Origin of the sequence: Streptomyces sp. NPDC007991, from assembly GCF_042958445.1 — a bacterium.
Classification (GTDB): domain Bacteria; phylum Actinomycetota; class Actinomycetes; order Streptomycetales; family Streptomycetaceae; genus Streptomyces.
The window spans coordinates 215,692-441,129 of the sequence record NZ_JBIBJD010000007.1 but is presented as its reverse complement, the minus strand read 5'-3'; the positions used below and the strand labels follow the sequence as shown (position 1 = coordinate 441,129).

Sequence of the window (225,438 nt, the reverse complement as noted above, 5' to 3'; positions counted from 1 at the left end):
GACCGCCGACTGGAGGCCGCCGTAGATCTGGGTGCCCAGGCCGCTGACGACCAGAGCCGTGATGATGGCGGCCACGACCGCGATGAGTCCCGCGTACTCCACCGCCGTCTGGCCCTCGTCCCGGCGCCAGCGGATCATCCGGGGCAGGGAGAAGGGGCGGCGTTCGGCCCGGGCGGCGTTGGGGAGGCGGTACCAGGTGCGGGTGTCCTCGCGGGTCAGGAAGTAGAGGACGACGGCGGGGACGAAGAGCTGCGTGAAGCCGCGCGGTGATCCGTCGGTGATGTTGGCGAGCGCGCCGATGATCAGCCATGCCTGTACGGCGATCAGGCCGCCCCAGATCCTCGCCCCGCCCAGCCATGTTCGCCGGGCCAGCCACCAGCCGAGGACGCCGGGGGCGGCCCCGTACGCGGTCAGGGCGACTACGCGGCCGTCGACCGCGTCGTACGAGGCTGCCGTGAGCAGCAGGCCGAGGCCCCCGACGACCGTGACCGCGAAGAGGGCGTGGACGAGGACGAGGGCCGTGGCGAGCGAGCCGGGCATGCTCTGGCGCCCGCCCTGCGCTGACGGCCACGCCCCGCCGGGCTCCGGAGCTGCCCCTGTCGAGGCCATGCCTCGCCCCCCTCGCACCGTCGGTCTACGACACGGCCTGAGATTAGGGAGAGACCTTCGGGGCGGGATGGGTCCGTGGCCCCAAACGGGGGCCCAAACGGCAGTTCCTAGTCCTCAAAAGCGTCCGCGTCACGCAGGTAGGCGCGGGCGCCCTGGTGTGGCAGGGACGCCCACATGCGCGTACCGCCGCCCGGCTCGCTCCTCGGCATCCGGCTCCGCATCCGACTCGCTCATCCCTGCCGTCCTGCCACCGTCTCGTCTCCGTCGCCCGCTCAGTCGATGCTCAGGCACGGCTTGGCGCTCTGCGGGTTCACCACCAGCGCTCCGGTCATCAGTCGGAGACAAACTGGAGGACGGCCGTGCCGTTCTCCCCGGTCGCCGCCTGGATGACCACCGCGTCGGGCTGGGGACTCGGACGCCCGGCGGCTCCCAGGCCGCCGCACGAGTTTCCGCTGCCGTTGCTGCGCAGGACGGTGATGCAGCCCTGTCCCGGGCCGCTTGCGCTGCCCTTGGACTGGCCGTTGCCCGACTTCACCGTGTACGCGATGGAGTTCGGTCCGACCTCGGTGACGGACAGGGTGGCCGGGCCACGCGGGCCCTTGAAGGGGATTCTCACCGGCTCGGAGACCGCGATCTCGCAGTTGCCGTCCGCGCAGGCGGTGATGTCACGGCCGTCCGCCGCAGACACCGGGGGCTGGGGCTTGGGCTTGGGTTCCGGTCTCTTCGGGGAGTCGGCTTTTGACGGGCGCTCACTGGGCGGGGACGACGCCTTCGCGGGAGCGTCCGAGTAGCTGGCGCAGCCGGCCGCCGCCATCAGGGCGAGCAGTGCGGCGAGTGTGGTTCCGGTTCTGCTCAGTCCGCGTGGCTTCGTCGCGGCCATGGTGGTCCCCCGTGTGCTGTGCTCCGGCGTGCGTGCCTCGGTTCCGGTGTTCGGCAGGCAGTATTCCCTCGTGATTCCCTCATGTCGCTGTCGTCACTCGCCGGCGCCCGCCGCCACCTCGTCGAGGATGCGTTGATAGTCGTCCCTGGACGGGACGGAGACGTCTTCCTCATGCCCGCCGCCCTTTCCGTGGAGCTCGATGACGCCTCCGCAGAAGAGGTGGTTGTCGGCATCCAGCGTCCGGGCGGTCACCTTGCGGCCCGTACGGGCTTCGTACACGTCGACGCGGTAGCGGGCCTTGTAGTAGCTCACGCTCACCCCGTGCGAGAACGCGCAGGTCATGTCGTACGTACGCCGCTCCAGACGGCTGCACGCCACCAGTTGGACGTCGTCGGGGTCCGGGGTGTCCGAGCCGGTGCCCGTGGCCGTGACGACCGGGTCGGAGTCGTCTTCCTCGGCGAAGAGGACCGCCGGGTGCGGGGCGCTCCCGTGGTAGGGGGCTGACTTGGCGTACGCGGCGTCGGACTCCGCTGTGGCCTGCGCGCAGACGCTCGCGAGGTCCCGCAGGTAGTACGGCCGGCGGGCCATGATGATGTCGGCGAGGGGGGAGAGTGTGAGCGCCCAGACGACGGCGCAGGCCACGGCCACGATGCCCGAGCCGGCGAGGATCCGCCCGTGCGGCGGCTTCGGTACCGGGCGCCTGCCCTCCACGGCCTCGGCCAGGGCGTCTCGGTCGGTCATCATCCGGAGCGTCACGTACCGCTGTTTGCCGCCGTCGAGCCAGGACAGGCGCAGTGAGCCGCGGCGAATTCCGGGGCCGTGCGCGGGCGTGAGCCCTTCGGTGGTGGGCCAGGCGATGGCGATCGTGTCCGTCCCGGCCGTGCCGACCAGCAGGCCGCCGTCGCATACCGCGATCCACCGTCTGCCGTCCCGGGCCAGCAGCCAGTACGCCAGGCCGCCCCAGGAGAGCGCCAGCCACAGCAGCACCGCGGCGGGTCTGGTGCCGGGGTCCATGTCCAGTTCGGACAGTGCCTTGGCGAGGAGCAGCACCATCGCCCAGTCGAGGCCGAGCTTGGCGATCAGCAGTACGGGCACGGGCCGGCGCTCGTGGTGGACGCGGTGCACCTCGCCGAGGCCGGCGCGCGTGGCCAGTCGCGGCAGTGAGCGTCGCAGCTTCCACTCCCCCATCGGGCCCCCGATCTCGTGTGCCCAGCTCTCCGGCGTGGGAAGGAGTGAGCGAGGCAAAGCTATACAGCGATGTGGAGCCGCACCAGGGTGGAGGTTGTCAACTGATGTGGGCGTACGGTCAAGATTTGCGCAGTCCGTGTGGTTTCATCCCGGCCATGGTGTTCCCCGTGTGCTGTGCTCCGGCGTGCGTGCCTCGATTGCGGTGTTCGGCAGGGAGTATTCCCCTGAAACAGGCGAACGGCCTGGTGGCCGGCCATAGCGCACTCAGCGGCCGCATTGGATAGAGTCGCTTTTATGAGTACCGACTTGTACGGATGGCTGGAATGCAGGCCCCAACCTGGAGGCTATGGCACTGAACACGCGCCATGGGAGCCCTTTTGTGAACTCCGGCACCTTCATTGGGCCCGTGATTACATGTCGTGGTCAGCGCTCTTTGACGTCCGAAGTGTGGAGCCTGTCAGAGCTCTCTTCCCTGAGCGCGGAACCCCTGTAGATATCTCGGACACGGTACAAAGGCATGCCGACGATTTTGAGGGCCACAGTCATTCGTGGTTCTCGTGGCGTGAACTGTCGGCTGTCGACTGGGATGCCCCCTGCACCGACGGCCCGTCTCGGTACTGGGTCCGCCGCTGGACCCGTGCCCATGAAGGATCCTTCGCGCCCGACGGATTGGCCGCACTCCCGGGTGAGCTGTACGACTCGGCCGCCGCCAAGTTCGGGGAAGGCAACATCGCTCCCTCCCGGTGGCCCGCCGACGGAGAACTCCTGCTCGGCAACGAGGCGTACCGACCTGTCGTCCCCGCCTATCGCGACCTGGTACCGACCGACGGACCATGGCGACCTGTGTGGAGTGTGATGGGCACGCTGTCCGAGCTCCACGGTGAGGACAGCGTCCGCCTCGTGGTCTGGTTCGGCGGCTGAACGGAAACCTGGGGGATCAGCTGTGCGCCACGGGGTGACGACTTCCGAGCCGTCACCCTCCTTCTCGTTCTCACCCCGGCCTACCGTCATTCCAGACCCAGGTACTCCAACGCCCCCTTGGGGTGGTCGTTCAACTGCTTCCAGTCGATTTCCTCACCTCGGCTGTACTTCGCCTCCAGCGCCCGCTGCATGTCACCCAGCTGCTTGGCGGTAAAGCTCGCGTCACCGATACGAGCGTCAACTCCCTTCTCGTTCATGAGCTGGGCAGGAGAGACTTTCTGCCCCTTGATGGGCCGGAAAACCTCAGTCCATTTATCGGGCTTGTCGATCTCGACTCGCGTCGTTCTGCCGGGATTCGACTTCTTCCACTCGGAGAGTGTGTTGATCTTCCCGACAAATTCCGGCTGGCGCGTCGGGTTCACCGTGTTCTTCACCTCGACCAGGTTCACCCTGCCTTCCCGCCCCTTGTACAGCACATCGGCGTCCGGCACGTTCGACACGTCCACGGTTTCCCCGGGCGCGACCTCGACCTGACGCCGGTTGTGTTCCGAACCGACGGCTGTGTGCACCGTGCTGTCGGGTGCCGCGTCCTCCGAGGCGCGCCGCACACCGCGCACCTCGGCAAGCATCTCCTCGAGCCTGCTGGCGGTACGCGCGTTGGTCACTTCGGAGCCGAGTTTGCTCGCGCCCACCCGGTCGACGTTCTTGCGTCGTGCGAGATCAGTGAGTTCGTCGAGCGCGGCCGCCGCCTGGTCCTTGCCGATCTCCTTCTTGCCAGGGTTCTTCTTGGCGTTCCTGACGAAGTCGTCAATGTTGCGCTCGTCAATACTGAGCCTGCCCTGCTTGATGGCGGCCTTCGCCGCCTCCGCCTGGACCTCCAGCGCCTGTTGCTGTGCCTCGTCCGCTTTCTCCCGGGCGTCCTGGGCCTGCTGCTTGGCCTCCTCGTCGCAGCCGCTCTCGGCGAGGACGACGTACGGGGCGTCGGACGGGCCGGCGGCGAGGATCGTGGTGGCTGTGCCGGAGGAGCCGGTGAGGAGGCCAGTGGAGAGGCCGGTGGTGGCCCCGGGTAGGTTGCCGCCGTACGGGACGCGGCGGGCCGGCGCCGCGATGGAGCAGCCCGACTCGCGGGCCTGCTTCTCGGCCGCGTCCGCCGCCTCGTCGGCGTCCTTCGCCGCCTTCCGAGCGCCCTCGGCATCGCCCGCCCTGGCAGCCTTGCGGGCCTTCTGCGCCGCGTCCGCCGCCTTGTCGAGGGATTCACCGACCTCGGCCAGCTTCTTGAACTTGGTGAACTTCGTGATGGTCTTCGGACTGAAGATGCCGACGACATTGACAACGGTGTTGCCGATGGAGGCGCCGTAGTTGCCCTTCTCCCAGTTCTCCTTGTCGACGAACGTGTCGGTCGCCAGGTCGGACACGAAGTCCTCGGGCGAGTTGACCCAGCCCCATACGGAGGAGATGTAGTTCTTCTTGTCCCACTCCTTGCCCAGTTCGTCGGCCTTGTCGCCCCACCAGTTCGTGGTGTAGCCCTTCAGGCCGTTCCAGCTGTCCTTGACCGAGCCCACGGGGTCGCTGACGAGGTCCATCGTGCTGGCCAGGAAGCTCTTGGCCGGGGCCACGAAGAAGCCCCGGACATGGTCCATGAACGTCCTGTCGTGGCGTTCCTGGTCATGGACGTCGCCCCAGAGCGACTTGTCGTCGAAGGGGCCCGGAGCGAGCGGAACCGTGTCGCCCGGACCCGCGCCGTCATAGGTGATGATCCGAGTCGACCATGCCGGAGCACGGCCACTGTTGCTGGCGCCCGTACCACCGTCGGCACCGGTGCGTCCCTGGCCACCCGCACCGCCCTCGGTGCCCGAGTCGCCCTCGGCGCTCGCCTCGCCGTTCGCGCCCGCACCACCGTCCGGGCCGGTGCTGTCGCCGCCGTCGGCACCGTCAGCGCCGGTGTCGGAACCGTCATGCCGCGCACCGTCGTTGTCCCCGGCCGCGCCTGTCTCCGTACCGTCCCCCTGCGGAGCGGGGCAAGCCGTCCCCGTCACCGAGCAGACCGCCGACTGGATGCCGTCGGCGATACGCCCGCCGAGGCCGCCCACCGACAGCGCGACGATGATCGCGGCGACTACCGCGACAAGCCCCGCGTACTCCACCGCGGTCTGACCGTCGTCCCGCCGCCAGCGGATCATCCTCGCCAGGCTGAACGCCCGCCGCTCCTCCCTGTCCTGGGGAGCGATGTCGAACCACCCACGCGACCGGGCCCGGCGCAACAGCACGATGACCGCAACCGGCATCGCAGCCTGTGTGATGCCTCGCAGATCACCGTGCATCAGCGTGCCGAGCGACAGCCACACGATCCACGCCTGTACGCCGATCAGTACGCGGCTCGTCCACACCCCGCCCCGCCACAGGCGCCGGGCCAAGCAGACTCCCGCCACGCTGGGCAGCGAGTCGTACACCAGGATTCCGAAGATCTCTCCGGAGTAGTACGACACCACCGACAGCACGGTGACCGTGTACAGGGCCGTCAGCGCGAACTGCACCCACAGCAGTACCTGCGCCCAGCCCAGCTCCCTCGGCAACGGCGAACGCCGGTCCCAGGACAGGCTGTTCTGCGCACCCCACATCCCACTCGGGGGTATCGGGCTACCGGCAGGGGACATGCGTGACCTCAGCTCAGCTCGATAAACGGCCGTTCAAGACGGACACCGAGCCGAAGCTACGGAAAGTCGATCACTCACGCATGGGCCCGTGACCCCAACCCTGGGCCCACTTTCGGTGGCTCAACTCTCGGTGCGCGGGAAGGAGACCTCGACCCGGCGGTTCTTCTTGCGGCCGGATTCCGTGGCGTTGTCGGCGATCGGGTACTGCTCGCCGTAGCCGCGCACCTCGTAGGTGACGTTGGAGTCGTTCAGTTCCTGGTCCAGGACGTTCTGTACGGCGTCGGCGCGTTTGCGGGACAGGACGTCGCCGTGGGCGGCGGAACCGAGGTTGTCCGTGAAGCCGAAGACACGGATCTTCGTCGCGTTCTGCGTCTTGATCTCCTCGGCGATCGTGGCGATACGGGCCTTCGCCTCGGCGCCGAGTTTCGCGCTGTCCTTGCCGAAGAGGACCTCGGCCTGGAGGGCGAACTTGACGTCGGCGTTGGTGTCTTCCCGTCGTTCGTCGCCGCTTTGGTCTTCTACGACCTGTTTGATGTCCAGGACCTTGGCGGCGGCCAGGGTGGCGCCCTCGGGGAGTTTGAGGTCCGGGTCGTTGGGGTCGACTTCGACGGGGGCGGAGGCGGAGGCCTCTGTGCCAGGGGGGACGCCGGGGGTTTCGTCGGCGTGGGCCGTCACGGCGCCGTAGATGTTCGTGGCGACCATGAGGGTGGCGGCGGTGAGGACCAGGGCGAGGCGTGGGGTTGCCGTTCGGGTGTGCGTCGGGGTCATGGCCGGCCTCATCCGGAGATCTTGATGGTGCCGCTGGAGAAGGTCGGTACCTGCAAACTGACCTCGGTCGTGTCGGTCGGCGGTGCGGGGAATTGCATGAAGACAGGGAGGGTCTGCCCCGCTTCAAGGTTCCCGAGGCCGGTGGTCGTCAGCGGGCGCCCTTCCGTGTCTCGCAGCGTGTAGTAGCGCTTCTTCCCCTTGGCGTCCACGATGGTGGCGCCGCCGAGCGAGGGACCGTGCTTGATGACCTCCGTCTCGTCACCGCTGGTCTGAGGGGGAACCACCACGGACTTGTCTCCGTCGTTCTTCACGATTCCGTTCACGGTGAGGAAGCCACCCGAGTCCCTCGCGGCGGATGTGATCTGAAGTAGCAGTCCGTCTGTGCCCCTCAGTTCCGCCAGCGGCGTCTCCGCATTTCCCTCCTGGGCACTCGGCTTGGATCCACGGTCCTTGGGAGCGGACGCCGACGGACTCGGCTTGTCATCGCCGCCACCACCACCGCCGCAGCCGGCCACGCCGAGAGCCAGTCCGGCCGCAACGGTCATTGCGACCATCCCCCTGCGGGCCTTCGCAGTGAACCGAATGCTCATCTCTCTGCTTCCTTCATCACTCGTCGTTCGCTTGTGGGTCGGCCAGGTGGACATCGAAGAGGTCCTCGGGTTCGGGCAGGACATCGAGATCCTCCGGATCCAGCTTCCAGTCCTCCCCGTCCTCGCAGGAGAGTTGCGGCAGTACCTTCGCACCGTCGTCCTCGGCAGGGGGGTCGAAGTCGCAGAGCGGCTCGATCACAGCCGTGGCGGTCGCATCCGACTTCCGCTCCGCCGTACCAGGGACGACAGAGTCACCGACCGACTTGTTGGTCTCCACCTTGACCGTGAAACCCAGCAGTCCCTCCGGCCCGCAGCTCAGCACTTGAGCGTCGTTCTGTGCGGCGAGTTCGTATGCGCGCCAGCACGACGGCTGGAGCCCCTCGGCATTGCCCTCGAAAATGCCCTGCCACTTGGTCGGGTCGAGTACGTCCTTCACCCACGCACCGGCGAGTTGGTCCCGTCTGTCCTGGGCCGCCGCGAGAGCCGCCGCGTCAGCGGCTGTCTGGGCGCCGTTCCGATTCGCCGCGGCCTGGCCGACCGCGAAGTAGGCAAACGCGAGAAAGAGCAGGCCCCCCACCACAGTGATGTAGATGGGGAAGGCCTGCCCTGCGTCGCCGTACCGGCGAGGTTGCCTCAAGGAGCGACCTTGGCGATCTGCGCCTGGATCTTCCCGAGGATCGTCTGCCCGATGTTCGTACCGGTGATCGCCAGCACAATCGCCACCACCACCGCGATGATGCCCAGGTACTCGACCGCCGTCTGCCCCTTGTCGCCGGCGCGGCGCTGCATCGCCGACACCGTCGTGTTCTTCCAGCCGTTCACTCGGACCTTGGTCGCGACGGCGGTCTTCAGCATCAGGTCGCTCATGGTGTTCCCCTCCGGTTTCGGCTGTGCCGTTTTCGACACGAGGAACGTACGGCTGGACGGTCCGTCCGCCGGAGGGCCCCAGGGCCCAATTCCGGGCCCAATCGCGCGGGCCCAACCCGCTCTTCCCCCACTCCGGCACCGAAGCTCACCCCAGTCCTCGGTGTGCGTGCGAGTCCGGTGCCGTGCCGATCCATTTCGCGGCGGCCTCGGAGCGGCTGGTGCTGTGGAGCTTGGCGAAGATGCGGTTGATGTGGTTCTTGACGGTCTTCTCGCTGATGAAGCAGGTGGCGGCGATCTGCTGGTTGGTCATGCCGGACGCGATGTGGTCCATGATCTCCGCCTCCCTCGCACTCAGTTGGAACCGCGACCTGTCGGGAGCGGCCGGAGGGCCACTCGTCCACCCAGACGAAGACTGTCCCACATGCGGTTGCACTTGCGAAAGGTTTTCTGGAGAAATGGGTGGGGGTGGGGTGGGCTGTAGCGGGATAGTGGCTGGTGGGTTGGATTGTTGAGGTTGGGTATGCGGTTTTGCGGACGTGGAAATTCCGTATGCAGTCGCACTCGATGAGCTGCCCAGCCCCTCGGGCAGGGGCGAGGTCGGTGGCTGGTCCTGGCGGAGTTGGGCCAGGAGGGCGCCCGCCGCCGTGGGCGTGAAGTGGGCCCGGCCCTCCTTGATGTCCCGTACGGCGTCGACCAGTTGGTCGGCCGTGAACTCGCCGTGGACCAGGTAGCCGCCCGCTCCTCTGCGGAGGGCCTCCTGGACGATCTCCGACTCCCTGCTGTACGTCAGCATCACGACCGGGGCGATCCGCACCAGGTACGGGAGTGCCGAGAGGCCGTCCACACCGGGCATGCGGACGTCGAGGAGGACGACGTCCGGGCGGTGCTGGTGGGCGGCCTCGTAGGCCTGGCGGCCGTCCGCGGCCTCGGCTACGACCGTGATGTCCGCGCGGCCCGAGAGGAGCGCGGTGAGGCCCGCGCGGACCACGGGGTTGTCGTCCGCCACGACGACGCGGAGACTCCGCGGCCGTGCGGAGTGTGCGGGCTGTGGGAAGTCGGCGAACGGGTCCTGCGGTGGTGGCGGCGGTTGCTGTGGCGGGGTGTGGTCCGGCATCCGGGGCCTCCTCTCGTGTCGTGGGGTCAGGCGTGGGGGGTGGTCAGGGCCGCCAAGGGGAGTTCCAGGCGGACTTCCGTGCCCTTGGGGCGGCCGCCGCGGCCGATGCGGATGCGGGCTCCGACCGAGGCGGCTCGTTCGACCATCCCGACCAGGCCGAAGTGGCCCGCGCGGCGGAGCTGTTCGAGCGTGGTGCCGGGCGGGAGGCCGCGGCCGTCGTCGTAGACGCTGATGCGGAGCAGGTCGCCGTGGACGCCCGCGCGGACGTCGACGCGGGTGGGGTGTGCGTGGCGGTGGGCGTTCTCCATGGCCTCCGAGGCGATGGTGAGGATCTGGCGGGCCACCGCGGGCGGGACGGGCGGTACGGCGTGGTCGCCGGTGGGGCGGTAGACGGCCGGGAGGCCGGTGCGGGTGCTGAAGTCGCGGGTCCGGGCCGCCAGTTCGACCAGGACGTCCGTGGCCTGGGCGGGGTCCGATTCGCGGCGCAGGTCGGCCAGGAGTTCACGGGATTCGGCGGCTGCCCGGCGGGCGGAACGGGCGACCAGTGCGGCCTGTTGTCTGATCAGGGCCGGGTCCATGCGGTCGGCGCCCGCCGAACTTGTCAGACCGTCGGCGGCCAGGGCCACGCCGTGCAGGGTCTTGGCGACCGAGTCGTGCATCTCGCGGGCGAGGCGGGCGCGTTCGGCGCTGACCGCCTCCGTCACGGCGAGGCGGGCCTGGACGGTGGTGAGGGCCTGGGTGGCCGCGCCGAAGCGGAGCATCAGGTTGCGCAGGCTGGAGCCGACGGCTCCCGCGATGACGCAGAGGCCGGGCAGGAGGGACGCCTCGGCGAGGCCGGGGTGCGGGTTCTCCTGTGCCGCGTGGATCAGGAGGAGGAGCAGGGACTGGAGGCTGGCGAAGACGGCGGCCCCTCGCCAGCCGTAGACGAGGCCGGCGAGGAGGGGGGTGCAGACGCTGACGTAGGCGAGGGTGCTGTCCGGGCCCGCGGAGATGAGCAGGAGGGCGCCGAAGAGGGTGTCCGCGGCGAGGAGGGTGGGGTGGCGCAGGAGGAGGGGGCCGAAGCGTTCCCAGTCTCTGAAGAGGACGTAGGACGTCATGAAGGTGACGACTACGGCGGCGCCGACCAGGCGGGTGGGCAGGCCCGGGTTGGCGTTGAGAAGGGCGGTGGGGGTGGCGAGGGCGATCATGGCCAGGCGAAAGCCGAAGACCTGTCGGCACATGGCCTGTAGGGCGTTGACCTGGATGTCGATCGCGGGGCTGGTGGGGGTGGCGGGCATGGCTGAGGTGGCAGTGGCCCGGCCTTCGGCCGGGATCGGGTTCCCACCCGCACCATCCGTGCGGCTTTCGTTGCCGGGTGGTGCGGGTGGCCCCTGTGGAGGCTGAGCACCATCGGCGGCTGCCCCGCCGTGCACACGTCCGTGCGGCTCACCTGGTCCCTGGCCGTGCGGCTCACCTGGTCCCTGGCCGTGCGGCTCACCTGGTGCCGAGCCGTGCGGCTCGCGGGCTCCAGGTCCGTGCGGCCCTGCGGCCGCCGGCCGGCCCGGCCCGCCGGGCGCCTCCGTGCCCGGCCTCCCGGCCGTCCTCGGGCCCGGCCCACCGCTCGCCACCCGCCCCGGCCCACCGCCCCCATGTCCCTCAGACCCACCCGGCGCCTGCCCGGACGGCCCCCCGGGCGCCGCCGATGCCGCCGGCGGCATCGGCACCGGTACCGGCCCCCGGCCCGGGCTGCCGCCCTGGCCCGAAGCACCCCCGGAAGCACCCCCCTGAGCACCCCCGGTAGCACCCCCCTTCATCCACAGCGTCGCCTCACCCCCCACCGCCTCCCACCCCGGCGGCAGCGCAGGCGTCGCCGACGTCACGGGTACGTCCGGCGCGCCCGTGCGGGCGTGTGCCGGCAGCACCGTGCCCGCCGGGGGCGTCGTGATCTCCGGTGTCCGCTCGGCTCGGCGGCGGCGACGTCCCAGCAGCCCCGTCCGCTCCCCTGTCATCGACATACCGTCGCCCCCGTCCCTACTTGCCCGTGACCGAGCCGAAGTCCGTGCCCGAGCCGAGGATCAGGCCGGCGCCGAGGAGGAGCATCGTGGCCGGGACCATGAAGGTCGTGATCATCATCGTGGCCTTGGGAACGGCGCGCGCGGCCTTGCGGCGGGCGTTCTGCGCGTCCGTACGCCGCATGTCCTTGGCGAGAGCGACCAGCGTGTCGACGATCGGCGCACCCAGTTCCTCGCCCTGCTGCAACGCCGTCACGAACATGGCGACCTGCTCGGAGTCGTTGCGGCGGCGCAGTTCCGCGAAGGCCTGGCGGCGGCTCATGCCCAGGTCCATCTGGCGGAGGGTGATGCGCAGTTCGTCGGCCCAGGGGCCCTCGTACTTCGACGAGACCCGGTCCAGCGCCTGGCGGAAGCCGAGGCCCGCGCTGACCACGACCGCCAGGACGTCCAGGAAGTCCGGCAGGGTCCGTTCGATGACGTCCTTGCGGATGCGGATCGCCGACCAGATGCCGACCTCCGTCCAGAACGCGCCGAAGGCGAGCAGGAGCAGGGCCACCAGGAGCTGGCCCCGCATCAGGAACACCAGGAAGCCCACCGCGCCCAGCGCTCCGTACACCGCCCGGCGGGCCGCGTAGCGGTCGATCGTCAGGCCGCCGGGGTTGCCCGCCAGGTCGATCTTGCGGCGGTACTTGGCCACCTGCTTGGGGCCCATCAGGCGCAGCACCGCGGGGGCGTAGCGCATGCCCAGGCGGTCGATGAGGGAGTCGACGGCGCCGGTGCGGGTGGCGCCGACCTCCAGGGCCAGGGCGAGGTCGCCGGGCAGTTTCGCCTCGGCGCGGTACATGCGGATGCCGGCGAAGATGCCCCAGACGCTGAGGCCCGTCAGCAGGGCGAGGAGCAGTCCCATGGTGTGCCTCCGGCCTTCAGACGTCGATGCGGGACAGGCGGCGGATGAGGACGAAGCCGACGGCGTAGAGGGAGAAGGCGATGATGACCGCCGCCTGGCCGAAGGGGGAGCCGGTCATGCGGTCGAGGGCGCCGTCCTTCACCCCGTTCATGAGGAAGAGCGAGCCCACGCCCAGGACCGGGACGGCGTACGACGTCATGTTGACCTGGGAGAGCTGCGTGCGGACCTCACGCCTTGTCTCCTTGCGTTCCTCCAGTGTCTCCGTCAGGTTGCGCAGCGCGCTGACGACCTGGCCGCCCGCCCGGTTGGACAGGACGAGGGTGGTGACCAGGACGACGAGTTCGCGGGAGGGGAGGCGGTCCGCCAGTTCGCTCAGGGCGTCGTCCATGGACGCGCCGACGGCCAGCTGGGCGGAGACCTTGCCGAGTTCCTCGCCCGCGGGCGCCTCCATCTCCTCCGCGGCCATGCCGATCGCGGTGCGCAGGGCGAGGCCCGCCTGGGTCGCGTTGGCGAGGATCCGGGCCATTTCGGGGAGCTGGTTGATGAACTTCTCGATGCGTTTCTGGCGTTGCCAGTTGAGGAACTGGACGGCCACCCCGATGCCCAGCAGGCCCGCCAGCGGGCCGAAGAAGGGGGCCAGTGCCGCCTGGCCGATCAGCCACAGGCCGGCGACGGTGGCGAGCATGTAGACGAAGAACTCGCCGGGGGTGATGTCCAGGCCGGTGGCGGCCAGGCGCAGTTCCAGCTTCCTGCCGAGCTTGGTGCGCCGCAGGCGGCGGTCGATCCCGCGGAAGTTCCGGCGCCGGCCGCCGGCCGGGATCTGGCCGGTGGCGGACAGGCGGTCGACGAGGGCCTGCCGCTGTGCCTTGCCCATGGCGTAGGAGTGCAGGCCGGCCACCGTGAGGACGCAGGTCAGCAGGGTGATGCCGGTGGTGAGCGTGATGAGCGTGTGCAGTTCCATCGGTCGGTCCTACCTGGCTTCTCGGGTGGCTAGCTGCTCCGCGGACCCGGCGATGCCGAAGGCCTGCGGGACGGGCTGGTTCGCCATGTAGAGGCGGTCGGCGGTGCGGCGTGGGAGCGGGAAGTACTCGAAGACGCCGTGGATACGGCCGTCGGGCGTCATGGGCTGCGCGTGGAAGCGGGCGACCGTGACCAGGCGGTACGGGTCGCTGCCGTGGCTGTCCATCAGCGCGATCTCGGTGATGCGGCGGGCGCCGTCCGCGAACCGGGTCAGCTGCACGATGACGTCGACCGCGCTGTTGATCTGGTCGTGCAGCGCCACGAAGGGGATCTCCACGTCCGACATGGACGCCAGGGTCTGCAACCGCATCAGCGCGTCCTCCGCGCTGTTGGCGTGGACGGTGGCCAGGGAGCCGTCGTGGCCCGTCGACATGGCCTGGAGCATGTCCAGCGACTCGCCGCCGCGGACCTCACCGACCACGATCCGGTCGGGGCGCATCCGCAGCGAGTTGCGGACCAGGTCGCGGATGGTGACCTGGCCCTTGCCCTCGACGTTCGGCGGGCGGGACTCCAGGCGGATGACGTGGGGCTGCTGGAGCTGGAGTTCGGCGGAGTCCTCGATGGTGATGATGCGCTCGCCCTCGGGGATGAGCCCGGAGAGCGCGTTCAGCAGGGTCGTCTTGCCGGTGCCCGTCGCGCCGGAGACGATGACGTTGAACTTCGCCTGCACCAGGCCCGCCAGCAGGTACAGCATGTGCTCGTCGAGCGAGCCGAGGCCGATCAGCTCCTGGAGCGTGAAGGAGCGCGGGAAGCGGCGGATCGTGAGGGTGGCGCCCGTCAGGGACAGGGGCGGGATGATGACGTTGACGCGTTCGCCGGAGGGGAGGCGGGCGTCGACCATCGGGTTGGACTCGTCGACGCGCCGGTTGACCGTGGAGACGATCCGCTCGATCGTCTGCATCAGCTGGTCGTTGGAGGCGAAGCGCAGGGGCAGTTGCTCGACCCGGCCGCCGCGCTCCACGAAGATCGCGTCCGGGCCGTTCACCATGATCTCGGTGATGGAGGCGTCCTCCAGCAGCGGCTCCAGGATGCCGAGGCCCAGCGCCTCGTCGACCACCCTGCGGATGAGCTGCGAGCGTTCCACCGTCGACAGGACCGGGCCCTCGCGGCTGATGATGTGCCCGAGCACCCGCTCCAGCCGGGCCCGGCGCTCGGCGGCGGCCAGCGAACTCATCTCCGCGAGGTCGATCTCCTCCAGGAGCTTGGCCCGGTAGGAGGCGACCATGTGGCCGTCCTCGCCCCGGTTGCCGTTCTCCTCCGGGGAGTTGATGCGTGCTCGCAGGCTCATGGTTCCGGTGCTCCGATCAGTGGTCGAGCGGCATCGTCGCGGTCTTGACGGCCGGGTCGAACTTCCAGCCCGGCACGAGAGACGGGATCTTCACGGTGGCCGTGATGGTGACCTCGTCCGCGCCGTAGGAGGGGGTGCACCCGGTGACGTCGAGCCAACTGCTCACCGCCGCCCGGCAGTCCGCCTCGTAGGGCCCCTCCAGCGACGCGCTGCGCGCCCCCGCCCGGGCCGCCGTGCCCGCCTGCTGGGCCGTGTAGGCGATCAGGCCGAGCTGTACGGCCGCCAGGGCGACGAACAGCAGGATCGGCAGGAAGCCGATGTACTCGATGGCGACCTGGCCTCGGTCCCTGCGTGTCCTGGGCATCTCAGTCCGCCTCCTCGACCGCGCCGGCGTGGCCATGGACCGGGATCGGCACGGACAGTGTGCCCGGGAAGAGGACCGGCACCTGGAGCGTGACGTCGGACGTGACGTAGCCGGAGCCGCCGCAGGTCACCTCGGCGCCGGATCGCCACGCCTCCGACAGGTGCTGCATCCCGGCCGTCTCGCACGCGGCCTGCCGCGCCCCCGGTTCAGCCGCTGTCGCCGCCCGCACGGCCTCGTCGGCGGCGTTGCCCGCGAGGATGAAGGTGTAGCCGACGAGGACGGCCTGCCACAGCGCGATCAGCGTCACGAGGATCGTCGGTGTCATGCCGAGGAACTCGATGGTGACCTGGCCCCGGTCCCGCTCTCGTAAGACGGGCAGCACGCTCATCCCTCCCTTCTCCGCCGAAAGCTCACCGACCCCCGGTCGCCGCCCCGGAACCTGTGCGCTTTCTGGGCGGTGTCGGGGGCCTTGACCAGGCCCAGTTCGGCCGCGAGGCCCCACAGGGCCTGTTTCACCGAGCTCTTGTTCTCCAGTTCGTGGATGCGGCCCGCGTCCACGACGCTCTGGAGTTCCTTGAAGTTGGCGGGGATCGCGGTGGCCGCGACCGCCGTGCCGGTGATCCGCTGGATCAGGGGCGGCTGGATCTCCGTGATCCGGCTGTGCCGGTTGACGACGACGGTGGTCTCCTCGGCCTTGCGGATCTGCAGCCGGTCCCACATCCGCACGGCCCGCTTGGCGCCCCGTACGGCGACCACGTCCGGCGTGGTGACGAGCAGGGCCCGGTCGGCCATCTCCACGGCCGCCGCTCCGGCGCCGCCGAGCTGGGCACCGGTGTCGATGACGACGACCTCGTAGCGGGAGCGCAGGGCGCTGACGATCTGGCGGGCGGCGCGGTCGGTGACGTCCTCGCCGCGTTCCCCCTCGGCCGGGGCGAGGAGCAGGGCGAGGCCGGTGTCGTGGCGGAAGACGGCGTCGGCCAGGACGCGCGGGGAGATGTCGTTGATGGCGGCCAGGTCGACGACGGAGCGGCGGAACTGGACGTCCAGGTAGGAGGCGATGTCGCCGGTCTGGAGGTCCATGTCGACCAGGGCCGTGCTGCGGCCGGAGGCCTGGGCGGCCAGGGCCAGCTGGATCGCCGTCAGGGTGGCTCCGGTGCCGCCCTTCGCGCCGCTGACGGTGACGACGGTGCCGCCGACGCCGGTGAACACGTCGCCGCCGGCGCCCAGGTGCCGTCGTACGCCGACGGACCACTGGGCGACCGCCTGGACGCGGCTGGCGAGTTCCTCGTAGCCGAGCGGCAGGGCGACCAGGCCGCGGGCGCCGTAGTCCATGGCGGCCTGGAAGAGGCCGGGGCTCGCGTCGGAGGTGACGAGGATGACGCCGACGGCCGGGAAGCGCAGGGCCACTTCGCGGATCAGTTCCAGCGCGGGGACCGGGCCGATCCGCTCGTGCACCACCACGACCTCGGGCAGTTCGTCGACGGACTCGGCGGCCAGCCGGGCGAGGGTGTCGATGAGCTGGGTGGAGTCGACGACCGGGGCCACCGGCTCGGCGTCCGGCAGCTGGCTGAGCAGCGTCGTGATCGATCGGACCGCGTCCGCGTCACCGACTGCCGGGAGGATCCTCGTGGGCATGCGAGCCTCTCACTTGTCCTTCGCGAGTTCGTACGTCCGGTCCTGCTCGGGGACGGTGGTGTCGCTGCCGGGCGCGACGAGGGCGAGGCGGACGCGCTTGGCGAACGACTCGGCGTAGGTGAGGCGCTGGGCGTCCCGGGCGGACAGCGCGAAGGTGATCGGGACGGCGTCGGTGGGCTGCTGGGTGCGGTTGTTCTCGTCCGGGTTGAGCGGCTTCATATCGCCGACGTCGAGGACCTTGGCGTTGGTCACGATGATCTTCGACTGGTCGGGGTCGCTCTCGCGCTTGCCCTCGAAGGTGGCGTAGACGTTGACCGAGGCACCGGGCGTGATCTTGCCGGCCACACCGGTCGCCGCGTCGATCATGATGGCGACCTCCTGCTGGCCTGGCTGGAGGGCCGGCTGGCGGACGATCATGTCGGACTGGAGCAGGGAGCCCGCGCGCAGCGTGGTCACGGCGATCTTGCCCTGGATCTCGCGCAGGTCGGTGACGGCGTTGTCCGACAGCCACCGCTCGGGCATCTTGATCTTCTCGAACTGGCCCGTGCTGAGGGTGGTGTAGGGCGGTACGTCGGACTTGAGCCGGTAGGCGGTGACCTCGGGGCCGACCTTGGACTTCACGTCACCTATGACGGACAGCACGCCGGCGAAGGCGCCGAGGGCGCAGACGACCGACAGGAGCAGGAGAATCACGCCGCGGCGCTGACGGGAGTTCATGAACCGTACAACCTCGTTGGGGATATCGGTCGAGCGGGATCGGAGCGGTGCTGACGAGCGGTGTCAGGGCTGTGAGACCTCACCCCACGGCCGTTCGGTTCTCCAGCTGCTTGTGCGGGCTGTCGTGGACGGGTGGCGTGGCCGAGCAGAAGACGCAGCGGTCGCCGATGACGTCGATGCCGCACCAGTGGCAGCGGGTCCGCCGTACGGAGGTGACCAGTTGGTAGAGGACCGACAGGTCGGGCAGGTAGCTGCAGAACTCGATCAGCCTGCCGGTGCCCCACCAGCCCGGTGATTCGGCCGGGAGCGGGGTCTCGCGCAGGCCCTGCACCTTCCAGGAGGGGGCGAGGGTGCCGGTGACCCAGTCGGACTGGAGCTGCCCCTTGGCGACCAGCATCCAGGTGCCGAACTCGGGGCCGGGCAGGGCGGCTTCGGGGGTGATGCGGACCAGCTTCGGCTCGGGGTGGGCGAGGACGCCGAACTGGCTGCCGGGCACCCAGGACTTGGCGTGCGACTTCAGGCCGACGGGGACCCGGTCGAGCCGGGTGACGGAGTTGAGCAGCGCCCCGGCGTGGATGTAGTGGACGAGCAGCCGCCCGGCCGAGGCGAGCACGCCGGGGCTGATGTCGCAGGACGCGAGCTGGCGTAACTGGCGGGCCAGGACGGCGAGTCCGAGCGGGGGCAGATCGGGGTGGAAAAAGGCGATCCGGTCGCTCTCCATGAGGGAGCGCAGGGTGTACAGCCGGCGCTGCACGGCGGTGGGGGCGGCCTGGGAGCAGACCACGATCACATGCCCGTGGTGCTCGACCAGGGTCTGCATGTCGGCCAGGGCCTGCTCCAGCGGGCGCCGGTCGAGGTCCCGCAGCACGGCGGCGGGCAGGGTGCGTTCGTCCTGTGGCGGCAGCGCCATGTCGGCGCTGGTCACGGCAATGGCAGTTGGCACGCGCAGCTCCCCGTTTCCCCATGCCCGTCGGCGCGCCGCCTTGTCACTGCGGCCCACCGTGGTGACTTCACTGCGTGACTACCTCAGCACTGTATCCACGGCTCTGTGACCGGAGAACAGCGTTTGTGTAGCTGAGGAGCAACTGCCGTTGCACAAGATGCGTCAAAACGGGGCAGGTTGAGCATCTTGCCGGTCGGGGGCGAGGGCTCGGGTGGTCCCGGCCGGTGATCGGGGTGGGCCCAGTGTTGACGGTGGGCCTCCGTTTGGGCCCTGAGACCCACGCCTCCCGCCGGGGCGTGTACCTACTCTCACCGTCCACAGGAACGCGGTTCGGGCAAGGAGGGGTGCCGTATGGCCGACGGGGGTGGCATACGGACGTATGGACGCAGACCGGTCTTCGACGATCGCGGCGCGACCGGCACCGAGTACCTCGGCATGGTCGTGGTCAGCGCGGCGATCGTCCTCGCCGTCTCGGCCACCGGCGTCGGGCAGCTGCTCTACGACAGGATCGCCGCGCAGGTGTGCAGGGTGGTGGGTGAGGGCACCTGCGCCTCGGGCGGGCCCGGGCCGGACAAGCCCCTCACCGACGCCGACTTCGAGCCGGCGCTGTGCCAGGTCTCCTCCGTCACGGACAAGGCGGGCTCCAAGGCGAAGATCTTCTTCTGGGAGATCGGCAAGGAGTACGGCTTCCAGGAGCAGCACATCAAGGCGAAGACGGACGTCAACGGCGACGGCACGGTCGACGACAAGGACCAGCTGGTCTATCTGACCTTCACGGACGCCGCGTCCGTCGCCGCGAAGAAGGACTTCAAACCCGGTATGAAGGTGGGCCGGTTCGGCGCCGACAAGGTGGAGCTCGGGCTCGGCATCAAGGTCACCAACGGCGACACCTGGGTCTTCGAGAGCCCCGAGGAGGCCCAGCGGTTCCGGGACGACGTGGAGAAGCTCCAGATGTACGAGATGCGGCGGAGCATGCCCGGCGGTGCGCAGGCGAGCCTCGGCGACAGCATCGCCTACCTCTTCGGCAAGGGCCCGCTCAAGGACGAGGAGGACACCCGGAACCGGATCGAGGAGCACCTCGGCGACAACCGGCAGATCACCTACGGCAAGGTGGGCCTGGAGGCCTCGGCCTCGGCGGGCCTGAAGATCTCGGCGGGTGACGAGAAGAAGCTGGGCGCCGCGCTCGGCGGCACCTTCAAGTACTCCCCCGACGTCACCTGGACGGACAACGCCTACAAGAACACCAAGTCGTACACGTACTCCTCGTCCATCGAGTACGGCTCCAAGGTGGGTTACGAGGCGGGCCCGCTCGGCGGCGAGTACGCGGCGAACACGACACAGACCGGCACCATCACGGTCACCTACGACAAGGGGACCGGCAAGCTGGTCCGCGTCGACATGACCCGGACCGTCGAGGAGGGCGGCCAGAAGGACGGCGCCAAGGTGGGCGGTGACAACGGCAAGAAGGACGGCGACAAGCGGGGCGGGAGCGCCGGCGTGAAGGGCACGGACTCGCGGACCGGCATCGAGATCGTCACCAACTCCGTCAGCTTCGATCCCGGCCCGGCGGGCGACGCGGACCGGGCGGTCGCCGAGCGGTGGCTGGACAGCAACAACGAGCAGGTCGCCACGCCCTTCCAGTACATGTTCGACGACCACGCGCCGACATCCCGCCCGGGCGCCGACGACCCCTTCGGGCAGCTGATGTTCGACAAGGGCAGGTCGAGCCGGATGACGTACACGGGCGAGGTGAACGCGGCCGAGTACGGCTTCGAGTTGAATCTCGGGCTCAGTCTGGGCATGACGATCAGCACGGAGAAGAAGTCGGAGACACTGACCGACGCCCGGTTCCTGGGGGCGCCCCGCGGGGACGGTCGCTCCTATCTTCCCTACAGCTACTGTGCGAACTGACGAGACGGAGTCCAAGCCGATGAAGACCCGCCGTGCCCTCCTGGCCGCCGCCCTGCTGACGGCCTCCGTGGCCCTGACCGGCTGCGGGGGCTCCGACGCCGGCTCGGTGCCCGACGGCTGGGGCACCCTGAAGACCAAGGGCGTCGACGTCTCGTATCCGAAGGGGTACGAGGAGCAGAGCGCCGGTGAGCGCGGCAGGCACAACGCGGCCGCGGCGGTGCGCACGGAGGGCGGCAGGAAGGTCTCGGTCCTCACCGTGCAGCTCGGCTTCACGGAGGCGAACTCCGCCGAGCAGGCCGCGATCGCCGCCGAGGCGGGCATCCAGATGGGCGCGGACGTCAAGGGCCAGAAGGACGTGGAACTGGCCGGTGCGGACGGGGCGAAGCGGATCGACTTCACCTTCAAGGCGACCGGGGAGGGCGGCGGCCCGCCGAAGGGCACCCCGGTCGAGGGCGTGATCCTCGCCGGGCTGGACTCGTCCGACACGGCCTTCGCGATCCGGGTCGACGCGCAGCGGGGGTCCCTGCCGGACGGGGACCTGGACCGGATCATCGACTCGGTCGAGGTGCACTAGCCATGGAGGTGCCGGGCGCCGGCTATGTCGTCCTCGCGCTGCTCGTGGCGCTGTTCGGCGCGCTGGCCTGGAGGTACGCGCGGCGGCTGGTGACGGTGACGCGGGTGCTGCGGGGCGGGGTGCGGGCGGAGGGTGAGTGCGTCCGGGTGGAGACGGAGCCGTACCAGCGCTCGGACGCCCGGCGGCACTTCTTCGTCTTCCGTACGGCCGACGGTACGCCGGTCGAGTTCGAGGACCTGGCGGGCTGGTCGACCACGGAGGGCACCCGGGTCACCGTCACCTACGACCCGCGCGATCCGCGGGGCACGGCGACGGTGGCGGGCCGGGGCAGCTGGTCCCCGGTGCTCCAGGCGCTCGCCCTGGTCGCGGGCTGCGGCATGGCGGCGCTGGGCTTCGCGGTCCTCCTCTACGTCGAGATCTCCGGGAGCGGTTGATGGTGCTCGTGCGCTGCTGGGCCGTGGGCGTCGTCGTCCTGGTCGTCAGCGAGTACGTCCAGATGACGCTGGTGTACGGCCCTCTCGTCGGCCCGCGGGGCGTCGGCTCCTTCGGTGCCGCGCTGGCGCTGGTGCATCTGCCGAACCTGGTGTGCGTCGCGCTCGCCACCTGGGCGGCGGCGCGGGTGCATCCGCAGCCGTGGCGGGAGGTGGCGGTGCGTCATCTGGCGGCGGCGTGCGCGGTTCCGGCGGCGGCGCAGGTGCTGCTGCTCACGCTGCGGCCGGGTGTGCTCGACCCGGCCGAACCGGCGCTGTGGATGTCGACGGGCGTGCTGCTGACGGGGGGTGCGGCGGGGCTGCTGCTGGACCGGTTGGCGTGGACCTCCTGACCCTTGCGGTTCCTTCACCCCGCCGGGCGGTAGTGCCCGAGCACCCACGCCAGCTGGGGGAACCACTCCTGAAGCCGCGACCTCGGCTTGGCCTCCACCACGCACTCGAAGAACCTGCCGTCCAGGTGGATCACGGCGACCATCAGCGCCTTGCCGTTGGGGCTCGCCCGGTAGTGGACGCTGCGGATCTCGGGCCAGCGGAACTCGATCGAGAGCCCGGACGACTCGAAGGCGACACCGGACGCGTCGACGACGACCGCGTTGCGTTTGTCGACGGCCAGGAAGTCCGGTCCGGCCGGGGCCGGTTGGGGCGCGGCCGGGGCGTACGCGGGCGGTGCGGGCGCGTACTGCGGGGGAGGGGGGCCGAAGCCCGGGCCGGGTTGTGGCGGGTACTGCTGGGTCATGCGTCGGGTCCTCGGTCCTCGTGCCGGCGGGGAAACGTCTCGGTGCTGCGGTGAGACATTCTCCAGCCCTAGAAGAACTCGCCCCACGGCTGGTCCCAGATCTGCTTCACGCACAGGATCAGGAACAGCAGGCCGGCGACGGCGAGCATCGCGTTGCTGAGCGGGCCGTTGCGCCACTGACGGGGCGTGCGGGAGGAGTTCAGGAGCCAGATCAGCGTGCCGGCGAGGAAGGGCAGGAAGGCCGCGCCGAGGACGCCGTAGATGATGATCAGGCGGAAGGGCTGGCCCTCGAAGAGGAGGATCATCGGCGGGAAGGTCAGCCAGAGCAGATAGGCGCGGAAGGGCCAGGAGCGTTCGCGTGCGCCCGAGGCGACCTCCTCGCCCTTGGCCTGCCCCCTGGCCGACAGCCGCGCCACGAAGTCGGCGAACATCAGGCTCACGCCGTGCCAGACGCCGATCAGCGAGGTGAACGACGTGGCGAAGAAGCCGATCAGGAAGAACTTCGCCGTCGCCGCGCCGTACTCGTCCTCCAGGATGTCGCCCAGCTGGATCAGGCCCTTGTCGCCGCTCGCGATCGCGATGTTCGCCGAGTGCAGGAGCTCCGCGCCGACGAAGAGCATGGCGATCACGAAGATGCCCGTCGTGGCGTAGGCGACGCGGTTGTCCAGGCGCATGACCTTCATCCAGCCGGTGTCGGTCCAGCCCTTGGCGTTGACCCAGTAGCCGTAGGCCGCGAGGGTGATCGTGCCGCCGACGCCGCCGATCAGGCCCAGGGTGTTGAGGATCGAGTCCTTCTCGTCGGGCAGCACCGGCAGGAGACCCGCGAAGGCGTCGGGGATGTTGGGTGTGACGCGGATCGCCAGGTACACCGTCACCAGGAACATGACCCCCACCAGGACCGTCATGACCTTCTCGAACACCGCGTACTTGTTGAACCAGACGAAGACCAGACCGACCAGACCGCAGGCGATGCCCCACCACGTCAGGTCCATCACGCCGGGGAACAGCGCCTGGAGCGGCAGCGCGCTCGACGACATCGCCGCCGCGCCGTAGACGAAGCCCCAGACCACGACGTAGACGGCGAAGAACCAGGTCGTCCAGCGGCCGAGGCTCGCCCAGCCGTCGAACAGGGTGCGGCCCGTGGACAGATGCCAGCGGCCCGCCGCCTCGGCCAGGGAGATCTTCACCAGACAGCCGATGATCGCGGCCCACAGGAGGGTGTAGCCGAAGTTGCTGCCCGCGATCAGGGTGGCGACCAGATCGCCGGCCCCGACACCGGTCGCCGCGACGACGATGCCCGGGCCGATGTACTTCCAACTCGCCTTACGCGGCTGGGGGTGCTGCGAGGTCTCATGGTCCGTGGTGTTTCCTGTGGTGTCCGCCATGCAGGTCAACAAACCGCAAAGAAGCCAGGCAGACAAGAGGGCAGGAGCAGAACGGAACGTACCCGGCGTCGGGGTCGGGGACTACCCGATCCCCTGCCTGCTCGCGCAGGTGGGCGGGTTACGCGTACTGGAGGCGGACCGTGGCTCCCCGGGCGTCGTCGCGGATGTCCACGTACGCGCAGACCTGCCGCGCGTACCACAGGCCCGGGCCGGGTTCCGGGCCGGCGGGCGGTGGCGGGACGAAGCCGGCGAGCGGGTCGGCGACGGGGCGGGCCGAGCGCAGTTCGCAGACGCAGGCGGGCGCCTCGCCCCACAGCAGGGCGGTGCCGTCGAGGGGTGCCAGGGCCGCCGCCGTCTCCGCGACGGCCGTGGCGAACAACTCGGCGTCGGCGGCGGGCAGTCCCCGGCCTTCCGCCCAGTCCTGCACGGCCGCGGCGTGCGGCTCCGCGAGGGGCCGCGCGCCGGCCGGGGGCAGCGGCAGCGGTAGGGCGTCGAGTTCGGCCGCGAGCCGCACCGGGTCCTGGTACACCTCCGTGCCGGGGTGGGCGCGGCGGGCCGCCGCGACGACTGCGGGGCCGGCGGTGCGGGTGTCGTACGCGCACAGGACGGTCGTGGCCATGGGCGCGAAGAGGAGGTTGGCGAGGGCCTCGTAGCGGATCCACTCGGTGGTCTCGCGGGCCGAGCGGCCGGCCCGGCCGCTCCAGACGGGCTCCATGAGGAGGTGGATTCCGCCTCCGGGGCCGGCGTGGGCGGTGAGGTAGGAGGCCGCGCGGGCGACGGCGTTGGCGGCGGAGCCGGTGTACCAGTCGGTGCGCGGGACGCGGGTGACGTCCTTGGCGTCCCGGCCGAGGGCGTCCCGCAGGAGGTCGAGGTTGCGGGGGTCGGCGATGGCCACGGGGGGTGGTTCGCCGGGCGCGGCGAGGCCTTCGCGAAGGAAGGGCAGGGCGGCGGCCAGGAAGTCGTCGTCGGTGCCGAAGACGGCCATGCGGTGGTCGAACGCGGCGGGTGCGGGCGGCTGTCGGGTGGTCATGGGTTCCCCTCGGGGTTCGCGGTACGGGCGGGTCGGCGCTGGGCGGTCACCCAGGCGGCGATCGGGCTGCGGTTGCTGAAGCCGAGCTTGCCGAGGATGCGTTCCACACGGCCTTCGGCGGTGCGCCGGGCGATCACCGGACGGTCGCGATCTGCTGGTTGGCGAGCCCTTCGGCGACGAGCCGGGCGACCTCGGTCTCGCGGCGGGTGAGACGCACCGGGGTGTCGTCGTGCGGGGGCCCGGGACTCGCGGGTCGGGCCCCGGCAGGTGCCGCACCTCGCTGGGCGGAGTGGTCGTGCAGCCCCAGCGCGTCGGCGGCGGCGAGCGGCACGAGCGCCGGGTCGTGCGGCCCGGAGGGGTTGCACGAAGCGCACGCCGTCCGGGAAGGCCCGCCGCACCCGGGCGGCGAAGCTGGTCGTCTCGACCGGCGGTTGGTGGTCCCGGCGTGGCGCTGATCCGCCCATGATCAGCCAGTCCTCTGGGGGTGTGGTCCGAGGATCCGGACACTCCGGCTCCCCTTGCGCGGGTCCTCACTCTCCCCCCGTCGCGTACATATGTGCACGTCCGGTTCACACCCGTGGGTGCACTTCGACCAGGACAGCTCGACCCCGGCGCCGCCCGCGTACACTGCGCGGCCGCTTTCCGTCTTGACCTGCTCATGCCATTGGCAGAACGATGTGCGCCACCCGCACCACGTACGTCGCACGGAACAACCCCACCTCCCACAAGGAGATTTCATGCGACTCCGCATACGAGGCTCCGGTGCCCGCACCGGCAGACGAACCACCGCCCTCGCCGCCCTCCTCGCACTCGCCCTCGCGGCACCCCTGACCGCGACGACCTCGGACGCCACCGCCGACAGCGCCCCCAAGGCCGCCCCGGCGGCCGACGACGTCCGGCAGTACGAGATCCACCTGCACGCCACGGCCGAGGACCGCACCGCGCTCCAGCGCACCGGCGTGACCGTGGACGAGGCCCACGGCCACGGTGTCGTCGTCTCCGGACGCGCCGACCAGATCAGGAAACTGCGCGCGCTGGGCTACGAGGTCACGCCGCTCGGCGCGGTGCCCGACCGGTCCGCAGGCGAGGACGACGTCCGGCTCTACGACTTCCCGTCCGCCGACTCGCGCTACCACAACTACGCGGAGATGACGAGCGAGATCAACTCGATCGTCGCGGCCAACCCCTCCATCGCGAGCCGGCGCGTGATCGGCAAGTCCTACCAGGGCCGGGACATCGTCGCCGTCAAGATCAGCGACAACGTGGGCAGCGACGAGTCCGAGCCGGAGGTGCTGTTCACACACCACCAGCACGCCCGTGAGCACCTCACCGTCGAGATGGCGCTCTACCTGCTGCGCGAACTGACCTCCGGCTACGGCTCCGACGCGCGCGTCACCAGCATGGTGAACAACCGTGAGATCTGGATCGTCCCGGACATCAACCCGGACGGCGGCGAGTACGACATCGCGACCGGCTCGTACCGCTCGTGGCGCAAGAACCGCCAGCCCAACAGCGGCAGTTCGTACGTCGGTACCGACCTCAACCGCAACTGGAACTACCGCTGGGGCTGCTGCGGCGGCTCCTCGGGCTCGGCGTCCTCCGAGACGTACCGGGGCCCGGCGGCGGAATCCGCGCCCGAGGTGAAGGTCGTCGCCGACTTCGTGCGCAGCCGGGTCGTCGGCGGGGTGCAGCAGATCAAGGCCGGCATCGACTTCCACACGTACAGCGAGCTGGTGCTGTGGCCGTTCGGCTACACGTACTCCGACACGACGACCGGGATGACCGCGGACGACAACGCGGCGTTCAAGGCGGTCGGGCAGAAGATGGCCGCGAGCAACGGGTACACGGCGGAGCAGTCCAGCGACCTGTACATCACGGACGGGTCGATCGACGACTACCTCTGGGGCACGCACAAGATCTTCGCGTACACCTTCGAGATGTACCCGCGCTCCGGCGGGGGCGGGTTCTACCCGCCCGACGAGGTCATCGAGCGGGAGACCTCCCGTAACCGGGACGCGGTGCTGCAGTTGCTGGAGAACTCGGACTGCATGTACCGGTCGATCGGCAAGGAAACCCAGTACTGCCGGTAGTTACTCGGCGTCTTCCTCGAAGTAGGCGTCCAGTACGGCGTCCAGCTGCTCGTCCCACTCGGTGAAACGGCTCCTGGCCGGCGCCTCGATCTCGATCGGGTACCAGCGCCGGTCAGGGGTGTGGACGGTGACGGTGTAGCGCTTGCCGAAGCGGGCGGTCTCCGTCTCGACCGCCCCGATCTCGTCCCATTGGAACTCGCATTCCTGGTCGTCCAGGGACAGGCGTACGCCTCTGTGGTCGGCGACTATTCTCGCGCGGCGGTCGGACGCCTCGAAGACGGGGCCGTCGACGTCGGCTTCCTCCTCCGGCTCGGAGCCGGACGCCGCCTCGGCTTCCTCCTCCGGCTCGGGAGCGGACTCCTCGGCGTCCTCGGCGGCGGCGACCTCGGGCTCCTTCTCCGGCTCGTCGTCCTGGGTCCGTCCGGACGCGGGTGACGTGAGCCCGGGGATGAAGGCCGGGTCGAATCCGGCGCCCTCCAGGGGCTGGCTGCTCGAACCTATGCGCTGCTCCACAGCGGAGCAGTATGGTCGACAAACCTGTGCCGCACACAGTCGGCCCCGACTTCGTTATCAGACGCCTACAAGAACACAGTGATCAGCCGAGGACGGCCAGGGCGTCGATCTCGACGAGGAGGCCCGCGGGCAGGCCGACGTAGACCGTGGTGCGCGCGGCGGGCGGCCGGGTGAGGCCCTGCTCCTCGAAGTACGCGTCGTAGATCTCGTTGAACTCGGCGAAGTGCGCCACGTCCGTCAGGTAGACGCGGATCATCATCGCGTCGTCCCAGCCGGCGCCGCCCTCTTCGAGGATCGCCTTGACGTTGGCCAGGGTCTGCAGGGTCTGCTCGCGCAGGGTCGGCCCGGCGGGCGTGGGCGGCTTGCCCTCCTGGGCGGGCAGGAAGCCGACCTGGCCGGCGACCTGGAGGATGTTGCCCTTCCTCACACCGTGCGAGAACCTCGCCGGCGGGGTGGTGTGGGTCCGGGGGGTGAGCGCGGTCTTGTCCGTCATGCGGTGCCCTTCACTGGTGTTCTGCCGGAGTACTCGCCGCTGATGGCGTCCGCCGTACGGCGCACCTGCGGCAGGAGGGTGAGGAGTTCGTCGGCGGTGACGACGACGTTCGGCGCGGACACCGACATCGCGGCGACGACCCGGCCGTCGGCGCCTCGGATCGGCGCCGCGACACAGTTGATGGACTCCTCGTGGCCGCCGAGGTCGGTGGCCCAGCCCTGTTCCCGCACCTTCTCCAGCTCGCGCAGGAACGCCGTGGCGTGGGGTGTCGAACGGGCCGTGTACGCGGGGTAGTCGAGCTTCTCCGCCACCGCCCGCCGCTCGTGCTCGGGCAGGTCGGCCAGCAGCAGCTTGGCGACCGCGGCGACGGTGATGGCGACGGGCTTGCCGATCCGGGAGTACATCCGCACCGGGTAGCGGCTGTCGACCTTGTCGATGTAGAGGACCTCGTTCTCCTCGTACACGGCGAGGTGCACGGTGTGTCCGCAGCTCTCGTTGAGGCGGACCAGGTGGGGGTGGGCGATCTCGCGGACGTCGAGGTTCTCCATCGCCTCCTGGGCGAGCGCGAAGAGGCGGGCGCCCAGGCGGTAGCGCTGGTCGGACTGGCGGTAGACGAGGCCGTGTTCGTGGAGGGTGCGCAGCAGGCGCAGGGCCGTGGACTTGTGCACGCCGAGGCGGCCCGCGACCTGCCCCAGGTCGGCGGGGCCCTCGGCGAGCAGCGGCAGGATGCCGAGCGCGCGGTCGACGGTCTGGCTCATGGGGTGCGTACCTCCTCGGGGGCCCGCTGGGTGTCATCGGTCCAGCCGGGGCCGAGTCGCAGTCTCCCCCACGCCGCGTCGTCCAGGGCTACGAGCCGGTCGGCGTACTCCCGGGCGGGCGGCGCGGCGAGGTCGCCGGCGGCGGTGAGCGCGGCGGCGGCCAGCAGGTGCCCGTGCCGCAGCCGGTCCCGGACGGGCAGCCCGCGCAGGGTGGCGGAGAGGAACCCGGCGGCGAAGGCGTCCCCCGCGCCGACGGCGGCGACCACGTCGACCCGGGGCGCGGGCACCAAGGTGACGTCCCGCCCCTCGAAGACGGTGGCTCCCGCGGCGCCCTGCTTCACGACCAGCACCTCGGGTTCGGGGAGGGCGGCGCGGACGGCCTCGGCGCTGTGCAGCCCCCAGGCCTCGTCCTGCCCGACGAACACGAGGTCCGCGCCCCGGGCGAGGTCCCGCAGCACCGCCGGGGCGTCCCTGTCGCCCCACAGGCCGGGCCGGTGGTTGACGTCGAAGGAGACCAGGGGGCGGCCGGGCCGGCGCGCGGTCAGCTCCCGCATCAGGTCCAGGCAGGTCCCGGACAGCGCGGCCGTGATCCCGGACAGGTGCAGCACGCGGCCGGCGCGGACCGCGTCCAGGTCCACGGTGCCGGCGGACATGGCGGAGGCCGCGGAACCGGCCCGGTAGTAGGCCACCTCGTGCGCGTCGGTGGCCCGGTCCCCGGCCGTGCGGAAGTAGATGCCGGTGGGGCGGGCGGGGTCGCGCCGGACGTGCGCCAAGTCGACCCCGTACCCGCCGATCGCCTCGACCAGATGGTCGCCGAACGGGTCGTCCCCCACCCGGCTGACCCACCGCACGGAGTGTCCGGCGGCGGCCAGTACGCACGCCGTGTTGGACTCCGCGCCGCCGATGCCCCGGTCGAAGGAGGGGACGTCGGCGAGCCGTCCCGGCCGGGACGGCAGGAACGTGACCATGGACTCGCCGAGCGCGACGACGTCCACGACGCCGGGGGCGTTGCGGGGTCCGGTGGGGGTCACGATGCTCGTAGCTCCTGGTCGGGTCGGTCAACGGCGGTTTCATTGACCGGCGGTGGCCGAGATGTTAGACAGCGGTGAGCGATATACGCAATGAAGGTTGCAAGTGCTGCAACAGCGCTGATCCGGAGGGTCCATGACAGCCGACAGCCCCGCCGAGTCCCTCGCCCGGCTCGCCACAGAGCGCGTCGACCACCGCTTCAAGGGCCTCCCGCCGGACGCCGACGGCCTGACCGTGGGCGAGCTGGCCGCCCAGCGCCGGAACCTGTTCACGGGCGGTTTCGCCACGCCCGTGCTCGCGCTGTCCGCCGAGCGTCTGGAGCACAACCTGCGGCTGATGGAGACCTACGCGGACCGGCACGGCCTGGCCTTCGCGCCGCACGGCAAGACCTCCATGGCGCCGCAGCTGTTCCAGCGGCAGATCGACCGCGGGGCGTGGGGCATCACGCTGGCGGTGCCGCACCAGGTGCGGGTGGCGCGCGCGTTCGGGACCCGGCGCGTGTTCCTGGCGAACGAACTGGTCGACGCGGCGGCCCTGCGCTGGGTCGCGGCCGGGCTCGACGCCGACCCGGAGTTCCGCTTCGTCTGTTACGTCGACTCGGTGCGCGGGGTGCGGCTGATGGACGCCGCGCTGGGCGGTGCCCGGCGCCCGCTGGACGTCGTCGTCGAACTCGCGGCCGGGGAGGGGGCCCGTACCGGGGTGCGGACGGAGGCGGAGTGCGCGGCGGTCGCGGACGCGGTGGCGGGCACGCGGTCCCTGCGGCTCGTCGGCGTCGCGGGCTACGAGGGCGAGGTGCCGAAGGCGGACCCGGAGCGGGTGACGGCGTGGCTGCGGCGGCTGGTCGCGCTCGCCGTCGGCTTCGACGAGGCGGGGCGCTTCACGGGCGCGGACGAGATCGTCGTCAGCGCGGGCGGCAGCGCCTGGTTCGACGCGGTCGCCGAGGTCTTCGCGGAGATCCCCGAACTGTCCCGGCCGGTCCTGAAGTTGCTGCGCTCGGGCGCCTACGTCTCGCACGACGACGGCCACTACCGGAAGCTGACCCCGTTCAACCGGGTGCCCGAGGAGGGCGCCCTGGAGCCGGCGTTCCGGCTGTGGACGCAGGTGGTGTCGCGGCCGACGGCCGAACAGGCCTTCGTCAACGCGGGCAAGCGGGACGCGGCCTACGACCTCGGTCTGCCCTTCGCCCAGGTGATCCGCCGGGACGGCGCCGAGCGCCCGGCGACCGGCGTGTCGGTGACGGCCCTGTCCGACCAGCACGCCTGGCTGAGCACCACGCCGGAGGCGGATCTGGAGGTGGGTGACTGGGTCGGTCTGGGGCTGTCCCATCCGTGCACGTCGTTCGACAAGTGGCCACTGATCCCGGTCGCCGAGGCGGACGGCACGGTCGTCGACTACGTGCGTACGTTCTTCTAGGAGGCGAAAAAGCGGTGGAAGAGCTGGTCATCCGGGACGCGGACGTCGTCGACGGCTCCGGCGCGGACTCCTACCGGGCCGATGTCGTGCTCGACGGCGGCCGGATCGTGTCCATCGTCAAGGAGGCCGCGGCGGCCGGCTGCCAGCGTCCGAAGGCGCGCCGGGAGCTGGACGCCGAGGGCCTGGTCCTGTCCCCCGGCTTCGTCGACATGCACGCCCACAGCGACCTCGCCCTGCTGCGCGACCCCGACCACAGCGCCAAGGCCGCGCAGGGCGTCACGCTGGAGGTCATCGGCCAGGACGGGCTGTCGTACGCGCCGGTCGACGACCGCACGCTCGGCGAGGTGCGGCGGGCGATCGCCGGGTGGAACGGCACGGGCGACGACATCGACTTCGACTGGCGGACGGTGGGCGAGTACCTGGACCGGCTCGACCGCGGCATCGCCGTCAACGCGGCCTACCTCATTCCCCAGGGCACGGTCCGCGCGCTCGCCGTCGGCTGGGAGGACCGGGAGGCCACCTGGCGGGAACTGGACCGGATGCGGCAGTTGGTCGCCGAGGGCATGGAGCAGGGCGCCGTCGGCATGTCGTCGGGGCTGACGTACACGCCCGGCAGGTACGCCAAGGACGCCGAACTGACCGAGCTGTGCCGGGTGGTGGCGTCGTACGGCGGCTACTACTGCCCGCACCACCGCTCCTACGGCGTAGGCGCCCTGGAGGCGTACCGGGAGATGGTCGCGCTGGCCCGGGAGGCGGGCTGCGCCCTGCATCTCGCGCACGCGACGATGAACTTCGGCGTGAACAAGGGCCGGGCGCCCGAGCTGCTGGCCCTGCTGGACGAGGCGCTGGCGGCCGGGGCCGACATCAGCCTCGACACCTACCCCTACACACCGGGCTGTACGACGCTGGCGGCCCTGCTGCCGAGCTGGGCGGGCGAGGGCGGCCCCGAGCGGGTCATCGAGCGGCTGGCGGACCACGACACGGCCGAGCGGATCCGCCACGACCTGGAGGTCACCGGCTCGGACGGCTGCCACGGCGTGCCCGTCGAGTGGGACACGATCGAGATCTCCGGCGTGGGCGACCCGGCCCTGGACGATTACGTCGGCCGGACGGTCCAGGAGTCGGCGGACCGGCGGGGCGAGGCCCCCTGGGTGACCGCGCGCGGGCTGCTGCTGGCCGACCGGCTGGCGCCGACGATCCTCCAGCACGTCGGCCACGAGGAGAACGTCCGGGCGATCATGCGCCACCGCGCGCACACCGGCGGCTCGGACGGCATCCTCCAGGGCGCCAAGCCGCACCCGCGCGCGTACGGCACGTTCCCGCACTATCTCGGGCACTACGTGCGGGAGTTGGGGGTGCTGTCGCTTGAGGAGTGCGTCGCGCACCTCACCTCGCGCCCGGCGGCCCGGCTCCGGCTGCCGGACCGGGGGCTGGTGCGCGAGGGGTACGTCGCCGACCTGGTGCTCTTCGACCCGGCGACGGTCGCGGCGGGGTCGAGCTTCGCCGAGCCGCGCGTGCTCCCGACGGGCATCCCGTACGTGCTGGTCGACGGGCGGTTCGTGATCGAGGACGGGCGTCGCACGGACGCCCTGGCGGGCCGGGCGGTCCGCGGAACTCCCGCGTGACCGCCCGGCCCAGGGTCACGCCCCGGCCTTACGGCTTGGGCAGGACGCAGCCGCTCGCGCTCAGGTCGAGCTTGTTGTCGATGCCGAAGCAGGACGGGATCTGGTAGGTCTCCTGGGCGTAGTTGATGCCCTTGCGGACCGTCACGGTGCCGCTCGCGTCGACCTCGCAGGGGTTGTTCACCGTGCAGCGCTCGCCGTCCTCGTTGCCGGTGTTGTTGATGGCGACGACCTTGCCGCTGGCCTGGTCGACGACGGGCGAGCCGGACGTGCCGCCGATGGTGTTGCAGGCGGAGGTGTAACGGACCGAGTCCTTCCAGGTCCAGTCGCCCTCCTTCAGGCGGTACGCGAACCCGTCGATGTCACAGCTGTAGATCCGCTTCCAGTAGCCCGAGGGGATGCTGATGGCGCTGCCGGCGACCGGGTGCGTGTCGTTCAGCGTCAGCGGGCTGATGCCGTACGAGCTCTTGATCTTCGCGTAGCTGGTGGTGAGCTGGTAGAACGCGACGTCCGTGTCGGTCATCGTGGCGTACGCGAGCTTGGCGGCGCGCAGGGTCGCCACGCGCGCGCCGGAGGCGTTGAGCAGGCCGAAGGTGCGGCTGGACGCCTTGTCGACCTGGACCTCGCCGGGGCCGGGGAAGCCGGACTCCAGGCAGTGTCCGTTGGTCATCACCAGCGCCGGGTCGTCGGCCTCGGAGTCCGGCATGCGGACGACGGAGCCGGAGCAGTTGCTGAGCGCGACCGTGCCGGCGAAGTTCACGCCTTTGGGCGCCGGGTTGGTGATCCCGGACACGGTCTCCGCTGCGGACGTGACCACGTCCGAGGCGGCGGACGTGACCGCGCCCGTGTCCGCGACCTTGCCGACGCCCGTGGGGGCGGCCTCGGCAGCGGTCGCGGGAGCCGCGCCGGCCCCGGCAATCGCCAGGGCGCAGAACGCGGCTGCGAGAGGTTTTCTCATGGGGGGTCCCCTCTTGCGACGGAGGCGGCCGGAAATCTTCCGGCCGCCCGCACTGTTGTCATGCGCATTGTGATCGTCGCAAGGCGGGTGGGGCAAGGAGTTGTTCCGCGTGGCGGCCCCGTCCGGCCGGCCTGACCCTACTCAACGGCCTTGGCGGTCGGATTACTTGGGGCCCTTGGTACCGCCGGGACCATATCCGGGTTTTCCGCCGGCTCGGCCGGGGGGCGTGGCTTCGGCGGCGGGAGGGGAGGTCGTCGGGGTGCCGGCCGTGGGGCTCGCGGCGGTCGGGCCGGCGGCCGTGGAACTCGGGGCGTTCTGCCCGGACTCGGCGGGGGTGGCGCTCGTCTCCGTGGACGGGCTCGCGGTGGCCGGCCCCGACGGCTCGTCACTGTTCGCCGCCCCGCCGTCGAGGGGGTTCGCGGGGGCCGGTGTCCGGCCGCTGCCGGCCTGCGGCGCCGTCGGCGACTCCCCCGCCGTCGGTCCCGTCCGGCCGCCCCCGCCCGGACGCCCGCCGGAGGGCGCGTCCGGGAAGCCGAGGCCGGCGAGCAGCGCGGCCGCCGACACAGCGCCCACGGCTCCGGCGGCCACCGCCACCCGACGGCCACGCCACGGCGCTCGCCTCCGGCGGGAGTGGCGGCCCGCACCGGCACGGCCGTGCGACGGGACCGGCACCGGCGGCAACCGGCGCGTGTCGCCCGGGCCGCGCGCCGCGTCCTGGGTGTCGTCACGGGCGCCCTGGGCGTCCGCGGGGTCGTACGCGTCCTGCCAGCCGTGCGCCGCCGCCGGATCGGCGTACGCGTCGTAGGCCGGTGGCGGTTCGGCCTGCGGGAGGTACACGTTCGGCGGCCGCTGGGGGGCGCCGCCCGTCGCTCCGTCGGCGTATTCGGATGGCCTGGACATGGCGGCGCATTCTAGTGCCCCAACATGCCAGGTTCGCCCCGTCGCCACGCCCGACACGCCCTCTCGCCGGGGGGACCCCCACAGGACGCGCCGGACGCCGCTCCCCGACGGGCGAACGTGGCCTGGCGGGGCATGGGGCGCCAACGGTGCTGGTGGGACAGTCGTGCGGCGATATCCACCCAAAGCGACGCGTCTCACGTGGCGGAAAACACGACCCGTGGCGCATTACCGCCCCGTAAGCTCCAGACATGCAGGTGATCCAGTCGACCAAGCTCGCCAACGTCTGTTACGAGATCCGGGGCCCGGTGCTCGAGGAGGCGATGCGGCTGGAAGCCGCCGGTCACCGCATCCTCAAGCTGAACACCGGCAACCCGGCCGCGTTCGGCTTCGAGTGTCCGCCCGAGATCCTCGAGGACATCCTCCGGAACGTGTCCTCGGCGCATGGATACGGAGACGCCAAGGGGCTGCTGGCCGCCCGCCGCGCGGTCGTGATGCACAACCAGACCCTCGGCATCGAGACGGACGTCGAGCACGTCTTCATCGGCAACGGCGTCTCCGAGCTGATCGTGATGGCGATGCAGGGCCTGCTGGACGACGGGGACGAGGTACTCGTGCCCGCCCCGGACTATCCGCTGTGGACCGCCGCCGTCTCCCTGTCCGGCGGCACCGCCGTGCACTACCGGTGCGACGAGCAGGCCGACTGGATGCCGGACCTGGCCGACGTCGAGCGCAAGGTCACCGACCGCACCAAGGCGCTCGTGATCATCAACCCGAACAACCCGACGGGGGCCGTCTACGACGAGGCGATGATCAAGGGGCTCACCGACATCGCCCGCCGCCACAACCTGCTGGTCTGCTCGGACGAGATCTACGACAAGATCCTCTACGACGGTGCCGCGCACACCCCGACCGCCGCCGTCGCCCCCGACCTCTTGACCCTCACCTTCAACGGCATGTCGAAGGCGTACCGGGTGGCCGGCTACCGGGTCGGCTGGATGTCGATCTCCGGGCCCCGCGCGCACGCCGACTCCTACATCGAGGGTCTGACGATCCTGGCGAACATGCGGCTGTGCGCGAACATGCCGGGACAGCACGGCGTCGTCGCGGCGCTCAGCGGACGCCAGACGATCAACGACCTGGTACTGCCGGGCGGGCGGCTGCGCGAGCAGCGGGACGTCGCCTACGAGCTGCTGACCCAGATCCCGGGCGTGACCTGCGTGAAGCCGAAGGGGGCGCTGTATCTCTTCCCGCGCCTCGACCCCAAGGTCTTCAAGATCAAGGACGACCGGCGGATGGTCCTGGACCTGCTCCGACGCGAGAAGATCATGGTCGTCCAGGGCACCGGCTTCAACTGGCCGGAGCCGGACCACTTCCGGGTGGTGACCCTGCCGACGGCCGGCGATCTGCGGGACGCGGTGGGCCGGATCGGGCACTTCCTGGACGGCTACAGCCAGGCCTGACCGGACGTCTCGCTCACCGTACGTATGCGATCGGTCCGACTTTGTGAACAACTCAACTTTAGACGAATTCTAAGCTAGGATGGCTTCCTGAAAGCACTCAGGAGGCCCTCCCATGTACGAACCGATCCGCGCCAAGTCGGTCCACAGCACGGTGGACGGCCCCGCCCCGGACTTTCCCCACCGTTCCCGCGAGGAAGAGCTGGACATCCAGCTCGCGGGCCATCTCGCCGCCCTGCTCGCCGTCACGGACGAGCTGCGAGCGACGCAGAGTTCGACCGACCTGGACACCGCGGCGGAGCGGCTCGCGGAGCAGGTGGGCCGGCTGCGGGGAGGGCGTACACCGGTCCGCGCGCCGATGAGCGGCGCCCGTCGCGAGCGCGGCGCGGCAGCTCTGCACCGGCGGGCGCACGCGCTGGCGGGCCGCGCGCTGGTCGTCGCCGCCTCGCGCGCCGACACGGCGGCCGCCATCCTGTCCGCCGAGCGGATGGACGCGCACGCCGCGGCCCTGGAGCCACGCGAACTCGCGTCCCGCTGAGCCCCCACGCGGGCTCCCTTCGACGGCCCCGGTCCGCGCGCACCCGCAGCGACGCGCGGACCGGGTGCCACAGCACGGCGGGACTGCGTCGGCTGAGCCGCGCCCACGCGGCGGCGCCGCACATCGATACAGCCCCGCGCCCCTGAAAGGCGACGGCAGGGGCCCGCACGCCATGGTGCGGGCCCCTGCCTCCTGTGGTGCTGTCACCGCGGCCGACCGTGACGATGTTGCTGGTCAGGGCACGATCGGAGCCGGCCGCGGCGTCGGTGGAGGGCTGTCTCAGCCCAGGCGCCGCACCAGCGCGTGGTACTCGTCCCACAGCTCCTTGGGCGTGTGCTCGCCGAAGGTGTCGAGGTGCTCGGGGACCAGGGCGGCCTCCTCGCGCCAGACCTCCTTGTCGACGGTGAGCAGGAAGTCCAGGTCGGAGTCGGCCAGCTTCAGGCCGCCTGTGTCGAGGGCGTCCTTGGTCGGCAGGATGCCGATCGGCGTCTCGACGCCCTCGGCCGTGCCCTCCAGGCGCTCCACGATCCACTTCAGGACGCGGGAGTTCTCACCGAAGCCGGGCCAGACGAACCTGCCCTCGTCGTCCTTGCGGAACCAGTTGACGTAGTAGATCTTCGGCAGCTTGGACTGGTCCTTGTCCTTGGCCACGTCGATCCAGTGGGCCATGTAGTCGCCCATGTTGTAGCCGCAGAACGGCAGCATCGCGAAGGGGTCGCGGCGCAGCTCGCCGACCTTGCCCTCGGCGGCGGCGGTCTTCTCGGAGGCCACGTTGGCGCCGAGGAAGACGCCGTGGTTCCAGTCGAAGGACTCCGTCACCAGCGGTACGGCGGTGGCGCGGCGGCCGCCGAAGAGGATCGCCGAGATCGGCACGCCCTTGGGGTCCTCCCACTCCGGCGCGATGATCGGGCACTGGGCGGCGGGGACGGTGAAGCGGGCGTTGGGGTGGGCGGCCGGGGTCTCGGACTGCGGCGTCCAGTCGTTGCCCTTCCAGTCGGTGAGGTGGGCGGGCGGCTCCTCGGTCATGCCCTCCCACCAGACGTCGCCGTCGTCCGTCAGCGCGACGTTGGTGAAGACCGCGTTGCCCCACAGCGTCTTCATGGCGTTGGCGTTGGTGTGCTCGCCGGTACCGGGCGCGACGCCGAAGAAGCCCGCCTCGGGGTTGATGGCGTACAGCCGGCCGTCCTCGCCGAAGCGCATCCAGGCGATGTCGTCGCCGATGGTCTCGACCGTCCAGCCGGGGATGGTCGGCTCCAGCATGGCGAGGTTGGTCTTGCCGCAGGCGCTGGGGAAGGCCGCCGCCACGTACTTGGACTCGCCGCGCGGCGGGGTGAGCTTCAGGACCAGCATGTGCTCGGCCAGCCAGCCCTCGTCCCGGGCCATCACGGAGGCGATGCGCAGGGCGTAGCACTTCTTGCCGAGCAGGGCGTTGCCGCCGTAGCCGGAGCCGTAGGACCAGATCTCGCGGTCCTCGGGGAAGTGCGAGATGTACTTGGTCGTGTTGCAGGGCCAGGGGACGTCCTCCTGGCCGGGCTCCAGCGGGGCGCCCAGGGTGTGCACGGCCTTGACGAAGAAGCCGTCGGAGCCGAGCTCGTCGAGCACCGCCTGGCCCATGCGCGTCATGGTGCGCATGGACACGGCGACGTACGCCGAGTCGGTGATCTCGACGCCGAGCGCGGACAGCGGGGAGCCGAGCGGGCCCATGCAGAACGGCACGACGTACATGGTCCGGCCGCGCATCGAGCCGCGGAACAGGCCGCCCTCGCCCCCGGAGCCCTGGAAGATCTCCCGCATCTCGGCGGGGGCCTTCCAGTGGTTGGTCGGGCCGGCGTCCGCCTCCTTGTCGGAGCAGATGAACGTCCGGTCCTCCACGCGAGCGACGTCCGTGGGGTCGGAGGCCGCGTAGTAGGAGTGGGGGCGCTTGATCGGGTCGAGTTTGCGGAAGGTGCCCTTCTGGACGAGCTCCTCGCACAGCCGCTCGTACTCGGCCTCGGATCCGTCACACCAGACCACGTTGTCCGGCTGGGTCAGCTCGGCGATCTCGCTGACCCACGAGATCAGGCTCTGATGGGTGGTGGGAACGGTGGGAGCCGCGATGTCGCGCGCCACGATTGCTCCTAAATGAGGGATTTTTTTGATGTGGAGGCCCCGTGGGGGCTGCGACCCGGATGCTTCACGGTGCAACTTGGCGCTCATCCGGTGCCGACCGCACTCATTTGATCATCCGACGCCTGCGCCCATCTGTCCAGAGGAGCGCACAAGTGAGCGACGTGAGGATCGCCACGGTTTCTCGCGCCCCTTTTACATGCACGTTGGGTTCACCTGACCGTCCGTTTGCGTAACCACCGTTCGGCCAGGGTGAGAGGATGGCCACTCTTCATCGGCCAATCCACCCGACTGATAGGTCACTTACGGTTCCGTAGCTACCATTCGGCCATGACTGCGTTCGCCCCCGACGCGCCTACGGACACGCCGGCCGACGGCCGTGGTCCGGCGGCGCTCTCCCTGCCGCACCCGGTCAAACCGAAGCTGCGCGGCTGGCTGCACCTCGGCATGTTCCCGGCCGTTCTCGTCGCGGGACTGGTGCTGACCGCCCTCGCCGACTCGACCAGAGGGCGCATCGCCTGCGGGATCTTCGCCCTGACGGCGTGCCTGCTGTTCGGCGTGAGCGCGCTGTACCACCGGGGCGACTGGAGCCCCCGCATGGACGGCATTCTGCGCCGCCTGGATCACGCCAACATCTTCCTGATCATCGCGGGCACCTACACGCCGCTGACCATGCTGCTGCTGCCGGGCGCGAAGGGCCAGTGGCTGCTGTGGGGCATCTGGGCCGCGGCGGCGGCCGGCATCGTCTTCCGCGTCTTCTGGGTCGGCGCCCCGCGCTGGCTCTACACCCCGTGCTACATCGCGATGGGCTGGGCCGCCGTCTTCTACCTGCCGGATTTCATGCGGACCGGCGGCATCGCGGTCCTTGTCCTCGTCATCGTCGGCGGCGTGCTCTACAGCGTGGGCGGCGTGATCTACGGGATCAAGCGCCCCAACCCGTCACCGCGCTGGTTCGGCTTCCACGAGGTGTTCCACTCCTTCACCCTGGCGGCCTTCATCGCGCACTACGTGGGGATCTCGCTGGTGGCGTACCAGCACGCGTAGTGACCGTGGGTAATGATTGACGGTTACTGTCGCATCATGGCTCACGTCACCCCCGCCGACCGGCCCCCACTGGGACTCCGGGAGCGGAAGAAGATCAAGACCCGCCGGGCGATCCGCGCCGCGACCTACGCGCTGATCGAGGAGCAGGGCTACGACGCCACGACGGTCGAGCAGATCGCCGACCGGGCCGAGGTGTCGCCGTCGACCGTCTTCCGGTACTTCCCGGCCAAGGAGGACATCGTCGTCACCGACGAGTGGCACCCGGTGATGCCGGCGGAGCCGCGGGCCCGGCCCGAGGACGAGTCGTGGGCGGACGTCCTGCGGCATGTGATGCACACGGCCCTCGACCGGAGCCTCGCCGAGGAACCGGAGGCGACCCGGCTGCGGGCCCGGCTCGGGGTGGAGGTCCCCGCGGTCCGCGCGCGGATGACGGAGAACATGGCGGCAACCGGCCGGCTGCTTCGCCAGGCCCTCGCCGAGCGCTCCGGGCTGGACCCCGACAGCCTGGAGCTCCGGGTCTTCGCCAGGTCCGTGATGGGCGGGCTGATGGAGGTCTCCCACTACTGGGCCGAGACCGGTCACCGCGACGACATCCGGGAGCTGGTGGACCGTGCCCTGGAGGTCCTGGAACACGGCCTGCCGACCGGAAAGCCCTGAGGCCGGCGCCCGCCGCCATGGCATCCTGACCCGGTGAACGGTCCCGAGATCCACGTCGAGTTCGCCCCCGAGCTGCACGTCTTCGTCCCCCAGGCCCGGCGGTCGGGCACCGTGCGGGCCACCACGGACGGCCTCTCCAGCCTGGGCCATGTCGTCGAGTCGCTGGGCGTGCCGCTGACCGAGGTGGGCGCCCTGGTCGTGGACGGCCGCGAGGTGCCCCTCTCGCACGTGCCCGCGGCCGGCGAGTCCGTGACCGTACGGACCGTCGCCCGCCCTCAGCGGGTGCCGGGCGCGCCCCTGCGGTTCCTCCTCGACGTGCACCTCGGCACGCTGGCCCGCCGGCTGCGGCTGCTCGGCGTGGACACGGCCTACGAGTCGACCGACATCGGCGACCCGGCGCTGGCCGCTCGTTCGGCGGCGCAGCAGCGGGTCATGCTGAGCCGCGACCGGGGGCTGCTGCGCAGGCGCGAGCTGTGGGCGGGGGCCTTCGTCTACAGCACCCGGCCGGAGGAGCAGCTTCGGGACGTCCTGGACCGGTTCCGGCCCGAGCTGCGGCCCTGGACGCGGTGCACCGCCTGCAACGGGGTGCTCCGCAAGGCGACCAAGGACGAGGTCGCCGACCAGCTGAAGCACGGGACGCATGCCACGTACGACGTGTTCGCGCAGTGCACGGAGTGCGGCCGGGCGTACTGGAAGGGCGCGCATCACGAGCAGCTGGAAGCGATCGTGGAGCGGGCGATGGCGCTTCGGCAGGAGCGCCGTTGACGGTTGGGCGCCGGGGGGAACTGCGGGCCGTTTGTTGGCTGGTCGCGCAGTTCCCCGCGCCCTTGGAGGGCGTCTAACGCCTGCTCAGGTCCTTCTTGCCGCAGGCGATGCCGTCCCTGTCGCGGTCCAGCCCGAGCGGATCGTCCCCGCCGTTGACCTTCAGGCGGCCGTAGTCGTTCGTCTTCAGCCACGCGCAGCGGGCCGCCGTCGTCTTCTTCACCTCCGCGGGGAACGCGGTCGGCACGCAGACGTTGACCGAGCCGTAGTGGCGGTCGCACCCGGAGATCGTCGGGCTGACCTTCTGGGACGTGCGCTTCTTGCGGGGCCCCGTGACCTTGCCCTCCGGCGCGTCCGCGAAGTCGTGGACATGCGCCGACGCGTCCGTCGCCCTGAGCGCCTGCGGGCCCTGGAGGTGGACCCACTTCGCCACCGACGGCACCCCGTTCGCGTCCACCGCGAAGAGCATGTACCAGCCGGGCGGGGCCAGGTCGGGGTTGCTCGTCACGTTCAGGTCGACGTTGCCGCCGTCGACGGACAGCGGCAGGTCCACGAACCGCTGGTTCGGGTCCGAGGAGTGCGTGACGGCGGCCGGGCGGATCAGCTCGGCCTTGGCGATGGGCCGGTCGACGGTGATCCGCTGGGTGTCGCCGTAGTTCCACTCGGTGTCGATCACCGAGGTGATCGAGGGGCGCGGGCCCTTGAACAGGTAGGGCGGGCTGTAGACCGACACGTCGTGGTTCCAGGAGCCGTTGCCCGGGTTGTCGCCGGTGGTCATCACCCGGCCGTCGGGCAGCAGGAACGCCGAGGAGTGGTAGCCGCGCGCCTCGGGGTCGACGGCCACCGGGTCGAAGGTCTCCGACTCGGGGTCGAAGAGCGACGTCTCGTAGACCGGGTTGGCGCGGTTGTGCAGCGCGCCGCCCGTCTCCAGCACCTTGCCGTCCGGCAGGAGCACGGCGGAGACGTACATCTTGCCCTGGCCGCCGGTCTGCGGCACGGGCCCGTTGCCGAGGTCGACCGTGCCCTGCGGGACCGGCGGCCCGGCCACGTACGCGGGGTTCGGCTGTTTGAGGTCGATGATGTCGGTCAGGCGGTTCGCCTCCGGGTTGGAGTCGATGTTGCCGCCGCCGAGGGTGAGGACCTTCTGGTCCTGCGCCGGGGGCAGCAGCACACTGGCCGACTGGTCGCGCTCGTCCTTCTTCTGGAGGCCGGGCACCTGGGTGACGGTGTTGGCGGCGTAGTCGTAGATCGCCGAGCCCGTGCCGGGGATGTTGTTGCCGAAGACGTGGCTGCCCGAGTAGAAGAGGCGGCCGTCCTGCATGAGGATCATCGACGGGTACAGGCCCCAGTACGACCAGGTCTGGTTGACCTTCCACAGCGGCTGCCACCGCTGCTCGGCCTCGGAGAACAGCTCGGCGGTGACCGAGCCGGTGGAGTCCTCGCGCAGGCCGCCGAAGGAGATGACGTCACCGTTGCCGAGGACCGTGGCCGACGGGTACCAGTGGCCGTCGTTCATGTCGTTGGTCCTGGAGTACGTCTCGGTCTCCGGGTCGAAGACGTACGACTCCTTGTAGCCCTCGTAGCCGTGCCCGCCCGGCACCGGATACGCCTTGTTGCCGCTCATCACCAGCACGCGGCCGTCCTGGAGCTGGACATGGCCGGCGCAGAACATGTCCTTCGGTGTGGGGATGACCTTGTAGGAGCCGTTCGCCGGGTCGTAGACCGCGCTGGTGAAGGTGCCGGCCTTGAACATCGACTCGTCGTTGCCGGAGCCCGCGATCAGCAGCACCTTGCCGTTGTTGAGGACGACGGAGTGCATGGAACGGACCGGGTTCTTCGTGGGCAGTACGTCCCACGTGCCGTCGGCGCACTGCTTCGCGCTGCCGGTGCACTGCGGCGGCGGGACCGGGTCGGCGACCTGCTCCATCGTGTAGTCGTCGGTCGTGGCCGAGCCGGTGCCGTAGACGGAGACGCCCCAGGAGATGCGGTCGGTGCCGGCCGGGACCTCGGGGGTGCGGACCGTGGCCTCGCTCCAGGTGCCGGTCATCTCCAGCGTCTTGAGGTCGGTCCAGTACTGCCAGCCGGCGGTCGTGTCGTGCCGGAAGACGGTGACCGAGGCGTCCGGGGTGGTCGTCTTGTACCAGAGCCCGAGGTCGTACTGCCTGCCCGGCGTCACCACCGGTGCGCACGCGTCGGACTCGGTGATCAGGGCCTTGCGGTCGCCGTCGACACGGCGGGTCAGCTCGACCTTCATGGCCTTGGCGCCGGTGTGCGCGTCGGCCGTGGTGGTGAAGGCGAAGTCGTTGTCGCCCCAGCCGGACTTCTCCCAGCAGTACGGCATGCCGTCGGTGCCGGCGGTCTCGAAGCCGGGGTTCCTGATGAGGTTGGCGGCGGAGGCGGGCTGGGGCGCGGTCAGCAGCAGGCCGGCCGTGAGCGCGCCCACGCCGAGGAGTGCGGTTCTTCTCCGGTACGTGTTCACACTGCTCTCCTCGCGGTGCGGCGCTCGCGCGCGGGCTTGCCACCGGCCCGGCGCGGCAGGTAGACCAGCGCTTCGGTCGCCACGAAGCGCAGGACGAACGTCGTCACCAGCGCGAGCGCGGTGGCGGACAGCACGCCCAGGTGCAACTGGTGCACGAACAGGGCGATCAGCGGGATGCGCAGCACCAGATCGGCGTTGGCGAGCAGCACGAACCGGCCCGCCCGGTCCCACCAGCGCCGGTGCCGGCGCCGCTCGCGGAACAGCAGGTGCTCGATGAGCAGGAAGTTCCAGGCGACGCCGAGCTGGTTGGCGAGGATCTCCGCCGGCACGTAGTGCATGCCGACGGCGGTCAGCGCCCACAGGCCGACCAGGTTCGGTACGAAGCCGGTGAGCCCGATCAGGCCGAAGCCGACCATGCGCGCGACCGGCGAGGCGGCGCGCAGCCCGGCCAGGTGGCGCAGGAACCGCAGACCCTCCTGCGCGGTCGACTTGGACTCCCCGGCGAACCGGTCCTGGAAGACGAAGGGCACCTCGGTGACCCGGCGCGGGCGGCTGCGGACGGCCAGCTCAAGGAGGATCTTGTAGCCGAGCGGCTGGAGCACCTCGGCCGTGACCGCGCTGCGGCGGATCGCGAAGAAGCCGCTCATCGGGTCGCTGATGCCGTGCAGCCGGCGCGGGAACAGCGCCTTGGTCAGCCAGGTCGCCCCGCGCGAGACGGCCACGCGGTAGCTGCCCGCGAGCCCGGCCCGGCTGCCGCCCTTGATGTACCGGGAGGCGACGACGAGCCCGGCGTTCGCCCGCTCGCCGGTGGCGACCAGGTCGGGCACGAGGGACGGTGGGTGCTGGCAGTCGCCGTCCATGACGACGATCCAGTCGGACGTGGCCGCCTTGAGTCCCTCGACGACCGCGCCGCCGAGCCCGCCCACCGGCTCCTGGCGGTGCAGGACGGTCACCGGGAACGGGCAGTCCTGCGCCGCCTTCTGGATGACCTCGGGCGTGTCGTCGGTGGAGTCGTCGACGAAGAGGACCTCGCAGGGCAGCCGGGCGGGTACGGCCTCGGTGATCTGGTGCAGCAGCTGCCGTACGTTCGCCGACTCGTTGAACGTCGGTACGACGATGGTGACGGCGCCCGGTTCGGGGATCTCGGCGGTCTCGACGACCTCTCCGGGGACGGTGGACTCCTGGCTCATCGCGCGCCTCCGGCGGACGTCTGGATCTGGCGGATCTCGATGCGGTCCGCGCCGGTGCCGAAGGTGGCGACCGGGTCGGAGTGCTCCATGGCGGCCTTGACGTTGGGCAGGTCGGCCGCGTCGCGCCGCACGGTCGGCGAGGCGACGACGTAGTCCAGGTCCTTCCAGCCGCGCGGCATGGTCTTCGTCACCGCCGGGTCGAGGTCGGCCTTGTAGAACCAGATGACGCCGAGGCCCGGCCGGTAGCCCTGGTGCACGAGGTCGAGCCAGAGGGCGTCGTCGACCAGCACCCGGGTGCGCTCCGGGTTCTCGACCTCGGTGGCCAGCCACCGGGAGGCGGCCTTGTAGGGGGCGTTGGCGTCGGTGGTGACGGCCGTGCGGGCGCCGTCGTACCAGTGCGGTACGACGTAGGCGCCGGCGGCCAGGGCGAGGACCGTGGCGAGTGTGTACCGGCCCGCGCTGACGTACCGTTTCTCCACCTCGGAGCGCCGGCGGCTCAGCACCGCGTGGGCGACGGAGGCGGTTCCTCCGGCGAGGACCAGCGCGAGGAACGGCAGGGCCTGGATGACGTACATCGCGGGCAGGTAGCCGCCCGGGCGCAGGGCCAGCGCGGCGAGGATCGCGACGGCCAGGGCCGGTCCCGCCAGGGCCCGGGCGGTGACCGACCAGCGCCAGGTGACGAGCAGGAGCAGGGCGCCCGCGAGGCCGCCCAGCGGCAGGATCCTGTCGTAGTACAGCCAGGACTGGAGCACGCCCCAGGAGCCGGAGCCCTGGTCCAGGATGAAGCCCGAACCGGGCCTGGTCATCTGGTACCTGACGCCGTCCCAGAGGGAGACGTGCCCGGCGCCCGGCAGCAGCTCGCCCTTGAGCAGGGCGAACAGCGGGTACGAGAAGCCGATCAGGGCGCAGGCCGTGACGGCTCCGGTGAGGGCGAACTTGCGGGTGTCCCGGTGGCTGTGCCGCCACATGGTGAGGAACAGGGCGGGCAGGACGATGAGCATCGTCTCCTTGGTGAGGACGGCCGTCGCCGCCGCGAGCCCCGCGCCGAAGTGGTGCCAGAGGTGGCGGCTCGGGGAGGCGGCCAGCGTGAAGGCCAGCAGCGTCCACATCACCGCGAGGTTGTCGAGGAAGATCTCCCGCTGGAGGACGACCGCCAGCGGCGAGAGGCCGAAGAACACCATGCCGAGCGCGGCCGCCCAGCGGGGCAGGGCGAGGCGGCGGCCCAGGACGTAGACGAGGACGGCGCTGATGCCGCTGATCACCAGCATGGCGGCGCGCATGGTGCCGACCGTCATCGACTCGGGGCTGATCAGCGCCGGGATCCAGGTCAGCACGGCGATCTGGATCCAGCCGAGCGGCGGGTGGTCGTACCAGTAGGTGTAGTGGGCGAGGCCGTCGCCCTGCTGGACCGACCAGGCCTGGGCGAGGTAGGTGCCCTCGTCGTCGCTGAGCGCCGGGTAGTCGGCGATGTTCCAGCCCTGCACGACGAGGATCGCCACGAGCAGGACACCGCACAGGAGCAGGTCGGACCGGGAGGAGCGCAGCCGGCTCGGCGGCTCCGGCCGCCGGTGCGCACCGGTGCGGGGCGCGGGCCGGCGCCGCGCGGGGACCTTCGGGGTGGTCACCGCGGGAAGGGTGGAGGTCACGCGGGAACGTCCTCTCGGGTCACGGGAACGTCCTGCCGGTTCACGGGACCGTGCTGCCGGTTCACGGGACCGTGCTGCCGGTTCACGTCGCCGTCCTGCCCGGTCACAAAGCCGTCCTGCCGGGTCGCGGCCGTCTCGCCGAGATGCGCGCCGACATGGGTCGTCAGCTCCCAGTCGCGCCGGCCGCGCTGCTCGCGCCACACGGCACGCACGGCCGCCCCGGCGAGCAGGACCTGGTAGAAGGGGCCGCCCGCGATCAGCTTCAGGTAGTGCGCGAACCGCACGCGCAGTCCGTACTGCTTGCCGAAGTCGTGGAGTCCGACGACCTCGAAGACGAAGGTGACCAGGGCCGTGACGGCCGGCAGGAACGTGATGAAGGCGATGCCGACGGGCACGTCCAGGAACAGCGCGACCGCCACGTTCAGCGGGATGACCAGGCCGGTGAAGGCCTGCATGAACGGTGTCATCAGGGTGTAGCGGGCGAGCAGCCGCTGCCCGAGGGTGGGCAGTTGCTTCCAGTCCTTCTTCCGGTACACCTGGAGGAACCCCTGGTTCCAGCGGGTGCGCTGCTTCAGCAGGGACATCAGCGAGCCCGGGGTCTCCTCCCGGGTGACCATGTCGGAGTCGTAGGCGACGACGACCTTCTTGCCGACGCTGGAGAGCCGCACGCCCAGGTCGCAGTCCTCGGCGAGGCAGTCCGGGTCCCAGCCGCCGGCTTCCCTGAGGACGCCGGTGCGGACGAAGACGGTGTTGCCGCCGAGCGGAATGAAACCTTTCTGCGCGTGCAGATGGAGCCGCGAGCGGAACCAGAAGAAGTACTCCAGGCAGTTGCGCAGGCTGTACCAGCTGGAGTGGAAGTTGATCAGCTGCACCCCGCCCTGGACGACGTCCGCGGCGGTGGTGCGGAAGGCGTGGTCGACGTGGGCGAGGAGCTCGGGGTGGACCTGGTCCTCCGCGTCGAAGACGCCGACGACGTCGCCGCGGCAGTGCGGCAGGGCCGTGTTCATGGCCTTCGGCTTGTTCTTCTTCTCGTGGCGGTCGACGACGACCCGGACCCGTGGATCACGCGCCGCGGCCCGCTCGGCGACGGCGGTGGTCTCCGGGTCGTCGTGCCCGACGATCACGATGATCTCGAAGTCGGTGTGGCTCGACTCCAGCAGCCGCTGGATCGTGTGGTCCAGCACCGCCTGTTCGTGCCGCGCGGGCAGCAGCAGCGAGAACGAGACGTGCTCGTCCCCGTCCGGACTGGTGAACCGTGTGGAGGCGAGCACTTCCGGCGTGCGCCAGGCGTGCATCTGCCACCACAGGGTGAACGCCGCCATCCAGAACAGGGCCAGTGAAACGGCCGCGATGAAGACATGCGTGAGCAAACAGATCCCCCCAGATCCCAGAACCCCCTGACGCGACGGTGAGCCTGTGCGGCCTCGTCCGCCACGTCACTGTGCAGAGGTTAAGGGGGAACTGTGAAGCCCGGGGGCTGTTCAGATAAAGACCATGTTTCCGTTGATACGTGACTTCAGCCACTCAAGGCCGCACGCAACCTGTCAGTTTCGGTCGTCGGGGCGTCGCATGTGAAGTTGCGGCAGACATACGCGGCCGGTTCACCGCCGACCAGCGGACGGTCCGCGAGCAGCGGGAACTCCTCGCTCCCCGGGGCCCCGACGGCGACGACCGCCCCGGGCGCGGTGCCCAGAAGCGCCGTGCGGAACAGGGTCCTCGTCCCCTCGTCTTCGAGGGACGGCCCCACGATCGCGACCTCGCGCGGCCCGTCCAGCGCGGCCTCCGCGGCGGCGAGCCCCCAGCCGATGAAGCGCGGCACACGCGGCCCGAGCGCCTTGACGACGCCGAGGGCCTTCTCGGCCGCCGTGCGGTGCGGCTCGGACCCGGTGTGCGCGGCGTAGCTCAGCAGGGCGCCCGCCGCCGCGCTCCAGCCGGACGGGGCGGCGTTGTCGGTCGGGTCCTGCGGGCGGCGGATCAGCCGCTCGGCGTCGGCGGCCGTGTCGAACATCGCGCCCGACTCCTCGTCGGTGAAGCGGGCCAGGACGTGGTCGAGCAGGAACCCGGCGAACTCCAGCCAGACGCCCTCCCCGGTGACGGACGCCAGCGCGAGGAAGCCCTCCGCCACGTCACCGTAGTCCTCCAGCACGCCCGCGTTGGCGCCGGCGTGGCCGTCCTTGCTGGTGCGGGTGAGCCGGGCCTGCTCGTCGAGGTGCAGCCGGACGAGGAGGTCGGCGGCGGCGAGGGCGGCCTCGACGAGGTCGGGCCGGTCGAAGTAGGCGCCGGTCTCGGCGAGCGCGGCGATCGCGAGCCCGTTCCAGGCGGCGACGACCTTGTCGTCCCGGCCCGGGGCGGGACGCCCGGCCCGCGCCGCCAGCAGCCGCTCCCGGACGGAGGCGATCCTCCCGGCGTCGAAGACCCCCTCCTGCTGCGGCAGTTGGAGGACGGACTGTCCGTACTCGAAGGTGCCCTCCTCGGTCACGCCGAAGTGCTGGACCGCGAGCTCGGCGTCCTGCTCGCCGAGCACCTCGCGCAGTTGCTCCGGCGTCCACACGTAGTACGCGCCCTCGACGTGCTTGCCGCTGCCGTCGTCGCTGTCGGCGTCCAGCGCGGAGGCGAACCCGCCCTCGGCCGTGCGCAGTTCGCGCACCATGAAGTCGGCGGTCTCCAGGGCCACCCGGCGGGCGAGCTCCGAGCCGGTGGCGCGCCACAGGTGGGCGTAGACCCGGCACAGCAGCGCGTTGTCGTACAGCATCTTCTCGAAGTGCGGCACGATCCAGTCGCGGTCGACGGAGTAGCGGGCGAAGCCGCCGCCGAGCTGGTCGTAGATGCCGCCCCGGGCCATGCGCTCACATGTGTCCTGCGCCATCTGCAGGGCGCCCTCGGCACCGGTCCGCGCATGGTGGCGCAGCAGGAACTCCAGCACCATGGACGGCGGGAACTTCGGCGCCCCGCCGAATCCGCCGCGCTGCGCGTCGTACTCGCGGGTGAGCGCGAGCAGCGCCTGCGCGAGTTCCTGCTCGCCGGGTGTCTGCGCGTCGCCGTAGGAGATCTCCCGCCCGGCCAGGTCGCGGACGATCTTCCCTGCGACCTCGGTGACCTCGTCCCGCCGCTCCGCCCACGCCTGGTGGACGCCCTGGAGCACCTGCCCGAAGGACGGCATGCCCTGGCGCGGGGCGGGCGGGAAGTACGTGCCGAAGTAGAACGGCTCGGCGTCCGGGGTGAGGAAGACGGTCATGGGCCAGCCGCCCTGGCCGGTCGCCGCCTGCACGGCCTCCATGTAGACCGCGTCGACGTCCGGGCGCTCCTCGCGGTCGACCTTCACGCTCACGAAGTGCGCGTTGAGGTACTCGGCGGTCTGCTGGTCCTCGAAGGACTCGTGGGCCATGACGTGACACCAGTGACAGCTGCTGTAGCCGACGCTGAGCAGCACGGGCACGTTCCGCTTGCGGGCCTCCTCGAAGGCCTCCGCCGACCAGGGCCACCAGTCCACGGGGTTGTCGGCGTGCTGCAGGAGGTAGGGGGACGTGGTCTGCGCGAGTCGGTTGGCCATACCTCATCCTGACGCACGGACCAGAACACCACCCCTACGGCGCGGGGGCAGCGCACGAACAGGGCCGGATCCGATCCGCACTGTGCTTGATCCGTCTAACTCAACGTGTCAAGACTGCGCTCTCTGACTAGCAACCGCCAAGTGCGGCAGCCCTCCGGCTGGCAGTCACCATCGGGAACGACGCCATGAACGACCGATGGAGAGAGTCGCCCCGTAAGTAAACTTGCTGATCAGGCCGGCCGGGCTCAACTGCCGCCTCGAAGCGGGTACCACCGCACGAGGTACGCCTCTCCTCGCTCGATCTTCCGCAGGTCACTCGGTATCGATATCGGCTTCCCCAAACTCCTGCTCGGACGGGAGGATTCCCAGGCTTTCGATGAACTCCCTCTCCCGGGCCGCCACCTCGTGCTGACGTGCAGCGATGAAGTCGGCATAGTCGTCAGCCTTGAGGCAGGCGACTGATGCGAGACTGACCCCATGCGAATCTAGGATTTCGGTTTTGCCTTCCTCAGCGAGTCTGATGAGTGCCTGCCGGATTGACATACCAGGCGGCGTTGCCATGACGATGCGGTTGGCAGGGCTTGAAGCCCCCCGGATCCTGCTCTGAGTGATGATGTGCCGGTAGGTTTCACGATGTGCTTTCGCCAGCTGGTCAACAACACTGATGGGACTACCATCAGGATTCTTCCGCTCCGGGAAAGTCTGCAAATCCCATAGGAGATAGGCACGCACACGCGCACTCCGCAGATCGAACCGTTCAGGGAAGGCTCGAGCTCGCTCGCCCGAGTAGCTTAGCTCCTTCGTCCCCGCCGCGAAGGCCTTCATCTCCTCGATGAATTTGCGAACCTGTGTGGTGTTGGCACCGGCGAACGTCCCAGCGAGCGAGGTGATCCAGAACCAATCGCGGAGCTTACTCCGTTGCTCTTCCGCAACCGTTCCAGAGAAATGGAAGAAGACAGCAAGCAGCATGATCTGAATGTTATACGGAACCAGCCGGGCGAGCGGGACCTTGGTCTCTACCTGAAGGAAATCAACAACCTCCTGCAAGGTGCGATCAGTCTTGTCCACCGCATCAATGAGCTGACCCTGGACCTTGCGTGCCATAATTTCCCAGGAAGTGTTTTGCACATCCTCCTCGCCAGACAACGCAAGTACGATCTGGAAGATCGTCATAATCGGGATCTCCCCGAAGCCGGAGGACGCAATCCGCTCCTGGATCTCCTCCATTTTTTCGCTCAACGTTTCGGGTCCAGTAGTTCCGTAGGTCAGGGCGGAAACCATCTGGTCGGGACGCATCTTCTGGCCACTGCTGTTGATCCTGGAGAAGACCTCCACGGCCTGCTGGAGCGTCCCACCCTGCATGCGCACGACGGAGACCTTGTAGTTTTTCACCCGTTGCGCGATGCGTTCACTTTCATTGGTAAGGCGGTCAGCTTCATCCCGAGGATAAACATCGGACAGCTGGCGCGCATACTCGAGAAAGTCCAAAGTTCGCAGCACGGACCTCATTGGCAGGTAATTCTCGGGAGCCTTCTCGCCGCTTTTCCAATGGCGGTAGCGCACACCGTCGTGGTCGGCTCGGTCGAGCGGACGATAGACCCACCACATCCAGTCTTCCTGCCGGTTGGACTGAGGTGCGTCGGCTGCGCGATGAAGGACTCCGAAAAGCGTCGAAAGCCGCTGGTGGCCGTCCAGAACATAGGCCACCTTTCCCCCCTCTGGCACCGGCGGAATCCTGCGTCCGCCGATGGAGTCAAGGCTCGCGAGCGGCTTAGACGTCTCCCAGATGAGAAGGCTCCCAACCGGATAGCCACGCTCCATGCTGTCAAACAATTGCAGCATCTGCTCCGGACGCCAGAGGAAGGGGCGTTGGAATTTTGGTACCCTCAATTCACCGCGGCGAATCCAGTCCAGCACTTGTTCAAGGAACTGAACTTCTGGAACCACTGAGATATCCTTGTCCACTTCGCCCTCCTCCATCGTCAAATCACGTTCCGGATCTTCTCAAACATCAACCGCAGCTCCTGTGTCGCGCCAAGTCCAAGGCCGTCCAGATCCTTCTCGGATATTCCGCCAGCCTTCACCTCCTGTAAGAATAAGCTCGACAGATCTGTTCCGAATCCTTCCTGAAGGATGATGAGGTCACGCGTTTCCACCCCATCGTAAAGATTGCTGTGATTGTGCGGCACATGGAATGTCGTGCCAACTTTTCCCGAGCTCCGGGGCTTCCTCTTCGAATCTCTAGATTCCCTTATTGACTTCCCTCTAAATCCGTGCTTCATGTCAAAGTGAGCACGCTGCTCGGCGGAAAGCTTTTTGAGGGATTCTAGACGCTGAGACACTCTTGCTTGCGCACTCGACTTCCTCGCCTGCCGAGCCAGAACGCGATTGGGAATGTAGTTCTCCATCTCCCGGAATCTCAGCACGTGAGAGAGCCCACCTTCCGTTCCGACCGCGGCGGCCTTGTTATGATTATCGGTCCGCTCTCCTGGCCTGTAACTGTCACTGTCGATCACCAGGACCACACGTTTGATTCTGGAGAATTTCGCGACCTGATCAATGGCAAGACGGCACGCGCCGTCCTTGCCGCCCCCGTTGTGTACGTCCAGGCGATTGTTCCTTTCAGCTTCGACGATGTCCTTGCAGCCCAGCAGATTCGCCAGCGCTTCGATCATCTGCCAGTCATAGGTCGCGTTCTCGACCACGAGCACTGCAGATCGCTCCAGGTCACGGACGTCGTCCTTCAATGTTTCCCCAGTGACCCTGACCACTCCTGCGCTCGCACCGCGCGGCGCCCAGGCGTGCGCCATGCCACTGGCCTTCTGTGCAAGTAAAAGGTAAATCTGAGCGAAGGTCGGTACATGCCGCTGGCAAAACTCGTGGACGGTATCCACATCACGCGGGGACAGCACCCAATCATGCCTTGCTTCCCTGAAGAACGAGATCAACTTCAAGACTAGTTCTGCGTTTTCGCTGCCTTCGCGATCCCTGAGGAGGTCAATCGGAATCTCAATCCGCATTTTCGATCCGATTCGCCTGCGCATCCGCGAGAGCGCGCACTTCCTCAAAGTCTTCCGAAAAAATTCCCGTAGGCCAGTAATCGATGTTCCCTAGAGGGTCCACCTCGATCTTGCGCAGGAAAGCAGAGTCATCTTCCTGTTCCACGAAGTAGATACTAAGGTCTTTCGAGCTCAGACGCCCCTCTGCCACTCGGCGACGCAGACGCAGGAGGAAGTTTTCGCTGTGCGTCTCCACCAGAAAGCGGACCTTCGATTCCTGTACAGCACTGATGTACAGGTCTGCGATCGCTGCATGCGCGGACGGGTGGAGGTGAAGCTCAGGCTCCTCAACGATTTCGATCACAGAGTGAGGCGGTGGATCTACTTTATCTGAGGCACGCTGGACCAGCATAGGGAGAAACTGAACCACCCCTGTGCCGACATCGTCGATGTGAACGAAAAGATCCGGGTCACGCGTCGAGTAGAGGCGAGGAACGTACATACCTGCTCCGACATCAGTGACGGCAAGACGCCACCCGGGCAACATATCGGCCAGGAGACGGTTGACCTCTCTCGTAATGCGTCCGCGGCCGCGCATCTCGTCTGCAGCGAGCATGCCCAGCGCTTCCTCTCCCCTGCTGCCCACACTGCGGGAAGCTCTGGCCGAGGCTCGAAAGAACCGATCTGGATTCTTCCTGAACGGACCAAGATAGCGAATCTCGTCAAGCTCTTCGCGGATTCTATTCGAGACCCTGTCAATCCCCCCAACAGAGTCGGACCAGTCAGACGCATCGGGCAGAATCCCGCGGAATGCAAGTTTTCTTTCGTGACCGCCGAACCGATAGGTTCGCTTTTCTGAGGAATAGGCATCGGGGCCGGGAACCCAGAAAAATTCTTCACGATTCGAGCCATACGAGATCTCCAACCCGGAGATCAGTTGCATTCCCTGGTCAGCGATGTTCTGAATTTCAGCGTCGACGTCCAAGGGTAGACCGCCCTCCATCCGAAAGGAGAACCCTACGGAAATACGCCCATGTGGTGACGATCCATGGATTAGGTCCGTAAATGAGGAGGCGAACCCCGGAGCCGGATCTAGATCCAGGGGATAAGGTGAATCCGTGCGAATGCCAGTGGACAGGACTGGGAGGGCTCGCACGACCGCACTCTTGCCGGCATTGTTTCTTCCCAGCACAACGGTGATTCTGCCAAGCTCAACCTCCTGCCTGTCCTTAAAACAGCGGTAGTTCTCCAAGGAGAACCGCTCCAACGGCATGTAGGCTCCCATCCGGTCTCACTGTGCCTGTCGAAGTCACGTCGGTCTCGGCAAGCGTGGTCCGCAGGCTTGTCAGGCTATCTGGATCAATGCTTCCAGACCTCGCACACTCAAGGTTCTCCCCTGCTCCCCAGGACATCGACAGCGCCGGATGGCCGACGTATCCGTCGCGAGAACGACCTGCGACCCGCGACCCGTCACCTCACGGGTCCATGGCCCTGGCCGGCTCCTTGCCGGGTGCTCTCGGTAGCGCTGCGGTCAGAGCGAGCTGCCCCTCCGTCGACCAGGGTCGCCAGTCCCCGGTCGTCGGCGATCCTGCCGCAGTACCCGGTCCCCCACCCGTCAGGCGTCGCGGGCCTGGCGCCCCCGCCGGCACGGGCGCCGGGCGCGCGGCACGCCAACCCGCCCTGGTCTTCACACAATCGGGCCGGGCACGCCCCCTCGCCCCGATGCGCCGTCGGCAGCACACTTGACCAAGGAAACGACCGGCACGACGACCTGGGTACGCCGGTGCCGCGGAGGGGGACGTGACATGCGGGACAGTCATCGGGCCGAAGCCGAGCGGCTGTTGGCACGGGCCGTGGAGGAGGAGGTGCGCCGCACGGGCGGGCGCACGGACGGGAAGGTGCTGCTCGCGCGGGCGCGCGGGGCGCTCGACGCGATGGCGCAGAGCGCGGCCGAGGAGTACGAGGCCTACACGCGCGCCCTGGACGAGGCGGCGGCCGGTCAGCTCACCTTCGGCCAGCGCTACGCCCGGGACGGCGCCGGGACACCGCTGCTGGTGGCCGGGGTCGCGGCCGTCACGGCCCTCGTCGCCGACCTGGCCCTCGGCACGGACACCGGGACGGCGCTCGGCGCGGGCGTGACCGTCGGGGTCGTGGGCGCCGCGGCGACCGTCGTGAAGGTCGTCGGCTCGCACCTGCCGGCCGCACACCACCGGGCCGGGGCCGCGAGCCAGCCGGGCGGGCCCGAACAGCTGCGGCTGCAGTGGCTGACGGCACTGGAGGTGCGGGGCATCCGGCCGTTCCTGGACCAGCAGCGGGTGCTCGCCGCCTCCACGGGGCCGAAGAAGACCGGGCCGCGGCTGCGCGGCGCCGACAAGAGCGCGGCGGCGCGCGGGCGCAACGTGCTGGAGCAGTCCTTCGCGCAGCTCCCGGAACCGGCTCAGCCGCTCGCGGGGCGGCGGCACGAGCTGGCGCAGATCCGGCAGTGGGTGCAGGCGGCCCGGGCGAGCACCGAGACCCAGCCGACGGTGGTCGTCCTGCACGGCACGCCCGGCAGCGGCCGGACGACCCTGGCGGTGCACGCCACGCACGATCTGAGGGACTACTTCCGCGGCGCGTGCGTCGTCGACCTGCGCGCCGACGACCCGGGCGAGTCCCCGCTGTCCACCCGCGACGCCCTGCTGCACCTGCTCAACCGGCTCGGCGCGCCCCGCGAGCAGCTGCTGTTCCGCGAGCGCTCCTCCCCCGACCAGCAGGTCAAGCGGCTGAGCGAGCTGTACCACCAGCATCTGACCGGCCTGCCGGTCACGGTTGTCCTGGACGACGCCTCGGACGCCGGGCAGGTCCGCGCCCTGGTCCCGGAGCGGTCCGACAGCCTGGTGCTGGTGACCGCGCGGGGCCCGCTGGAGCTGGGCGAGCTGCCCGCACGGGTGCACCAGCTGCCCGTGTCGCCGCTGGACGCGGCGGGTGCGGAGGAACTGCTGGGTGCGGCGGCGCAGGACCGGTCCGGGCCCTACGACGCCGAGTCCGCCGACCGGGTCCGGGAGCTGTGCGGCGGGCTGCCGCTGGCGCTGCGCATCGCCGGCTCGTGCCTCGGCCCGCGCTCCCCGCGCGCGCTGGCCACGGACCTCGGGGCGTACGGCCCGGTCGATCCCGTCGAGCGCGCCCTGTGGCTGCGCTACACCGACCAGCCGGAGCCCGTACGGCGGCTGCTGCGCCGGCTGGCCCTGGCCGGCCGGGCCTCGCTGGGCGCCGCCGCGGCCGCCGCACTGCTGGCCACCGACGAGACGGAGGCCACACGCCATCTCCAGGCCCTGACCCGCGCGGGCCTGATCGACCACGTCCGGGGCGACCGCTACCGGCTGCACGACCTGGTCCGCGCCTTCGCCCAGGCCCGGCTCCTCGACGAGGAGGAACCGGCCGAGCGCACGGCGGCGCAGGAACGCCTGGTCGTGAACTACGCCGAGCTGGCCGACTCGGTGCTGCGCATGGTCGACGGCAACATGTCGACCCGCACGAACCGCTTCAGCCCGTACGGCTTCCCCTCCCTCGACGAGGCGCTGCGCTGGCTGGACGACGAGTCGAGCTTCATCACGGCGGCGCTGCGGCACGCCGAGGGCGTGGACCAGGCGGCGGTCCTGAACCTGCTGGGCGCCCTGTGCGACTACTGCCTGCTGCGCGGCGACCTCTACCGCCTGGGCGAGATCAGTGAACTGGCCCAGGCCGTGGACCAGGGCCTGCTGGTCCGCTCGGTGCAGTGGCGCACCGGCATCGCGGCACGGCAGCTCGGCGAACTGGACAAGGCGCGGACGACCCTCGCCTCGGTCGTCGACCTGTACCGGGAGGCCCATCACGACGCGGGGGCCGCCCGCGCCCTGTGCTCGCTCGGCATCACGCTGCACCACCAGGGCAATCTGACGGAGGCGTCGGCGAAGCTCCGCGAGGCGCTGGCCCTGCAGTCCTCCCCGGAGCTGGCGACGGACCGGGCGTGGACGATGCACGCCCTGGCGGCGGTGGAGCGGGACCGGGCCCGGGTCGCGGAGGCGCTGGACCTGCTGAACGAGTCGCTGGTGCTGCACCGGCGGGGCGAGTCCGTGCACGGCCAGGCCTGGGCGCACTTCCAGCTCGGCCAGCTGGGCCTGCGCATGGGCGACGTCCCGCGGGCCGAGGCCGAGTTGCGCGCGGCCCTGGAGCTGTACGGCCGTACCCGGGACGCCCGTGGCGAGGCCTGGGCCCTGACCCAGCTGGCGCGCGCCCTGCTGGTCGCCGGTGACGCGTCGCCGGCCGTGGAGGAACTGCGCGGGGCCGCCGCCCGGCACCGCGAGAACGAGGACGCGCGCGGCGAGGCGTGGACGCTGTACTACCTCGGCCAGGCCCTGGAGGAGACGGGCGACCTGGACCAGGCCGTCCGCGAGCTGGAACGCTCCCGCACGATGTTCTCCCGGATGCGGGACGTCTACGGCCTGGCCTGCGCCCGCCACCACTCGGCCCGCGTCACCCGCGACCAGCGCGCGGCCCAGACGGGCTCCCTGCGCAACTCCGGCTTCGCCCGCCAGCTGCTGGTGGACGCCCGCGCCGACTTCCAGCGCATCGGCGTCGCCCACGGCGAGGCCTGGACCTGCCTGGAGCTGGCGGTGGTGGACGCGGGCAACGCCCGCACCCAGCAGGCCCTGGCCCTGTGCGACGAGGCGGCCGGCCTCTTCACCTCGTACGGCGACCGCCGGGGCGAGGACTGGGCCCGCTTCCTGCGCTGCACCCTGCTGCCGTACGCGGCCCCCGGCGGCATGGAGGTGGGCACGGCCGTGGCCCAGGAGGAACTGGCCCAGCTGTCCCGCGCGAGCCATCCGCTGCGCGACCGGAAACTGGAGGACTACCTCGACGCGTACGCCCTGCTGCTGGAGCGCGGCGTGACCCTGGAGGCGGGCTGGCAGGCCTGGCGCCTGGGCATGGTGCCGAACCGGCATGCGCGGGAGGTGATGGGCGTGGCCGTGGAGTCGAAGGCGTAGGGACGCCCCCCGGGCGGACGCGCGACGCACCCGTCGGCGGCGGACGGCCACCGACGGGTGCCCTCCCGGGGAGAGGCGGTCACCCCGCCTCGGGAGGGGCGTCAGCCCTGCTTCTGCTTGCCCTGGCCGGAGGCCTCCGCGTCCGCGTCCGCGGACTCCGGCTCCGTCTGCTCGGCCTGCTCGGCCTTGGGGTCCGGGACCTGTGTGAAGTCGACCCTGCTCATATGGCGGCTCATGGACTTCATCAGGGCCCACACCGCCAGGGCCATCGCCGCGAAGACGATGAAGCCGAGGACGCCGGGGGTGACCTTGTCCTCGTCGACCTCCTTGGCGAAGGTGACGAGGTGCGTCATTGCCAGGCTTGCGCTTGCGCTCATGTCAGGCATTGTCGCGGACGCCCGCGAAGAGGTCGTCCTCGGGGAGGGAGGTATCGACGAGGGACTTCGCCAGCTCGTACTCCTCCGTCGGCCAGACCTCCTTCTGGATCTCCATCGGCACCTTGAACCAGCCGCCGTCCGGGTCGATCTGCGTGGCGTGCGCGATCAGCGCCTTGTCGCGGATCTCGTAGAAGTCGGCGCAGGGCACGTGCGTGGTGAGCGTGCGCTGCTTCATGCCGAACTCGTCCCAGCGCTTGAGCCAGTCCCCGTAGGGCGACTCCAGGCCCCGGTCGAGCATCGCCTGGTGCAGCGCCTCGGTGCGGGGGCGGTTGAAGCCCTGGTTGTAGTAGAGCTTCTGCGGCTGGTACGCGGGGCCGTACTCGGCCTCCGGGTACTTCTCGGTGTCCGCCGCCCCCTCGAACGCCACCATCGAGATCTTGTGGGTCATGATGTGGTCGGGGTGCGGGTAGCCGCCGTTCTCGTCGTAGGTGGTGATCACCTGGGGACGGAACGCGCGGATCTTCCGCACCAGCTCGCCGGCCGCGTGGTCGACGTCCTCCAGGGCGAAGCAGCCCTCCGGCAGCGGCGGCAGCGGGTCGCCCTCGGGCAGGCCCGAGTCGACGAAGCCGAGCCACTCCTGCTTCACGCCCAGGATCTCCCGGGCCTCGTCCATCTCCCTCTTGCGTACCTCGTGGATGTGCTCCTCGACGTACCTGTCCCCCTGGAGCTTCGGATTGAGGATGGAGCCGCGTTCCCCGCCCGTGCAGGTCACGACCAGCACGTCCACCCCCTCGGACACGTACTTGGCCATGGTCGCCGCGCCCTTGCTCGACTCGTCGTCGGGGTGGGCATGAACGGCCATCAGTCGCAACTGGTCAGTCAAGACTCATTCCTCAGTAAGTCGGCGCCCTGTGTGCGTCGGCGCAATCAGCGGCTTCTATAGTGACCGAACCGGGGGGCGAATAATTCCGGGCCCCGGTCCCGGGCCGCCTTGCGGGACATTCGTCCCGGCCCTGTCTGGAGGACGATCATGAGTACGGCGAGCACGCGACTGCCCGAGGGACGCTACGGCCGTTCCACGGACGAGCGCGCCGACCGCACACTCAAGATCGTCGGCGCCGTCCTCGCGGCGGCGCTGCTGGGGCTCGTCGGCTGGTTCGGCTACCACTACGTCGCCCAGAACGAGATCAGCGCCGAGGTGATCAGCTTCGAGCCCGGCAAGGAGTCCGTGCAGGTGCACCTGGAGGTCCGCAAGGACGCCGGTGCCGACGGCTACTGCACCGTGCGCTCGCAGGCCGAGAACGGTGCCGAGGTCGGCCGGGCCGATTTCCGCTTCGAGGGGGACGCCACCCGCATCGACAAGGTCGTCACGCTCCGTACGACCTCCCCGGGGACGACGGCCGAGCTGCTGGGCTGCCACACCGGCTGAGACCCGGCCCGTGGTCACCTGCAATACGTAGCGGCTGACCTGCGTTGACGTGAAACTGGTGGCTTATGTCCTCCCCCTTCCGCTCCTGAATTGTTAGGCTCGTGGTTTCGCCCATCCGTGAAGGAACATGCTTCTGGGTAGGGCGATGCTTTGTATTCCCAGTACCTACGAGGAGCACCTGTGACCCAGACCAGCGAGAACGTCACCTGGCTGACCCAGGAGGCGTACAACAAGCTCAAGGCTGAGCTTGAGTACCTTACTGGTCCCGCGCGGGCTGAGATCTCCGCGAAGATCGCCGCCGCGCGCGAGGAGGGCGACCTGCGTGAGAACGGCGGGTACCACGCAGCCAAGGAGGAGCAGGGCAAGCAGGAACTCCGTGTGCGCCAGCTCACCCAGCTCCTCGAGAGCGCCAAGGTCGGCGAGGCGCCCGCGGCGGACGGCGCCGTGGCGCCCGGCATGGTCGTCACGATCGCCTTCGACGGTGACGAGGACGACACGCTGACGTTCCTGCTCGCCTCCCGCGAGTACGCGAGCGCCGACATCGAGACGTACTCACCGCAGTCCCCGCTGGGCACCGGCGTGATCGGCCACAAGGTCGGCGAGGACGCGCAGTACGAGCTCCCGAACGGCAAGAAGGCCTCGGTGAAGATCCTCAAGGCCGAGCCCTACGAGGGCTGAACCGGCCCGACCGATGTCCTGACCCGCCCCCGGCGTCCTCGCGGCGCCGGGGGCATCGTCATGCGGCGCGGTGCTTGAGGCCGATGAGTTCGCCGGTTGCCCGAAGTCTTCCTGTCATGAGGAGAGGGAGGCCAGGATGCGCAATCCGATTCGGCTGTACATGTCGATGTCGCTCGACGGCTTCATCGCCGGGCCGGACGACCGGCCAGGCCAGGAGCTCGGACGCGAGGGCGGACGGCTTTTCGACTGGCTCGACGACCGGGAATCCGACGGCCCGAGTGGCCAGGTCTACCGCGAAGCGCTGGCGACCGGCGCGGTGATCTCCGGCCGGCGGACCTTCGAACTCGCCGGGCGCTGGCAGGGCGACCATCACGACGGCGTGCCGATCCTCGTCCTCACCCACCGGGTGGACGACGGGGACGTGCCACCCGGCCATGCGCGCTTCGTCACCGGCGTCGAGGACTGCGCCCGTCAGGCTCGCGCCGCCGCCGGGGACCGGCCGGTCATGGTCCATGGGGCGCGGGCGGCCCAGGCGTTTCTGCGAGCCGGGCAGCTGGACGAGATGGAGATCCACCTGGTGCCGGTCCTCCTCGGGGAGGGTCGACGGCTGTTCGACCACCTCGGTGGTGGGCACATCGAACTCGACCTCGTCCGACGGCTCGACGACCGAGACGTCACGCACCTGCGCTACCGGGTGCGCCGACCCGGGGATGCCGCATGAAGACGCTCTTCGTCGCCTACCGCGTCACCGATCTGGATCGCTCGCTCGGTTTCTACACCGCCCTGGGCTATGTCGAGCTGGGCAGGGTCGAGATCGGCGACGCCGGCCGCCTCGTGATCCTCACGTTTCCCGGCGAACCGGCGGCCTCGCTCGAACTGGTCCACCGGCCCGCTGACGGACGCGTCGACGTGGGCAGCGGAATCGACCACCTCGCGATCCAGGTGGACACGCTGACGGTCACCTTGAAGACGCTGGCCGAAGCCGGTCTGGAGCCGGAGCCCGTCCAGTACCCGGGCGGCCCTGACGGTCCGAAGACGTCGTGGCTCACGGACCCGGACGGCTACCGGATCGAGCTGGTGGAGTGGCCGTCCGGACATCCCGACGGCATCACCGCGGCGGACTTCTCCTGAGGTGGCCGTCGCTACAGACCGGGAGCGGCGAAGCCGTTGAGGGCCCACAGTGCGGCGGAGTACCACAGCAGCCCGATGGCGCCGAACAGGGCGCTTCCGGCGGCGGGGAGCAGCCAGCCGGGGAGGTGCCGGCTGCGGACCACCAGGACCTTGGCCACGAAGGCCCCGTACAGCGCGCAGCCGGCGACCGAGTGCAGGAAGACCCGGGTGCTCGTGGTTTCCACACCATAGGTGCGGACGCAGTGGTAGGCGATGGGCACCGACAGCAGGAAGGCAGCCCATCCCACCAGGCGGTGCGTGATGCGGACACCGCGTGGCGCCGCCGCGCGAGCGGGGAGTCGTCCGTACATCCACAGGGCCAGCACAAGCTGGACGAGCGCGAGCCCGAACAGGGCGCTGCCCAGGCGGGCCTTGAGGGTGATCGCTGCGGCGCCCTGCGCGCCGAACAGGTCGGTCGCGTACTGCGGGGTGTGGTGCCGGCCGGTCACCCAGATGGCCACCGCCACGGCCACCGCCACGGCAGCGACCAGTGTGATGGCGGCGGCCCGCGCGGGAGAGTGCCGCCGGGGGGCTCGGTGACCGGTCCTGGCCGTCATGTCGGCTGACTCGTCATGCGGTCGTCGCCGGTTCAGCTCTTGTCGACCTTGTTGCCGGCGGCGTCGAGGACGTACCACTTCGCACCGAACTGGTCGAGACCCTGGCCGTTGGTGTCGCCCGGCTTGGAATCTCCCGCGTATCCGTAGACCGGGTGACCGTGGTAGGTGACCTGCGTCTTGCCGTCGGGTCGCTTCGAGGTGCCCACCAGTTTGGACTTCGCCGAGCCGCCGGTCTCCGGCTTCCCGGAGGTCAGCAACGGCGGCCACGCCGTGGCGCAGGCCCCCTTGCAGGTCGAGGTCGTCGACTTGTCCGCCTCGAACAGGTACAGGGTGCGGCCCTTCCCGTCGACCAGGATCGTGCCGAGGTCGCCGGCCGAGGCGGTTTTCACCTTGGCCTGCGCCCCGGACGACGCGCCGCTCGCCGACGCGTAAGGGTTCGTGTTCTGGTTTGCGCTGGTCGTGGCCGTGCTCGACGGCGTCGATGATGACGACGACGAGGAACCACCGCCATTATCGGAACAACCGCTCGCGGCAGCCACCGACACCAGCGCGGCCGTCCACAGCATGGCCAGGCGCATACGCCTCATCTCAGCTCCACTACTGGTAGGGCCCCGAATTCGCAGGGCGATGAACGCATACTCCCCACGTTCTCGCGCGCTTCCTGCCCCACCGCGTCGAGCTTCACTGAGATGGACCGTTGAGCGGCGGGCGCGGGCGTCAGCCTTCCGCCCGGCGGTACTTGCGCACCGCCAGAGTCCGGAACACCGCGATGATCAGGAGCGAGTAGATCAGCGACGCCCAGACCGCGTGCTGCATGGGCCAGGCGCCGGACTGGGACACACCCGGGTCGCCGAAGAGCCGGCGGCACGCCTGGACGGTGGCGCTGAACGGGTTCCAGTCGGCGACGTGCCGCAGCCAGGGGGTCATCTGGCTGGTGTCGACGAAGGCGCTCGAAATGAAGGTCACCGGGAACAGCCAGATCAGGCCTCCCGAGGTCGCTGCCTCCGGCGTGCGCACGGACAGGCCGATCAGTGCGCCGATCCATGTGAAGGCGTATCCCAAGAGGAGCAGCAGGCCGAAGCCGCCCAAGATCTTCGCGAAGTTGGTCGGGTCCTCGTAGCCGGGGCGCCAGCCGACGAGCAGCGCGACGATCGCTAGGACGAGCAGGGTGAGGGCCGTCTGCACGAGATCCGCGACGGTTCGGCCGGTCAGCACCGCACCACGCGCCATCGGCAGCGAGCGGAAGCGGTCGATGAGGCCCTTGTGCATGTCGTCCGCGATGCCGGCGCCCGCTCCCGCGGTGGCGAACGTAACGGTCTGCGCGAAGATCCCCGCCATCAGGAAGTTCTTGTAGACGGCCGGGTCGGTGGTGTTGCCGATCTTCATCGAGCCGCCGAAGACGTAGGTGAAGAGGATCACGAACATCACCGGCTGGATCAGCCCGAAGAGGATCATCTCGGGAATCCGCCTCATGCGAATCAGGTTCCGCCGGGCGATGACCAGGGAGTCGCTCATGGTGCTGCTCACTTCACGGCCTCCTCGTCGTTCTCCTCGTTCTTCGCCTCGGCCATGTGTCCCGTCAGCGACAGGAAGACGTCGTCGAGGGTCGGCCGGCGCAGGCCGATGTCGTCGATCTCGACGCCCCGCGTGTCCAGCTCCCGGATGACCTCGGCGAGGAGCTTGGCGCCGCCGGTCACGGGGGCGGTGAGCTTGCGCATGTGCTCCTCGACCGTGGTGTCGCCCTTGCCGAAGCCGGCGAGCACCTCGGCGGCGGCCTGGATGTGCTCGCGCTCGTGCACCACGACCTCGACGCGCTCGCCGCCGGTGCGGGCCTTGAGCTGGTCGGAGGTGCCCTTGGCGATGACCTTGCCGTGGTCGACCACCGCGATGTCGTGGGCCAGGTGGTCGGCCTCTTCCAGGTACTGCGTGGTCAGCAGCAGCGTCGTGCCGCCGGAGACCAGTTGCTTGATGACCTCCCACAGCTGCTGGCGGTTGCGGGGGTCGAGGCCGGTCGTCGGCTCGTCCATGAACATCACGGGCGGTGAGACGACGAGGGCCGCCGCGAGGTCGAGCCGGCGGCGCATGCCTCCGGAGTAGGTCTTGGTGGGGCGGTCGGCCGCGTCCGCGAGGTGGAACTGCTCCAGCAGCTCGGCCGCGCGCTCTTTCGCCGCCTTCGCCTTCATCTGGTAGAGCCGGCCGACCATGTACAGGTTCTCGCGGCCGGTCAGGTACTCGTCGACGGCCGCGAACTGGCCGGACAGGCCGATGGAGCGGCGGACGGCGTCGGGCTGCTCGAGCACGTCGATGCCCGCGACGACCGCCCGGCCGCTGTCGGGGCGCAGCAGGGTGGTCAGGCAGCGGACTGTGGTCGTCTTGCCCGCGCCGTTCGGCCCGAGCAGGCCGAGGACCGTGCCCTCGGGCACGTCGAGGTCGACACCGTCCAGGGCTCTTACGTCGCCGAAGGTCTTGACCAGCCCTTCGGCATGGATGGCGGCTGGCATATGAATCTCCGCGTCTTCGGGGAGTGCCGGACAGGGGAATCACGCTTCACGACACACCATAACGCGATGCATCGCGTCTCACAATGAGGCTTTCCGCGTTCCGCTCCGCGCGACGAAAGATCTTGAGTCGGCCCGCCGGCTCGGCAGCCGGTCAGCCCATGACCGTGTAGCCCGCCTCGCGCAGCGCCTGACCCACCTCGGCGCAGTGCGCCGGGCCCTTCGTCTCCAGGTGCAGCTCGACCTCCGCCTCAGTGAGCCCGAGCCGTGGATCGGTCCGTACATGGCTCACATCGAGGACGTTAGCGTCGACCACTGACAACACACCCAGAAGTGTGGCCAAAGCTCCCGGCCGGTCCGTCAGCCGCAGCCGGACGGCCAGGTAGCGGCCCTGCGCGGCCATGCCGTGCCGCAGCACCCGCTGCATCAGCACCGGGTCGACGTTGCCGCCGGACAGCACCGCGACAACCGGCCCCTCGAAGGAGTCGGGCCGGCTCAGCAGCGCCGCGACCGGGCTCGCCCCGGCCGGTTCCACGACCAGCTTGGCCCGCTCCAGGCACAGCAGCAGCGCGGCGGACAACTCGTCCTCGCTGACCGTCCGCACCTCGTCGACCAGTTCGCCGACGATCCCGAACGGCACGTCGCCGGGCCGCCCGACCTTGATGCCGTCGGCCATCGTCGCCGGATTCTCGACCGTGACGGGCCGGCCCGCCGCCAGCGACGGCGGATAGGCCGCCGCGCCCTCCGCCTGGACGCCCACGATCCGGATGTCCGGCCGCAGCGCCTTCACCGACACCGCGATCCCGGCGGCCAGCCCGCCCCCGCCGATGCCGACGACGACCGTGCGCGCCTCCGGGCACTGCTCCAGGATCTCCAGGCCCACCGTGCCCTGGCCCGCGATGATGTCGGGGTGGTCGAAGGGGTGGATGAACACCGCGCCCGTCTCGGCCGCGTACTCCTGCGCGGCGGCCAGTGTCTCGTCGACCACGTGGCCGTGCAGCCGCACCTCGGCCCCGTAGTCCCGGGTGGCGCTGACCTTGGGCAGCGGGGCGCCCTTCGGCATGAACACCGTGGAGCGCACGCCGAGCAGCGCGGACGCCAGGGCCACGCCCTGCGCGTGGTTGCCGGCGCTCGCGGCGACGACACCGGCGGCGCGTTCCTCGGGCAGCAGACCGGCGATCCGGACGTAGGCGCCGCGCAGCTTGAACGACCCCGTCCGCTGGAGGTTCTCGCACTTGAGATGCACCGGCGCGCCGACCATCTGGGACAGGTGCCTGCTGCCCTCCATCGCGGTCACCCGTGCCACACCCGAGAGCATCTTCTGGGCGCCGCGCACATCGTCGAGGGTGACGGGCCGCGAGGAGTCCGCCGTGCTGTAGCTCATGGCTCCAGCATCGCAGTTCACGAACGGGAACGGCCGTTGTGACCAACCTCCGAGACCCGCTTTGCGCAGCGCCGGTACGGCCCGCGTCCCGGCCGCGTACCCTGTCCCCCAATCAGCCAGCCCTTCACGAAGTGAGCCCCCGGCCATGCCCACAACACCTGAAATGTCGATGGACATGACGACCGTCGGTGACACCGGTCTTCTCGACACCCTCCAGCACGAGGTGGCGGTGTTCGCGCGCCGTGCCGAACAGACCCGGCTCGGCGGGGTCGGGCAGGTGCGCAACTCCATGGACCGCGCCGCGTACCTGCTGCTCAACCGTCTCGACAAGGAAGGCCCCATGGGCGTCAAAGCCCTGGCCGCGAGCATGGGGATCGACTCGTCGACGGTCACCCGGCAGGTGGCTCCGCTCGTCGACACCGGCCTGGTCAAGCGCACGTCGCACCCCGAGGACGGACGGGCGGTGGTACTCCAGCTGTCCCCGCGCGGGCAGGCGCGGCTGGAGGAAGTGCGCTCGTCCCGGCGGCAGTTGATGGCCGAGCTGACCGAGGACTGGCAGCCGGAGGAGCGCGAGGCGTTCTGCTCTCTCCTCACGCGCTTCAACAGCGCGCTGTCGGCCCGGATGGCGGTCCAGGGGGTACCGGGGCCGGAGGCGCAGTCGCCGTCCTGACCCCCCACGCACGCGTGGCCGACGGAGCGGGCGGGACGCCGACACCGGCCCGCACGCGCACGCGGCCGACGAAACCGGCGGCAGGACGCCGACACCGGAACCCCCACGCGCACCCGGCCGACGGAACCGGCAGGACGCCGAGGCCGGATCCACGGGCGGGTCGCGACGCGCCTGGCAGGAGGCCGGTCGGGCGCGGGGTGGGCTCCGTTCTCGGTGCGGCCCGCTGCCCCGGCCGCCGTCCCACCCGGTGCGCGGCTCTTGACCTCGGGGCCATCCCTGGCCTGATATGAGACCGGGTCCCCGTCGTACGCGACCGTCGCGCGTGTACCCGGCCGGGCCCGCATCCTCAAGGTCGCCGTCAGGCGGGAGGCGCGATGCGAGAGCGGCATGCGTCCCAGGCAACCCGTCGGGGCCGGGAGTTCGAGGCGTTCGTCGCGGGCGCGGCCGGGCGGCTGCTGCACGCCGCCACCCTGCTCACCGCGGAGGCCCCGGACGACAACCCGCGCGCGCGGCGCCTGCTGACCCTCTCCCTGGCGCACACGTACGCGTGCTGGGACCGGCTGCGCGGCGAGGATCCGTACGACCGCACCCGGCAGTACCTCGCGACCCGCTTCGCCCGGGGCGCGTGGCACCACTACGGCGGTCCCGGCCGCTCCCGGCCGCACCCGGCGAGCCCCCTGGCCCCGCTCAGCCCGCAGGAGCGGCTCATCCTGGTGCTGATGCTCTACGAAGGCGTCGCCGAGGAGCAGACGGCGGCCCTGCTCGGTCTGTCCCCGGAGCGCGTACGGGCCATCTGCCACCGGGCGACGACGACCCTGCTGCACCGCGCGCGGGGCCCCGCTCCGGCAGTGAGGGCCCCGAAGGCGGTGCCGTCATGAGCGGGAACGACCGCGACGCGGCCGTACGGCGGCTGCTGGAGCAGGCGTCGTCGCGGTCCGTGCCACCCGAGATCCACGCCGAGGCGGTGCGCCGGGGCGGGCGGATGCTGCGGCGCAGGACGGTGGCCCGGCGCCTGCTGTGGCTGCTGATGTTCGCGGCGGCCGTGGCGTTCACGGTGTGGGCGCTGACGGCCCGCCCGTGGGTGGAGCCGCCGTCGGACACGACTCCACCCCTCACCGGCTGGTGACCCCGCCGGGGTCGGCGTGACTAGCCGAGCGCCTGCTGGAGGTCTTCCAGCAGATCGTCGGCGTTCTCGATGCCGACGGACAGCCGCACCAGGTCGCCGGGCACCTCCAGGAGCGAGCCGGCCACGGATGCGTGCGTCATCCGGCCGGGGTGCTCGATCAGCGACTCGACGCCGCCCAGGGACTCGCCCAGCGTGAACACCTCGGCGCGGTTGCAGACCTCGACGGCCGCCTCCTCGCCGCCCGCCACACGGAAGGAGACCATGCCGCCGAACGACCTCATCTGCTTGGCGGCGACCTCGTGACCGGGGTGCTCCGGCAGGCCCGGGTACAGGACGCTCGTCACGCGCGCGTGCCGGGTGAGCATGTCGGCGATCTTCGCGGCGTTCTCGCTGTGCCGGTCCATGCGCACGGAGAGGGTCTTGGTGCCGCGCAGCACCAGCCAGGAGTCGAAGGGCCCGGCGACCGCGCCCATCGCGTTCTGGTGGAAGGCCAGCTCCTCGCCCAGGTCCGGGTCGTCGGTGATCAGGGCACCGCCGACGACGTCCGAGTGGCCGCCCATGTACTTGGTCAGCGAGTGCACGACGACGTCCGCGCCGAGCGAGAGCGGCTGCTGGAGGTAGGGCGTGGCGAAGGTGTTGTCGACGACGAGGCGGGCGCCCGCGTCCCGGGCGATCTGAGCGACGGCGGCGATGTCCGTGATGTTCAGCAGCGGGTTGGAGGGCGTCTCCACCCACACGGCCTTGGTCTTCGGGGTGATCGCGGCCCGTACCGCGGCCGGGTCGCCGGTGTCGGCGACCGACCATTCCACTCCCCAGCGGGCGACGACCTTGGCGAAGAGGCGGAACGTGCCGCCGTAGGCGTCGTTGGGGATGACGATGTGGTCACCGGGGCTGAGCAGCGTACGCAGCAGGCAGTCCTCGGCCGCCAGCCCGGACGCGAAGGCCAGACCCCGACGGCCGCCCTCCAGGGCGGCGAGGTTCTCCTCCAGCGCGGTCCTGGTCGGGTTGGCGCTGCGGCTGTACTCGTAGCCGCCGCGCAGGCCCCCGACGCCGTCCTGCTTGTAGGTGGACACCTGGTAGATCGGCGGGACGACCGCGCCCGTCAGGGGGTCGGCGGTGTTGCCCGCGTGGATCGCGAGCGTCTCGAAGTGCTGACTGATTTGCCTGTCGCTCATGAGCACCGAGGGTAGTGCGCCGACGCGGTGAGTGCCCGGGGGACGCGGCAGGCCTCGGAGGGCAGGGCCGCGGGGGCGGCTCGGCCGGGTTTTCCACAGGTTCGCGGACCAGGTTGGCCAATTGTCGGCGCGGTCTGGTTCGCTTGTCGCATGGAGATTCTCTGGGTCCTGATCGCTCTGGTCATGCTGGGCTTCGTGCTGCTTCCCTTCCTGCGGCGCCGGCGCGGGACCGCGATCGGGCTGGTCTCGCCCGACCACCCGGACGCCGCGGACCCGGCGAACTACGGCTTCGTCCGCGAGGAGGAGCTGGACATCCGCATGCCCGGTCCCGACCAGGACCTGCTGGACGTCCTGGACGTGGTGCAGCGCACGCAGGACTACCGCGCGGCACAGCAGCTCCTCGCCGGTACGGAGACGGAGGGCGAGCGCCGCTGGCAGCGCGTGCAGGCCTTCGCGGGCGCGGCCTCGCTGGAGCTGCAGCAGCGTCCCGGCGGGGTGAGCGAGGCGCCGGGCGGGCAGTGGCTGCGGGTGTGGCGGGCCGAGGCGCCCAAGGACGCGGGCGGGGCCGCGGTGCACGCCGAGTTCCTGGTGCAGCAGGCGTGGCGGACGGCGACGCCCGGGTCGCAGGAGTTCCGGATCATCATGGAGGAGGCGCAGGCGGCGTGCGGAGAAGCGGCGCTGCTGGCCCCCGGCGACCCGATCCCGTACATCGTGGAGCTGTCGGTGGCCCGAGGGCTGGACTACTCCCAGAAGGACTTCGAGCAGCTCTGGCTGAAGATCCTCGACCGCGCCCCGGCTCATATGGGGGCGCATCTGGCCGCGCTGCACTACTGGTGCGAGAAGTGGCACGGCTCGCGTGCGCTGGCGTACGAGTTCGCGGAGGCCGCGGCGGCCCGTGCGCCCAAGGGCTCCCTCCTGGCGGCGATGCCCCTCTTCGCCGTGTTCGAGCACCTCCCCGAGGTGACCCTGGTCAGCAGCTTCTGGCAGACCGAGGTCGTCACGAAGGCGGTCCACGGCGCGCTGCACGCGGTGCACTCGGCCCGCCCCGACGACCCGATGCTGGCGCACGTACGGCACATGCTGGTCTTCTTCCTGGTCCGCAGCGAGCGCTGGGCGGAGGCCATGAACCAGCTGGTGCACATCGACGGCCACGTCGGCGCCCTGCCCTGGACCCTCTCCACCGACCCGGCGGCGGAGTTCGCGGTGTACCGGGCCCTGGCGGTGGCAGGCTACGAGGCGAACGGCGGCAGCCCGGCGAGCCTCCCGCACTGATCCCGGCGGGGCGGCAGCGAGACGCGGGCGCACGGAGACGCCGACTCCGACCACCGAGACGCCTCGGCCGCACGAAGCCGCCGGCCCCGACCACCCGACGGACCGACCCCGACCGTACGAGCCCTGAGCTCCGGCTCCCGATGGACCGGCTCCGACCGCCCGGACCCCGGGCACCGACCCGCTCGAGACCGGCCCAGGCCGGGGAGGACACGGGGCCGACCGCCCTCAAACGCGCCCCGGCCACCCGACACCGGCTCCCACCACCCGAACCCCTGCCCCCCGACCACCCCGGAACACCACCCCCGCCCCCGAGGCGCCGGCTCGGGCCCCTGGGCGAGGCCGAGGCACCGGCTCGGCCCCCCGGGCGGCGGGCCCCGGCCGGAATTCCCGCCGGGCCCCGCTCGTTGTAGAGGGCGTCGCCCCGCGTGGGTGTCGCGCCGATTGGAGTCCGCATGTTCCTGCACAGCCGTACCCCCCAGCTGCCGACCCCCGAGCAGGCGCTGCCCGGCCGCCCGGAGCCGGCGTTCTCGGTCCCCGACCGTCACACCGTTCTCGGCAACCCGCTGCTCGGTCCCTACCCCGAGGGCCTGGAGACCGCCGATTTCGGCCTGGGCTGTTTCTGGGGCGCCGAGCGCAAGTTCTGGCAGCTCCCGGCAGGGGTGTGGACGACCCTGGCGGGCTACCAGGGCGGTTACACGGAGAACCCCACGTACGAGGAGGTCTGCTCGGGCCTGACCGGACACACGGAGGTCGTCCGCGTGGTCTACGACCCCCAGCTGATCTCGTACGAGCGACTCCTGAAGACGTTCTGGGAGTCGCACGACCCCACGCAGGGCTTCCGCCAGGGCAACGACGTGGGCACGCAGTACCGCTCCGCGATCTACACCCACACCCCCGAGCAGGCGGCCATCGCCAAGTCCTCCCGCGACGCGTACCAGAAGGTCCTCACCGCTTCCGGCCACGGCGAGATCACCACGGAGATCGTCCCGGCGGAAGGCCGCCCGTTCTACCCGGCGGAGGGCTACCACCAGCAGTACCTGGACAAGAACCCGGCGGGCTACTGCGGCATCGGCGGGACGGGGGTCAAGCTAAGTGACCCATTCGAGACGAACTGGGGGGCGTCGTGCCCGACGGGCCTAGCTCCGGCTCCCACTGAGGAATGACAGGCCGCCAGGGACCTTGGTCGTTCCCTCAATGCCAAGGTCCTGGCACATCACACGCTGCAGCAACGCGGTTGCGGCCAACGTGGCTATGCGTACCGGGCCCGTTGTCAGCCCTCGATCGACGCCGGACTTACGAAGACGGCAAGGTAGCGGAACTCGCCCCCAAGCCCGTCCAGAATGGAGTACGGCTCCCATTCGAGGGTGTATGCGCCCCGCAGCGTGCACGTGTTCGGCTCGTAAGCGCCATCAGCCCACAACAGCGTCCCTGCGAGCTTACGTCCCTGGTGGATCCTGAAGGCGTGATCCCGAGTACGTTGGCGGCCGGAGCTGGGCGGAGTCCACAGGGACGCCTCGTTGGTCAGCATGAATGCAAGACCGTTCTGATCGGATCGGCGGCAGAAGCGCTCCAGCCTGGCTATATCCCGAACGAAGTGCAGGCGAGCAAGGTCGGTGGCGGCATGCGCCTTCAAGGCGTACCCCTCGGCTGGAGTACCAGCCGTTCCTGTCCAACTTCGGGTGAAGTACTTGAACTCGATCACGGTACGGGCCTCGGACCCGATGCACAGTAGATCAAGGTACTCGGTTCTGTCAGACTGTCGCTGCGGCACCTCGAGCCTAGAGTGCACCTCCGGCGCCAGATCCCAGAGCACCCGAGCAAAACTGTGCTGAAGGTCGGCTTCGGAGTGGAAGACCGGCCTCTGCCGGCACATCTGCGCAATGACCTCACGGAGTGAGGTCTGTCCGGCAATGGTCTCGGAGCCGTCCATCGGTGCCATGGTCACGGCGCCATTGAAGTGGTCCCTCGACGAACACTCAAGCCGTGGCGCCGTCTTCAGGTCCTTGTGGGGTCCGCATGAGGATCCACAAAGACAGGCGCCGCTGTCAGTCCGTGGCTCTAACGTGGGACCGGACAGCACCAACACTTACTGGGGGGACGCATGAGGGATGCTGCGCTCTTGGCAGCCACCGAAGACCACGTACGCGTTGTACGGGAAGCTCGACGGATCGTAAGACAGATCCTTGCTGACGACGCGAACCTCAGTGGACACGAAGTGCTGCGTCGCCTTGACGAGCTGGTGGTTGAAGCCTCGGCGGAAGCCGAACGCGTCGCGAACGAGCTCGTGGAGGAGGCCGTGTGCCGTCACTGTGGACACTCGATCATGCGAGTGGGCGATTCTGCCTGGCGCCACGATGCGGCTCCGCCCATGTCGCGGGGCTGTCGGGCAGCGAGCTTTGATCGGGACGGCACCTGGGACGACTCCCTCGACCGAGCGTGGAAGGCAACCCCGCCGAAGGGACAGCGCTGAGGCCCCACGCTCCAGAAACGTCACGGGTCACATGGCAGCGCAGGCTCGCTGGTACGGGCGTGTCCTGCCCGATCGGCGTGGCCAGGGCCGAGGGCTGACGACCGGCGTCACCGCCTGGACGGGACGCCCCGGTCCGGATCGCACCGCGCCGCCACCGTGTCGGAGGGCTCGGCCGTGGCAAGGGGCCCCGGTGGCAATAAAGTGCCTCCGTGACTGCGCCCCTGAGTTCCACGAAGACCCGTGACGCGCTCCGGATATCCGCCCGCGTCTCCGCAGAGCTGCTGCTGGTGCTCGCCATGCTCGCCGTGGCGCTGTGGCTGCTGGGGCGGATGTGGTCGGTGGTCTGGCCGCTCGTCGTCGGGTTGCTGCTGACCACGCTGACCTGGCCCGCGGCCCGTTTCCTGCGTCGGCGCGGGTGGCCGCCCGCGCTCGCCGCGTCGCTGGTGACCGTATTGTTCCTGCTGGTCGCCGCGGGTACCGTGGCGCTGATCGCCGTGCCCGTGGCGTCCCAGTCCGGTCAGCTGACCGACGGTGTGGTCGAGGGCATCCAGAAGATGCGCGAGTGGGCCGCCGGGCCGCCGTTGAACATCGGTGACGCCCAGATCAACAAGGCCTTCGACAGCGCGGTCTCCCGCGCCCAGGAGGGCCTCGGCAGCATGGTGGGCGCTGTCGTCACGGGGGTGAGCACCGTGGTGAACGGCTTGGTCACCGCCGTTCTCGCCCTCTTCCTGATGTTCTTCTTCCTCAAGGACGGCCCGCGGTTCCTGCCGTGGCTCTCCCGTCAGCTGCCCGGCCGGCTCGCCGCCGACGTCCCCGCGGTGTTCGAGCGCGGCTGGAACACGCTGGGCGCCTTCGTACGGTCCCAGGCGGCCGTCGGCCTGCTCGACGCCGTCCTGATCGGACTGGGCCTGTGGATCCTGGGCGTGCCGCTGGTGCTCCCGCTGGCGGTGCTGACCTTCGTCTCCGCGTTCGTGCCGATCATCGGTGCCCTGTTCGCCGGCTTCGTCGCAGTGCTGATCGCGCTCGTCTCCAACGGCCTGACGGATGCGCTGATCGTGCTGATCATCATCGTCGTGGTGCAGCAGCTGGAGGGCAATGTCTTCCAGCCCATGATCCAGAGCCGGGGGCTCGGCCTGCACGCTGCCGTGGTGCTGCTGGCGGTGACGCTGGGCGGCAGCCTGGCCGGCATCGTGGGCAGCCTGCTCGCCGTGCCCGTCGCCGCGCTGATCGCGGTGGTCTGGAACTACGTGCGCGAGCAGCTCGGCGATCCCCCGCAGGAACCGGACGACGGGGCCGGCGCACCGGACGGCACCGACGCACCGGGCGGCATCGACGAGCCGGACGGCACCGCTCCCGTCCCGTCGTAAGGGACCCGGGCGCGCGAACCGCCCCGCACGCGCGAAGGGCCCCACGTGCGCGAACGGCCCCGTCCAGGTCGCGCGGCTCCTCCCCGCTTGCGAGCCTGCAAGTGAAGGGAGTGCCGCCTCATGGTTCCTGTCACCACGTCGCCCGTGCGTCTCGAGGCGTCCGTCGACCCCCGGTTGTCCCGATGGCTGTGGCTGGTGAAGTGGCTGCTCGCCATCCCGCACTACATCGTGCTGTTCTTCCTGTGGATCGCGTTCGTCCTCGTGAGCGTTGTCGCGTTCTTCGCCATCCTGTTCACCGCCCGGTACCCCCGGCCTCTCTTCGACTTCAATGTCGGCGTACTGCGGTGGAACTGGCGGGTCACCTACTACGCCCACACCGCGCTCGGCACCGACCGGTACCCGCCGTTCACCCTCGCCGACGTGCCCGACTATCCGGCCCGCTTCGACGTCGCCTACCCGGAGCGGCTCTCGCGCGGACTGGTGCTGGTCAAGTGGTGGCTGCTGGCGATCCCGCAGTACGTCGTCGTCGCGATGTTCGTGGGCGGCGGCTGGGGCTGGGACGACGGGGACGGCTGGCGGGGCACGGGGCTGATGCCCTTCCTCTCGCTGGTCGCGGTGGTGGTCCTGCTGTTCACCGCCCGCTATCCGCGGCACCTCTTCGACTTCCTGCTCGGCCTCGCCCGCTGGTGTGCCCGGGTGACCGCGTACGCCGCCCTGATGACCGACCAGTACCCGCCGTTCCGCCTCGACATGGGCGGGCAGGAGTCTGATGACCGAGGGCCACTGGTCAAGGGAACCTGACAAACTCCGCAATCCTCGGCGGAAGCGATTCTTCCCGCCTTACTCTCCTGCGCATGACGGTCAGACGAGCATTACAGATGATCATGGTCGTCGCCCTGGCCCTCGCGGGGGCGGTCCAGGGCGGGGTGAGCTCCGCGCACGCCGAGGACGGCGGGCGGCAACTGCTGTTCTACAACCACGCCTACGGTGTCCTCGACCGGGAGACCGCCGACGCCATCGAGCACTCCGACTATCTGCGGGACTTCGCGAACTTCCAGGTCCGCACCACGACCGGTGCCGGCGGGCAGACCTGGACCGGCCGCTACCTGATGGGCCGCGAGACCTATATCGAGCTGTTCGGGATCGGCGACGTCCCCGGCAAGGACGGCACCCTCGGCGCCACCGGCATGGGCGTGTCGGCCGAGCGGGAAGGCGACCTGGCGACGGTGACCGCGCGGCTGCGCGAGCTGGGCATCAGCGACCCGGTCGAGTTCCGGCAGACCCGCGACTTCGGCGACGGCGTCCCGGTGCCCTGGTTCGACGCCGTCTTCACCACCGAGGAGTACGACCTCTTCGGCGCCTGGGGCATGGAGTACCGGCCCGAGTACTTCGCCGACCCGCGCAGCAACACCGAGCCCGCCGCGTACCCCGGGGACGTGGGCCGGGAGCGGTATCTGTCCGACGGCTACCGGGACCGCCTGATGCGGGACGTGACCGGCATCCGGCTCGCGGTGACGGCCCGGGACCTCGAGAACACGCTGCCGCTGCTGAAGGCCGGCGGGTTCGCCGTCCGGTCCCTGCCCGGCGGAGGTGCCGTCGCGAAGGGCGGCGGCACCACGCTGCGGTTCGACGCCGTGCCGCTCGACCAGGTGGGTCTGCGGCAGGTCGAGATGTCGCTGAACAGGCCGGTGCCGTACCGGCACGAGGAGCGGATCGGCCACTCGGCCCTCGTCGTCGGCCCGGGGCCGCGAGCCGTGTGGACCTTCGGCGGCCAGGACCGGCAGGAGTAGCCGACGGCCCGCTGGTACGCGGGCGCGAAGGCTCAGCCGCCGCTGCCGTACGGCCGCGTGATGATCTCCAGGCGGTGGCCGTCGGGGTCGTCGAAGTACGCCCCCCGGCCGCCGTCGTGGTGGTTGATCTCGCCGGGACGGCTGTGGAACGGATCCGCCCAGTACGTCAGGCCGGCCTCCCGGATCCGGGTGAAGATCTGGTCGAACTCGTCCTCCGAGACGAGGAAGGCGTAGTGCTGCGGCGTGATGGCGCCGGGGCTGTCCATGTAGTCGAGCGTCACGCCGTTGGGGATCTCGACCGGGAGGAACGGGCCGTAGGGCGGGCTCACGTCCAGTCCCAGGATGTCGGCGAGGAACCGGGCGGAGGCGCGCTTGTCGTGGGCGGCGACGATGGTGTGGTTCAACTGCACGGTCATGGCGGGCCTCCCCTCCCAACCCACGATACGGCGGTGCCCGCGGTGGGTGCTCGGACGGCGCCGGGGCCCCGGCACGCGGCCGGGGCCCTCACGGGGCGGTACGGATCAGATCGTCGCCGTGTCGATCACGAACCGGTAGCGCACGTCGCTGGCGACCACCCGCTCGTACGCCTCGTTGATCTGGTCACCGCGGATCAGCTCGATCTCGGCACCGAGGCCGTGCTCGGCGCAGAAGTCCAGCATCTCCTGGGTCTCGGCGATGCCGCCGATCATGGAACCGGCGAGGGTCTTGCCGCCGCCGATCACCGAGAAGAGGTTGAGGGCGATGGGCTCCTCGGGGGCGCCCACGTTGGCCAGCGTGCCCTCGGTCTTCAGCAGCGAGAGGTAGGCGCCGAAGTCCAGCGGCGCCGAGACCGTGGAGACGATCAGGTCGAAGGTGCCGGCCAGTTCCTCGAAGGTCTTCGGGTCGCTGGTGGCGTAGTAGTGGTCCGCGCCCAGCTTCAGGCCGTCCTCCCGCTTGCGCAGGGTCTGCGACAGCACGGTCACCTCGGCGCCCAGCGCGTGTGCGATCTTCACGCCCATGTGGCCGAGGCCGCCCAGGCCCACGATCGCGACCTTCTTGCCGGGGCCGGCGCCGAAGCGCCTGAGCGGGGAGTAGAGGGTGATGCCGGCGCACAGCAGCGGCGCGGCGACATCGAGGGAGAGGCCGTCGGGGATGCGGACGACGAAGTCCTGGTCGACGACGACCTTCTGCGAGTAGCCGCCGTAGGTGGGCTCGCCGTCCTTGCCGATGCCGTTGTACGTCGGGACGTTGCCCTTGACGCAGTACTGCTCACGGCCGGCCTTGCAGTTCTCGCACTCGCGGCAGGAGTCGACCATGCAGCCGACGCCCACGCGGTCGCCGACGGCGAACTTCGTGACGCCGGAGCCGACCTCGGAGACGACACCGGCGATCTCGTGGCCGGGGACCATCGGGAAGATCGCCTCGCCCCAGCCCTCGCGGGCCTGGTGGATGTCGGAGTGACAGATACCGGCGAACTTTATGTCGATCAGGATGTCGAACTCGCCGACCTCGCGGCGCTCGATGGTGGTGCGCTCCAGCGGAGCCTTGGGCGCGGGGGTGGCGTACGCGGCAACAGTGGTCATTCCGGGGGTTCTCCTAGCAGGGTTCCGTGCCCGGCTGCCTTCTGGATGTTCTGACCGGGCACGATCCCGAGCGTGCCAGACCCGCGGGCGTCCACCCAGGCCACGGTTTTGCGTACGCACAGCGTGCGTACCACTGGCGGGGTCAGGCTCGTGTGCGTACGACCGTGAATACTGGAGGCATGGACGAACAGCCCGAACCCGTACAGGAGCCCGCACCGCAGAGCGGCGGGGGCCTGGACCGGCGTGCCGAGCTCAGTGAGTTCCTGCGCACCCGGCGTGCCCGGCTGAAGCCGGAGGACGTGGGGCTGCCCGACTTCGGGCGGCGGCGGGTGCCCGGGCTGCGCCGCGAGGAGCTGGCCCAGCTGGCCGGGATGTCCGTGGCGTACTACACGCGCCTGGAGCAGGGCAACGGGCGCAACGTCTCGGCGGAGGTGCTGGACGCGATCGCGCGCGCCCTGCGGCTGACCGGCGCCGAGCACGCCCATCTGACGCACCTGGCGAAGCCGAAGCAGCACAAGAAGAAGCAGACGGCGCGGGCCCAGCAGGTACGGCCGGCACTGCGGCATCTGCTGGACTCGATCGACGCCGTCCCGGCGTACATCGTGGGGCGCCGCTCGGACATCCTGGCCTGGAACCGGATGGCCGCGGCCCTCTTCGGCGACTGGGCGGAGCTGCAGGCGCCGGAGCGGAACTGGGCGCGGCTGGTGTTCCTCAGGCCCGACTACCGGGAGCTGTTCGTCGAGTGGGAGCAGAAGGCGTCCGACATCGTCGGCTTTCTGCGCATGGACGCGGGCTGCCATCCCGACGACCCGCGGCTGTCCGCCCTGGTGGGGGAACTGTCCGTGAAGAGCGAGGAGTTCCGCCGGCTGTGGGCCGCGCACGACGTCAAGGAGAAGAGCTACGGCGTGAAGCGGATGCGGCACCCGCTGGTCGGCGACCTGACGCTGTCCTTCGAGACGTTCCGCATGGTCGACGACGGCGAGCAGTCCCTGATCACGTACCACGCGGAACCGGGCTCCCCTTCGGCGGAGGCGCTGCGCCTGCTGGCGAGCTGGGGCGCGGACGCGACCCGGGCGGGGAACGGCAGCCGGGCCCGGTGAACGGGAACGGCCCGCCGGAGGCCGAGGCTTCCGACGGGCCGATCGCCGACAGGCGCTACGGCTCACCCTGCGGCGCAGGGCGGTGGCTCACTTGCCGTAGTACGCGTTGTAGATCGAGATCGTCGACTTGTTGCCCTTCTTGTCGGCGATCTTGGCGTGGAAGGAGATGGCCTTCCCCTTCGCCGGGTTCTTGAAGCTGACCTTGCCCTTGGTGACGGTGAGCTTCTTCCAGGTCTTGCCGTAGTCGTACGACACGTAGACCGACAGCGACTTCAGGTTGCCGCCCTTGGCCGCGCCCTCGACGGTGACCGGGACGCTGACCGTCTTGCCGGCCGGGACCTTGCTGTCCAGGCCGGTGGCCGCGTTGAAGCGGACCGTGGAGGCGGGCAGCTGCTTGATGCCGGAGGTCTTCTTGGAGCGGAACGTCCAGCTCGCGTCGATGCGGGTGGAGGCCGCCGCGACCTTGACGCTGCGCTTGACCGACGTCGTCAGCTTGTACTCGGCGTCACCGGCCGGGACCTTGAACGGCTTCTCGCCGAACAGCGGGTCGTTGTTGCTGCCGACCTTCTTGCCGTCCCGGTACAGCGTGGTGTCGACCGCGGAGAAGGTCGAGTAGCCCGCGTTGCCCTTGCCGTCCGCGAACAGCGGCAGGGAGCCGTAGATCTGGTTGTTCTCGCGGAAGAGGCCGAAGTCGGCGTTGAGACGCGGTCCGAAGACGGCCGTGTTGACGGTCTTCGAGTACGTCTTGCCGGCGGCGAACTTGTGCGTGCCCATCGCGTAGCCGGCCTCGTCGACCGGGAAGCCGTCCGCGTCGACACCGCCGCTCTGGGCGAACTCCAGCTGCCACTGCACGCCGCCCGCGGTGGACAGGTGCAGTGTCCGGGTGCCGGGCAGGGACTGCTGGATGCCGATCGAGGAGGCGCCGTTGCTCCACGGCATCCAGCCGACGGCGCTGATGGAGCCCTTCTTGCCCTTGGCCGCGGCGCCGAGGCCCGCCTTCACCGTGGCGAGTTCGCTCGCCTTGTAGTGCTTGGTGTAGCCGGTGGCGAGCTGCTTGACCTTGCCGCCGCCGGTGACGTCGTACTCCTCCTTGTCACCCTTGGTCCAGTGACCGTCCCACTGCTGGGTCACGGAACCGTCGGTGATCTGCGGGCCGACGTGCGCGGTGCGGATGTCGGCGAAGGAGTCGAGGAGCCAGCCGAAGCCGTAGCTGGAGTCCTTCGTCTCCACCGTGTAGTCGGCCGAGGCGAACTCCGACGTGACGGCCTTGTCCGGCACGGTGATGTCCACCGGCTTGGCCTTGCGGGCGTCCAGCGTGATCGTCGTGTTCTTGGTGACGTTCAGCTTGGGCTGGGCGAGCCAGTCGGTGCCCAGGAACTTCTCCGGGTCGTCACCCACGTTGACGTTGGTGTTGAGGATGTAACCGCCCTTGGGCACCCGGGTGGTGACGGTGCCGTCCGCGTCGTACGGCGAGTAGAACTTGCCCTCGCCCACGCCCGAGACGGCGGCCAGGTCGGCGCTGTAGTTCTTGGCGGGCTTGCCGTCACGGTCGAGGAACTTCAGCGTGACGTCGTACGACTCGACCTCGCGCTGCACCGCGGCGGCCGTGCGGACGGTCTGGCCGCCGCCCGTCGCCGTCACGTACGACGCGTAGGCGCCGTCGAGCGTGCCGCCCAGCTTGGTGTTCACGGTGAACGGGACGGAGGCCTTGCCGCCGGCCGGGACGGTCACGGAGGTGGCGCCGAGCTTGAAGAAGCCGGCCGGGGCGGCCTTGCCCTTCGGGTCGGTGGCGGTCGACGCCAGCTTCAGCGTGACGTCCTTCGTACCGAGGTTGCGGTACGTCAGTTCCTTGGTGACCGGCTTGTCGTCGGTGTGCGGCCACTGCTGGACGCCGAAGCTCACCGACGCCGGGTCGGCGATCACGGACTGCTTGATGGCCTTGTCGACCTGGATCCGGCCCGAACCCTGCTGGAACGGCGTGTACTTGCCGCCCTTCGTGGAGCCGGTGAGGGCGCCCTTCAGCTCGGTGTACTTCCACGCCGGGTGCTGCTGCTTGAGGATCGCCGCCGCGCCCGCGACATGCGGGGTCGCCATCGACGTGCCGGAGATCGTCATGTAGCCGGCCGGCTTCTCGCCGACCTCCTGGGCTATCTGGTTGCCCGGGGCGGAGGCCGCGGTGATGTCCACGCCGGGCGCGGTCACGTCGGGCTTGAGGGCGCCGTCCAGGCCGGGGCCGCGGCTGGAGAAGTCGGCCAGCACGTCCTTGTCGTCGACGGCGCCGACGGTCAGGGCCGCGGCGGCGCTGCCCGGGGAGCCGATGGTCTGCTCGCCGAAGTCGCCCTCGTTGCCTGCGGCGATGGCGAACAGGATGCCCTTCTCCGAGGACAGCTTGTTCACCGCCGCTTCCAGCGGGTCGATCTCCGGCGTGTCGCCGCCGCCCAGGCTCATGTTGACGACGTCGGCGCCCTGCGCGGCGGCCCACTCGATGCCGGCGAGGACCTCGGAGTCGCTGCCGAATCCGCCGTCGTCGAGCACCTTGCCGTTGAGGATCTTCGCGCCGGGCGCGACGCCCTTGTACTTGCCGCCGGACTTCGCGCCCGTACCGGCCGCGATGGAGGCGACGTGCGTGCCGTGGCCGACCTTGTCGGAGGTGTCGGGCGAGGTGGTGAAGTTCTTGGCGTCGATCACCTGACCCTTGAGGTCGGGGTGGGTGCCGTCGACACCGGTGTCCAGGACGGCGATCTTCACGCCCTTGCCGTCGTAGCCGGCCGCCCATGCCTTGGGGGCGCCGATCTGCGGGACCGACTTGTCGAGGCTGGCCTTGCGGACGCCGTCGAGCCAGACGTGCGCGATACCGGAGGCGGTCTTGTCGCCGTTGGTGACCGCGTCCCACAGCTCGGGCGCGTCCTCCTGCGGCGTCTGGACGGCGTCCGCGTTCACGGTCTTCAGGGCGCGGCTCAGCCGGCCCGCGTCGCGGACGTCGGCCTTGGTGGCCGCGGCGCTGCCCTGGTAGCCGACGATGACCTTCAGGCCCTTCTTCTGGGCCTTGCGAGTCGCGGACTTGTTGAGCTCGGTGACGTCGAAGAGCCGCTGGTCGAGCTTGCCGGTGGCGACCAGGCGGGCCGCGTCGGCCGGGATCACGAGCGTGTGGCCGTCGAGCTTGCGGACCTGGACAGGAATGCCCTCGCGGCCCTTGGCCCGCTCCAGGCCGATCACCCGGCCCTTGGCGTCCAGGACGACCCGGTCACCGGTGATCAGTGTGATGCGGTGCTTGGCGGTGACCGAGGCCTGCTTGGCGGCCGCGGTCGTCTGCTCGCCGTTCGCCGACGCCGGGCTGGTCATACCCGCCGCCAGGGCCACGGCCGCAGCTGTGGCGACCGTGGCCGCGCACGCCCTTTTCACTTGTCTGCGCAAGTTTCCCCCTTGCAGAAGTACCGGGCGAATTCCCCGTTCACCCGGCCGGGGGTGGTCTCGTACGCATGGGCGTACACCCCCCGGAACTAGGCAGTATGCCGAGGGGTGATCAGCCGCTCAATAGATGAGAGGGCGGTAAGAAATCCGTCGGCAGGCTGTTACACGGCCGCCGGAACTCCGTTACAGGGAAGGACGATTGGGCACGCGTGTTCTCCTTGACACGGTCGCGCACAAAAGGCGAGCCGCCGCCCGCCCCGGGATCGGGGCGGGGTGGCGACTCGCCTTTGGTGCGCTGCTGCCGGTGCGTCAGACCGCGGAACCGGCCTTCCAGTCGGCCCAGTTCATGTTCCAGCCGTTCAGGCCGTTGTCCGGCGCGATGGTCTTGTCGCCGGTGTTCTCGACGACCACCACGTCACCGATGATCGAGTTGTTGTAGAACCACGCGCCCGGGGTGTTCGGGTCGTTCGCGCCCTTCGCGTCCTGGAGGCCGACGCAGCCGTGGCTGGTGTTCACATTGCCGAAGATGGACTTCGCGCCCCAGTAGTTGCCGTGGATGAACGTGCCCGAGCTGGACAGGCGGATGGCGTGCGGCACGTCCTTGATGTCGTACTCGCCCTTGCCGTCGTCGTCCGTGAAGCCCACGGTCGCGCCGTTCATGCGCGTCTCCTTGAACTTCTCGGACATCACCATGGTGCCCTCGTAGGTCTTGTTCGCCGGCGAGCCGGCGGAGATCGGGATCGTCCGGACGACCTTGCCGTCCTGCGTGATCTTCATCTGCTTGGTCTTCGCGTCGACGTACGAGACCTGGTTGCGGCCGATCTTGAAGGTGACCGTCTTCTGCTGGACGCCGTAGACGCCCTTGGCTCCCTCGACTCCGTCGAGCGCGAGCTTCAGCGTGACGGTGGAGCCTTCCTTCCAGTAGTCCTCGGGGCGGCAGTCCATGCGGTTGGCGTTGAACCAGTGGCAGGCGACCTCCTGGCCGCTGGTCGTGCTGACCTTGATGCCCTTCTGGACTTCGGCCTTGTTGGTGATCGCCTTGTCGAAGTTGATCGAGACCGGCATGCCGACGCCCACGGTGGTGCCGTCGTCCGGGGTGAAGTTGCCGATGAAGCTGTTGGCCGGGGAGACCGTGGTGAACGAGGCGTTCTCGTGGGCGACGCGGCCGTCGGAGTCCTTCGCCTCCGCCGCCAGCTTGTAGGTGGTCGAGCGCTCCAGCTGCGTGCTGGGCTTCCAGCTGGTCTTGTCGGCGGATATCTGGCCGCTGACCTCCGAGCCGTCGGACGTCGTCATCTTGACGCTCGTGAGCGTGCCCTTGCTGACGGTGACGGCGGCGGAGTTGTTGATGGAGGCGTTGTCGGAGCCGTCCTCGGGTGTGATCTTGATCTGGGCCTTGGACGCCTTCTCGGCCGCGGCCTCGTCGACCTTCGACTGCGAGCTGCCGCCGCTGTCGCTCCCCGAGGCGTTGTCATCGCCGCCGGAACAGGCCGAGAGCACCAGCACTCCGCCGAGCAGTGCGGACGCGACCGTCAGGCCCTTGCGCCGCTTACTGATCGTCATCACACGCTTCTCCATCGTTGCCGATTTCCCCAAAACCCCGGGTGTCCCCGTCGCAGTCCAAGTGCCCCCGTCAGGACTCGTGAGTCCTCGTCCGGAACTTTCAACGCTACGGCCGGTTCGCCCGGTTCCCCATGTCGCGCACGTGTGGGGATCACCACGTCCGCGTCCGTCCGCGGCGCACGGGCGCGGACGGTGCGGCTCAGGGCGGTGCGCCGCTTGAGACGCCGAGACCCCGGACGACGGTTGCCGCCCGGGGTCACCATTTTCTCAAGTGCCTCAGTTGTCACTGTCGTCGCCGACATCATCCTCGTCGAGATCCCAGCCCGGCGCATCAGGGTCGTAATCGATCCGCTCGCTGCTCCAGGAGGCCTGCTGGAGCTCCACCCCCGGCACCTGGCTGACCAGGTCGAACGGGTCGACGAGGTAGGCGAGGGCCTCGGCAGTGTCTTCCGTCACAGCGGCCTCGCCGTGGGTCCGTTCCGCCGCCGGCATCTCACCGTCGTCGGCGATCCGGCGCAGCGCGGCTTTGGTGATCCCGTCCCCGTCCTGGACCTCGAGAACGAGTTCCACCCGAAGCCGGACAAAACGTGATGTCTCTGGAGTGCTCATGGCGCGAGCGTACGTCCAGGGGCTCCCGTGACTTTCCCGTGACCCGCGACTTTCACTAACATCGCCCCACACGGCCAATTCGCCAGCGCCACAAGGGGATCGATATTCCGTGTCATCCGCTCGCCGTCCGTTGCTGACCGCCACCGCCGCGGCGACCCTGCTGGGCGCCCTGTGGTTCGTCCCGTCCGCCAACGCGACGTCAACCTCGCCGGTGAGAGACGCGGTCGCGGCGAGCCCGTCGCCGCAGGTCACGGAGCAGGCGCGGATCGCGGCCACGACCGCGGGCGACTCCGTCACGGGCACCCGCCTCGCCGACACGGGCAGCTTCGACAGCACGCCGTACGTCATCGGCGGCACGTTCTTCCTCACGCTGGGCGCGGGCTTCGTCGCGTACTCGGTCCGCCGGGAACGGCTCGGTTTCTGACCTTCCGGCGGCCGGGGCCCTGCCGCGTGACGGGGCCCCGGGCGGCCTTCTCCCGCCTACTGGAGGGGGCCGGTGACCGTCTCCACCGCTGCCAGCAGCCGCCCGTCGCGCACGAACGCGTCCGCCGCGGCCAGATCGGGCGCCAGGAACCGGTCTGGCCCCGGGCCCTGGACTCCCGCGTCCCGCAGGGCGTCGATGACCGCCCGCGTCGCCGGCGCCGGGGTCAGTCCCTCGCGCAGTTCGATCGCGCGCGTGGCGGCGTACAGCTCGACGGCCAGGACCCGGGTGAGGTTGTCGACGGCCGTGCGCAGCTTGCGTGCCGCCGACCAGCCCATCGAGACGTGGTCCTCCTGCATGGCGGAGGACGGGATCGAGTCGGCGGACGCCGGGACGGCGAGCCGCTTCAGCTCGCTCACCAGCGCGGCCTGGGTGTACTGAGCGATCATCAGGCCCGAGTCCACACCGGGGTCGTCGGCGAGGAACGGCGGCAGGCCGTGGCTGCGGTTCTTGTCGAGCAGCCGGTCGGTACGCCGCTCGGCGATGGAGCCGAGGTCGGCGACGGCGACGGCGAGGAAGTCCAGGACGTAGGCGACGGGCGCGCCGTGGAAGTTGCCGTTGGACTCCACGCGCCCTCCCCCAGCGCCGAAAGCCTGGGAGGTGCCCCCGGGCAGCACGACGGGGTTGTCGACGGCGGCGGCCAGCTCGCGGTCGGCCACCAGCCGGGCATGGGCCATGGTGTCCCGCCCGGCCCCGGCGACCTGCGGGGCGCAGCGCACCGAGTAGGCGTCCTGGACACGGGGCGCGTCGTCCTGGTGATGCCCGGTCAGACCTGAACCCTTCAGCACGGCCAGCATGTTGGCGGCGCTGGCGGCCTGCCCCGGGTGCGGCCGGATGGCGTGCAGCTCGGGCGCGAGGACCTTGTCGGTGCCGAGCAGTGCCTCCAGCGACAGCGCGGCCGTGACGTCGGCGGACCGGTAGAGGGTGTCCAGGTCGGCCAGGGCCATGATCAGCATGCCGAGCATGCCGTCGGTGCCGTTGAGGAGGGCGAGGCCTTCCTTCTCGCGCAGTTCGACCGGCTGGATGCCGTGCGCGGCGAGGAGTTCGGCGGCCGGGCGTACGACACCGTCGGGGCCCTCGGCGTCCCCCTCCCCCATGAGCGCGAGCGCGCAGTGGGACAGCGGCGCGAGGTCGCCGGAGCAGCCGAGGGAGCCGTACTCGTGCACGACCGGGGTGACACCGGCGTTGAGGAGGTCGGCCATGGTCTGCGCGACCTCGGGCCGTACGCCGGTGTGCCCGGAGCAGACGGTCTTCAGCCGCAGGAACATCAGGGCCCGTACGACGTCCCGCTCCACCCTCGGCCCCATGCCGGCGGCGTGCGAGCGGACGATGTTGCGCTGGAGCTGTGCGCGCAGCTCCGGGCTGATGTGCCGGGTCGCCAGGGCCCCGAAGCCGGTGCTCACGCCGTACACGGGGTCAGGCTTGGCCGCCAGCGCGTCCACGATCTCTCGGGCCGCGGCGAGGGCGGCCAGCGCCTCCTCGGAGAGCTGGACGCGGGCGCCGCCGCGCGCCACGGCGAGCACGTCGGACGCGGTCACCCCGGACGCCCCCACCACCACAGTGTGCATATCCATATTCAGGAGCGTACGCAGTGAATTCGACGATGTCACCACTGGGGGCCCGGTTCACCCCTTACCGATACGTCACACGCAGGCCGCCCCGCCCTCTCTACGGCGCGTGCCGCCCCCGGAAGCGCCGGCGCTCGCCGTCGCTCTCCTGGGACGGCTCGTCCGCGAGCCGCACGACGGGGTCGTCGGGCCCGGCCCGGCCGGCGACGACCGGCCGGGTGGCCTGCTCGGCCTTCGCCCGGTACTGGGCCGCGTCGGCCAGCCGGAACAGCCGCCGGGCCGAGCGCACCGGACCGATCGGGTCCCCGGTGGACGCGACCCCGCAGGCCACGCCGTCCCCGAGCTCCAACTCCGCCGCCCGGCGGCACAGTTCACCGGCCGCCTTCACGACCTGGTCGGCGGGCGGCCCGATGGCGAGCAGACAGAACTCGTCCCCGCCGAGCCGTGCCGCCAGGGCCCCCGGCAGCATGGCCCCGCACAGCGACAGCACCGAGCCGAAACGCTCAAGGAGCCGGTCGCCGGCGGCGTGCCCGTGGGTGTCGTTGACGCGCTTGAGCCCGTTCAGATCGCAGACGACGAGGCTCACGACGGCTCCGTCGCCGCGGTGCCGCTCGATCGCCTGCTCCAGGCGTACGTCGACGGCGCGGCGGTTGGCCAGTCCCGTCAGCGCGTCGGTGAACGCCAGACGCCGGGCCTCCTCCAGCCGCTCGGTCTGGGCGATGCCCGCGGCGACGACGGCGGCCAGGACGGTGGCGAAGTCGGCGTCGGCCCGCTCGAAGACGGGCTCCCCGGCCGGCCGGGCGACATACAGCTCGCCCCAGGCCCGGCCGTGCAGCACGATGGGCGCGACCACGCAGCAGCCGCGGCCCCGGCGGCGCAGGGCGGCGACGCGCTGGTGGCAGTATCCGGGGCGCCGCCCGGCGGCAGGCCCCTCGGCGGTCTCCACCCAGGCGTCCGGTTCCCCGCCACCGGCCCACTGCTCGTGCAGGAACTCGGTGATCTCCGCGAACTGGTGCACCGGGTAGGACTCGTCCTCCGGGAACTCCTCTTCCCCGTCGGCCAGCTCACCGACGTTCACAAGAACCTTCAGCCGCCCGAGCTCCCGCTCCCACACCGACAGCGCGGCAAAGCTGCCGCCCAGCGCCCGGCACGCCCCGACGGCCGCCGCACGCCACGCCTCACGCAACCCGTGCGCGGCCGCCATCCCCTGAGCCAACGCGACGACAGCCACGAGCCGTCTGTCCTCACCCATCACCCCAGGCTAGGCAGTTTCCAGCCAATTGGTCCGGTTGACGGCGCGAACGGGGCGACTTGGCTGCGGGCGGTCGTGCCTCCACCAGCGCCTTGAGGGCCTGGGAGGTACCCCCAGGGCGGCACGGGCGGGCGCGGCGGTACCCCGCTCCGCCGGGCCGCGGACCCACCCGGCCCCAGCGTCACGCCCCGTACAGATCACTCCCCGGGCCACTGGGGCTTGCGCTTCTCATTGAACGCGGCGACCCCTTCCGCCCGATCCCCCGAAAACGCCACAGCCCGCCAGGCAGCATCCTCCACCTCAAGGCCCGCCCGCAGATCCAGCCCCTGCCCCAACCGCAACGCCCGCTTCGCCGCCCGCAACCCCACCGGCGAGTTCCCGGCGATCCGAGCAGCCAGTTCCAGCGCCGACTCCCGGTCCCGCCCCTCCTCCACCACCTGATCGACCAGCCCCGACTCCCCCGCCTCGACGGCCTCCACCCGCCGCGCCGAGAAGATCAGCTCAGCCGCCCGCGCCGCCCCCACCCGCCGCGGCAGCAACTGCGTCCCCCCGCCCCCGGGGATCACCCCCACCGACACCTCCGGCAGCCCCACCACCGCGGTCCGGTCCGCCACGATCACGTCACACGCCAGCGCCAGCTCGAACCCGCCTCCCAGCGCGAACCCGTGCACCGCCGCCACCGTCGGCACCGGCAGCTCCAGCACCCCGGTGTACGCCGCCCGCGCGACGGGCCGCTGCCGCACCAGCTCCGCGTCGCTGAACGAGTTGCGCTCCTTCAGGTCGGCCCCGACACAGAACGCCCGCTCATGCGTCGAGGTCAGGACGACCACGCGTACGTCCCGGTCCTCCCCGAGCGCCGCGCACGCCCCGGCGATGGACCGCGCCATCCCCGTCGACACCGCGTTCATGGCCTTGGGCCGGTCGAGGACGAGCTCCGCGACATGCCCCTGCTCATGCCGCCGCACCAGCACGAACTCCCCGAACCGTTCCTCACTCATGACACCCTCCGGTTAACGCGGGTTAACAACATCGCCGCTCCGATCATCGCAGTCCCGCCCCACCCGCGAAAGAGCGGACGCGTCCGGTTCCCGCGCCACGGCCCCGCCCACCCGTTCGAGTGACATCAGGGCAACTCCGGTCCGATCGCCCAGGGGAGCGCATAGCGTGCATCCGCCGCGGCGCACTGGGGGCGCGTGCGTACCGGGGAGGGACCATGACGACGAACAAGCCGGCGATGCCGCAGCGGGACACCGGAGCACCGGGGGAAACCGGCTCCTTCTCACCTCGCGCCCGAGGCGGCCGCCACCGCAAGCCCCGCCCCCGCAAGGCCCTGCTCGCCGCCGGCGGCATCGCCCTGGCGGCCGGCGCCCTGAGCCTCGTACGCCTTGCTTCCGGCCCGGCCACCGACAGCGTCGGCACGGTCGAGGCCCAGCCCCGCCCGGACCCGGTCACGGCCGGCTCGGACGACGCCGCGGACACCGCCGCCACCGTCCCCGAGGCAAGCCCTTCGTCACCCACCGCCCTGGGCGGCCTGACCCCGCCGCCGGGCACCCACCGCCCCGCTGCAGCCCCGCCCGCCCCGTTCAGGGCAGGGTCCATGGCCACGTCCCCGTCCCTCGGCACCCGAGGGGCGGATACGGCCGCGCCTGACCGGTCCACGACGATCCCCGACAGGACGAACCCTCCGGCACCGACGGCCAGGGGCGGGGCTCCGCGCCCGGCCCGGACCCCGCCCGCCCCACCGAGCCGGGCCACACCCACCCCCGATCCCGAGCCCGAGAAGCCCAGGAAATCGCGGGATCCGGGCCTGTGCGTGCCGGTCATCGGCGTGTGCGTGGACCCACTGGACTGAGGTCGTCAGCGGACGTCCCGCCGCGTGAGCAGCCACGGCTCCACGACGCCCAGTCCACGCACCGGCCGCTGCCACATCGGCTGCAACGCGAACCGGTACGTCGGCGGCTCCTCGCCCTCCTTCTCCGCCGCCGCGGCCTCCTCGGCCGCCTCCGCCTCCGAGGACGGGGCGTCCTGCGTGCGGATCAGCTCCTCGGCGAAGGCGGTGTCGACGAGTACGGCGTCCTTCGGAGCTATCGAGGTGAGCCGGGACGCCAGATTCACGGTCGTACCGAAGACATCACCCATTCGGGTGGTCACGGTGCCGAACGCCATGCCGACGCGCAGCTCGGGCATCGTCTCGTCGTGTGCCATGGTCTCGATCAGCCGCAGGGCGATCTCGGCGGCCGTGCCCGCGTCGTCGGCGGCGTACAGCACCTCGTCGCCGAGGGTCTTGATCAGCCGGCCGCCGTTCGCGGCGACCAGGTCGGCGGCGGTCGTCTCGAAGGCCTCGACCAGCTCGCCGAGCTCCTCCTCCTCCATCCGCCGGGTCAGCCGCGTGAACCCGACCAGATCGGCGAAGCCGACCGCGAGCCGCCGGTCCACCATCTCCTCGTCGTCGGCGGCCTGCACGACCCGTCCGGCCGAGGCGGCGAGCTGCCGCCGCCAGACGTAGACCAGGAACTCCTCCAGCTCGGGCAGGAGCAGCTCGACGATCGGGTACGTCACCTCGGTACGCGTCATGCCCGGCTCGGGCGGCTCGGTCAGCCCCTCCAGGAAGGAGTCGATCTGCCATTCGGCGAGCCGCGCGGTGGTCTGCCCGGTGGACCGGGCCACCTGGACCGCCATCGCCTCGCTCAGCAGCCCCGCCTCGACGAGACCGGCCAGACGCCGCAGCGCGAGGACGTCCGCCTCCGTGAGGGCCTTGGCCTGCCCGATGTCGGCGAAGCCCATGGCCCGCCAGAAGCGGGAGGCCAGTTCCATGGAGACGCCGGCGCTGCGGGCCGCCTGGAACGGGGTGTAGCGGCGCTCGGCGCCCAGGATGAGCCCTTCGAGGCGCAGGGCGAGCGGATCCTCGCCGGAGTCGGCGCCCTGCGCGTCCTCGCCGGAACCCGAGTCGTCGACGGTCACGCGTGCTGCCCTTCCGATCTGTCACGGTCATGTATCGACCGGCCTCAACTCTACGGCAGGTGTGCGCCAGCTCACTCCGTCAGGTTCAGCCGGGGGGTGAGGTGAGGCACCCGGCGGGTCCGAGGCACCGGGCGTTGCCCCACCGTCCCCAGGGGGCTCCGCCCCCTGGACCCCCGATCGGCCTGAACGGCCTCGTCCTCGATCGCCGGACGGGCCGGGTGGGCTGATCGATCCCCCGGCTCCCACGCCGAGCACCTGTCAAGCGGGCCGCAAGTGCACGATGTCCCCCGCGCCGACAGGCTCCTGCACCCCCTCCCCCGTAGCCAGCACCAACCGCCCGTCCCCGTCCACCGCGACCGCTTCCCCGACCACGGCCCGATCCCCCGGCAACTCCGCCCGCACTTCCCTCCCGAGCGTCGCGCACCCCGCCGCATACGCCTCCAGCAACCCGCACGCCACCGCGTCACCCCCGGCCGCACGCCACTTCCCGTACCACTCCTCCAGAGCCCGCAGCACCCCACGCAACAACGGATCCCGGTCCGTGCTCACGGCCCCGGCCAGCCCCAGCGACCCCGCCGTGGGCACCGGCAGCTCGTCCTCCTTCAGCGTGACGTTGATACCGACCCCGATGACGACCCCGCCGTCCCCGGCCCGCTCCGCGAGAATCCCCCCGGCCTTGCGCTCCTCGCCCCGCACGGTGACCAGCAGGTCGTTCGGCCACTTCAGCGCCGTGTCGACACCCGCCGCCCGCGACAGCCCCGTCGCCACCGCGACCCCCGTGAGCAGCGGCAGCCACCCCCATCGCTCCACCGGCACCTCGCCCGGCGAGAGCAGCACGGAGAAGAACAGGCCGGAGCGGGGCGGCGCCGTCCACTGCCGGTCGAGGCGCCCGCGCCCGGCCGTCTGCTCCTCGGCGACGAGTACCGCGCCCTCGGCGGCGCTGCCCTTCGCCGCCCGGGCCACCAGGTCGGAGTTCGTGGAGCCGGTGCGCTGCACTATGTCCACCTCGGACCACAGTCCGCCCTCGTGCACCAAGCCCCGGCGCAGGGCGGTGATGTTGAGGGGCGGACGGTCCAGGTCCGACCAACGGCTACCGTTCGGCTCTGATGCATCTCGCGGCGTCATGCAAGCCACCCTAGGTGTGGTAAACGCCGCACTGCCGAAGTGGAGGCACCCCACTAGTCTACGGATGAGTAACCGTCCCCCCTTTTGAGCAGGCAGGGAGCCGCATCCCGATGTCCGAGCCGGAAGAGCAGCAGCCTGACATTCACACGACCGCGGGCAAGCTCGCGGATCTCAAGCGCCGCATCGAGGAAGCGACGCACGCCGGCTCCGCACGCGCCGTCGAGAAGCAGCACGCCAAGGGCAAGCTGACGGCCCGAGAGCGGATCGAACTCCTGCTGGACGAGGGTTCGTTCGTCGAACTCGACGAGTTCGCCCGGCACCGCTCCACCAACTTCGGCCTCGACAAGAACCGGCCGTACGGGGACGGGGTCGTCACCGGTTACGGCACCGTCGACGGCCGCCCCGTCGCCGTGTTCTCGCAGGACTTCACCGTCTTCGGCGGGGCCCTCGGCGAGGTCTACGGGCAGAAGATCGTCAAGGTCATGGACTTCGCCCTGAAGACCGGCTGCCCGGTCATCGGCATCAACGACTCCGGCGGCGCCCGGATCCAGGAGGGGGTCGCCTCCCTCGGTGCCTACGGCGAGATCTTCCGCCGCAACACCCACGCGTCGGGTGTCATCCCGCAGATCAGCCTGGTCGTCGGCCCGTGCGCGGGCGGGGCCGTCTACTCCCCGGCCATCACCGACTTCACGGTCATGGTCGACCAGACCTCGCACATGTTCATCACCGGGCCCGACGTCATCAAGACCGTCACCGGCGAGGACGTCGGCTTCGAGGAGCTGGGCGGGGCCAGGACCCACAACTCGACGTCCGGAGTCGCCCACCACATGGCGGGTGACGAGAAGGACGCCATCGAGTACATCAAGCAGCTGCTGTCGTACCTGCCGTCCAACAACCTCTCCGATCCGCCGGCCTTCCCGGAGGAGGCCGACCTGGAGGTCACCGACGAGGACCGCGAGCTGGACGCGATCGTCCCGGACAGCGCGAACCAGCCGTACGACATGCACGCGGTGATCGAGCACGTCCTGGACGACGCCGAGTTCTTCGAGACGCAGCCGCTGTACGCGCCGAACATCGTCACCGGCTTCGGGCGGGTCGAGGGCCACCCGGTCGGCATCGTCGCCAACCAGCCGATGCAGTTCGCCGGGTGCCTGGACATCAAGGCCAGCGAGAAGGCGGCCCGCTTCGTGCGGACCTGCGACGCCTTCAACGTCCCGGTCCTGACCTTCGTCGACGTCCCCGGCTTCCTGCCCGGCGTCGACCAGGAGCACGACGGCATCATCCGGCGCGGCGCCAAGCTGATCTACGCCTACGCCGAGGCGACCGTCCCGCTCATCACCGTCATCACCCGCAAGGCCTTCGGCGGCGCGTACGACGTCATGGGCTCCAAGCACCTGGGCGCCGATCTCAACCTCGCCTGGCCCACCGCCCAGATCGCCGTCATGGGCGCCCAGGGCGCGGTCAACATCCTGCACCGCCGCACGATCGCGGAGGCCGAGGCGAACGGCGAGAACGGCGAGAACGCCGAGGCGGTCCGGGCCCGGCTGATCCAGGAGTACGAGGACGCCCTCCTCAACCCCTACGTCGCGGCCGAGCGCGGCTACGTCGACGCGGTGATCCTGCCCTCCGACACCCGCCGGCACGTCGTACGCGGCCTGCGTCAACTGCGGACGAAGCGGGAATCCCTGCCTCCGAAGAAGCACGGCAACATCCCCCTCTAACACCGGCGAGCCCAGGAGGCCCACATGACGATCAAGGTCGTACGGGGCAACCCGACCCCGGAGGAGCTGGCCGCCGCCCTGGCGGTGGTCAGGGCCCGCGCCGCGGCGGCGGCAGCAACGCCGCCCGGCGCGCCGGCCACCCGCGACTCCTGGTCCGACCCGTCCCGCATCGCGGCCCACCACCTGCCCCAGCCGGGGCCGGCGGCCTGGGGCCGCACATACTGGCCGGGCTGACCCGTAGGGGTGGGGGCGGGGACAAGTTGAGTACTCGTACTCAGGCGCCGCTCCCACCCCCGTCCGACCATGGAAGGCATGCTGTGGTCCGACCCCGAGAACGAACCGCCCGAAGAACTGCGGGACACGCAGGACATGCTTCGGCGTCTCGGGGTTCTCATGGCGTTGGCCATGGTGCTGGCGATGATCGTGATCGGCGTGCGGTGAGAGGCGACAGGTGACGCCGATACGCTGAACGCATGACAGATCAGCCGCGCCGCCGACTCGTCCTCGCCTCCCAGTCCCCCGCCCGGCTCGGACTGCTCCGCCAGGCCGGTCTGGCCCCCGAGGTGATCGTGAGCGGTGTCGACGAGGACGCCGTCACCGCACCCACCCCCGCCGAGCTGGCGCTCGCCCTGGCCGAGGCGAAGGCCTCCGTCGTGGCGGCCCGGCCGGAGGCCAAGGGAGCGATCGTGATCGGCTGCGACTCGGTGCTCGACCTGGACGGCCAGGCCCTCGGCAAGCCGGCGGACGCCGAGGAGGCCACCGCCCGCTGGAAGGCGATGCGCGGACGCGCCGGCACCCTGCAGACCGGCCACTGCGTCTACGACACGCTCTCCGGCCGCTACACCTCCGCCACCGCGTCCACCGTCGTCCACTTCGGCGAACCCACCGACGAGGAGATCGCCGCCTACGTCGCCTCCGGCGAACCCCTCTACGTCGCCGGGGCCTTCACGCTGGACGGCCGCTCGGCCCCGTTCATCGACGGCATCGACGGCGACCACGGCAACGTGATCGGCATCAGCCTGCCCCTGGTCCGCCGGCTCCTCGCGGAGCTGGGCGTCGGCATCACGGAGTTGTGGGCGCCGGCGGAGACGTGACCGGGGAGCCGTCGCCGCCCGCCCCGTCCCGGGGCGCGGCGCCGGCGGGCTCGGCCGGACGGTCGTACGTCATCAGCAGCAGCACGATCAGGCCGAGGACCAGCACCATGAACAGGAACGCGGGCCAGCCCACGAGCCCCCAGGTGAACGCGCCGAGCAGCCCGTGCACGACCGCCGCGCTGATCAGCAGCACCCGCCCGAAGCCCGCCGGGGGCCGGTCCCGCAGCGCCACCAGCAGGGCCACCAGGCCGCACAGCGCGAAGTAGAGGCCGAAGGCGATCCCGCCGATCTTCGACGACACGGACATCATGTGCGGGTCGAGCCCGGCCAGGGACATGTCCTGCCGGTCGACGACGACACCGAGGAACCAGTTCAGCGCGGCGACGCCGAACGCCTCACCGAACAGCACCGCCGCCACGATCCACGCCACCGGCCTGCGCACCACCGGGCCCACCCACTTACCCCTAGTACGTTCGAGACATCGCGAACGCTACTAACGAGTAAACGGTGGGACAAGGGTTCTGCGGCGAGCAAAGAATCATTGGGCCATTCGTAGGGACTCCACAAAGAAACCGAGTGGCCCGCAGCACGTGATGACAGAGACCTTGACCACAGGGGAGGGCTAGGGTTTCCCGCAGGAGTACTGCGTACCGCGGTGCGACAAGGGATTTCGCGGGTCGAGCGAGCCTCGCATCACGCTCCGTGTGGGCAAGCTCACCACTGGGGACGGGTCGAAGTGCCGTGTCGGCAGTCCCTAAACTCGGCTTGTTTCAAGGAGGGAGCCTCATCGTGCGCAAGGTGCTCATCGCCAACCGTGGCGAAATCGCTGTCCGCGTGGCCCGGGCCTGCCGGGATGCCGGCATCGCGAGCGTCGCCGTCTACGCCGACCCGGACCGGGACGCTCTGCATGTCCGCGCCGCGGATGAGGCGTTCGCCCTGGGCGGTGACACGCCGGGCACCAGCTACCTCGACATCGAGAAGGTACTGAAGGCCGCCCGCGAGTCGGGCGCGGACGCGATCCACCCCGGCTACGGATTCCTCTCCGAGAACGCGGACTTCGCGCAGGCGGTCCTGGACGCGGGCCTGATCTGGATCGGCCCGCCCCCGCAGGCCATCCGAGACCTGGGCGACAAGGTCGCCGCCCGGCACATCGCGCAGCGCGCGGGCGCCCCGCTGGTGGCGGGCACGCCCGACCCGGTGTCCGGTGCGCAGGAGGTCGTCGCCTTCGCCGAGCAGCACGGCCTGCCGATCGCCATCAAGGCGGCGTTCGGCGGCGGCGGCCGTGGGCTGAAGGTCGCGCGCACGCTCGAAGAGGTCCCGGAGCTGTACGACTCGGCGGTCCGCGAGGCCGTCGCCGCCTTCGGCCGGGGCGAGTGCTTCGTCGAGCGCTACCTCGACAAGCCGCGGCACGTGGAGACCCAGTGCCTGGCCGACCGGCACGGCAACGTGGTGGTCGTCTCCACCCGTGACTGCTCGCTCCAGCGCCGCCACCAGAAGCTGGTGGAGGAGGCTCCGGCCCCCTTCCTGTCCGACGCGCAGGTGGAGCAGCTGTACTCGGCCTCCAAGGCGATCCTGAAGGAGGCCGGCTACGTCGGCGCCGGCACGGTGGAGTTCCTCGTCGGCAACGACGGCACGATCTCCTTCCTCGAGGTCAACACCCGCCTCCAGGTGGAGCACCCGGTCACCGAGGAGGTCGCCGGCATCGACCTCGTCCGCGAGATGTTCCGCATCGCCGACGGCGAGGAACTCGGCTACGACGACCCGGCGCTGCGCGGGCACTCCTTCGAGTTCCGCATCAACGGCGAGGACCCGGGCCGCAACTTCCTCCCAGCCCCCGGCACGGTCACGACGTTCGCCCCGCCGTCCGGTCCGGGTGTCCGTCTGGACGCCGGCGTGGAGTCCGGTTCGGTCATCGGCCCGGCGTGGGACTCCCTGCTGGCCAAGCTGATCGTCACCGGCCGCACGCGCAAGGAGGCGCTGGAGCGGGCCGCGCGTGCGCTGGAGGAGTTCCAGGTCGAGGGCATGGCGACGGCGATCCCGTTCCACCGCGCGGTGGTGAAGGACCCTGCGTTCGCGCCTGAGGTGCACGGTCAGGACGGGCCGTTCACGGTCCACACCCGCTGGATCGAGACGGAGTTCGTCAACGAGATCAAGCCGTTCGCGGCGGCCGCGGACGCCCTGGAGGCGGACGAGGAGCCGGGCCGCGAGACGGTGGTCGTCGAGGTCGGCGGCAAGCGCCTGGAGGTCTCCCTCCCGGCGTCCCTGGGCATGTCCCTGGCCCGCACGGGCCTCGCGGCCGGGGCCAAGCCCAAACGCCGCGCGGCGAAGAAGTCGGGCCCCGCCGCCTCCGGCGACACCCTCGCCTCCCCGATGCAGGGCACGATCGTCAAGGTCGCGGTGGAGGAGGGCCAGGAGGTCGAGGAGGGCGACCTGGTCGTCGTCCTGGAGGCCATGAAGATGGAACAGCCCCTCAACGCCCACAAGTCCGGCACGATCAAGGGCCTCAGCGCGGAAATCGGCACGTCGGTCACGTCGGGCGCGGCGATCTGCGAGATCAAGGACTGAGCCCGACGGACGACACCTACGGCGCGGCCCCGGGTCGGGGCCGCGCCGGGGCCTGGCTGCGGGCAATCATGCCTCCCCAGTGCCTCAAGGGCCTGGGAGGTACCCCAGGGCGGCACGGGTGGGCGCAGCGGCGCCCCGCACCGCCGGGCTGCGGCCCCACCCGGCCTCAGCAGCCGCCGGCGGCAACTCGCAACGCCGGGTGTGCGACGCCCCGGCCCGAGCAACGAACAGCAACGACTTGACCCACCGTCGGCTCAACGCCGCCGCAGATCCGCCACCCTCGCCCGCTCCGCCCCAGGACCCTGCTCCCCGAGCGTCGTGGCCGACCGCAACCCGCCCCCCGCCCCCGGCACCTGCCGCCGAGGCCCTGGCAACGGCACATCCTGGCGCTGCTGACGCGCCGGGCCGGCATCACCCCCGGGGCCTCCCGCCCCCGCCGAGCCCCCCGGCGCCCCCGCGACAGTGATCTGCACTCCTTGATCGGCGAGCGCCTGAAGCTCCGTGGCCGCACGGTCGTCATGGGCGGGCGGCTCGTCCGTCACGAGGCGCGTGATGAGATCCGTCGGCACGGTCTGGAACATCGTGTCCGTCCCGAGCTTGGTGTGGTCCGCGAGGACCACCACCTCCGCGGCGGCCTGCACCAGCGCCCGGTCGACCGACGCCGACAGCATGTTGGACGTGGACAGCCCCCGCTCCGCGGTCAGACCGCTCCCGGACAGGAACGCCCGCGACACCCTCAGCCCGTGCAGGGACTGCTCGGCACCGCTGCCGACCAGGGCGTAGTTCGAGCCGCGGAGCGTACCGCCGGTCATCACGACCTCGACCCGGTTGGCATGGGCCAGCGCCTGGGCGACCAGCAGTGAGTTGGTGACGACGGTCAGCCCGGGCACCCGGGCGAGCCGGCGGGCCAGCTCCTGGGTCGTCGTACCCGCCCCGACCACGATCGCCTCGCCCTCTTCCACGAGATTCGCGGCGAGGTCGGCGATGGCGGTCTTCTCGGCGGTCGCGAGATGAGACTTCTGCGGAAAGCCGGACTCCCGCGTGAAACCGCCCGGCAGTACCGCACCGCCGTGCCGGCGGTCGAGGAGTCCTTCTGCCTCCAGCGCGCGCACGTCCCGCCGTACGGTCACTTCGGAGGTCTGGACGACGCGGGCGAGCTCACGGAGCGACACGGCCCCGTTCGCTCGCACCATTTCGAGGATCAATTGGCGACGTTCTGCAGCGAACACGAAACTGACAGTAACGCCAGCGACCGTCTGCTTTCAGCAGTTTGCGCTGAATAGCAGAAGATGTTCGCACCGAGCTGCGGGAAGTGGTATAGGGCCTAGTCGCGCCGCCTATGCCGCACGCATGGTCGAACACTCCCCGTGACCAGCGAGGAGCCGGATCCGGCCTCAGCTCTCGCCGGTCTCCTTACGGGTGTGCAACTGCCGTGCCACCTCGGCGATCGAGCCCGACAGCGAGGGATAGACGGTGAAGGCGTTCGCAATCTGTTCGACTGTCAGATTGTTGTCGACCGCGATCGAGATGGGGTGGATCAGTTCCGAGGCACGCGGCGCCACGACGACACCGCCGACCACGATCCCGGTCCCCGGCCGGCAGAAGATCTTGACGAAGCCGTCGCGGATGCCCTGCATCTTCGCGCGCGGGTTGCGCAGCAGCGGCAGCTTCACGACCCGGGCGTCGATCTTCCCGCCGTCGACGTCGGCCTGGGTGTAGCCGACGGTGGCGATCTCCGGGTCGGTGAAGACGTTCGACGAGACGGTCTTCAGGTTCAGCGGGGCCACGGCATCGCCCAGGAAGTGGTACATGGCGATACGCCCCTGCATGGCGGCCACGGACGCGAGGGCGAACACGCCCGTCACGTCACCGGCCGCGTACACGCCCGGAGCGGTCGTACGCGACACCTTGTCGGTCCAGATGTGACCGGACTCGCGCAGCCGGACCCCGGCGTCCTCCAGCCCCATGCCCGAGCTGTTGGGCACGGCACCGACGGCCATGAGGCAGTGCGACCCGGAGATGACCCGCCCGTCGGAGAGCGTCACCTCGACCCGGTCCCCGACCCGCTTGGCGGACTGCGCCCGGGTACGCCCCATGACGTTCATGCCGCGCCGCCGGAAGACCTCCTCCAGGACCGCCGCCGCGTCCGGGTCCTCACCCGGCAGCACCCGGTCCCGCGACGACACGAGCGTCACCTTCGACCCCAGCGCCTGATAGGCACCGGCGAACTCGGCACCGGTCACACCCGACCCGACCACGATCAGCTCCTCGGGGAGCTCGTCGAGGTCGTACACCTGGGTCCAGTTCAGGATCCGCTCGCCGTCGGGCTGGGCGTCGGGCAACTCGCGGGGATGCCCGCCGGTGGCGATGAGCACGGCGTCCGCCGTGAGGGTCTCCTCACTCCCGTCGGCGGCGCGCACCACGACCTTGCGCGACCCGTCGAGCGCCTGCATGCCCTCCAGCCGCCCGCGCCCGCGCAGGACACGCGCCCCGGCACGCGTCACGGAGGCCGTGATGTCATGCGACTGGGCGAGCGCGAGCCGCTTCACACGCCGGTTGACCTTCCCCAGGTCGACCCCCACCACCCGGGCGCTCTGCTCCAGCGGCGGGGTGTCGTCCGCGACGATGATCCCCAGCTCCTCGTACGAGGAGTCGAAGGTGGTCATCACCTCGGCCGTGGCGATCAGGGTCTTCGACGGCACACAGTCGGTCAGCACCGACGCCCCGCCCAGACCGTCGCAGTCGACGACGGTCACCTCCGCGCCGAGTTGAGCGGCCACCAGGGCCGCTTCGTATCCGCCGGGTCCGCCACCGATGATCACGATCCGAGTCACGTACCCCATTGTCCCGCACCCCTCAACATGGCACCGCCCCGGGGCCCGCCGCCGATGCGGCTCCGTTACGCGAGTGACGCAGGGGCACCTGCCGTACCCTCTCCCCATGTCGCTCTACGCCGCGTACGCCGGCAACCTCGACGCGCGGCTGATGTCCCGCCGCGCCCCGCACTCGCCGCTGCGCGCCACCGGCTGGCTGGACGGGTGGCGGCTGACCTTCGGCGGCGAGCACATGGGCTGGGAGGGCGCCCTGCCGACGATCGTCGAGGACCCCCTCTCCCAGGTCTTCGTCGCGCTCTACGAGATCGCCCCCATGGACGAGGAGTCACTCGACCGCTGGGAGGGTGTGGGACTCGACATCTACCGCCGCACACGCGTACGGGTACACACCCTGGAGGGTGACGAACAGGCGTGGGCCTTCACCCTCAACGCCTACGAGGGCGGCCTGCCCTCCGCCCGATACCTGGGCGAGATCGCCGACGCGGCGGAATCGGCCGGCGCCCCGCACGACTACGTGATGGAACTGCGCAAGCGGCCCTGCTGAGCCCGGCTTCGCCGGAAACGACAAGACAACGATCGTCACCCCGTGAGCTCTGCCATCTACGCGCGTAGGCAATCACCGGCTACCCTCGTGCGCGTGAACGCATCTCTTCTTCCGGACGACCTCCAGGGCAACCCCCACGCCGCCGCCGACGCCGCCGCGGCCCGCCTGCGCGAACTCACGGGCGCCGAGACCCACGACGTCGCCCTCGTGATGGGCTCCGGCTGGGCTCCGGCCGTGGACGCCCTCGGTGCCCCCGAGGCCGAACTCCAGGTCACCGAGCTGCCCGGCTTCCCGCCCCCGGCGGTCGAGGGCCACGGAGGCAAGATCCGCTCGTACCGCATCGGCAACAAGCGCGCCCTCGTCTTCCTCGGCCGTACGCACTACTACGAGGGCCGCGGTGTGGCAGCGGTCTCCCACGGCGTCCGCACCGCGGTCTCGGCCGGCTGCAAGACGATCGTCCTCACGAACGGCTGCGGAGGCCTGCGCGAGGGCATGCGCCCCGGCCAGCCGGTCCTGATCAGCGACCACATCAACCTCACCGCCACCTCCCCCATCATCGGTGCCAACTTCGTCGACCTCACCGACCTCTACTCCCCGCGCCTGCGGGCCCTGTGCAAGGAGGTCGACCCCACCCTGGAGGAGGGCGTCTACGCCCAGTTCCCCGGCCCGCACTACGAGACTCCGGCGGAGATCCGTATGGCCCGGGTCATCGGTGCGGACCTGGTGGGCATGTCGACGGTCCTGGAGGCGATCGCCGCGCGTGAGGCCGGTGCGGAGGTTCTGGGCATCTCCCTCGTCACGAACCTGGCGGCGGGCATGACGGGAGAGCCCCTCAACCACGAAGAGGTCCTCCAGGCCGGCCGCGACTCCGCGACGCGCATGGGCTCACTGCTCGCCCAGGTCCTGGGACGCCTGTAAGCCTGGACTGCCCGCAGCCAGGGCAACCACGACGCACCCGCACCCGCGTACGCACGGAAGGGGACGTGCCGGGGGGTGTCCGCCCGCAGCGGTTGGCGCGTCAACGGGGGGTCAGTCGGTACGCAACCCCATCGCGCCGTTCCGAGGACGGACACCCCCCGGCGCGGCTCCGGCCCACCACCACCGCGCAGGCGCTACGCGCACCCCCACGCCCACGCACAGGCCGCCGCAGGCATCCCCACCCGCACCCGCACCACCCAACGGAGAGGCTGACACAGACCGTGCACGACGAACTCATCGCACAGGCCCAGGCGTGGCTCACCGAGGACCCCGACCCGGAAACCCGCACCGAGCTCGCCCGCCTCATCGACGCCCAGGACCACACCGAACTCGCCGCCCGCTTCAGCGGCACCCTCCAGTTCGGCACCGCCGGCCTCCGCGGCGAACTCGGCGCCGGCCCCATGCGCATGAACAGCTCCGTCGTCATCCGCGCGGCCGCCGGCCTCGCCGCGTACCTCAAGAAGCAGGGTCCCTCCCAGCGGGAAGAGGGTGCCGGCCTCGTCGTCATCGGCTACGACGCCCGCCACAAGTCGCACGACTTCGCCCGCGACACCGCCGCCGTCATGACCGGCGCCGGCCTGCGCGCCGCCGTCCTCCCCCGCCCCCTCCCCACCCCCGTCCTCGCCTTCGCGATAAGGCACCTCGGCGCGGTCGCCGGCGTGGAGGTCACCGCCAGCCACAACCCGCCCCGCGACAACGGCTACAAGGTCTACCTCGGCGACGGCTCCCAGATCGTCCCCCCGGCGGACACCGAGATCGCGGCGGAGATCGCCGCCGTCCCCTCCCTCGCCACCGTCCGGCGCCCCACAGAAGGCTGGGAGACCCTGGACGACAGCGTCCTCGACGCCTACCTCGCCCGCACCGACGCCGTCCTGTCCAAGGGTTCCCCCCGCACCGCCCGCACGGTGTACACGGCGATGCACGGCGTCGGCAAGGACGTCCTCCTCTCCGCCTTCGCCCGCGCCGGCTTCCCGGAACCGGCCCTCGTCACGGAACAGGCCGAGCCCGACCCGGATTTCCCGACCGTCGCGTTCCCCAACCCCGAGGAGCCCGGCGCGATGGACCTGGCCTTCGCGACGGCCCGCGCGCTCACCCCCGCCCCCGACCTGATCATCGCCAACGACCCGGACGCAGACCGCTGCGCCGTCGCCGTACAGAACGGCCAGAACGGCGCCGACTGGCGCATGCTCCGCGGCGACGAGGTAGGCGCCCTGCTCGCCGCCCACCTGGTCCGCCGCGGAGCGACCGGCACCTTCGCGGAGTCGATCGTCTCCTCCTCCCTCCTCGGCCGCATCGCCGAGAAGGCCGGCCTCCCCCACGTCGAGACCCTCACCGGCTTCAAGTGGATCGCCCGCGCGGAGGGCCTGCGCTACGGCTACGAGGAGGCCCTCGGCTACTGCGTCGACCCGGACGGCGTACGCGACAAGGACGGCATCACGGCCGCGCTCCTGATCACGGAACTGGCCTCGCAGCTCAAGGAGGAGGGCCGCACCCTCCTCGACCTCCTCGACGACCTGGCCGTGGAACACGGCCTGCACGCCACGGACCAGCTCTCGGTCCGCGTGGAGGACCTCTCCCTCATCAGCGCCGCGATGCGCCGCCTGCGCGAACAGCCCCCGACCGAACTCGCCGGCCTGCCGATCACCCGCACCGACGACCTCACGCAGGGCACGGACACCCTCCCGCCCACCGACGGCCTGCGCTACACCCTCGACGGCGCCCGGGTGATCGTCCGCCCGAGCGGCACGGAGCCGAAGCTGAAGTGCTACCTGGAGGTCGTGATCCCGGTCGCGGCCCACGCCGAGCTCCCCGAGGCCCGCGCACGGGCGACGGCCCTACTGGAGTCGATCAAACGCGACCTGTCGACAGCGGCAGGCATCTGACCCCGCGGTCGGACACGGACAGGCCGGCCCCACCGAAGCCGAGCACCCCGGCCCGGGGCCGACGCCCGTCCCCCTCAGCCGACCACCCACAGCGCCAGCACCAACACCGCCCCGGCAACCGCCGGCCCCATCACCTCGTACGCCCACCGCACGGTCACCTCCCCCTGCGCCGTCTCCGCCCGGCGCCGCGCCTCGTGCAGCCCCCGCAGCTCATCCATGATCCGGTCGGTCTCCGCCCGCGCGGGCCCGTCCGGCACATGGCCACCGCCGAGGCCCTGCCCCGGCCCGGACCCCAGTCCCGCACGCATCCCGAGCGCACTGCCGCGCCCCTCGTCCCGCCCCATCTCCCGCCGGGCCTGCGCGGTCGCCCGCATCTCACGCCGCGCGGCCTTCTTGCGGGCGCGCAGCGAGACGGGCACGGCCCACAGCTGGTACTTCGCGCCGGACTCGGTGAGGACCTCGTTCGAGTAGGAGGACTTCAACGAGGCGACCTGCCCCCACGGCACCACGATGACGCGGAACGGATTGCGGATCCGCAGCCGGTCGTCACTCGCGTACACGGCGGGCCGCAGCGTGAAGGCGACGACCAGCGGCACGATCAGGATCAGCACGGCGAGCGCCATCCACGGCGTGCGCCCCTCGCCCGAAACCACCGCGTCGATGCCGAGCCACCCGGCGATGGCGAGCAGCAGCGCGCCACCGGCGATGGCCGGAACCGACCGGTACACCCGGTCCTCGGACTCGGGCTCCGAAGGCTGCGGCGCGGGCGACTGGGACTCGGGGCTCGTCATGCTCCGATTCTGCCGGACCGTATGCGGGCCACCCACCGCACCCCACCCCGCACACCACACCCCCCGCACCACCACACCCACGCACCCCACCACCCGCGCACCTCACCACCCCACCCGACCAAACCCAGGGGCTGTACAGCCGCTACGCGCGTAGATATGCTCGTCTGGTGACCATGCCCAGTTCTGCACTCACCGCAGCTCACCCCCTCAAGGACGTCACCGCGTCCGACAGCGCGCTGCGCCGCTTCCTCCACGGGCTCCCCGGCGTCGACGCGGTCGGACTGGAGGCCCGTGCGGCCTCCCTAGGCACGCGTTCGATCAAGACGACCGCGAAGGCGTACGCCATCGACCTGGCCATCTCGATGGTCGACCTGACGACGCTGGAAGGCGCGGACACCCCGGGCAAGGTCCGGGCGCTCGGCGCGAAGGCGGTCCGGCCCGACCCGACCGACCGCACGGCGCCCACGACGGCAGCGGTCTGCGTCTACCCCGACATGGTGGCCGTGGCCAAGGAGGCCGTCGCCGGCTCCGGCGTGAAGGTCGCCTCCGTCGCCACGGCGTTCCCGGCCGGCCGCGCCCCGCTCACCGTCAAGCTGGCCGACGTCCGTGAGGCCGTGGCCGCCGGCGCCGACGAGATCGACATGGTCATCGACCGCGGGGCGTTCCTCGCGGGCCGATACTTGAAGGTGTACGACGAGATCACCGCCGTGAAGGAGGCCTGCGGCACGTCCGCGCGCCTGAAGGTCATCTTCGAGACGGGCGAGCTGTCGACGTACGACAACATCCGCCGCGCGAGCTGGCTCGGGATGCTGGCGGGCGCGGACTTCATCAAGACGTCCACCGGAAAGGTCGCCGTCAACGCGACCCCGGCGAACACGCTCCTCATGCTGGAGGCGGTACGTGACTTCCGGGCACAGACCGGCGTCCAGGTCGGCGTGAAGCCGGCCGGCGGTATCCGCACCTCCAAGGACGCCATCAAGTTCCTCGTGCTGGTCAACGAGACCGCCGGCGGGGACTGGCTGGACAACCACTGGTTCCGCTTCGGCGCCTCCTCGCTGCTGAACGACCTGCTGATGCAGCGCCAGAAGCTGGCCACCGGCCGCTACTCCGGCCCCGACTACGTGACGGTGGACTGATACCCATGAACAGGGACAACGTGTCATCGGTATTCGCATACGCCCCGGCGCCCGAGTCGCGCGCGATCGTCGACATCGCGCCCTCGTACGGCCTGTTCATCGACGGCGAGTTCACCGAGGCGGCGGACGGCAAGGTCTTCAAGACCGTCAGCCCCTCCTCCGAGGAGGTCCTCGCCGAGATCGCCCAGGCGGGCGAGGCCGACGTGGACCGCGCCGTACAGGCGGCCCGCAAGGCCTTCGAGAAGTGGTCGGCGCTGCCCGGCTCGGAGCGCGCCAAGTACCTGTTCCGCATCGCGCGGATCATCCAGGAGCGCTCCCGCGAACTCGCCGTCCTCGAAACCCTCGACAACGGCAAGCCGATCAAGGAGACCCGCGACGCGGACCTCCCCCTGGTCGCGGCGCACTTCTTCTACTACGCGGGCTGGGCCGACAAGCTCGACCACGCGGGCTTCGGCGCGAACCCGCGGCCGCTGGGCGTGGCCGGTCAGGTCATCCCCTGGAACTTCCCGCTGCTGATGCTGGCGTGGAAGATCGCCCCGGCGCTCGCGACCGGCAACACGGTCGTCCTGAAGCCCGCTGAGACCACGCCCCTCTCGGCGCTCTTCTTCGCGGACATCTGCCGCCAGGCGGGCCTGCCGAAGGGCGTCGTCAACATCCTCCCCGGCTACGGCGGCGCGGGCGCGGCGCTGGTGGCCCACCCGGACGTGAACAAGGTGGCCTTCACGGGCTCCACGGCCGTCGGCAAGGAGATCGCCCGCACGGTCGCCGGCACCCGCAAGAAGGTCACGCTCGAACTGGGCGGCAAGGGCGCCAACATCGTCTTCGACGACGCCCCGATCGACCAGGCCGTCGAGGGCATCGTGAACGGCATCTTCTTCAACCAGGGCCAGGTCTGCTGCGCCGGCAGCCGCCTGCTGGTCCAGGAGTCGGTCCACGACGAACTCCTCGACTCCCTCAAGCGCCGCCTGTCGACCCTCCGCCTCGGCGACCCGCTGGACAAGAACACCGACATCGGCGCGATCAACTCCGAGGAACAGCTCACGCGCATCACCTCGCTGGTCGAGCAGGGCGAGGCGGAGGGCGCCGAGCGCTGGTCGCCGGCCTGTGAACTGCCGGAGAGCGGCTACTGGTTCGCCCCGACGCTCTTCACGAACGTCACCCAGGCGCACACCATCGCCCGCGACGAGATCTTCGGCCCGGTGCTGTCGGTCCTGACCTTCCGCACGCCGGACGAGGCGGTCGCCAAGGCCAACAACACGCCGTACGGCCTGTCCGCCGGTGTCTGGACGGAGAAGGGCTCGCGCATCCTGGCGGTCGCGAACAAGCTCCGCGCGGGAGTCGTCTGGTCCAACACGTTCAACAAGTTCGACCCGACATCGCCGTTCGGCGGCTACAAGGAGTCGGGCTTCGGCCGCGAGGGCGGCCGCCACGGCCTGGAGGCGTACCTCGATGTCTGACACGCGACTGAGTGTCCTCAAGACCTACAAGCTGTACGTGGGCGGCAAGTTCCCGCGTTCCGAGAGCGGCCGGGTGTACGAGGTGACCGACGCAAAGGGCAACTGGCTGGCGAACGCGCCCCTGTCCTCCCGCAAGGACGCCCGTGACGCGGTCGTGGCCGCCCGCAAGGCGTTCGGCGGCTGGTCCGGCGCGACGGCGTACAACCGCGGCCAGGTCCTCTACCGTGTCGCGGAGATGCTGGAGGGCCGCCGCGACCAGTTCACGCGTGAGGTGGCCGACGCCGAGGGGCTGTCGAAGTCCAAGGCGGCGGCGGTCGTGGACGCGACGATCGACCGCTGGGTCTGGTACGCGGGCTGGACCGACAAGATCGCCCAGGTGGTCGGCGGCGGCAACCCGGTCGCGGGTCCGTTCTTCAACCTGTCCTCCCCCGAGCCGACCGGCGTGGTCGCCGTCCTGGCGCCCCAGGAGTCGTCCTTCCTGGGCCTGGTGTCGGTGCTCGCCCCGGTGATCGCGACCGGCAACACGGCGGTCGTGGTGGCGAGCGAGCAGTCCCCGCTGCCCGCGCTGTCCCTCGCCGAAGTGCTGGCCACCTCGGACGTCCCCGGCGGCGTGGTCAACGTCCTGTCGGGCCGCACGGCGGAGATCGCGCCCCCGCTGGCCGCCCACCAGGACGTCAACGCGATCGACCTCGCGGGCGCCGACGAGGCCCTCGCGAAGGAACTGGAGATCGCCGCGGCCGACAACCTCAAGCGCGTCCTGCGTCCACAGCCTGTGGATTACGCGGAGACGCCCGGCATCGACCGCCTGACGGCGTTCCTGGAGACCAAAACGGTCTGGCACCCGACGGGGTCACTGGGCGCGTCGGGTTCCTCGTACTAGAGCGCAAGAGAACGCCCTCACAGCGCAAGCCCCGTCCCTCCTCCGTCCGGGAGGGCCGGGGCTTCTCTCGCTTCTCTCGTACGTCATCGGCTTGACGCGACGGCCAGGGCACGCTGGGCGGTCGGCTTCTCGGGAGTGTCGTGTCGGGCCGTCGCCGGCACCTTCTGAAGCACCTCGTCGAGGTGTGACGCGCGCATCAAAGGCGACGCGGGGTCGTACGGCCCCCGATGGATGCCTCACACTGGTGTCCCGTGAGTTCTCCTCTGGCCATACCGACGCGAGTCGTGCTGCTCTGCGGCCCCTCCGGCTCCGGCAAGTCCCTCCTCGCGGCCCGCTCCGGCCTCCCGGTGCTGCGGCTCGACGACTTCTACAAGGAGGGCGACGACCCGACGCTGCCGCTGGTGGCGGGCAGTTCGGACATCGACTGGGACCATCCGGAGTCGTGGGACGCGGACACGGCCGTCGCCGCGATCACCCGGCTGTGCCGCACAGGCCGTACGGACGTCCCCGTCTACGACATCGCGCGCAGTGCCCGTACCGGCGCGGAGACGGTGGACATCGGGCGGACCCCGGTGTTCATCGCGGAGGGCATCTTCGCCGCGGAGATCGTCACGCGCTGCCGGGAGCTCGGCGTCCTCGCCGACGCGCTGTGCCTGAGCCGCGGCCCGGTGAAGACGTTCCGCCGCCGCTTCCTGCGGGATCTGCGGGAGGGCCGCAAGTCGGTGCCGTTCCTGCTGCGCCGCGGCTGGCGTCTGATGCGCCAGGAGCGCTCGATCGTCGCCCGCCAGAGGGCGCTGGGCGCGTACGCCTGCGACCGCGACGAGGCGATGGGCCGGCTGGCGGCCGCTGCGGCGGGCCGGTGCGCGAGCCTCGGTACGGCGGCCTAGACGGCGAAAAAAGCAGACGAAAAAGCGGGACGACGAAACGGGACGACGAAAACGACGGAAAAGCGGGACTGGACGGACCCCCCGGCCCTCCAGTCCCGCTGTGGTGCTCCCCCGTTGTGCTCCCCCGTTGTGCTCCCCCGCGTTCCCCCGTGTCCTGAGGAGACGCCCCCCAGCGTCTCCGCAGTTCCCCCGTGGGCCCCGGTTCCACTCCCCCGTGGGGCCCCTTTGGTGCTCCCCCCCGACCTTCAGGCGACGAGCTCGCCGAAGGCGTCCTCCTCGTCACGGCCGAAGCTGAGGACCTGGTCCTCGCGCAGCCGGCGGAGTGACCGCCAGATGCTGGACTTCACCGTGCCGACACTGATGTCGAGGATCTCCGCGATCTCCGGGTCCGTGCGGCCCTCGTAGTAGCGCAGGACCAGCATGGTGCGCTGGAGCTCGGGCAGCCGGGCCAGCGCCTGCCACAGGACCGCGCGCAGCTCGGTGCCGCGCATCGCGTCCGTGTCGCCGGGCGTCTCCGGCAGTTCCTCGGTCGGGTACTCGTTCAGCTTGCGGCGGCGCCACGCGCTGATGTGCAGGTTGGTCATGGTGCGGCGGAGGTAGCCCCCGACCGCGGCCTTGTCACTGATCCGGTCCCATGCCCGGTACGTCGAGAACAGCGCGCTCTGGAGCAGGTCCTCGGCCTCGAAGCGGTCGCCGGTGAGGTGGTAGGCGGTGGCGTACAGGGAGGCGCGGCGCTCCTGGACGTAGGCGGTGAACTCCGCCTCCGACAGCGAGCGGCGCTCCCCCGGGTCCTCCCTGTACGCGGCTCCCCCGTGAGCCGCCCCCGTCCCCTCGCCGTCCCCCGTGTGTGCGTCGATCACCGTCATGAACGTGGTGTGCTGACGCCCGGTGCCGCGAGCGCACCCCCGCCCGCTCACGACACCGGACTTCTCGGAACCCCGGTTCACGTCGTGCAGACGCGTGATCACTGCGCTGGTGCTGGTGCCGTGCAGCGTGTTCATCTCGCGCCCCCCGTCGTGGACTTCCGGTGTGCGGCCCGCCGGTGGGGCGGGCTTTCCTGCTTGTGCCGAAAACTTTGCCGCGGCACTTTCATGGCCGTGTCCGTCGACTGTCACAGACCTGTCACAGGGCTCGGCCATATGGCGGACACACCTCGTGCACAGGCGTCGGCGCTGTGCGCAGGTCTCATCTCGGCCCACATGTCGAACCGTGACCCCTCCATGGGCCAGAATGTGCCCGTGCCTTCCCTGTTGCTGATCGAGGACGACGACGCCATCCGGACGGCCCTGGAGCTCTCACTGACGCGCCAGGGTCACCGGGTGGCGACCGCTGCCAGTGGTGAGGACGGTCTGAAGCTGCTGCGCGAGCAGCGGCCGGATCTGATCGTGCTGGACGTGATGCTGCCCGGCATCGACGGTTTCGAGGTGTGCCGGCGCATCCGGCGCACGGACCAGTTGCCGATCATCCTGCTCACCGCGCGCAGCGACGACATCGACGTGGTCGTCGGGCTGGAGTCCGGCGCCGACGACTACGTCGTCAAGCCGGTGCAGGGGCGGGTGCTGGACGCCCGGATCCGGGCCGTGCTGCGGCGCGGCGAGCGGGAGTCCAACGACGCGGCGACGTTCGGCAGCCTCGTCATCGACCGCTCGGCGATGACCGTGACGAAGAACGGCGAGGACCTCCAGCTCACGCCGACCGAGCTGCGGCTGCTGCTGGAGCTGAGCCGGCGGCCGGGGCAGGCGCTGTCGCGGCAGCAGCTGCTGCGGCTGGTGTGGGAACACGACTACCTGGGCGACTCGCGGCTCGTGGACGCGTGTGTCCAGCGGCTGCGCGCCAAGGTCGAGGACGTGCCCTCGTCCCCGACGCTGATCCGTACCGTGCGGGGTGTCGGTTACCGGCTGGATCCGCCTCAGTGACACAGGGGAACCAGGGGGGGACCCGCGGCTGGACCGCGGCGCGCAAGGGAGTTTCGTCGCGGCTGCGCTTCACCAGCCTGCGGCTGAGGCTGGTCGTCGTCTTCGGCCTGGTGGCGCTGACGGCCGCCGTGTCCGCGTCCGGCATCGCGTACTGGCTCAACCGTGAGGCCGTGCTCACCCGCGCCCAGGACGCCGTGCTGCGCGACTTCGACCAGGAGATGCAGAACCGGGCGGGCGCGCTGCCCGACCGGCCCACGCAGGACGAGCTCCAGCACACCGCGGGCCAGATGGCGGGCAGCGACCAGCGCTTCAGCGTGCTGCTGGTCGCGCGCGACGCCGACGGCAGGACCGTCTACGGCAGCTCCGGCGGGCTGAGCGGCTTCTCGCTGCGGGACGTGCCGGTCTCGCTGCGCACGGCGGTGAACAGGGCCGAGAAGATCGACGAGTCCAACAAGCACCCGTACCACCTGTACTGGCAGCGGGTCGTCGACCACGACACGCCGTATCTCGTGGCGGGAACGCGGGTGATCGGCGGCGGTCCGACCGGTTACATGCTGAAGTCGCTGGAGCCGGAGGCGAAGGACCTCAACTCGCTGGCCTGGTCGCTGGGGATCGCGACGGCGCTCGCGCTGATCGGCTCGGCGCTGCTCGCGCAGGCCGCGGCGACGACCGTGCTGAAGCCGGTGCAGCGGCTGGGGACGGCCGCGCGGCGGCTCGGCGAGGGCAAGCTGGACACCCGGCTCAGGGTGTCCGGGACCGACGAACTCGCCGACCTGTCGCGGACCTTCAACAAGGCGGCCGAGGCGCTGGAGAAGCGGGTCGCCGACATGGCCGCGCGGGACGAGGCGTCGCGGCGGTTCGTGGCCGACATGAGCCATGAGCTGCGGACGCCGCTCACCGCCATCACCGCCGTGACGGAGGTGCTGGAGGAGGAGCTGGAGGCGGAGACCGGGAGCATGGACCCGATGATCGAGCCCGCCGTCCGGCTGGTGGTCAGCGAGACCCGGCGGCTGAACGACCTGGTCGAGAACCTGATGGAGGTCACCCGCTTCGACGCGGGCACGGCCCGGCTCGTCCTGGACGACGTGGACATCGCCGACCAGATCACCGCGTGCATCGACGCCCGTGCCTGGCTGGACGCGGTCGAGCTGGACGCCGAGCGCGGCATCCACGCCCGCCTGGATCCGCGCCGTCTGGACGTCATCCTGGCCAACCTGATCGGCAACGCGCTCAAGCACGGCGGCTCCCCGGTGCGGGTGTCCGTCCGGGTGGAGGACGACTCGCTCGTCATCGAGGTGCAGGACCACGGGCCCGGCATCCCCGAGGACGTCCTGCCGCACGTCTTCGACCGTTTCTACAAGGCCAGCGCCTCCCGGCCGCGCTCCGAGGGCAGTGGCCTGGGCCTGTCCATCGCCCAGGAGAACGCCCACATCCACGGCGGCGAGATCACCGCGGCCAACTCGCCCGACTCGGGCGCGGTGTTCACCCTGCGGCTCCCGCGCCACACGTCCGCGCCGGGGGAACAGCCCGCCGAGGGCGAGCGCAAGCACGGGGACGGCACCGGCCGGGACCGGGGCGCGGACGCGAAGGGTGACGCCCGATGACCGCACGTCTCGTCTCAAGGGCCCGGATCGGTGCCGTCTCCCTGCTCGCCCTGCTGCTCGCCGGCTGCGGGATCCGGGCCACGGAGGTCCCGACGAACTTCGGGCCCGCGCCCTCGCGGGTGCGCTGTTCGCTCGCCGAGCCGGACGTGTCGGCGCAGGCCGCGCGGGGGCTGCCCGTGCAGGTGTTCCTGCTGTGCGGGTCGTCGCTGGTGACCGTCGACCGTACGGTACGGGTCCCGGACGGCGCGGCCGACTCCGAGCGGCGGATGCTGGTGGCGCAGGGCCTGCTGGACCAGCTCGCGGCGCAGCCGTCGCCCGCCGAGAAGGAGGCCGGCTACAGCACGGACGTACGCGGCGGCATCAGCGTGGGCGGGCCCCGGCCCGGGGACCCGGAGGACACGCTGCGGCTGAGCATGGCGCCGGACAGCCTCACCTCGTACGCCCTCGCCCAGATCGTCTGCACCTTCTCCGACTCGGCGGCCGCCGAGGGCGACGGCTCCGTGGTCCTGGGCGGCCCCGGCGCCGGCTCCCCGCGCCGCTACGCGTGCACGGACGAGGTGCGGGCCCGGCCGGGCAGCAAGGAACCGCCTTCCACGGACGCGGCCGGGGAGTGAGCGGGCGGGTTCCGCCCCGCTGTGGCGCATGCCTCACCGGCCAACCGGGGCCCTTCCCGGAACCGATCCTGCCGGAGGCCGCGTCTTGGGGGGCGTGCAGCGTCAAGGCTCCATCGGCGGCAGCGCCGCGTTCCGCATCCGTGTGACAGGAGGTGTCCTCCTCGTCGCACACCTCGCGTTCGTCGCCTGGCTCACGCTGCGGCCGCTGGACGTGCCCTGGGTGATGCCGGCCAATCTGCGGCCGTTCCACGGCATCCAGGCCGATCTCGCCCTGGGCTGGCCCGAGGCGGCCCGGCGGATCTGCGAGGGGCTGGCCCTGCTCGCCCCGCTGGGTGTGCTGCTGCCGATGGCGAGCGGCAGACTGGTCGTCTCGCCGCTGGCGTCCCTGCTGAACACCGTCACGGCCGGGGCCCTGCTGTCGCTGGGCATCGAGCTGCTCCAGACCGGCGTTCCCGGTCAGGTCGTCGACATCGACTCGCTGTTCCTGAACACCACGGGCGTGGCCCTCGCACATCTCGCGCTCGTCCCCGCCGGCCGCTGCTGGCTGCGCCGCCGCACCACCGCGCGCCCGCTCCGTACGCCCCTGCCCCCGGAGGGGCCGGCTCAGGGTCGGACCCCGACGATTCCCAGGGTCGGGATCGCCCCGTGGAGCGACGCTTTGCCCCCTTCGTCTCCGTAGCGTGGAGTGCAGATGGGGTACTCGGACGAGAGGCCTCACGACACCTCACGAAGGAGCCGCACATGTCACGCCTCGCCCGCCCCACCCAAGGCCGCATGATCGGCGGAGTGTGCGCCGCGCTGGCTCGGCGCTTCGGTACCTCCGCGACGACGATGCGGGTGATCTTCCTGGTCTCGTGCCTGCTGCCCGGGCCGCAGTTCCTGGTGTACATCGCGCTGTGGATCCTGCTGCCGTCGGAGGACAAGGTGCAGCACAAGACGCAGACGGCCTGGTGACGACCCGCTGGACAGAACACCGATGGGGCGCGCCCCGAAGCCGGGGTGCGCCCCATCGGCGTGGCACCGAGAGCGCCGAGGACTCCCGGATCAGCCCTCCGAGGGCGAAGAACCGCTGGTGGAGGCGGTCTGCCGGAACAGCCATTCGGATTTCAGCTCGGCATATCCGGGCTTGATCACGTCATTGATCATGGCCAGTCGTTCATCGAAAGGAATGAACGCTGATTTCATCGCATTGACGGAGAACCACTGCATGTCGTCGAGCGTGTAACCGAACGCCTCGACGAGGTGCTCGAATTCCCGGCTCATGCTGGTGTGCGACATAAGACGGTTGTCCGTGTTGACCGTGGCGCGGAAATGCAGCCGGCGCAGCAGCCCGATGGGGTGCTCGGCGTACGAGGCCGCCGCCCCGGTCTGGAGGTTGGAGCTCGGGCACAGCTCCAGCGGGATGCGCTTGTCCCGGACGTACGAGGCGAGCCGCCCGAGTTCGACGCTGCCGTCGTCGTGGACCTGGATGTCGTCGATGATCCGCACCCCGTGCCCGAGCCGGTCGGCGCCGCACCACTGGAGGGCCTGCCAGATGGACGGCAGCCCGAAGGCCTCGCCGGCGTGGATGGTGAAGTGGTTGTTCTCGCGCTTGAGGTACTCGAAGGCGTCCAGGTGCCGGGTGGGCGGGTAGCCGGCCTCGGCGCCCGCGATGTCGAAGCCGACGACTCCCAGATCGCGGTACCGGTTGGCGAGTTCGGCGATCTCCAGGGCGCGGGCCGCGTGCCGCATGGCGGTGAGCAGAGCGCCGACCCGGATGCGCAGGCCCTTGCCCCGGGCGCGACGCTCCCCTTCCCGGAAGCCCTCGTTGACGGCCTCGACGACCTCTTCGAGGCTCAGACCGCCTTCGAGGTGCTGCTCGGGGGCGTAGCGCACCTCGGCGTAGACGACGCCGTCCCCGGCGAGGTCCTCGGCGCACTCGGCGGCGACCCGCACCAGCGCCTCGCGGGTCTGCATGACGCCGACGGTGTGGGAGAAGGTCTCCAAGTACCGTTCCAGGGAACCGGAGTCGGCGGCCTCGCGGAACCAGAGGCCGAGCTTCTCCGGGTCGGTCTCGGGGAGCTGCGAGTAGCCCGTCGCGTGGGCGAGCTCGACGATCGTGCCCGGGCGCAGCCCGCCGTCGAGGTGGTCGTGCAGCAGGACCTTGGGCGCCCGGTGGATCTGGTCCGGTGTCGGGGTGTTCGCGATGGTCTGGCTCGTCATTTCCGCACTCTAACTCCTACGCGCGTAGATGGCGCGTCCTCGGCTCCTTTACGTTTTCGTCGATACGTAACGGTGACCGCAAGGACGGGTCGATTACACCCGCGCTTCTGACACTGTTCTGTCATGGCACACCAACCGACGCCGGTGCGCAGGGCCCGGCTGGGCAGGACATTCGGTCCGGAGCCGTCGGCGGTCAGCGGCGTGGTGCTGCTGCTCCCCGGCGGCGAGCAGGTCTCCGGCCGCAGGCCGTCCCCCCTGGTGGCGACCGCCTCCGTACGCGCCCTGGGGCGCCGCCTGGCCCGCGCGGGCCGGGACGAGGGCCTCGTCACGCACGTGGTGCACTACCGCTACCGCGGCTGGAACGGCGACGAGGCCAACCTCGCGGCCGACGCGGCCTGGGCGGCCGACGAGGTCGTACGGCGTTACGGAGACGTCCCCGTGTGCCTCGCCGGCATCGGCATGGGCGGCCGGGCCGGGTTGCGGGCGGGCGGCCACGAGGCCGTCAACTCCGTGCTGGCGCTCGCTCCTTGGCTGCCCAGGGAGGATGGGGCCGGGCCACCCGAACCGGTGAAGCAACTGGTGGGTCGGCAGGTGCTGATCGTGCACGGCACGAATGACGGGCGGACGGATCCCGAACTGTCCTTCCGGCTGGCGGCGCGGGCGAAGAAGGCGAACCGGGATGTGTGCCGGTTCGAAGTGCACGCGGACGGGCACGGGTTGCATCAGTACCGGGATGAAGTGCTGGCGCTGGCCGAGGACTTCGTGATGGGGGCGCTGTTCGGGCGGGCTGTGTCGCGGCCCGTGCGGGATGCGCTGGCCGCGCCGCCGCCGTTGGGGTTGCGGATGCCGTTGGCCGCGGGGTTCAGTCCTTCGAGGCGGTAGCGCCGTTCGAGGTGCCCGTGCTTTCCCGGGGTGCGGGTGCGCCGTGGTCGCTCGCGCAGTTCCCCGCGCCCCTCAGGCCAGGAGACTTCCCCTCCTTGAGAGCAAGAACTTCTTGAATGCTGCCACCGGGGGCGTGTCCGGGTGGCCGTCCAGCCAGGCCACGCCGATTTCGCGAACGGCGCGCGGAGCAGTCACCGTCAGCTCGACGACCCCCGGGCGGGGCACGGCGGGCGGCGGCAGGAGGGCCACTCCCAGGCCCGCTGCCACCAGGCCCCTCAAGGTTTCCGCCTCCTCGCCCTCGAAGGCGATGCGGGGCTTGAAGCCGGCTTCCTGGCAGAGGTCGTCGGTGATGCGGCGGAGGCCGTAGCCGGGTTCCAGGGTGACGAACATTTCGTCCGCGGCCTCGGCGAGGCGGATGCGGCGGCGGCCCGCGAGGGAGTGGTCCGCGGGGACGACGAGGCGGAGCTTCTGTTCGTCGAGGCGGCGGGCGACCAGGTCGGGGGCGTCGGGGACCGGCGACGTCAGGCACAGGTCCAGATCCCCGGCGCGGAGGCGTTCGAGCATGGCCTCGCCGTAGTTCTGGACGAGGCTGAAGCGGACGCGTGGATGGTCGGCGCGGAAGGCCTGGAGGAGGCCCGGGACCGTCTCGGCGCCCATGGTGTGCAGGAAGCCGAAGGCGACCTTGCCGGTGGCGGGGTCGGCGTCGGCCCGCACCTCCTCGGCGGCGCGCTCGACCTCGGCCAGGGCGCGTTCCACGGAGGCGAGGAAGGTGCGGCCCGCCGGGGTGAGGGAGACCGTGCGGCCGTGGCGGGCGAAGAGGTCGACGCCCAGGTCCTGCTCCAGGCGGACCATGGACCGGGAGAGGGTCGACTGGGGGACGTTCATCTCCTGGGCGGCGCGGGTGACGTGCTCGGTACGGGCGACGCCGGCGAAGTACGCCAGGCGGGGAGCCAGCACCCTGGACATCTCCGCCATGTCTTCTGTGTCACTGGACGGTGACAGCCGAGCCGCTGAACTGGGTTGATGCGCCATGGGAACGATTATGGCAGTTCCATGCATTGGACGGATCAGTGGATGCGTACGTAGTTTCGAGGCATGTCTCCCGCCAGTACCGGGGCGTCCACCATCGTGGGCGCCGATGCCTCTGTCCCTGCCGCCGACGCACGCATGTCCCCGGGCGGGCCCGGCTACCGCCGGATGAGCCTCGCCCTCTTCCTCGCGGGTGTCGCGACCTTCGCGCTGCTGTACTCCACGCAGGCGCTGCTCCCGCTGATCTCCGGCGAGTTCGGTGTGGCGGCGAGCGACGCGAGCTGGACGGTGGCCGCCGCGACGGGCGGGCTGGCGCTGTTCGTCCTGCCGATGAGCGCCCTGTCGGAGCGCTTCGGACGGCGTACGGTCATGACGGCCTCGCTGGCCGTGGCGGTGACCGTCGGACTGCTGGTGCCCCTCGCCCCGTCGCTGGGTGTCCTGGTCGTGCTGCGGGCGCTCCAGGGCGCTGCGCTGGCCGGGCTGCCGGCATCGGCGACGGCGTACCTCGCGGAGGAGGTCAGCCCCAAGGCGCTGGTCACCGCGATCGGACTGTTCGTCGCGGGCAACAGCGTCGGCGGGATGAGCGGCCGGGTCATCACCGGCTGGGTCGCCCAGGAGTGGGGCTGGCGGGTCGCCGTCGGGGTGATCGGCGCGATCGCCGTGGCGTGCGCGGTGGCCTTCCGGCTGCTGCTCCCCGCCCCGGAGAACTTCAAGGCCGGTTCGCTGCGGCCGCGCGTCCTGGCCCGGACGGTCCGCGACCACCTGTCGAACCCGCTGCTGTGCCGGCTGTACGCGATCGGCGCGCTGTTCATGACGGTGTTCGGCGGTGTGTACACGGTCATCGGCTACCGGCTGACCGAGGCGCCGTTCTCGCTGCCGCAGGGCATCATCGGCTCGATCTTCCTGGTGTACCTCGTCGGTACTGTGTCGGCGTCTTCGGCCGGGCGGCTGGTGGGCCGGCTGGGCCGCCGGGGCGCGCTGTACGCGGGCGGCGGTACGACGGCGGCGGGTCTGCTGCTGTCCCTGGCCGGCTCCCTGCCGCTGGTCCTGCTGGGACTGGTCCTGATCACGGCGGGCTTCTTCGCGGGCCACGCGGTGGCCTCCTCGGCGGTCAGCAAGACGGCCACGACCGGCCGCGCGCAGGCCTCGGCGCTCTACCAGTCGGCCTACTACGTCGGCTCCAGCGCGGGCAGCACGGTCGGCGCGATCGCCTTCCACGCGGGCGGCTGGGCCGGCACGGTCGGGGTCGGGCTGCTGGCGGTCCTGGGCGTCGTGACGATCACGGTGTTCGGGACGCGGGCGGCGCGGCTGCAGGGGCGGCTGACCACGGCCGCCTGAGGTTCGGAACCGGAGTGTTCCCCCTGGTCGGGGGCCGGTTGTCAGTGGGCGCGGCTACCGTCCGCCTCTGCTGACCACCGGATTCGACCAGGGGGATTTTTCATGGAGTTCCGCATCGACCGTACTGCGTTCGCCGAGGCCGTGGGCCGGGCGGTACGGGCGCTGCCCGCGCGGACGCCGGTGCCGGTGCTGGGCGGGCTGCTGCTGGAGGCGGACGCGGGGCGGCTGGCCGTGACGGGGTTCGACTTCGAGGCGGCGGTGCGGGTGGCGGCCGACGCCGAGGTCGCGGTGCCGGGGCGGGTGCTCGTCCTGGGGCGGCGGCTGCTGGACATCGGCCGGGTGCTGCCGGACGGGCCGGTGAGCTGCGCGCTGGAGGCCTCACGGTTCACGGTGGAGGCGGGCGGTACGCGGTTCGGGCTGTCGACGCTGCCCCTCGCCGAGTACCCGGCCCTGCCGGCGCCGCCCGCGCCGTACGGCACGGTGGACGCCGCCGCGTTCGCGACCGCTGTCGCCCAGGTCGCCGTCGCGGCCGGGCGCGACGAGACGCTGCCGCTCCTGACCGGCGTCCAACTGCGCCTGGACGGCGGGGAGATGACGCTGGCCGCTTCGGACCGCTACCGGTACGCCGTGCGGCGGCTGCAGTGGCGGCCCAGGGCGGCGGCCGAGGCGGTGGTGGACGCGTTGCTGCCCGCGCGACGCCTGCTGGACGTCGCGCGGTCGCTGGGCCGCGGCGGGGACGTGCTGATCGGCTGGGACCCGGCCGGGGGCGGCGGGCTGATCGGCTTCGAGGGCGGGCGGACGCGGACGGCCCTGCGGCTGCTCGACGGGCGGCTGCCGACGTACGGGTCGCTGTTCGACATGGCGGGGGCCGCGGTCGCCGAGGTCGAGTGCGAGGGGCTCGCGGAGGCCGTGCGGCGGGTCGCGGTGGTGGCGGAGGCGAACAGTCCGGTGCGGCTGGACTTCTCGTCCGACGGGTCCGTCATGCTCCGCGCCGGCTACGGCGACGACGTGGCCGCCCAGCGCCTGCCGGCCACGCTGACCGGCGCCGACGAGATGCCGGTGGCCTTCAGCCCGGCCTATCTGCTGGACGCGCTGACCTCCTTCGAGAGCCCGCGCGTACGGCTGGAACTGCTGGGGGCGGGGCAGCGGGCGCTGCTGCACGCGGTGCCGGACGGCGGGGCCGCCGGCGAGCACCGGCATCTGCTGATGTCGGTGCGGCAGCTGGTCTGAAGCACCGCTCCCACCTGCGCTTTTATGCGCTCGGGGGGCCGTTGTCAGTGGGCTGCGGTAGCTTCCGAAGTGCTGGACGCGATGGCGCGTGACAGAAATTCCCGGGGCGGGTGGACGATGACGAACGGCACGGCGACACCGACAGAGCTGGACACCAGGCTGGAGGCCCACCGCACCGAGCTGACGGGGTACTGCTACCGGATGCTCGGCTCCTCCTTCGAGGCGGAGGACGCGGTACAGGACACGATGGTCCGCGCCTGGCGCAGCTACGACAAGTTCGAGGGCCGCTCCAGCCTCCGCTCCTGGCTCTACCGCATCGCGACCAACGTGTGCCTGGACATGCTGACGGCGGGCAACAAGCGCGCCAGGCCCATGGACCTCACCGATTCCACCCCCCTCGCCCAGGCGGCCCTCTCCCCCCGCCCGGACAACACCTGGCTGGAGCCCATGCCGGACGCCCGCGTGCTGCCCACGACCGAGGACCCGGCGGAGGCGGCGATAGCCAAGGAGTCCGTGCGGCTCGCCTTCATGGCCGCCCTGCAGAAGCTGCCGGCCAAGCAGCGGGCCGTGCTGATCCTGCGCGAGGTGCTGGCCTGGAAGGCCAGTGAGGTCGCCGAGCTGCTGGACACCTCGGTGGCATCGGTCAACAGCGCCCTCCAGCGGGCCCGCGCCACCCTGGCCGAGCGGCAGGAGCCGGGCGCCGAAGCGGCCGTCTCCGACCCGCTGGACGAGGACCAGCAGAAGCTGCTGGACCGCTATGTGGCGGCCTTCGAGGGCTACGACATGACGGCGCTGACGGCCCTGCTGCACGAGGACGCGGTGATGACGATGCCGCCGTTCGACCTGTGGCTGACCGGCGTCGGCGACATCACGGGCTTCATGACGACGCTCGGGGCGCCCTGCGCGGGCTCGCGGCTGGTGCCGGTCCAGGTCAACGGCCTGCCGGGGTTCGCCCAGTACAAGCCGGACCCGGAGAAGGGCGGCTTCTCCCCGTGGGCGGTCCAGGTGCTGGAGATCTCAGACGGCCGGATCACCGGGTTCCACTGCTTCCTCGACACCCAGCGCTGGTTCCCGCTCTTCGGCCTGCCCCTCCACCTCGAAGCGGAGACCGACCAGGTCCAGGAGCGCGCGTAGGGCCGGGTCGGGGTCGCGCAGCCGTATCCGTCCCCCGGCCCGCCGGGCGGCGAGCTGGAGCCGCGCGAGCAGGTCGACGGCGGCGAGCCCGGGCGGCCCGATGCCTCCGACGTCGCACACCACGACCCGGGCACGGCTGGTGCGCAGCAGTGCCCTCACGTCGTCGCTCAGTGAGCTCACCTCGTCCCGGGCGACGGGACCGGGGAGCACGAGCACGGGGGGTGTCATGGCGTCCACGATCGGTAGACCGGGCGGGCGGCGGTAACTCATCGCGGCTGTCCGTCCTGTCGGCGCCGTAAGGATCACATTGACCTGGGTGCGGCCATCCCCGGAGGGTTGGCTGCATGCCCCATGCATCTGCCCCTTCCGCGCTGTCCGATGCACGTGTCGCCGGTGAGGGGGCCTCGTGCGGGGGGTGCTGAGCGGCTTCGCGGTCATCGCGGTCGTCATCGGGGTGGGGTATCTGATCGGCCGCCGGGGATATCTGGGCGACGGCGGGCGCGAGGTCCTGACGAAGCTGGCCTTCCACGTAGCGTCTCCCGCCCTGCTCTTCACGACGCTCGCCCGGGCCGACCTGTCGGTGATCTTCTCCGACCGGCTGCTGGTCACGGCGATGAGCACGGCAGCCGCGGCGGGTGTCTTCGTGGCGGTGGGTGTCGCGCGCGGCTGGGGTGCGGGCCGGACGACGATCGGCGCGCTGTGCTCCAGCTACGTCAACTCGGGCAACCTCGGCATCCCGATCGCGGTGTACGTGCTGGGTGACGCTTCACTGGTCGCGCCGGTGCTGCTGTTCCAGCTGGTGGGCGTCACGCCGGTGGCACTGACGGTCCTGGACCTGGCGACCGGCGGGGAGGGAGCGCACCGCCCCCTGTGGCAACGCCTGCTCACGCCCCTGCGCAACCCGATAGCCCTGGGCTCCCTGGCCGGGGTGGCGGTCTCGGCGTCGGGCCTGACCGTGCCGGGCCCCTTGATGGACCCCCTGACCCTCATCGGCAACATGTCGGTCCCTGCGGTCCTGCTGGCCTTCGGTATCTCCCTGCGCGGCAGCACCCTCCCGCTGCGCGGCGCGGAACGGGCCCCGGTCCTCCTCGCCGTGACCCTCAAGGCGGTCGTCCAGCCCGTGGTCGCCTGGGCGCTGGCAGCGGGCGTCTTCGGCCTGCACGGGGCCTTGCTGCTCGACGTGGTGGTGACGTCGGCCCTGCCGGCGGCGCAGAACCTGTTCACGTACGCGAGCAGCTACCGGGTGGGCGAGGTGCTGGCGAGGGAGGCGATCCTGTTGTCGACGGTGCTGGCGGTGCCGGTGTTGGTGGTGGTGGCGGCGCTGCTGGGGTGACTCAGTTCTCGGGGAACTCGCCGGTGTCGAGCTCGAGGCCGAAGGGCTCCGGCAGTGTGATGCGTTCTCCGAACTTGCCTGCCTGCAAAACCCGGTAGACGTCCCTTTGCGGTTCGCCGTAGAGCGTGATGGTGGGGCCGCCAGGAGCCCAGCCGTCGATGAGCAGATACAGCGGAACACCAGCCTGGGCGTAACCTGCGGCCTTCTTGATCCGGTCGTGGGCCGCATTCGACTTGGACGTGATCTCGACGATGAGTTCAGCGGCAGCCGCTGGGATGAAGTTACCGCCCTCGTCACGCAGCACCTGCCTGGGGGCGACTGCGAGATCAGGGATGTAGAGGCCGTCACGAGACGGGACCGCCGTACCCAGCGTCTGGTAGATGCCCCAATGCCTGGGGATGACCTCGTACAGGGCTCGCTGAACCAGGTCAGCGATGTCGTTGTGGGCATTGGACGGCGGTGGTGCCACGGTGACGATCCCCTCGATGATCTCCACCTTGCAGCCCTCGGGCGCGTCCGTCTCCTGCCAGATCCGAACGAGGTCGTCCCACTCGTGGCCGTTGGCCGTCGAGTGGTCGACGGTGAGTGCGCTCATGGCGGTTCTCCAATCAGTGCGTCACCGATCCCAGCATGCCGAACGGGACCGGCGGGGGTCCACCGATCCCGTTCACCCGTATGAGAAAACCCCAGCTCAGGCGATACGCTCCAGCACCACCGGCGACACCGTGAAGGCCGTCCCCGGCGCCGCGATGCCGTACGAGCCCTCGACCGCGTCCAGCGCGTACTCGAAGCGCTCCGGGGTGTCCGTGTGGAGGGTCAGGAGGGGCTGGCCCTCGGTGACCTGGTCGCCCGGCTTCGCGTGCATCTCCACGCCCGCGCCCGCCTGCACCGGGTCCTCCTTGCGGGCCCGGCCCGCGCCCAGGCGCCAGGCCGCGACGCCGATGTCGTAGGCGTCGAGGCGGGTGAGGACGCCCGAGGCCGGGGCCTTGATCACGTGCTGTTCGCGGGCCACCGGCAGCGCCGCGTCCGGGTCGCCACCCTGGGCCGTGATCATGCGGCGCCAGACGTCCATCGCCGAGCCGTCGGCCAGGGCCTTCGCCGGGTCGGCGCCGCTGATGCCCGCCGCGTCGAGCATCTCGCGGGCCAGGGCGATCGTCAGCTCGACCACGTCCGCCGGGCCGCCGCCCGCCAGGACCTCCACCGACTCGCGGACCTCCAGCGCGTTGCCCGCCGTCAGGCCGAGCGGGGTCGACATGTCGGTGAGCAGCGCGACCGTCTTCACGCCGTGGTCGGTGCCGAGGCCGACCATCGTGGAGGCCAGTTCGCGTGCGTCCTCCAGGGTCTTCATGAAGGCGCCCGTGCCGACCTTCACGTCCAGGACCAGCGAGCCCGTGCCCTCCGCGATCTTCTTCGACATGATCGAGGAGGCGATCAGCGGGATCGCCTCGACCGTGCCCGTGACGTCCCGCAGGGCGTACAGCTTCTTGTCGGCCGGGGCCAGGCCGTCGCCCGCCGCGCAGATCACCGCGCCGGTACTGTCCAGGACGGACAGCATCTCCTCGTTCGACAGCAGCGCGCGCCAGCCGGGGATCGACTCCAGCTTGTCCAGCGTGCCGCCCGTGTGGCCGAGGCCGCGGCCCGACAGCTGCGGGACGGCGGCGCCGCAGGCGGCGACCAGGGGGGCCAGCGGGAGGGTGATCTTGTCGCCGACGCCGCCGGTGGAGTGCTTGTCGGCCGTCGGGCGGGACAGGGACGAGAAGTCCATGCGCTCCCCGGAGGCGATCATCGCGGCCGTCCAGCGGGCGATCTCGCGCCGGTTCATGCCGTTGAGCAGGATGGCCATCGCGAGGGCCGACATCTGCTCGTCGGCCACCTCCCCGCGGGTGTACGCGTCGATGACCCAGTCGATCTGTTCGTCGCTGAGTTCGCCGCGGTCCCGCTTGGTGCGGATGACGGAGATGGCGTCCATGGCCATGGCGTGGGCTTCCTTCCGGGGGTTCCACAAGCCGTGCGGCCCCCCTGAGCCGGTCGCGTGAGCAACTCAGGGGGGCCGCACGGGGATTACTTGGTGAGGTGCTCCGGGCCGAAGGCCTGGGGCAGCATCCGAGACAGCGGCAGGATGCCCGCCGGGGTCTGAAGCAGCAGGTCCGGGCCGCCGAACTCGTGCAGCAACTGGCGGCAGCGGCCGCACGGGACGAGCGTCTCGCCGTTCCGGTCGACGCACGTGAAGTGCGTCAGCCGGCCGCCGCCGGTGTTGTGCAGCTCGGACACCAGGCCGCACTCGGCGCACAGTCCGAGCCCGTACGAGGCGTTCTCGACGTTGCAGCCGGAGATGATCCGGCCGTCGTCGACGAGGGCCGCGACGCCCACCGGGTATCCGGAGTACGGGGCGTACGCCCGGGACATGGCGTCCCGGGCCACCGCGCGCAGCTTCTCCCAGTCGACGGCCGGGCCGGTGCCGGTCACTTGCCCTGCCCCTTCCGGTACGGCAGCCCGTCCGCCTTCGGCATGCGCAGCCGCTGCGCGGACAGGGCGAGGACGACCAGGGTGATGACGTACGGCGTGGCGGAGACGACCTGGTTCGGGACCTCGTTGGTGGTCGTGTACCAGGTGAACACCAGGGCGCCGACGATCAGGGTGATCACGGCCTGGACGTACTTCTTGCGGACCACCAGCCAGATGGCGCCGATGAGCAGCAGGAGGGCGCCGAGCAGCAGCAGGGCGTGGACGTTGGCCGAGCCGCCGCGCAGGTTGAGGCTGTCGGTGTAGCCGAACAGGCCCGCGCCGAGGGCGAGTCCGCCGGGCATCCAGTTGCCGAAGATCATCGCGGCGAGGCCGATGTAGCCGCGGCCGCTGACCTGGCCCTCCAGGTAGAAGGGGTTCGCGACGATCGACAGGAAGACACCGCCGAGGCCGGCCAGACCGCCGGAGATGATCACGGCGATGTACTTGTACTTGTAGACGTTGACGCCGAGGGACTCGGCGGCGACCGGGTTCTCCCCGCAGGAGCGCAGCCGCAGGCCGAACGCGGTGCGCCACAGGATCCACCAGGTGCCGGGGACCAGTGCGACGGCGATCAGGGTCAGCCAGGAGACGTTGGTGACCAGGCCGCCGAGCAGTCCGGCGATGTCGGAGACGAGGAACCAGCCCTGGTTGTTGAGGTCCCTGAGCACGTCGGACAGCCCCGGCACGGTGAAGTTGCCGAGGGAGTCCACCGCCGGGGACTGCTTGGCGGAACCGCCCGTGTGGCCCTCGAAGGCGAGGGGGGCGAGGTAGCGGGTGACGCCGAGGGCCAGGATGTTGATGGCCACACCGGAGACGATGTGGTTGACGTTGAAGGTGACGGTCACGAAGGCGTGCAGCAGGCCGCCGATCGCGCCGCCCGCGATGCCCACCAGGACACCGGTCCACGGGCCCCACTGGAAGCCGGCCCAGGCGCCGAACCAGGTGCCGAGGATCATCATGCCCTCGAGGCCGATGTTGACCACGCCCGCGCGCTCGGCCCACAGGCCGCCGAGACCGGCGAGGCCGATGGGCACGGCGAGCTGGAGCGCGGTGGACATCTGGCTGACGTTGGTGATGCCGTCGGCGCCGGTGATGAGGCGGACGATCGAGGTGAGCGCCAGTCCGCCGGCGATGATCAGCAGCAGGACGGGCCACGACAGGCGGCGGCCGGTCGGCGCCGCGGGCTGCAGCGTGGGCTGGTTGAGGTCGGTCGCGGTCGTCATCGGCCAGCCACCTCCTTCGTGGTGTCGGTGTTGCCGAGGACGTGTCCGGCGGCCAGTTCGGCGCCGACCCGGCGCTGCTGGCGGCGCAGGCCCCACTCGCGGACGGCCTCGTAGGAGACGACGACCGAGAGCACGATCAGGCCCTGCATGATGACTGCGATCTCCTTGTCGTAGCCGTGGAAGTCCAGTTCGGGCGAGGCCTTGTCGAGCCAGGCCCACAGCAGGGCGGCGAACGCGATGCCCACGGGGCTGTTGCGGCCGAGCAGGGCGATGCCGATGCCGAGGAAGCCGATGCCCGTGGGGAAGTTCAGGCTGTAGGTGTGGGTGTCGCCGAGCAGGATCGGCAGGCCGGCGAGGCCCGCGATGCCGCCGGAGATCAGCATGGCGCTGAGCACCATGCGCCGCGGGTCGACGCCGCTGGCCGCGGCGGCGGTCTGCGAGGCGCCGGAGGCGCGCAGGTCGAAGCCGAAGCGGGTGCGGTTGAGGACGATCCAGTAGCCGATGCCGAGCAGGACGGCCAGCAGCACCAGGCCGTAGATCTCGCCGGCCGCGCCCATGCCGATGCCGGGGATCCAGCCGGACTCGTGCATCTCGCCGGTGGTGTTGTTGTTGCCGACCTTCACGCCGAAGACGTTCGGCAGCCACAGGTAGGCGATCACGGAGGTGGCGATCGCGTTGAGCATGATCGTGGCGACGACCTCGCTGACGCCGCGGGTGACCTTCAGGACACCGGCGATGCCGGCCCAGAAGGCGCCGGTGAGGACGGCGGTCAGGATCAGCAGCGGGACCTGCAGGCCGGCCGGCAGGGCGACGTGGGCGCCGACGATCGCGGCGAGCATGGCGCCGAGCTGGTACTGGCCGTCGACGCCGATGTTGAACAGGTTCATCCGGAAGCCGATGGCCACCGCGAGCGCCGCGATGTAGTACATCGACGCCTGGTTGATGATCAGGACCTGGATGTCGGAGAAGCTCAGCTGCTCGAACATCAGGGTGTACGGCTCGACGGGGCTCTTGCCCGACGCGACCAGCACGATCGCGCTCAGGGCGAAGGCCACGGCGAGCGCGATGACCGGTCCGGCCACCGCGAGGAGCACGCGCTCCCTGTCGAACTTCTTCATCAGCGGGCCTCGTCTTCCGGAGCCTCGGGGGCGTCGGCCTGCGAGGTCTCGGGGGTCTCTTCGTGCGCGAGGTGCCCGGTGGCGGCACCGGTCATGGCCGAGCCGAGCTCCTCGGGGGTGATGGTGGCCGGGTCGGCGTCCGCGACCAGCTTGCCGTTGTAGATCACGCGCAGTGTGTCGGACAGGCCGATGAGCTCGTCCAGGTCGGCGGAGATCAGCAGGACGGCCAGGCCCTCCCGGCGGGCCTCGCGGATGTGGTCCCAGATGGCGGCCTGGGCGCCGACGTCCACGCCCCGGGTGGGGTGGGCGGCGATCAGGAAGCGCGGCTTGTGGCTCATCTCGCGGCCGACGATCAGCTTCTGCTGGTTGCCGCCGGAGAGGGAGGCGGCGGTGACGTCGATGCCGGGGGTGCGGACGTCGTACTCCGTGACGATCCGCCGGGTGTCCTCCTGGGCCGCCTTCGGGTCCAGCCAGACGCCCTTGGCGAGCGGCTTCTCGGTGACGTGGCCGAGGATGCGGTTCTCCCAGAGGGGTGCCTCCAGGAGCAGGCCGTGGCGGTGGCGGTCCTCGGGGATGTAGCCGATGCCCTGCTCACGGCGCCTGCGGGTGGGCCAGGCGGTGATCTCCTCGTCGGCGAGCCGGATGGTGCCGGAGTCGGCGGCCCGCAGGCCGATGAGCGCGTCGACCAGCTCGGTCTGGCCGTTGCCCTCGACACCGGCGATGCCGAGGACCTCGCCCTCGTGGATGGTGAAGCCGATGTCGTCGAGGAGAGCCTTGCCGCCGGGGGCGGCCAGGCGGAGGTTCCGCACGCTGATGACCGGGCGGTCGGTGACCGTGGACTCGGCCGTCTCGGGCGTGGGCAGCTCGCTGCCGACCATCATCTCGGCGAGCTGGCGGGGCGTCGTCTCGGCGGGGACGGCCGTGCCGACGGTGGTGCCGCGGCGGATGACGGTGATCTCGTCGGCGACGGAGAGCACCTCGCCGAGCTTGTGCGAGATGAAGATGACCGACAGGCCCTCGGAGCGCAGTTCGCGCAGGTTGGCGAAGAGGGCGTCGACCTCCTGCGGGACGAGCACGGCGGTCGGCTCGTCCAGGATGAGGGTGCGGGCGCCGCGGTAGAGGACCTTGAGGATCTCCACGCGCTGGCGGGCGGCGACGCCGAGCTCCTCGACCAGGAGGTCGGGCTCGACGTCGAGGCCGTAGCGCTCGGAGAGCTCCTTGATCTTGCGGCGGGCCTTGGCGCCGATGCCGTAGAGCTTCTCGCTGCCGAGGACCACGTTCTCGAGGACCGTGAGGTTGTCGGCGAGCATGAAGTGCTGGTGGACCATGCCGATACCGCGGACGATGGCGTCGGCCGGCGACGAGAAGCCGACCTGCTCGCCGTCGACGGCGATGGTGCCCTCGTCCGGCTTCTGCATGCCGTAGAGGATCTTCATCAGCGTCGACTTGCCGGCGCCGTTCTCGCCGACGAGGGCGTGCACGGTGCCCTTGCGGACGCTGAGGTGGATGTCGTGGTTGGCCACGACGCCCGGGAAACGCTTCGTGATCCCGGCGAGCTCGACGGCGGTCACCGATTCCTTGACCGCCGCTCCGGCCGGAGGGCTGCTGGACGCGTTGATGGCGCACTCTCCTGGTGACGGGGGCCGTCTACGCGCGTAGCGCCCCTACGGCATACAAAGGGTCCGACGCACCGCGACAACGGGGTACGAGGAGCAGCACTCCCCGTACCCCGTCGAGCGGACGTAACCCCGGGGGTTACCGCCTGCTACGAGGCAGTCGGTCGTCAGCTGCTCTTGACCTTGATCTCGCCGCTGATGATCTTCTCCTTGGCCGTCTTGATGGCTTCCTGAAGCTCGGCGTCGTCCGCGAACTTCGGGTTGGAGTCCGACAGGCTCACCTCGCCGGTCTTCAGATCGCCACGAACGATACCGGTCTCGGGCTTGCCGTCCTCGACCGACTTCGCCAGGTTGTACACCGCCTTGGCGACGTCCTTCATCGCCGAGGTCAGGATGAAGTCCTTGTACTTGGCGAGGGCCTCCTGCTTGTACTGGTCGGAGTCGACACCGATGGCCCACACCTTCTTGGCGGCGGCGGCCTCGATGACGCCCTGGCCGGACAGGCCGGCGGCCGCGTAGACGACGTCGGCCTTCTTCTCGATCTGGCCCTCGGCAGCCGTCTTGCCCTTGTCGGGGCTGGAGAAACCACCCTCCTCGGCCGTCTGCGTCAGGTACTGCGACAGGACCTTCACCTTCGGGTCGGTGTCCTTGACGCCCTGCTCGAAGCCCGCCTGGAACTTGTGGATCAGCGGGATGTCCACACCGCCGACGAAGCCGACGATGTCCGACTTGGTGCTCCTGGCGGCGGCGACACCGGCCAGGTACGAGGCCTGCTCCTCGCTGAAGACGAGGTCGGCGACGTTCTTGGAGTTGATCGTGGCGTCGTCGACGATGCCGAAGGTGGTCTTCGGGAACTTCTCCGCCGCGCCCTTGACGGCCGCGGCGTACGCGTAGCCCACGCCGATGACCGGGTTGTAGCCCTGCTTCGCCAGCGAGACCAGGCGCTGCTCCTTGTCGGCGTCCGTCTCGCCCTCGGTGGGCTCCAGGTCGGCCGTCTGGTACCCGAACTCCTTCTTCGCCTGCTCCAGGCCCGCGTACGCGGCGTCGTTGAAGGACTGGTCGCCCTTGCCGCCGACGTCGTACGCGATGGCGAGGCCCTTGTTCCCCTTCGAGTCCGACGACCCGGAGGTCGAGGTGCTGCCGCAGGCGGAGAGGGCGAGGGCCAGGGAGGCGGTCGCTGCGCCTGCGACCGTGATCCGGGAAATCCGGCGCATGTGTGGGTGCTCCTGTCGTACTACCGGGGCCGCACAGCGCCGGGACGGTTCAGCTTCAGCGCTGGCTTCGCCGCAGATTAACGCGCGTAGACCTGCCTGAAAACCCCTTCTGTCCACCTTGTTATGCGCCCGTGGCCAAGCCATCACCGGGCCCTGGTCGGGGGTTGCCGCCTGCGAGGGGAGGGTGGCGCTGGGTGACCCGGAGCCCGGCGCGCCCCGGGGAACGCCGGAGCGGGTGGGCACCCTGGGTGCCCACCCGCTCCGACTGCCTCACGTGCGGGACGGCCTACTCGGTCTTGACCTTGATCGAGCCGTCGTCGATGCCTTCCTTGGCCTTGTTCACGGCGTCCTTGAGCCCCGGGATCTTGGCGTACTCGGGGTTCGACTCGGAGAGGCCGACGCCGTTGACCTTCAGGTCGAAGGTCTGGGTACCGGTCAGGGGCTTGCCGTCGTGGACGGACTTGGCCAGCGCGTAGACGGCGCCGCCGACGTCCTTGAGGGCGGAGGTGAGGATGTAGTTCTTGTACGGGGCCAGGGCGGCCTGCTTGTACTGGTCGGAGTCGACGCCGATCGCCCAGACCTTCGCCTTGGCGGCGGCCTCGATGACGCCCTGGCCGGACAGGCCGGCGGCCGCGTAGAGCACGTCGGCCTTCTTCTCGATCTGGCCCTCGGCGGCGGCCTTGCCCTTGTCGGGGCTGGAGAAGCCGCCCTCCTCGGCCGTCTGCGTCAGGTACTGCGACAGGACCTTCACCTTGGGGTTGGTGTCCTGCACGCCCTGCTTGTAGCCGGCCTCGAACTTGTGGATCAGCGGGACGTCGACACCGCCGACGAAGCCGACGATGTCCGACTTGGTGGCCTTGGCTGCGGCGACACCGGCCAGGTAGGAGGCCTGCTCCTCGGCGAAGACGAGGGAGGCGACGTTCTTGCCCTCGACCACGGAGTCGACGATGCCGAAGGTGGTCTTCGGGTACTTGGGCGCCACGGCCTTCAGCGCCGGGCCGTAGGCGAACCCGATGCCGATGACCGGGTTGTAGCCCTGCTTGGCCAGCGAGGCCAGGCGCTGTTCCTTGTCCGCGTCCGTCTCGCCCTCGGTGGGCTCGATGTCGGCGGTCTTGTAGCCGTACTGGTCCTTGGCCTTGGTCAGGCCGGAGTAGGCGGCGTCGTTGAAGGACTGGTCGCCCTTGCCGCCGACGTCGTAGGCGATGGCGAGGCCGCGGTCCTTGTTGTCACTGCCACTGCCACCGCTGGTGCCGCCACACGCCGTGGCGACGAGCCCGAGCGACGCGACCCCCACCGCGACACGGGTCAGTTTGGAAATCCGACGCATCGTGAAGTTCCCCATTCTCCAAAGCCCCGCAGTGGGTGCTCGGTTCGGCGCACATTAACGCGCGTAGACACTCCTGGGAACGGTTCGCCGCGGGGCCGTTATCCATTCGTGCCGATGGCCGGTTACGCCCTTGTGAACCATGGGATCGAACGGGGTCGAAAGGTGTACTCGGGCACACGGCGCATGCCTGCTGGTCACGCGGACCAGGCTGCCGTGGGGCTGCGCCGCCCGCAACCGGAGACGCCGCCGGGGGGTGACGGGGGCCGGGGGGCGCTCCCCCCGGGGCCCCAGGTGTGAGTGCGGCGCCGTCGTGGCTGCTCGCGCAGTTCCCCGCGCCCCCAAGAAGGTGGGTCCTAGGGCGTGTCCGCGAAGTCCCGTCGTCCGCCCGCAGGGCGGGCCGGGACTTTGCGGACACGCCCTAGCGGAGGCCGTCGACCAGGGCTGCTGCCGTGAAGAGTTCCACTCCTACCGTGATCGCGGACTCGTCGACGTCGAAGTCGCCCTGGTGGAGGTCGCGTACCTGGCGTTCGCCGGGGGTGCGTACGCCCAGGCGGGCCATCGCGCCGGGGACGTGTTCCAGGTACCAGGAGAAGTCCTCGCCGCCGAGGCTCTGCTCCGTGCCGACGACCGATTCCACACCACGCCGGGCGATCATCGCGTCGCGCAGCAGCTCGGTCACGCCGGGTTCGTTGACGACGGGCGGGACGCCGCGGACGTAGTTGATCTCCGACTTGGCCCGGTACAGGTTGGCGATCTCGTCGATCGCGGCCACCACGACGTCGGGAGCCTGCCGCCACGCCTCGATGTCGAGGCACCGCACGGTGCCGGAGAGCTCGGCGTGCTGCGGGATGACGTTGGGCGCGTGCCCGGACTCCACGCGGCCCCAGGTGATGGCGAGGCCGCTGCGGCTGTCGAAGCGCCGGCCGACCAGGGCGGGGACGTCGGTGACCACGCGGGCGGCGGCGGTGACCAGGTCGGTGGTGAGGTGCGGGCGTGCGGTGTGCCCGCCCGGGCCGTTCAGGGCGATCTCCAGCCGGTCGCAGGCCGAGGTGATGGGGCCCTCGCGGAGTCCGACCTGCCCCGCGTCCACCCGGGGGTCGCAGTGCACGGCGATGATCGCGCCGACCCCTTCCAGCGCCCCGCACTTGATGACGTCGGCGGCACCGCCGGGCAGGACCTCCTCGGCGGGCTGGAAGATCAGCCGGACGGGGCGGGGCAGCAGCCCCTGCTTGTGCAGCTCCGCGAGGACGAGACCCGCGCCGAGGACGACGGTGGTGTGCACGTCGTGGCCGCAGGCGTGCGCGCGGTCGGGCACGGTCGAGCGGTACGGGCAGTCGCTCTTGGTGTCGGGGATGGGCAGGCCGTCGATGTCGGCCCGCAGGGCGAGCATGCTGGGGCCCCCGTCCCACTGCTCGCCCGCTACGCCGATGTCACAGACGAGTCCCGTCCCGACGGCGAGGACGCGCGGCTTGAGGCCGGCCCTCTCCAGCCGCTCCTTGATGGCGGCTGTCGTACGGAACTCCTGGTTGCCCAGTTCCGGGTGCATGTGCAGGTCGCGTCGGAACGCGATGAGCTCGGCGCGCAGAGCGTCGGGCAGCGCACCGGGAAGTGCGGCTCCCCCGGGAAGATCGATCTCGGACTCCAGTGACATCAATTGCTTCACCCTCTGAAGGGTAGGGCGCCAGGGCGGTCGGCTGACCCTCGATCAACAAAACTTCAACCCGTTAGGGGCAGAAAATATGACCGCCGAACGTATAGCTATCAAGCGGGATGGGTAAACTCGCCCGCCTTTAGGGCCGAGCCGGTCACCGCGAGCCACAGACTGTGAGATCGACCACACCTGCGCCACGGCACCGTCATCCTTCCATCCTCCTCCACGGATACCACGCCCTGCGCGGGGAACACGGCCTTGTTCGTCCGGCGGGCGCCCGGCCCCGGTAGGGTGCGCCGCGTGCGCGCCGACAGCCCCGAGTTCGTCCAGTCCACCCAGGCCTCGTACGACGCCATCGCCGAGGACTACGCCGCCGGGTTCCCGGACAGCCTCGCCGGGAGGCCCCTGGAGCGGGCCCTCCTGACGGCCTTCGTCGATCTGGTGCGTGCCCCCGGGGCGCCTGTGCCGCCGCCGGTCGCCGACATCGGCAGCGGACCCGGGTACGTGGCGGCCCGGCTGCACGACATGGGCCTGCCGGTGTTCGGGGTGGACGTCTCGCCCCGCATGGTGGCCCTGGCCCGACGGACGCACCCCCGGCTGCGGTTCCACGTCGGTTCGATGACGGCCCTGGACCTGCCGGACGAGACCCTCGGCGGCATCGTCGCGCTGTACTCGATCATCCATGTGCCGGACGACCATCTGCCCGCGGTCTTCGCCGGGTTCCACCGCGTCCTGGTGCCGGGCGCGCCCGTGCTGCTCGGCTTCCAGTCCGGTGCGGAGGACGGCCGTGCGCATCTCGCCGAGCGCTTCGGGCGGGAGATCTCGCTCGACTGCTACTGGCGCACCCCGGAGACCGTCGCGACGCGCCTGAAGGAGGCGGGCCTGGAGCTCCATGCCCGTGTACTGCGGGAGGCCGAGGGCGAGGAGCAGCGTCCCCGGGCGTTCCTGCTGGCCCGCAAGCCGGCTCCTGCCGGGGGATGAGCGTGGCCGGGGGTAGGTCAGGGCGCGCCCCTGCCGGTGCGTATGCCCACCCGGTGCGCGTGCCACGGTCAGGGCACAGGCCGCCCCCGCCGGTGCGTGAGCCGCCGTGGGTCTCCGGCCCCGGCGGCGACGGCCTGCGCCTGGCCGCCACTCCGCGAGGGCGCCGGTGCCGTGGCCTGTCGGCTGCTCTGGCGGCGCGGGCGCATGGCCTGCCGCAGTCTCCCTGAACCGCCGTCCGCCGAGCCGCCGGGCGGCCTGACAGTCCGCTGACCGGTCGCCCCCGCTGGTCGCGAGGCGCCTCCGGCACCTCAGCCGGCAGTGACCGCGCCCGCCGCCCCGGCCGGGCCCGGGATACCAGCCGGGCCCGGCACACCTGACGGGCCGGGGACACCCGCCGAGCCCACCGTCCCGACCGAACCCGCCGTGCCCGTGACACTCACCTGGGCGGCCGGACCCGCAGGACCAGCTGGGCCCCCAGGAGCCGCCGAGCCCCTCGACCCCGAAGGACCGGCCGTACCGGCCGAGCCCCCCGACCCGGCCGACGTCGTCGTGCCCGTGACAATCCCCGGGGCGGCCCGACCCGCCGGGCCCTCAGCAGCCGCCGAGCCCCTCGGCCCCGAAGGACCAGCCATACCCGCCGAACCCGCCGTGCCCGTGACACTCCCCGGGGCGGCCGGACCCACCGGCCCCGCCGGACCCTCCTCGTCCTCCACCCCCGCCCCGTCGCCCTCCGCGGACACCCGACGCACATCCCGCGCCGTTCCCGTCACCCCGGCCAGGAAGCCCTGGGCGCGAGGGGAGGCGTGGTCGGTCAGCCAGGTCGGGTCGATGTCGCAGACCGCGACGCGGACCTCCGTGCCGGAGAGGGCGAGGGGGAGGGTGTGGACGACCGTGGAGGGGAAGCTGAGGATCGTGAGCCCGATGGGGCCGCGGCGGGCGATCAGTTCGAGGGGGAGTTCGGGGCGGACGATCTCCAGGCCCGTCTCGACCGCGAGCCGGCGGAGCTTGTCCGTGCTCTCGCGGCGGTGGGCGAAGTAGCGCGTCGCGCCATGGGCCTTGGTCAGGGCGCGGACGGCCTCCAGGTAGTGCTCGTCGTCGACGACGCCCGTCTCCACCAGGGACGTGCCCACCATGTCCGCGCCCTTGGTGATGCGGGGCGGGCCGAAGCGGGACCGGGTCCAGGCGAAGGTGTTGGCGTTGACCGTCACGCCCGCCGGGGTCTGGTCCATCGGCATGGAGGAGAAGATCTCGACGTGGCGATCGCCGCCGGGGGTCAGGCGGCGGCGGGCCGACGCCGACACCGGCGCGAAGATCAGGTCGCGCGGGCCGGGACGGCCGCCCTTGCGGTGCCAGCGCACCAGCCGTTCGCCCCGGGCCAGTTGGCCGACGAACTCCATGGTCGCCGTGCCGTCGTCGACGACGACCAGGTCACGGGCCCGGGTGATCGTCAGCAGCAGCTGGACGTAGCGGGAGAAGGGGTCCCCCAGTACGATCCGGCGGGCCCTGCGGAGCAGGCCGGCCAGGCCGCCGATGGTCTGGAAGGGCGCCAGGGGCCCGCCGCGCGCTTCCTCCCAGCGGACCTCGTGCCCCTCGTCGCGGGCCAGGTCGGACATCCGCCGCAACTGGCCGCGCGTCATCGGGTCGACGGGCGACAGCACCACGAGGGTGAGCCCCACGCCGGGCGCATGCGCGTGCGCCCACTCCAGCACGTTCAGCAGCTGTACCGGACTCTCGACGAACGCGAGAGTGTGGGGGCCGGCGTTCCCGGCGCGGGGGCTCATCGACGTACGACCGTCCCGTCGTAAGGGGGGTGTGGGGGGTGCTGCGCTCAGACGCCGACCGGCTCGCCCGCCGCGTCGGCGATCTCCGCCTCGGCGACCACACCGGCGACGCGGCGCAGCTTCTTCATCGGGGCCAGCTCGGAGTCGTAGACCTTCTTCACGCCGTCGCCGAGGGAGGCCTCGATCGTGCGGATGTCGCGGACGAGGCGGGTGAGGCCCTGCGGCTCCACGGACGCGGCCTGGTCCGAGCCCCACATGGCGCGGTCGAGGGTGATGTGACGCTCGACGAACACCGCGCCGAGCGCGACGGCGGCCAGCGTGGTCTGCAGGCCGGTCTCGTGGCCGGAGTAGCCGATCGGGACGTTCGGGTACTCCTGCTGGAGCGTGTTGATGACGCGCAGGTTGAGCTCCTCGGCCTTGGCCGGGTAGGTCGACGTGGCGTGGCACATCAGGATGTTGTCGGAGCCGAGGACCTCGACCGCGTGGCGGATCTGCTTCGGGGTCGACATGCCGGTGGAGAGGATCACCGCGCGGCCGGTGGAGCGCAGGGCGCGCAGCAGCTCGTCGTCGGTGAGGGAGGCGGAGGCGACCTTGTGGGCGGGGAGGTCGAACTTCTCCAGGAAGGCGACGGCCTCGGTGTCCCACGGGGAGGCGAACCAGTCGATGTACTTCGACTTGCAGTAGTCGTCGATGGCGCGGTACTCGTCCTCGCCGAACTCCACGCGGTGGCGGTAGTCGATGTAGGTCATCCGGCCCCAGGGCGTGTCGCGCTCGATGTCCCACTGGTCGCGCGGGGTGCAGATCTCGGGGGTGCGCTTCTGGAACTTGACGGCGTCGCAGCCGGCCTCGGCGGCGGCGTCGATCAGCTTGAAGGCGTTCTCGAGCTCGCCGTTGTGGTTGATGCCGATCTCACCGCAGACGTAGACCGGGCGGCCCGGGCCGACCTCGCGCGTGCCGAACCGGCGGATACGGGAGTTGGTGCTCATGGCAGGAGATGTCCTTACTTGGTGAGGGAATCGAGAGAGGGGCCGAGGATCCAGCTGGCGATCTCTCGGATCGCGCCGTCGCCACCGGGGACGGTGGTGACCGCGCGTGCGGCGCCGCGCACGACGTCGTGGGCGCTCGCGACCGCCACGGGCCAGCCCACGAGGGCGAAGCACGGGAGGTCATTGACGTCGTTGCCGACGTAGAGCACGCGCTCCGGCGCGATGCCCTGCTCCTCGCACCACTGCTTCAGCGCGAGGTCCTTGCGGTCGATGCCGTGCAGCACCGGGAGCCTGAGCTTCCGGGCCCGGGCGGCGACCACAGGGTTCTGTTCCGTGGACAGGATCAGCATCTTCAGGCCGCTCCTGCGGAGGGCCGCGATGCCGAGTCCGTCCCCGCGGTGCACGGAGACGAACTCCCGTCCGTCGGAGTCGACCAGCACCCGGTCGTCGGTCTGGGTGCCGTCGAAGTCGAGGACGACCGCGTCGATGTCGTCGGCGGTCGGCAGCGCGCCGGGGCGGTCCGCGTCGAAGAGCGGCGCGAGGGCCCGGGCGCGGGCGAGGTCGTGCGGGTCGTCGACCTCCAGCACGCGTGCGGGGTCGGTGCGGACCAGTTCGGTCCGGCCGAAGAAGCGGTGCTGGTGCTTGCGGAAGCCGGCCGCCTCCATGGCGTAGGCGGCGCCGGTCTCCAGCAGGTCCTGGGGACGGTCCTGGCGGCGCGGGCGGAAGGCCTTGTCGTGGTTGACGCCGTAGCCGCCGCCGATGGCCGCGTCGTTCTGTGCGACGGAGCCGGCCGTGACCTCGTCGTCGGCGTCCCGCCAGATGAATCCGTGGAAGGGCGCCACGGTCACCGCTGTGTCGGCGCCGTTCTCGGTGATCGCCCCGGTGACGCCGTCGATGTCCTCGCGGACGAGGAAGGGGCTGGTGCACTGCACGAGCAGGACCACGTCCACCGGCGCGCCGTGCAGCGCCTCGTGGGCGTCCATGGCGTGCAGGACGGCGGCCTCGGAGGTGGCCGTGTCGCCGGCGATGGCGGCGGGCCGCAGGACGACCTCGGCGCCGGCCTGGCGGGCGGCGGACGCGATGGCCTGGTCGTCGGTGGAGACCACGACGTCCGTGACGAGCCGGGCGGCGCGGCACTCGCGCACGGCCCGCGCCACCAGCGGGACGCCGCCGACGGGGAGGAGGTTCTTCGCGGGGACGCCCTTGGAGCCGCCGCGCGCGGGGATCACCGCGAGCACGCGGCGCGCCGAGGGGCTTCGGCCCGCTTCCGGGTGTGACATGGGGTGTACTCCTTGGGCTCCTTGGGCGGCGGGCTCGGGACGGCTCACAGCTCCCCCATCCGCCGGATGACGGGCGCCACGCGCTGCACGCCGTGCCGGTAGGCGCCGCGCGCCGCCCGGCGCACGATCTGCCGGACCGGTCCGGGCTCCCGGTCGGCGGCCGGCGCGCCGGGCAGCGGGGTGCCGTCCGGGCCGAGGTGGTGGCGGGCGAGGATCCCGGGCAGATAGCCGGGCGCGGTGACGGGTGTGTAGTACGGGGCCAGCGGCGGCAGGCCGCCGGGCCGGTCGAGCAGCTTGGTGATGCGTTCGCGGGCCGCGTCGAAGGCGGAGTCGTAGGAACCGTCCGCCGCCACGCCCTGCCGGGCGACCCACTCCGCGTCGGGCGCCGGCCGGTGCCCGGCGTCGAGCTGGTCCCAGGAGGCGAGGCAGCCGGAGCCCACGAAGTGGTGGTTGCCGAGGGCCTCGCGCACGCCCAGGTCGGTCAGTACGACGGTAGGGATGCGGCGGTGCAGCGACTCCAGGGCGGCCGTGGAGCTGACTGTCACGAGCAGGTCGGTGCGGTCGAGGACCTCGCCCATGTTGCCGTAGACCAGGCGGAAGTTGGCCGGCGGATCGAGGCGCTGCACCAGCTTCTGGTACGGCAACTCCTCGATGTGGGTGGTGTGTTCGCCCGGCTTGGAGCGCAGCTTCAGCAGCACCTCGCGCTCGGGGTGCTTGCGGGCGTGCCGCACCAGCCGGTCCAGCAGGTACGTACGGTCCTTGCGGCTGTCCGGGACCGAGGGCTGGGCGGCGAAGACGACCGTGTAGGGGTCGTGTTCGCCTTCGTAGGGCGCTCCGCCGAGGAACGGCAGGGCCACCTCGGTCACGGACGTGGCGTCGGCGCCCACCCCTTCGTAGACGGCCCGGAAACGGTCCGCGTCCTGGCGGGAGTTGGCGAGGACGAGGTCCGCGCCGTGCCGCAGCAGCAGGCCGTCGGCGAGCTTCTCGTAGACGACACCGACGTAGCCGGTGACGACGACGGGACGCCCGGTCCTGTTCTGCCACGTCCGGTTGAGCCCGTGCAGCATGGCCTGCACACCGCCGCCGACGAGGGCGAGGACGAGGATGTCGTAGGACTCCTCGGCCATGGTGCGCAGGAACTCGACGGCGGTGACCTCCCGCAGCGAGTCGGCGCGCACGCCCACCTCCTGCAACTGGCGCGGCGTGGGGGTGGCCCGGCCGCGCAGCAGGAATCCGTCGAGGGCGGGGCCGACTTGCGCGCTCTCGCGCGGTCCGGTTTCCATGGACTGTCCCGGGGCGATGCGGTGCGCGGTGAGCGCACCCCATTTCCAGCGGGTGTCGGAATCCGCGAGGACGGCGATTCGCGGGCGCTTCGGTGTACTTGCTGGCACGCCGAAGACGCTAGGAAGAAATTCCTAGGTATGGCGGAACCGCGACTCAACGAAAAGTTAACAACGCACCACCGGGAGCCGAACTGGCCCGTGGCGAACGGGGAAGTACACGGGGTGCACCGTTCTGACACATTGAGTTCACCCGGTGTATGCGCACCGGAAAGTTCCGGAGCCGGACGGCCTCCTAACGTTTTGCGGGTGCCTAAGCTTTCCGTGATCGTGCCGTTCTACAACGTGCAGCAATACGCCCCGGACACTCTCAGAAGCCTTCGGCTGAACGCCGACCGCGATTTCGAGTTCATCCTGGTCGACGACCATTCGAAGGACGGAACACCGGCCATTCTCGAACGGGCGGCCGAGGAGCTTTCGGATGTCGCGCGGGTGCGTTACATCCGCCATGAGGAGAACGGGGGTCTCGCCACCGCCCGCAACACCGGCCTGGACGCGGCGCAGGGCGAGTACCTGACGTTCCTGGACGGCGACGACTGGCTGGCCCCCGGCTACCTCGCCGAACTGGTGTCCGCTCTGGACGAGTTGGGCTGCGACTTCGTCCGCACCGACCATGTGCAGGCCACCGCGCGCGCCCGTTCCGTGCACCGGGTCCCGGTCGGCCGGCGCTGGGAGGCGTTCGACCCGCGGGAGGCGATCCTCCCCGCCCACCGCTCGACCTCGGTGGACTACGCCTACGCCTGGGCCGGCGCCTACCACCGCCGCCTCCTCGAGCGGGGCGTGCTGCACTTCACCGACGGGCTGCGCACGGCCGAGGACCGGCCGTGGATCTGGAAGCTGCACCGCGAGGCGGAGTCGTTCGCCGTGGTGAGCCTGCTGGGCGTGTTCTACCGGCGCGGGGTGGCCTCGTCCCTGACCCAGATCGGCGATGTCCGCCAACTCGACTTCATCCGCGCCTTCGACCAGGTGATCGAGGAGACGGCCGCCGACCGCGAGGCCGACCGGCTGCTGCCGAAGGCGGTACGGACGTACTGCGCGATCATCGCGCACCACCTTTCCAACGAAGACAGGTTCGAACCGGCCGTGGCCAGGCAGCTGCGGTCGATGAGCGCGGCGGCCATCAAGCGCATGCCGCAGGACGCGCTCGGTGACGCACTGGAGGCCATGGACATGGACCGCTCGTCCAAGCTGCGGCGGCTGCGGCGCAGGGTCACCCCGGCGGGAGCGGCCGCCTGATGCCCGGGACCACACAGATCTTCTGCGCCTCGACGCTGTACGGCGTCGCCACTCTGGCCGCCGCGATCGACTCGGACCTCTTCGAGGAGCCGGACCGCCGGGTGCTGCTGGTGTTCAACAACTCCGCGACCCCGGAGACCACCCCGGCCCTCGACGAGATGCCGGGTTTCGCTCCGCTGCGCGAGCACTTCGACGACGTGCTGTCCTGGAACGACGCCATCCGCCCGTTCCACCCCGGGGCGTGGACGCCGCGCTCGGACGACATCCCGCTGTTCGAGCGCTATCTGCGGTTGCTGTGGGGCCTGGGCGACGACCGGGTGAGCCTGGTCCTGGAGTCCATCCAGGTCGCGCCCGCGCTGACGGTGGCGCAGCTGTTCACCGACGCCCCCATCGACGTCTACGCCGACGGGCTGATGAGCTACGGCCCCACGCGCAACAAGCTCGACCCTTTGGTCGGCACGCGCGTGCGGCGGCTGCTGCACCTCGATCTGGTGCCGGGGCTCACGCCGATGCTGCTGACCGAGTTCGAGGTGCCGGCGCGACTGGTGCCGTCGCCCGCGTTCCTGAAGGTGCTGGGCGAGGTCACCGAGACCGTGCCCGAGCTTCCCGCCCTGCCGGGCGACGCGGCGCTGCTGCTCGGCCAGTACCTGTCGGCGCTGAACATCCTCTCCCCCGAGGAGGAAGAGGACCTGCACGTGCGGATGATGCGGGGCGCGGTCGCCCGCGGCCACCGTACGGTCGTCTTCAAACCGCACCCGACCGCACCGGCCCGCTACAGCCGCGCCCTGGAGACCGAGGCCGAGAAGCTCGGTGTGGACCTCACGGTGCTGGACACGCCCGTGCTCGCCGAGGTGCTGTTCGACCGGGCCCGGCCCGCGCTGGTCGTCGGCTGCTTCTCGACCGCGCTGTTCACGGCCTCGGTGTTCTACGAGCTGCCGGTGGCGCGCATCGGCACCGAGCTGCTGCTGGAGCGGCTGACGCCATATCAGAACAGCAACCGGATTCCCACCACCCTGGCGGACGCGCTGCTGCCCGCCCTGGACGGCGGCGAGGACGGTGACCTGCTGCGGGCCGAGTTGCTGTCCGACCTGGTGACCGCCGTCGGGTTCACGATGCAGCCGCAGATCTATCCGGACCTGCGCCCGCGGGCGGAGGCGTTCCTCTCCCGCCACCTCGGTCCGCGTACCCGGCGCTACTTCAAGAAGCGCCGGCTCACCTCGCTCGGACTGCCCGGCGGTATTCCGCAGCGGCTGGCTTTCCTGCCCCGCAACTCCACGGCACGCCGGGTGGTCCGCCGGGCACGGGCGCTGCGCAAGGCGGTGCGCCGCTGAAGAAGGTGTGCCCGGCGGCCCGTCCCGGCGTCATCGAGATGAACCCATGGAAACCGGCAGGCGAAGCCTCCGGCCATCGAACGTGATGGCGCCGATTCACGCCCTAGGGTGACAGGCGCCCTGCCCGCCCCCAGGCGGCTCAGGTAAAGGACATACGAGCCACACAGAGGTTTTCAGCGTGACCGAGACGGTCGTCAGCTCCCGCAAGCCAGGGCCCCAGGTCGCCGTGCTGGTCGAACCACCGGGCGCCACGACCGTCCCACGGCGCCGGAAGGACTCCGGCGGCCGGCTGCGGGCCCTGGACGGACTGCGGCTGGTGGCCGCGCTGATGGTGGCCGCCTACCACTACGGCGGGCGCGACGGTGAGGTCTCCCAGGCCTGGGGCACCTCACCCAAGGCGCAGTTCCCGACGCTGCACGAGTTCTTCGCCTACGGCTGCCTCGGCGTCCAGGTCTTCTTCGTGATCAGCGGCTTCGTGATCTGCATGAGCGGCTGGGGCCGGCCGCTGAAGTCGTTCTTCGCCTCCCGCGCCTCCCGGCTGCTGCCCGCCTACTGGGTGGCGGTCGTGCTGGTGACGGCGGTGTTCGCGCTGCCCGTGGTGGCGTACAAGGCGGTCTCGCCGAGCGACGCGCTGGTGAACCTGACCATGCTGCAGATGCCGCTGGGCGTCGATCGGGTGCTCGGGGTGTGCTGGACGCTGTGGGCGGAGGTCCGCTTCTACGCGCTGTTCGCGCTGTGTGTCGTGCTCCCCGGGGCGAACCGCCGCCGGGTCATCATGTTCTGCGCCGGCTGGACGCTGGCGGCGGTGATCGCGGCCAACGCGCACATGCCGCTGCTCGACATCGTCGTGATGCCCGAGTACGCCCCGTTCTTCATCGGCGGTGTCGGTCTCTACCTCGTCCACCTGGACCGGCGGGACGCCTACGGGTGGGGCATCGTCGCCGTGAGCTGGCTGATCGGCCAGCACTACGCGGTGCAGAGCCTGTGGCACGCGCCCGGCGCGGGCGGCTTCTCGTACCGCTCCTCGATCGGCATCATGCTCGTCGTCACCTTCGGCTTCGTCGCGGTCGCGGCGATCGCGCTGGGCTGGCTGCGCCGGGCGAACTGGCGCTGGCTGACGGTGGCCGGGGCGCTGACGTATCCGTTCTACCTCGTCCACGAGCACCTCGGCTGGGTGGTGATCCACGCCCTGCACCGCGGTCTGGGTCTGCCGTCCGCGGCGACATTCGCCCTGGCCGTGGGCTCAATGCTCGGGCTGGCGTGGTTGCTGAACCAGTATGTGGAGAAGCCGCTGACACCACGGCTGCGGACCCTGCTGGCCAAGGCCCGCTGAGCTGTTCACGGGACGTTCAACCAGCCGTCGGTTTCAGCACCGCTCAGGGAGAAGGCTCGTCTCATGACCAACGCACAAGCGACCGACACGTACCCTGGTGAACTCGCCGACGTCCCCGGCTGGTTCCCTCCGCTGGACCAGATGCTGTTCACCTGGTTCCTGGAACGGCAGCGGAAGCAGGGGATGCGCGGAGACCTGCTGGAGCTCGGCGTCTACATGGGCAAGAGCGCGATCCTCTCCGGCCACCACCTCCAGGACGGCGAGAAGTTCACGGTCTGCGACCTGTTCGAGGGCGACGCCCCGGACGAGGCCAACAAGGCGGAGTCCACGAAGTCGTACGCCTCGCTCACCCAGCAGGCCTTCGAGCGGAACTACCTCTCCTTCCACGACACGCTGCCGACGGTGATCGCGGCCCCCAGCTCGGTGGTGTCCGAGAAGGTCGCCCCGGACACCTGCCGCTTCGTCCACGTCGACGCCTCGCACCTGTACGAGCACGTGTACGGCGACATCGGCGCCGCCCACGACATCCTGCTGCCCGAGGGCATCGTCGTCCTCGACGACTTCCGCTCCGAACACACGCCGGGTGTCTCGGTCGCCGCCTGGGAGGCCGTCCTCAACCGCGGCCTGCGCCCGGTCTGCCTCAGCACGCAGAAGCTCTACGGCACCTGGGGCGACCCGGAGCCGGTCCAGGAGGAGCTGCTCGACATGCTGCGGCAGCGCACGGATGTCGGGCTGAGCGTGCAGGAGGCGGCCGGGCACCGGCTGGTCCGCGCCCGGTCCCGGGGCATGAAGCCGCCGGCCTTCCCGCCCTCCCGGCACTACGTGGCCCCGGCACCGGCCACTCCCCCGGCCGCGCCCGTCACCGAGTCCCGCGCGGCACGCCCGGCACGCCCCGCCCCGTCCCGGGCCCGCCGGCTCGCCAAGGACCTGCTGCCGCCCGTGGTCACCCGGGCCGTTCGGCGGGCCCGCGCGCAGCGGTCCTGACCCCGGGTGTCATGAGACCCCGTACCGCGCCCCGATCCCGTCGATCACGAGCGCCGGCCCCTCCTCGAAGTGCCCGTCGAAGTCCTCGAAGATCTCCGCGCCCGCCTGGGCCGACAAGGGAAAGTCGGCATCAGGCGGGCGCGTTCGTGCAGGCCGGAGCCCTCGCGCCGGGCTCCGGTGCCGCTGGTCAGCCCCGCGCGTCCGCCGGGACGTACGTCCCCCACACCTCCCGCAGCGCGTTGCAGACCTCGCCCACCGTGGCCCGGGCCCTCAGCGCGTCCTTCATCGGGTACAGGACGTTGTCCTCGCCCTCCGCGGCCTTCTTCAGGGCGGCCAGGGCCGCGTCCACCGCCGGCTGGTCGCGCTCCGCGCGGAGCCTGGCCAGACGCTCCGCCTGCCGGGCCTCCAGGGCGGGGTCGACGCGCAGGGGCTCGTAGGGCTCCTCCTCGTCGAGCCGGAAGCGGTTGACGCCGACCACGACCCGCTCGCCGGAGTCGGTCTGCTGGGCGACGCGGTAGGCGCTGCGCTCGATCTCGTCCTTCTGGAAGCCGCGCTCGATGGCCTCGACCGCGCCGCCCAGCTCCTCCACCCGGGCCATCAGCCCGACGGCCGCGGCCTCGACGTCGTCCGTCATCCTCTCGATGACGTAGGAGCCCGCGAACGGGTCGACGGTCGCCGTCACGTCCGTCTCGTGGGCGAGGACCTGCTGGGTGCGCAGGGCCAGGCGCGCGGACTTGTCGGTGGGCAGCGCGATCGCCTCGTCGAAGGAGTTGGTGTGCAGCGACTGGGTGCCGCCCAGCACCGCCGCCAGGGCCTGGACGGAGACGCGGACCAGGTTCACCTCCGGCTGCTGGGCCGTCAGCTGGACACCCGCCGTCTGCGTGTGGAAGCGCAGCATCAGCGACTTGGGGTTGCGCGCGCCGAACTCCTCCTTCATCACCCGCGCCCAGATCCGGCGCGCGGCGCGGAACTTGGCGACCTCTTCCAGGAGCGTCGTACGGGCGACGAAGAAGAACGACAGGCGGGGCGCGAAGGCGTCGACGTCCATGCCGGCCGCCACGGCCGTGCGGACGTACTCGATGCCGTTGGCGAGGGTGAAGGCGATCTCCTGCGCCGGGCTCGCGCCCGCCTCGGCCATGTGGTAGCCGGAGATCGAGATCGTGTTCCACTTCGGCATCTCGGCCTGGCAGTACTTGAAGATGTCGGCGGTCAGGCGCAGCGAGGGCTTCGGCGGGAAGATGTACGTGCCCCGGGCGATGTACTCCTTCAGCACGTCGTTCTGGACGGTACCGGTCAGCCGTCCGGCGCCGACGCCCTGTTCCTCCGCGACCAGCTGGTACAGGAGCAGCAGCAGGGCCGCGGGGGCGTTGATCGTCATCGACGTCGAGACCTTCTCCAGCGGGATGCCGCCGAACAGCACCCGCATGTCGTCGATCGAGTCGATGGCGACGCCCACCCTGCCGACCTCGCCGTGCGCGAGCGGGGCGTCGGAGTCGTGGCCCATCTGGGTGGGCAGGTCGAAGGCGACCGACAGGCCCGTCGTGCCGTGGGCGATCAGCTGCCGGTAGCGGGCGTTGGACTCGGCGGCCGTGCCGAAGCCCGCGTACTGGCGCATCGTCCAGGGCCGGCCGGTGTACATCGTCGGGTACACGCCACGGGTGTAGGGGTACGCCCCCGGCTCCCCCAGCTTCTGCGCCGGGTCCCAGTCCCGCAGGTCGTCCGGCCCGTAGACCGGTTCGATGGGCAGCCCGGACTCCGACTCGCGCGCCATGGTCTGATGCCTCCCGCAGGACGGACTGTAGGGACCTCGCTGTAGGGACCTCGCTCACCACCATGCCCCGTGGTTCGCGACGGGTCACCCCCGGGGAACATCTCAGGTGACATCCGGGCACACCGGTGAGACGACGGAGGGCCGCGTGCGTACCACGGGCATGGGGAGAGCAGCGATCGCAGTGGCAGTCGCCGGGGCGGCCGTGCTGGCCGGCTGTACGGTGCAGGCCCCCGACGGCGGCGGGAAGAGCCGCTCACCGGTGCACATCGAGTTACCCGGCGACACCCCGTCCCCGGCCCGGGCCCCCGACGACGGCGGCGGCGGACCGAGCACCGCTCCCGCCCCGCCCGGCGACGACAAGCCCAGTGCGGCCCCCGTCCCGGCCCGCGTGCTGTGGTCGCGTGGCGACACGGGCCGGGACGTCCGCGAGCTCCAGGCCCGGCTGCGGCAGGTCGCCTGGCTCTTCGAGGGGCCGACCGGGACGTACGGCGAGTCGACGGAGCGGGCGGTCAGCGGCTTCCAGGGCAAGCGGGGGCTGCCGCGCACCGGGAAGACCGACAGCGTCACCTGGCAGCGGCTGCTGCGGATGACCCGCGAGCCGGGCACCTGGGACCTGTACCTGATGGGCGGCCAGCCGGCCGATCCACCGGATCCGCGCTGCGGGACCGGACGGGTGATGTGCATCGACAAGACCAGCAGGACGCTGCGCTGGATGATCGACGGCCGGACCGTGTCGACGATGGCGGTCCGCTTCGGCTCACGCGGCACACCGACCCGGGAAGGTGTGTTCACCGTCTACTGGAAGTCCCGCGACCATGTGTCGACGCTCTACGACTCGCCCATGCCCTACGCGATGTTCTTCAGCGGCGGCCAGGCCGTGCACTACTCGCCCGACTTCGCGGCCCGGGGCTACGCGGGCGGCTCGCACGGCTGCGTCAACGTACGGGACGAGGGGGCGATCGCAAAGCTGTACGCGCAGGTCCGCGACGGCGACAAGGTCGTCGTGTCCTGGTAGGACGCGGAAGGGGAATTGGGGCGCGGGCGGGACCGGGGGAACGTGTCCCGCCCGCGCTCAGGTGCACGAGCCGTAGGTACGGGGGGAACCCCGGCTCCGTGCGACGGCCGATGACCAGTCGGCTCACTCATTACTGCGCCGGGGCGCCCGAAAACGTCACACCCTCGGCGAGGAGAATTTCACCGAGTACGAAACCGCAGGTCGCACGGGTGCGAGGGACTGTTTGGAGCGACCGCGGTCCGCGTCGCCCGCGTGGCCGCCCTGGCGCCCGGAGCGCTTGCCGGCTTGCTTCCCGGCCTTCTTCCGGTCCTTCTTCGCTGCCTCGTCCCGCTCGCGGTCCTGCTCGCGGTCCTGCTTTCCCGGCCTGTCGTCGTGGCCGCGCCGGTCCGTGCCCTCGTCGTGCCGCTGCCCCGAGCCGCCACCGGACCCGGACAGGACGCCCGTGCAGTACTTCCAGACCCGGGAGCCGCCCGCCGCGTCGCGCAGGGCGTGCCTGCGGTCGGCGTCCAGCCGCTTGCCGTCGCGGAGGTCGCGGCAGGCGGAAGCAAGCTCCCTGCGGCTGTCAGCGGGGCTGTCTCCCCGGTCGCCGGAGCCGGGCTCGTGGGCCGGGTCGTCGCCTGCCGCGCCCCGTCCGGCATCGCCGCCGCCCGGGTCGTCGTCGGGTGTCGCCCCGCCCTGCGCGGCGTCGCTCGGCGAGGGCGACACCAGCGGGCGCTCGGGCGGCGTGACAGCGGCCGAGACCGAGGCACCGGGCTGCGGCTCGTCGTTGCCGAACGGAGCTTTCAGGGCTCCGGTTCCGGCTACGAGGGCGGCACCGCCTGCCATGCCGACCGCCAGCACGGCGGCCAGGGCGAGTCGCGCGGGACGGGACCGACGAGGCCGCCGGACACCACCGGAGCCGCTGCCGCCCGGGGTTCCGATCCGGACCAGCCCGGCGTCCGCGGCCTCGGCACCGGCCTGCCCGCCGGCGGCTCCGGGAGCCGCCGCGGCGTCGGCGCGTTCCGCGCGCGCCTTGCGGAAGGCGGCCATCGCCGCGGCCTCACCGGGGAGTTCCTCACTGGTCGGCCGGGGTGCGGCGGAGAGCGCGCGAAGCGCTGCGGCGAGCCGTTCGGCCTCGCCCCGGGCGGCGCCGTCGGCAGCTTCGAGTGGCTCTCCGCTCAGCAAACGCTCCGCCGTATCGCGATCCAGCCACCTGTGCTGCTCGTCGGCCATCACACATCCTTCTGCGTCCGTGCGGCGCTGTGCGTCACGCGTGCGGACGCCATGGCACCGCCGCGCGGTTCTCGCTGCGGCGGCAGGGCGTCGAGTACCCCGGCCGATTCCGGATCGGCCTCCGGATCGTCGCCGAGCAACTCGGCGAGCCGCTTCAGGCCCCGGTGCGCCGCCGTCCGGACGGCGCCCGGGCGCTTGCCGAGGGTCTCGGCGGCGGTCTTCGCGTCGAGCCCCACCACCACCCGCAGCACGACCGCCTCCGCCTGGTCCTGCGGCAGCTGGGAGATCAGGGAGAACGCGCCGTCGGTGGCGAGCGCCTCGATGGCCTCGTCGGCCGTGTCGGACTCGGCGGCCCGGCCGGTCAGTTCCGTCTCGTCGCCGCCGATCGCGGGCCGGCGCCCGCGCATGCGTATGTGGTCCAGCGCGCGGTTGCGGGCGATACGGGCGGCCCAGCCGCGGAAACGGTCCGCGTCGCCGGTGAACCGCTCCAGGTCCCGGGCGATCTGCAACCAGGCCTCGGACGTCACGTCCTCGGCCTCCGGGTCGCCGACCAGCGTCCGTACGTACCCGAGCAGCCGCGGGTGCACGGCCCGGTACACAGTCCGGAACGCGGTTTCGTCTCCGTCCTGTGCCGCGCGCACCGCGGCGGTCAGCTCCGCGTCGTCCCCCAGCACCGCGCGCCCTTCTGCGCCTGGACCGGCGCCGCTTTCGCGGACCGGGTTCTCGCCGTCGTGGTTCCTCGATTGATGGGTGCGGTGTGGTCACCGCAGGTGGTTGCGGTGGTCTTGGTACCTCCGCGGTCTGGCGCGAAAGGCACGTTACGACCTGAAACCACTCCCCGTCCATGTCCGTCCATGATGCAACTAAGCCGTGACACGGTGGGGTGTGACAGAAAACGCACCGCGGGCGCTGTAGGGAGTACGGGCCGCCGCGCGGCCCGCACCGCGCGACGGCCGGGGCCTCTCCTGTGGGGGGTGGCGGCCCCGGCCGTCTCCGGCGCGGTCACCGGCGCAGCGCTTCGACGGGCGGGATCCGGGACGCTCTCCACGCCGGGTACAGGCCGGCCAGCAGACCGGCGGCCAGACCGAGGGTGGGGGCGACGGCCAGGGTGGCGGGGTCGATCACCGGTGTCCACTGCCGCGCCGCGGCGACCGTGACCACGACGACGGTGCCGATCGAGGTGCCGACGAGACCTCCGACGAGGCCCAGCGCCGCGGACTCGGTCAGGAACTGCAGGGTGATGTGGATGCCGCGCGCCCCCAGAGCGCGTCGCAGCCCGATTTCTCCGGTTCGTTCCAGCACTGCCACCAAAGTGGTGTTGGCGATGCCGACTGCTCCGATGATGAGACACACCCCTGCGAGGAGCAGGAACAGCTGGCTCAGATCATCGCTGACCGCGGTACGCAGGGACCGCGGGTCGGGCGGCGGTGTCACCTTGAGGTACTCGGGGTGGTCCGGGCGCAGAGCCACGGCCGCCTCGTCGGCGATCTGGGCGGCGGCGCCGAGCCGGGTCGAGATCAGCATCTGCGCTCCCTCGTCCGTGGGGACGCCCCACGTCCGTTCGGCGACCGAACGCGGCACCGTGATGGACATCAGCAGTTCCGGCTTGCGTTCGACGTCCTTCAGAATGCCGATCACGGTGAAGGCGGTGTCGCCGATGAAGACGGCGGGGTGGGTGCGCAGCGTGGTGATTCCGAGACGGGCCGCGGTGGCCGAGCCGATGACGGCGACCGCTTGGTGATGCGTCTCGTGAAAGCCGTCGAACGCCCTGCCTTCGACGAACCGGGCTTGTGACGCCTGCCAGATGCCGGGGGAGGCGGCGATCACCTGGGTCCGGGCGTCGGCGCTGTTGGCCGTGCCGACGGGGCCGGCTCGCACCGCCTGTTGCGGCCCGAGCCGCACGCTCCAGAACACACCCGCGGCGACCGCGCCGTTCAGCCGGGTGATGCGGGCGTCGGCGTCCCGCGGGAACGACAGGTCCCGGGCCGCGGCGTTCCTGGGGCCGATGTCCGTGACGCTGACTTCGGTCGCGGTCAGCGAGTTGAACCGGTGGTCGATCTGAGACGTGGCTGTTCCGGTGAGACCCAGGACCGCGATGAAGGCGCCGACACCGAGAACGGTTCCGAGGGCGGTGAGAACCGAGCGGGCCGGCCGCTGAAGCATGCCGGCCACGGCTTCGGACAGCAGATCGCGCGCGGCCAGCCGGGACCGTTGCGGAGCGGCGTCGCGCCGGTGCTTCGTCATGCCGCCTCCGACCGGTGGGCGCGGTCGTGGAGGACGCCGTCGCGGATCGTGACGGTGCGTTGTCCGTGCTGTGCGACCTGACGGTCATGGGTGATCACGACGATGGTCATACCGTCGCGGTGCAGGGCGTCCAGCAGTTCGAGCAGGGACGCGGACGTGGCGGAGTCGAGATTTCCCGTCGGCTCGTCACACAGCAGGAGTGAGGGTTCCCCCACCAGGGCGCGCGCGACTGCGACGCGCTGCCGTTCGCCGCCCGACATCTGGGTGGGGAGGGCGGCGGCACGGTGTGCGAGGCCCACGCGCTCCAGGACCGCGGCGGCGCGCGCACGGCGCTGTGGGCGGGGAACGGCCCGGTAGACCATGGCGAGTTCGACGTTCTCCAGCGCGCTGCGATGCGGAAGCAGGTGGAAGGCCTGGAAGACGAACCCGATCCGTTCGCCGCGCAGGGCAGCCAGACGGGTGGCGCTCAAGGACGCCGTGTCGATCCCGTTCAGCAGGTACTGGCCGTGCGTGGGGGTGTCCAGGAGCCCCGCGATGTTGAGCAGGGTGGACTTGCCCGAGCCCGACGGCCCCACCACGGTGACGAACTCCCCGTCGGCGATGCGCAGATCGCAGGGCCGCAGGGCATGTACGGCCGGAGGACCGGGGTAGGTGAGCCCGACGCCACGGAACTCGATGACGGCGCTGCCCTGGGTGGTCGTGGTCACGGCCCGCCCACAGTCGCTCTCGAGTCCACGCCCACGACCACCTGGGCACCGGCCTCAAGGCGTGCGCCCTTGCGCGGAACGATCTCCACGTATCCGTCCCCCGACACACCGACGGTGACAGGGATCCGGCGCTCCTTCCGCCCCGTCCTCTCGGTGACGCTGGTCAGACCGTCGGCACCGGTCGAGACAGCCGACGAGGGCACGGCGAGAACCTTCCCCTCGGAAGAGGCCGCCACCACAGTCAGCTGCACGTTCTCGCCGTTCAGCGTCATCGGCAAGGGCCGGGACGGTGTCACCTCGACCGTGTACTTCTGCTCGCCCGGCTCCTCGCCGCCGTCTTTCGCGGTGGGGCGCTCCAGGCTGATGGACTCGACCTTTCCGGTGAACTCGCGGCCCGCCGTGTCGGAGTAGATCCGCACCTTCTGGCCGGCACGGATCATCCCCTTTTCCTGCGGGGTGACAAAACCCTCGACGGTGAGCGCGCCGGAGGACAGGGACAGCAGGCTCTCCCCGGCTTCGTCGCCCACTTTCGCGCGCACGTCCTCGACGTACGCGGGGAAGGCTCGGACGAACACCACTTCCGACATCGGAAAGGTGGGGACGGTGCGGGGCGGGTCGGCCTCGGGCTTCGCCACCGGGGAAGCAGCCGCTTCACCGGGTTCGGGTCCGGGATCCTCGGCCGGGCTCACGGGAGCCTGGGTGGCCGGTGCTTCGTATCCGATGGAGCGGTAGAAGGAGGTGACAGCCTGTTCGGTGCCCGGGCCGAAGACTCCTGACAGGTCGCTTCCCGTGGGGTGGCCCGCATTCCGAAGCGCCGCCTGGAGCTGAGCGACGTCCTCACCGCGCTTGCCGGGTACAAGGTCGCGGTAGGCGGGAACGTCGCCCTTGAGGACGAACAGCGGACGCCCCGAGACTTCGAGAAGCACCTGCCCGGCGGCGAGCTTCCGGCCCGCAGCGGCCTTGACCTTCGTCACCACCGAACGGCCGGCGTCCTCGCCGGCTCGGGGCCCGGAGGAGATGTCGGTGTGCTGGGCGGCCGTGACCTTCCCACGGGTGATCAGGGCCTGGGAGATCACCCGATGTTCCACTCGTGCCGTGAGGATGTCCGGTGGCGGAGGCGCCGTGTCCGCGGCGACCTGCGCCGGAGACTTGATGAGAAGAGTGGCGCCCGCACCCGCTCCGGTGCACAGGAGACAGGCCAGGACGAGGACACCGAGCGCTTTCCGACGCTGGGCCAGGCCACGAGAACCGTGCGACATCAGGACCCCGCTATGACGTCGGCAGCCTTCTTCACGGCCTCGTTCAGGGACTTTCGCTCCCCGTTCAGCTGCTCGGGCCGTGACTCGATCTCTTCGTTCTGGAGCGCCACCTCGGCGTCGAACCAGACCTTGGCGACCTTGGTCTTCTCCCGGCAGGTGATGTCGGCGGTCGCGGTCCTGATTTCGAGCGACGTGACGCTCCGCGAGCCGAACTGCGGGTCATCGCTGGCGTCGAGCGGCCGCGCGTAATGGAAACCGCTCTTCTTCATGCAGTCGGACCAGGCCTTGAACGCCTCGACGACCTCGGGGCTCTGCTGGGACTGGGCGAAGGTCTCGTTGCTGATCGTCTGGGCGATCGTGGTGTTCGCGGCACCGGCGGAGATCCTCCGGTCGGCCTCGCCGAGGCAGCCGCCCTCCGGTACGGGCTTGCCCCCCACCTTCTCGGCGCCGCCCTCCAGGGCCTGCTTGTCCGGGCCGGTACCCGACGTGCCGTCCAGGGCGCCCTCTTGGACGGCCTGGTCGTACGCTTCCTGCTCATCGGCCGCCGGCTTGTAGCCCCGCTCCTTGGCGAGCGCCATGTCGTGAATCCCGTAGCGCCAGTCGACCAGGGTCTTGCCGCCGATACGGGGCAGGTCGGACGCCGGCTCCCAGGAGAAGCCGAAGCCCTTCATGCAGTCGCCGACCAGTACCTTTCGGGCCTGCGAAATCTGCTTTCGCTCGGCGTCCGACGGCAGGTATCCCTCGATCGGGAGCACCCATGTCGCAGGGTCGGCCGGGTCGAATGAAACGGTGGGCTTCGGTGTCGCCACCGACGGATGTGCCGTGGTCGCATCGCCCGAACAACCGGCGACCGATACCACAGTTGCCGCGATCACCAGCGAACCAATGCTTGCTCGCCGAGCCTTCATGCGCATGGGGGTGTACCTACTACCAGGGATTGCCGGGCCCTGCTGTCGGCCGCACAGCCGACAGCAGGTCGCACAGCGTGGATGAATCAGAGCGTCTGCCAGGCGAACGAGGCGTTCTCGTTCTTGGTGACCGAGAGGTTGGACTGAGAGCGCGGGCTGGCCCAGTCCGCGGATCCCTTGTAACCGCTGTTGAAATACGTCACGGCGTAATACGTCGAGTGCTTGTTCTTCACTGATGCGGCGTTGTTCTTGATGCCCTGCAGATTCCCGCTTCCGCCGTGGCAGAACTTCAGCGGCTGGGTGCCTCCCTGCGGAGCCCCGCCGATCCGCTCGTCAGCGAAATCCCAGACGCTGTAGCCGACGTTGCGGTAGGCGCCGCCGAAATCCGAGTTGTAGTAGATCGCGTACTTGAAGGTGGAGGTCGCCTGGGACTTCTCGCAGGCTTCGGGGCTCATCTGGTTCTCGTACCCGGTGTTGGCGTGGGCGGCGGGGGTCATAAAGGCCCCCATCACCACCACGGTTGCTGCCACAACGGAGAGCTTTCTCTTCACGTCCTTCTCCTTGATTGGTCGACTTCACACCCGGAAGTCGAAGCAGATCTGCCGAAGCGGCGTCAGGCCGCTGTCCGCTGGCGGCGGGCGAGGGCGTCGGCGGCCGAGCGGCGGCGCTTGTCGTGGACGTCCACGAGGGTGCCGGCGCCCTCGCCGGCGGTCTCCTCGCGGACGCGGAGGCGTTCGGCGACGGCCGTCAGGCGGGTGTCGTCGGGGCCGACGGCGAGATAGAAGAGGGCCTCGTCGACGGCGCGGTCGTCACCGCCCCACCGGACCACGCCGTCGAGTTCGGCGAGGATGTCACGGAGGACGGCGACCTCCAGGGGGAAGTAGCCGCCCTTGGTGCCGGGCGGGTAGTGGCCGGGCCGGATGCGGACGGCGGTGCCGGAGGCCAGGTTGCGGGCGGCCCCCCGCAGCCCCTTCGGAGCGGTCCAGCCGACGGCCTCGCCGGGCTGGAGCTCGGCGATCTCGTAGTGGAAGCGGCGGACGAGGTGGACCAGGACGGTCTCGGGAGCGCCGAGCCGGACCTGGAGATCCGTCACCGGCGTCCCCGGCACGGGCCGGGTGGCGATGGATCCGCCCTGGTCGGCGGCGGTCTCCATGTTCCACCCGTTGGCCGAGCGGATTCCGGAGAGGAGTCGCTCGTTACGGGCCTCGGCCCGTGCGACGCCCTCACGGACGGCCTTGGGGAAGGCGTAGTCCCGCGGCTCGGCGGCGTACGCGGGGGAGGCCAGCGCCTGCGAGTGGGGAAGCGCCGCCGCGGCGGCGGTGACGGCGGCGGCACGCAGCAGGAAGCCTCTGCGGGACAGCGGGCGGCGGGCGGGAGTGGCGCTCACGTGGTCCTCTTCTCGGGATGCTCGGGTGTGGTGGTGCGGCGGTGTTCGGCGAGGGCGATCAGGGCGAGCGTCACCGCGATCACCGCACCGCCCGTCATCACGGGAGTGACGAAGCCGGGGACGGCCGCCGAGTAGGAACCACCTGACGACATGCGGCAGTCGAGGGCGGGCGGCAGGTAGGACACGCTGTAGCCGCTCACCTGCCCGTACAGCGAGGGGTTCGCGTCCTGGCAGGCCTGGGCGGTGCCGCTCTCGTCGAGGAAGAGCGACACCAGGCCCCAGACGTAGGCGACCGCGGTGACGGCTCCGGCGAGCGCGGCGCCGCCGCGTGCCACGGCCCCCGAGCCGCCCCTGCCGATCGCCGAGAAGCCGTATCCGACGAGGGAGAAGGCGGTGACGGCGGCGACGACGATGCCGATCAGCAGGGGCAGGGCCGCGGGATACGAGGAGGTCATGGCGACCACCTCACCCGGCGGCGAGCTGCCGGACAAGGTTGTTGTACTTCTCGAAGATGTGGTACAGCCCCATCCGCTTGGCGGCGTCGGCCTCGGCCTGGTCGCCCCAGCCCTGGTAGCGGCGGATGATCTCGAAGATCTCGCCCTCGGTGTAGTTCAGGCTCATGGCGCGCAGGGTGGTCTCGCCGGCCGGCGGGTTCTTGCCGCCGGGCTTGCCCGCGACGCCCCACAGGTGGATCAGCGGCACGGTCCGCATGGCGAAGGCGTTGTCCTTGTTGACCTTCTGCCACATCGCCCAGATGTCGGCGTCCTTGGTCGGGTCGGTGCGGGTGCCGGTGACGAAGCCCTTGTCGATGCAGTGGTTCCAGGCGCGGATGCCGACCTCGCCGCTGATCTGCGCGATACCCGTCGAGGAGTCCTTGACGATGCCGATGCCGTTGAGGTGGTACGAGGCGACCTGGTGGTCGACGCCCTGGTCGATCAGGTCGTAGTGCCGCATCTCCCAGTACGCGGAGGTCTGGATCATCGCCTTGCGCATGCTGTACGTACGGGACAGCTGGGTGGTCTGCGCGTCGTGCGACATGATCGTCTCGAAGCACTGGGTGTGCGTGAAGAGGCGGGCGTCGGCGCCGGTGCCGCCGTCGTCCTCGAAGCCGATGCTGCGCATGTAGCGGCTGAGGTCGTCGTGCAGCGCGTTGAGGAAGGAGCCGTCGAAGCCGACGTCGGGGAGCGGCGGCCGGGGCGCGTTGAAGGAACTCTGGCCGGTGTCGCGGCCCGAGGCGATGTTGACGTCGATCTCGATGGCGCCGGTGCCGGAGCCGATGGTGCGGGTGACGATCTGGTCGTACGCCCAGTCGGCGGGCAGCGGGTAGCCGAAGTTCCCGGAGAAGCCGGAGGACATGTCGGAGACGAACGAGGCGGTGGAGTGCCCGGCCTCCCCGACCCGGGTGCAGACGTTGCGCGGCCCGTACACACCGACCTCGAACCGTGAGCCGTCGGCGGCCAACGCGTCCACGATGCCCTTGAAGTGCGGCAGGACGTTCGACGTCACCTCGTGGTCGAGCGCGTCGAAGTCGACGGCGAAGAAGATCCGCGTACCGGACTTGAAGCCGTGGTCGAGGGCGGCGTTGGCGGCGGCCTGGCCGGCGGCCCGCCCGGCTGCGTAGTTGAAGCCGTCGGCGTCCCGGCCGTACGTCTGGTAGATCGGGAAGCAGCGCAGGCCGTTCGCGGCGATGGTGGCCAACTCGCCGGGCTGGATGGCCTTCTCGGGGAGAGAGGTGGCGCTGGGGTTGGTGAGGTAGCGGCCTATGTACTTCACGCCGGCCGCCTTGAGGGCGGCAGCCCGCGCGTCAGTGATCTTGGTGACGCCGTCGCAGGCCTCGCCGTTGCGGCTCTGGTCACCGTAGGAGACGAGGAGGGAGGCCCAGGTGGAGAAGTCGCCCTTGCCGGTGACCGGGAGTTTCGCGAAGGACTGGAAGCTCTGGACGGCGGTGGAGACCGCGCTGGTGAAGTCACCGAAGGCGACCGAGCGCTGGTTGAGGATCATCGCGCCGGTGAAGAGCCGTGCCCAGTTGCCGGAGCTGCCGACCGACAGGGTGTGCGACTTGAGGCCGGACTGGGTGCCGGGACCGAAGACACCGTTGGCGGTCCCGTCCGCCATCCCGATCTCGTACTGGACGGCGAAGAGCATCGACTTGGCGACGTCACGCGAGTGGTGGCCGTCGCAGGGGATGACGTAGAAGTCCTTGCGCAGGACGTACTTGCCGTTGAGCCACTGCTGCACCGAACGGACCGCGCTGGAGCCGCCGCTGACGGTGACGTACGCGTCCATGTTGAACAGGCCCTTGATGACCTTCGGCCACAGCGCGCTGCCCGGATAGACCGCGCTCAGCCCCATGTCGGCGTTGAGCTGGGTGACGGACTGCTTCATACGGGCGCTGTACGTGCCGTCGATGGCGCTGCCGTCGTAGCCCTTGCAGTACAGGGCGGACTGGAGGATCCGGCAGAAGTCCGCGGACGGCACGTTGGACGCGTCGATCTTGCCGTACTTCTCCGCGATGGCCGCCAGGGTGGCCGGGCCGAAGCTGTTCGACAGGCTGGTGATGCCCAGCTCGTACTGGAGCGCGCGGGTCAGGGCGTACATGGTCGGCCAGCCGGTCTGCCCGTTCTCCTCGACCGTCATGCCGATGCGGCTGCCGTACGTACGGTTGATGAAGACCTGGGCTTGACGCACCATCTCGTCGGCCATGAAGTGCCCTCTCAGCAGGGGATGCGGGGGCCGCGCCTGGTATCGGGCGGCACTTGGTGGTGAGCGGCACGGGCCGGTGGCGGAGGTGTCCGCAGGGAACAGGGGAATGCGTGGTGAGGTCAACGCCCGTGAGGAAGCTTTTGACTTGACCATTTCATGGCCTACGCATCAGACGATCTTGGACTGATCCCTGCAATAGCACCCAGACCGGGCCAGGTCAGCGGTCTTTTGTGATGAACCCGTACCCGAGGTGACGCCGAACGTGCACACAACCTTTTACCCGCTCGTGCGTCCCAACTGCACGACCAGATGCGGAATGTGGTAGACCGTCACTTTTGAGCGGATGCCCGCGGTTTGCTACGGACGGCGGTCACTGGGCTGGGCGGGCTTGCCCTCGGCCCCGGACGCGGTGCCGTCGGCGCCGTCGCCGCTGTGCGCGGCGCCCGATCCGTTCTCCGCGTTGCCCGCGCCGCTGTCCACGTTGCCCGCGCCGCTGTCCGCGTTGCCGGTGCCGCTGCCGGCGTTGCCCGATCCGTTCTCCGCGTTGCCCGCGCCGCTGTCCGCGTTGCCCGCGCGGTTGTCCGCGTTGTCCGAGCCGTTGCCGGCGCCGGCGGAACCGGGGTCGCCCTTCTCCGGTCGGGCGGTGCTGCCGGGCTTCGCCTCGGCCCGGGCCAGTTGCTCCGCGCAGAACGCCGTGACGTTCCTCTCACCGCCCGCGGCCTGGACGAGGCGCTTCCAGGCCGTCGCGCCCAGGGCCTCGCCCCGGCCGTCGACCTCCTCGTAGGCACGGCAGTGGGCCTCGGTGTCCCGGGAGGCGGCCGGGCCGTCCGGGCGCGCGGACGCGGAACCGGACGGGGTCCCGGCGGACTCGTCCGGGGCGCCGGGGGCGCGGGTGGAGGCGGGCGGGCGACCGCGCTCGTCGGCGCCGTCCGTCGATCCCGCCGAGCCGATCGCCGCGAACGCGACCCCGCCCAGCGTGAGACTGGCGAGCAGCACGGAGAGCGTGGCCTTCAGTGAGCGACCCGGATACCGCCGCTCCCGGGGCCGCCAGTCGTCGCGGCGGCGGGTGCGGGCCCCGTACGCGCCGGCGTCCCGGGCGGCCACGAACGCGGCCACCGCCCGCTGTTCGGCCTCGGCGTCGATCCCGTCCCGGACCAGGGCGGCCACGAGCAGCGCCTCGAGCTCCGCTTCGTCGAGGACGTGCCGGGCAGCGAGGCCCGGGTGGTCGAGACCGGCCGACCCGCGGTGGCCGGGCAGCCGGCCGTCGGCGTCCCGCGCCGCCCGGTGGTCGTAGGCGGAGCCCCCAGGGTGTACACGCCGACGGCCCGGAAACCCGCCGCCGTTCTGCTGTTCACCCATGTCCTGTTCCGTCCCTGCTCGATCCACGCGTCCCGCGGCGCCCGCCGGGTCCGTGCGACCCGGCCGGCCCGGCCGACCGGCCCGGAGTTCCGGGCCCGATCCATACGTCTCGCTCGTCCGCCCTGTTCAGGGCATCGAACCCGGCGACTGTGCCCGGCCCGTCGGCATCGTTCACCTCGACTCCCCCAGCGTCCGGGGAGCCTCATCCGTCACACCTTCGGCGCCCAGCCGGGTGGCCAGGCGCTTCAGACCCCGGTAGGCGGCCGTCCGTACGGCGCCCGGCCGCTTGCCCAGGACCCGGGCGGCGGCGGGCCCGTCCAGCCCCACCACGACCCGCAGCAGCACGGCCTCGGCCTGGTCCTGCGGCAGGCCCCGGACCAGCCGCAGCGCCTGCTCGGTGGAGATGGCCTCCAGCGCCTGGTCGTGGGTGCTGTGCGGCCCGGGCAGGTCCAGGACGTCCTGCTCCAGCGCGGACGCCCTCGGCCGTACGCGCCGGCGGCGCAGATGGTCCAGCGCCCGGTGCCGGGCGATGGTCGCCGTCCAGCCGCGAAACCCTGCCCCGTCGCCCTTGAACCGCGCCAGGTCCCGGGCGATCTCCAGCCAGGCGTCGGAGGCCACGTCCTCCGCCTCGTCCCCGACCAGTCCGCGCAGATAGCCGAGCAGTCCGGGCTGCACGATCCGGTAGGCGACCGCGAAGGCCGCCTCGTCGCCGTCCTGGGCCCGCGCGACGGCCGCGCCCAGTTCCCCGTCGCGCGGCTGCGCGCGCCGGGGTTCCTCTCGCTGGCCCAAGAACCGTCCTCGTCCGTACCGGGTTGTCCTCCACGATCATCAGCGCCGTACCGCGGAGAAACGTCACAGGTGACGTTTGGCCACAGATGTGCGCTGGGTGAGTGGCAGCTGTGTGACAGCAGGTGCGAATGTGACCATTTCCAGGGGTGGGGTAGTTGAGTTCTCGCAGCACGCGCGCGTACAGACCGCTGAGCATGAAGAGACGGGCATGGCTGACCGTCGGCGCCGTCGTCCTGAGCGGAGCAGGGGTCGTCACGTACGCGATGGCCGATCCGCCCGGCGGTTCCGACGGCGCGTCCCAGAGCCGCGAGCCGGCCGTCCACACCGTGCGGCTCAAGGACAAGGGCGCCGGGCGCAAGGGCCTGGCCAGGCAGGACACGGACCGGTTCAGCGCGGTGCTGGTGACCTGGAACGACCCGGACGCCCGGGTCCGGGGCACGGCCGAGGTGCGGACCAGGGATCTGGAGAGCCGGCGCTGGTCCGGCTGGCAGAAGCTGGCGGCCGACCCGCCCCAGGCCGACGGCGCCGAGGGCGAGCGGGCCCTGCGCGGCGGCACCGAGTCCCTGTGGACCGGCGACGCGGACGGCGTCGAGGTGCGTGTCGTGAACGCGGACGGCACGGAGGCGGGCGGCCAGCCCGCCGGCATGGACGTGAAGCTCCTGGACCCGGGCACCGACCCGAAGGGCGCCATCCGGCCCGCGGCCTACGCCGAGGAGACCCTCGCCCCGACGACGACGCCTCCCACCGAGACCCCGGCCGAAACGGCCACCCCGACGGAGACGGCCACGCCGACCGGTACCCCCACCGACACGGCGTCCCCGTCCACGTCCGCGTCCCCGACGGCCTCCCCCTCCCCGACCCCCACGGTCCCCGCGCCCCGCCCCTCGACGGTCGTCAAGCCGCCGATCATCACGCAGGCCGAATGGGGCGCCTCCACGGACTACGACGGCACGCCCGCCTACGGCACCGAGATCAAGGCCGCCGTCGTCCACCACACCGGCATGGACAGCGACAACACCCTGTCCTGCGCCCAGTCCCGCGCCCGGATGCGCTCCATCCAGCAGGAGCACTTCGCGCGCGGCTACTACGACATCGGCTACAACTTCGTCGTCGACAGGTGCGGCCAGATCTTCGAGGGCCGCAGCGGCGGCATGGACCTGCCGGTCACCGGCGCCCACGACATCGGCTTCAACACCGACACCGTCGGCATCTCCTACATCGGCAACTTCGAGAAGGCCCGGCCGAGCCGCGCCGCGCTCGACGCGATCTCCCGGCTCGTGGCCTGGAAGTTCGGCATGTACGGCATCGACCCGACCGGCAAGGTGACACTCACCTCCGGCAGCCCGGCCGGCCAGGACGGCAACAAGGTCGACCAGGGCGTCTCGATCACCCTGCCCCGGGTCTTCGGCCACCGGGACACCAACGCCACCGCCTGCCCCGGCGCGAACCTCTACTCCCAGTTGTCCCGGATCGCCCAGGTCGCCAAGACCCCGGGCATCTCGCACGCCCTCGCCACCTCCGACTACAACCGGGACGGCGTCGCCGACCTGGTCGCGGGCACGCCCAAGGCGCTGAGCGGCGGTGGCACCGTCACCGTCGTCCCGGGCGGCATCGACGGCCCGGTCACCGCCGCCAGGGTGACGCTCTCCCAGAGCAGCCCGGGCGTGCCCGGCTCCCACGAGTCCGGTGACGGCTTCGGCACGTCCAGCGCGTGGGGCGACGTCAACGGCGACGGCTACGCCGACCTCGCGATCGGCGCACCCGGCGAGGACGACACCAGCGGCCACGCCGACCGCGGCGCGGTGACGGTGATGTACGGACCCGCCCTCGCCACCGGCTTCTCGTACACCACGTCCGGGGTCACCTCGACGGGCGCCAGGCTCGGCTCCACGGTCGCCGTCGGCGACTTCAACGGCGACGGCAAGGCGGACGTCTTCTCCGCCGGCACCGGCAAGGGCGGCAACTGGAACGCCCGGCTGACCGGCGGTGCCACCGCGTACGGCACGCTCACCACGGCCACGGGCGCCGTCTCCTACCTCGACGCCGCGACCGGCGACTTCAACCGGGACGGCTACGCGGACATCGCCCTGAACTACCGCGACACCGGCGGCATCGGCCGGGTCGTCCGCTTCGCGGGTTCCGCGACCGGTCTGTCCAAGGTGGGCGTCATCTCCGTCAAGGGCGGTCGCTCCCTGGCCGCCGGTGACGTCAACGGCAACGGCTACGACGACATCGTCATCGGCCAGCCGGTCGCGTCCGAGTCCGGCGGGAAGTCCGGCGGCCAGATCACCCTGGTCCCGGGCACGGCCACGGGCTTCACGACCACCGGCATGACCGTGATCCACCAGGACACGGCGTACGTGCCGGGCGGCAACGAGTCCGGTGACGCCCTCGGCACCTCCGTCTCGGTCGGCGACTACAACGCCGACGGGTACGCCGACGTGCTCGCGGGCGCCCCGGGCGAGGACCTGACCCGGGACGGCGTCAACCGCGCCGACGCGGGCGACGCGATCCTCGTCAAGGGCACCGCGTCCGGTCTGACCGGCTCCGGCTCGGTGGGGATCTCGCAGGACACCTCCGGCGTCCCGGGCGCCACGGAGAGCGGCGACCGCTTCGGCTCGTCGGTGTCGCTGACGGACCTGTCCGGCTACGGCCGGGCGGACCTCACGTTCGGCGCCGACGGCGAGGACGGGGGCGACGGCGTCCTGCTGCACCTGCCGAGCAACAGCACCGGCCTCGGCTACGCCGACTCCGTCGTGTTCGGCAAGTCCACGCTGGGCACCCCGACGGACGCCCGCCTGGGCCAGACGCTGACGCCCTGACGACTCGACCGGTCCTCGGCCGTTCGCCGGATTTCTCCGGCAGCCCGAACGGACGGGTGGGCGACGGGGGAAGGACTCCCCCATCGCCCACCAAGAGGACCGGAATCGAGCCGCGAATGACACGCCTCCTGCTGCACACCGCCGTCGCCACCGCCCTGGCCGCCGGCACGCTCGGCCTGACCCAGCCCGCCCGGACGTCCTCCGCCCCCTCCTCCTCCGACGGCGTGCACACCGTCCGGGTGCCGGACGGCGACCCGGACGTCCGCTCCCTCGCCCCGCGCACCACCGAGCCGTTCAGCATGATCGGGGTCACCTGGGACGACCCGCACGCGGTCCTGGACGGAACCGCGCAGGTGCGCACCCGCTCCCGGGAGAGCGGCGAGTGGGGCGCGTGGCGGGCACTCGACACCGACGTCCAGACGCCCGAGACCGGCCCCGACCGCGACCGCGCCGGAGTCCGCGGCGGCACCCAGCCGCTGTGGACCGGGCCTTCGGACGGCGTCGAGGTGCGGGTGTCGGGCGAGGGGCTGCCGGAGGGGCTGCGCGTCGAGCTGGTCGACCCGGACGGCGGGTCGGACGCCGTGGACAGCGCGGTCGTCGAACCCGACGCCGTCGAACCGGCCGCCGGCGCGCCCGCCGCCGAGCGTCCCGCGGTGACGTCACGCGCCGCCTGGGGCGCCGACGAGTCCCTGGTGAAGGACCCGCCCACCTACACCGCCGACACCCAGGCGATGTTCGTCCACCACACGGCGGGCACCAACGACTACACCTGCGCCGAGTCGGCGTCGATCGTGCGCGGCGTGTTCCTCTACCACGTGCGCAGCAACGGCTGGAACGACATCGGCTACCACTTCCTCGTCGACAAGTGCGGCACGGTCTTCGAGGGCCGTGCGGGCGGCATCGACAAGCCCGTCCTCGGCGCCCACACCTACGGCTTCAACACCGCCACCAGCAGCGTCTCGGTGCTCGGCGACTACGGCAAGACGACCGCGAACTCCGCAGTGCGCGAGTCGGTCGCCAAGATCGCGGCCTGGAAGCTCGGCCTGTACGGCATCGACCCGACCGGCACGACGGTGCTGACCGCCGGAGCCGACAACGGCAAGTTCAAGGCGGGGCAGACGGCCACGCTGCACCGCATCTCCGGCCACCGCGACGGCTACCCGACCGAGTGCCCCGGCCAGTATCTCTACGACGACCTGCCCGAGATCCGCACCCTCGCCGGGAAGGCCGCCCAGGCCGCCGCGCAGGCCGCTCCCGTCATCGAGGACGGCGCCACGCCGGCGCTCGCGCGCTGACGCTACCGCCGGGGCGCGGCGGCCGTCGCGTCCCGGCACAGCAGCCGCAGCGAGCCGTGCCCGGCGTAACAGCGACGGGCCTCGTCGATGGGGTCCCAGAGGCGTCCGTCGGGGGTGCGGATCCAGTGGTCGCCGCCCGTCGCCCACCACTCGGCCCCGGTCTGACGCGCCATCACCTCACCGGCGTAGGCCCCGAACCCGCGCAGCACCTCCCGCACGGCGGCGTACGGGGCTCCTTCCCGCCGTATCCCTTCGATCATCCGGTCGATGCTCCACAGGCTCTGCGCCGAGTAGTCGAGGTGCAGCCGTGCTCCCTCGCGCATCGTCGCCACCGTGTCCGCCGCCCACCGCAGCGGCTTCGCCGCGGCCGAGGGCCTGGTTTCCGCTTGAGTCGTCACACCCCGGAAAGCGCCGCGGTGTGACGTTTCGTCACACGAAATCGGCGACTTCCCCGAAGCGGCGCAGGACCGCCCCACCTCGGCCCTACGACGGTCACAGGACTCTTCCAGGAAAAGGGGTTTGGGCCGGTCGGAGGCCCGGTGGCCGGCTTCTCAGCCCAGTTGCCGGCTCCGGCGCGAGACGACCGCGCGCAGCACCCGCCGCCCCTCGGTCGACACCTCCAGCGCCCGCCGCAGCCCGGCCGGTCCATGCCCGGCCAGGACCTCCAGGACGGTGATCTGGCGGCGCAGCTCGGCGGCGACGAGCGGCGACATGCCCTCCGTACGGCCCTCGCGGCGCACGGCGACCGACGAGGCGTCGTCCGCGGCGGTGTCGAGGAGGCGGTGGATCTGGAGGGAGGCGACGGAGCAGGCGTCGGCCCACACCCGTACCCCGGCGGGGGACCGCCCGGCGGGGGCGGCCTCCAGCATCCGGTGGGCGAGCACGACCGCCTCGTCCCCGGTGTCCGCGGCGTCCAGCTTCCCCCGCGCCTGCTCCAGCCCCGCACCCCAGTCGCCGCTGCCGGCGCCGTCGCTGAGGCTCGCCCACAGCGGCCGCAGGATCTCGTCGTCGCCGCCCAGCAGGGGCACGCACCGATCAAGACAGGCCAGCCCGCTCGCGGCCAGCCCGCGTTCGTCGGCCTGTGCGATCAACTCCACCAGGCTCATCACACGCCTCCCTCCGCGGGCCTGCAGGGGCCCTACCAGGCCGCTTCCAGCCCTGACCCCTCACGGAACCCGCACTTCCCCTTACTGCGCGCGACGGCCCCGGAACGTCACAGGGGCACGACGCCCAGCCGGTCGAGGAGGCGGAAGAAGAGGTTTTCAGCCAGGGGATCGGGGTCTGAGGTGAGTACGTCCACAAGGGCGTCGGCGTTCACTTCGTGCCCGGCCTCGGCGGCCCAGCGGACGGCGTGCTCGGCGGCGTCGCGGGGGTCGAGGAAGTAGTCCTCCAGCGTGAGGCCCTCCCGGTCGGCCCTCAGGTACCCGGCCGTGGCGGCCCGGGCGAGGCAGGTCGTCCACGTCCCGCTCTCCGGCGCGGCGGCCTCCAGCACCACGGCCTCGCTGTTCATGACGTACCCGAAGAGCGCGGGCGCCCCGGTCTCCCGGGCGAGGGCGTTCATGTTCCCGACGTCGCCGTCGCTGCTGGGGTACTCCCAGACCTGCCACCCGCCCGGCGCCAAGGCGCGCCGCACCATTGCGTCCGTCACCTCCGCCAGCGCGTCCAGCTCCGCCAGCGGCCGCTCCCCACGGCCCACGACGAAGTACCCCCAGTACCCCATGCTCCGGTTCCCCCCGGCATATTCGATTCGGCTCGCGTCAGAAGACCACCACATTCGTACGGCAGTTCGCAGCCGTACGGGCCAATTCGACCGCGGTCAGCCGAGCCTGTCCGCGAGCGCCCGGAACTGCGCCCAGGACAGTTCGGGCGGGCCCGGGTCCCACAGCTTCTGCACGGTCGCCCGCAGCGGCATCCGGATCCCGGCCGCCACCTGGCCCTGCGTCTGCGCGCTCGGGACGTCGCCCCAGACGGCGAAGACCCCGCCGAGGATCTGCCCGTCGTAGCGCTCCGGCACGGCCTGCGTGTCGCGCAGCACCCGTGGCGTCCACTGCTCGTAGATCCGCTGCCCCGTCGGATAGACGAAGGTCTGCGGCTCGCCGAGCACGTAGTACAGGAACTCGTCGTTGTAGTTGATCACCTTCCGGCCCGCGCTCAGGTACGCCGCCGGCGGCCGGGCCCCGATCTCCTTGCCGGTCCAGTAGCCGACCTGGATGTCCTTGTCGGCGGCGACGGAGGTGTCCTTGAAGAAGCCGTCGTTCCAGGCGCGCGGGACGCGCTGGTGCTTGCGGACGGTGGCGGCCCGGTCGTTGAGCCAGCCGGTGGCCAGGTCGGCGACCGTCGCGCCGGAGCCGTACTTCTGCCGCGCGGCGGCGGCCAGCTGCGGGAACGACGCCTCCGGGTCGGAGCGCACCAGTGCCTGGTACTCGTCCCCGCCCAGGTGCCACGGCCCGCCCGGGAACAGCTCCGCGTACTCGTTCAGCAGGTCGTCGACGATCTGGGCGCTCTCGCTCTTGGAGATGTCGATGGCCCCCTGCACCGCCGACCCCCGCGCGGTGCGCAGCTGGAGGTCGGGGTGGGCGGCGAGGACCGCGCCGAGGTGCCCGGGCGAGTCGATCTCGGGCACGACGGTGATGTGCCGGCTCCGCGCCAGGTCGACGATCTTCCGCACCTGCGCCTTGGTCAGGTGCTCCCGGGACACGATCTCCGGGTGCGAGTCGGACTCGATCCGGAACCCCTGGTCGTCGGAGAAGTGCAGACCGAGCTCGTTGAACTTCAGATCGCCCAGTTCGCGGATCCGGTCCTCGATCCAGCCGGCCGTGTAGTTCTTGCGTGCGATGTCCAGCATGAACCCGCGCTGCGGCTTGGCCGGCTCGTCCCGCACCACGCCCTCGGGCGCCGTGCCGCCGCCGCGCACCTCCTGCTTGAGGGTGCGGGTGCCGTAGAAGACGCCCGCGTCGGCGGGCCCGCTGATCTCCACCCGCCCGTCGCGCACGGTCATGACGTACGACTCGGGATTGGCCTTCTTGCCGTCGTCGAGCGTCAGCCGTACGTCCCCGGCGCGCCGGTCGCCCTTCTCGCCCTCGTACGTCAGCCCGAGCTCACCGGCGATCAGCCGGCCCTCGTCGGCCAGCGCGGGGTCGTCCACGACCACGCGGTCCCCGCTCGCGGGGCGCCAGCCCGGGCCGCGCGCCGCGGTGTGCTCGCGTACGGCGGGGATCGTCCGCGGCGCCTCGGACAGAGCGTAGGAGCGGCTGGGACTGGGGGCGCCCTCCGGCGAGGTGCCCTGCGGGGCGCCCGCGGACCGGCCCTGGGAGGGTCTGGCCTGCGGCCCGGTGGTCCCGCTGTCGCCGCCCGAGGCCGCCCAGAGCCCCAGACTCACCCCGGCCGCGATCACGACCAGGGCGACGGCGGCGGCCAGGACCAGCACCTGCCGCTGCTTTGCTTGCTTCGTCTGCTTCGCCGAACCTCGGCGCCTGTGCTGACTCACCTCGCCAACCTAAGACCCCCTGCCGCCTCACGCGCGTCCACCACACGTTCCGAATCTCTCTTCTCCGGGGTGAAATTCGGGCATCCGTCGGACACGTCATGGTCGTACTCGGTAGCGTGACGTCACATCTCTCACAACATGCCCTGCCGACACACGTGACGCCCACGAGGACCCACGCTGCCTGCGCACCGTCTCCCAGACCTCCCCGGCCGGCTCGCCATACCGGTGGAGCACTTCAACGCGGCCTCCGCCGAGGCCTTGGAGGAGACGCTCCTCGCCTGCCTGCACAGCCCCCGCTGGTCCCGCCGTGTCGCGGAACACCGCCCCTATCCGGACCTGGACTCCCTGCTGGCCGCGGCGGAGGAGGCGGCCTACGACCTGACCTGGCCCGACCTGACCGAGGCCCTGGCAGCCGAGTCCCTGCCGCCCCTCCCACCCGGCACCTACTCCGCGGCCCACACGGCCCTCAGCGCGGCCCACGCCGCCTACGAGGCCCGCTTCGGACATGTGTTCGTCATTTGCCTGGCTGATGTGCCGCCGGCGGAGACCCTGGACCGCCTCCTGGAAGCCATCCGGTCACGATTGACCAACGATCCGGAGGAAGAACGGATGGTGGTAGCGGACGAACTCCGCCGCCTGGCAAGGGCACGGCTGGTCAGCACCCTCAGGGGCGCGGAGAACTGCGCGACCAGCCCCCACGGCGCCGCGCCCGGCAGATAACAGGACACCCCACCCCAGAAGCCGCGAGGCTAGCCCGTACGCATGCCAGTTTGATCACACAGCCAGACCCCGGCTCAGCCCAGCGGCAGGGCCTCGCTACGATGCTGGGGGCCGGTGGACCGTACCCGGCCGGGCCCGACCGACACACCAAGCCGGCGCGGCCCCAATCCCCGCTCCCGGAGGAAACTTCCGTGCCGGCTGGAACGCTGTACCGCGGCCGGGAAGGAATGTGGTCCTGGGTGGCTCACCGAGTCACCGGCGTCCTCATCTTCTTCTTCCTGTTCGTTCACGTGCTGGACACCGCACTCGTCCGTGTGTCGCCCGAGGCCTACGACAAGGTCGTGGCCACGTACAAGACGCCGATCGTCGCGCTGCTGGAGTACGGCCTCGTCGCCGCCATCCTCTTCCACGCGCTCAACGGTCTGCGCGTCATCGCCGTCGACTTCTGGACCAAGGGCGCGCGCTACCAGAAGCAGATGCTCTGGACCGTCGTCGCGCTCTGGGTCGTGCTGATGCTCGGGGCCGTCTACCCCGTCCTCGGCCACGCCGCTCGTGAACTGTTCGGGAGCTGACGCCAATGTCCACGACTGAGAAGACCGCCGCCGGCGTCGGCCCCGTCGAGGGTGGCGCCGTCTACACCGTCGACAACCCGGCGCCCTTCATCGAGGCCCCGCGCAAGCGCACCAAGAAGACCCCGAAGTCCACCCGGGGCAACTTCGAGCTGGCCGCGTGGCTGTTCATGCGCCTGTCGGGCGTGGTGCTGGTCGTGCTGGTCCTCGGCCACCTGCTGATCCAGCTCGTGCTGGACGGCGGTGTCTCCAAGATCGGCTTCGCCTTCGTGGCGGGCCGCTGGGCGAGCCCCTTCTGGCAGGTCTGGGACCTGTTGATGCTGTGGCTGGCGATGCTGCACGGCGCCAACGGCCTGCGCACGGTCATCAACGACTACGCGGAGCGCGCGAACACCCGGCTGTGGCTCAAGGGCCTGCTCTACACCGCCACGGTGTTCACCATCCTGCTGGGCACGCTGGTGATCTTCACCTTCGACCCGAACATCCGCTAGGCACGGGGCTGCGAGAATCATGAAGATCCACAAGTACGACACCGTCATCGTCGGCGCCGGTGGCGCCGGTATGCGCGCCGCCATCGAGTCGACGAAGCGCAGCCGCACCGCCGTGCTCACCAAGCTCTACCCCACCCGCTCCCACACGGGCGCCGCGCAGGGCGGCATGGCCGCAGCGCTCGCCAACGTGGAGGAGGACAACTGGGAGTGGCACACCTTCGACACGGTCAAGGGCGGTGACTACCTGGTCGACCAGGACGCCGCCGAGATCCTGGCGAAGGAGGCCATCGACTCCGTCCTCGACCTGGAGAAGATGGGCCTGCCGTTCAACCGCACCCCGAACGGCACGATCGACCAGCGCCGCTTCGGCGGTCACTCGCGCAACCACGGCGAGGCCCCGGTCCGCCGCTCCTGCTACGCGGCCGACCGCACCGGCCACATGATCCTCCAGACGCTGTACCAGAACTGCGTCAAGGAGGGCGTGGAGTTCTACAACGAGTTCTACGTCCTGGACCAGCTGATCACCGAGGTCGACGGCGTCAAGCGCTCGGCCGGTGTGGTGGCCTACGAGCTGGCCACCGGTGAGATCCACGTCTTCCAGGCGAAGGCCGTGATCTACGCCTCCGGCGGCTGCGGCAAGTTCTTCAAGGTGACGTCCAACGCGCACACGCTGACGGGTGACGGCCAGGCGGCGGTCTACCGCCGGGGCATCCCGCTGGAGGACATGGAGTTCTTCCAGTTCCACCCGACCGGCATCTGGCGCATGGGCATCCTGCTGACGGAGGGCGCACGTGGTGAGGGCGGCATCCTCCGCAACAAGGACGGCGAGCGCTTCATGGAGAAGTACGCGCCGGTCATGAAGGACCTCGCCTCGCGTGACGTCGTCTCGCGCTCCATCTACACGGAGATCCGCGAAGGCCGCGGCTGCGGCCCCGAGGGCGACCACGTCTACCTGGACCTCACGCACCTCCCGCCGGAGCAGCTGGACGCCAAGCTGCCCGACATCACGGAGTTCGCGCGGACGTACCTCGGCATCGAGCCGTACACGGACCCGATCCCGATCCAGCCCACCGCGCACTACGCGATGGGCGGCATCCCGACGAACGTCGAGGGTGAGGTCCTGGCGGACAACACCACCGTCGTCCCGGGCCTGTACGCGGCCGGCGAGGTCGCCTGCGTGTCCGTGCACGGCGCGAACCGCCTCGGCACGAACTCGCTCCTGGACATCAACGTCTTCGGCAAGCGGGCCGGCATCGCCGCGGCCGAGTACTCCCAGACGGCGGACTTCGTCGAGCTGCCGGAGAACCCGGCCGAGTTCGTGCTCAAGCAGGTGGAGATGCTGCGCGACTCCACCGGCACCGAGCGCGTGACGACGCTGCGCCGGGAGCTGCAGGAGACCATGGACGCCAACGTCATGGTGTTCCGCACCGAGCAGACGATCAAGACGGCGGTCGAGAAGATCGCGGAGCTGCGCGAGCGCTACAAGAACGTGTCCATCCAGGACAAGGGCAAGCGGTTCAACACGGACCTGCTGGAGGCCATCGAGCTGGGCAACCTGCTCGACCTCGCCGAGGTCATGGCGGTCTCCGCGCTCGCCCGCAAGGAGTCCCGCGGCGGTCACTACCGCGAGGACTACCCGAACCGCGACGACGTCAACTTCATGCGGCACACCATGGCGTACCGCGAGGTCGGCGCCGACGGCTCCGAAACCGTCCGTCTCGACTACAAGCCGGTCGTCCAGACCCGCTACCAGCCGATGGAGCGTAAGTACTGATGGCTACCCCCGTTCTGGACAAGGAAGACGCGGCCGGCAAGCCCGAGCCCGGTTTCGCCGACTCCCCCTACATCACGGTCACCTTCCGCATCCGCCGGTTCAACCCGGAGGTCGCGGCGGAGGCCGCCTGGGAAGACTTCCAGGTGGAGATCGACCCGAAGGAGCGCGTCCTCGACGCCCTCCACAAGATCAAGTGGGAGCTCGACGGCACGCTGACGTTCCGCCGCTCCTGCGCGCACGGCATCTGCGGCTCGGACGCGATGCGGATCAACGGCAAGAACCGCCTTGCGTGCAAGACACTGATCAAGGACATCAACCCCGAGAAGCCGATCACGGTCGAGGCCATCAAGGGCCTGACGGTCCTGAAGGACCTGGTCGTGGACATGGAGCCGTTCTTCCAGGCGTACCGGGACGTCATGCCCTTCCTCATCACGAAGGACACGAACGAGCCCACGCGCGAGCGTCTGCAGTCGGCCGAGGACCGCGAGCGCTTCGACGACACGACGAAGTGCATCCTCTGCGCCGCCTGCACCACCTCGTGCCCGGTCTTCTGGAACGACGGCCAGTACTTCGGCCCGGCGGCCATCGTCAACGCGCACCGCTTCATCTTCGACTCGCGTGACGAGGCGGGCGAGCAGCGCCTGGAGGTCCTCAACGACCGCGACGGCGTCTGGCGCTGCCGCACGACCTTCAACTGCACGGACGCCTGCCCGCGCGGCATCGAGGTCACGAAGGCGATCGCCGAGGTGAAGCGGGCGCTGATCACGCGCCGGTACTGAGGTCGTCTTCCGTACGGCTGTGAGGACCCCGTTTCCGCTGGAGACGGGGCCTTCTGGCATATGCCAGACCATTGGGTGAACGCGGCGGCGAAGGGACGCACGGGTGTCGTCCGGCCTACGATGATGGTCTCGACACCAGCCCCCAGGAGGCACCTGATGTCCGCAGCTTCCGTCGAGCAGCCCTTCCACGAGGAAGAGCCGGTCACCCTGACGACCATCGCCGACGAGATCATGGAGCGCCATCCGGGCTACCGCGTCGAGATCATCGGAGGCCATCTCCTCGTGACCCCGTCCCCGGATGCTCCCCATGCCCGCGCCCTCACCGGCCTCATGATCCCGTTCATCGCCGCGGGCCTGCATGGCGGCGAGGCCGAGGTCCTCCAGAACGTCGGGCTCTGGCTGCCCACCGGCGCCGAGGACTACGCCATCCCCGACCTCGCGGTGGTGGACGCCGACATCGACGACCACTTCGTCGAGAACAACGCGTACGACCCGGCCTGCTTCCGTCTCGTCCTGGAGGTCACCTCCGGGAACTGGAAGGACGACCTCAGGACCAAGGTCGCCGCCTACGCCGAGGCCAAGGTGCCCGTCTACGTCATCGTCGACCGCAAGCACCAGCGCCTTCACGTCCTCACCAACCCCGCTGGGAACGGGTACGAGAACCACCGTCCTCATGCCCCCGGCGAGATCGTCGCCCTTCCCGACTCCATCGGCGCCAAGGTCACCTTGGACGTTGCCGAGATCCTGAAAGCGGGTCAGGCGAAAAAGGTCGGGTGACCCGATCCGGACAGAAACGGAACGGGACCGGCCACTTGGTGTTCGGTATCTGTCACGGGTGTGACTCCCGTGACCAGACTGCCCGCATGGCATACCTCAGAAGGGCCGCCGCCGCGCTGCTGGCCACGGCTTCCGCGCTGCTCTCGGCAACCCCCACAGCCTCGGCGACCCCCTCCCCCGTCCTGGCGCGGGAGAGCTTCGACCGCCTCCCCCTCGGCCCCGTCACCCAGGGCCGCGACTGGACCTCGGACACCTCCGACGGCACGCTGACCGTCACCCGCGCCGCCACCGGTCACGGCCGTGAACTCCGCATCCGCACCGAGGGCAACGGCCGGGCCTTCCTGGTGTTCCCGGACCTCGCCCCGCCCGGCAACAGCTTCTGGGCCCGGATGCGGCTGAGGGTGGACGCGTTCCCGACCGCCCCCGACTGGGCGCACTGGACCCTGGCGGAGGCCTCCGGCCCGGACTCCCCGACCCTCGTCCGCCCGCTCGGCGGCCAGTACGTGCCCACGGAGAAGCGCAACTTCTACGGCGTCGGTTCCGACCTCGGACCGACGGGCGACTGGACCGCGTGGCAGACCTCCGCGCCGGCGCAGGGCGGTAAGTGGCAGTGCGTCGAGTTCCACCTGGACGCCACGGACAACCGTGTCACCGTCTACTTCGACGGCGTACCCCAGCCCGACCTGACCGTCTCCACGGACCAGCACGGCGGTACGTCCGCTCCGTTCGTCTTCCCTGCCTTCGAACAGCTCAAGCTGGGCTGGCAGCTGTACCAGTCCGACCCGAGCCCGTCGTCGTACGACATCCGGCTGGACGACATCGCCCTGAGCACGCGGAGAGTCGGGGGGTGCGCGGACTGAGGGGCTCGTGCCCGCTCACAGTTGGCTCAGGATCGTCGGATCCGTGATCTTCGTGTCGTTCGCCAGCAGCATCGCCTTGCTGAGGATCACCGCGAGCACGCGGTCGCCCTCATAGGGGAGGTAGCCCGTGTGCGGGGCCGACGGATCGGACTTGGGGACGATGCACAGGTACTGGTCGTTCGGGGTTCTGAGGATGTTGCCCGAGCCCAGGTGGATCTTGTAGGTGTGGCGGTCGCCCTTCACGTGGAGGAAGCGGCCCTCCAGGGTGCAGCGGTCGGCTATCGCCAGGCGCGGGACCAGGCGTTCCAGCAGGAGCCTGCGGGTCTCGGCGCTCTGGTTGAGTTCGCCGAAGCCGTACGACGCCCAGTACTCCCGGAAGCGGCCGCCGGGGCCGCCGTCCTGCCAGGTGGGGTCGTTGCCGACGCTGGAGACGCCGACGAACAGGTCGACGTCGCGCAGGACTTCGGAGAGGACCAGGGGCGGGATGTCCCCCAGGGGGAGCGGGGCGACGGGGTCCTCGCCGGGGGCGAGCCACATGGTGTACTCGCCGCCGGTGCAGTGGGCCGAGTTCTCCGGGGCGTCGATCGGGTAGAAGCGGACCTGGTCGGTACGCAGGCGCAGGTAGCTGCCGGAGTCGGTGGTGTCGACGCCGTACTCCTCGCCGTCGCCCTCGATCCAGTACTCGGCGCGCAGGCCCCACTGGGGCAGCTCGCGGGTGGCGGGAGGGGCCGAGTCGTCGACGCACAGGCGGAGCTTGTTGCGCCAGCCGCGCAGCGCGGCCAGGGAGTGGAACTGGTGCTGGCGCAGGACGTGGGCCGCGAAGCGGTTGGAGTATGTGTGCGTGGCGCGCTCGGCGTCCGTGAGCAGGTAGACCTCACGGTGGGCCTGCTTGAAGGGCTGGGTGACGCCGTGCCGTTCCAGCCAGTCGCGCCAGGCGACGATCTCGGCGGGCTCGTGGCCGATGGGGTGCCAGAGTTCGACCCGCGTGCCGTGGGGCAGCGGTTCGTCGGCCAGGGTGCGCAGTTCACCGTCCGCGTAGCCGGCCGCTTCGCCGTCGATCGTCCACAGCAGGCGGCGGGCGAGCATGCCGACCAGGGGGTGGTCGAGGTAGCGCTCGCGCCAGACGGCGTACGGCCAGCTGCGGCGGGCCAGGAACTGGCGGTCCAGACGCTCGCTCTGGGCCGAGAGCATCTTGTCGATGTCCTTGACCTGGGTCTTGAGGTCCTTCAGTTCGTCCGGGTGGTCGCGCTTCACCGCCGCCGGGACGCTCTTGACCGGCTTGCCGGCCGCGTTGCGCCAGCCCAGCACGGCCCGGGTGCCCTGGATCTCCAGCAGGGCCGTCGCCTCGCCCAGGTGGTGCGTCGCCCGGCCGGCCTGCGTGAGTCCGTACGCCGGGACCGCCAGTTCCTCGATCTCCTCGCGGCCGAGGCCGAGCGCGGTGGCCCGGGCCTCCAGGGCCGTGTCGAGGAGCTTGGCGGTGTTCTTGTAGGTCACCCGCGTGGCCAGCCGGGCGAGTTCGGCGAGGGCGGCCCCGGAGTCGGCGCGGGCGAGCGCGACGACGCCCGCGTTGGCGACCTTGGGGTTGCGGGGGCCGAGGCCCGCGACCTTCTTCAGTGAGGTCTCGACCAGGGCGCCGAGGGCGCGGGCCGTGCCGGGGTCGGGCGGCAGGAGGGAGAGGAGCCAGGCCAGGCCGCGCAGGGCTGTCGCGTTGTACGGGTCGTAGGCGTTGTTGATGTCCGGCTCCCACGCACGCGGCTCCAGCGGGAGCGTGCGGGGACGGCCGACGAGGGCGAGCCAGGAGAGGAGCCTGACGCGGACCGCGTCCGCGCCCAGCGTGTCCAGCAGGGCCCGCGCCCCCTTGTCCCATGTGGCCGTGGGCTTGGACGCCGTGGCTGCCAGGGAGTGCCTGAGGAGTGCCTGCCAGTCGGGGGTCGTGGCGTCACGCATGGCCTGTTCGGCCCATGCCTCACCGACGTTGAGGACAGGCTCGGTGAGCCGGCGGGCCAGGCTCGTGAGGTCGTCGGCGCGGTAGGCGTCCAGGGCCGCGCGGCGGACGACGGCCACGACGGGTGCGGGGAGCGGGCGGCCGGCGGCCAGTTCGGCGCGGGCCAGGACGTCGAAGCGGGCCGAGTGCCAGAAGGTCTGGCGGCGGGCCAGGTCGGTCAGGGCCCGGTGGCGCTCGGCGGCCAGCGGGTCGTCGTCGAGGCCCTCGGAGATCAGGGCGCACAGGGCGAGGTGGCCGCAGCGGTCCTCCGTGCTGGTGCCGGCCTGTCCGAAGCGGTCGGCCAGGGCGTGCAGCAGCGCGCGGCGGTGCTCGGGCGGCAGGTCGTGCAGCAGGTCCAGCATGGGCTCCCAACTGCCGCCCCAGGTGCCCCGGCTGGAGTCCAGGGCCCGTAGCGCCTCGTCGGCGACCCGGCCCATGTCGCCGTCGGCGATCCTGTCGCGCAGCCGGTCCAGGTGGGACCGGGGCGTGCGGAAGGCGCTCATCAGCCACCGACCAGGGGCACGAGCTTCAGGAACGTGACCTCGGTGCCGAGGGGGAGGTCGATCTCCTCGTCGGGGTCGGTGACCTGACGGTCGCCCACCAGCACCAGGAAGCCGTTGCCCGCGAACGCCCGCAGGGCCAGGGCCGTCTGTGCCTCGGGGTCGATCCGGCGGGGCGTGCGCAACGCGTACCCGTTCAGCACGCGCTCGGTGTCCTCGGGCCGCACCAGGCCCTGGAACACCTCCGGCGTCCGGGTGTTGAACTCGGCGACCTCCTGAAACACCCGGCGCGGGATCAACTCCCCGGCGGTCAGCCGCTCCTCGGCGATCTCCAGCCTCCAGGCGGCCCGCCGCTCCCCCGCTGTCGTCTCGTCGACGAACGTCACGATTGCCATGCCGACGACCGTACGGGCCACCACTGACAATCCCCCGCCGGCCATGTGTTGAACATGTTCAAAAACAGGTCTAGAGTCATCCCCGACAGCGTTTTGAACGTGTTCAAGAAGGGTGGGGCAATGGACCGCACGGTCATCGCCTACGTCATCTACCTGCTGGTCAGCATCGGTCTGACCATCTGGGTGGCCCGCACGCTCAGCCGGAACGGGAGGATCTTCCTCGCCGACGTGCTGCACGGCAACGAGAAGCTCGCCGACGCCGTCAACCACCTCCTGGTGGTCGGCTTCTACCTCGTCAACCTCGGGTTCGTCGCGCTGTACCTGAGCGGCGACGAGACCATCACCGACACGCGCGGCGTCTTCGAGGCCCTGTCGACCAAGCTCGGCGTGGTGCTGCTGGTGCTCGGCGTGATGCACCTGGCCAACGTCTACGTGCTCAACCGGATCCGGCGGCGCGGTGCCATGGAGCGCGAGCAGGTGCCGCCGGTGCCGCCGCAGGGCTGGACCGCCCCGCAGGCCCAGGCCTGAGCGGAGCGCGGCATGAACGCCACCGCACCGGTCCGCCGGCTCACCGTCCTGTACGACGCCGAGTGCTCCCTGTGCGCGTTCCTGCGCGACTGGCTCCTGCGGCAACCGAAGCTGGTGCCGCTGGAGCTGGTCCCGGCCGGCTCCGAGGAGGCCCGGCGGCGGTTTCCCGGCCTCGACCACGGCGCCACCCTCGACGAGATCACCGTCGTCGGCGACGCCGGGCAGGTCTACCGGGGACCCGCCGCCTGGATCGTCACCCTGTGGGCGCTGCGCGAGCACCGGCCGCTCGCCCACCGGCTCAGCACCCCGTCCGGCGCCCGCCTCGCCAAGGGTGCGGTGCTTGCCGCCGCCAAGTGGCGCGGCGGCCAGTGGAACCGAGGTCAGGGAAGCGGGGCGCAGTGGGGCGGCCGGGTCTACCGGCGGGCGGACGGGTGGGCGTACGACCCGGGCCTCGGCTGGACCTACACCGCGCCGGGCTGCGCCGACGGCACCTGCGCCCCCCACCGGGCGCCGGGGCGCTGACGTTAGGCTCTCTTCCCGTGTCCGCGAAGAACGACGGCCCCGACGACGGCGCCACCCCGAGCAAGTCCGAGCAGACCCGCGCCCTGATCCTGGAGACCGCCATGCGGCTGTTCCAGGAGCGCGGCTACGACAAGACGACGATGCGGGCCATCGCCAAGGAGGCCGGGGTCTCCGTCGGCAACGCGTATTACTACTTCGAGGGCAAGGAACACCTGATCCAGGGCTTCTACGACCGGATCGCCACCGAGCACCAGGTGGCGGTCCGGGAGATCCTGGACCGGGAGAGCGATCTGGAGGCCCGGCTCGCGGGCGTGCTGCGGGCGTGGCTGGACATCGCCGCTCCCTACCACGAGTTCGCGGTGCAGTTCTTCAAGAACGCCGCCGACCCGGACAGCCCCCTCAGCCCCTTCTCCCCCGAGTCGGAGCACGCGCGCGAGGAGGCCATCAGCGTCCACCGGGAGGTGCTGGCCGGGGCGACGAAGACCAAGGTGGCCGAGGAACTGCGGGACATCCTGCCCGAGTTGATGTGGCTGTCCCAGATGGGCCTGGTCCTGTACTGGATCTTCGACCGGACCGAGGGCCGGGAGCGCAGCTACCGGCTCGCCGAGCGCGGGGCCCGCCTGACCGCGCGGGGCGTCGCCCTGGCCCGCTTCCGGGTGCTGCGGCCGCTCGTGCGCGAGGTGCACGAGCTGTTCACGGACTTCCTGCCGGGCATGACCCGGGCGGTCCCGGACCCCGCCGCGCGGCGGACCGGCGCGTAGGGCACGGCGCCCGGAGCGCGCAGGGCCCTAAAGCCGCGTGAGGCTCCACAGGCGGAACACGCCCGTGCCGTCCGACAGGTACTGGCCGCCGCCGATGTCCTCCGTGGTGACGACGTACTCCTTGCCCTGCCACAGCGGCAGCACCGGCACGTCCTGGGCGACGGTCTGCTGCACCGACTGGAAGTCCCGGTCGGCCTCGCCGCGGTCGGCGTAGCTCCGGCTGTCCTTGATGAGCCGGTCGACGGTCTTGCTGCTGTAGCCGGTGTTCATGGCGCTGCCGGTGCCGACGAGCGCGGCTTGGAAGGTGTCCGGGTCGGGGAAGTCGGCGACCCAGCCGACGGCGTACGCGTCGAGTTCGCCGCTCGCCCAGCGCTTCTGGAAGTCGGTCCACTCGTAGCCCTTGAGGGTGACCTGGAACAGGCCGCTCGCCTCCAGCTCCCGCTTGATCTCGGCGGCCTCCTGCTCACCGGCGCCGCGGCCCTTGGCGTAGCCGTAGGTGAAGCGGACGGGCAGGGTCACACCGGCCTGGGTGAGCAGCTTGCGCGCCTTCTTCGGGTCCGGCTCGGGGTAGTCGTCGAAGAACGAGGCGGTGTGCCCGGTGAGGCCCGCCGGGATCAGCGAGTACAGCGGGTCGACGGTGCCGTCGTAGACGGTGGCGGCCAGCCGCTCGCGGTCGATCAGCCAGGCCATCGCCTGCCGGACCTTCGGATCGTGCAGGGGCTTGCCCGCGCGGGTGTTGAAGTACAGGTTGCGGGTCTCGGAGCCGTCCGCCTCGAAGACGCGCTGCGCGGGATCGCTCGGGTTCAGTCCGGCGAGGACGTCGGGCGGCAGCTGGCGGGTCGCGACCTCGACCCGCTTGTCCTTCCAGGCGGTGTCCAGGGCGCCGGGGGTGGCGTAGTAGCGCAGTTCGACGGGCCGGTTCGCACCGCCCTTGACGGCGCCCTGGTAGCGGCTGTTGGGCGCGAGGACCGCTTTGACGTCCTTCGTGTACGACGTGAGGGTGTACGGGCCGGTGCCGTCGACACCGCTGCCGGTGCGCAGCCTGCCGGCCGGGTAGGCGGTGTGGTCGACGATCGAGCCGGCGCCGGTGGCCACCTTGAACGGGAACGTGGCGTCGGGCGAGGACAGGTGGAAGGTGACGCTCAGCCCGTGGGCGTCCACGGAACGCAGGGTGTCGAGCAGGGGCGCCGGGCCGACCGGGGACTTGATCCTCATGATCCGGTCGAAGGAGTACTTCACGTCCTCGCCGGTCATCATCCGGCCGCTCGGGAAGGTGAGGCCGGAGCGCAGTTCGCAGCGGTACGTGGTCAGGTCGCCGTCGGCGAACGCGCAAGCCCTGGCCGCGTCCGGTACGGGTGCGGTGCCGCCCGGGGCGAAGGTGAGCAGCGACTGGAAGACGTTGCTGAACAGCGCCCAGGAACCGGCGTCGTAGGCGCCGGCCGGGTCGAGGGACGTGACGGCGTCCGTCGTGCCGACCGTGGTGACCGTGCTGTCCTTCTTCGACGGCACGAGCTGCCAGGCGCCCACGCCCGCGACCGCAAGGACGAGCAGTCCCACGAGTATCCGCATGCGAACCGACCGCATCGGCCTTGCCCTCCCAGACCCGTGGGCCCTTGTACCAGTGCCACACCCCTTTGTGGCGGCCTCACCCAATCACAGGTGTTTGAGCGGGCGGAAGGGAGATCTGCCGAGTTGGGAAAGAACTTACCGATGGGTGTTTCGGTCCGGTTTCACAGCGTTCACACAGGGTCAGGCCTGCCGCGACGCGAGCTCGACCAGGGTGATGTCCGACGGTGCTCCCACCCTGGTGGGCGGGCCCCAGGCGCCCGCGCCGCGTGAGACGTAGAGCTGGGTGTCGCCGTAGCGCTCCAGGCCCGCGACGGTCGGGTTCGCGGCGGCGGCGAGGAGGTTGCCGGGCCAGAGCTGGCCGCCGTGGGTGTGGCCGGAGAGCTGGAGGTCGACGCCGTGTTCGACGGCGTCGTGGATCTGCACGGGCTGGTGGGCGAGCAGCACGCACGCGCGTGCCGTGTCGCGGTCGCCGAGGGCCCGGGCGAAGTCGGGGCCCTGGCCCTCGTCCTCGCCGGCGACGTCGTTGACTCCGGCCAGGTCGAAGTACGGCATCTCCCTGCGGGCGTTCTCCAGGGGGGTGAGTCCCAGGCGGCGGACCTCCTCGACCCACTGCTCGGCGCCGGAGAAGTACTCGTGGTTCCCGGTGACGAAGTAGGACCCGTGACGGGCCTTCAGCTGCGCCAGCGGGGCCGCGGCGGGGCCCAGGTCCTTCACGCTGCCGTCGACCAGGTCGCCGACGACCGCGATCAGGTCGGGCTGCGTCGCGTTGATCGTGTCGACGACCTTCTGCGCGAAGCCGCGGCCCAGGACCGGGCCGAGGTGCACATCGCTGACCACGGCGATCCGGTATCCGTGCGCGGCGCGCGGCAGTTTGGCCAGGGGCACGGTGACCCGCTTCACCTGCGGTCCGCGCAGCACGCCGTATGTCCCGTACCCCACGGTCCCGACGGCAGCGGCCGCGGCGGCCCCTGCGACGACCCGCGAGACGAAGAGACGGCGGGAGGGGCCGGCGGGGGTGGAGGGGGCGGTGTCCGTGGTGCCGGTGGCGCCTGGGGTGGCGGGTGCGGGGTCGGCCTGCGGGTGCGGGGCGGTGGCGGAAGCGGTCGCGGCGCCGGGCGCACCGGCGTGGCTCTCCCGCGGCGCGCCTGGCATGTCGGGCACACCGGCGCCGGCTTGCGCCTGCCGGTCGGCCACCGCCGCGCAAGCGGCTGCTCCGGCAGGCAGACCGGCGTGGCTCTCCTGCGACGCGCGTGCCCCGTCGGGCACCCCGGCGCCTGCCTCCGCCTGCGGCGCGGCCGCCGACGCCGCAGCGGGCGTCCCGCCGGGCGCACCGGTGCCGCGATCCGTCCCCGCGTCGGCCGACGCCGTCGACGGCGTCGGCACACCGGGCTCGGCGCCCGCTCCCCTCGCCCTCGCCCGCCGCTCGACGAACCACCGCAGCAGCGGCCGTACGGCCTCCCCCGCCAGGACCGCCAGCAGCAGGTAGATCGACAGGGCCAGCCACAGGAAGCCCGGCCAGGCCAGGACCTGCTGGAGCCAGAAGGGGGCCCCGGCGCGTTCGGCGACCAGGGCCGTGATCGCGAGGAGCCAGCCGCCGGCGATCAGGGCCGCGCCCGTGCGGCGGGTGAGGCCCGGGCCGCGGGTGGTGTCGCGGAACAGGCGGCGCCACACGTACCAGTTGGCCGTCACGATGACGGCCAGCACGAGGACGGCGACGAGTACGAAGACGATGGCCACGGTGTCGTGTCTCCCGATTGCCGTTATGACGTCCGGCGCAGTGCGCGCAGACCACGCAACCCGATGGCCCCGATGGCCGTCCCCAATACGAAGGAAACGACGGCGAGCAGCAGGTGCACCCAGAAGTACGCCGTGGGATGACCGTCGTCGAAGGCGAGTCCGCTGCTGTCCTTGACAAGGTTCTTGACGAAAGTGATCCAGATGACCCAGCTCCACACCCCGAAGGCGAGCAGGAACCAGGAGACGGGGCGGCTGAGCTTCATGGCTCCAGTATCGCCACCCCCTGTCCGGTTCCGTTCCCGGGGTGGGGGCACGGGCGGGACTTCCCCCCGAACGGCATGTACGTTTCCGATCGTGCCCGCTCCGAAGAAGACCGTCAGGCGATCCCTGCTGGTCACCTCCGCCGTCCTGTCGTCCCTCGCCCTGGCCGCGCCCGCCGCCGTCGCGGCCCCGAGCCCCTCGGGCAGTCCGTCGGCGAGCCCGTCGGCCACTCCCCCGGCGTCGATGTCCACCGTGGGCGGCGCCCGGCTCGGGCAGCCGGGCACGCAGGCGAACCTGGCGAGCGGCGTGCCGGTGCTGCCGAAGGACGTGAGCGCCCGCTCCTGGATCGTCGCCGACGCCGAGTCGGGTGACGTGCTGGCCGCGCACAACGCGCACTGGCGGCTGGCCCCGGCGAGCACGCTGAAGATGCTGTTCGCGGACACGCTGCTGCCGAAGTTCCCGAAGACGGCCAAGCACAAGGTCGTCCCCTCCGACCTGGCGGGCATGGGCGCGGGCTCCAGCCTGGTCGGGATAAAGGAGGACGAGACCTACACCGTCCACGACCTGTGGCTCGGCGTCTTCCTGCGCTCCGGCAACGACGCCGTGCACGTGCTGTCGGCGATGAACAAGGGCGTCGACAACACCGTCAAGGAGATGAACGAGCACGCCGAGGAGCTCCAGGCCCTCGACACGAACGTCGTCAGCCCGGACGGCTACGACGCCCCGAAGCAGGTCTCGTCGGCGTACGACCTGACGCTGATCGCCCGCTCGGGGCTGCAGAAGAAGGACTTCCGGGAGTACTGCTCGACGGTCAGCGCGAAGTTCCCGGGCCAGACGAAGAAGGGCAAGAAGGGCAAGCCCGTCCGCGAGTCCTTCGAGATCCAGAACACCAACCGGCTGCTGAGCGGCGACGCCGGCCTGCCCGTCTACCAGGGCATCGCCGGCGTCAAGAACGGCAACACCACCAACGCCGGCGCCACGTTCACCGGCGTCGCCGAGCGGGACGGCAAGGTGCTGCTGGTGACCGTGATGCACCCGGAGAAGCCGGAGCACAACGAGGTCTACAAGGAGACCTCGCAGCTGTTCGACTGGGGGTTCAAGGCGGCCGGGAAGGTGCAGCCGGTGGGTGAGCTGGTGCCGCCGAGGGGCGCCGCGCAGGCCAGTTCCGAGCCCGGCGCGAACCCCTCCGGTGAGGCCGGCGGCTCCGGGAGCGGCGCGGGCGGCACGGCCGGGACCGGTGCGAAGCCGGTGGCCGGCGCCCGGACCGCGGACGGCTCCGGCGGCATCGGGATCGCGCTCGGCATCATCGGCGGTGTGCTGGTGCTGCTCGCGGGCGGCGCGTTCCTGGTCAACCGCCGTTGGCCGCTGCCGGATCTGGTGCACCGCCGGACTCGCCCCTGACACCGGGGCCGCCGGAGCTGTACCGGCCCTCCGGGCGGTCCGGGCTGTCCTGGTCGTCGGGGCGGTCCCGTCGGTTCTGGTCGTCGGGGCGGTCCCGGCGGTTCTGGTCGTCGGGGCTGTCCCGGCGGCCCCGGTCGTCCCGGCGGTCCTGGCCGTCCCGGCGGTCCTGGCCGTCCCGGCGGTCCTGGCCGTCCCGGCGGTCCGGGCTGTCCCGGCTGATCTGGTCGTCCGGGCTATCCCGGCGGTCCTGGCCGTCCCGGCCGTCTTGGTCGTCCCGGCCATCCGCGCCCTCCACGCCCTCCGCGCTTTCCACGTCCTCCGCGCTTTCCGCGCCCTCCGCGCCCTCCGGGAGTTCGTCCTGCTTGCTCCGCGTCGCCGTCCAGGAGGCGCAGAACAGCACCAGCTTCGAGGTGAAGTTGATCCACAGCAGCAGTGCGACGGGCACGCCGAACGCGCCGTACATGCTCTTCGCGGCCACGCCCTGCAAGTAGCCGCTGAGCAGCAGCTTCAGCAGTTCGAAGCCGACCGCGCCGGTCAGCGCCGCCACGACCAGGCGGTGGCGCGTGGGCTCGACGCCGGGCAGCAGGGTCAGGACGTAGAGCAGCAGCAGGAAGTCGGCGAGCACGGCGATCAGGAACGCGGCGATGTGCAGCAGGACGCCGCTCCAGCCACCCTCGTCGATGCCCAGGTGCCGGGTGATCCAGCCGATCATCGCGGAGGCGACGGTGGAGGCGGCGATCGTGACGAGGAGCGCGCCGCCGAGGCCGATCAGGACGCCCGCGTCCTTGGCGTAGCGCAGGAGCGGGTTCTCCTCCTCTTCGGGCAGCTCCCACACCGCGCGCAGGCACTCGCGCATCGAGCCGGCCCAGCTGACACCGGTGAAGAACAGCAGCGCGCCCGCGATGAGGCCGATGGCGCCGGCGTTGTTCACCAGGCCGGCGATGTCCAGCTGGTCGGAGATGCCGGGCACCTGCTCGGCGAGCTTGTCCTGGAGCTTGTTCTGCTGCTCGGTGCTGAGCGTGGCGGCGGCGATGGTGGCGGACACCGTCAGCAGCGGGAACAGCGCGACGAAACTCGTGAAGGTCATCGCGGCGGCCAGCCGCGTCCACTTCACGCGGTCCAGCCGCTCGTACGACCGCCACGCGTGGGTGATCATCAGCCGCTCCGCCCACGGCCCGACGACCGGGAGCCTTTTCAGCCAGTCCATGATCCGACTCTGCCCTCCGCCCGGAAGACCCATGTACGGGTACCCCAGAACCGGAGGACTGTGGCCAACGCCATGCCGACGACCGCGCCGGAGACGGTGTCGGCGCGCTGCGAGGTGAGTCCGAGGCCGTAGTGGCTGACGGCCAGGCACAGCAGTTGTACGGCGGCGCCGGCGAGGTTCACCAGGAAGAACGCGGCGTAGGGGCGCAGGCCGCTGATCCGCCTGTCCCGGTAGGTGCCCAGGGCGTTGCCCGCGTAGGCCACCGAGCAGGCCGCGACGAAGGACAGGGCCTTGGCGGTGAGCGGGCCGAGTCCGGCGGGGCCGCGCAGGCAGGTGAACAGGGCCAGGTCGACGGCGTAGGCGAGGAGACCGACGGCGGCGAAGCCCAGGAGTTCCCGGCGGCCGGGAGCCGTGGGGGCGGACCACGCGCGCGTGGTCACCAATTGGCCACCGCCAGGCCGTACATCGCCACCCACACCAGGCCGATGAGGGCGAGCGCCCGGTCGCGCAGGACGACGTCCTCGGGTTCGCCGGCCGTGCCGCGGTCGGCGAAGACGGCGTACCGGAGGATCGCCAGGATGAAGGCGACCATGGACAGCTGCCGCCAGGGCAGCACGCTGGTGTGCGGGACACCGCCCTCCTCCATGGCCCACAGGCAGTAGCCGAGGACGGCGGCACCGGCCGCGAGCTGCCAGACGAAGCGGAGGTAGCCGGTGGTGTACTCGGTGAGCAACGCGCGTGTGGCGCCCGCCTTTCCGGCCATCTGGACGGCTTCGGAGTAGCGCTTGGCCGACACCATGAACAGCGCGCCGAAGCCGGTGGTGATCAGGAACCAGCGCGACAGCGGGATGCCGAGGGCGAGTCCGCCGACCATGGCCCGCATCAGGAAGCCGGTCGTGACGACGGCGAGGTCGACGACGAGGACGTGCTTGAGGCTGACGCAGTAGGCCAGTTGCATGGCGAGGTAGGCGGTCAGCAGGGCGGCGACGGCCGGGGAGGACAGCCAGGCCGCGGCGGCGGGCGCGAGGAGGGCCAGGCAGCCGCCGACGGCGTAGGCGAGCGGTACGGGGACCTGTCCGGCGGCGACCGGGCGGTGCCTCTTGGTGGGGTGGGCGCGGTCGGCCTCGGCGTCGCGGGCGTCGTTGACGAGGTAGACGGCGGCGGCGCAGGCGGTGAAGAGGACGAAGACAAGGGCGAGTTGGAGGAGGGCGTGCCGGGAGAAGAGCTGGCCGGCGGCCGCCGGGGCGGCGACCACGAGGACGTTCTTCACCCACTGCTTGGGCCGCGCGGTCCGCAGGAGACCGGCCAGGACGCCGCCTTTGCCAGGTGGCGGGGACTGCTCCTGGTGGGTGCGCTGCCGCAGGATGGCCGTCTCAGCCATGGTGGGCCCCTCCCCTCATCCAGCGGGCACCGAGCCGGGCCGTGAGCGCGCCGAGGGCCGCGCCGGCGGCGACGTCCGAGGGGTAGTGGACGCCGGCCACCAGCCGCGAGACGCACACGGCGGCGGCGAGCGGCGGGACGGCGCGTGCTCCCAGGGCGCCGAAGGCGACGGCGGCGGCAGCGGCGGAGGTGGCGTGGGAGCTGGGGAAGGAGTGCCGGCCGGCGGTGCGCACCAGGGGCTCGATATGCGCGGGGCGCGGGCGGCACACGATCCGCTTCACCCCCATGCTGACGAGGTGCGCCCCCGCGGTGAGCGCCGTGCCGCGCAGCCAGGCGCCGCGTCTGCGGCCGTCGACGGCGGCTCCGGAGAGCCCCGCCGCCAGCCAGAGCGCCGCGTGTTCCCCCGCCCAGGACAGGGTGCGTACGGCGCCTGCCACGCGCGGGTCGGTGCCGCACGCCCTGAGCGCCGAAACGATGCGGTGGTCCATGTCGTGCAGGTCGTCGAGGTCGTCCATGTGGACTCACTGTTCACGCCCACCTGGCCTGAACTCCGGCAATATTGAGCGACATCCCATTAATCACCCGTTTCGGGGAGGCATGCCATGTTGTCGAACTAATAGCTCACACAAGGGCGATACGGTCTCGGACATGTCTGCCGACACCGATTCCGACCCGGACGTCATGGGCCTGGACCACACCACCGTCACCGGCTGGGGCCGCACCGCTCCCACCGCCGCCCGGCTGATCCGCCCGCGGACGTACGAGGAGGCCGCGGCGGCCGTCCGCGACTGCGGGGCGCGCGGCGGGATCCCCCGGGGCCTGGGACGGGCGTACGGGGACGCGGCGCAGAACGCGGGCGGGTCCGTGCTCGACATGACGGGCCTGGACCGCGTCCACGCGATCGACGCCGACGGCGGCACCGTGCTGTGCGACGCGGGTGTCTCCCTGCACCGGCTGATGGAGGTGCTGCTGCCGCTCGGCTGGTTCGTGCCGGTCACCCCCGGCACGCGCTACGTCACCGTCGGCGGGGCGATCGGCGCCGACATCCACGGCAAGAACCACCATGTCTCGGGCTCCTTCGCCCGGCACGTGCTGGCCCTCGAACTGCTCACCGCCGACGGCGAGATCCGCACGGTGATCCCCGGAACGCCCCTGTTCGAGGCCACCGCGGGCGGCATGGGACTGACCGGGGTGATCCTCACCGCGACGATCCGGCTCCAGCAGGTCGAGTCCTCGCTGATGTCGGTCGACACCGAACGGGCGGCGGACCTCGACGACCTGATGGCCCGGCTGGCCGCCACCGACCACCGCTACCGCTACTCGGTCGCCTGGATCGACCTGCTGGCCCGGGGCGCCGCCACCGGCCGCGCGGTCCTCACCCGCGGCGACCACGCGCCCCTGGACGCCCTGCCCGCCCGCCTGCGCCGGGACCCGCTGTCCTTCCGCACCTCCCGCCTCCCGGCCGCCCCCTTGCTCCTCCCCGAGGGCCTGCTCACCCGCACGACCGTGGGCCTCTTCAACGAGCTCTGGTACCACAAGGCCCCCCGCGCGCGGTCGGGCCAACTCCAGCGCATCTCCGCGTTCTTCCACCCCCTGGACGGCGTGCCGCACTGGAACCGCGTCTACGGCCGGGGTGGTTTCGTGCAGTACCAGTTCGTCGTCGGCTACGGCCGGGAGGACGCCCTGCGGCGCATCGTGCGCCGGATCTCCGAACGCCGCTGCCCGTCCTTCCTGGCCGTCCTCAAGCGCTTCGGGGAGTCCGACCCGGGCTGGCTGTCCTTCCCGGTGCCCGGCTGGACGCTGGCGCTGGACATCCCGGCGGGCCTGCCCGGCCTCGGGGCGTTCCTCGACGAACTCGACGAGGAGGTCGCCGCCGCCGGCGGACGCGTCTACCTCGCCAAGGACGCCCGGCTGCGCCCGGAACTGCTCGCGGCCATGTACCCGCGCCTGGACGACTTCCGCGCCCTGCGCGCCGAACTGGACCCGCACGGGGTGTTCGTGTCCGACCTGGCCCGCCGTCTCCACCTCTGAGCGATCCCTAGGAGCTGTCATGAAGGACGCCTTCGGTCTCCCCCAGTCCCTGCTCGTCCTCGGCGGTACGTCGGAGATCGCGCTGGCCACCGCCCGCCGGCTGATCGCCCGCCGCACCCGCACGGTCTGGCTGGCCGGCCGCCCGTCGCCCGCCCTGGAGGAGGCCGCCGGGAAGTTGCGCGGACTGGGGGCGGATGTGCACACCGTCGCCTTCGACGCGCTCGACCCCACCTCCCACGAGGCCGTGCTCGGCAAGGTCTTCGCCGAGGGCGACATCGACATGGTGCTGCTCGCCTTCGGCCTGCTCGGCGACCAGGCCCGTGACGAGCGGGATCCGGAGGCGGCGGTGCGGGTCGCGCAGACCAACTACACCGGCGCGGTCTCGGCGGGCCTGGTGTGCGCCCGCTCGCTGCAGTCCCAGGGGCACGGCTCGCTGGTCGTGATGTCCTCCGTCGCGGGCGAGCGGGCCCGCCGAGCCAACTTCATCTACGGCTCCAGCAAGGCCGGCCTCGACGCCTTCGCGCAGGGCCTGGGCGACGCGCTGCACGGCACGGGCGTGCACGTCATGGTGGTCCGCCCCGGCTTCGTGCGGACGCGGATGACGGCCGGGCTGCCCGAGGCGCCGCTGGCGACCACGCCCGAGGCGGTGGCGACGGCCGTCGAGCTGGGGCTGCGGCGCCGCTCGGAGACGGTGTGGGTGCCGGGCGCGCTGCGCGTGGTGATGTCGGCGTTGCGGCACATGCCGCGCGGGGTGTTCCGGCGGCTGCCGATCTGACCTAGGGGCGGATCACCAGGTCGGGACCGAGCCGCGCTCCACATGTCCGGCCTGGGGCGGGACGACCGAGCCGCCGAAGGGAAACTCGCGGAGCTTGCGCCAGACGCCGTCGGCGCCCTGTTCGTAGAGGGCGAAGCCGGTGCAGGGCCACTCCGCCTCGTAGCCGGCGAGTTCCTCGAAGGCGCGGTCCATCGCCGCTTCCTCGATGCCGTGCGCCACGGTGACGTGGGGGTGGTACGGGAACTGCAGTTCGCGTGCGACCGGCCCGGCGGTGTCGCGGACCTGCTCCTGGAGCCGGGTGCATGCCTGCGCGCCCGAGACGACCCGGACGAAGACGACCGGGGACAGGGGCCGGAACGTGCCGGTCCCCGACAGCCGCATCGGGAACGGCCGGCCGGCCGCGGCGACCTCGGTCAGATGCGCCTCCACGGCCGGCAGGGCGGACTCGTCGATCTCCGTCGGGGGCAGCAGGGTGACGTGCGTGGGGATGCCGTGAGCCGAGGCGTCGCCGAAGCCCGCGCGCAGCTGCTGGAGCTCGCTGCCGTGAGGCTCCGGGACCGCGATCGAGACACCGATCGTTACGGTCCCCACGTCGTCTCCTGTCGTTTGGATGCGGGTCGCTGATACGACCACCCGGTTATCGACTGTACGGCCACGACCCGGTTCCAGGCAGGCGCAACCGACGTGATGTACAGCGCTGTGGGTGGTACGGCTGTGCGCGGGAGCGGGTTCAGTGCTTGGCGGGCAGGAAGCCGACCCTGTCGTACGCCTGGGCGAGGGTCTCGGCGGCGACGGCGCGGGCCTTCTCGGCGCCCTTGGCCAGGATCGAGTCGAGTGTCTCCGGGTCGTCCAGGTACTGCTGGGTGCGCTCCCGGAACGGCGTCACGAAGTCGACCATGATCTCGGCGAGGTCGGTCTTGAGCGGGCCGTACATCTTGCCGGTGTACTTCTCCTCCAGTTCGCCGATGGTCTCGCCGGTGAGGGTCGAGTAGATCGTGAGGAGGTTGCTGACGCCCGGCTTGTTCTCGGCGTCGTAACGGATCACCGTGTCGGTGTCGGTGACCGCGCTCTTGACCTTCTTGGCCGTGGCCTTCGGCTCGTCCAGGAGGTTGATCAGGCCCTTCGGCGTGGACGCCGACTTGCTCATCTTGATCGACGGGTCCTGGAGGTCGTAGATCTTCGCCGTCTCGCGGAGGATGTACGGCTTCGGGACGGTGAAGGTCTCGCCGAAACGGCCGTTGAAGCGCTCGGCGAGGTCGCGGGTGAGCTCGACGTGCTGGCGCTGGTCCTCGCCGACCGGGACCTCGTGCGCCTGGTAGAGCAGGATGTCCGCGACCTGGAGGACCGGGTACGTGAACAGGCCGACGGAGGCGCGCTCCGCGCCCTGCTTGGCGGCCTTGTCCTTGAACTGGGTCATCCGGCTGGCCTCGCCGAAGCCGGTGAGGCAGTTCATGACCCAGGCGAGCTGGGCGTGCTCGGGGACGTGGCTCTGGACGAAGAGCGTGCAGCGGTCCGGGTCGAGGCCCGCGGCGAGCAGCTGGGCGGCGGCCAGGCGCGTGTTCGCCCGCAGGTCCTTCGGGTCCTGCGGGATGGTGATCGCGTGCAGGTCGACGACCATGTAGAACGCGTCGTGGGTCTCCTGGAGGGCCACCCACTGGCGGACGGCGCCGAGGTAGTTGCCGAGGTGGAACGAGCCGGCGGTGGGCTGGATGCCGGAGAGCACGCGGGGTCGGTCAGAGGCCATGTTGCTTATTGTCTCAGAGGGCCGTGGGTGGTTTCGGCGGTGGGGAACTGCGGACCGGTTGTGGCTGGTCGCGCAGTTCCCCGCGCCCCTCACGGGGCGCTTCAGCCGAGGTCGATCTCCGGGTACAGCGGGAAGGCCGCCACCAGGTCCGTCGCGCGGTGGCTGATCTCGTCGGCGATCTTCGCGTCGAGGACGTGGGCCGCCTTGGAGGGGGCGCCCGACTTGGTCGTGCCCGGCTCCGTGGTGGTCAGGACGCGGTCGATCAGGCCCGCGACCTCGTCCATCTCCGCCGTGCCGAGGCCGCGGGTGGTCAGGGCCGGGGTGCCGATGCGGATGCCGGAGGTGTACCAGGCGCCGTTCGGGTCGGCGGGGATGGCGTTGCGGTTGGTGACGATGCCCGACTCCAGCAGCGCGGCCTCGGCCTGGCGGCCGGTGAGGCCGTAGGAGGAGGCGACGTCGATCAGGTTCAGGTGGTTGTCCGTGCCGCCGGTCACCAGGGTCGCGCCGCGGCGCATCAGGCCTTCGGCCAAAGCGCGGGAGTTGTCGACGATGCGCTGGGCGTAGTCGCGGAAGGACTCCTGGCGGGCTTCGGCGAAGGCGACCGCCTTGGCGGCCATGACGTGCGGGAGCGGGCCGCCGAGGACCATCGGGCAGCCGCGGTCGACCTGGTCCTTGAGGGAGTCGTCGCACAGGACCATGCCGCCGCGCGGGCCGCGCAGGGACTTGTGGGTGGTCGTCGTCACGATCTGGGCGTGCGGGACCGGGTCGAAGTCGCCGGTGAGGACCTTGCCCGCGACCAGGCCCGCGAAGTGCGCCATGTCGACCATGAGCGTCGCGCCGACCTCGTCGGCGATCTCGCGCATGATCCGGAAGTTCACCAGACGGGGGTAGGCCGAGTAGCCGGCGACGATGATCAGCGGCTTGAACTCACGGGCCGAGGCGCGCAGAGCCTCGTAGTCGATGAGGCCGGTGGCCGGGTCCGTGCCGTAGGAGCGCTGGTCGAACATCTTGCCGGAGATGTTCGGGCGGAAGCCGTGGGTGAGGTGGCCGCCGGCGTCCAGGGACATGCCGAGCATGCGCTGGTTGCCGAAGGCGCGGCGCAGCTCCGCCCAGTCGGCCTCGGAGAGGTCGTTGACCTGGCGGGCGCCGGCCTTCTCCAGGGCCGGGACCTCGACGCGCTGGGCGAGGACCGACCAGAAGGCGACGAGGTTGGCGTCGATGCCGGAGTGCGGCTGGACGTAGGCGTGGCGGGCGCCGAAGAGTTCCTTGGCGTGCTCGGCGGCGAGGGACTCGACGGTGTCGACGTTGCGGCAGCCGGCGTAGAAGCGGCGGCCGATGGTGCCCTCGGCGTACTTGTCGCTGAACCAGTTGCCCATCGCCAGGAGTGTGGCCGGTGAGGCGTAGTTCTCCGAGGCGATCAGCTTGAGCATCTCGCGCTGGTCGGCGACCTCCTGGCCGATGGCGTCCGCTACGCGGGGTTCGACGGCGCGGATGACGTCGAGGGCGGCGCGGTAGGCGGTGGAAGCGGTGGAGAGGGGCTCGGCTGGCATGGGGGACCTCCGGACGTTGCGTTCGGCGTTCACGGTACGGCCCAGGCGCACGGCCCTCGTCGGCTGGGCCGCTCCCCGATGGTTTGTCCATCCCAGCGCGCCAGTCACGGCCCCCGGTCAGCCTACCGGGTAAGTACGTGCCCCTGAGGCTGTCTACAAGATCACGTGCGGCAGGAAACGGGCGTATTCGTCCGTGATCAAGCCCGAGCTCTCGCGGATACCCAGGCCCGCCGACTCGTTGTCCACCACCCATGCGCCCAGGACCACGCGGTTGCCGTCGAAGTCGGGGAGGGGGGCCAGTTGCTGGTAGCAGCACGGTTCGTCGCGGAGGGTGGGAGGGGAGCCGGGCTCGTGGATCGTGACGCCCGCGCCCTCTCGGCCCAGGAGAGGCTTGGCCGCCCAGCCCTTCGTGGGCAGGTCCCGGGGGCCGTCCAGGTACGCCGGGAGGAGGTTGGGGTGGTCGGGGTAGAGGTCCCAGAGGATCGCGAGCAGGGCCTTGTTGCTGAGGAGCATTTTCCAGGCCGGCTCGATCCAGAGGGTCGTGCCCGTGCCGCCGCCGTTGTCGAGAGTGTCCAGGACGTGGTCGGCGAAGCGGTCGGTGGTGAGCCACTCCCAGGGGTAGAGCTTGAAGATGCTGCGGATGAAGCGGAGGCGGTTGTCGACGAAGCGGCCGGAGAGGCGGTCCCAGCCGATCTCCTCCATGGCGATCCAGTCGGTGGCCAGGCCTGCCTGCTCGGCCGTTTCCTTGAGGTAGGCGACCGTCATCATGTCCTCGCCGAGTTCGTCGGCGGAGGAGTACGCGAAGTACAGGGGGCTGCCCGGCGGGAGCAGGGCGGCCTGTTTCCGCCAGGCGTCGATCAGGCGTTCGTGGAGGGAGTTCCACTGGTCGGCACCGGGGAAGCGGTCCTCCATCCAGAACCACTGCGGGGACGCGGCCTCCACCAGTGAGGTGGGGGTGTCGGCGTTGTACTCCAGGAGCTTGGCCGGGCCGGTGCCGTCGTAGCGGAGGTCGAAACGGCCGTAGACGGAGGGGAGTTCGGCGCGCCGGTGCCAGGACTCGGCGACCGTCCGGGCCACACGGGGGTCGGTGATGCCCAGGTCCGCGAAACGGTCCTCGGTGACGATGTGGTCGGCCGCCGCCAGGCACATGCGGTGGAGTTCCTCGACGACCTCCTCCAGCGCCTCGATCTCCGGGAGGGTGAAGGCGTAGTAGGCGCTTTCGTCCCAGTAGGGGCGCAGGGAGTCGTCGGGGTAGCGGGTGAGGGGGTAGATCAGGCCCTGTTCCTCGACGGTCTGCTGCCAGCCGGGGCGGGGGGTGAGGGTGCGGCGTTCCATGTGCGTACGACCCCGGTCAGCCGCCGCCGCTGCCGGAGCCCGAGCAGCCGAAGCCGCCGCGGTCGACGGCCTCGCTGCGGCTGAAGGTGCCGTTGTCGGCGTAGCGGCCGCTGACGTCGGCGTCGTAGTACCAGTCGGCGTTCGCGGTGCTGGTCCCGCCGGTCTTCTTGCGGCCCTTGCCGGAGGAGTACGAGGAGCCGGACGTGCAGTTCTTGTCGGCGACGATCTTGTAGCCGTTGATGTAGTCGTAGCTGTCCCGGTCCACGCAGCGGCGGTCCGGGTCGGAGCCGCACGCGGACAGGGCCGCCGCGAGGACGCCCATGCCGCCCAGCACCACCGTGCTCGAGCGCAGTCGTCGCCGTGTTTCCGCCATGCGTGTCTCCCCGTGTCCCTGTCAGGTACTGCCGAGTGGTCAGCCTAGAGACCGGTGTGAACGGGCGTGCACGGCCCCCGGTTCACGCCCCCTCCCCTACTGTCGTTTTGTGATTTTTGGAATGCTGTGCGCCCTTGGTGCGGCGGTCTGCTTCGGTACGGCGACGGTGTTGCAGGCGATGGCCGCGCGGGCGGTGGCGAGCGGGCCGGGCGGGGACGTGGCGTTGCTGTGGCGGGCGCTGCGGCAGTGGCGGTATCTGCTCGGACTCGGGGTGGACGGGCTCGGGTTCCTGCTCCAGATCGTCGCGCTGCGGTCGGTGCCGATCTACGCCGTGGGGGCGGCGCTGGCCGCGAGTCTCGCCGTGACGGCCGTGGTGGCGGCGCGGCTGCTCAAGGTGCGGCTGAGCCGGATGGAGTGGGCGGCGGTGGGAGTGGTGTGCGGCGGGCTCGCGCTGCTGGGGCTGGCGTCCGGGGCGGAGGGCGACGAGGGCGGGCCGGCGTGGCTGACGTGGGCGATGCTCGCGGCGGCGGGCGGGGTGCTGCTGCTCGGGGCGGTGGGAGGGCGGCTGCCGGAGCGGGGGCGGGCGCTCGCGCTCGGGCTGGGTGCGGGGCTGGGGTTCGGGGTGGTGGAGGTGGCGGTGCGGCTGATCGACGGGCTGACTCCCGGTGCGCTCGTCACGAACCCGGCGGTGTACGCGCTGCTGCTGGGCGGCGGGGCCGGGTTCCTGTTGCTGACCTCCGCCCTGCAGCGCGGGTCGGTGACCACCGCGACGGCCGGGCTGGTGCTCGGGGAGACGGTCGCGCCCGCGCTGATCGGCGTGGTGTGGCTCGGGGACCGTACGCGGCCCGGGCTGGGCTGGGCAGCGGTGCTCGGTTTCGCGGTGGCGGTGGCCGGAGCGCTGGCGCTGGCGCGGTTCGGTCAGGCCCCACCTGCTGGAAAGCTTCACGTTCCGGATGATCGGAAAATGGTTCGTTGAAATTTGAACGCCGGTGAACCGCTTTCCGTATGGGACGGCGTGACCAGTAATCCCGTCACGGTCACCGTGGCCTATCGCGTGATGCCGGGCCGTGCGGCCGACTTCCACTCCTGGGGGTGGGCCATGCTGGGCGCGACCGCGCGGCAACCGGGGTTTCTGGGGGGTGGGGTACTTGTCGACGGAGGGGCGGAGTGGCATGTCGTCTATCGCTTCGCCAGCGAGGGTTCGGCCCTGGCCTGGGAGAAATCGCCCTCCCGGGCACAGTGGGACGCCCGGCTGGAAGGACTCGCCCAGGAGACGGAGCGCAGACGGGTGCCGGGGGCCCGGGCCTGGTTCGAGGCGCAGACTCTGACACCCGCGCCACCTGCTCCGCCGTCGAAATGGAAACTGTGGTTCGTGAATATGAGCGCGGTTTTCCCGCCGGTGCTCCTGTTCAATCTGACGGTGCTTCCCTATCTCGGTGACCTCAATGCGCTGATCCGCACGTTGTTGTTATGTCTGTGCGTGACGGCTCTTGTCACCTGGATTCTCATGCCGCGGCTCCAGCGTTTCTTCCGGAAATGGCTGTACCCGTCGCTCCAGGCGCTCCGCGGCCGGCACAAACGCCGGGCCATGTAGGCCCGCGAACGAACAGAGGGAGGTGGGCGGGTGAAGACCCTGCTCATCGACAATTACGACTCGTACACGTACAACCTGTTCCAGTTGATCGCCGAGGTCAATGGCGAGGAGCCGGTGGTCGTCCGCAACGACGCCGCCGTCGACGGGGTGCCGGATCTCCGGGAGTTCGACAACCTGGTGGTGTCCCCGGGGCCCGGACACCCGGCTCAGGCGCGTGACTTCGGCATCGCCGCCCGGCTGGTCGCGACCTCCCCGGTTCCGGTGCTCGGCGTGTGTCTCGGCCATCAGGGGATCGCGCTGGGGGAGCGGGGGGTGGTGGGGCCCGCGCCGGAGCCGCGGCACGGGCATCTCTCCACGATCCGGCATGACGAGCGTGACCTGTTCCAGGGCCTGCCGCAGAACTTCACAGCCGTCCGCTACCACTCGCTGACCGTGCGTGAGCCGCTGCCTCAGATGCTGGAAGCCACGGCCTGGGCGGAGGACGGCGTCCTGATGGGCCTGCGGCACCGCACCCGGCCGCTGTGGGGCGTGCAGTTCCACCCGGAGTCCGTCCTCACGGAGTTCGGCCATCGCATGCTCGTGAACTTCCGCAACCTGACCGCGAAGCGGGCGGGCAAGCTCCGCACGAAGAACACGGCGGTGCCGTCCCCGTCCCCGTCCCCGTCCCCGGAGACGGTCCGACGCCGGGTGGTGGTACCGGAGTGCGAGGCGGGGCTGTCACTGTCACCGACATCGACCCGCCGGCCGACGGCCGCGGCCGCGGGCCGGGCTGTGGTGATCCCGGGGGCCGGGGTGACTGTGTCGGTCGCCGGGGGCGGGGGGTCGGGCGGGGGTGTGCCGTCCGCCGGGGGCGGGTGGTCGGGCGGGGGTGCGCCCTCCGCCGGGGAAGGGTGGTCCGGCGGGGGTGCTCCCACCGCCGAGAGCGGGTCGTCCAGCAGGGGTGCGCCCACCGCCGAGAGCGGGTCGTCCAGCAGGGGTGCGCCCACCGCCGGGGAAGGGTGGCCGAGCGAGGGCGTGCCGTACGGAAGGGCCGTGTCGTCTTCCGGGGCCGGTCCGTCCACCGACGCCGGTTCACCCGCCGACGCCGTGCCGTCCGGCGGGGCCCGGATGGCCGACGGGGCGATGACGTCTGCCGGGGGTGGCCCGGCCGGCAGGGCCGGGATGGCCGACGGGGCGATGGCATCCGCCAGGGACGTGCCTCCCTCCGGAACCCGTCCAGCCACCGCACCTCGCCCGTCCGGCCCCGCCGATCCCGCCACCGACGCCGGTTCACCCGCCGACGCCGTGCCGTCCGGCGGGTCCGGGATGGCCGACGAGGCCGGGGCGGCCGACGGGGTTGACCCGTCCGGCGCGGCCGGGGCGGCCGGCGGGGTTGGCCCGGCCGACGGGGTTGGCCCGGCCGGCGGGGCCGGGGCTGGGGACGGCGTGATGGCGGTCGCCGGGGCCGCGCCCGCCCCCGGAGCTCGTCCGGCCGCCGCCCCCGGCCGGGCCCCCGTGGCCGGGTCCTCCGGTGGGGACGCCCCCTCCGGTGGGACGGACGACCGCGAGGGTGAGCTGCCCGCAGGGCGTCAGGCCCCTGGCGAGGGCGGGGCGGTCAGGGACTCCGCCCCCGCCGCCACCATCCCCCGGCCCCGCCGCCCCCACCGCGTGAGGTATCGGCTGCACAGTCGGCGGATCGTCGGGGCCGTGGATGTCGAGGCGGCCTTCGGGCGGATGTACGCCGGGGCCCCGCGGGCGTTCTGGCTGGACAGTTCGCTGGTCGAGCCGGGGCGGTCGCGGTTCTCGTTCTTCGGGGACGGCAGCGGGCCGCTCGCCGAGTTCGTACGGTACGACGTCGAAGCCGGGCACTGTGAGATCGAGCGGGCGGGACGGCCGGTGAGGAAGGTCGCGGCCAGTGTCTTCGACTATCTCAAGCGGCAGTTGAGCAACCGCCGCGTGGACGCGACCGGGCTGCCGTTCGACTTCACCGGGGGCTACGTCGGCTACTTCGGCTACGAGGTGAAGGCGGACTGCGGGTCGCCCAACCGGCACCGCTCCCCCGTCCCGGACGCCGCCTGGCTGTTCGCCGACCGGGTGATCGCGGTGGACCACCAGGAGGGCTTCACGTACGCCGTCTGCCTCGCGGAGGACACTCCACAGGCCGCGAGGGAGGCCGCGGACTGGCTGGAGAGCGCCCTGGCCGATCTCACCTGCGTGGCGGGGCAGCGACCGCCCCTGCCCGTGGCGCCGCCCGCCCCGGCGGACCCGGGCGCCGCCGAGCCGTGGCTGGTGCGCGACCGGGCGACGTACCTCGCGGACATCGAGGCGTGCAAGCGGGAGTTGCGCGCGGGCACCAGCTACGAGGTCTGCCTGACCAACGCCGCCCGGTTGCCCGCACCGCCCGACGCGCTGGAGTTCTACCGGACGCTGCGCCGCGACAACCCGGCCCCGTACGCGGCGTTCCTGAGGTTCGGGGAGCTGGAGGTGGCCGGGTCCTCGCCCGAGCGGTTCCTGCGGATCGGGCGGGACGGCACCGCCGAGGCCAGGCCCATCAAGGGGACGGCCCCGAGGGGTGCCGGGCCGGAGGAGGACGCCCGGCTGCGGGACGCGCTGGCGTCGGACGCCAAGACCAGGGCCGAGAACCTGATGATCGTCGACCTGCTCCGCAACGACCTGGGCCGGGTCTGCCGGACGGGCTCGGTACGGGTCTCCAAGCTCATGGCCACGGAGACGTACGCCACCGTGCACCAGCTCGTCTCGACCGTGCGGGGCAGCCTGCGGGCGGACACGGACGCGGTGGACTGTGTCCGGGCCTGTTTTCCCGGCGGCTCCATGACCGGCGCGCCGAAGCTGCGCACGCTGGAGATCATCGACTCGCTGGAGTCCGAGGCCCGGGGCGTGTACTCGGGCGCCCTCGGCTACTTCGGATGCGGCGGCGGCGCGGACCTCAGCATCGTCATCCGTACCGCCGTGTTCGCCGACGGCCAGATGCACCTGGGCGCGGGCGGGGCGATCGTCCTCGGCTCCGATCCGGACGCGGAGTACGAGGAGATGCTGCTGAAGACCGCGGCCCCGATGCGGGCCCTGCACCAGCACACGGCCGACCGGATCCGGCGGCCGGCCCCGCCGGGTGACCGGGCCGGGGCGGCCGGGGAGGCCCGGCGATGACCAGTCCGCAGACCGTGCTGCACCCCTTCGAGACCGAGGCGCCCGGGAACCTCGCGTCCCACCTCGCGGAGCTCGCCGAGCGGCGCGGGTGGGGCGGGCGGACCGCCTTCCACCAGGGGCACCGGGCCTGGACCCACGGCGAGGTGCACGACCTCGCGGCCCGGGCCGCCACCGTGCTCGACGGGCACGGGGTGCGTCCCGGGGACCGGGTGCTGCTGGCGCTGCCCGACTCCCTCGCCTGGGTGACGGCCTTCCTCGCCACCGCTCGTCTCGGCGCCGTCGCGGTCCTGGTCAACCCCGAACTCCCCGCGGCCGACCACGCGTTCCTGGCCGAGGACACCGGGGCCGTGCTCTGTGTGACGGGGCCGGGCCTGGAGGAGCGGTTCGCCGGACGGGCCCGTCTGGGCGCCGACCAGCTCATGGCGCTCGCCCCCGCCGCCGCGCCCGCGCCCGCCCACAGGGCCGACGCGCACACCCCGCTCTACGTCCAGTACACCTCCGGCACCACGGGCCACCCCAAGGGCGTCGTGCACACGCACGGCGATCCGCGGACGTACCACGACCTCATCGGCCGGCGGGTGCTGCGGATCACCGCGGAGGACGTCACGCTGTCCGTGTCGAAGCTGTTCTTCGCCTACGGCTTCGGCAACGCCTTCGTCTTCCCGCTGTTCTCCGGCTCGTCCGCGGTGCTGGTGGACCGGCGCCCCACCCCGGCGACCATCGACGAACTCGTCGCCCGGCACCGGGTGACGCTGCTGTACTCCGTGCCGTCCGCGTACGCCGCGCTGGTGGCCGAGCGGGGCAACGGGCACGAGGGCTGCTTCGCCTCGGTGCGGGCCGCGGTGTCGGCCGGCGAGGGGCTGCCCGAGGGGCTCGCCCGGCAGGTGACCGCGCTGCTCGGCGCGCCCGTGCTGGAGCAGATCGGCTCCACGGAGGCCGGTCACGCGTTCTGCGCCAACGGCTTCTCCCACAACCACCCGGGCACCGTCGGCCGTCCCGTGCCCGGCTTCGAGGTGGAGCTGCGGGACGGGGACGGCCATCCGGTGCCGGACGGCGAGGAGGGCGAGATGTGGGTGCGCGGGCCGACGGTGACGCCCGGCTATCTGAACCGGCCCGAGGAGACCGCCCGGACCCTGGTCGGCGGCTGGCTGGCCACCCGCGACCGGGCGTGCCGCGAACCGGACGGCTCCTTCCGTCATCTGGGCCGGGCCGACGACATGGAGATGGTCGGCGGCATCACCGTCGCGCCGCTGGAGGTGGAGGCCGTGCTGCGCGGCCATCCGGCGGTGCGGGACGTGGCGGTCGCGGCCGTGCCCGACGGGCGGGGCGCGAGCCGGCTGCGGGCCTTCGTGGTGCCGGCCACGCCGGTTCGGGACGGCCTGGCGGACGAGCTCATCGGCCTGGCGCGTCAGAGCCTCGCCGCGTTCAAGGTCCCCCGCAGCGTCAGCTTCGTCCCGTCACTGCCGCGCACCCCGACCGGGAAGCTGCGCCGCCACCTGGTGCGACGGGGCGCCTGGTGAGCCCCGTAGAAAGGAACGACCGCATGCGAGCACCCCTGTCCACCGACCGCGGCTTCTATCTGGGACCGGTGTTCCGGCGTGCGGCCGACCGGCACGGGGCCGTCTTCGTCACCCTGGACCGGCCGCTGGACGTCGCCCCGGCCCTCGGGGTCGACCTGAGCTACACCGTGCTGGCCGATCTGGTCGAGGACCTGTCCGGGCGACTGTGGGAGGCCGGGGTGCGGCCCTCGGAGCAGGTCGTCGTGCACAAGGCGGACAACGTCGACCTCATGCTGCTGACCTGCGCGGTCTCCCGGATCGGAGCCGTGCCGGTGCTCCTGTCGCCCACGCTGGCCCCCACGGTGGCCGGGCAGCTCCTTCAGCGGCTGCGCCGCCCCTGGCTGGTCACCGACAGCGCCACACTGGAGGGCCTCAGCACGCTGCCCCTGTCCGGGCTGGTGCGGCGGACGCTCTGCGTGGACGACGCGGCCGGGGCCGAGCCCCTGGCGAAGTACGCCGGTGCCGAGCCTCCCCCGCCGGTCCGGCTGCACCCCCGCGAACCCGCCCTGATCACGCACAGTTCGGGCACCACCGGTGTTCCCAAACTGGCCGTGCACTGCGCGCACACCATGTGGAACCGGCTGGTGCCGCAGCAGGCGATGGGCTGGCCCACGCGGGGCGAGCCGGCGGCGCTGCACATGTCGTTCGTGCACTCGCGCTTCTACCATCTGCTCGGCGTCCTGCTGCACTTCGGCAGCCCCCTGGTGCTGATCACCGACCCGGATCCGGCCGCGGTGGGCCCGCTGCTGGTCCGGCACCGGCCCGGCATCGTGGAGACGCACCCCAACACGTTCGTGCTGTGGGAGGAGCTGGCCGACGCGCCCGGTGCCCCGCTGTCCCGGGTGCGGGCGTACGGCTCCACCTTCGACGCGATCCATCCGCGTACCGTCCGGCGGCTGCTGGGCGCCTCGCGGCGCCGTACGCCCTGGCTGGTCCAGCTGTACGGGCAGAGCGAGACGGGCCCGGTGGCGTTCCAGGTGGTGACGCGGCGCAGCGCGGCCCGCGCGGACGGGCGCCGGGTCGGGTTCGGGATACCCGGCTTCACCCGGGTCCGGGTCACCGACGCCGGCGGCGGGCGGGTCCCGCCCGGCACCCCCGGCCGGATCGAGGCCCGCACCCGGGGCCGGATCCTCACCTACCTCGGCATGCCGGAGCGCTACGACCGTCAGCTCACCGACGGCTGGTGGGAGATGGGCGACATGGGCTACCGGAGCCGTCTGGGCGCGCTGTACCTGATCGACCGGGAAGTCGACCAGATCGACGCCGTGCACAGCAATCTGGAGGTCGAGGACGCACTGATGTCCCGGCTGGAGGAACTGCGCGAGGTCGTCATCGTGCCGGGCACGGACCGGGAGCCGGTGCCGGTGGTGTGCGTGCGCGGTGAGCGGCCCCTGGACCCGGAGCGCTGGCGGCGGGCCACGGCAGGGCTGCCGAAGATGGCCGAGCCGCGGCAGTGGCGGTTCGAGGACCTGCCGATGACCGCGACGTGGAAGGTGAAGCGGGTGGAGATCGCCCGGATGCTCACCGAAGGCGTCCGGGCATGACCCCGGTCCTGGTCGTGGGCGCCGGTCCCGTGGGCCTGTCGGCGGCGCTGGCGCTGCGGGCGCACGGGCTGCCGGCCGTCCTGCTGGAGGCGGAGCCGGAGGACCGTGAACGGCCCGGCAGCCGGGCCCTGTTCGTGCACCGGGAGACCCTCGGCCTGCTGGACGCGATGCGGCCCGGCCTCGCCGCCGAGATCACCTCGTACGGGCGGACCTGGCACACCAGGCGCACCCTCTACCGGGGGCGTGAGGTGTACGCCCGCACCTTCCCGCCGCCGTCCGGTCCGCCGCCCTTCACCAGTCTGCGCCAGACGGACACCGAGCGGTTCCTGCGGGCGGCGTGTGCGCGGGCCGGGGTGGAGTTCGTATGGGGCGCGCGCGTGACGGGCGTGAGCGCCACGGGGACGGAGGTCCGGCTGACGGGTGAGGACGGGCGGGTGTGGTCCGGCGCGTTCGCGATCGCCGCCGACGGGGCCCGCTCCATGGTCCGGCGGGAGCTGGGCATCGCCCTGGAGGGCACGCACGGCGAGGGTTTCCACGTCGTCGTGGACGTCGCCGACGTGCCGGGCGCGGAGCTGCCGCTGGAGCGGGTCTTCCACTACGAGCATCCCGGGGTGGGCGGACGCAGTGTGATGCGGGTGCCGTTCACCGGGGGCTTCCAGGTCGACCTCCAGTGCCGGGACGACGACCGGCCGGAGGGGTACGGCACCGAGGAGGCCGTACGGCGCTGGCTGCCCTCGGTCGTCGGGGACGGCTACGGCGAGCGGATCCTGTGGGTGTCGACGTACCGCTTCCTGCGCAAGGTGGCGGCCTCGTTCACCGATCCGCACGGGCGGGTGCTGCTGGCCGGCGAGGCGGCGCATCTCTTCCCGCCGTTCGGGGCGCGCGGCATGAACAGCGGGATCGCGGACGCGGCGGCCGCCGCCGAGGCGATCGCCGCGGGGACCGGCGAGGCGGTCGCCCGCTTCGCCGAGGTGCGGCGGGCGGCGGCCCTGTTCAACAGTGCCGCCGCCGGTGCCGCCCTGGACCATCTGCGTCCGCGCCGCCGGATCGTCCGGGTCAGGCAGCGGACGGCGGCGGCGCTGGCGCCGGTGCTGCCGTGGTGCGGGTCGTGGCTGGAGCACGCGCCGTACGGGCCCCGGCACGGGGCGCCGGCCGTGGCGGGACGCAAGTACTGAAGGAGGCGGTCGGTGACCGGAGCGGTGGTGGCGGAGGGCCTGTGGACGTGGGCGCCCGGCCGGGGCCTGGCCCCGGCCGAGGGCCGGTCGGCCGGGGGGCGGCTGCTCGTCGCGGACTCGTGGCTGGTGCGCGAGGGCCGGGTGCGGGCGTACGACCGGCACCGGGAGCGGTTCGCGCGGGCCTGCGGCGACTGCGGCGGGCCGGATCCGCGCCGGCTCGTCGCGTTCTGGCAGGACGTGACGGCCCTGCTGCCGCGCACGGGTGCGTGGTTCCCCCGGGTGGAACTCGCGGCGGGCTCCCTGGAGTTGCGGCTGCTGCTGCGGCCCGCTCCGCCGCTGGGCACGGGGGTGCGCCTGTGGGCGGCGGGCCAGTCCGATCCGCGGACCGTGCCCCGTCGTAAGGGCCCGGACCTGGACGCCCTGGCCCGGGTGCGGCGCCGGGCGGCCGGCGAGGGCGCCCAGGAGGCGGTGCTGATCGCGCCCTCGGGCACGGTGCTGGAGTCGGCCACGGCCAGCGTGCTGTGGTGGGAGGACGACACCCTGTGCCTGCCGCCGCCCCGGCTGCCCGTCCTGCCGGGGGTGACGTCCGGGCTGGTCCAGGAGCGGGCGCTGCGGTCCGGGATCCGGATCGCGCTCCGGGAGCGGACCGTGGCCGAGCTGGACGGCCGTGAGGTGTGGCTGGTGAACGCGCTGCACGGGATCCGGCCCGTGACGGGCTGGGTCGGCCGCCCGATGCGGGTGCCTGCGGCGCGGCGGGCCGGGGAATGGCGGAACTGGCTGGACGGCCTCATGGAGCCGCTGCCGGCCGATTGAGCCGAGGAAATGACGACGCCGGGTCGAATTCGACCCGGCGTGTTTTCCGCTGGCTGCTTCAATTCTTTTTTTCAGCTCTTCGGCGCCATACGCGTCGCAATCGCGAGCCGGTTGTACGCGTTGATGACCGTGGCCGACCAGATGAGCGCCGCGATCTGGTTCTCGTCGAAGACCCCGGCCGCCTCGGCGTACACCGCGTCCGGGACGTGGCCGTCGTGGACGAGCGTCACCGCCTCGGTCAACGCCAGTGCCGCACGCTCGCGTTCGGTGAAGAACGGCGTCTCCCGCCAGGCGTTCAGGGCGTAGATGCGCTGCTCGGCCTCGCCCCGGCCGCGGGCGTCCCTGGTGTGCATGTCGATGCAGAACGCGCAGCCGTTGATCTGCGAGGCACGGATCCTGACCAGTTCCAGCAGTTCCGGTTCGAGTTTGGCGTCCTGGGCCGCGGAAACGGCTGCGGCATGCAGGGAGCCCATGGCGGCGGAGACGTCGGGCGTTATTTTCTTCAGGGCCACGCGGGACCGGGAAATGCTTTCGCTCATGGGGTGACCATATCCGTTGGGCGGCATTCCCGAGGGCAATTCGAGCGATTATCCGGGCAGTACCGTGCACAGCGCGTCCAGCGCCCCGGACCACGCGTGGTCCGGGGGTGTCCCGTAGCCGACGACGAGGGCGTCGGGCGGCTCGGCGAGCGCGGCGGCGTGCCGGTAGCGGGTGAGTCCGTGGAGCGCGAGTCCCCGCCAGTGCGCCGCCTGCACCACCGGCTGCTCGGTGCCGGGCGGCAGCCGCAGCAGGACGTGCAGCCCGGCCGCGATACCGGTGACGCGGGCCTCGGGGGCCCGGTCCGCGACGGCGGTGACCAGGGCGTCGCGGCGGCGCCGGTAGCGCAGGCGGGTCGCCCGGACATGGCGGTCGTATGCCCCGGTGCCGAGGAACTCGGCCAGGGTCAGCTGGTCCAGCACCCCGCAGGTGTCGATCCCGCCCTTGGCCGCGGCGGTCTCCCGCACGAGGCCCGGCGGCAGCACCATCCAGGCCAGCCGCAGCCCGGGGGCCAGGGACTTGCTCGCGGTGCCCAGGTAGACCACCCGGTCGGGGTCCAGGCCCTGGAGCGCGCCCACGGGCTGACGGTCGTAGCGGAACTCGCCGTCGTAGTCGTCCTCCAGCACCAGGCCGCCGGTGCGGCGGGCCCAGTCCACGACGGCCGCGCGCCGGTCGCGGTGCAGGGGGAGACCCATGGGGAACTGGTGGGCGGGGGTGAGGAGGACCGCGTCGGCACCGGACAGGTCACCGGGGTCGGTGCCCAGCCGGTCGAAGGGCAGCGGGACGGTGCGCAGACCGGCCCCGGCCAGGAGTTTCCAGTGCACATCGAGCCCGTAGGACTCGACGGCGACCGTCCGTGCGCCGCGCGCCCGCAGCGCCGTGCCGAGCAGCCGCAGGCCGTGCCCGAACCCGGAGCACACCACGATCCGTTCGGGGTCGGCGCGTACGCCCCGGGCCCGGGAGAGGTAGCCGGCGAGCGCGGCCCGCAGCTCGGGGCGGCCCCGGGGGTCGCCGTAGTCCAGCGCGTCGCAGGGGGCGGCGGTGAGGGCGCGGCGGGCCGCCTTGAGCCACTGTGCGCGCGGGAAGGACGCGAGGTCGGGGCTGCCGGGGCGCAGGTCGTAGGCGGGCCGGGTGTGTTCGCGGGGGTGGGGCGCCGTGCCGGCCGGCGGCACCACCGTCCGCTGCGCGACCCGGGTTCCCGAGCCCTGCCGGGCGCTGAGCCAGCCCTCGGCGACCAGGTCGGCGTAGGCGTCGGCGACCGTGTTGCGGGCGATGCCCAGGTCGGCGGCGAGCGCGCGGGAGGAGGGCAGCCGGGTGCCGGGGGCCAGCCGGCCGGAGCGCACCGCCTCGCGCAGGGCGTCGGTCAGCCCCCGGCGCAGGCCCGGGCCGGTCGGCTCCAGATGCAGGTCGATGCCCAGAGTGGCCCACTGATCCGCCATGGAAATGGACCATACCCCTGGGCTGCTTTCCTTCTAGGGTCGAGGGCATGACGACGCACAGCGATGACCCGACCGGTTCGACGACCGTGGAGTACGCCGCCGAGCAGCCCGCCCGCCTGGAGTGGGCCAAGCACGCGCCGGAGGTCTACAAGGCCATGATCCGGCTCGACACGGCCGCCCGGCAGGGCCTGGACCACAAGCTGTACGAGCTGGTGAAGATCCGCGCCTCGCAGATCAACCACTGCGCCTTCTGCATCGACATGCACACCAAGGACGCCCTCGCGTCGGGCGAGAGCGTCGAGCGGATCGTGCAGCTCAGCGCCTGGGACGAGTCGCGGCACTTCTACACCGCGAAGGAGCTCGCGGCCCTGGAGCTGACGGAGGCCGTGACGGTGTTGACGGACGGTTTCGTGCCGGACGCGGTGTACGAGAACGCCGCGAAGCACTTCGGGGAGGCCGAGCTGTCGCAGCTGATCGCCGCGATCACGGTGATCAACGCCTGGAACCGGTTCGGGGTGACCTGCCGGATGACGCCGGGGCACTACCAGCCGGGGCAGTACAAGTGACGGCCCGGACCAGGCTGTTGGATCCGGCGGTGGGCCGGGCCATGTCCGCGCTCAGCAAGGCCGCCAAGCAGGGCCTGGGCGACCCGGCCCTCGCCGAACTCGTGGTGATCCGCGCCTCGCAGCTCAACCACTGCGCGTTCTGCCTCGACATGCACCTCGCGCTGGCCCGCGAGCACGGCGTGAGCGAGAAGCAGCTCGATCTGCTGGCGGCCTGGGAAGAGGCCGGGGACGTCTTCGACGAGCGGGAGCGGGCCGCGCTCGCGCTGACGGAGGCGGTGACGGTGTTGACGGACGGTTTTGTGCCGGACGAGGTGTACGAGCGGGCCGCGAAGCACTTCGACGAGGTCCGGCTGGCCCATCTGATCGCTCTGGTCGTCGCCATCAACAACTGGAACCGGGTGATGGTCGGTCGCCGGATTCCGCCAGGGGGTTACACGCCATGAGCAAGGCCGATGTGTTCCGCGCGCTCCATCAGCACCGGGCGCCGGGCGATCCCCTCGTGCTGCCCGGGCCGTGGGACGCGGCCAGCGCCCGGGTCTTCGCCGAGGCCGGGTTCCCGGCGCTGGCCACGCCCAGTGCCGGGGTCGCCGCCTCCCTCGGCTACGAGGACGGGCAGGTCCCGGCCGACGAGATGTTCGCGGCGGTCGCCCGGATCATCCGGGCCGTGGACGTGCCGGTGTCGGCGGACGTGGAGGGCGGGTACGGGCTCGCGCCGAGGGAGCTCGTGGAGCGGCTGCTGGAGGCCGGGGCGGTGGGCTGCAACCTGGAGGACTCCGAGGACGGGGTGCTGAAGGACCCCCGTGCGCACGCCGACTGGCTGGCCGAGGTGCGTCAGGCGGCCGGCGACCGGCTCTTCGTCAACGCGCGCGTGGACACCTTCGCCTGCGGGGTCGCCGATCCCGAACGGGCCCTTGAGCGGGCCGCGTTGTACGTCGCCGCAGGCGCCGACTGCGTCTACCCGATCGAGGCCCCGCCTCAGCTGCTGCCGCTGCTGCGGGCCGGCATCCAGGGGCCGATCAACATCGGTGCCGTGCCGGGCGAGGGCCCCTCGCCCGCCGAACTCGGCGCGCGAGGGGCCACCCGGATCACCTTCGGGCCGGGGCTCCAGCGGCGGGCCGCCCGCGCGCTGCGGGAGATCGCCGCCGACCTGCGGCCGTAGGGACGGTCAGGACAGCCACTTCTTCCACGTGGACTTGTGGCTGTCCACCCACTTCTTCGCCGCGTCCTCCGGCGTCATCTTCTTGTCGGCGATCATCAGGGAGACCTCGTTCTGGTCCTCGGTCGTCCACTTGAACTTCTTCAGGAAGGCCGCCGCCTTGCCGCCGTTCTTCGCGAAGCCCGAGTTCAGGTACTTCTGCAGCGGCGTGTGCGGATAGGCGCAGGCGACCTTCTCCGGGTCGGCGTCGCAGCCCTCCTTGTACGGCGGCAGCTTCACCTCGGTCATGGGGACCTTCTTGAACAGCCACTGCGGCGAGTACCAGTAGGTGAGGAAGGGCTTCTTCTCCTTGGCGAACTGCCGCATCTGCGTGATCTGCGCGGCCTCGGACCCGGCGAACACCACCTGGTAGTCCAGCTTCAGGTTCTTCACCAGCGCCTTGTCGTTGGTGACGTAGGACGGCGAACCGTCCATCAGCTGGCCCTTGTCGCCGCTCTCCGGGGTGCGGAACAAGTGGGAGTACTTGTTGAGGTTCTTCCAGTTCGTGATGTCCGGGTGCTGCTTGGCGAGGTACGTCGGGACGAACCAGCCGATGTGGCCGGTGACGCCGAGTTCACCGCCGGCGGCGATGGTCTTCTTGTCCTTGACGTACCGCTGCTCCTGCTCGGGGTGGCCCCAGTCCTCCAGGATCGCGTCGACGCGGCCCTGGCTCAGGGCGTCCCAGGCGGGCACCTCGTCGACCTGGACGGTGTCGACGCGGTAGCCCAGCTCGTGCTCCAGGATGTACTGGGCGACGGCCACGTTGGCCTGGGCACCCACCCAGGACTGCACGGACAGGGTCACGGTCTTGGCGCCCTGCGCATTGGCGAAGGGCGAGGCCTGCTTGGTCATGTCGGCGGCACCGCAGCCGGTGAGCAGCGCCAGGGAGCTCACCGCGGCGACCGCGGCGGAGGTACGGAATCGCATGTCACGCTCCCTTCTTCGCGCGGCGTTCGGTGGGCTGGGTCACCCGGTCGAGCATCAGGCCGAGGCAGACGATCGCCGCGCCGGCCACCAGACCGGTCGCCAGATCGCCCTGGGCGAGGCCGAAGACGACGTCGTAGCCGAGGGCGCCGCCGCCGACCAGGCCGCCGATGACGACGACGGCGAGGACCAGGACCAGGCCCTGGTTGACGGCGAGCAGCAGGGCCGGGCGGGCCAGCGGGAGCTGGACCTGCCGCAGTTGCTGCCAGCTGGTCGCGCCGAGCGAGCCGGAGGCCTCCAGCGCGGCCGGGTCGACCTGGCGCAGGCCCTGGGTGGTGATCCGGACGACGGCCGGGAGCGCGTACACGATCGCGGCGGCGACGGCCGGGGCGCGGCCGACGCCGAACAGGGCGACGACCGGGATCAGGTACACGAACTGCGGCATCGTCTGGAAGACGTCCAGGACCGGGCGCAGCAGCCGCTCCAGACGGTCGCTGCGGGCCGCCGCGATGCCGGTGGCGAAGCCGACGACGAGGGTGACGACGACGGCCGCGAGGACCTGCGACAGGGTGTCGAGGGACGGCTTCCAGACGCCGAGCGCGCCGATCGCGGCCATGGCGAGGACGGCGGTCAGCGCGGTGCGCCAGGTGCCGATCACCCAGGCCAGCGCGGCGACGATCAGCAGGACCGACCACCAGGGCAGCCACTGCAGGCCGTCACGCATCGGGTCGAGGACCCAGGTGGTGAAGTGGCCGGCCCAGTCGGCGGTGCCGCCGATCACGGGGACACCCGAGTAGAGGTGCGCGGTCATCCAGTCGACCACGCGGTTGACGGGCTCGGCGATGCCGACGACCCAGGAGTCGGGCCAGTCGAGCCGGCCCGCGAGACGCCCGGCGACCGCCACGGCGACGACACCGGCCAGGGCGAGGAGCCAGCCGAGCCCGCGCCGGGGCTCCGGTTCGGCGCCGAGCCGCTCCCCCGCCGCGCCGGTGACGCGGTCCAGGACGACGGCCAGCAGCACGATCGGGATACCGGCGGCGAGCGCGGCGCCCACGTCGACCGAGGCCAGCGCCTGGTAGACGCGGTCACCGAGACCGCCCGCACCGATGACGGCCGCGATGACGGCCATGGACAGCGCCATCATGATCGCCTGGTTGACGCCGAGGAGGAGTTCCTTGCGGGCCAGCGGGAGACGGGCGGTCAGCAGCCGCTGGCGTGCGGTGGAACCGAGTGACTGGACCGCCTCCAGCACCTCCTTGTCGGCGCCGCGCAGCCCGAGCGAGGTGAGCCGGGCCATGGGCGGGGCGGCGTAGATGACGGTGGCCAGGACGGCCGCCGGGACGCCGATACCGAAGATCAGCACGACCGGCAGCAGGTAGGCGAAGGCCGGGAGTACCTGCATGGTGTCCAGGACGGGGCGCAGGACGCGGTCCATCCGGTCGGACAGCCCGGCGGCGAGCCCGAGCAGCAGGCCCACCACGACCGACGCGACGACCGCGACGACCATCAGGGCGAGCGTCTGCATGGTCGGCACCCACATGCCGAGCAGGCCGCAGGCCAGGAACGCGGTGCCCGTGCCGAGGGCGAGCCGCACGCCCGCGACGCGCCAGGCGACCAGCGCGCCCAGGGCCGTGACGCCCGCCCAGCCGATGGCGAGGAGCGTGAGGTAGACGGCCCGTACGGCGATGACGACGACGTTGCTGACGTGGCCGAGGAAGTACAGGAACAGCGGGTGGCTGTCGCGGTTGTCGATGATCCAGTCGCTGGCCTTGGCGAGCGGCTCGGAGAAGTCGACGGTCAGGGCGCTCGGCCAGGTGCCGCTCGCCCAGCGGGCGTTCGCCAGCGGGACGAGGATCGCCGCCGCGACGGCCAGGAAGACAAGCTTGCGGACAGCGGGGCGCTTGAGGATGCCGGGCAGGCCCACACGGGGCGGGGATGCGGTGATGGTCGCCATCACACCGCCTCCTTGGGCTGCTCGGTCCCCGGCGGGGCGGGCTGCTCCGTACCGGCGACGACGCCGAGCAGGGTGTCGGAGTCGACCACGCCCACGCAGCGGCCCTTGTCCATGACACGGGCCGGTGCGCCGGCGCGGGCGACCGCCTCGATGGCCTCGGAGACCGTCGCCTCGGGCCGGACCGCCGGTCCGCTGCCGTCCTGGTCCGCCGTGGGGCGGCGCATGGCCGTACGGACGGTCATGACCTGCTCGCGCGGGACGTCCCGGACGAACTCGCGGACGTAGTCGTCGGCGGGCGAGCCCACGATCTCCTCGGGCGTGCCGAGCTGGACGACCCGGCCGTCGCGCATCAGGGCGATGCGGTCGCCCAGCTTCAGGGCCTCCTGGAGGTCGTGGGTGATGAAGACCATGGTGCGGCCCTCCTCGTGGTGCAGCCGGACCACTTCTTCCTGCATCTCACGCCGAATGAGGGGGTCGAGCGCGCTGAACGGCTCGTCGAACAGCAGGACTTCGGGGTCGACGGCGAGCGCGCGGGCGAGGCCGACGCGCTGCCGCTGGCCGCCGGAGAGCTGGCCGGGGCGGCGGTGCTCCATGCCTTCCAGGCCGACCTTGGCGACGACCTCGGCGGCCCGCTCACGCCGCTCGGCCTTGCCCATGCCCTGGATCTCCAGGCCGTAGGCGACGTTGTCGATGACCGTGCGGTGCGGCAGCAGGCCGAAGTGCTGGAAGACCATGGCGGCGCGGTGGCGGCGCAGTTCGCGCAGCCGGGAGCGGTCCATGGCGCGGACGTCCTCGCCGTCGATGGCGATGGTGCCCGCCGTCGGCTCGATCAGCCGGGTCAGACAGCGCACCAGCGTGGACTTGCCGGAGCCGGACAGGCCCATGACGACGAAGACCTCGCCCTTGCGCACGTCGAAGCTGACGTCCCGGACGGCGGCCGTGCAGCCGGTGCGCTCGCGCAGCTCGGCGAGGTCGAGGGCGGTGAGCTCGGGGTCGGCGGGAACGCGGTCGGCCTTGGGGCCGAACACCTTCCACAGGCCCTCCACCGAGAAGACGGGGGTCGTGTCCATGGTCTGCTCCGTGGGGGGTTCGAGGGTCGAGGTCACTTGGCACCACCACCGATCAGCTCGGCGGCACGCTCCCCGACCATGAGCACGCCGATCATCGGGTTCACGGTGGTCATGGTGGGGAACACGGAGGCGTCGGCGATGCGGATGCCCTCCAGGCCGCGGATGCGCAGCTCGGGGTCGACGACGGCCAGCCGGTCGTCGGCGTCGCCCATCTTGCAGGTGCCTGCGGGGTGGTAGACGGTGTGGGCGACCTTGCGGGCGTACTCGCCGAGCTCCTCGTCGCCGGTGACGTCCGGGCCGGGGGCCACCTCGCGCTTGAGCCAGCCGGCCAGCGGTTCGGTCTTGGCGATCTCGCGGGCGATCTTGATGCCGTCGACGAGGGTGCGGCCGTCGTAGTCGTCCTCGTCGGTGAAGTAGCGGAAGTCCAGGGCGGGCTTGACCTCGGGGTCGGCGCTCGTCAGGTAGAGCCGGCCGCGACTCTTGGGCTTGGGGATGTTCGGGGTCATCGAGACGCCGAACTCCGGCCGCCGGTAGCCCAGTCGCTCCGGGTTGTCCGTGAACGGGATCTGGTAGAAGTGGAACATCAGGTCGGGGTGCGGCAGTTCGGGGTCGCGGCGCACGAACAGGCCCGCGTCCGAGTCCATCGCGGAGTTCTCCGGGATGGGGCCGTTGGTCTCCCAGACGATGACCGACTCGGGGTGGTCGAGCAGGTTCTCGCCGACACCCGGCAGGTCGTGCGTGACGGGGATGCCGAGCCTCTCCAGATCCGCCTTCGGGCCGATGCCGGAGTGCATCAGCAGCCGGGGCGAGTCGACGGCGCCGGCACAGAGCAGGACCTCGTTACGGGCCTTGACGAGGATCTCCTCGCCGTCCTTGGTGCGCACGTGCACGCCCTCGGCGCGGTCGCCGTCCAGCTCCAGCTTGTACGCCCAGGTCTCCAGCAGGATCGTGAGGTTGGGGCGCTCGTCCATCACCGGGTGCAGATACGCCACCGACGCCGAGGACCGCTTGTTGTTCTCGGGGTGGTAGGCGAGGTCGAAGAAGCCGACGCCCTCGGTGAACGGCTTCTGGTTGAAGCCCTCCACGCGCGGCACGCCCAGCGCCTCCTGGGCCGCGTCGACGAAGTCGCGGGCGATGGCGTTCCGGTCCTGCTCGTCGACCGGGACGATGTTGTTGAGCAGGCGCGCGAAGTACGCCTCCATCTGCACCGCGCCCCAGCCCTTGGCGCCCGCGGCCTCCCACTCGTCCCAGTCGGCGGGCAGCGGCTTGAACGCGATCAGCGTGTTGTGCGAGGAACAGCCGCCGAGGACCCGGGCCCGGCTGTGCCGGATGTGCGAATTTCCGCGTGGCTGCTCGGTGGTGGGGTAGTCGTAGTCGAGCTCGCCGCCCAGCAGGCCCATCCAGCGGCGCAGGGTCAGCACGTCGTCGCGGCCGACGTCGCTGGGGCCGCCCTCGATGACGGCGACGGAGACGTCGGGGTTCTCGGTCAGGCGGGAGGCAATGACGGAACCGGCTGTTCCGCCGCCTATCACGACATAGTCGTACTCGTGGTTGTGGGACATGGCGTGCTTGCTCCAGAGGGGATGAACCAGAGGGGACGAAGGGACCGGGCTCGGAGGGTGAGGCGTGGGGAGGTCAGCCCGCGAACCAGCGCACCGGCTCGGGTGCGAGGTTCTGGTAGACGTGCTTGGTCTCGCGGTACTCGGCGAGGCCGGCCGGGCCGAGTTCGCGGCCCACTCCGCTCTTGCCGAAACCGCCCCATTCCGCCTGCGGCAGGTAGGGGTGGAAGTCGTTGATCCAGATCGTGCCGTGCCGCAGCCGGCCGGCCACGCGCCGGGCGCGGCCCGCGTCAAAGGTCCAGACGCCGCCCGCGAGACCGTACTCGGTGTCGTTGGCGAGGGTGACGGCCTCGTCCTCGGTGCGGAAGGTCTCGACGGTGAGGACCGGCCCGAAGACCTCCTCCCGTACGACGCGCATCTCGCGGTGGCAGTGGTCGAGGACGGTCGGCTCGTAGAAGTAGCCGTTCTTCGGGCGCTGCGGGGAGGGGTCGGGCCGCTTGCCGCCGGAGCGCAGCACGGCGCCCTCCTTCAGGGCGGACTCGACGTACCTCTCGACCTTGGCGCGCTGCTGCTCGGAGACCAGCGGGCCGCACTCGACGCCGGCCTCGGTGCCGCGGCCGAGGCGGATCTTCTCGGCCCTGCGGGCGAGTTCGGCGACGAAGCGGTCCCGCACGGACTCCTCGATGATGAGGCGGGCGCCGGCCGAGCAGACCTGGCCGCTGTGGATGAACGCGGCGTTGAGGGCCTGGTCGACGGCGGTGTCGAAGCCCTCGTCGGTGGCGCAGGCGTCGGCGAAGACGACGTTGGGGTTCTTGCCGCCGAGTTCGAGGGCGACCTTCTTCACGGTCGGCGCGGCGGCCTGGGCCACCTTGGTGCCGCTGATCAGGCCGCCGGTGAAGGAGACCAGGTCGACGTCGGGGTGCTCGGAGAGGCGGGCGCCGACCGAATGCCCCGGCCCGGTCACGATGTTGGCGACCCCGGCGGGCAGTCCGGCCTCGACGAGCAGCTCGATCAGCGCGATGGTGGTCATCGGGGTGATCTCGCTCGGCTTGATGACGAAGGTGTTCCCGGCGGCCAGCGCCGGGGCGATCTTCCAGCTGGCCTGGAGCAGCGGGTAGTTCCAGGGCGTGATCATCGAGCAGACGCCGATGGGCTCGTGCACGACGACGCTGTGGATGTCGGGCGAGCCGGCGTCCACGACCCGGCCGGGTGACTCGCCGGCGACCAGGTCGGCGAAGTAGCGGAAGGCGCGGGCGACGTCGTCGATGTCGACGCGGCCCTCCTCGACGGTCTTGCCGGCGTCGCGGCTCTCCAGCAGCCCGAGCCGCTCGCGGTCGCGCTCAAGCAGGTCGGCGACGCGCCGCAGCAGCGCGGCCCGCTCGCCGACGGGCGTGCGCGGCCACTCCCCCTCGTCGAAGGCGCGCCGGGCGGCGGCTATCGCCAGATCGGTGTCCTTCTCGTCGCCCTCCGCGACCACGGCGAACGGCAGGGCGTCCGCGGGGTCGAGGATCTCGCGCGTGGCGCCGGAGACGGCCGCACGCCATTCCCCTCCCGCGTGGATGGTGCTGCGCGCCTGCAGTTCGTTGCTTTCCGCCATGATCGCTTTCGCCTTCCGTTCCTGATCAGCGCCCCTGTGTCACACATGTGTCACTAAGAGACCGAGTGCGCCTGCCCCTCTCCCCCGGATGCATGCACGATCCGTGGCCGAAAGTGCGCTGTGTCACTGGAGATGCGGGCAATCAGGGGCAAATCAGGCATGGAACGAGGTCGATAGCGTGACGGGAGTCCCACCGAGTTCGGCGAGCGCCTCGTCCACCGGCCCGTACGGCTTCCCCCGCCGGGAGACGGTCAGGTGATCGGCCCCCAGGGCGAACCGCTCGGGCGTCAACTCGCCCTCCAGCAGCGGATGCCCGGCCCGGACGACCCCCGGCATCCGGTCCTCGTAAGCGACTCCTCCCGCACCTCCGGCGCCACCACGCGGCGGTGGTCGCCGGGTACGGGGGCTCCCGGAAGGGCGCCGGACAGCCCGCAGGCCCCGCACCGGATGGAACCGGTACGGGGCCTGCGCGCGAACGGGGAGGGGCTCCGGTCAGATGAGGCCGAGACCGCGGACCGCCTCGCGCTCCTCCTCGAGCTCCTTGACGGAGGCGTCGATCCGGGCGCGGGAGAACTCGTTGATCTCCAGGCCCTGGACGATCTCGTACTTACCGTCCTTGCAGGTGACCGGGAAGGAGGAGATCAGACCCTCCGGGACGCCGTACGAACCGTCCGACGGAATCCCCATCGAAACCCAGTCGCCGTCGGCCGTGCCGTTGACCCAGCTGTACACGTGGTCGATCGCGGCGTTGGCGGCCGACGCGGCCGAGGACGCGCCACGGGCCTCGATGATCGCGGCACCGCGCTTGGCGACGGTCGGGATGAAGTCCTCGGCCAGCCACTTCTCGTCGCTCACGACCTCCGCGGCGTTCTTGCCGGCGACCGTGGCGTGGAAGATGTCCGGGTACTGGGTGGCGGAGTGGTTGCCCCAGATCGTGAGCCGCTTGATGTCGGCGACCGTGGAGCCGGTCTTCTTCGCGAGCTGGGTCAGGGCGCGGTTGTGGTCCAGGCGGGTCATGGCCGTGAACCGCTCGGCGGGTACGTCCGGCGCGGCGGCCTGGGCGATGAGCGCGTTGGTGTTGGCCGGGTTGCCGACGACGAGGACCTTGACGTCGTCCGCGGCGTGGTCGTTGATGGCCTTGCCCTGCGGCTTGAAGATGCCGCCGTTGGCCTCCAGCAGGTCGCCGCGCTCCATGCCCTTGGTGCGGGGGCGGGCGCCGACGAGCAGGCCCACGTTCGTGCCGTCGAAGGCGACGTTCGGGTCGTCCGTGATGTCGATGCCCTCCAGGAGCGGGAACGCGCAGTCGTCCAGCTCCATGGCCGTGCCCTCCGCGGCCTTCAGGGCGGGCGTGATCTCCAGCAGGCGCAGCTTCACCGGCACGTCCGCGCCGAGCAGCTGACCGGAGGCGATGCGGAAGAGCAGGGCGTAACCGATCTGGCCGGCCGCGCCGGTGACGGTGACGTTCACGGGAGTGCGGGTCATGGCGTTCTCCGTATGACAGCTGGCGGTGGGGCGTCCCTGCCCCGGACGTTTGATCGATCTCTTGGCGTCAAGAGATCGATCCAGCGGTCAGGCTATCGCGCATCCGGGATCCCGCACGGCCGGGTCGGTGTGGCCCACCCCACAACCCACCCGACACCCGTACAAAAAGGCGGCCGCCCGTCCGGGAGAGGAGGACGAAGGCGGCCGCCGGGGGGAACCGACCAAGCCGGACTCCCGTGGGGGTACGGTTCGCGTGCCCCGGATTCCCCCACCCATGCCCGCCTCGCGGAAATTCCTCCCGCGGGGCACTCCGCGGTGTGCCGGGCACTCACCGGCTCAGCGGACCTCCGACCCCAAGTCAGGCACCCGCCACCCAGAACGGCACCGGAACCCGGCCCGGCCCAAAGCCCGGCACACCCTCCGGGCGGGGCTCAAGTCCGGGCCACCCCGGCCAAGTGCTCGACCACACCCGGCGCGAGGCACCCGCCGCATGCCGGGCACCCGCCAGCCCGGCACCCGCCGAGCACAGGCCAACCCGCCGCGCGCACCGCACCCCGCCTCCGAGCCCGTCCAGAAGCCACCCGCCCCGCGCGGGACAAGACACCCGCGTGCCAGGCGCCGGCCGGACCCCAGCCCCGGCCGGGAAGCCGGCCCGCACGCAGGAGCAGCGCTCCCCGGGCGCTGCGGCCAGGCCACTGGGCCCCACCCGGCACGAGGTGCCCCGCGCCACACCCCCGCCGGGTGCAGGCGGCGGCTGCCCCTTACTTCGTGCAGCCCTGCTCGCCGGAGGCCAGGGTGGCGCAGGCCTTCGCGTCGGTGGCGCTCTTGACGGAGACCATCGGGGTGTAGGCGATCGTGTCGCCCGTGGCCGTGATGCTCCCGGTGTGCTTCGCCTTGCCCGCGCTGACCTGGACCTCGTCTCCCTGGGCCGCCTGGGTGATCCGGCCCCAGGCCGCCTTGCAGGTCTCGCTGTAGCGGACCTCGACGACGGTCGCGCCGACGGTCGCGGTCTGGGCCGTGGTCACCAGGTCACCACTGCACCCCATGTTCTCCGCGTCCTTGCCGTCGCAACCGTCGCCGCTGCACTTCACGCCGGGCGGCAGATCCTGGTTCGTGGCGCTCGGCGTGGGCGACTTGGTGCCGCCCTTGGCCTCGTCGTCGCCACCGCCACCGGTGAGGTAGAAGGCGCCGGCGATCACCACGAGCACGCCCACGACACCCGCGAGGAACATCCCCGTCCGCCGCTTGGCGGCAGAGCTGCCGGAGCCCCCCGGCCCGCCGGAGCCGCCCGGGCCGCCGGAACCACCCGCGCCCGCCGGGACGGCGTCCCGCGGCGGTGTGCCGTACGCGTCCGGCCCGACGCCCGGCATCCGGGTCGTTCCCGGGCCCGGGCCGGGCGTGGCGCCGGTTGCCGTGCCGGTGGTGCGCCCACGACTCTGGGACGGGCCCTGGTACCCGGCGACGCCCCACGAGTTGACCCCGGCCCCGCCGCTGCCGGTGGAGTCCTGCACCTCGGGCGCCGTCGGCTGCGGCGGCACGGTCGGGGCCACGCCCGCCGGGCCCGCGATCCCCGGCGTCACCGTGGCGCTGCCGCTTCTGCGGGTCGTACCGCCACCGCCCGCGGCGGCCGTCCTGCCGTCGTCCTTGGCGCCGGCCGAGGGGCTCCCGAAGTCCTGCCCGCCGAACTCGCCCAGCGCGGCGCGCGCCTGGGAGATCCGGATGGCCTCCATCGTCATGTCGTGCCGCATCTCCGAGCGGCTCCAGGCACGCTCGGCGAGCTCCCACATGGTGGTGAGGTGCACCGGGTTGGTCCCGGTGACCTCGGCCAGCGCCACGATCGCGCCCTTGGGCGCGAGCAGCCGGCCGTTCAGATAGCGCTCCCACGACGTCTTGCTGTAACCCGTGCGGTCCGCCACCGACGCGATGCTCAGACCACTGCGGTCCACGAGCCTGCGCAGCTGGCTGGTGAACTCCCTGATCTGCGGATCGAGTTCATCCGGCAAGGCCCTCCAACGAGGCATTGCTTCCCCCCTCTTCCCCCCGGTAGTGCTGTTCTGTCCCGCGCGCTGTTCGCCCCCGCCCGCCCGCGGCATCGGCCGAGTCCCCGTTCTGGCTACCCACAGGGATGCGCTCACCCAGGATCTCAGTTCCCTGACCGGGGGCGCACAGGAGCACAGGACCCGCGCGCGATACACCCTGGACCGTCCCGATTGTCCGTACCGACCCCGTGCTTGCACCACTTCATACCGAATCTCCCGGCGGACGTACCGGAACCGTCACTTCCGTGCCACAGCGCACTGACAGCCGTTGAACAGGCCGTTCGCCGTGCAGGAGGGTGAGCCGTGGCGGCGGCCCGTCCTTCCTCGGGGGAGAGGACGGACCGCCGCCGCGTCACTCGCTGGTGACCGTGAAGTGCAGCGTGTCCTTCAGGAACGGGATCTGCAGCCAGGGATCCGGCTGCGCCATCATCGCCAGCAGGGCGATCGCCAGACCCATGACGCCGTACGTGACGATGTCCGTGAACCGGGAGCGGACGGCGAGCATGCCGACGTCCGGCAGCAGCCAGCGCAGCGCGCCACCGCCCAGCAGGGCGATGCCGATCAGCAGCGTCCCGAGCCGGAACTGCCCGAACGCGGTCACCAGCAGCCCGAGCCCGACCAGCCCCAGCACGGCGAGGACGGGCCACTGCCGCGCCGGCGCGAACGTGTCCCCGGGCGCGGCCCGGCCACCGCCCTCGGGCCGCGCGGTGTCCTTGGTGAACAGCGGAAACCTCCGGGTGACCCGCCGCGGCCGCCCCTCGGCATCGGGGGCACTGACGGGATCCCGCACGGTGAGATCGCCGTCCGCGTCGCGCACCGCGGCATCGGTGTCACCATCGACCACACCAGGCGCGTCCGGCTCACCACGCACGGCCTGCGCGCTCTCCACGCTCCCGGCCTCCGAGGCGCTCCGCGCACTGTCCGCGCTCCCCGCGTCGCGTTCAGCCGACACTGCGCTCCGCCGCCTCGACCACGTTGACGAGCAGCTGGGCGCGGGTCATCGGGCCGACTCCGCCGGGGTTCGGGGAGATCCAGCCGGCGACCTCGGCCACGCCCGGGTGGACGTCGCCCACGATCTTGCCCTCGGCGCTGCGGGAGACACCGACGTCGAGGACGGCCGCGCCCGGCTTGACGTCCTCGGGGCGGATCAGATGGGCGGATCCGGCCGCGGCGACGATGATGTCCGCGCGCTTGAGGTGCGCCGACAGATCACGCGTGCCGGTGTGGCACTGGGTCACGGTCGCGTTCTCGCTGCGCCGGGTCAGCAGCAGCGGCATCGGCCGGCCGATGGTCACGCCCCGGCCGACCACCACGACCTCCGCGCCCTTGATCTCCACGCCGTAGCGGCGGAGCAGGGTGAGGACACCGTTGGGGGTGCAGGGCAGCGGGGCCGGCTCGTTCAGGACCAGCCGGCCGAGGTTCATCGGGTGCAGGCCGTCCGCGTCCTTGTCCGGGTCCATCAGTTCCAGGATGCGGTTCTCGTCGATGCCCTTGGGCAGCGGCAGCTGCACGATGTAACCCGTGCAGGCCGGGTCCTCGTTCAGCTCGCGGACGACCGCCTCGATCTCCTCCTGCGTCGCCGTGGCCGGCAGCTCGCGCTGGATGGAGGCGATGCCGACCTGCGCACAGTCACGGTGCTTGCCGGCGACGTACTTCTGGCTGCCGGGGTCGTCCCCGACCAGGATCGTGCCGAGGCCGGGCGTGACGCCCTTCTCCTTCAGCGCCGCCACGCGGGCGGTCAGATCGGACTTGATCGCGGCTGCGGTGGCCTTGCCATCGAGAATCTGGGCGGTCATGGCCCCATCCTCGCGGATGACCCGCCCACGGTTCCAATCCGGCCGCAATACGGGCACCGCGGGGTCCCTCCTCCCGTATCCGCTCATGATCAGTGATGTTGCACTTGCACAACACATCGGGAATGCGGCTGGACAAGCCCGTCCGTGGTGAAGAACGATGACCTGACAAGTGCCGCGGGCAGCTCAACGGGGGGACGGTCGCTGTCTGAAGAACTCTCCTCCGTGCGAATGCCACGCGTCGTCCCCGCACTCGGACCAACGGAGGAAAGCCCCCATGAGCTACGGCGACCCGAACAATCCCTACGGCGCTCCCCAGGGGCAGCCGCAGCAGCCGCAGCAGGGCTACGGCTACCCGCAGCAGCAGGGGCAGGCGCCCGGGTACGGCTATCCGCAGGCCCCTCCGGTGTCCCAGTACGGCGGTCCCGCCGCGCCGACGACGATGCCCGGATCCGTGGGCGCGGCCCGCGTGATGATGTGGGTCATCGTCGGCCTCCAGGTCATCGGTGTGGGCTTCTTCGCCTTCGCCGCCGCGGCCCTCAACGCCGCGAAGGACGACGAGTCCCTCAAGGAGAACACCGCCTTCCAGGACCTGGTCGGCCAGTCGACCGGCGTGATCTGGGGTTACGTCGTGTTCGGCCTGGCCTGGCTGGTGTTCGCGGCCGTCCTGGCGACGAAGTTCAAGAACGGCGGCAACGGCGCCCGCGTCACCATCCTGGTCTTCGCCATCATCACCGCCGTCCTCGGCATCTACCCGTTCATCCTCGTGGGCCTGGTGCACACCGTCCTGGCCATCCTGGTCGCGGTGTTCGTCGGCAATGCCAACGGCAAGGCCTGGTTCAACCGCCCCCGTTACTGAACGGACCCCGGCGGGCGGACCAGTTCGCGCCAATCACAACCAAGGGCCGTGTCTCACCCGTTCGAGGGGGGCACGGCCCTGGTGCGTCGCCCTAGTCTGACGTCCATAGCTGTCAGGCACGGGAGAGCACCTTGTACAGCATCATCGTGGTACCTCCGCCGACCACGGAGGACGAGCGAAACCCCGGACAGATCAGACTCGCGCCCGGCGAACGCCTCACGTTCGGCCGGTCCGCGCAGGGCAACGACCTGCGCATCACCCACGACGGAGTCTCCCGCCGGGCCGGTGAGATCACCGCGCAGGGCGCCTTCTGGATCCTCAGCAACCTCAGCCGCGAACAGACCTACGTGGTGGAGAACCCGGAGGGCGCGGGCGAACACGTCAAGATCGCGCCCGGGCGGCTGGACGCGCCGATCCCCTTCGAGTTCTCCCGGATCGTGCTGCCCGCCGCCGGCGACCTGCTGGCGCTGCAGGTGTGGGCGCCGCGCCACGACTACCTGAGCGGCACGGGCGGCCTGGACGGCGCCACGACCGCACCGGCCTTCTCCCTCGACCGCACCAAGCGCTACTTCGCGGTCCTGGCCGCCCTGTGCGAACCGCGCCTGCGCGGCGCCCCGCACGCCCCGCTGCCCACCATCGACCAGGTCGCCGACCGGCTGCGCCCCACCTGGCCGGCCGCGTCCCGCACCTCCGTGCAGTGGAACATCGACTACCTCGCTGTGAAACTGCGCCTCAAGCCGGGCCCGGAGAGCGCGGACACCGGCCCGCGGCTCAACGGCAAGAAGGAGTCCCTGGTCTCGCTGGCGCTCCGGTTCGACCTGGTCCGCGAGGACGATCTGGCCGTCCTGGCAGGCCCGTCGCCGGGCCGGGTGACCCGGTGAGCGAGCCCTACGCCGTCGCGGTGCCGAAGGGCTACCGGGTCGGCGTCTGGGAGGTGCGCGAGCCCCTGGCGACCGGCGCCTTTGGCAGCGTGTACGCGGCCAGGCGCACCGGAGAGAGCACGCGGCTGCCCCCGACGGCCGCCCTGAAGTTCCTGCCCACGGGCACGGCCACGCCCCGCCGGCTGACCCATCTGCGGGAGCTGATCGAGCGGGAGGTCGAGCTGTACCGGCGGCTGAAGCAGCCGCGCCTGGTGCGGATGTACGAGACGCTGACGGTCGACGACCCGGACCGGCCGGAGCTGGACGGCGCCACCGTGCTCGTCCTGGAGCGGGCCAGGGGCTCCCTGTCCGCCCTGCTCACCGCGCAGCCCCGGCCCGAGGCCGGTCCCGCGCTGCTCGCGCAGATCTGCGAGGGCCTGGCCCAGCTGCACGGCGCCGGCTGGGTGCACGGCGACCTGAAGCCGGCCAACGTGCTGCTGATGGACGACGCTTCGGTCCGCCTCGCCGACTTCAACATGGCAGCCGAGCTGGAGGGCACCCACGCCTACACCCCGGCGTTCTCCACCCCCGACTACACCCCGCCGGAGCTCCTGTGGACCGAGATCGGCGAACGGGGCCGCAGGATCCGCCCGTCGGCCGACGTCTGGGCCTTCGGCGTCCTCGCGCACCTCGTCCTCACCGGCTCCTTCCCGCTGCCCGGCGCGACTCCGGCAGCCCGCCGCGACGCGGCCGCCGCCTACGCCCGCGGCATCGACGAGCTGCGTCTGTCGCCCGAACTGCCCGACGACTGGCGGCAGATCATCTCCGCCTGCCTCACCCGCACCCACCGGGACCGCATCTCCGGCGAGACCCTGCTCGGCCGCGTCCGGGCCGCCGTCGGCACCGGCCACCGTTCCTTCCGCCTGCCCCGCCTGCGCCCGGTCCACCGCCGCTCGCGCCGCATCGCGGTCCTGGCGGCCGGTGCCGCCGTCGCCGCCCTCGGCTACGGCATCACCACCTGGGCCGGTCCCGGCGACGAGGGCGGGAGCAAGTCCGGCGAGACCCGCAAGGTGACCCCCGCCGACTACGGCGCCTCCGAACTGCGCACCGACAAGGGCGTCCCCGTCGCCTACCGGCGGCTCATCGTCGACTCGGCCCACGACTGCGTCCAGCCGGAGATCACCCCGGCGCTCATCGCCGCGATGCTGAAGGTCGAGAGCGACTTCGACCCCGATCTGTCCGACCCGGACGCGGGCGAGGAGGGCGAGTACGGAATCGCCCGCTGGACCCCGAGCATCCTGCGCTGGTGGATCCGCGCCGACGGCGTCCCCGCCAAGGAAACTCCGAGGCCCCCGCTCACCCCCGCCGAGTCCATCCCGGCCATGGCCCGCTATCTGTGCTTCGCCGAACCGCGCCTGGAGGCCGGGCTGCGCGGCGACCGCCGGGTGCTGGTCGCCGCCGCGTACCGGACGTCGTACAAGAGCGTGAACGACGCGGGCGGCGTTCCCCCGAAGTACCACGACTACGCCGACCGCGTCGCCCACTACCTCAAGGAGTACACCCCGGCCGCGAAGAAGTGACCCTCAGAGTTCACAGGTACTCCCGGGGCGCCGGGCACGTCAGGCCGACGGGCCCGCTCGGGTACCGTTTCCCGCATCGCTGCCAGGACCACGGCCGGGGGATCCATGTCAGACGCCGCCTTCGCACAGACCGGTTGCGTGCCGCTGCGGCCCGCCGATCCGGTGCGGGTCGGACCGTACGTACCGCTGGGGCTGCTCGGCAGCGGCGGTATGGGCCGGGTCTATCTGGCGCGGCACGGGGACGGGACGCCCGGGCTCGCCGCGGTGAAGGTCATCCGGCCCGAGTACGCCGAGAACGTGCCCTTCCGGCGGCGGTTCGAGCGGGAGGCCACCGTGCACGCGCGCGTGGGCGCGCCCTACACACCCGAGTTGCTGGGCACGGGCTTCGAGCCGGACAGCGAGCTGCTGTGGATGGCGACCGTGTACTTACCCGGTCTCAACCTGGCGGAGGCGGTGCGGGATTGCGGTGTCCTGCCACCGCAGGACGCCTGGTGGCTGGTGGCCGATCTCGGGCGGGCGCTCGGCGCGCTGGCCGCGACCGGGATCGTGCACCGGGACCTCAAGCCCTCCAACGTTCTCCTGACCGGGCAGGGCGCGCACGTCGTCGACTTCGGCATCGCCAAGGCCGTCGACGCCAGCGCGATCACCACGACCGGCAACCGCGTCGGCACCCCCGCCTTCATGTCCCCCGAGTACCTCAGGGACGGCCGCTGCGACACGGCCTCCGACGTGTTCTGTTTCGCGAGCACGGTCGTCCACGCGGTCACGGGGCACGCCCCCTTCGGCGACGGCACCGGAGTGGACGTCCTGCACCGCATCGCCTCGGAGGAGCCGAACGCGAAGGTCATGTCCGAGGTGCGGACGGCCGACCCGGGCCTGGCCGACCTCCTCTCGGCATGCCTCGCCAAGGACCCGGACCTGCGCCCCGGCCCCCGGGACCTGGTCGACGCGGCCTCGGCCCGGCCCCGGTCCGCCTCCTGGCAGGAGCCGCTGGGCAGCCGCGTCCTGACCCGGCAGCAGGCGTACGAGGCGTTGAGGGACAGTCCGTTACCGCCGCCGCGGGTGCGGCCGGCGGTGGCTGCGATGCCTGGGTTCGCGCCGCCCGGAGCGCCGCCCTTACCGGGCGTACCGGCCTCGGGGCAGCCGGGCTTCGGGCCGCCGGAAGCGGGGAGTACGCCGGAGGCGACACCGGCGGCCGGACCTCCCGCCCGGCGGCGGCTGAAACCTTACGCCGTCCTCGCCGCCGTACTCACCGTGTGCGCCCTCGCCCTGACGGCCTTTCTGGCCACCCGCCCTTCGTCGGCAGGCGACAGCGGCTCCGCCGCCCCCACCGTCCGTGCGTCCGGCGACGGTGACGACCGGACGTCCCTGCCGGGCTTCGACCGCCCGGGCTCCCCCACCTCGTCCAGGCACCTCCCTCAGAGCGGCGGGACGACGCCGGGCCCTTCGCCCAGCCCCTCGGGCGACGAGGCCGAGGCGGACCCCCGCACCACCGCCCCCGCTCCCCCGCCGGAGACGACGCCCCGGCCCTCGGCCACGCGACCGCCGAAGACGCCGACCACCCCGGCCAGGCCCCCGTGGCTCACCGACTGCACCTACTACTCCGGCACCGAACTCACCCGCCGCGGCGACAGCGGCCAGCGCGTCGTCCAGGTGCAGTGCATGCTGGCCAAGCGCGGCTACGACGTGGGCGGCGCGGGCGTGGACGGCCAGTTCGGCAAGGGCACCGCCACGGCGGTACGCGGCTTCCAGCGCGCCAAGGGGCTCGACCCCGACGGCAAGGTCGGCCCCCGGACGTGGGCGGCGCTGCGCTCCTCGACCTGAAAAAGGGAACTGCCTCGCGCAGCGGGAAATGTGAGGATGTCCGCACCGGGCCCAGGCACCCGCCTGGCACCACCCGGCCTCACCAACTCCCTTTCCCGTTAGGAAGGTTCACGCATGAGACCCACCCGCGGTGCCCTGATCGTCGCCGCCGCCCTGGCGCCGGCCCTCCTGCTCACCACCCCGGCCCTCGCCGCCGGCCCGGCCCCGGCGGTCCCCGCCGTGACCGCCGCCGCGGTGACGGACGGCACGCCGGTGGACGAGATGTCGGAGGACGACCTGCGGGTCGCGATCGCCCGCATCATCGCCGACGAGGACAGCGGCCGAGGTGTCATCAGAGAGGCCAACGAGGCCCTCGACGGCACCGTGGAGGACATGCGGGAGTTCCTGAAGACGGGCTACCGCCTCGCCCAGGCCGAGGACGACCGCGTCGCCATCGCCCGCATCCTGGCCGACCCGGACTCCGGCCGGGGCGTCAAGCGGGAAGCCCGCAAGGCACTCGACGTGAACACCCCGGAGGCCCTGCGCGCCTTCCTGGAGACCGGCTACCGCCTCGCCCAGGCCGAGGACGACCGCGTCGCCATCGCCCGCATCCTGGCCGACCCGACCATCAGCGCGGCGCTGAGGGCCGCCGCCGAGGAGGCCATCGACGGCACGCCGGAGGAGCTGCGGTACTTCCTGGAGGTCGGGCAGTACGAGGTCGACGGCTGAGCCGTACGGGGAGCGGGCCGGCGTCGATCGCCGGCCCGCTCGCCCCGTCAGTGGAAGAAGTGCCGCGTCCCGGTGAAGTACATCGTGATGCCGGCCTTCTGCGCGGCCTCGACGACCAGTTCGTCACGGACGGAACCGCCGGGCTGCACGATGGCCCTGACCCCGGCGGCGGCCAGGACGTCGATGTTGTCGGGGAACGGGAAGAACGCGTCCGACGCGACGTACGCGCCCCGGGCCCGCTCGGCCCCGGCCCGCTCCACCGCCAGCTTGCAGGAGTCGACCCGGTTGACCTGGCCCATGCCGACGCCCACCGAGGCACCGTCCTTGGCGAGCAGGATCGCGTTGGACTTCACCGCGCGGCAGGCCTTCCAGGCGAAGGCGAGCTGCTTGAGCTCGTCGGCGTCCAGCGCCTCGCCGGTCGCCGGCGTCCAGTTGGCCGGGTCGTCGCCGTCGGCCTGGAGCCGGTCGGTCACCTGGAGCAGCGCGCCGCCGTCGATGGGCTTGACCTCGACCGGGGCCGAGGGTCCGTCGGGGCAGCGCAGCACGCGGATGTTCTTCTTCTTGGTGAGGGCCTCCAGCGCGCCGTCCTCGTAGTCCGGCGCGACGATGACCTCGGTGAAGATCTCCGCGACCTGCTCGGCCATCTCCTTGCTGACCGGGCGGTTGACCGCGATCACGCCGCCGAACGCCGACAGCGGGTCACAGGCGTGCGCCTTGCGGTGCGCCTCGGCGACGTCCGCGCCCACCGCGATACCGCAGGGGTTGGCGTGCTTGATGATCGCGACGCAGGGCTCGGCGTGGTCGTACGCGGCACGGCGGGCGGCATCCGTGTCCGTGTAGTTGTTGTACGACATCTCCTTGCCGTGCAGCTGCTCGGCCTCGGCGAGGCCGCCGGTGCGTGAGACGTACAGGGCGGCGGGCTGGTGCGGGTTCTCGCCGTAGCGCAGGGTGTGCTCGCGCTCCCAGGTGGCGCCGAGGAAGTCGGGGAACTGCGACTCGTCGACGGGCGCGTAGGAGGAGGCGAACCACGTGGCGACGGCGACGTCGTAGGCGGCCGTGTGCTGGAAGGCCTCGGCGGCGAGCCGCTTGCGGGTGGCGAGGTCGAAGCCGCCGTCGTGCACGGCGGACAGGACGTCGGCGTAGCGGGCCGGGCTGGTGACGACCGCGACGGACGGGTGGTTCTTGGCGGCGGCCCGGACCATCGAAGGCCCGCCGATGTCGATCTGCTCCACGCACTCGTCGGACGAGGCCCCGGAGGCGACGGTTTCGCGGAACGGGTACAGGTTGACGACGACGAGG

At 71.2% G+C, this 225,438-nt stretch carries 206 protein-coding genes, 4 pseudogenes and 1 riboswitch (2 of these 211 cut by a window edge); of the genes and pseudogenes, 87 read left to right on the top strand and 123 right to left on the bottom strand.

The genetic code is table 11. The features are described from left to right. From ACFZDA_RS22660 to ACFZDA_RS22650, 3 genes are all read right to left on the bottom strand, one after another. Positions 1-540, bottom strand: the beginning of a protein-coding gene (locus ACFZDA_RS22660; RefSeq protein ID WP_391084289.1) for a hypothetical protein. Its footprint begins 1,437 nt before the window's first position; 540 of the gene's 1,977 nt are visible here — the first part of the coding sequence; it begins with the start codon at positions 538-540; its stop codon lies off the left edge, out of view. 400 nt (positions 541-940) lie between these two features. Further along, positions 941-1,489: a hypothetical protein gene (locus ACFZDA_RS22655; protein ID WP_391084286.1), complete on the bottom strand. Its 549-nt coding sequence runs from the start codon at positions 1,487-1,489 to the stop codon at positions 941-943. 93 nt (positions 1,490-1,582) lie between these two features. Beyond that, positions 1,583-2,677, bottom strand: a complete 1,095-nt coding sequence (locus tag ACFZDA_RS22650; protein ID WP_391084283.1) for a hypothetical protein — start codon at positions 2,675-2,677, stop codon at positions 1,583-1,585. Between the two features lie 669 nt (positions 2,678-3,346). On the opposite strand from ACFZDA_RS22650, the gene ACFZDA_RS22645 reads away from it, so the two are divergent. Further along, positions 3,347-3,598, top strand: coding sequence for a hypothetical protein (locus tag ACFZDA_RS22645; RefSeq protein WP_391084280.1), 252 nt, complete (start codon positions 3,347-3,349; stop codon positions 3,596-3,598). Between the two features lie 86 nt (positions 3,599-3,684). Here the strand turns inward: ACFZDA_RS22645 and ACFZDA_RS22640 are convergent, their stop codons facing one another. The 15 genes from ACFZDA_RS22640 to ACFZDA_RS22570 all read right to left on the bottom strand — a co-directional run bounded on the left by ACFZDA_RS22640 (position 3,685) and on the right by ACFZDA_RS22570 (position 18,423). After that, positions 3,685-6,216 carry a hypothetical protein gene (locus ACFZDA_RS22640; RefSeq protein ID WP_391084277.1) on the bottom strand — a complete coding sequence of 844 codons (2,532 nt, stop codon included), beginning with the start codon at positions 6,214-6,216 and terminating at the stop codon, positions 3,685-3,687. 156 nt (positions 6,217-6,372) lie between these two features. Then, positions 6,373-7,020, bottom strand: coding sequence for an OmpA family protein (locus tag ACFZDA_RS22635; protein ID WP_391084274.1), 648 nt, complete (start codon positions 7,018-7,020; stop codon positions 6,373-6,375). 8 nt (positions 7,021-7,028) lie between these two features. Then, the gene (locus ACFZDA_RS22630; protein ID WP_391084271.1) at positions 7,029-7,610 is read right to left on the bottom strand and encodes a hypothetical protein; all 582 of its coding nucleotides are present in this window, start codon (positions 7,608-7,610) and stop codon (positions 7,029-7,031) included. A 16-nt stretch (positions 7,611-7,626) separates the two neighbouring features. Then, positions 7,627-8,247, bottom strand: a complete 621-nt coding sequence (locus ACFZDA_RS22625) for a pilus assembly protein TadG-related protein (RefSeq protein ID WP_391084266.1) — start codon at positions 8,245-8,247, stop codon at positions 7,627-7,629. Then, a complete protein-coding gene (locus tag ACFZDA_RS22620; RefSeq protein WP_391084263.1) occupies positions 8,244-8,477 on the bottom strand; it encodes a hypothetical protein in 234 nt (77 codons plus the stop codon). The genes ACFZDA_RS22625 and ACFZDA_RS22620 overlap by 4 nt, the downstream gene beginning before the upstream one ends. A 145-nt stretch (positions 8,478-8,622) precedes the next feature. Continuing rightward, the gene (locus ACFZDA_RS22615; RefSeq protein WP_391084260.1) at positions 8,623-9,591 is read right to left on the bottom strand and encodes a response regulator; all 969 of its coding nucleotides are present in this window, start codon (positions 9,589-9,591) and stop codon (positions 8,623-8,625) included. Positions 9,592-9,617: 26 nt separating this feature from the next. Continuing rightward, positions 9,618-11,003, bottom strand: coding sequence for a histidine kinase (locus tag ACFZDA_RS22610; RefSeq protein ID WP_391084256.1), 1,386 nt, complete (start codon positions 11,001-11,003; stop codon positions 9,618-9,620). A 598-nt stretch (positions 11,004-11,601) separates the two neighbouring features. Then, positions 11,602-12,489 (bottom strand): DUF5936 domain-containing protein, encoded by an 888-nt coding sequence (locus ACFZDA_RS22605; protein ID WP_391084253.1) that lies wholly within the window; start codon positions 12,487-12,489, stop codon positions 11,602-11,604. Between the two features lie 16 nt (positions 12,490-12,505). Further along, positions 12,506-13,450, bottom strand: a complete 945-nt coding sequence (locus tag ACFZDA_RS22600) for a type II secretion system F family protein (RefSeq protein WP_391084249.1) — start codon at positions 13,448-13,450, stop codon at positions 12,506-12,508. Positions 13,451-13,459: 9 nt separating this feature from the next. Beyond that, a complete protein-coding gene (locus ACFZDA_RS22595) occupies positions 13,460-14,797 on the bottom strand; it encodes an ATPase, T2SS/T4P/T4SS family (RefSeq protein ID WP_391084246.1) in 1,338 nt (445 codons plus the stop codon). A gap of 16 nt (positions 14,798-14,813) precedes the next feature. Further along, entirely contained in the window at positions 14,814-15,161 is a 348-nt protein-coding gene (locus ACFZDA_RS22590) for a TadE/TadG family type IV pilus assembly protein (RefSeq protein ID WP_391084243.1), read from the bottom strand. Position 15,162: 1 nt separating this feature from the next. Next, positions 15,163-15,549: a pilus assembly protein gene (locus tag ACFZDA_RS22585; RefSeq protein WP_391084240.1), complete on the bottom strand. Its 387-nt coding sequence runs from the start codon at positions 15,547-15,549 to the stop codon at positions 15,163-15,165. Further along, complete coding sequence (locus tag ACFZDA_RS22580) at positions 15,546-16,796, bottom strand: AAA family ATPase (protein WP_391084237.1); 1,251 nt, start codon at positions 16,794-16,796, stop codon at positions 15,546-15,548. Before ACFZDA_RS22580 ends, ACFZDA_RS22585 begins: the two co-directional genes overlap by 4 nt. Positions 16,797-16,805: 9 nt before the next feature. Beyond that, entirely contained in the window at positions 16,806-17,513 is a 708-nt protein-coding gene (cpaB, locus tag ACFZDA_RS22575; RefSeq protein ID WP_391084233.1) for a Flp pilus assembly protein CpaB, read from the bottom strand. Positions 17,514-17,592: 79 nt separating this feature from the next. Then, complete coding sequence (locus ACFZDA_RS22570; RefSeq protein WP_391084628.1) at positions 17,593-18,423, bottom strand: hypothetical protein; 831 nt, start codon at positions 18,421-18,423, stop codon at positions 17,593-17,595. Positions 18,424-18,807: 384 nt separating this feature from the next. On the opposite strand from ACFZDA_RS22570, the gene ACFZDA_RS22565 reads away from it, so the two are divergent. Genes ACFZDA_RS22565 through ACFZDA_RS22550 form a run of 4 tightly spaced genes read left to right on the top strand, consistent with a single transcriptional unit; the run spans position 18,808 to position 21,764 of the window. Continuing rightward, positions 18,808-20,367: a hypothetical protein gene (locus tag ACFZDA_RS22565; RefSeq protein WP_391084230.1), complete on the top strand. Its 1,560-nt coding sequence runs from the start codon at positions 18,808-18,810 to the stop codon at positions 20,365-20,367. A 19-nt stretch (positions 20,368-20,386) separates the two neighbouring features. Next, positions 20,387-20,941, top strand: coding sequence for a hypothetical protein (locus ACFZDA_RS22560; protein WP_391084227.1), 555 nt, complete (start codon positions 20,387-20,389; stop codon positions 20,939-20,941). A 2-nt stretch (positions 20,942-20,943) separates the two neighbouring features. Next, positions 20,944-21,375 (top strand): DUF3592 domain-containing protein, encoded by a 432-nt coding sequence (locus tag ACFZDA_RS22555; protein ID WP_391084224.1) that lies wholly within the window; start codon positions 20,944-20,946, stop codon positions 21,373-21,375. Continuing rightward, on the top strand, positions 21,375-21,764 hold the full coding sequence (locus ACFZDA_RS22550) for a hypothetical protein (protein WP_391084221.1): 390 nt from the start codon (positions 21,375-21,377) through the stop codon (positions 21,762-21,764). Before ACFZDA_RS22555 ends, ACFZDA_RS22550 begins: the two co-directional genes overlap by 1 nt. Before the next feature lie 14 nt (positions 21,765-21,778). Here ACFZDA_RS22550 and ACFZDA_RS22545 read toward each other — a convergent pair whose 3' ends face one another. The 5 genes from ACFZDA_RS22545 to ACFZDA_RS22525 form a co-directional block, all read right to left on the bottom strand. Beyond that, positions 21,779-22,168 carry a hypothetical protein gene (locus ACFZDA_RS22545; protein WP_391084218.1) on the bottom strand — a complete coding sequence of 130 codons (390 nt, stop codon included), beginning with the start codon at positions 22,166-22,168 and terminating at the stop codon, positions 21,779-21,781. Positions 22,169-22,236: 68 nt separating this feature from the next. Beyond that, the gene (locus ACFZDA_RS22540; RefSeq protein WP_391084215.1) at positions 22,237-23,553 is read right to left on the bottom strand and encodes an Nramp family divalent metal transporter; all 1,317 of its coding nucleotides are present in this window, start codon (positions 23,551-23,553) and stop codon (positions 22,237-22,239) included. A gap of 118 nt (positions 23,554-23,671) precedes the next feature. Next, on the bottom strand, positions 23,672-24,583 hold the full coding sequence (locus ACFZDA_RS22535) for an anti-sigma factor RsbA family regulatory protein (protein ID WP_391084212.1): 912 nt from the start codon (positions 24,581-24,583) through the stop codon (positions 23,672-23,674). Then, on the bottom strand, positions 24,580-24,720 hold the full coding sequence (locus ACFZDA_RS22530; protein ID WP_391084209.1) for a hypothetical protein: 141 nt from the start codon (positions 24,718-24,720) through the stop codon (positions 24,580-24,582). Before ACFZDA_RS22530 ends, ACFZDA_RS22535 begins: the two co-directional genes overlap by 4 nt. Beyond that, complete coding sequence (locus ACFZDA_RS22525) at positions 24,717-24,914, bottom strand: LuxR C-terminal-related transcriptional regulator (RefSeq protein ID WP_391084206.1); 198 nt, start codon at positions 24,912-24,914, stop codon at positions 24,717-24,719. Before ACFZDA_RS22525 ends, ACFZDA_RS22530 begins: the two co-directional genes overlap by 4 nt. A 406-nt stretch (positions 24,915-25,320) precedes the next feature. On the opposite strand from ACFZDA_RS22525, the gene ACFZDA_RS22520 reads away from it, so the two are divergent. Continuing rightward, positions 25,321-26,673, top strand: coding sequence for a M14 family zinc carboxypeptidase (locus tag ACFZDA_RS22520; RefSeq protein ID WP_391084203.1), 1,353 nt, complete (start codon positions 25,321-25,323; stop codon positions 26,671-26,673). On the opposite strand, the gene ACFZDA_RS22515 is transcribed toward ACFZDA_RS22520, so the two are convergent. The 4 genes from ACFZDA_RS22515 to ACFZDA_RS22500 all read right to left on the bottom strand — a co-directional run bounded on the left by ACFZDA_RS22515 (position 26,674) and on the right by ACFZDA_RS22500 (position 29,468). Then, positions 26,674-27,186, bottom strand: coding sequence for a hypothetical protein (locus ACFZDA_RS22515; RefSeq protein ID WP_391084200.1), 513 nt, complete (start codon positions 27,184-27,186; stop codon positions 26,674-26,676). Between the two features lie 82 nt (positions 27,187-27,268). Then, positions 27,269-27,679 carry a Rid family hydrolase gene (locus ACFZDA_RS22510; protein ID WP_391084197.1) on the bottom strand — a complete coding sequence of 137 codons (411 nt, stop codon included), beginning with the start codon at positions 27,677-27,679 and terminating at the stop codon, positions 27,269-27,271. Next, positions 27,676-28,437: an IclR family transcriptional regulator C-terminal domain-containing protein gene (locus ACFZDA_RS22505; RefSeq protein WP_391084194.1), complete on the bottom strand. Its 762-nt coding sequence runs from the start codon at positions 28,435-28,437 to the stop codon at positions 27,676-27,678. The genes ACFZDA_RS22510 and ACFZDA_RS22505 overlap by 4 nt, the downstream gene beginning before the upstream one ends. Beyond that, positions 28,434-29,468 (bottom strand): PfkB family carbohydrate kinase, encoded by a 1,035-nt coding sequence (locus tag ACFZDA_RS22500; RefSeq protein WP_391084191.1) that lies wholly within the window; start codon positions 29,466-29,468, stop codon positions 28,434-28,436. The genes ACFZDA_RS22505 and ACFZDA_RS22500 overlap by 4 nt, the downstream gene beginning before the upstream one ends. 133 nt (positions 29,469-29,601) lie before the next feature. Here ACFZDA_RS22500 and ACFZDA_RS22495 point away from each other — a divergent pair, with 133 nt between their 5' ends. Both ACFZDA_RS22495 and ACFZDA_RS22490 read left to right on the top strand, forming a co-directional pair. Continuing rightward, positions 29,602-30,879 (top strand): alanine racemase, encoded by a 1,278-nt coding sequence (locus ACFZDA_RS22495; RefSeq protein WP_391084188.1) that lies wholly within the window; start codon positions 29,602-29,604, stop codon positions 30,877-30,879. 14 nt (positions 30,880-30,893) lie between these two features. Then, positions 30,894-32,504, top strand: coding sequence for an amidohydrolase family protein (locus ACFZDA_RS22490; protein ID WP_391084185.1), 1,611 nt, complete (start codon positions 30,894-30,896; stop codon positions 32,502-32,504). A 28-nt stretch (positions 32,505-32,532) separates the two neighbouring features. Here ACFZDA_RS22490 and ACFZDA_RS22485 read toward each other — a convergent pair whose 3' ends face one another. Together ACFZDA_RS22485 and ACFZDA_RS22480 are read right to left on the bottom strand one after the other, a co-directional pair. Next, complete coding sequence (locus ACFZDA_RS22485) at positions 32,533-33,459, bottom strand: trypsin-like peptidase domain-containing protein (RefSeq protein ID WP_391084181.1); 927 nt, start codon at positions 33,457-33,459, stop codon at positions 32,533-32,535. A gap of 162 nt (positions 33,460-33,621) precedes the next feature. Then, positions 33,622-34,359: a hypothetical protein gene (locus ACFZDA_RS22480; protein WP_391084178.1), complete on the bottom strand. Its 738-nt coding sequence runs from the start codon at positions 34,357-34,359 to the stop codon at positions 33,622-33,624. 248 nt (positions 34,360-34,607) lie between these two features. Between ACFZDA_RS22480 and ACFZDA_RS22475 the strand changes: the two genes are divergently transcribed. Further along, positions 34,608-35,819, top strand: coding sequence for an aminotransferase class I/II-fold pyridoxal phosphate-dependent enzyme (locus ACFZDA_RS22475; RefSeq protein WP_391084175.1), 1,212 nt, complete (start codon positions 34,608-34,610; stop codon positions 35,817-35,819). A 112-nt stretch (positions 35,820-35,931) separates the two neighbouring features. Then, the gene (locus tag ACFZDA_RS22470) at positions 35,932-36,354 is read left to right on the top strand and encodes a hypothetical protein (RefSeq protein ID WP_391084172.1); all 423 of its coding nucleotides are present in this window, start codon (positions 35,932-35,934) and stop codon (positions 36,352-36,354) included. 279 nt (positions 36,355-36,633) lie between these two features. Here ACFZDA_RS22470 and ACFZDA_RS22465 read toward each other — a convergent pair whose 3' ends face one another. Continuing rightward, on the bottom strand, positions 36,634-38,463 hold the full coding sequence (locus ACFZDA_RS22465; protein ID WP_391084169.1) for a phosphoenolpyruvate carboxykinase (GTP): 1,830 nt from the start codon (positions 38,461-38,463) through the stop codon (positions 36,634-36,636). Between the two features lie 327 nt (positions 38,464-38,790). Between ACFZDA_RS22465 and ACFZDA_RS22460 the strand changes: the two genes are divergently transcribed. From ACFZDA_RS22460 to ACFZDA_RS22450, 3 genes are read left to right on the top strand one after another with little or no spacing between them, the layout of a single operon-like run. Continuing rightward, complete coding sequence (locus tag ACFZDA_RS22460; protein WP_391084166.1) at positions 38,791-39,504, top strand: hemolysin III family protein; 714 nt, start codon at positions 38,791-38,793, stop codon at positions 39,502-39,504. Positions 39,505-39,540: 36 nt separating this feature from the next. Beyond that, positions 39,541-40,161: a TetR family transcriptional regulator gene (locus ACFZDA_RS22455; protein WP_391084163.1), complete on the top strand. Its 621-nt coding sequence runs from the start codon at positions 39,541-39,543 to the stop codon at positions 40,159-40,161. Positions 40,162-40,194: 33 nt separating this feature from the next. Further along, positions 40,195-40,926, top strand: coding sequence for a Mut7-C RNAse domain-containing protein (locus tag ACFZDA_RS22450; RefSeq protein ID WP_391084159.1), 732 nt, complete (start codon positions 40,195-40,197; stop codon positions 40,924-40,926). Between the two features lie 73 nt (positions 40,927-40,999). Here ACFZDA_RS22450 and ACFZDA_RS22445 read toward each other — a convergent pair whose 3' ends face one another. The 8 genes from ACFZDA_RS22445 to ACFZDA_RS22410 all read right to left on the bottom strand — a co-directional run bounded on the left by ACFZDA_RS22445 (position 41,000) and on the right by ACFZDA_RS22410 (position 54,060). Then, positions 41,000-43,402 carry a galactose oxidase-like domain-containing protein gene (locus ACFZDA_RS22445; protein ID WP_391084156.1) on the bottom strand — a complete coding sequence of 801 codons (2,403 nt, stop codon included), beginning with the start codon at positions 43,400-43,402 and terminating at the stop codon, positions 41,000-41,002. Next, positions 43,399-44,592, bottom strand: coding sequence for a glycosyltransferase (locus ACFZDA_RS22440; protein ID WP_391084153.1), 1,194 nt, complete (start codon positions 44,590-44,592; stop codon positions 43,399-43,401). Before ACFZDA_RS22440 ends, ACFZDA_RS22445 begins: the two co-directional genes overlap by 4 nt. Further along, positions 44,589-46,238: a phospholipid carrier-dependent glycosyltransferase gene (locus tag ACFZDA_RS22435; RefSeq protein ID WP_391084149.1), complete on the bottom strand. Its 1,650-nt coding sequence runs from the start codon at positions 46,236-46,238 to the stop codon at positions 44,589-44,591. Before ACFZDA_RS22435 ends, ACFZDA_RS22440 begins: the two co-directional genes overlap by 4 nt. Next, the gene (locus ACFZDA_RS22430) at positions 46,235-47,608 is read right to left on the bottom strand and encodes a glycosyltransferase (protein WP_391084146.1); all 1,374 of its coding nucleotides are present in this window, start codon (positions 47,606-47,608) and stop codon (positions 46,235-46,237) included. The genes ACFZDA_RS22435 and ACFZDA_RS22430 overlap by 4 nt, the downstream gene beginning before the upstream one ends. Positions 47,609-47,754: 146 nt before the next feature. Further along, positions 47,755-49,788 carry a DUF255 domain-containing protein gene (locus ACFZDA_RS22425; protein WP_391084143.1) on the bottom strand — a complete coding sequence of 678 codons (2,034 nt, stop codon included), beginning with the start codon at positions 49,786-49,788 and terminating at the stop codon, positions 47,755-47,757. A gap of 312 nt (positions 49,789-50,100) precedes the next feature. After that, the gene (locus ACFZDA_RS22420; RefSeq protein WP_391084141.1) at positions 50,101-51,753 is read right to left on the bottom strand and encodes a DUF262 domain-containing protein; all 1,653 of its coding nucleotides are present in this window, start codon (positions 51,751-51,753) and stop codon (positions 50,101-50,103) included. A gap of 17 nt (positions 51,754-51,770) precedes the next feature. Beyond that, entirely contained in the window at positions 51,771-52,808 is a 1,038-nt protein-coding gene (locus ACFZDA_RS22415; RefSeq protein WP_391084138.1) for a hypothetical protein, read from the bottom strand. Beyond that, positions 52,798-54,060 (bottom strand): DUF3696 domain-containing protein, encoded by a 1,263-nt coding sequence (locus tag ACFZDA_RS22410; RefSeq protein WP_391084625.1) that lies wholly within the window; start codon positions 54,058-54,060, stop codon positions 52,798-52,800. The genes ACFZDA_RS22415 and ACFZDA_RS22410 overlap by 11 nt, the downstream gene beginning before the upstream one ends. A 532-nt stretch (positions 54,061-54,592) precedes the next feature. On the opposite strand from ACFZDA_RS22410, the gene ACFZDA_RS22405 reads away from it, so the two are divergent. Further along, the gene (locus ACFZDA_RS22405; protein WP_391084135.1) at positions 54,593-57,790 is read left to right on the top strand and encodes a tetratricopeptide repeat protein; all 3,198 of its coding nucleotides are present in this window, start codon (positions 54,593-54,595) and stop codon (positions 57,788-57,790) included. A 101-nt stretch (positions 57,791-57,891) separates the two neighbouring features. Here the strand turns inward: ACFZDA_RS22405 and ACFZDA_RS22400 are convergent, their stop codons facing one another. Together ACFZDA_RS22400 and mca are read right to left on the bottom strand one after the other, a co-directional pair. After that, positions 57,892-58,176 (bottom strand): hypothetical protein, encoded by a 285-nt coding sequence (locus ACFZDA_RS22400; RefSeq protein ID WP_391084132.1) that lies wholly within the window; start codon positions 58,174-58,176, stop codon positions 57,892-57,894. After that, on the bottom strand, positions 58,169-59,050 hold the full coding sequence (gene mca, locus ACFZDA_RS22395; protein ID WP_391084129.1) for a mycothiol conjugate amidase Mca: 882 nt from the start codon (positions 59,048-59,050) through the stop codon (positions 58,169-58,171). Before mca ends, ACFZDA_RS22400 begins: the two co-directional genes overlap by 8 nt. Positions 59,051-59,197: 147 nt before the next feature. Between mca and ACFZDA_RS22390 the strand changes: the two genes are divergently transcribed. The 4 genes from ACFZDA_RS22390 to ACFZDA_RS22375 all read left to right on the top strand — a co-directional run bounded on the left by ACFZDA_RS22390 (position 59,198) and on the right by ACFZDA_RS22375 (position 61,405). Beyond that, positions 59,198-59,596, top strand: a complete 399-nt coding sequence (locus ACFZDA_RS22390) for a DUF4307 domain-containing protein (RefSeq protein ID WP_391084126.1) — start codon at positions 59,198-59,200, stop codon at positions 59,594-59,596. A 180-nt stretch (positions 59,597-59,776) separates the two neighbouring features. Then, positions 59,777-60,274, top strand: coding sequence for a transcription elongation factor GreA (gene greA, locus ACFZDA_RS22385; protein ID WP_086842376.1), 498 nt, complete (start codon positions 59,777-59,779; stop codon positions 60,272-60,274). A 136-nt stretch (positions 60,275-60,410) separates the two neighbouring features. Further along, positions 60,411-60,995 carry a dihydrofolate reductase family protein gene (locus ACFZDA_RS22380; RefSeq protein ID WP_391084123.1) on the top strand — a complete coding sequence of 195 codons (585 nt, stop codon included), beginning with the start codon at positions 60,411-60,413 and terminating at the stop codon, positions 60,993-60,995. Further along, positions 60,992-61,405 (top strand): VOC family protein, encoded by a 414-nt coding sequence (locus ACFZDA_RS22375; protein ID WP_391084120.1) that lies wholly within the window; start codon positions 60,992-60,994, stop codon positions 61,403-61,405. The genes ACFZDA_RS22380 and ACFZDA_RS22375 overlap by 4 nt, the downstream gene beginning before the upstream one ends. 11 nt (positions 61,406-61,416) lie before the next feature. Here ACFZDA_RS22375 and ACFZDA_RS22370 read toward each other — a convergent pair whose 3' ends face one another. The 5 genes from ACFZDA_RS22370 to ilvA form a co-directional block, all read right to left on the bottom strand. Next, positions 61,417-62,001, bottom strand: a complete 585-nt coding sequence (locus tag ACFZDA_RS22370; protein WP_391084117.1) for a DUF6529 family protein — start codon at positions 61,999-62,001, stop codon at positions 61,417-61,419. A gap of 32 nt (positions 62,002-62,033) precedes the next feature. After that, entirely contained in the window at positions 62,034-62,588 is a 555-nt protein-coding gene (locus ACFZDA_RS22365) for a hypothetical protein (protein ID WP_391084115.1), read from the bottom strand. A gap of 130 nt (positions 62,589-62,718) precedes the next feature. Beyond that, positions 62,719-63,516 carry an ABC transporter permease gene (locus ACFZDA_RS22360; RefSeq protein WP_391084622.1) on the bottom strand — a complete coding sequence of 266 codons (798 nt, stop codon included), beginning with the start codon at positions 63,514-63,516 and terminating at the stop codon, positions 62,719-62,721. Between the two features lie 8 nt (positions 63,517-63,524). Then, complete coding sequence (locus ACFZDA_RS22355; protein ID WP_391084112.1) at positions 63,525-64,502, bottom strand: ATP-binding cassette domain-containing protein; 978 nt, start codon at positions 64,500-64,502, stop codon at positions 63,525-63,527. Positions 64,503-64,653: 151 nt separating this feature from the next. Then, positions 64,654-65,883 carry a threonine ammonia-lyase gene (gene ilvA, locus ACFZDA_RS22350; protein ID WP_391084109.1) on the bottom strand — a complete coding sequence of 410 codons (1,230 nt, stop codon included), beginning with the start codon at positions 65,881-65,883 and terminating at the stop codon, positions 64,654-64,656. Between the two features lie 163 nt (positions 65,884-66,046). Between ilvA and ACFZDA_RS22345 the strand changes: the two genes are divergently transcribed. The 3 genes from ACFZDA_RS22345 to ACFZDA_RS22335 all read left to right on the top strand — a co-directional run bounded on the left by ACFZDA_RS22345 (position 66,047) and on the right by ACFZDA_RS22335 (position 67,679). Further along, positions 66,047-66,553 carry a MarR family winged helix-turn-helix transcriptional regulator gene (locus ACFZDA_RS22345; protein ID WP_208641395.1) on the top strand — a complete coding sequence of 169 codons (507 nt, stop codon included), beginning with the start codon at positions 66,047-66,049 and terminating at the stop codon, positions 66,551-66,553. Positions 66,554-66,927: 374 nt separating this feature from the next. Then, positions 66,928-67,431 (top strand): sigma factor-like helix-turn-helix DNA-binding protein, encoded by a 504-nt coding sequence (locus ACFZDA_RS22340; protein WP_391084106.1) that lies wholly within the window; start codon positions 66,928-66,930, stop codon positions 67,429-67,431. Next, positions 67,428-67,679: a hypothetical protein gene (locus ACFZDA_RS22335; RefSeq protein WP_391084103.1), complete on the top strand. Its 252-nt coding sequence runs from the start codon at positions 67,428-67,430 to the stop codon at positions 67,677-67,679. Before ACFZDA_RS22340 ends, ACFZDA_RS22335 begins: the two co-directional genes overlap by 4 nt. Before the next feature lie 20 nt (positions 67,680-67,699). On the opposite strand, the gene ACFZDA_RS22330 is transcribed toward ACFZDA_RS22335, so the two are convergent. Then, positions 67,700-68,854: a cystathionine gamma-synthase gene (locus ACFZDA_RS22330; protein WP_391084100.1), complete on the bottom strand. Its 1,155-nt coding sequence runs from the start codon at positions 68,852-68,854 to the stop codon at positions 67,700-67,702. 150 nt (positions 68,855-69,004) lie between these two features. Between ACFZDA_RS22330 and ACFZDA_RS22325 the strand changes: the two genes are divergently transcribed. Further along, positions 69,005-70,126: a hypothetical protein gene (locus tag ACFZDA_RS22325; RefSeq protein WP_391084098.1), complete on the top strand. Its 1,122-nt coding sequence runs from the start codon at positions 69,005-69,007 to the stop codon at positions 70,124-70,126. Between the two features lie 452 nt (positions 70,127-70,578). Continuing rightward, on the top strand, positions 70,579-71,289 hold the full coding sequence (gene msrA, locus ACFZDA_RS22320) for a peptide-methionine (S)-S-oxide reductase MsrA (RefSeq protein WP_391084095.1): 711 nt from the start codon (positions 70,579-70,581) through the stop codon (positions 71,287-71,289). A gap of 107 nt (positions 71,290-71,396) precedes the next feature. Here msrA and ACFZDA_RS22315 read toward each other — a convergent pair whose 3' ends face one another. Next, positions 71,397-72,065: a hypothetical protein gene (locus tag ACFZDA_RS22315; protein WP_391084618.1), complete on the bottom strand. Its 669-nt coding sequence runs from the start codon at positions 72,063-72,065 to the stop codon at positions 71,397-71,399. 752 nt (positions 72,066-72,817) lie between these two features. On the opposite strand from ACFZDA_RS22315, the gene ACFZDA_RS22310 reads away from it, so the two are divergent. The 3 genes from ACFZDA_RS22310 to ACFZDA_RS22300 all read left to right on the top strand — a co-directional run bounded on the left by ACFZDA_RS22310 (position 72,818) and on the right by ACFZDA_RS22300 (position 75,753). Next, entirely contained in the window at positions 72,818-73,963 is a 1,146-nt protein-coding gene (locus tag ACFZDA_RS22310; RefSeq protein WP_391084615.1) for an AI-2E family transporter, read from the top strand. 120 nt (positions 73,964-74,083) lie between these two features. After that, positions 74,084-74,764: a DUF4389 domain-containing protein gene (locus tag ACFZDA_RS22305; protein WP_391084093.1), complete on the top strand. Its 681-nt coding sequence runs from the start codon at positions 74,084-74,086 to the stop codon at positions 74,762-74,764. 77 nt (positions 74,765-74,841) lie between these two features. Continuing rightward, positions 74,842-75,753: a DUF5829 family protein gene (locus tag ACFZDA_RS22300; RefSeq protein ID WP_391084612.1), complete on the top strand. Its 912-nt coding sequence runs from the start codon at positions 74,842-74,844 to the stop codon at positions 75,751-75,753. A gap of 32 nt (positions 75,754-75,785) precedes the next feature. Here ACFZDA_RS22300 and ACFZDA_RS22295 read toward each other — a convergent pair whose 3' ends face one another. Further along, positions 75,786-76,169 (bottom strand): VOC family protein, encoded by a 384-nt coding sequence (locus ACFZDA_RS22295; protein WP_391084090.1) that lies wholly within the window; start codon positions 76,167-76,169, stop codon positions 75,786-75,788. A 105-nt stretch (positions 76,170-76,274) separates the two neighbouring features. Next, a complete protein-coding gene (locus tag ACFZDA_RS22290; RefSeq protein ID WP_391084087.1) occupies positions 76,275-77,315 on the bottom strand; it encodes an alcohol dehydrogenase catalytic domain-containing protein in 1,041 nt (346 codons plus the stop codon). A 179-nt stretch (positions 77,316-77,494) separates the two neighbouring features. Between ACFZDA_RS22290 and ACFZDA_RS22285 the strand changes: the two genes are divergently transcribed. Next, a complete protein-coding gene (locus tag ACFZDA_RS22285) occupies positions 77,495-78,415 on the top strand; it encodes a helix-turn-helix domain-containing protein (RefSeq protein ID WP_391084083.1) in 921 nt (306 codons plus the stop codon). 87 nt (positions 78,416-78,502) lie between these two features. Here the strand turns inward: ACFZDA_RS22285 and ACFZDA_RS22280 are convergent, their stop codons facing one another. The 3 genes from ACFZDA_RS22280 to ACFZDA_RS22270 form a co-directional block, all read right to left on the bottom strand. After that, on the bottom strand, positions 78,503-81,817 hold the full coding sequence (locus ACFZDA_RS22280) for a S8 family serine peptidase (protein WP_391084609.1): 3,315 nt from the start codon (positions 81,815-81,817) through the stop codon (positions 78,503-78,505). A 318-nt stretch (positions 81,818-82,135) separates the two neighbouring features. Continuing rightward, positions 82,136-83,386, bottom strand: a complete 1,251-nt coding sequence (locus ACFZDA_RS22275; RefSeq protein WP_391084080.1) for an Ig-like domain-containing protein — start codon at positions 83,384-83,386, stop codon at positions 82,136-82,138. A gap of 276 nt (positions 83,387-83,662) precedes the next feature. Next, positions 83,663-83,995 (bottom strand): hypothetical protein, encoded by a 333-nt coding sequence (locus ACFZDA_RS22270; protein ID WP_391084077.1) that lies wholly within the window; start codon positions 83,993-83,995, stop codon positions 83,663-83,665. Between the two features lie 109 nt (positions 83,996-84,104). Here ACFZDA_RS22270 and ACFZDA_RS22265 point away from each other — a divergent pair, with 109 nt between their 5' ends. Then, positions 84,105-84,419, top strand: a complete 315-nt coding sequence (locus ACFZDA_RS22265; RefSeq protein ID WP_391084074.1) for a hypothetical protein — start codon at positions 84,105-84,107, stop codon at positions 84,417-84,419. 56 nt (positions 84,420-84,475) lie between these two features. Here the strand turns inward: ACFZDA_RS22265 and hutH are convergent, their stop codons facing one another. The 3 genes from hutH to ACFZDA_RS22250 all read right to left on the bottom strand — a co-directional run bounded on the left by hutH (position 84,476) and on the right by ACFZDA_RS22250 (position 88,294). Next, positions 84,476-86,044: a histidine ammonia-lyase gene (gene hutH, locus ACFZDA_RS22260; protein ID WP_391084606.1), complete on the bottom strand. Its 1,569-nt coding sequence runs from the start codon at positions 86,042-86,044 to the stop codon at positions 84,476-84,478. A gap of 100 nt (positions 86,045-86,144) precedes the next feature. Next, positions 86,145-87,296, bottom strand: coding sequence for a diguanylate cyclase domain-containing protein (locus ACFZDA_RS22255; protein ID WP_391084071.1), 1,152 nt, complete (start codon positions 87,294-87,296; stop codon positions 86,145-86,147). A gap of 197 nt (positions 87,297-87,493) precedes the next feature. Beyond that, the gene (locus tag ACFZDA_RS22250; RefSeq protein ID WP_391084068.1) at positions 87,494-88,294 is read right to left on the bottom strand and encodes an enoyl-CoA hydratase-related protein; all 801 of its coding nucleotides are present in this window, start codon (positions 88,292-88,294) and stop codon (positions 87,494-87,496) included. A gap of 215 nt (positions 88,295-88,509) precedes the next feature. Here ACFZDA_RS22250 and ACFZDA_RS22245 point away from each other — a divergent pair, with 215 nt between their 5' ends. Next, positions 88,510-89,148: a hypothetical protein gene (locus ACFZDA_RS22245; RefSeq protein WP_391084066.1), complete on the top strand. Its 639-nt coding sequence runs from the start codon at positions 88,510-88,512 to the stop codon at positions 89,146-89,148. 5 nt (positions 89,149-89,153) lie between these two features. Here ACFZDA_RS22245 and ACFZDA_RS22240 read toward each other — a convergent pair whose 3' ends face one another. Together ACFZDA_RS22240 and ACFZDA_RS22235 are read right to left on the bottom strand one after the other, a co-directional pair. Beyond that, positions 89,154-90,257: an adenylate/guanylate cyclase domain-containing protein gene (locus ACFZDA_RS22240; protein WP_391084063.1), complete on the bottom strand. Its 1,104-nt coding sequence runs from the start codon at positions 90,255-90,257 to the stop codon at positions 89,154-89,156. A 258-nt stretch (positions 90,258-90,515) separates the two neighbouring features. Next, complete coding sequence (locus tag ACFZDA_RS22235; protein ID WP_391084060.1) at positions 90,516-91,382, bottom strand: biotin--[acetyl-CoA-carboxylase] ligase; 867 nt, start codon at positions 91,380-91,382, stop codon at positions 90,516-90,518. Positions 91,383-91,492: 110 nt separating this feature from the next. Between ACFZDA_RS22235 and ACFZDA_RS22230 the strand changes: the two genes are divergently transcribed. From ACFZDA_RS22230 to ACFZDA_RS22215, 4 genes are all read left to right on the top strand, one after another. Beyond that, complete coding sequence (locus tag ACFZDA_RS22230; RefSeq protein ID WP_391084057.1) at positions 91,493-93,103, top strand: carboxyl transferase domain-containing protein; 1,611 nt, start codon at positions 91,493-91,495, stop codon at positions 93,101-93,103. A 24-nt stretch (positions 93,104-93,127) separates the two neighbouring features. Further along, positions 93,128-93,337 (top strand): acyl-CoA carboxylase epsilon subunit, encoded by a 210-nt coding sequence (locus tag ACFZDA_RS22225; RefSeq protein WP_391084054.1) that lies wholly within the window; start codon positions 93,128-93,130, stop codon positions 93,335-93,337. Between the two features lie 78 nt (positions 93,338-93,415). After that, positions 93,416-93,544: a morphogenic membrane protein MmpB gene (mmpB, locus tag ACFZDA_RS22220; protein WP_267482369.1), complete on the top strand. Its 129-nt coding sequence runs from the start codon at positions 93,416-93,418 to the stop codon at positions 93,542-93,544. Between the two features lie 32 nt (positions 93,545-93,576). Then, complete coding sequence (locus ACFZDA_RS22215; RefSeq protein ID WP_391084050.1) at positions 93,577-94,197, top strand: Maf family nucleotide pyrophosphatase; 621 nt, start codon at positions 93,577-93,579, stop codon at positions 94,195-94,197. Here the strand turns inward: ACFZDA_RS22215 and ACFZDA_RS22210 are convergent. Then, positions 94,166-94,642, bottom strand: a complete 477-nt coding sequence (locus tag ACFZDA_RS22210) for a hypothetical protein (protein WP_391084047.1) — start codon at positions 94,640-94,642, stop codon at positions 94,166-94,168. The genes ACFZDA_RS22215 and ACFZDA_RS22210 overlap by 32 nt on opposite strands. Before the next feature lie 344 nt (positions 94,643-94,986). Here ACFZDA_RS22210 and ACFZDA_RS22205 point away from each other — a divergent pair, with 344 nt between their 5' ends. After that, entirely contained in the window at positions 94,987-96,762 is a 1,776-nt protein-coding gene (locus ACFZDA_RS22205; protein ID WP_391084045.1) for a biotin carboxylase N-terminal domain-containing protein, read from the top strand. A gap of 254 nt (positions 96,763-97,016) precedes the next feature. Here the strand turns inward: ACFZDA_RS22205 and ACFZDA_RS22200 are convergent, their stop codons facing one another. Beyond that, positions 97,017-97,991: a DeoR family transcriptional regulator gene (locus tag ACFZDA_RS22200; protein ID WP_391084042.1), complete on the bottom strand. Its 975-nt coding sequence runs from the start codon at positions 97,989-97,991 to the stop codon at positions 97,017-97,019. Between the two features lie 165 nt (positions 97,992-98,156). Continuing rightward, positions 98,157-99,605: an NAD(P)H-quinone dehydrogenase gene (locus ACFZDA_RS22195; protein ID WP_391084038.1), complete on the bottom strand. Its 1,449-nt coding sequence runs from the start codon at positions 99,603-99,605 to the stop codon at positions 98,157-98,159. Positions 99,606-99,702: 97 nt separating this feature from the next. Between ACFZDA_RS22195 and ACFZDA_RS22190 the strand changes: the two genes are divergently transcribed. The 3 genes from ACFZDA_RS22190 to ACFZDA_RS22180 all read left to right on the top strand — a co-directional run bounded on the left by ACFZDA_RS22190 (position 99,703) and on the right by ACFZDA_RS22180 (position 103,001). Continuing rightward, positions 99,703-100,140 carry a gamma-glutamylcyclotransferase gene (locus tag ACFZDA_RS22190; RefSeq protein ID WP_391084035.1) on the top strand — a complete coding sequence of 146 codons (438 nt, stop codon included), beginning with the start codon at positions 99,703-99,705 and terminating at the stop codon, positions 100,138-100,140. A gap of 93 nt (positions 100,141-100,233) precedes the next feature. Further along, entirely contained in the window at positions 100,234-101,058 is an 825-nt protein-coding gene (locus ACFZDA_RS22185; protein WP_391084033.1) for a purine-nucleoside phosphorylase, read from the top strand. Between the two features lie 281 nt (positions 101,059-101,339). Then, complete coding sequence (locus tag ACFZDA_RS22180; protein WP_391084030.1) at positions 101,340-103,001, top strand: phospho-sugar mutase; 1,662 nt, start codon at positions 101,340-101,342, stop codon at positions 102,999-103,001. 74 nt (positions 103,002-103,075) lie between these two features. Here the strand turns inward: ACFZDA_RS22180 and ACFZDA_RS22175 are convergent, their stop codons facing one another. After that, the gene (locus tag ACFZDA_RS22175; RefSeq protein ID WP_391084027.1) at positions 103,076-103,792 is read right to left on the bottom strand and encodes a PH domain-containing protein; all 717 of its coding nucleotides are present in this window, start codon (positions 103,790-103,792) and stop codon (positions 103,076-103,078) included. 173 nt (positions 103,793-103,965) lie between these two features. On the opposite strand from ACFZDA_RS22175, the gene deoC reads away from it, so the two are divergent. The 4 genes from deoC (at position 103,966) to ACFZDA_RS22155 (ending at position 108,152) form a co-directional block, all read left to right on the top strand. After that, a complete protein-coding gene (gene deoC / locus ACFZDA_RS22170; RefSeq protein ID WP_391084025.1) occupies positions 103,966-104,928 on the top strand; it encodes a deoxyribose-phosphate aldolase in 963 nt (320 codons plus the stop codon). Positions 104,929-104,948: 20 nt separating this feature from the next. Beyond that, on the top strand, positions 104,949-106,385 hold the full coding sequence (locus ACFZDA_RS22165) for an aldehyde dehydrogenase family protein (protein WP_391084603.1): 1,437 nt from the start codon (positions 104,949-104,951) through the stop codon (positions 106,383-106,385). Further along, positions 106,378-107,265 (top strand): aldehyde dehydrogenase family protein, encoded by an 888-nt coding sequence (locus tag ACFZDA_RS22160; protein ID WP_391084022.1) that lies wholly within the window; start codon positions 106,378-106,380, stop codon positions 107,263-107,265. Before ACFZDA_RS22165 ends, ACFZDA_RS22160 begins: the two co-directional genes overlap by 8 nt. 227 nt (positions 107,266-107,492) lie before the next feature. Then, positions 107,493-108,152 carry a uridine kinase gene (locus ACFZDA_RS22155; protein WP_391084019.1) on the top strand — a complete coding sequence of 220 codons (660 nt, stop codon included), beginning with the start codon at positions 107,493-107,495 and terminating at the stop codon, positions 108,150-108,152. Positions 108,153-108,397: 245 nt separating this feature from the next. Here ACFZDA_RS22155 and ACFZDA_RS22150 read toward each other — a convergent pair whose 3' ends face one another. Then, positions 108,398-109,153: a SigE family RNA polymerase sigma factor gene (locus ACFZDA_RS22150; protein ID WP_391084017.1), complete on the bottom strand. Its 756-nt coding sequence runs from the start codon at positions 109,151-109,153 to the stop codon at positions 108,398-108,400. Between the two features lie 237 nt (positions 109,154-109,390). Between ACFZDA_RS22150 and afsQ1 the strand changes: the two genes are divergently transcribed. From afsQ1 to ACFZDA_RS22125, 5 genes are all read left to right on the top strand, one after another. Continuing rightward, positions 109,391-110,068, top strand: coding sequence for a two-component system response regulator AfsQ1 (gene afsQ1 / locus ACFZDA_RS22145; protein WP_010048893.1), 678 nt, complete (start codon positions 109,391-109,393; stop codon positions 110,066-110,068). Further along, positions 110,065-111,672: an ATP-binding protein gene (locus ACFZDA_RS22140; RefSeq protein WP_391084013.1), complete on the top strand. Its 1,608-nt coding sequence runs from the start codon at positions 110,065-110,067 to the stop codon at positions 111,670-111,672. Before afsQ1 ends, ACFZDA_RS22140 begins: the two co-directional genes overlap by 4 nt. Beyond that, entirely contained in the window at positions 111,669-112,286 is a 618-nt protein-coding gene (locus tag ACFZDA_RS22135; RefSeq protein WP_391084010.1) for a hypothetical protein, read from the top strand. Before ACFZDA_RS22140 ends, ACFZDA_RS22135 begins: the two co-directional genes overlap by 4 nt. A gap of 94 nt (positions 112,287-112,380) precedes the next feature. Then, complete coding sequence (locus tag ACFZDA_RS22130; RefSeq protein ID WP_391084008.1) at positions 112,381-112,965, top strand: VanZ family protein; 585 nt, start codon at positions 112,381-112,383, stop codon at positions 112,963-112,965. A 62-nt stretch (positions 112,966-113,027) separates the two neighbouring features. Beyond that, the gene (locus tag ACFZDA_RS22125) at positions 113,028-113,240 is read left to right on the top strand and encodes a PspC domain-containing protein (RefSeq protein ID WP_391084005.1); all 213 of its coding nucleotides are present in this window, start codon (positions 113,028-113,030) and stop codon (positions 113,238-113,240) included. 90 nt (positions 113,241-113,330) lie between these two features. Here ACFZDA_RS22125 and ACFZDA_RS22120 read toward each other — a convergent pair whose 3' ends face one another. Then, positions 113,331-114,488: an adenosine deaminase gene (locus tag ACFZDA_RS22120; protein ID WP_391084002.1), complete on the bottom strand. Its 1,158-nt coding sequence runs from the start codon at positions 114,486-114,488 to the stop codon at positions 113,331-113,333. Positions 114,489-114,611: 123 nt separating this feature from the next. On the opposite strand from ACFZDA_RS22120, the gene ACFZDA_RS22115 reads away from it, so the two are divergent. Then, entirely contained in the window at positions 114,612-115,370 is a 759-nt protein-coding gene (locus ACFZDA_RS22115) for an alpha/beta hydrolase (RefSeq protein ID WP_391083999.1), read from the top strand. Positions 115,371-115,442: 72 nt separating this feature from the next. Here ACFZDA_RS22115 and ACFZDA_RS22110 read toward each other — a convergent pair whose 3' ends face one another. Then, complete coding sequence (locus ACFZDA_RS22110; RefSeq protein WP_391083996.1) at positions 115,443-116,402, bottom strand: LysR substrate-binding domain-containing protein; 960 nt, start codon at positions 116,400-116,402, stop codon at positions 115,443-115,445. A 63-nt stretch (positions 116,403-116,465) separates the two neighbouring features. Between ACFZDA_RS22110 and ACFZDA_RS22105 the strand changes: the two genes are divergently transcribed. The 3 genes from ACFZDA_RS22105 to ACFZDA_RS22095 all read left to right on the top strand — a co-directional run bounded on the left by ACFZDA_RS22105 (position 116,466) and on the right by ACFZDA_RS22095 (position 120,101). Beyond that, positions 116,466-117,737: an MFS transporter gene (locus ACFZDA_RS22105; protein ID WP_391083993.1), complete on the top strand. Its 1,272-nt coding sequence runs from the start codon at positions 116,466-116,468 to the stop codon at positions 117,735-117,737. Between the two features lie 102 nt (positions 117,738-117,839). Then, positions 117,840-118,967, top strand: a complete 1,128-nt coding sequence (gene dnaN / locus ACFZDA_RS22100; RefSeq protein WP_391083990.1) for a DNA polymerase III subunit beta — start codon at positions 117,840-117,842, stop codon at positions 118,965-118,967. Between the two features lie 117 nt (positions 118,968-119,084). Beyond that, complete coding sequence (locus ACFZDA_RS22095) at positions 119,085-120,101, top strand: RNA polymerase subunit sigma-70 (RefSeq protein WP_391083987.1); 1,017 nt, start codon at positions 119,085-119,087, stop codon at positions 120,099-120,101. Here the strand turns inward: ACFZDA_RS22095 and ACFZDA_RS22090 are convergent. After that, on the bottom strand, positions 119,985-120,371 hold the full coding sequence (locus ACFZDA_RS22090) for an STAS domain-containing protein (protein ID WP_391083984.1): 387 nt from the start codon (positions 120,369-120,371) through the stop codon (positions 119,985-119,987). The genes ACFZDA_RS22095 and ACFZDA_RS22090 overlap by 117 nt on opposite strands. Positions 120,372-120,507: 136 nt before the next feature. Between ACFZDA_RS22090 and ACFZDA_RS22085 the strand changes: the two genes are divergently transcribed. Next, positions 120,508-121,434, top strand: a complete 927-nt coding sequence (locus ACFZDA_RS22085; RefSeq protein WP_391083982.1) for an AEC family transporter — start codon at positions 120,508-120,510, stop codon at positions 121,432-121,434. A gap of 1 nt (position 121,435) precedes the next feature. Here the strand turns inward: ACFZDA_RS22085 and ACFZDA_RS22080 are convergent, their stop codons facing one another. From ACFZDA_RS22080 to ACFZDA_RS22040, 9 genes are all read right to left on the bottom strand, one after another. Continuing rightward, entirely contained in the window at positions 121,436-122,029 is a 594-nt protein-coding gene (locus ACFZDA_RS22080; protein WP_307177153.1) for a Uma2 family endonuclease, read from the bottom strand. A gap of 96 nt (positions 122,030-122,125) precedes the next feature. Beyond that, positions 122,126-123,403 (bottom strand): thymidine phosphorylase, encoded by a 1,278-nt coding sequence (locus ACFZDA_RS22075; RefSeq protein ID WP_391084600.1) that lies wholly within the window; start codon positions 123,401-123,403, stop codon positions 122,126-122,128. Positions 123,404-123,495: 92 nt separating this feature from the next. Then, positions 123,496-123,900: a cytidine deaminase gene (locus tag ACFZDA_RS22070; RefSeq protein ID WP_391083978.1), complete on the bottom strand. Its 405-nt coding sequence runs from the start codon at positions 123,898-123,900 to the stop codon at positions 123,496-123,498. Further along, positions 123,897-125,162 (bottom strand): ABC transporter permease, encoded by a 1,266-nt coding sequence (locus ACFZDA_RS22065; RefSeq protein ID WP_391083976.1) that lies wholly within the window; start codon positions 125,160-125,162, stop codon positions 123,897-123,899. The genes ACFZDA_RS22070 and ACFZDA_RS22065 overlap by 4 nt, the downstream gene beginning before the upstream one ends. Beyond that, positions 125,159-126,280, bottom strand: a complete 1,122-nt coding sequence (locus ACFZDA_RS22060; protein WP_391083973.1) for an ABC transporter permease — start codon at positions 126,278-126,280, stop codon at positions 125,159-125,161. The genes ACFZDA_RS22065 and ACFZDA_RS22060 overlap by 4 nt, the downstream gene beginning before the upstream one ends. Beyond that, positions 126,280-127,851, bottom strand: coding sequence for an ATP-binding cassette domain-containing protein (locus tag ACFZDA_RS22055; protein WP_391083970.1), 1,572 nt, complete (start codon positions 127,849-127,851; stop codon positions 126,280-126,282). Before ACFZDA_RS22055 ends, ACFZDA_RS22060 begins: the two co-directional genes overlap by 1 nt. Before the next feature lie 212 nt (positions 127,852-128,063). After that, positions 128,064-129,110 carry a BMP family ABC transporter substrate-binding protein gene (locus ACFZDA_RS22050; RefSeq protein ID WP_391083967.1) on the bottom strand — a complete coding sequence of 349 codons (1,047 nt, stop codon included), beginning with the start codon at positions 129,108-129,110 and terminating at the stop codon, positions 128,064-128,066. Positions 129,111-129,396: 286 nt separating this feature from the next. Next, entirely contained in the window at positions 129,397-130,437 is a 1,041-nt protein-coding gene (locus tag ACFZDA_RS22045; protein WP_391083964.1) for a BMP family ABC transporter substrate-binding protein, read from the bottom strand. A 418-nt stretch (positions 130,438-130,855) separates the two neighbouring features. Continuing rightward, complete coding sequence (locus ACFZDA_RS22040; RefSeq protein ID WP_391084597.1) at positions 130,856-132,088, bottom strand: amidohydrolase; 1,233 nt, start codon at positions 132,086-132,088, stop codon at positions 130,856-130,858. A gap of 300 nt (positions 132,089-132,388) precedes the next feature. On the opposite strand from ACFZDA_RS22040, the gene ACFZDA_RS22035 reads away from it, so the two are divergent. Further along, positions 132,389-133,069: a methyltransferase domain-containing protein gene (locus ACFZDA_RS22035; protein ID WP_391083961.1), complete on the top strand. Its 681-nt coding sequence runs from the start codon at positions 132,389-132,391 to the stop codon at positions 133,067-133,069. A 731-nt stretch (positions 133,070-133,800) separates the two neighbouring features. On the opposite strand, the pseudogene ACFZDA_RS22030 reads toward ACFZDA_RS22035, so the two are convergent. From ACFZDA_RS22030 to ACFZDA_RS22015, 4 genes and pseudogenes are all read right to left on the bottom strand, one after another. Next, positions 133,801-134,850 (bottom strand): annotated as a pseudogene (locus ACFZDA_RS22030) (hypothetical protein); the annotation flags it as partial. A 47-nt stretch (positions 134,851-134,897) separates the two neighbouring features. Next, positions 134,898-135,836, bottom strand: a complete 939-nt coding sequence (locus tag ACFZDA_RS22025; RefSeq protein WP_391083958.1) for an N-acetylneuraminate synthase family protein — start codon at positions 135,834-135,836, stop codon at positions 134,898-134,900. A gap of 14 nt (positions 135,837-135,850) precedes the next feature. Next, positions 135,851-137,116, bottom strand: a complete 1,266-nt coding sequence (locus ACFZDA_RS22020) for a cytidylyltransferase domain-containing protein (RefSeq protein WP_391083954.1) — start codon at positions 137,114-137,116, stop codon at positions 135,851-135,853. Positions 137,117-137,160: 44 nt separating this feature from the next. Further along, complete coding sequence (locus tag ACFZDA_RS22015; protein WP_391083952.1) at positions 137,161-138,507, bottom strand: DUF6716 putative glycosyltransferase; 1,347 nt, start codon at positions 138,505-138,507, stop codon at positions 137,161-137,163. Between the two features lie 198 nt (positions 138,508-138,705). On the opposite strand from ACFZDA_RS22015, the gene ACFZDA_RS22010 reads away from it, so the two are divergent. From ACFZDA_RS22010 to ACFZDA_RS21995, 4 genes are all read left to right on the top strand, one after another. Next, positions 138,706-139,692: a glycosyltransferase gene (locus ACFZDA_RS22010; RefSeq protein ID WP_391083949.1), complete on the top strand. Its 987-nt coding sequence runs from the start codon at positions 138,706-138,708 to the stop codon at positions 139,690-139,692. Beyond that, positions 139,692-141,023: a polysialyltransferase family glycosyltransferase gene (locus ACFZDA_RS22005; protein ID WP_391083946.1), complete on the top strand. Its 1,332-nt coding sequence runs from the start codon at positions 139,692-139,694 to the stop codon at positions 141,021-141,023. Before ACFZDA_RS22010 ends, ACFZDA_RS22005 begins: the two co-directional genes overlap by 1 nt. Before the next feature lie 226 nt (positions 141,024-141,249). Further along, positions 141,250-142,356, top strand: coding sequence for an acyltransferase family protein (locus tag ACFZDA_RS22000; RefSeq protein ID WP_391084594.1), 1,107 nt, complete (start codon positions 141,250-141,252; stop codon positions 142,354-142,356). A gap of 63 nt (positions 142,357-142,419) precedes the next feature. Further along, positions 142,420-143,340, top strand: coding sequence for a class I SAM-dependent methyltransferase (locus ACFZDA_RS21995; RefSeq protein ID WP_391083943.1), 921 nt, complete (start codon positions 142,420-142,422; stop codon positions 143,338-143,340). A 9-nt stretch (positions 143,341-143,349) separates the two neighbouring features. On the opposite strand, the pseudogene ACFZDA_RS21990 reads toward ACFZDA_RS21995, so the two are convergent. Both ACFZDA_RS21990 and ACFZDA_RS21985 read right to left on the bottom strand, forming a co-directional pair. Continuing rightward, positions 143,350-143,475, bottom strand: a pseudogene (locus ACFZDA_RS21990) (TetR/AcrR family transcriptional regulator C-terminal domain-containing protein); the annotation flags it as partial. 52 nt (positions 143,476-143,527) lie between these two features. After that, entirely contained in the window at positions 143,528-145,111 is a 1,584-nt protein-coding gene (locus tag ACFZDA_RS21985) for a methylmalonyl-CoA mutase family protein (protein ID WP_391083940.1), read from the bottom strand. 160 nt (positions 145,112-145,271) lie between these two features. On the opposite strand from ACFZDA_RS21985, the gene ACFZDA_RS21980 reads away from it, so the two are divergent. After that, positions 145,272-146,126 carry a L,D-transpeptidase family protein gene (locus ACFZDA_RS21980; RefSeq protein WP_391084591.1) on the top strand — a complete coding sequence of 285 codons (855 nt, stop codon included), beginning with the start codon at positions 145,272-145,274 and terminating at the stop codon, positions 146,124-146,126. A 156-nt stretch (positions 146,127-146,282) separates the two neighbouring features. On the opposite strand, the gene ACFZDA_RS21975 is transcribed toward ACFZDA_RS21980, so the two are convergent. The 12 genes from ACFZDA_RS21975 to ACFZDA_RS21920 all read right to left on the bottom strand — a co-directional run bounded on the left by ACFZDA_RS21975 (position 146,283) and on the right by ACFZDA_RS21920 (position 158,694). Then, the gene (locus ACFZDA_RS21975) at positions 146,283-147,338 is read right to left on the bottom strand and encodes a hypothetical protein (protein WP_391083937.1); all 1,056 of its coding nucleotides are present in this window, start codon (positions 147,336-147,338) and stop codon (positions 146,283-146,285) included. Continuing rightward, positions 147,338-148,012, bottom strand: coding sequence for a sigma-70 family RNA polymerase sigma factor (locus ACFZDA_RS21970; protein ID WP_391083934.1), 675 nt, complete (start codon positions 148,010-148,012; stop codon positions 147,338-147,340). Before ACFZDA_RS21970 ends, ACFZDA_RS21975 begins: the two co-directional genes overlap by 1 nt. Before the next feature lie 328 nt (positions 148,013-148,340). Beyond that, positions 148,341-149,582 (bottom strand): ABC transporter permease, encoded by a 1,242-nt coding sequence (locus ACFZDA_RS21965; RefSeq protein WP_391083932.1) that lies wholly within the window; start codon positions 149,580-149,582, stop codon positions 148,341-148,343. Further along, positions 149,579-150,289 carry an ATP-binding cassette domain-containing protein gene (locus ACFZDA_RS21960; protein WP_391083929.1) on the bottom strand — a complete coding sequence of 237 codons (711 nt, stop codon included), beginning with the start codon at positions 150,287-150,289 and terminating at the stop codon, positions 149,579-149,581. Before ACFZDA_RS21960 ends, ACFZDA_RS21965 begins: the two co-directional genes overlap by 4 nt. Continuing rightward, a complete protein-coding gene (locus ACFZDA_RS21955; protein ID WP_391083926.1) occupies positions 150,286-151,365 on the bottom strand; it encodes an HlyD family efflux transporter periplasmic adaptor subunit in 1,080 nt (359 codons plus the stop codon). The genes ACFZDA_RS21960 and ACFZDA_RS21955 overlap by 4 nt, the downstream gene beginning before the upstream one ends. A gap of 182 nt (positions 151,366-151,547) precedes the next feature. Then, the gene (locus ACFZDA_RS21950; protein ID WP_391083923.1) at positions 151,548-152,462 is read right to left on the bottom strand and encodes a hypothetical protein; all 915 of its coding nucleotides are present in this window, start codon (positions 152,460-152,462) and stop codon (positions 151,548-151,550) included. 80 nt (positions 152,463-152,542) lie between these two features. Continuing rightward, positions 152,543-153,007, bottom strand: a complete 465-nt coding sequence (locus ACFZDA_RS21945) for a hypothetical protein (RefSeq protein WP_391083920.1) — start codon at positions 153,005-153,007, stop codon at positions 152,543-152,545. A 62-nt stretch (positions 153,008-153,069) separates the two neighbouring features. Beyond that, a complete protein-coding gene (locus ACFZDA_RS21940) occupies positions 153,070-153,843 on the bottom strand; it encodes a twin-arginine translocation signal domain-containing protein (protein ID WP_391083917.1) in 774 nt (257 codons plus the stop codon). After that, complete coding sequence (locus ACFZDA_RS21935) at positions 153,840-154,298, bottom strand: hypothetical protein (protein WP_391083915.1); 459 nt, start codon at positions 154,296-154,298, stop codon at positions 153,840-153,842. Before ACFZDA_RS21935 ends, ACFZDA_RS21940 begins: the two co-directional genes overlap by 4 nt. A 10-nt stretch (positions 154,299-154,308) precedes the next feature. Then, the gene (locus tag ACFZDA_RS21930) at positions 154,309-156,546 is read right to left on the bottom strand and encodes a glycoside hydrolase domain-containing protein (RefSeq protein ID WP_391083912.1); all 2,238 of its coding nucleotides are present in this window, start codon (positions 156,544-156,546) and stop codon (positions 154,309-154,311) included. Between the two features lie 357 nt (positions 156,547-156,903). Further along, positions 156,904-157,905: a hypothetical protein gene (locus ACFZDA_RS21925; protein ID WP_391083909.1), complete on the bottom strand. Its 1,002-nt coding sequence runs from the start codon at positions 157,903-157,905 to the stop codon at positions 156,904-156,906. A 171-nt stretch (positions 157,906-158,076) separates the two neighbouring features. Beyond that, positions 158,077-158,694, bottom strand: coding sequence for a sigma-70 family RNA polymerase sigma factor (locus ACFZDA_RS21920; protein WP_391083906.1), 618 nt, complete (start codon positions 158,692-158,694; stop codon positions 158,077-158,079). Between the two features lie 194 nt (positions 158,695-158,888). On the opposite strand from ACFZDA_RS21920, the gene ACFZDA_RS21915 reads away from it, so the two are divergent. Together ACFZDA_RS21915 and ACFZDA_RS21910 are read left to right on the top strand one after the other, a co-directional pair. Then, positions 158,889-161,516 carry an FG-GAP-like repeat-containing protein gene (locus tag ACFZDA_RS21915; protein WP_391083904.1) on the top strand — a complete coding sequence of 876 codons (2,628 nt, stop codon included), beginning with the start codon at positions 158,889-158,891 and terminating at the stop codon, positions 161,514-161,516. Between the two features lie 116 nt (positions 161,517-161,632). After that, positions 161,633-162,811: an N-acetylmuramoyl-L-alanine amidase gene (locus ACFZDA_RS21910; protein ID WP_391083902.1), complete on the top strand. Its 1,179-nt coding sequence runs from the start codon at positions 161,633-161,635 to the stop codon at positions 162,809-162,811. A gap of 2 nt (positions 162,812-162,813) precedes the next feature. Here ACFZDA_RS21910 and ACFZDA_RS21905 read toward each other — a convergent pair whose 3' ends face one another. The 4 genes from ACFZDA_RS21905 to ACFZDA_RS21890 all read right to left on the bottom strand — a co-directional run bounded on the left by ACFZDA_RS21905 (position 162,814) and on the right by ACFZDA_RS21890 (position 166,238). Further along, the gene (locus ACFZDA_RS21905) at positions 162,814-163,209 is read right to left on the bottom strand and encodes a hypothetical protein (protein WP_391083899.1); all 396 of its coding nucleotides are present in this window, start codon (positions 163,207-163,209) and stop codon (positions 162,814-162,816) included. Positions 163,210-163,362: 153 nt separating this feature from the next. After that, the gene (locus tag ACFZDA_RS21900; RefSeq protein WP_391083897.1) at positions 163,363-163,917 is read right to left on the bottom strand and encodes a hypothetical protein; all 555 of its coding nucleotides are present in this window, start codon (positions 163,915-163,917) and stop codon (positions 163,363-163,365) included. 107 nt (positions 163,918-164,024) lie between these two features. Continuing rightward, on the bottom strand, positions 164,025-164,531 hold the full coding sequence (locus tag ACFZDA_RS21895; protein ID WP_391083894.1) for a hypothetical protein: 507 nt from the start codon (positions 164,529-164,531) through the stop codon (positions 164,025-164,027). Between the two features lie 96 nt (positions 164,532-164,627). After that, positions 164,628-166,238: a family 20 glycosylhydrolase gene (locus ACFZDA_RS21890; RefSeq protein ID WP_391084588.1), complete on the bottom strand. Its 1,611-nt coding sequence runs from the start codon at positions 166,236-166,238 to the stop codon at positions 164,628-164,630. A gap of 285 nt (positions 166,239-166,523) precedes the next feature. Here ACFZDA_RS21890 and ACFZDA_RS21885 point away from each other — a divergent pair, with 285 nt between their 5' ends. The 7 genes from ACFZDA_RS21885 (at position 166,524) to ACFZDA_RS21855 (ending at position 172,268) form a co-directional block, all read left to right on the top strand. Next, positions 166,524-167,018, top strand: coding sequence for a 2-oxo-4-hydroxy-4-carboxy-5-ureidoimidazoline decarboxylase (locus ACFZDA_RS21885; RefSeq protein ID WP_391083892.1), 495 nt, complete (start codon positions 166,524-166,526; stop codon positions 167,016-167,018). A gap of 191 nt (positions 167,019-167,209) precedes the next feature. Further along, positions 167,210-167,590 carry a succinate dehydrogenase, cytochrome b556 subunit gene (gene sdhC / locus ACFZDA_RS21880; protein ID WP_391083889.1) on the top strand — a complete coding sequence of 127 codons (381 nt, stop codon included), beginning with the start codon at positions 167,210-167,212 and terminating at the stop codon, positions 167,588-167,590. 5 nt (positions 167,591-167,595) lie between these two features. After that, complete coding sequence (locus ACFZDA_RS21875; protein WP_010047073.1) at positions 167,596-168,078, top strand: succinate dehydrogenase hydrophobic membrane anchor subunit; 483 nt, start codon at positions 167,596-167,598, stop codon at positions 168,076-168,078. A 19-nt stretch (positions 168,079-168,097) separates the two neighbouring features. Further along, on the top strand, positions 168,098-169,852 hold the full coding sequence (gene sdhA, locus ACFZDA_RS21870) for a succinate dehydrogenase flavoprotein subunit (protein ID WP_306964488.1): 1,755 nt from the start codon (positions 168,098-168,100) through the stop codon (positions 169,850-169,852). Continuing rightward, positions 169,852-170,631, top strand: a complete 780-nt coding sequence (locus ACFZDA_RS21865; RefSeq protein WP_391083884.1) for a succinate dehydrogenase iron-sulfur subunit — start codon at positions 169,852-169,854, stop codon at positions 170,629-170,631. The genes sdhA and ACFZDA_RS21865 overlap by 1 nt, the downstream gene beginning before the upstream one ends. 156 nt (positions 170,632-170,787) lie before the next feature. Further along, positions 170,788-171,408, top strand: coding sequence for a Uma2 family endonuclease (locus tag ACFZDA_RS21860; protein WP_391083881.1), 621 nt, complete (start codon positions 170,788-170,790; stop codon positions 171,406-171,408). A gap of 86 nt (positions 171,409-171,494) precedes the next feature. Further along, positions 171,495-172,268, top strand: a complete 774-nt coding sequence (locus tag ACFZDA_RS21855; RefSeq protein ID WP_391083878.1) for a hypothetical protein — start codon at positions 171,495-171,497, stop codon at positions 172,266-172,268. Positions 172,269-172,283: 15 nt separating this feature from the next. Here ACFZDA_RS21855 and ACFZDA_RS21850 read toward each other — a convergent pair whose 3' ends face one another. Beyond that, on the bottom strand, positions 172,284-174,755 hold the full coding sequence (locus ACFZDA_RS21850; RefSeq protein ID WP_391083875.1) for a DUF4132 domain-containing protein: 2,472 nt from the start codon (positions 174,753-174,755) through the stop codon (positions 172,284-172,286). Continuing rightward, the gene (locus ACFZDA_RS21845; protein WP_391083872.1) at positions 174,755-175,147 is read right to left on the bottom strand and encodes a hypothetical protein; all 393 of its coding nucleotides are present in this window, start codon (positions 175,145-175,147) and stop codon (positions 174,755-174,757) included. Before ACFZDA_RS21845 ends, ACFZDA_RS21850 begins: the two co-directional genes overlap by 1 nt. Positions 175,148-175,267: 120 nt before the next feature. On the opposite strand from ACFZDA_RS21845, the gene ACFZDA_RS21840 reads away from it, so the two are divergent. From ACFZDA_RS21840 to ACFZDA_RS21830, 3 genes are read left to right on the top strand one after another with little or no spacing between them, the layout of a single operon-like run. After that, a complete protein-coding gene (locus ACFZDA_RS21840; protein ID WP_391083869.1) occupies positions 175,268-175,675 on the top strand; it encodes a hypothetical protein in 408 nt (135 codons plus the stop codon). A 12-nt stretch (positions 175,676-175,687) separates the two neighbouring features. Continuing rightward, positions 175,688-176,197, top strand: coding sequence for a DCC1-like thiol-disulfide oxidoreductase family protein (locus ACFZDA_RS21835; RefSeq protein ID WP_391083867.1), 510 nt, complete (start codon positions 175,688-175,690; stop codon positions 176,195-176,197). Between the two features lie 17 nt (positions 176,198-176,214). Continuing rightward, positions 176,215-176,958 (top strand): TetR family transcriptional regulator, encoded by a 744-nt coding sequence (locus ACFZDA_RS21830; protein WP_391083864.1) that lies wholly within the window; start codon positions 176,215-176,217, stop codon positions 176,956-176,958. Between the two features lie 27 nt (positions 176,959-176,985). Here the strand turns inward: ACFZDA_RS21830 and ACFZDA_RS21825 are convergent, their stop codons facing one another. The 3 genes from ACFZDA_RS21825 to ACFZDA_RS21815 form a co-directional block, all read right to left on the bottom strand. Next, entirely contained in the window at positions 176,986-178,542 is a 1,557-nt protein-coding gene (locus ACFZDA_RS21825) for an ABC transporter substrate-binding protein (protein ID WP_391083861.1), read from the bottom strand. 165 nt (positions 178,543-178,707) lie between these two features. Further along, positions 178,708-180,264: a metallophosphoesterase gene (locus ACFZDA_RS21820; RefSeq protein WP_391083859.1), complete on the bottom strand. Its 1,557-nt coding sequence runs from the start codon at positions 180,262-180,264 to the stop codon at positions 178,708-178,710. Positions 180,265-180,287: 23 nt separating this feature from the next. Beyond that, complete coding sequence (locus ACFZDA_RS21815; RefSeq protein ID WP_010047056.1) at positions 180,288-180,527, bottom strand: SCO4848 family membrane protein; 240 nt, start codon at positions 180,525-180,527, stop codon at positions 180,288-180,290. Between the two features lie 91 nt (positions 180,528-180,618). Between ACFZDA_RS21815 and ACFZDA_RS21810 the strand changes: the two genes are divergently transcribed. Beyond that, positions 180,619-181,926: a D-alanyl-D-alanine carboxypeptidase family protein gene (locus ACFZDA_RS21810; RefSeq protein WP_391083857.1), complete on the top strand. Its 1,308-nt coding sequence runs from the start codon at positions 180,619-180,621 to the stop codon at positions 181,924-181,926. A 277-nt stretch (positions 181,927-182,203) separates the two neighbouring features. Here ACFZDA_RS21810 and ACFZDA_RS21805 read toward each other — a convergent pair. The 4 genes and pseudogenes from ACFZDA_RS21805 to ACFZDA_RS21790 all read right to left on the bottom strand — a co-directional run. Further along, positions 182,204-183,133, bottom strand: a pseudogene (locus tag ACFZDA_RS21805) (YihY/virulence factor BrkB family protein); the annotation flags it as partial. Beyond that, entirely contained in the window at positions 183,121-183,573 is a 453-nt protein-coding gene (locus ACFZDA_RS21800; protein WP_391083854.1) for a GtrA family protein, read from the bottom strand. The gene ACFZDA_RS21800 and the pseudogene ACFZDA_RS21805, both read right to left, overlap by 13 nt. Further along, positions 183,570-184,514 (bottom strand): decaprenyl-phosphate phosphoribosyltransferase, encoded by a 945-nt coding sequence (locus ACFZDA_RS21795; protein ID WP_391083851.1) that lies wholly within the window; start codon positions 184,512-184,514, stop codon positions 183,570-183,572. Before ACFZDA_RS21795 ends, ACFZDA_RS21800 begins: the two co-directional genes overlap by 4 nt. After that, positions 184,507-185,028, bottom strand: coding sequence for a phosphatase PAP2 family protein (locus ACFZDA_RS21790; protein ID WP_391083848.1), 522 nt, complete (start codon positions 185,026-185,028; stop codon positions 184,507-184,509). Before ACFZDA_RS21790 ends, ACFZDA_RS21795 begins: the two co-directional genes overlap by 8 nt. A 133-nt stretch (positions 185,029-185,161) precedes the next feature. Between ACFZDA_RS21790 and ACFZDA_RS21785 the strand changes: the two genes are divergently transcribed. Then, entirely contained in the window at positions 185,162-186,544 is a 1,383-nt protein-coding gene (locus tag ACFZDA_RS21785; protein ID WP_391083845.1) for an FAD-binding protein, read from the top strand. Between the two features lie 19 nt (positions 186,545-186,563). Next, positions 186,564-187,319 carry a decaprenylphospho-beta-D-erythro-pentofuranosid-2-ulose 2-reductase gene (locus ACFZDA_RS21780; protein ID WP_391083843.1) on the top strand — a complete coding sequence of 252 codons (756 nt, stop codon included), beginning with the start codon at positions 186,564-186,566 and terminating at the stop codon, positions 187,317-187,319. 12 nt (positions 187,320-187,331) lie between these two features. Here ACFZDA_RS21780 and ACFZDA_RS21775 read toward each other — a convergent pair whose 3' ends face one another. The 5 genes from ACFZDA_RS21775 to ACFZDA_RS21755 all read right to left on the bottom strand — a co-directional run bounded on the left by ACFZDA_RS21775 (position 187,332) and on the right by ACFZDA_RS21755 (position 192,321). After that, positions 187,332-187,910: a 2'-5' RNA ligase family protein gene (locus ACFZDA_RS21775; RefSeq protein WP_391083840.1), complete on the bottom strand. Its 579-nt coding sequence runs from the start codon at positions 187,908-187,910 to the stop codon at positions 187,332-187,334. Positions 187,911-188,049: 139 nt separating this feature from the next. Then, complete coding sequence (gene trpS / locus ACFZDA_RS21770; RefSeq protein WP_391083838.1) at positions 188,050-189,063, bottom strand: tryptophan--tRNA ligase; 1,014 nt, start codon at positions 189,061-189,063, stop codon at positions 188,050-188,052. Between the two features lie 101 nt (positions 189,064-189,164). Beyond that, positions 189,165-190,613: a glycine hydroxymethyltransferase gene (locus tag ACFZDA_RS21765; RefSeq protein WP_086565119.1), complete on the bottom strand. Its 1,449-nt coding sequence runs from the start codon at positions 190,611-190,613 to the stop codon at positions 189,165-189,167. 32 nt (positions 190,614-190,645) lie between these two features. Further along, positions 190,646-190,731, bottom strand: a riboswitch (ZMP/ZTP riboswitch). 35 nt (positions 190,732-190,766) lie between these two features. Beyond that, entirely contained in the window at positions 190,767-191,948 is a 1,182-nt protein-coding gene (locus ACFZDA_RS21760) for a glutathionylspermidine synthase family protein (protein WP_391083834.1), read from the bottom strand. A gap of 16 nt (positions 191,949-191,964) precedes the next feature. Next, a complete protein-coding gene (locus ACFZDA_RS21755) occupies positions 191,965-192,321 on the bottom strand; it encodes a hypothetical protein (RefSeq protein WP_391083831.1) in 357 nt (118 codons plus the stop codon). Between the two features lie 121 nt (positions 192,322-192,442). Here ACFZDA_RS21755 and ACFZDA_RS21750 point away from each other — a divergent pair, with 121 nt between their 5' ends. The 7 genes from ACFZDA_RS21750 to ACFZDA_RS21720 all read left to right on the top strand — a co-directional run bounded on the left by ACFZDA_RS21750 (position 192,443) and on the right by ACFZDA_RS21720 (position 202,153). Beyond that, entirely contained in the window at positions 192,443-193,297 is an 855-nt protein-coding gene (locus tag ACFZDA_RS21750) for a DMT family transporter (protein ID WP_391083829.1), read from the top strand. Positions 193,298-193,378: 81 nt separating this feature from the next. Continuing rightward, entirely contained in the window at positions 193,379-193,915 is a 537-nt protein-coding gene (locus ACFZDA_RS21745) for a hypothetical protein (protein WP_391084585.1), read from the top strand. A 30-nt stretch (positions 193,916-193,945) separates the two neighbouring features. Then, positions 193,946-197,062 carry an aminodeoxychorismate synthase component I gene (pabB, locus tag ACFZDA_RS21740; RefSeq protein WP_391083826.1) on the top strand — a complete coding sequence of 1,039 codons (3,117 nt, stop codon included), beginning with the start codon at positions 193,946-193,948 and terminating at the stop codon, positions 197,060-197,062. Then, entirely contained in the window at positions 197,059-198,582 is a 1,524-nt protein-coding gene (locus ACFZDA_RS21735; RefSeq protein WP_391083823.1) for an AMP-binding protein, read from the top strand. The genes pabB and ACFZDA_RS21735 overlap by 4 nt, the downstream gene beginning before the upstream one ends. A 23-nt stretch (positions 198,583-198,605) precedes the next feature. Then, positions 198,606-200,165, top strand: a complete 1,560-nt coding sequence (locus ACFZDA_RS21730) for an AMP-binding protein (RefSeq protein WP_391083820.1) — start codon at positions 198,606-198,608, stop codon at positions 200,163-200,165. Further along, the gene (locus ACFZDA_RS21725) at positions 200,162-201,340 is read left to right on the top strand and encodes an FAD-dependent monooxygenase (protein ID WP_391083818.1); all 1,179 of its coding nucleotides are present in this window, start codon (positions 200,162-200,164) and stop codon (positions 201,338-201,340) included. Before ACFZDA_RS21730 ends, ACFZDA_RS21725 begins: the two co-directional genes overlap by 4 nt. 12 nt (positions 201,341-201,352) lie before the next feature. Then, positions 201,353-202,153, top strand: coding sequence for an aminotransferase class IV (locus ACFZDA_RS21720; RefSeq protein WP_391083815.1), 801 nt, complete (start codon positions 201,353-201,355; stop codon positions 202,151-202,153). Positions 202,154-202,224: 71 nt separating this feature from the next. Here ACFZDA_RS21720 and ACFZDA_RS21715 read toward each other — a convergent pair whose 3' ends face one another. Both ACFZDA_RS21715 and ACFZDA_RS21710 read right to left on the bottom strand, forming a co-directional pair. After that, complete coding sequence (locus ACFZDA_RS21715; protein ID WP_391083812.1) at positions 202,225-202,692, bottom strand: carboxymuconolactone decarboxylase family protein; 468 nt, start codon at positions 202,690-202,692, stop codon at positions 202,225-202,227. A gap of 48 nt (positions 202,693-202,740) precedes the next feature. Further along, positions 202,741-204,129, bottom strand: a complete 1,389-nt coding sequence (locus ACFZDA_RS21710) for an aminotransferase class I/II-fold pyridoxal phosphate-dependent enzyme (RefSeq protein WP_391083809.1) — start codon at positions 204,127-204,129, stop codon at positions 202,741-202,743. 47 nt (positions 204,130-204,176) lie between these two features. On the opposite strand from ACFZDA_RS21710, the gene ACFZDA_RS21705 reads away from it, so the two are divergent. Genes ACFZDA_RS21705 through ACFZDA_RS21695 form a run of 3 tightly spaced genes read left to right on the top strand, consistent with a single transcriptional unit; the run spans position 204,177 to position 205,854 of the window. After that, positions 204,177-204,695 carry a carboxymuconolactone decarboxylase family protein gene (locus ACFZDA_RS21705; RefSeq protein WP_391083806.1) on the top strand — a complete coding sequence of 173 codons (519 nt, stop codon included), beginning with the start codon at positions 204,177-204,179 and terminating at the stop codon, positions 204,693-204,695. Continuing rightward, a complete protein-coding gene (locus ACFZDA_RS21700) occupies positions 204,692-205,138 on the top strand; it encodes a carboxymuconolactone decarboxylase family protein (protein WP_391083803.1) in 447 nt (148 codons plus the stop codon). Before ACFZDA_RS21705 ends, ACFZDA_RS21700 begins: the two co-directional genes overlap by 4 nt. Beyond that, positions 205,135-205,854: an isocitrate lyase/phosphoenolpyruvate mutase family protein gene (locus ACFZDA_RS21695; protein ID WP_391083800.1), complete on the top strand. Its 720-nt coding sequence runs from the start codon at positions 205,135-205,137 to the stop codon at positions 205,852-205,854. The genes ACFZDA_RS21700 and ACFZDA_RS21695 overlap by 4 nt, the downstream gene beginning before the upstream one ends. A gap of 6 nt (positions 205,855-205,860) precedes the next feature. On the opposite strand, the gene ACFZDA_RS21690 is transcribed toward ACFZDA_RS21695, so the two are convergent. The 10 genes and pseudogenes from ACFZDA_RS21690 to ACFZDA_RS21645 all read right to left on the bottom strand — a co-directional run bounded on the left by ACFZDA_RS21690 (position 205,861) and on the right by ACFZDA_RS21645 (position 218,311). Continuing rightward, on the bottom strand, positions 205,861-206,817 hold the full coding sequence (locus ACFZDA_RS21690; protein ID WP_391083797.1) for a glycine betaine ABC transporter substrate-binding protein: 957 nt from the start codon (positions 206,815-206,817) through the stop codon (positions 205,861-205,863). A 1-nt stretch (position 206,818) separates the two neighbouring features. Continuing rightward, positions 206,819-208,768, bottom strand: coding sequence for an ABC transporter permease subunit (locus ACFZDA_RS21685; RefSeq protein ID WP_391083795.1), 1,950 nt, complete (start codon positions 208,766-208,768; stop codon positions 206,819-206,821). Next, positions 208,768-209,838: a betaine/proline/choline family ABC transporter ATP-binding protein gene (locus tag ACFZDA_RS21680; RefSeq protein WP_391083792.1), complete on the bottom strand. Its 1,071-nt coding sequence runs from the start codon at positions 209,836-209,838 to the stop codon at positions 208,768-208,770. Before ACFZDA_RS21680 ends, ACFZDA_RS21685 begins: the two co-directional genes overlap by 1 nt. A 32-nt stretch (positions 209,839-209,870) precedes the next feature. After that, positions 209,871-211,400 (bottom strand): GMC oxidoreductase, encoded by a 1,530-nt coding sequence (locus ACFZDA_RS21675; protein WP_391083789.1) that lies wholly within the window; start codon positions 211,398-211,400, stop codon positions 209,871-209,873. Positions 211,401-211,473: 73 nt separating this feature from the next. After that, the gene (locus ACFZDA_RS21670) at positions 211,474-212,994 is read right to left on the bottom strand and encodes an aldehyde dehydrogenase family protein (protein ID WP_391083786.1); all 1,521 of its coding nucleotides are present in this window, start codon (positions 212,992-212,994) and stop codon (positions 211,474-211,476) included. A gap of 192 nt (positions 212,995-213,186) precedes the next feature. Then, positions 213,187-213,368: pseudogene (locus tag ACFZDA_RS21665) on the bottom strand (LysR family transcriptional regulator); the annotation flags it as partial. Positions 213,369-213,486: 118 nt separating this feature from the next. Then, the gene (locus tag ACFZDA_RS21660) at positions 213,487-214,476 is read right to left on the bottom strand and encodes a malate dehydrogenase (protein ID WP_391083783.1); all 990 of its coding nucleotides are present in this window, start codon (positions 214,474-214,476) and stop codon (positions 213,487-213,489) included. Between the two features lie 761 nt (positions 214,477-215,237). Next, positions 215,238-216,479, bottom strand: a complete 1,242-nt coding sequence (locus tag ACFZDA_RS21655) for a DUF2690 domain-containing protein (RefSeq protein WP_391083780.1) — start codon at positions 216,477-216,479, stop codon at positions 215,238-215,240. Between the two features lie 388 nt (positions 216,480-216,867). Further along, positions 216,868-217,332, bottom strand: a complete 465-nt coding sequence (locus ACFZDA_RS21650) for a DUF3017 domain-containing protein (RefSeq protein ID WP_391084582.1) — start codon at positions 217,330-217,332, stop codon at positions 216,868-216,870. A 124-nt stretch (positions 217,333-217,456) separates the two neighbouring features. Further along, complete coding sequence (locus ACFZDA_RS21645; RefSeq protein WP_391083777.1) at positions 217,457-218,311, bottom strand: bifunctional methylenetetrahydrofolate dehydrogenase/methenyltetrahydrofolate cyclohydrolase; 855 nt, start codon at positions 218,309-218,311, stop codon at positions 217,457-217,459. Between the two features lie 274 nt (positions 218,312-218,585). On the opposite strand from ACFZDA_RS21645, the gene ACFZDA_RS21640 reads away from it, so the two are divergent. From ACFZDA_RS21640 to ACFZDA_RS21620, 5 genes are all read left to right on the top strand, one after another. Further along, a complete protein-coding gene (locus tag ACFZDA_RS21640) occupies positions 218,586-219,167 on the top strand; it encodes a hypothetical protein (RefSeq protein ID WP_391083774.1) in 582 nt (193 codons plus the stop codon). 131 nt (positions 219,168-219,298) lie between these two features. Further along, on the top strand, positions 219,299-220,048 hold the full coding sequence (locus tag ACFZDA_RS21635) for an FHA domain-containing protein (RefSeq protein ID WP_391083772.1): 750 nt from the start codon (positions 219,299-219,301) through the stop codon (positions 220,046-220,048). Further along, complete coding sequence (locus ACFZDA_RS21630) at positions 220,045-221,607, top strand: protein kinase (protein WP_391083769.1); 1,563 nt, start codon at positions 220,045-220,047, stop codon at positions 221,605-221,607. Before ACFZDA_RS21635 ends, ACFZDA_RS21630 begins: the two co-directional genes overlap by 4 nt. A 105-nt stretch (positions 221,608-221,712) precedes the next feature. Then, positions 221,713-223,431 carry a protein kinase gene (locus tag ACFZDA_RS21625; RefSeq protein ID WP_391083766.1) on the top strand — a complete coding sequence of 573 codons (1,719 nt, stop codon included), beginning with the start codon at positions 221,713-221,715 and terminating at the stop codon, positions 223,429-223,431. A gap of 114 nt (positions 223,432-223,545) precedes the next feature. Beyond that, a complete protein-coding gene (locus ACFZDA_RS21620) occupies positions 223,546-224,139 on the top strand; it encodes an ALF repeat-containing protein (protein ID WP_391083763.1) in 594 nt (197 codons plus the stop codon). Positions 224,140-224,186: 47 nt separating this feature from the next. On the opposite strand, the gene purH is transcribed toward ACFZDA_RS21620, so the two are convergent. Then, positions 224,187-225,438, bottom strand: the 3' portion of a protein-coding gene (gene purH / locus ACFZDA_RS21615; protein WP_391083760.1) for a bifunctional phosphoribosylaminoimidazolecarboxamide formyltransferase/IMP cyclohydrolase. The gene runs 311 nt beyond the window's last position; 1,252 of the gene's 1,563 nt are visible here — the last part of the coding sequence; its start codon lies beyond the right edge, outside the window; the stop codon is at positions 224,187-224,189.

Bases quoted from the DNA above. Each gene is read 5' to 3' on its own strand.
- ACFZDA_RS22655 (WP_391084286.1), bottom strand. From the start codon at position 1,489: ATGGCCGCGACGAAGCCACGCGGACTGAGCAGAACCGGAACCACACTC.
- ACFZDA_RS22650 (WP_391084283.1), bottom strand. From the start codon at position 2,677: ATGGGGGAGTGGAAGCTGCGACGCTCACTGCCGCGACTGGCCACGCGC.
- ACFZDA_RS22640 (WP_391084277.1), bottom strand. From the start codon at position 6,216: ATGTGGGGTGCGCAGAACAGCCTGTCCTGGGACCGGCGTTCGCCGTTG.
- ACFZDA_RS22635 (WP_391084274.1), bottom strand. From the start codon at position 7,020: ATGACCCCGACGCACACCCGAACGGCAACCCCACGCCTCGCCCTGGTC.
- ACFZDA_RS22630 (WP_391084271.1), bottom strand. From the start codon at position 7,610: ATGAGCATTCGGTTCACTGCGAAGGCCCGCAGGGGGATGGTCGCAATG.
- ACFZDA_RS22620 (WP_391084263.1), bottom strand. From the start codon at position 8,477: ATGAGCGACCTGATGCTGAAGACCGCCGTCGCGACCAAGGTCCGAGTG.
- ACFZDA_RS22615 (WP_391084260.1), bottom strand. From the start codon at position 9,591: ATGCCGGACCACACCCCGCCACAGCAACCGCCGCCACCACCGCAGGAC.
- ACFZDA_RS22605 (WP_391084253.1), bottom strand. From the start codon at position 12,489: ATGGGACTGCTCCTCGCCCTGCTGACGGGCCTCAGCGTCTGGGGCATC.
- ACFZDA_RS22600 (WP_391084249.1), bottom strand. From the start codon at position 13,450: ATGGAACTGCACACGCTCATCACGCTCACCACCGGCATCACCCTGCTG.
- ACFZDA_RS22595 (WP_391084246.1), bottom strand. From the start codon at position 14,797: ATGAGCCTGCGAGCACGCATCAACTCCCCGGAGGAGAACGGCAACCGG.
- ACFZDA_RS22590 (WP_391084243.1), bottom strand. From the start codon at position 15,161: ATGCCCAGGACACGCAGGGACCGAGGCCAGGTCGCCATCGAGTACATC.
- ACFZDA_RS22585 (WP_391084240.1), bottom strand. From the start codon at position 15,549: ATGAGCGTGCTGCCCGTCTTACGAGAGCGGGACCGGGGCCAGGTCACC.
- ACFZDA_RS22580 (WP_391084237.1), bottom strand. From the start codon at position 16,796: ATGCCCACGAGGATCCTCCCGGCAGTCGGTGACGCGGACGCGGTCCGA.
- cpaB (WP_391084233.1), bottom strand. From the start codon at position 17,513: ATGAACTCCCGTCAGCGCCGCGGCGTGATTCTCCTGCTCCTGTCGGTC.
- ACFZDA_RS22570 (WP_391084628.1), bottom strand. From the start codon at position 18,423: ATGGCGCTGCCGCCACAGGACGAACGCACCCTGCCCGCCGCCGTGCTG.
- ACFZDA_RS22565 (WP_391084230.1), top strand. From the start codon at position 18,808: ATGGCCGACGGGGGTGGCATACGGACGTATGGACGCAGACCGGTCTTC.
- ACFZDA_RS22560 (WP_391084227.1), top strand. From the start codon at position 20,387: ATGAAGACCCGCCGTGCCCTCCTGGCCGCCGCCCTGCTGACGGCCTCC.
- ACFZDA_RS22555 (WP_391084224.1), top strand. From the start codon at position 20,944: ATGGAGGTGCCGGGCGCCGGCTATGTCGTCCTCGCGCTGCTCGTGGCG.
- ACFZDA_RS22550 (WP_391084221.1), top strand. From the start codon at position 21,375: ATGGTGCTCGTGCGCTGCTGGGCCGTGGGCGTCGTCGTCCTGGTCGTC.
- ACFZDA_RS22545 (WP_391084218.1), bottom strand. From the start codon at position 22,168: ATGACCCAGCAGTACCCGCCACAACCCGGCCCGGGCTTCGGCCCCCCT.
- ACFZDA_RS22540 (WP_391084215.1), bottom strand. From the start codon at position 23,553: ATGGCGGACACCACAGGAAACACCACGGACCATGAGACCTCGCAGCAC.
- ACFZDA_RS22535 (WP_391084212.1), bottom strand. From the start codon at position 24,583: ATGACCACCCGACAGCCGCCCGCACCCGCCGCGTTCGACCACCGCATG.
- ACFZDA_RS22520 (WP_391084203.1), top strand. From the start codon at position 25,321: ATGCGACTCCGCATACGAGGCTCCGGTGCCCGCACCGGCAGACGAACC.
- ACFZDA_RS22510 (WP_391084197.1), bottom strand. From the start codon at position 27,679: ATGACGGACAAGACCGCGCTCACCCCCCGGACCCACACCACCCCGCCG.
- ACFZDA_RS22505 (WP_391084194.1), bottom strand. From the start codon at position 28,437: ATGAGCCAGACCGTCGACCGCGCGCTCGGCATCCTGCCGCTGCTCGCC.
- ACFZDA_RS22495 (WP_391084188.1), top strand. From the start codon at position 29,602: ATGACAGCCGACAGCCCCGCCGAGTCCCTCGCCCGGCTCGCCACAGAG.
- ACFZDA_RS22485 (WP_391084181.1), bottom strand. From the start codon at position 33,459: ATGAGAAAACCTCTCGCAGCCGCGTTCTGCGCCCTGGCGATTGCCGGG.
- ACFZDA_RS22480 (WP_391084178.1), bottom strand. From the start codon at position 34,359: ATGTCCAGGCCATCCGAATACGCCGACGGAGCGACGGGCGGCGCCCCC.
- ACFZDA_RS22475 (WP_391084175.1), top strand. From the start codon at position 34,608: ATGCAGGTGATCCAGTCGACCAAGCTCGCCAACGTCTGTTACGAGATC.
- ACFZDA_RS22470 (WP_391084172.1), top strand. From the start codon at position 35,932: ATGTACGAACCGATCCGCGCCAAGTCGGTCCACAGCACGGTGGACGGC.
- ACFZDA_RS22460 (WP_391084166.1), top strand. From the start codon at position 38,791: ATGACTGCGTTCGCCCCCGACGCGCCTACGGACACGCCGGCCGACGGC.
- ACFZDA_RS22455 (WP_391084163.1), top strand. From the start codon at position 39,541: ATGGCTCACGTCACCCCCGCCGACCGGCCCCCACTGGGACTCCGGGAG.
- ACFZDA_RS22440 (WP_391084153.1), bottom strand. From the start codon at position 44,592: ATGAGCCAGGAGTCCACCGTCCCCGGAGAGGTCGTCGAGACCGCCGAG.
- ACFZDA_RS22425 (WP_391084143.1), bottom strand. From the start codon at position 49,788: ATGGCCAACCGACTCGCGCAGACCACGTCCCCCTACCTCCTGCAGCAC.
- ACFZDA_RS22415 (WP_391084138.1), bottom strand. From the start codon at position 52,808: ATGCGGATTGAGATTCCGATTGACCTCCTCAGGGATCGCGAAGGCAGC.
- ACFZDA_RS22410 (WP_391084625.1), bottom strand. From the start codon at position 54,060: ATGCCGTTGGAGCGGTTCTCCTTGGAGAACTACCGCTGTTTTAAGGAC.
- ACFZDA_RS22405 (WP_391084135.1), top strand. From the start codon at position 54,593: ATGCGGGACAGTCATCGGGCCGAAGCCGAGCGGCTGTTGGCACGGGCC.
- ACFZDA_RS22400 (WP_391084132.1), bottom strand. From the start codon at position 58,176: ATGCCTGACATGAGCGCAAGCGCAAGCCTGGCAATGACGCACCTCGTC.
- ACFZDA_RS22390 (WP_391084126.1), top strand. From the start codon at position 59,198: ATGAGTACGGCGAGCACGCGACTGCCCGAGGGACGCTACGGCCGTTCC.
- ACFZDA_RS22380 (WP_391084123.1), top strand. From the start codon at position 60,411: ATGCGCAATCCGATTCGGCTGTACATGTCGATGTCGCTCGACGGCTTC.
- ACFZDA_RS22375 (WP_391084120.1), top strand. From the start codon at position 60,992: ATGAAGACGCTCTTCGTCGCCTACCGCGTCACCGATCTGGATCGCTCG.
- ACFZDA_RS22370 (WP_391084117.1), bottom strand. From the start codon at position 62,001: ATGACGGCCAGGACCGGTCACCGAGCCCCCCGGCGGCACTCTCCCGCG.
- ACFZDA_RS22365 (WP_391084115.1), bottom strand. From the start codon at position 62,588: ATGAGGCGTATGCGCCTGGCCATGCTGTGGACGGCCGCGCTGGTGTCG.
- ACFZDA_RS22360 (WP_391084622.1), bottom strand. From the start codon at position 63,516: ATGAGCGACTCCCTGGTCATCGCCCGGCGGAACCTGATTCGCATGAGG.
- ACFZDA_RS22355 (WP_391084112.1), bottom strand. From the start codon at position 64,502: ATGCCAGCCGCCATCCATGCCGAAGGGCTGGTCAAGACCTTCGGCGAC.
- ilvA (WP_391084109.1), bottom strand. From the start codon at position 65,883: ATGAGCTACAGCACGGCGGACTCCTCGCGGCCCGTCACCCTCGACGAT.
- ACFZDA_RS22345 (WP_208641395.1), top strand. From the start codon at position 66,047: ATGTCGATGGACATGACGACCGTCGGTGACACCGGTCTTCTCGACACC.
- ACFZDA_RS22340 (WP_391084106.1), top strand. From the start codon at position 66,928: ATGCGAGAGCGGCATGCGTCCCAGGCAACCCGTCGGGGCCGGGAGTTC.
- ACFZDA_RS22335 (WP_391084103.1), top strand. From the start codon at position 67,428: ATGAGCGGGAACGACCGCGACGCGGCCGTACGGCGGCTGCTGGAGCAG.
- ACFZDA_RS22330 (WP_391084100.1), bottom strand. From the start codon at position 68,854: ATGAGCGACAGGCAAATCAGTCAGCACTTCGAGACGCTCGCGATCCAC.
- ACFZDA_RS22325 (WP_391084098.1), top strand. From the start codon at position 69,005: ATGGAGATTCTCTGGGTCCTGATCGCTCTGGTCATGCTGGGCTTCGTG.
- msrA (WP_391084095.1), top strand. From the start codon at position 70,579: ATGTTCCTGCACAGCCGTACCCCCCAGCTGCCGACCCCCGAGCAGGCG.
- ACFZDA_RS22315 (WP_391084618.1), bottom strand. From the start codon at position 72,065: ATGGCACCGATGGACGGCTCCGAGACCATTGCCGGACAGACCTCACTC.
- ACFZDA_RS22305 (WP_391084093.1), top strand. From the start codon at position 74,084: ATGGTTCCTGTCACCACGTCGCCCGTGCGTCTCGAGGCGTCCGTCGAC.
- ACFZDA_RS22300 (WP_391084612.1), top strand. From the start codon at position 74,842: ATGATCATGGTCGTCGCCCTGGCCCTCGCGGGGGCGGTCCAGGGCGGG.
- ACFZDA_RS22295 (WP_391084090.1), bottom strand. From the start codon at position 76,169: ATGACCGTGCAGTTGAACCACACCATCGTCGCCGCCCACGACAAGCGC.
- ACFZDA_RS22290 (WP_391084087.1), bottom strand. From the start codon at position 77,315: ATGACCACTGTTGCCGCGTACGCCACCCCCGCGCCCAAGGCTCCGCTG.
- ACFZDA_RS22285 (WP_391084083.1), top strand. From the start codon at position 77,495: ATGGACGAACAGCCCGAACCCGTACAGGAGCCCGCACCGCAGAGCGGC.
- ACFZDA_RS22275 (WP_391084080.1), bottom strand. From the start codon at position 83,386: ATGACGATCAGTAAGCGGCGCAAGGGCCTGACGGTCGCGTCCGCACTG.
- ACFZDA_RS22270 (WP_391084077.1), bottom strand. From the start codon at position 83,995: ATGAGCACTCCAGAGACATCACGTTTTGTCCGGCTTCGGGTGGAACTC.
- hutH (WP_391084606.1), bottom strand. From the start codon at position 86,044: ATGCACACTGTGGTGGTGGGGGCGTCCGGGGTGACCGCGTCCGACGTG.
- ACFZDA_RS22255 (WP_391084071.1), bottom strand. From the start codon at position 87,296: ATGGGTGAGGACAGACGGCTCGTGGCTGTCGTCGCGTTGGCTCAGGGG.
- ACFZDA_RS22250 (WP_391084068.1), bottom strand. From the start codon at position 88,294: ATGAGTGAGGAACGGTTCGGGGAGTTCGTGCTGGTGCGGCGGCATGAG.
- ACFZDA_RS22245 (WP_391084066.1), top strand. From the start codon at position 88,510: ATGACGACGAACAAGCCGGCGATGCCGCAGCGGGACACCGGAGCACCG.
- ACFZDA_RS22235 (WP_391084060.1), bottom strand. From the start codon at position 91,382: ATGACGCCGCGAGATGCATCAGAGCCGAACGGTAGCCGTTGGTCGGAC.
- ACFZDA_RS22230 (WP_391084057.1), top strand. From the start codon at position 91,493: ATGTCCGAGCCGGAAGAGCAGCAGCCTGACATTCACACGACCGCGGGC.
- ACFZDA_RS22225 (WP_391084054.1), top strand. From the start codon at position 93,128: ATGACGATCAAGGTCGTACGGGGCAACCCGACCCCGGAGGAGCTGGCC.
- mmpB (WP_267482369.1), top strand. From the start codon at position 93,416: ATGCTGTGGTCCGACCCCGAGAACGAACCGCCCGAAGAACTGCGGGAC.
- ACFZDA_RS22215 (WP_391084050.1), top strand. From the start codon at position 93,577: ATGACAGATCAGCCGCGCCGCCGACTCGTCCTCGCCTCCCAGTCCCCC.
- ACFZDA_RS22195 (WP_391084038.1), bottom strand. From the start codon at position 99,605: ATGGGGTACGTGACTCGGATCGTGATCATCGGTGGCGGACCCGGCGGA.
- ACFZDA_RS22190 (WP_391084035.1), top strand. From the start codon at position 99,703: ATGTCGCTCTACGCCGCGTACGCCGGCAACCTCGACGCGCGGCTGATG.
- ACFZDA_RS22175 (WP_391084027.1), bottom strand. From the start codon at position 103,792: ATGACGAGCCCCGAGTCCCAGTCGCCCGCGCCGCAGCCTTCGGAGCCC.
- deoC (WP_391084025.1), top strand. From the start codon at position 103,966: ATGCCCAGTTCTGCACTCACCGCAGCTCACCCCCTCAAGGACGTCACC.
- ACFZDA_RS22160 (WP_391084022.1), top strand. From the start codon at position 106,378: ATGTCTGACACGCGACTGAGTGTCCTCAAGACCTACAAGCTGTACGTG.
- ACFZDA_RS22155 (WP_391084019.1), top strand. From the start codon at position 107,493: ATGGATGCCTCACACTGGTGTCCCGTGAGTTCTCCTCTGGCCATACCG.
- ACFZDA_RS22150 (WP_391084017.1), bottom strand. From the start codon at position 109,153: ATGAACACGCTGCACGGCACCAGCACCAGCGCAGTGATCACGCGTCTG.
- ACFZDA_RS22135 (WP_391084010.1), top strand. From the start codon at position 111,669: ATGACCGCACGTCTCGTCTCAAGGGCCCGGATCGGTGCCGTCTCCCTG.
- ACFZDA_RS22125 (WP_391084005.1), top strand. From the start codon at position 113,028: ATGTCACGCCTCGCCCGCCCCACCCAAGGCCGCATGATCGGCGGAGTG.
- ACFZDA_RS22120 (WP_391084002.1), bottom strand. From the start codon at position 114,488: ATGACGAGCCAGACCATCGCGAACACCCCGACACCGGACCAGATCCAC.
- ACFZDA_RS22115 (WP_391083999.1), top strand. From the start codon at position 114,612: ATGGCACACCAACCGACGCCGGTGCGCAGGGCCCGGCTGGGCAGGACA.
- ACFZDA_RS22110 (WP_391083996.1), bottom strand. From the start codon at position 116,402: ATGGCGCATCAACCCAGTTCAGCGGCTCGGCTGTCACCGTCCAGTGAC.
- ACFZDA_RS22105 (WP_391083993.1), top strand. From the start codon at position 116,466: ATGTCTCCCGCCAGTACCGGGGCGTCCACCATCGTGGGCGCCGATGCC.
- dnaN (WP_391083990.1), top strand. From the start codon at position 117,840: ATGGAGTTCCGCATCGACCGTACTGCGTTCGCCGAGGCCGTGGGCCGG.
- ACFZDA_RS22095 (WP_391083987.1), top strand. From the start codon at position 119,085: ATGACGAACGGCACGGCGACACCGACAGAGCTGGACACCAGGCTGGAG.
- ACFZDA_RS22090 (WP_391083984.1), bottom strand. From the start codon at position 120,371: ATGAGTTACCGCCGCCCGCCCGGTCTACCGATCGTGGACGCCATGACA.
- ACFZDA_RS22080 (WP_307177153.1), bottom strand. From the start codon at position 122,029: ATGAGCGCACTCACCGTCGACCACTCGACGGCCAACGGCCACGAGTGG.
- ACFZDA_RS22075 (WP_391084600.1), bottom strand. From the start codon at position 123,403: ATGGACGCCATCTCCGTCATCCGCACCAAGCGGGACCGCGGCGAACTC.
- ACFZDA_RS22065 (WP_391083976.1), bottom strand. From the start codon at position 125,162: ATGACGACCGCGACCGACCTCAACCAGCCCACGCTGCAGCCCGCGGCG.
- ACFZDA_RS22060 (WP_391083973.1), bottom strand. From the start codon at position 126,280: ATGAAGAAGTTCGACAGGGAGCGCGTGCTCCTCGCGGTGGCCGGACCG.
- ACFZDA_RS22050 (WP_391083967.1), bottom strand. From the start codon at position 129,110: ATGCGCCGGATTTCCCGGATCACGGTCGCAGGCGCAGCGACCGCCTCC.
- ACFZDA_RS22045 (WP_391083964.1), bottom strand. From the start codon at position 130,437: ATGCGTCGGATTTCCAAACTGACCCGTGTCGCGGTGGGGGTCGCGTCG.
- ACFZDA_RS22040 (WP_391084597.1), bottom strand. From the start codon at position 132,088: ATGTCACTGGAGTCCGAGATCGATCTTCCCGGGGGAGCCGCACTTCCC.
- ACFZDA_RS22025 (WP_391083958.1), bottom strand. From the start codon at position 135,836: ATGAGCACCAACTCCCGTATCCGCCGGTTCGGCACGCGCGAGGTCGGC.
- ACFZDA_RS22020 (WP_391083954.1), bottom strand. From the start codon at position 137,116: ATGTCACACCCGGAAGCGGGCCGAAGCCCCTCGGCGCGCCGCGTGCTC.
- ACFZDA_RS22005 (WP_391083946.1), top strand. From the start codon at position 139,692: ATGCCCGGGACCACACAGATCTTCTGCGCCTCGACGCTGTACGGCGTC.
- ACFZDA_RS21995 (WP_391083943.1), top strand. From the start codon at position 142,420: ATGACCAACGCACAAGCGACCGACACGTACCCTGGTGAACTCGCCGAC.
- ACFZDA_RS21985 (WP_391083940.1), bottom strand. From the start codon at position 145,111: ATGGCGCGCGAGTCGGAGTCCGGGCTGCCCATCGAACCGGTCTACGGG.
- ACFZDA_RS21980 (WP_391084591.1), top strand. From the start codon at position 145,272: ATGGGGAGAGCAGCGATCGCAGTGGCAGTCGCCGGGGCGGCCGTGCTG.
- ACFZDA_RS21975 (WP_391083937.1), bottom strand. From the start codon at position 147,338: ATGGCCGACGAGCAGCACAGGTGGCTGGATCGCGATACGGCGGAGCGT.
- ACFZDA_RS21965 (WP_391083932.1), bottom strand. From the start codon at position 149,582: ATGACGAAGCACCGGCGCGACGCCGCTCCGCAACGGTCCCGGCTGGCC.
- ACFZDA_RS21950 (WP_391083923.1), bottom strand. From the start codon at position 152,462: ATGCGCATGAAGGCTCGGCGAGCAAGCATTGGTTCGCTGGTGATCGCG.
- ACFZDA_RS21935 (WP_391083915.1), bottom strand. From the start codon at position 154,298: ATGACCTCCTCGTATCCCGCGGCCCTGCCCCTGCTGATCGGCATCGTC.
- ACFZDA_RS21930 (WP_391083912.1), bottom strand. From the start codon at position 156,546: ATGGCCGACGAGATGGTGCGTCAAGCCCAGGTCTTCATCAACCGTACG.
- ACFZDA_RS21925 (WP_391083909.1), bottom strand. From the start codon at position 157,905: ATGGGTGAACAGCAGAACGGCGGCGGGTTTCCGGGCCGTCGGCGTGTA.
- ACFZDA_RS21915 (WP_391083904.1), top strand. From the start codon at position 158,889: ATGAAGAGACGGGCATGGCTGACCGTCGGCGCCGTCGTCCTGAGCGGA.
- ACFZDA_RS21910 (WP_391083902.1), top strand. From the start codon at position 161,633: ATGACACGCCTCCTGCTGCACACCGCCGTCGCCACCGCCCTGGCCGCC.
- ACFZDA_RS21900 (WP_391083897.1), bottom strand. From the start codon at position 163,917: ATGAGCCTGGTGGAGTTGATCGCACAGGCCGACGAACGCGGGCTGGCC.
- ACFZDA_RS21895 (WP_391083894.1), bottom strand. From the start codon at position 164,531: ATGGGGTACTGGGGGTACTTCGTCGTGGGCCGTGGGGAGCGGCCGCTG.
- ACFZDA_RS21875 (WP_010047073.1), top strand. From the start codon at position 167,596: ATGTCCACGACTGAGAAGACCGCCGCCGGCGTCGGCCCCGTCGAGGGT.
- sdhA (WP_306964488.1), top strand. From the start codon at position 168,098: ATGAAGATCCACAAGTACGACACCGTCATCGTCGGCGCCGGTGGCGCC.
- ACFZDA_RS21865 (WP_391083884.1), top strand. From the start codon at position 169,852: ATGGCTACCCCCGTTCTGGACAAGGAAGACGCGGCCGGCAAGCCCGAG.
- ACFZDA_RS21860 (WP_391083881.1), top strand. From the start codon at position 170,788: ATGTCCGCAGCTTCCGTCGAGCAGCCCTTCCACGAGGAAGAGCCGGTC.
- ACFZDA_RS21855 (WP_391083878.1), top strand. From the start codon at position 171,495: ATGGCATACCTCAGAAGGGCCGCCGCCGCGCTGCTGGCCACGGCTTCC.
- ACFZDA_RS21850 (WP_391083875.1), bottom strand. From the start codon at position 174,755: ATGAGCGCCTTCCGCACGCCCCGGTCCCACCTGGACCGGCTGCGCGAC.
- ACFZDA_RS21845 (WP_391083872.1), bottom strand. From the start codon at position 175,147: ATGGCAATCGTGACGTTCGTCGACGAGACGACAGCGGGGGAGCGGCGG.
- ACFZDA_RS21840 (WP_391083869.1), top strand. From the start codon at position 175,268: ATGGACCGCACGGTCATCGCCTACGTCATCTACCTGCTGGTCAGCATC.
- ACFZDA_RS21835 (WP_391083867.1), top strand. From the start codon at position 175,688: ATGAACGCCACCGCACCGGTCCGCCGGCTCACCGTCCTGTACGACGCC.
- ACFZDA_RS21825 (WP_391083861.1), bottom strand. From the start codon at position 178,542: ATGCGGTCGGTTCGCATGCGGATACTCGTGGGACTGCTCGTCCTTGCG.
- ACFZDA_RS21815 (WP_010047056.1), bottom strand. From the start codon at position 180,527: ATGAAGCTCAGCCGCCCCGTCTCCTGGTTCCTGCTCGCCTTCGGGGTG.
- ACFZDA_RS21795 (WP_391083851.1), bottom strand. From the start codon at position 184,514: ATGGCTGAGACGGCCATCCTGCGGCAGCGCACCCACCAGGAGCAGTCC.
- ACFZDA_RS21790 (WP_391083848.1), bottom strand. From the start codon at position 185,028: ATGGACGACCTCGACGACCTGCACGACATGGACCACCGCATCGTTTCG.
- ACFZDA_RS21785 (WP_391083845.1), top strand. From the start codon at position 185,162: ATGTCTGCCGACACCGATTCCGACCCGGACGTCATGGGCCTGGACCAC.
- ACFZDA_RS21780 (WP_391083843.1), top strand. From the start codon at position 186,564: ATGAAGGACGCCTTCGGTCTCCCCCAGTCCCTGCTCGTCCTCGGCGGT.
- trpS (WP_391083838.1), bottom strand. From the start codon at position 189,063: ATGGCCTCTGACCGACCCCGCGTGCTCTCCGGCATCCAGCCCACCGCC.
- ACFZDA_RS21765 (WP_086565119.1), bottom strand. From the start codon at position 190,613: ATGCCAGCCGAGCCCCTCTCCACCGCTTCCACCGCCTACCGCGCCGCC.
- ACFZDA_RS21760 (WP_391083834.1), bottom strand. From the start codon at position 191,948: ATGGAACGCCGCACCCTCACCCCCCGCCCCGGCTGGCAGCAGACCGTC.
- ACFZDA_RS21755 (WP_391083831.1), bottom strand. From the start codon at position 192,321: ATGGCGGAAACACGGCGACGACTGCGCTCGAGCACGGTGGTGCTGGGC.
- ACFZDA_RS21750 (WP_391083829.1), top strand. From the start codon at position 192,443: ATGCTGTGCGCCCTTGGTGCGGCGGTCTGCTTCGGTACGGCGACGGTG.
- ACFZDA_RS21745 (WP_391084585.1), top strand. From the start codon at position 193,379: ATGCCGGGCCGTGCGGCCGACTTCCACTCCTGGGGGTGGGCCATGCTG.
- ACFZDA_RS21735 (WP_391083823.1), top strand. From the start codon at position 197,059: ATGACCAGTCCGCAGACCGTGCTGCACCCCTTCGAGACCGAGGCGCCC.
- ACFZDA_RS21730 (WP_391083820.1), top strand. From the start codon at position 198,606: ATGCGAGCACCCCTGTCCACCGACCGCGGCTTCTATCTGGGACCGGTG.
- ACFZDA_RS21725 (WP_391083818.1), top strand. From the start codon at position 200,162: ATGACCCCGGTCCTGGTCGTGGGCGCCGGTCCCGTGGGCCTGTCGGCG.
- ACFZDA_RS21715 (WP_391083812.1), bottom strand. From the start codon at position 202,692: ATGAGCGAAAGCATTTCCCGGTCCCGCGTGGCCCTGAAGAAAATAACG.
- ACFZDA_RS21710 (WP_391083809.1), bottom strand. From the start codon at position 204,129: ATGGCGGATCAGTGGGCCACTCTGGGCATCGACCTGCATCTGGAGCCG.
- ACFZDA_RS21705 (WP_391083806.1), top strand. From the start codon at position 204,177: ATGACGACGCACAGCGATGACCCGACCGGTTCGACGACCGTGGAGTAC.
- ACFZDA_RS21695 (WP_391083800.1), top strand. From the start codon at position 205,135: ATGAGCAAGGCCGATGTGTTCCGCGCGCTCCATCAGCACCGGGCGCCG.
- ACFZDA_RS21690 (WP_391083797.1), bottom strand. From the start codon at position 206,817: ATGCGATTCCGTACCTCCGCCGCGGTCGCCGCGGTGAGCTCCCTGGCG.
- ACFZDA_RS21685 (WP_391083795.1), bottom strand. From the start codon at position 208,768: ATGGCGACCATCACCGCATCCCCGCCCCGTGTGGGCCTGCCCGGCATC.
- ACFZDA_RS21680 (WP_391083792.1), bottom strand. From the start codon at position 209,838: ATGGACACGACCCCCGTCTTCTCGGTGGAGGGCCTGTGGAAGGTGTTC.
- ACFZDA_RS21675 (WP_391083789.1), bottom strand. From the start codon at position 211,400: ATGTCCCACAACCACGAGTACGACTATGTCGTGATAGGCGGCGGAACA.
- ACFZDA_RS21670 (WP_391083786.1), bottom strand. From the start codon at position 212,994: ATGGCGGAAAGCAACGAACTGCAGGCGCGCAGCACCATCCACGCGGGA.
- ACFZDA_RS21660 (WP_391083783.1), bottom strand. From the start codon at position 214,476: ATGACCCGCACTCCCGTGAACGTCACCGTCACCGGCGCGGCCGGCCAG.
- ACFZDA_RS21645 (WP_391083777.1), bottom strand. From the start codon at position 218,311: ATGACCGCCCAGATTCTCGATGGCAAGGCCACCGCAGCCGCGATCAAG.
- ACFZDA_RS21640 (WP_391083774.1), top strand. From the start codon at position 218,586: ATGAGCTACGGCGACCCGAACAATCCCTACGGCGCTCCCCAGGGGCAG.
- ACFZDA_RS21625 (WP_391083766.1), top strand. From the start codon at position 221,713: ATGTCAGACGCCGCCTTCGCACAGACCGGTTGCGTGCCGCTGCGGCCC.
- ACFZDA_RS21620 (WP_391083763.1), top strand. From the start codon at position 223,546: ATGAGACCCACCCGCGGTGCCCTGATCGTCGCCGCCGCCCTGGCGCCG.